We start from the raw sequence: 230,686 nt of genomic DNA on the forward strand, positions 1-230,686 counted from the left end.
AAAAAGACAAATCCTTTACCATCGATAGTAGGTAATGTGACAACAAGTGCTGGTCTAGCTACGCCTTTAATACGTCCGACGATAAATAGCCCTGCTGACATTAAAGCACCTGTATTACCAGCAGATACACAACCATCTGCCTCACCAGATTTAACCGCTTCTGCCATGCGTACCATTGAGCTGTCTTTTTTTCTTTTAATGGCACGTACAGGCTCATCTTCCATCTCAATTTTTTCTGAACAATGTCTAAATTCTATACGCTTATGATTTAATGTATATTGTTTTTCATCACCAAATAAAATAATTTCTAAATCTTTAAAATCATTGATTGCTTTCTCTACAGCTTCTAATACGATGCCTGGTGCATTGTCGCCACCCATCATATCTACAGCAATTTTAACCATGGTTTTCATCCTCACTTATATAAAACATTTTAAATATGCCTGTAAAAACGAGTGTATCTTTTACAAAAGATTCCACTTTTATATCATAATGTCGATTTGTTCTATTGATTACGGTTGCTTCTGCTCTAACATTATCATGCAACTTTACTTTTTCAATAAATTTCAAATTACTTTCTTGAGTTAAAACAGTAGAGTTATGTATTAGGGCTACACATAATGAATTAGCTTGAGCAAATAAAATATGCCCACGTGCAATACGTGTTTTTTGAAACACATACTCTTCTGTAATTTCTATAATAGATTGGGCAGAATAATTAGGTTTAACTTGAATAAGATCCCCAATCACTTCATTAGCTTCCAATCCTTTGATATATTCATAATTTTGTTTGGCTACAGATTTAATACGTTTACGTAATTCAGGAATATTAAGTTGTGTGCGATCCAGACGGATAGTTTGAATACTTACGTTGAATAATTCACACAATTCACTATCCGTAATAAAGGGGTTTTCATTAATCGCCTTCTTAATCTCATGACGACGTTCTGTTTTTTTTAATTTCATACTTTCCTCCCCTTTAAATATTTTAGTACCAAGTCTTAATCATTCCTCACATATCATAACACTTTCTATTTATTATCCTCAACAAATATTACATTCTCATATAATAAATAATTTGAATTAAATATCAGTTTACTGATGTTAATCAAAACTCATGTTAAGTAAGTGGTCGTTGATAAATGCTCTTAAACGTTCATATTTCTCAGTAAAAAACTCCCCAGATTGAATGAGTTCTGCGGCCTCATCACGAGCTACTTCTAGCATACGATAATCTTCTACTATATTAGCAACCATAAAATCTGGTAACCCGCTTTGTTTAACTCCAAAGAAATCACCAGGGCCTCTCATTTCTAAGTCATATTCACTTAATTCAAATCCATCTGTAGTTTGTGTCATAATGGTCATTCTTTCTATGCCAGTTTCTGTTTTAGGTGATGCAATTAATACACAATAACTTTGATGTTCACTACGTCCAACACGACCTCTAAGTTGATGTAGTGTAGATAATCCAAAGCGATCAGCATCATAAATCATCATAAATGTAGCATTAGGAACATTAACGCCTACTTCAACTACGGTTGTCGACACTAAGATATCAATATCATGATTACTAAAACGTGCCATTACATCATCTTTTTCGTCTGCTGACATTTTCCCATGTAATAAACCTACATGTGTTTTACCATAAAACGCTTGTAGTGACTCAAAAAGTTCAACAACATTTTGTACATCTTCTAGGTGTTCAGAACTTTCAATTAGTGGACAAATCACATAGGCTTGACGTCCTTTTTTTAGTTCGCTTGTCATTTGAGCTAACACTTGGTCATACTGTTCATGTTTCGCCCAATGTGTAATAATTGGCTTTCGACCTTTAGGTAATTGTTTAATTGAGGACACATCCATTTCTCCAAATACTGAAATGGCTAACGTTCTCGGTATAGGCGTCGCAGTCATAAACAATACGTTGGTCATAGCACCTTTTTCTCTTAGTAATTGACGTTGATTCACACCAAAACGATGCTGTTCATCAGTAATAACTAACCCTACATTTTTAAATTGTACATCGTCTTGAATCAATGCATGCGTGCCAATTAAACAATCGATCGTTCCATTCTCTAATTGTTCTAACAATACACGTCTTTTTTTTCCTTTTACCGATCCAGTTAATAAAGCAACATTCATATGGTCACCAAAAAGTTCTGTTAAACTATTTGCATGTTGTTCAGCCAAAATTTCTGTAGGTACCATCAGTGCAGATTGATATCCAGCAGTTTTGAGTGCATACATACAAATTGCTGCTACAACTGTTTTCCCTGACCCAACATCACCTTGTAATAAACGATGCATGCGTATTGGCGCTTTCAAATCTCTAAATATTTCATTAACGCTCGATTTCTGTGCATCTGTTAATTCAAAAGGTAACGACTGGATAAATGACTTCACTTTATTAATATCATAATTAATTTCAATGGCTTCATCTGAAGCTTTTTCTAAGCGATTTAACCATTGCATACGTAGTTCAAACATAAATAATTCAGTAAAAGCATATGTACGTCTCGCACGCATAAGAGCTTGTTTATCTTTAGGTAGATGCAACGTTTTAATAGTATAATCTAGTAATTCCAATTTGTACCTTTGTCTTAATTCCTCCGTAATCCATTCATGTATAGTGACATCATTAAGAGATTGATGAATCATATCACGCATTTGTTTTTGTTTAATACCTTCTTTAAGTCGATATACCGGTTCTAATCTTACTTCTTCAGTAGAGGTATGAGTGTCATTAAAAAAAATACGATTGCCATTAATTTCTTGTTTAGCACGATTCCATTTACCTTTTATTGTCACTGTTTGATTTAACTCAATTTTCTTTTTTAAATACGGTTGATTAAAAAATACACATTTAACTGCGATATTATCAATCATTAAATGGACAGTTAATTTTGATTTATTCCGACCAAAAAAGGCTACCGTGGGTACAGAATAAATTTCTCCTGCTACTGTCACAGTAGATTGATCTTCAGCTAAGTTTAAATCTACAACAGTATTATCTTCATAACGCGTTGGTAAATACAACACTAAATCTTCTATTGTGTGAATGTTTAATTCATGTAGTAAAGCAATTCTCTTTGGTCCAAGTCCTTTTATAGATTGAAGCGGATATGGACTTTCAATTAAACTAACTTTCGACATTATTTCTCACCTAATATTTTTAATCTTATTTATATTTTATCACGTTTATTATAAATATTTAGTGATACCATCTTACTATAGTCCACTTGACAAATGAATATCACTCACTTCATTTAAACGTACAACATTCACTTTTAATACTAATATCGTTTTATCATACTTAACTAATAATATGAAAGAGAGCATAAATCTATTTTAAATGATTTTGCATTAGCTCTTAATCTTATTTAAATTTTAGAAGTACGAAGTATTTTTATGTTCCATCAAGGTTTAAATCAAAAAACGATTTATACATACATTCCCAGTTATTATTACTGCTAAATTATATGATATTTTTTTAATCACTCTTTGAATATTAGTTATCTTCTTAATTGTGATATCTTCCTCTATTTTACAGTTCATTATTGATAGCATATTTTTCTATTTTAATATATATTGACTGGTCATTATGTCTTGAAAAACCTATTAAAGTAAGTTTTCCAGTGTCATATTTTTCAATACTTTTATTAAATATAAAATGGGGAGTGACAACGATAATCATTTCATCGTTATCACTCCCACTATTAAATCTCACTTTATTCTACAGCAAATAAATATGGATAAATTGGTTGATCACCTTTATGGATTTCTATTTCAACATCTGGATATTCATTTTCTACCCATTCTTCTAATTGAGTTGTCATATCAGATTGTGCATCTTCACCAGTAATCACTGTTAAGATTTCACTTTCTTCATTTAACAATGTACTTAATAAGCCAGTAATAGTTTTAAATTCATCTGCATTACTAGTCACAATTTTACTTTCAGCTAATCCCATAAATTCATCTTTTTTAATATCTACACCATCAATCTTAGTATCTCTGACAGCAAATGTAATTGAGCCAGATTTAACAGTTTCTAACGCTGTATTCATATGAGACGCATTTTCTTCTAACGTAGATGCAACATCATATTGGAAAAGTGCTGCAATACCTTGAGGAATAGATGTAGTTGGAATGACTACTGTATCAGCTTTAACAAGTTGTGCTGCTTGATCACTTGACATTCTAATATTTTTATTATTTGGCAAGATAATTGCACGCTGGCATTCAGACTGTTCAATCACCTTAACAATATCCTCTGTAGAAGGATTCATTGTTTGCCCACCACTAATAATGTGTGTCACACCCATTGAAGTGAACAACTCAGAGATACCTTCACCCATTGAAATGGCAATTACTGCTGTTTCAACTGTTTTAGGTTGTTGCGAAGCTGTTGCTTGTTGATGACTTTGTTCTTTTCTAATTACTTCACGATGTTGTTCACGCATATTTTCTACTTTTAATTTAATAAGCTCACCATATTGTTGTCCATAATTGAACACTTCACCTGGTGTTTCTGTATGTACATGGACTTTAACTATTTCATCATCATTAATAACTAATAACGAATCACCAAATTCGCTCATGTCATTTCTGAATGTTTGTTCATTAAATTCTTTTTTATCTTTTCCAAAGCGTACCATCATTTCAGTACAATAACCGTACTTAATATCTTCTGTATTAATAACCCCATGAAAATCATGTTCTTCATGAACCAAATCTTCTGTGTCTAATTTTTGTTTGTTAGCTTCAACTTTTTCGCCTTTTAGTCCTTTTAAAAAGCCTTCGTAGACACACAATAAACCTTTACCGCCACTATCCACTACGCCTACTTCTTTTAAAACTGCTAATAAATTTGGCGTATTATTTAAAGATTGCTCAGCTTTTTCGATTGTATATTCCATTACTTCGATGCAATCATCTGTTTCTTCTGCTTTAGTCATAGCTGCACTTGCTGCATCTTTGGCAACAGTCAAAATAGTTCCTTCAACTGGTTTCATGACTGCTTTATAAGCTGTATCGACACCTGCTTGAAAACTACTAGCAAATTGTTGAGCATTAATTTCCTTTTCATCTTCAATATTTTTGCAAAATCCTCTAAATAATTGAGATAAAATAACACCAGAGTTACCACGTGCTCCCATTAAAAGTCCTTTAGAAAAAGTTTTACCTAATTCACCAATACTTTGAGATAAATTATTTTCAACTTCTTCGCGACCTGAGGTAATTGTTAAATTCATATTTGTTCCTGTATCACCATCAGGTACCGGATATACATTAAGGGAATCAACTAAATCTGCATTATTAGATAAATTGTGTGCCCCTTGTATTATCATATCGGCAAATAATTTACCATTAATTTTGCTAATCATCGTGCTTTGTCCTCCTATACCTTCTTGCCCTTGTTATTAAGTCTTACACCTTGTACAAAAATATTAATAGAATTCACTTTAATATTAAGTGAACTTTCGAGTGTATATTTTACTGATGATTGTACATTGTTAGCTACTTCAGAAATTTTGACACCATAACTTACAATGATGTACATATCTATATCAATCACACCATTATCTTCTTTAACAACAATACCTTTAGCATAATTCTCATGTCCTAATATTTCAGCAATACCGTCTCTTACTTGTTGTCTAGATGCCATGCCAACAATGCCATAACTTTCTACAGCTTTACTTCCTACAACAGAAGCAATGACCTCATTTGAGATATCAATTTTGCCATAGTCATTTAAGATCTCTAATGTCATCTTCATTATCCTCCTGAATTATGGTTAAAATCATATTTAAAAATGATGTATACATATATGATAAAGATAACTATTTTATAAATAAGCCAATCTACATAAAAATATATTATAATAACTCCACAATAGTTAATTATACCATAGATTTACATTTTCAAAACAATTAACATAAATTACATATGATTTTATTGCTTTAAATATTGATATATGGTATCTTATTTAAAGTATATAAGTAGTTAAGTGTATTTATATTTATTAAAGGAGGTACTTTGATGGGTAAACAATGTTACGTAACAGGTCGTAAAGCTACGACTGGTAATAATCGTTCACACGCTTTAAATGCGAACAAACGCAGATTTAACGCTAACCTTCAAAAAGTTAGAATTTTAGTTGACGGTAAACCTAAAAAAGTTTGGGTTTCTGCTCGTGCTTTAAAATCTGGTAAAGTTACTAGAGTTTAATAAATATAATGCACTAAAAATGCCTTCATATGTGGTGAAGGCATTTTTTTATTACTCTAAATCTTTACTTCTCATTTGCAATACTTGACCTTTTTCAACTTCGATAATCGCTATTGATTGATCGACTTCATTAGAGATTGTCAGTGTAGAGCCTATTTCTAAATGCTGATGATCTAAATTATATTTAAACCCAGATAAAGATACTATCACTTCTCCATTTACTGGAATAAATGAAACATATTGATATTTATCAGATTTATGAAGTTGATGTGTCCCAGTATTAAGTAGCATGATTTCATTTTGCTTATCTATTACTTTAATTATAATTTCTTTTTTTATATAGACTGACTTGAAAAGAATTTGTAATGTTCCCATAAAATGATCTAATCTTCCACCCGTTGCTCCATAGATATCTATTTCTGTATATCCCTTTTGAATGGCTTGTTCTACGCCTAATGCTAAATCAGTGTCATCTTTTTCAGCTTTAACTGGATGAATATTTAATGTTTTTTTTAAAATTTCTCTTTCTTCATCATTGACGGAGTCAAAATCGCCCACTGAAAAAACAGGTACAATACTTTGTTCAGAAAGAATTAAAGTCCCACGGTCTATTCCGCCCCACGATTCAGTTGATAATTTTGAAAAAATATGAGGGGGTAAATGCCGATCTCCACATAGTAAATTAATTTTCATTATCTCAACCTCTCAATATTTTAGTCACTGTTTTATAATCATCTTGGTTAAAAAAGTATGAACCTGTAACAAAAAGGTTAGCCCCATGTTTTGCACAAATATCTATCGTTTTATCATTTATACCACCATCGACTTCAATATCAAAATTTAAATTAAAAGATGACTTCAAATCATTTAATAACTTAATTTTTGAAGCACACATGTCGATAAATGTTTGTCCACCAAATCCAGGATTAACCGTCATTACTAAAACATAATCCACCATAGAAAGAACAGGCACGACCCTATCTACAGGGGTGCCAGGATTAATTACTACACCTGCTTTTTTATCTAGACTTTTGATAAGTTGAATAGCACGATGAATATGAGGGGTTGATTCAATATGGACTGAAATCATGTCTGCCCCATGTTTTGCAAATGTCTCAATATAGTTTTCAGGATTCTCAATCATGAGGTGTACATCAATTGGTAATTGCGTAGTTGATCTTACTGCATCTAATATGGGTAATCCAATTGATATATTAGGTACAAATTGACCATCCATAACATCAAAATGTAGACCGTCAACGCCTGCTTCTTCTAATAATTGTATTTCCTGTTTTAAATTCAAAAAATCGACTGATAATAAAGAAGGAAAAATGTGTCTCATTAATATCTAACCTTTCTATTCGAAATTTCATTAACTAATTGTAAATAATGTTCATAGCGAAATTGCGCTAAATTATTGTTTTCTAATTGATGTTTAACATTGCATTTAGGTTCTTTAATATGATTACAATTTCTAAATTTACAATCATTTCCAAAAGCATTAATTTCTTTAAAGTAATACTTTACATCATCTTTTTCAATATGATCAAAATCAAGTGCACTAAAACCAGGTGTATCTGCTATAAAACCATTTTCTCTTTCAAATAGTTCTACATGTCTTGTCGTATGTTTACCTCGATTAAGTGATTTAGAAATATCATTGGTTTCAAGATTTAGTTCTGGTTTAAACGTATTTATAAATGTTGATTTTCCAACACCAGATTGTCCACTTAGCACAATTAGACCATTAGGCCAGGTATTCACAATATCAACTTTATCAGTTTCTTTACCTACAAATTGAACAGAATATCCTATTTCCTTATATGTATTTAGTAATGTTTCGATATGACTGATTTGCGTTTCACTAGCAATATCTTTTTTAGTGACTAATATACTAGGAGATAAGTTGTAAGAATGTGCAATCACTAAAAATCTATCTAACAATTGTGTTGAAAAATTAGGTTCAACCGCACTCATTACAATAACCAGACCATCAATATTACTTACTGGAGGACGCTTTAATGCATTGTGGCGTTCATGTACGTGGTGAATATAACCTTCATCTTCATTTTGAATATCAAAGTCAACGATATCTCCTACTACAGGAGAAAATTTTTTCTTTCTAAAAAGACCACGAGGTTTAGTATTATATTTTTTTCCACCTACATCTACTTGATATACTCCACTAATTAATTTAACAATACGTCCTGTTTCCAAATTAACACCTCAAATTAAGTATTTATATTTATATTATTATAGCAAACATAGAATTAATAATATATATTCTATACCATCATCATAAAGATAAGGATAGAAAGACATTAAAATCGCTCAAAAAAGTTAACTTTACATAATAAAATTATAGTTGTTAAAAAGACAATTTCTATATTATTTCAATAGAAATTGCCTTTTAAAATTGACATCATTTATATCATAAAATACATGTTAATGTATAAACAGTAAACGATGCATAACTTATCATTACTATCTTACTCTTGTTCTGATATTTGAAATTTATTCATAGTCAATATCTTTATCTGCAATAACATTGTCATCTACTTCAATCGTATATCCAGCAGAATCACCTTGTTCAATTTTTAATGGAATAGTAATGATCTTATCTTTGTGAATATTGTATGTTTGACTTACCTGTGTACCACTATTATTTTTATCTCTAATATAAATCTTTACCTTTTGACTTTCTCCATCATTTCCAGTATACGGAATATGATAAGTTTCCGTATAATTTTTTACGCTTGTCGTATGATTATCTTTCTTATCATCAGAAGAATCTGAGTCCTTTTTTGAATCTTCTTTTTTATCTTTACCCTTAGAAACCATAAATTCTACTGTACTTCCTTCATTTACTTCAGTCTGCTTTGGAGATTGTGAAATAATGATATCCTTATCTTTAGTATCACTATTAGTCGTCTTAACTTGTACGTTTAGACCCATCGACTCTAATTCTTTTTTAGCATTTTGATAATTTTTATTTTCATAGTCTTTGACGTAAACTTTTTTTACACCTAACGATTCAGTCAGTACAATATGATGATCGTTAAGTTTCACCGATTCATTAGGGTTAATATTTTGCTTGAAAATATATCCTTTTGGCATTTGACTATTATATTCTTGATTAGTTGTCACATGATTTAATTTATGATCTTTAAGTTTTTTTATAGCCTCTTCTTTTTTAATCCCGATCACATTAGGCATATTTATCTTTTCTGGGCCTTTTGATAACACAACATCTACTTTTTCTTGTTGGTTAACACGTTCTCCTGCTTTAGGATTGGAGTTAATAATTTTATTTTCGGGATAGTCATCATTATATTCTCTAGATATATGTCCTATTTCTAAATGCGAAGCTTTTAATACTTTTTCTGCTTCTTTTTCAGTTTTACCCGTTAAATCAGGCATTTCTGTATATTTATCACTAAGCATGCCCCAAGCGATAAACCCAATCAAACTTAATAATAAAAGCGCTAAAATAAAAATAATAGCGAACTTTTTCTTTTTAGAACGTTTTTTACGTTTAGGTGTGTATACATTATTTTCACTTGCTTGAAATTTATGATGATTGATAATAGGAATTTGCATCGTTTGCGCTATATCTTTTTTATGAGTTTCTTCTTCGAGTTTATTTTTTATTTCTTTTTTATCAATGGGTACTGTTTGGGTGGTATCACTTATACGCGTATGCTTTTCTTCATTTAATCTGCTTGTAACAAGCACACTACTCAAATCATTATACATTTCTTCTATCGTTTGATAACGATCTTTAGGATTTTTTTCAGTCGCCTTAAGTACCACATTACTTAAAGATTGTGGAATATTTGGATATTTTTCAGTAATATTAGGAACCGTTTCTTGAATATGTTTAATAGCAATACTTACAGCTGTCTCTCCACTAAAAGGTGGTTCACCAACTAACATTTCATACAACACTATACCAATTGAATAGATATCGGTTGTTTCATTCGTTTTATCTCCTTTAGCTTGTTCTGGAGATAAATATTGAACCGTTCCAAGCACATGATTTGTTTGAGTCATTGATGTCTCACTTAACGCTTTTGCGATGCCGAAATCAAAAATTTTTAAAATTTTATCTTTATTAATTAGCACATTTTGAGGTTTAATATCTCTATGTATAATACGTTGCTCATGCGCTTGTTTTACTCCATTTAAAATTTGCTTAATAAAATCAATAGCTGTTTCTATATTCAATGGACCATGACTATGTATATACTCAGATAGTGTCGGCCCATCAATATATTCCATAATAAGATAGAAATTATCATCATCTTCTTCAACATCATATACTTCCACGATATTTTCATGAACAATTTGTGTAGCACTATTTACCTCTCTGTAGAAACGTTTCATAGTTTCATCTTTTTCGCTTTGGGGAATAGAAATTGCTTTAATAGCCACTTTACGTTCAAGTATAGTGTCTTCAGCAAGATAAACCATACTCATTCCTCCGCCACCAAGTTTATCTATGAGTTGATAGCGATCATTAATTAGCTTGCCATTCATACATTATTACCCTCAATTTCAGCTAATAGTACACTCACATTATCTTTAGATTGATGATCTAAGGCAGCTTGTATCAGTGCTTCTCCAAGTTCATTTAATGATGTAGACTGATTCATTAACGTTTCTATTTCGTGATTTCTTACATAATCTGACAGTCCATCAGAATTAAGTAATATATAATTATAGTAACTGATGCGTTTTGTAAAAATATCAGGACTTACTCGGCGATCGGTACCCATTACTTTAGTAATTATATTACGTTGAGGATGATTAAACGCTTCTTCTTCAGTAATTTGTCCTGTCATAAGCAAATGATTAACAAATGAATGATCATAGGTAATCTGTTCAATTTCTCTTGAATTAATCACGTATGCTCTAGAATCACCAATATTTGCTACTACAATTTTATTATCAAATATGAGGGCACATACACACGTTGTGCCCATACCACGATATTCTTCATTCGTTGTAGCATATTCAAATAATTCGAGATTAATATCTTTTAATGTTTGACTTAACCATGATTCAGCTCGGTCTAATTCAATAAAATTTTCTTTTTCAAAATAGTCTTGTAATTGATTAGTAACAAATTGACTTGCAACTTCACCTGCTTTATGACCACCCATTCCATCACACAACACTAACAATTGTTGATGTGTTTGGTTATAAAATATACCTCCCGCGTCTTCGTTCTTTTCTCGATGTTGTCCAGTATCTGTGAAAAACTGTGCGTTAAGCATGATGATTACCTCGTTTCTACTTGTCGTTCCTTAGCTCTTAATTGTCCACATGCTGCATCTATATCTGAACCTTGTTCTCTTCTAATTGTTGCATTGATGCCTAAACGTTTCAATTCTTTTTCAAATTTAAAAATATCATCTTTGGGTGTTTTAACATAATTACGTTCAGGAACATGATTGACTGGTATAAGATTCACATGACAGTTTAAATCTTTAATTAAATGTGCTAAATCTCTTGCATGTTCAAGTTGATCATTTACGCCTCCAAACAATCCATATTCAAATGTAATTCGACGATTCGTTTTTTCTTGATAATATTTAATTGCTTCCATTAATTTTCCAACATTATACGCTCTATTAATTGGCATTAATTTTGAACGAATTTCATCTTTAGCAGCATGTAAACTTACTGCAAAATTAATTTGAATTTGTTCATCAGCAAAGTCATAAATACGTGGGATAATTCCTGACGTTGATACTGTAATATGTCGCGCTCCAATGTTTAAACTATTATCATCATTGACTATTTTTAAAAAGTCCATCATTTCATCATAATTTTCGAAGGGTTCACCAATTCCCATAATAACAATTTGTGATACACGTTCATTAGTAGCATCAAGTGCTTTTTGAACTGTAAGTACTTGAGATACAATCTCGCCAGCCTCTAAGTTACGCTTTAAACCACCTAAAGTTGAAGCACAAAATGTACAACCAATTCGACAGCCAACTTGAGTCGTTACACATACAGAATTACCGTAATCGTGTCTCATTAATACCGTTTCAATAGTATAACCATCTTGTAATTCAAATAAAAACTTAATTGTTCCATCTTTACTTTCTTGTTTAACTACGGTAGTTAACGTTGTCATAACAAAGTTATCTTTTAACAATTGTCTTAAGTCTTTAGATAAATTAGTCATCTCATCAATAGTGTCTACACGCTTTTGATATAACCATTCAAAAATTTGTTTAGCTCTAAATTTTTGTTGTCCGTGCTCAACTAACCAATTTTGCATTTCATCATATCTTAACGAATATATTGATTGTTTTTCAAAATTTGGTAAAAATTTATTTTTTTTCTTTTTTTCAGCAGTTATCATCTTAACTTTCCTTTCTTTTTATTTTAGTAATGAAAAAGCCATCTGAATTAAAGTCTTGTGGCAAAATTTGTAGTGTTTTTACTTTTTCACCAGTAATAGGATGCGTTATTAATTCAAATTCAAAATCTTTATTTTCCTTTAAAAATGTATAAATTACATTTTCATTTTCCATTTGTTCAATTGTGCAGGTTGAATAAATAAGTGAACCGCCTGGTTTCAAGTTATGTTTAACATTATCTAATATACTTAATTGAATTTCTACAAGATCATTAATACTATCCTTAGATTGTACATATTTAATTTCAGGCTTATGTTTTAATACACCTAATCCACTACAAGGTGCATCTACTAAAATTTTGTCATATAGTTCTGAATATGGTTTTGTTGCATCATGGTCGAAAGTGGACACATTCTTTAATTTTAACTTTTTGATATTTTCTTTAATTAAACCAATTTTATGCTTATGAATATCTGTAGCATCTACATGGCCAGTGGATGCTAGTAATTCTGCCATATGACAAGTCTTACCGCCAGGAGCACTGCATGCATCTAGTATGGTATCGTCTTTTTGAACATCCATTAAATACCCTACTAACATTGAACTTTTATCTTGGATGGAAATAAGTCCATCTTTAAAAGCTCGAGATTCAATCACTGGTTTACCTGTAAGATGTAAACAATATGGAATGAGTTGATCGATATCCACATGATAGCCTTCTTGTAAAAGCGCCTTACTTATTGTTTCAACATCCGTACGACTTGTATTCACTCTTACTGTACTTGCAGATTGTACTAGAAATGATTTTGCAATCTTATGTGTCGTTTCTATTCCGTAATGTGTAATCCAATGCTCAATAATCCATCTTGGTATACTATACTCAATCGTCATGCGTTGCTTTTCATTCTTAATTGTTTCCAATGTCGGTAAGTCACTTTTAAATATATGACGAAGTATAGCATTAACAATGTTCCCATTATGCTGGCCACCACGACGTTTAGCAATATTAACTGCTTCATTTATAATTGCGTGATTAGGTATTTTATCTAGGAAGACATATTGATATAAACTCATCCATAATAATTGACGTACCCAACCTTTAATTCTAGTCTTAACAAAGGGTTTTAAATAAAAATCTAAAGTCATTTTACGCTTTATTGTTCCATAAACTAATTCTGTAAACAATGCTTTATCGACAGTTGCAATATTATATTGGTTAATGACTTCGTTAATTTTTAAATTGCTATAAGCATTATCGTTTAAAATATCTTGAATAGACTGAAATGCAAGGTCTCTTACTGATTGTGTCATACTAATTTAGTCCCCACTAATGAATCTTGTACACCACTTAAATATTGAGCAGCAAGCATTCGTTTTTTCCCAGATAATTGAATATCTGTTAATGCAATAGCATCCAAAGAACCAGTTCCTACAATAATTGCAGTCTTAGTGATTTCTATAATTTCACCTGGTTCTCCGTTTTTTCCTTTTTCAATATGAGATTGATATAGTTTTAAATTTTTATTATTCATAGTTGTATAAGCCACTGGCCATGGTGATAATCCGCGAATATGATTGTGTATCTCTTTAGCACTTTTAGTCCAATCGATACGTTCGTCTTCTCTGCTAATATTAGACGCAAACGTTGCTTTTGAATCATCTTGTGGAATACTTTCATTTGAACCATCTATAATAAAAGGTAATGTTTCTTTTAATAAATCTGCACCTAAAAAGCTTAATTTATCATGCATTGATCCTACGTTATCATCATCTTCAATGTCGCTGGCCTTTTGAGAAATAATATTGCCTGCATCTAACTTTTTCACCATATACATGATTGTAATACCCGTTTGTGATTCACCATCTATAATGGCTTGGTGAATAGGTGCTCCACCTCGATATTTTGGTAATAATGAGGCATGTACATTTACAGCACCTAACTTAGGGAGATTTAATAGACTTTCAGGTAATAATTGTCCAAATGCTGCCGTTACAATTAAATCAGGATTTAAATCCATAAGTTCATTTAACTCATTAGAATCTTTTAACTTTTCAGGTTGATATACTGGAATGTGGTATGTTTCTGCCACTTTCTTTACAGGAGGAGGCGTTAATACACGCTTACGTCCTACTGGTCTGTCTGGTTGAGTAACTACTGCGATGACTTCATGTTCAGCGATTAACATCTCTAGTACTTTTGTTGAAAAATCTGGTGTTCCCATAAAAATTATCTTACTCATTGTCAAAATATGCCTCCACTTCTTTTTCAGTCAATATTTTTATAGCACGTTCGGTAAATGGAATACCATCTAATTGATCAATGATGTGTAGTATCATCCTAGCTACATCATCATAAGCAGTTAATTCAATCTCGTGACCTTCTAAATCATTTGCTTCTACAGTTATCATTTTACTACGTTCTACCTCACCAAATACATTAGGAAGATTAACCGAACCTTCTAAGTCAATGATTTTCTCATTAGATTCTGTTTTGATTTTAGGATTGATTAATTGCAAAAGTCCTTCTGCTTCCATGTCAATCATAGCAACACGTTGACTTACACCAATTTGTGGCGCTGATAAAGCTGATGCTTCTTCAGAATATAAAGTGTCTTCAATATCTAATAATAAACGTTTTAAATTTTCATCAAAAGTTGTTATCTTTTTTGCTTTTTTAAATAAAACAGGATGAGTCGATGGAACTAATTTCTTTATTGCCACTTAGAACGCCTCCCCAAAAAAATTCATCATATTATTATAACGTAATTCAAATTAAAATGCGACCTTAGTCTTACCTTCACTCTTCTTAGATAACTTTAATTGCTTTTAATTTTTTTCATATCTAAAATAATCATGAAGACATTAATATATTAAATAGACTAAGGAGGTATAAAGAATGGAAGTCAATAAAGTGATTTACATTATCCTAGCTGTCTTTTTAGGTGGCTTTGGCGTACACAAATTTTATGCTGGTAAAATGATGTCTGGTCTTCTTCATTTATTATTTTGTTGGACAGGAATTCCTCATATTATTGCAATCATCAGTGCGATTCTGACATTACTAAGACCAGCAGATGAAAATGGAAACGTAACAATGTAACCTGTAAATACAAAAAGAGTTACACCACGCAGCTAAACGCAAATGGTGCAACTCTTTTTTTACATTAATATTTGAGGATTGATATCAATCTTTAATGATAATTTATCTTTAATATATGCTTCATGATAATAATCATCTAAGTACTGTAATGCATGAATTAATTCTGGCTCTCGCTTGTATTTAACCAATATTTGAAAACGATGTTCGTTATTAATTCTAGCAATTGCCGCTGGAGAAGGTCCAAGTACGAGTGCTCTTTCTGAAAGATGTTGCAGTAAAATTTGATGTACATGTTTAGCAGCTTCCATTACTTTTTTCATATTTTTATGCGCAATAGTAAAATTAATTAAATAATAATAAGGTGGATATTTACCTAATTTTCTAAATTGCATTTCTTTATGATAAAACGTTAAATAATCATTTTTTTGAACATCTTCTATTGCATAATGAGTTGGATTATATGTTTGAATAATCACTTTACCGGGTTTTTCATGACGACCAGCACGACCTGAAACTTGTGTAAGTAACTGATACGTTCTTTCACTCGCTCTAAAGTCGGGCAAATTTAACATTGTGTCGGCATTAAGCACACCAACTAATGTTATATTTGGATAATCTAAACCTTTTGCAATCATTTGTGTGCCTAATAAAATATCGCCTTTTCCATTTTCAAAATCAGTCAATAGCTTTTCATGTGCACCTTTTCTTGACGTCGTATCTACATCCATACGAATAATACGTGCCTCTTCAAATTCTTGTTGTAAAATTTCTTCTACCCTTTGTGTACCTGTTCCAACCTGTCTGATATGTGGGCTTTCACAATTAGGACACAGGTTAGGAGGCAAGTCTTGATAGCCGCAATAGTGGCATTTTAGTTGGTCTGTCGTCTTATGATAAGTTAACGAAATATCGCAATGTGGACATTGTGGGACATATCCACAATCTCGACATAACATAAACGAAGCATAACCCCGTCGATTTAAAAATAAAACGATTTGTTCATTTTTATTCAGTCTATCTTGAATCGCTTGTCTTAATTCTTCAGAGAACATGGAACGATTACCTGAACTTAGTTCTGCTCTCATATCAATGATATCTATTGAAGGTAAAGCTTGTTGATTCACTCTTTCAGGTAAAGTAAGTAATTGATATACATTTTTTTCTGCCCGTGCATAAGATTCAAGACTTGGTGTCGCACTTCCTAATATTAATGGGCATTGATGAAATTGACTTCGCCATTCTGCTATGTCTCTAGCATGATAACGTGGATAATCTTCTTGTTTATATGTTGATTCATGTTCTTCATCAATAATAATAATGCCTAAGTTTTTAAATGGTGCAAAGATACTTGATCTAGCACCTACACTTACACGTGCTCTGCCATCTCTAATTTTTTGCCATTCATCATATCGTTCACCATTTGACAAACCTGAATGTAGGACAGCTACATCATCACCAAAACGTCGCTTAAAGCGTAAAACCATTTGTGGTGTCAACGCAATTTCTGGAACAAGCATCATGGCTTGTTTATCTTTTTTTAATACTTCTTCAATGGCTTGCAAGTAAACTTCAGTTTTTCCTGAACCTGTGACGCCGTGTAATAAAAATGTACGTTGTGCATTGTGATCTATTTTTTCTTTAATTTGTTGAAATGCATCATTTTGAGCAGAGGTTAACGTTCGTTTTTCTTCTTTTTCAAAGATACGATTTGCAAAAGGATCTCGTTCAATTTCTGCATCATATTTTTCAAGGAAACCTTTTTTAACGAGACCATCTATACTTGATTTAGAAAATCCCATATCTTCAAGTTCTTTTAAAAATACATTTCTATGATGTTCTTCTAAAAGATAAGCATACACATCATATTGTTTTAATTTCTTTTCTAGTAAAGCTAATATATCATCTGGATTGTATCCTTCAACAACTCGTACTGCACGCTGTGTTTTTCTTTTTGTATGTTGAGATAATATTGTTTCTTCTTCTATTAAGTGTTGTTCCAGTAAACGATTTAATAGATTTAAATGATTATTTTTTTGCGCATCTTTATACTTATAATATCCGTTGTTATCAAAGTATTTTAATATATCATCTTCAATATCATTGTGACGGACTATTTTAAATACTTTAGTATATTTTGCTTTAATCGCACTTGGAAGCATTGCTTCTAACACAGAAATACGTTTTGAAATATGATAATGACTCAACCATTCACTTAATTGAATAAGTTCAGGTGTTAATTCTGGTCGAATATCTCGAATTTCTTTAATTGCTTTCAATCTATCTATATTGACATCTTCACTTGGTTGTTGTTGTATATCCATAACATATCCTTGAATTGTGCGTGGACCAAACGGTACAACAACTCTTACACCCACTTTTATAAAATCTTTTAAATGGTCAGGTATGAGATAATCGAATTTAAAATCAACACTCTTAGAAGGAATATCTACAATGACCTTCGCAATCATTATTGCCACCTAGTTTCCAGTTCATCTAAAATTTGTTGTGCAAGTTGCACTTTCTTTCCTTTTTTTATATTAATACGTTGTCCATCTTTAAAGTGCATAGTGAGTTCATTATCATCAGATTGAAATCCAATGGTTTGATCTCCTACATTATTCGAAATAATGACATCAGCATTTTTACGTTTTAATTTATCTTGTGCATAAGCATTAATATTTTGGGTTTCAGCTGCAAATCCGACCAAGTATTGATGCGTTTTATGTTCACCTAAATATTTCAAAATGTCTTTTGTTCGTTTAAAAGTGACAGAAAGATTGCCATCTTGTTTTTTCATTTTATGATTCAATACATCGGCCGGCGTATAATCTGAGACGGCTGCTGCTTTAACAACAATATCTTGTTCTTCATATCGACTTATAACTGCATTAAACATTTCTTCTGCACTTTCTACATGAATGACTTCTACATTCTCTGGATTATCAAGTTGCGTTGGTCCTGCCACAAGCGTCACCTTTGCACCTCTTTTAGCTAAAGCTTCTGCAATTGCATACCCCATTTTTCCAGAGGAACGATTAGATACAAACCTTACTGGATCAATCACTTCAATTGTAGGGCCTGCAGTAACTAAAGCATGTTTCCCTTCAAAAGAAGTATGAGATCTATGTGATAGTTTATTCTTATTTTTAAAATAATCATTGATTATTTTGACAATTTGAAGAGGCTCCTCCATACGTCCCTTTGCAATGTACCCACATGCTAAAAAACCATCTCCAGGTTCAATAAAACGATATCCATCGTCTTTTAACACAGAAATATTATGTTGCGTACGTTTATTTTCATACATATGAACATTCATAGCTGGAGCAATAAATTTAGGGATTTCTGTAGCAAGTAGCGTTGATGTGACGATATCATCAGCAATGCCTACACTTAATTTGGCAATAGTATTAGCAGTAGCAGGTGCAACAACGATGCAGTCTGCCCAATCACCTAATGCTACATGTTGAATTTCTTCAGGATTTTCTTCAATAAATGTATTGGTATATACAGGGTTTCTACTAATGGCTTGAAAGGCTAAAGGTGTAACAAATTCTTGTGCATGATTCGTGAGCATTACTCTTACATCATAATTCGCTTGAGTAAGTTTACTAGTTAAATCAATTGCTTTATAAGCAGCAATGCCTCCTGTAACAACTAATAGAATGTTCTTCATGATTCGACTCCTTTAGTTATATTTATAGTCTTCACTTTTAAATTTATTATACACAACTAAGATGAAAAACTAAAAACACGGGAGTAGAACAGATTTTTAATTCACTGTTCTACTCCCGCAAGATTAACTGATTCTAAAAACGCTTATATAAGTATATTTTCAATTGAATCAGAGATTGCAAAAATGTTTAAAAGTCTGAAACACATGATAACTTATATTTCAGAACAACATCTTAACTGATAACGAAATAATTTTATTTATGCTTGAAATTCTTCAGGTACAACAGGTGAAATTTTTCCGCTTGCGATTTCTTCTAGTGCTTCACCTACAGGTTTTGCTGAATGATAACCATTTAGTAATGCAGTTTCAGGCTTTTCGTCTAATTCACGTGCACGTTTAGCAGCTGTTGTTGCAATTAAATATTTTGAATTAATTTGTGATTGTAATTGATTTAACGGTGGGTTTAACATTATTTTTTTGCCTCCAATAACATTTTTCTATATATCGCTTCAACGCGTTCTCTTTTTAAGTGCTCGGCTTCTACAATTGATTGAATTCTTTCTTTAGCTAAATGAACTTCATCATTAACAACGACATAATCGTAAAGATTCATCATTTCTACTTCTTTACGTGCTTCATTTACTCTGCTTTGAATCTTTTCATCTGTTTCTGTACCGCGACCAATAAGACGTTCTTTCAAATGATCTAAGCTTGGCGGTGCAAGAAAGATAAATAATGCGTCAGGAAATTTTTTTCTTACTTGTTTCGCACCTTCAACTTCAATTTCTAAAAATACATCATGACCTTCAGCCATTGTATCTTTAACATATTGTACGGGTGTCCCATAGTAATTTCCTACATATTCGGCATATTCAATAAATTGATCTTCTTGAATTAATGCTTCAAATTCTTCTTTCGTTTTAAAAAAGTAATCTACACCGTTAACTTCTCCTTCTCGCATTTGACGCGTAGTCATCGAGATTGAGTATTTATATGATGTAGTTGGATCGTCAAATATCTCTTTACGAACAGTTCCTTTACCTACTCCTGAAGGACCTGAAAGAACAATTAGTAATCCTTTTTCATTATCCATGCCTTACGACCTCTCTAAGCTATTCTTCTATTATTTAAATATGATATCACATTGTTGTTTACATTGTATAGAGTGTACTAGGATAAACTTAACTCATGACGCTCTATTGTTACCATGTTACAATATAATGAATGACAAAACTGAAGGTGGAAAAAAATTATGGCTTATGATGGCTTATTCACAAAAAAGATAATAGAATCACTACAATTTTTAGTAACAGGTAGAATTCACAAAATTAATCAACCTGAAAATGACACGATCATTATGATTATTCGTCAAAATCGTAAAAACCATCATCTATTATTATCCATTCATCCCAACTTTTCAAGAATGCATCTCACCAATAAAAAGTACGACAATCCCTTTGACCCACCAATGTTTGCACGTGTCTTTCGTAAGCATTTAGAGGGAGGTATTGTTAAATCAATACGACAAATAGGTAATGATCGTAGAGTAGAAATTGACATTGAAAGTAAAGATGAAATTGGCGATACGATATATCGAACAGTGATATTGGAAATTATGGGTAAACATAGTAATTTAATACTAGTAGATGATCAATATAAAATTATAGAAGGCTTTAAACACTTGACGCCAAATACAAATCAGTATCGTACAGTGATGCCTGGTTTCAAATATGAAGCTCCTCCTACTCAAAACAAACGAAATCCATATGATATTTCAAGTGATGAGGTGCTCAAATTCGTTGACTTTAATGCCGGAAAAATTGCTAAACAATTACTCAATGCGTTTGAAGGCTTTAGTCCTCTAATTACAAATGAAATTACAAATCGTTACCCATTTATGAATCAAGATACGCTTCCTCAAGCTTTTGAAGAAGTCATTGACCAAACATTAAAAGTACCCGTGCCAGTATTTCATAAAAATCATGAAACAGGTAAAGAAGATTTCTATTTTATGAAATTAAAACAATTCTCGGATGATATTGTTATCTATGATTCTTTACATGATTTATTAGATCGTTATTATGATGCTAGAGGTGAGCGAGAGCGTGTAAAGCAACGTGCGAATGATTTAGTACGCTTCGTACAACAACAATTACAAAAATATCAACACAAGTTAAGTAAACTTATAGACGAATACGAAAGTGCTAAAGATAAAGATACACAACAATTATACGGTGAACTCATTACTGCTAATATTTATCGTATTCAACAAGGTGACGCGTCTATAAACGTTCTAAATTATTATACTAATGAAGAAATAACGATTCCATTAGACCCTACTAAATCACCATCTGTGAATGCTCAATACTACTATAAGCAATATAACCGAATGAAGACACGAGAAAAAGAACTCGATCTTCAAATTGCTCTTACACGTGAAAATATTGACTATTTTGCCAATATTGAACAGCAATTAGAACATATTACAGTTGATGAAATTGATGACATTCGTGATGAATTAGCAGAACTAGGATTTATGAAACAACGTAAAAATACTAAAAAGAAAAAACAAGATAAAATCCATTTACAAACATATATATCTTCAGATGGTGACACGATTTTAGTAGGTAAAAATAATAAGCAAAATGATTATTTAACAAATCGTAAAGCTCAAAAATCACATCTATGGTTCCACACTAAAGATATTCCAGGTTCGCATGTTGTCATTTTAAATGATGCACCGAGTGAGACTACGATAAAAGAGGCAGCAATGCTTGCGGGCTATTTCTCTAAAGCTGGAAATTCTGGTCAGATACCGGTAGACTATACAGAAATTAAAAATGTCCATAAACCTTCTGGCGCTAAACCAGGATTTGTCACATATGATAATCAAAAAACGTTATATGCAACACCTGATTATGACCAAATCCAGCATATGAAGCAGGATAAAAATTAAAAAAATAAAAATCCGTAGATGCTTTTTTCAAGTCATCTACGGATTTTATATATCATAGCGTCTATTTTTCTGGTAATGCAAGTTGGAAACTTACTCCAAATTTATCTTGCACCCATGCAAACTCACGAAATGGTGGCATAGGAGTTTTAGGCATAAGTATAGCGCCTTCTTTTTTTAGACCATTAAATAAACGTTCCATTTCCATAACATCTTCAACAGTGACATATAAAGAGATGGAAGGATTCATTGGTAATTCTTCACCATTATCGGCATCTATCGCCATGAAGACTTGACCATTTAATGTGAAAATAGAATGTTGAACTGTCCCAGGTTCTCCAGGACCGTCTTCTCCGTATTTTACCATTGTTAAAATCTCACTGTTTTTAAATAAGCTCGTATATAAATTGACTGCTTCTTCAGCCTGATTATTAAACATTAAAAATGGTGTCACTTTAGGTATTTCCATTGTAATCCTCCTATAATTTATAATTAATGTCTATTTTAAACTATTTTTAAAAATAATAAAAAGTTAGCTATTAAGAACTTTGAATTAAAAGTAGCTTTAATTTTGAAAACTTTCCATAAACAGTTAAAATTAAATAAAAGTATAATAGGAGGCACTTAATATGATGCATTATATTCTACCACTATTAGCAATGGTCATCGTTTTATTAATCGGATGGGTGTTAATTAAAATCTTTATACGTTAAGTTAATTATAGATTGATATAAAAAGATACATATAAACATGTTGATTCATTATTTATATGTATCTTTTTTCTATATTTAGATTTTATCTTTTTGACGTAAACGTGCTTTGGCTTTTTTAAAGAAGTCACTTGTATGCTCAAAAGATTCCATTTGTGCGTGATGCATATGTTTAATACTTTCTTTAATAGTTAATACATGTGCTGTTTGTTTAAATTCTTTTTCACTGTATAAAAATTGATTCACATGTTTTAAATGATTATAAAATGCATTATTATCTTTGTCTTTAGCCAACTTTATCACCCTTTAAGCGATACTTAGAGATTATCGCGCCAATCCACTAATGTTTGAATATCATTTTCTGAAATTTTGCCTTCTTCTTTAGCTACTTCAATAAGTTCATTATAATTACTTAGCGTATAGAATGGTAGATTCGCTTGTTTGAACATGTCGTCTGCTTTAGCTAGACCATAAGTAAAGATTGCAACTACACCTACGACTTCAGCCCCTGCTTCTTTTAAAGCTTCCACTGCAGTAATTGATGACCCCCCTGTTGAAATTAAATCTTCAACGACAACGACTTTTTTATTTTTACTTTGTGCGCCTTCAATTTGATTTTGTTTACCATGACTTTTACTTTTAGATCGTACATAGTTCATTGGTAAGTTTAGTTTTTCAGAAATATAAGCAGCATGTGGAATACCAGCAGTGGCTGTTCCTGAAATAACCTCTACATTACCAAAATGTTCTGTAATAAGTTCACTTAATCCATCACGAATGTCTTGACGTACTTTAGGGTAACCTAATGTAATACGATTATCACAATAGATAGGTGATTTTATGCCTGAACTCCATGTGAATAAGTCATTGGGTGATAAACTTACTGCTTCAATATCTAATAATGATTTTGCTATGTGTTTTGACATATTAACCTAACCAACTTTCCTTTATTTTTGTATAACTCTCTTGTGGATGCTCACTTTGAGTTATTGGGCGACCCACTACAATGTGAGTTGAACCTAATTGTTTCGCGTCTTCTGGAGTTGTAATACGTTTTTGATCATTCACCGCTGCACCTTTAGGTCTGATACCAGGCGTCACTTTTAAAAATTCAGAACCCAGGGACTTTGTCAGTAATTTAGCTTCTAATGGCGAACATACTACGCCATCTAATCCTGACTCTTGCGCTAATTTTGCATAATTCAACACTGCTTCTTCAATAGACGTTTGGATATTTTGTTCTTGATGAAGCATTTCTTCAGTCGTTGATGTTAATTGAGTCACTGCTATTATTTTAGTAGTTTCATTATATTTACGTAACCCTTTTACAGCATGTTTCATCATTTCAGTTCCACCAGCAGCATGCACGTTAACTAAATCAACATTTAACTTACCTAAACCCTCCATAGCTTTTTGAACTGTATTAGGAATATCGTGTAACTTAAGGTCTAAAAATATATCATGTCCACGTTCTTTTATTTTCTTAATTAAAGCTGGTCCAGTTTGATAATATAATTCCATTCCTACTTTTACAAAAAGTGGTTCATCAAATTGATCTAAAAAATCAAGAACATGATTCTCAGAATCAAAATCTAAAGCTATAATTGGTAAATCTCTCATTCATTAAACTCCTTTAAATAACTCACTTTTATTTTAAAAAGAAGCGACTTGTGCTTAAACATAAAGCAAGTTAACACATAAGTTGCTTATAATTATGGCATTACATATTTCTCATTGAAAATGTCATACTTTCAATGACATTTGTTAATGCACTTGCAGTATCTAATGAAGTTAAACATGGCACTCCGTTTTCTACAGTAGTACGTCGAATTTGGAAGCCATCTCTTTCAACTTCTTTACCTTTTGTCATTGTGTTAATAACAATTTGTACATCCCCATTTTGAATACGTGTTAATAAATCATCTTCTCCACCGATTTTACCCACAACTTCAACAGGGATATTGTGCGCTTCTAATTTTTGTGCAGTACCTTGTGTAGCTAAGATTTTATAACCTACTTCATTTAAACGGTGAGCAATATCAACGATTTCTTCTTTATCTTTATCGCTTACTGTCATTAATACTGTACCATGATCTTTTACTTCTACCCCACTACCTGTTAAACCTTTATATAAAGCTTTTTCAAGTGTTAAATCTTTACCCATCACTTCACCGGTAGATTTCATTTCAGGTCCAAGTGTAATGTCAACATTTTTTAATTTATTAAAACTAAATACCGGTGCTTTAACAAACACACCCTCTGAATATGGTTGAATACCTTGTTGATAGCCTAAATCTTTAAGCTTTGTGCCCATTATCGCTTGCATGGCAAGTTGTGCCATTTGAATATCAGTAATTTTACTTAAGAAAGGCACTGTACGACTTGCACGTGGGTTAACTTCTAATACATACACACCATCATGTGCAATAACGAATTGAATATTGATGAGTCCTACAATGTTTAATCCTTTAGCTAATTTAATTGTATAATCTTCGAGTGTTTTTATTTCTTCATCGCTCAATGTTTGTGGTGGATACACTGCAATTGAATCACCGCTATGAACACCTGCACGTTCAATATGCTCCATAATACCAGGAATAATAACTGTTTCACCATCAGAAATTGCATCGACTTCTATTTCTTTACCTGTTAAATATCTATCCACTAATACTGGATGTTCTGGACTTGCTTTAACAGCTTGCTCCATATAATTTTCTAATTCTGCATCACTATTTACAATCTCCATGGCACGACCACCTAATACATAAGAAGGTCTTACAACTACTGGATAACCAATTTCACGTGCATTTTCTAATGCTTCTTTAGGAGAAGTTGCTGTTTTACCTTTAGGTTGTGGAACATCAATTTTTCTTAAAAGTGCTTCAAATTCTTTTCTATCTTCTGCACGATTTAAATCTTCTAGTGATGTTCCTAAGATTTTCACACCATGTTTAGCTAATTTATCAGCTAAATTGATTGCTGTTTGACCGCCAAATTGAACTACTACACCTTTAGGTTGCTCTAAATTAATAATATTCATTACATCTTCTTCAGTTAGCGGTTCAAAATATAATTTATCTGAAATTGAAAAGTCTGTTGATACTGTCTCTGGATTATTATTAACAATAATCGCTTCATATCCGGCATTTTGAATTGCCCAAACGGCATGTACTGTCGCATAATCAAACTCTACACCTTGTCCGATACGTATTGGTCCAGAACCTAATACTAAAATTTTCTCTTTATCTGTAACTACAGATTCATTTTCTGTTTCATATGTTCCGTAATAATATGGTGTAGATGATTCAAATTCTGCTGCACACGTGTCTACCATTTTATATACAGGTTTAATATCATTATCTTGACGTAATTGATATACTTCTTCTTCTGTCATATCAAAGCGATGAGCAATCACTTTATCACTGAAACCATAATCTTTTGCATATTTAAGATATTCTAAGTCTCCTGGATGCGCTTTAAGTTCATGTTCAATATGAATAATATTAAGGAATTTATTTAAGAAGAAATAATCAATTTTAGTCATGTCATGAATTTCTTGTAATGATGTGCCACGTCGAATCGCTTCACCAATAAAGAATAAACGCTCATCATCTTGATGACTGATACGTTCTTTAATGTAATCTAAGTCATAATTTTCACCATTTGGTAAACCAAGATGATGAACACCATATTCTAATGAACGAATCGCTTTTAATAATGATTCTTCATATGTACGACCAATAGCCATCACTTCACCAGTAGCCTTCATTTGCGTTCCTAATTCACGTTCCCCTTTTTCGAATTTATCAAATGGAAAACGTGGAATTTTTGAAATGACATAATCAAGTGTTGGTTCAAAAGCAGCATAAGATGTTCCAGTTATAGGATTTAGCATCTCATCTAATGTTAAACCAACCGCAATTTTAGCCGCCAATTTAGCAATTGGATAGCCTGTTGCTTTTGATGCTAGTGCAGATGAACGAGACACACGTGGATTAACTTCAATGATGTAATAATTTAAGGAATATGGATCTAAAGCCAGCTGTACATTACAACCACCTTCAATACCTAAAGCACGAATCACTTTAAGCGATACATCACGTAACATTTGGTATTCAACATCTGATAGTGTCTGACTAGGAGCTACAACCACTGAATCTCCAGTATGGATACCTACTGGGTCAATATTTTCCATATTACATACTACAATGGCATTGTCATTTTTATCACGCATAACTTCATATTCAATTTCTTTATATCCTGCTATTGATTTTTCAATTAAACATTGAGTCGCTGGACTATAATGTAATCCATTACTTACAACTTCTTTTAATTCTTCATCATTATGACAGATACCACCACCAGTACCTCCCATTGTAAAGGCAGGGCGTACAATTAATGGATATCCCACTTGTTCTTTGAATGCAAATGCTTGTTCCACAGTATTTACTATATCACTTTCAGGTACTGGAACATCTAAATCATTCATCAATGATCGGAATAATTCTCTATCTTCTGCTTGTTGTATAGATTCTAATTTTGTACCTAATAACTCTACATTATTTGCTTTTAATACACCGCTATCATGTAATTGTATTGCCATATTCAAACCTGTTTGTCCACCTAATGTAGGTAATAATGCATCAGGTTGTTCTTTACGAATGATACGTGCAATAAAGTCATGAGTTAAAGGTTCAATATATACTTTATCTGCAATTTCTTTATCAGTCATAATGGTTGCAGGATTTGAGTTCACTAAAATAACACGGTATCCTTCTTCTTTTAAAGCAAGACACGCTTGTGTTCCAGCATAGTCAAATTCTGCAGCTTGTCCAATAATAATAGGACCTGAACCAATTACTAAAATCGTTTTAATATCGTCACGTTTAGGCATTCGTTTTACTCTCCTTTTTATTATCTTTAAAATCTCTCATCATATCTAAGAACTCATCAAATAAGTAATTTGAGTCACTTGGGCCTGGTCTTGCCTCTGGATGATATTGCACTGAAAAGGCTGGTAATGTTTTATGTCTTAATCCTTCAACCGTACCATCATTTAAAGCAACATGTGTCACTTCTAAATCTGTATTTTTTAAAGAATCTTTATCAATAGCATAACCGTGATTTTGACTTGTGATATCTACTTTACCTGTGCGTAAATCTTTTACAGGATGATTCGCACCACGATGTCCGAACTTCATCTTAAATGCTTTGGCGCCTTGAGATAATGCAAATAACTGATGACCAAGACAAATACCAAAGAATGGTATATTTCCTAAAATACCTTTAATCATATCTAAAGCAACATCAACTTCTTCTGGATCTCCAGGTCCATTTGAAAGCATGACACCATCTGGTGACATTGCTAATATTTCCTCTGCTGAAGTATCATAAGGTACTACAGTAACATTACATCCTCTTGAATTAAGCTCTCTAACAATATTTTGCTTTTTACCAAAGTCTAATAACACGACGCTTAAATCTGAACCTGTTGATACATACGGTGTTTTTGTTGACACAGTAGTCACCTCATCACGAGGTAACTCTGCAGTTTTTAAGTTAGCTGCAAGCGATTCAATTTCCTCTTTATTGTCGGTAAATCCTGCTTTTAATACACCATATTTTCTAATTTTTCTAGTAATACTACGCGTATCTACCCCTGAAATACCAGGAATATGATATTGAACAAGCACTTCATGTAATGTTTTTTGTTTTCTAAAATTACTTGGATGCGTACTTGCTTCCTTAACTACTACCCCATTTAATGTAGGTGTAAGTGATTCAAAATCATCTCTATTAATACCATAATTTCCAATTAAAGGATAAGTAAATGTAACAATTTGACCAGTATATGATGGATCAGAAATCGTTTCTTGATATCCAGTCATCGCTGTATTAAATACAATTTCACCGATTGATAATTGATCTGACCCTAATTTATATCCTTCATAATATGAACCATCTTCAAATACGAGATATCTACGTTCAAACATTTTACTTGTCCTCCTTAAATTTAACTTCACCCTCAACCATTGTTAAAACAGGGTTACCATATACTTTATATCCTATAAATGGTGTATTATCTGCTTTAGATAAGAAATCTTCACCACGAATTTCTCTTTCTTCATCTAAATTGATAATTGTTAAATCTGCATAGCTGCCTTCTTCTAATTTTCCATAAGGTAAATCAAATATTTGTGCTGGCTTAATTGTTAAGTAATCAACAAGTTGTTGTAATGACCAGTCTCCTTTTTTAACAAAATGAGTATATAATAATGGGAAGGCCGTTTCACTTCCTACAATACCAAATGGTGCTTTTGTCATTGGCTGAGCTTTTTCTTCTTTGGCATGAGGCGCGTGATCTGTAGCAATACAATCAATGGTACCATCTAGTAATCCTTCTAATAATGCATCTCTATCTTCTTTACTTCTTAATGGTGGATTCATTTTAAAAATGGCATTATCGCCTGGAACATCATCTTCAGTTAATAACAGATGATGTGGTGTCACTTCAGCTGTAACATGAATGCCTGCTGCTTTAGCATCACGAATTGCTCTTACACTTTCTTTTGTTGAAACGTGGCACACGTGATAGTGACAATTAGCTGCTTCTGCTAATAAAACGTCTCGTGCAATTTGTACAGATTCACAAATATTTGGAATGCCAGGAATACCTAATTCTTCACTACGTTTACCTTGATGCATTGCACCACCATAAATTAAGCTATTATCTTCACAATGAGCAACAACTGCTTTATTTAATTTTGCTGCTTGTTGCATCGCTTCATACATCATTGCTGATTCCTGAACACCCACACCATCATCTGTAAATGCAAATGCACCCTCTTTTGCAAGTGCTTCAAAATCAACATGCTCTTTACCAGCTTGACGAATGGTAATTGATGCATAAGGCAAGACACGGACTTGTGCATTTTCTTTAATTAATGATTGCAACTGATCCATGTGTTCTACTGTATCAGGTACAGGACGTGTATTAGGCATTGGACATACTGTTGTAAATCCTCCACGTGCAGCTGATTTTGTTCCAGTTTCAATTGTTTCCTTATGTTCCCCACCTGGTTCTCTTAAATGTACATGCACATCTACTAGACCTGGTGCTACAAATTGACCATTTGCATCAATGACTTCAGTACCTTCATCAATATTAATATTTTCATTCATTTCCTTGATATATTGTCCATCAATTAAAATTGACGTTGATTTAAGTTCACCATTGTCTAAAATTTTAGCATTTTTTATAAGTTTCATAATTATTCTCCTTTTCTTGATAAAAGTTTATCTATTACAGCCATTCTTAAATACATTCCATTTTCCATTTGTTTAAAGATTCTTGACTTAGGTGCTTCAACTAGTTCACTATCGATTTCTACGCCACGATTTACTGGAGCAGGATGCATCACTATCGCATCCTCTTTTAAACGACGATACCTTTCTTTAGTTAACCCATATTGTTCATGATAATAATCAGCTTTAAAGTTTGCTTCATCAGTAATACCATGTCTTTCATGTTGAACTCTTAAAAGCATAATAATATCAACTTTATTAATCACATCATCAATATTTACATAAGGAGCATCTAATGTTTCATCTACCCATTCATTTGGACTTGAGAACATCACCTTAGCACCAAGCGAGGTTAAACTTGTATAATTACTTCTCGCTACACGAGAATTTTTAATATCTCCACATATTAAAATATTTAATCCTTCAAATGTTTCATATTCTTCATAAATCGTCATTATATCCAATAAGCTTTGAGTAGGATGCTGACCACTACCATCTCCAGCATTTGCAATCGGAATATTTAAATTTTCTAGTTCTTCGTAATATGCATTTTGAGGATGTCTAATAACTAATAAATTGACGCCAATACTCTCTAACGTTTTACAAGTGTCATAAAGCGATTCCCCTTTTTGTACTGAAGAAGTACTTGTTTCAAAGTTAACTTGTTTCAATCCAAGATTAAGTTCAGCTACTTCAAAACTGCATTTTGTGCGTGTTGAATTTTCAAAGAATAAGTTAGATACATATTTCCCTTCATACTGAGGGACAGTTTCTTTTCCTGATTTAAAACGACTCGCTGTTTGAATAAGATTAAAAATATCATCGTTTGTTAAATATTCCATTGAAAATAAATGTTCCATGACGTGCCTCCTAAAAGATCCTCTTTTATTTAATGTCTGATTCTTCTTTTTCTTTTGGCAAAATAAGATTTAATATGATTCCTGATAATGCTGCTAAAGCCATGCCTTCAATTTGTAGGTTCACACCAAGACTTTTTAAATTGATAAGTAAATTTCCAATACCGACTACTAGTACTACTGACGCAATAACTAAATTACGATTACTAGCAAAATCAACACGACTTTCTACCAACATTCTAAGTCCACTTGCTGCAATAATACCGAATAATAAGATAGATACACCACCCATCACTGGTGTAGGAATTGATGAAATTAATGCTGAGAACTTACCTATAAATGATAAGATAATTGCAATCACTGCTGCACCACCAATGACATAAATACTATATATTTTTGTAATTGCGAGCACACCAATATTTTCACCATAAGTTGTACTAGGCGGTCCTCCAATAATACTAGCAAACATTGTTGAAACGCCATCACCTATAATTGAACGATGTAAACCAGGATTTTCAAAGAAATTACGTCCTACAATTTTATTAATCACCATTTGATGACCAATATGTTCACTGACTGTTACAAATACTATAGGCAACATGACTAAAATAAGTCCGATATGTATCGATGGAACATAATCTTTAAATGGTAAATATATATCTGGAAAATCTAGCCAACTGGCTTTAGCAATTGGTTTGAAATTAACAATGCCTACAAAAATTGACACAATATAACCTACAATAATTCCTATTAACACAGGAATAAGTGAAAGGAAACCTTTAAAAAATCCTTGAACAATAATAGTTACTAGTAAGGTTACTAATGCGACTAATAAATAGCTTAAATTGTAACCCTTCATATCTCCTGAATTCTCATACATTGCCATGTTTACTGCTGTTGGTGCGAGACTTAATCCAATGACCATAATAACTGGACCAACAACAACTGGTGGTAAAAGATGCATCAACCAACCGGTACCACTTAATTTTATGAAAATACCAATAATGATATACATTACGCCACTAGCAAATAATGCGACAAGTATATCTCCTAAACTGTGCGTACTTAACCCCGTAATAATTGGAGTAATAAATGCAAAGCTTGAACCTAAATAGGCAGGTATTTTTGCTTTAGTAATTAATATGTATAGTAATGTTCCTATACCCGATGCTAATAATGCAGCAGAAATAGGTAACCCTGTTAAAAATGGAACAAGGACAGTTGACCCAAACATTGCAAATAGATGTTGTAAGCTTAAAAACGCCCATTGTGCTGGTTTTGGTTTATCTTTTACATCTAGTACTGGTTTGACAGTACGTTCAAACATTTGCTCATTTTCCATGAAATGTTCTTCCTTTCTAAAAAAGTCTCTTTACACTATGGTAAAGAGACTAAAATAAATTAATGAAATATTATAAAAAGCTTCTTTAAGTTTTTTATAACATGACATAGGAAAAGTATTTAATTTAAGTGAGACATATCATCTATCCATTTAATAAATACATTACACGCTCACCATTACATACTTCACCTTTTTCAGTCTCTCGTACTGGTTTAAAAGGTTAGTTATTCAATTATTACTGCATTTCTATCATCTATTTCTTCAAGATAAACAGATACTGCTTCATCTTTTGCAGTAGGTATATTCTTTCCAACAAAGTCTGCTCTAATTGGCAGTTCACGATGACCACGATCCACAAGGGCAGCGAGGCCAATCTTTATAGGTCGAGAATGTAATAAAATTGCATCTAAAGATGCTCTAACTGTTCGTCCAGTATAAAGTACATCATCAATAATAATCACTATCTTATCTGTAACATCTTGATCAATTTCAATGGCATCTTTAGTGATAGGCTTTTTCGAGTTTTCAATATCATCTCTAAAATGAGTAATGTCAATCGTACCTGTTGGAACTACATGATGTTCAATTTGTTTAATTTTTTCTTGAATACGACGTGCTAAAAATTCGCCTCTTGTCTTAATACCTAAAAGAACAAGTTGTTCAGTTCCTTTATTATATTCTAGAATTTCATGTGCTATACGTGTAACAGTACGTTGTATAGCCGCTTTGTCCATAATAATACGTTCTGACATGATTACACCTCTTAAAAGAAAAAACCTCATGCCTTTTATAAAGACATGAGGTTTAATGTATATAAAAATATTTTATATGATTAGTCTGATAGTAATCGAACAATTGAAGTTAATCATATTTATATCATTAGTCACCCTGTCTTTTGAGCCTCTCTGGACTCTTTTTAAAAGACACTGTTTTGTTTAATTTTAACTGTTATTAGCTTAAATCTTTTTAGTTCATAAGTCAATATGCTTTCTTTTAATTTACGACTTTATTCTCTAATTTTATGATTCTCTTAATCGAATATCTTCTAATAGCGATTGAAACGCTTGAGGTAACTCAGCATGACGTTCAATATATTCATGAGTGACAGGATGTTTAAAACCAATAACTCCAGCATGTAACGCTTGTCCACCAATATCTAATGTTTTTCTAGGACCATATTTAGGATCTCCAACAAGTGGGAACCCAATATATTTCATATGAACACGAATTTGATGAGTACGCCCTGTTTCTAATTGACATTCAATCAATGTATAGTCATTAAAATGCTCTAATACATTAAAATGAGTCACTGCTTCTTTTCCATCATCAACAACATCCATAGATTGACGGTCTTTTTTGTTTCTGCCTATTGGAGCATCAATTGTTCCATAATCATGAGGAATATTACCATGTACTAAAGCTGTATACTTACGCTTTACTGTTTTATCCATAAGTTGTTCTACTAGACCACGATGTGCTACATCATTTTTAGCTACCATAAGTAACCCAGACGTATCTTTATCAATACGATGAACAATACCAGGACGTATCTCTCCATTGATACCTGATAAATCTTTAATTTGATACATTAATCCATTAACTAATGTACCTGTATAATGACCTGGTGAAGGGTGTACAACCATACCTTTAGGTTTATAAACAATGGCTACATCTTTATCTTCATAATAAATATCTAAATTGAGGTTCTCCGGTAAAATATCGGCTTCAACCACTTCTTTTTCAGTTACTTGAATCTCATCATTTAATTTAACTTTATAATTTGATTTGATTATTTTACCATTAACAGTGACTAAATCATTTTTAATCCAATCTTGAAGTTGACTTCTAGACCACTCACTATTGAAATCAGATAATAATTTATCAATACGCTGACCTACGAGTGCTTCATCTTCTATTTTATATTTATACGTTTCCACTACGTGCCCTCCTATTCTTTTTTGGTTGCATCCTTAACCAATGCAATAATGACAAAAATAACACCAATTGTTAAGCTTGAATCTGCGATATTAAAAATTGGAAAATCATATCCAAAAATATTTGTATCAATGAAATCAACAACTTCACCATTGAATAAACGATCGATAAAGTTACCTAATGCACCTGCAAATAATAAGCTAATTGCAACTTGCATAAACGCATTATATTTAGTTTCTTTAATATAAAATATAATAAGTACAGCTAAAATAATAAGAGTAATAATATAGAAAAATCCCATTTTACCACTTAAAATCCCCCATGCTGCACCATTATTTCTATGTGAGGTAATATTTAAAAAATGAGGAATCACTTCATAAGAATCACCAATGTTCATTGTTGCTGTAATTATTTTTTTAGTTAATTGGTCTATAATTAAAATCACGATGGCTACTATTAAAGATAAACCAATATAATATTTCTTTTTCATTCATGTGCCTCCATTCAGCCCTCAACTCTTTGACAACACTCTACATTATAGCCTACTACTTAGCATAAAAAAAGCTACAATCTTCTATGTCATATTTGTGTTACTTTTAGGATGAATATAATTAAATTGATCGACTTGATAAACATCTACAAAACGTGTTGTAATTTCGTAAGGTTTTCTGAAATTCATATCAGAGACTATTAAAGAGCCATCATTATTGACTTGTTCTACATAAGCAACATGTCCATGTTTTCCTTTTGGATAATGTAAAATAGAACCCTTAGTTGGATTTTCATTGACTGTATATCCTTGTTTCTTAGCCTTATTAGCCCAATATTTAGCGTCACCCCATTGGTTACTTATTAAATGATGATCTTCTTTTACTCGATCAAATACATAGTAAGTACATTGACCTTTAGCGTATGTGTTATATTTCATAGGATTTTTTTCCCAAAAATGAATTGTAGGTTCAGTCATATCTTGATTGTCTAGACCATCAAAAATTGCACCGCCCGTAAATATCATGCATACAAATACCATTAAAAAAATCCATTTTTTCATTTCATCACTCTACCTTTATAAAATTAAATCTAAATTGGATACCATCTGGGCCTTTAATATTGATATGATGTGTTTCTGGATAATGAAAGTCAACGATAGATAGACCATAAGTATGTTCATTATCTATTCGCTTTATTTTTGAATTCCATTGATTCATTGAAAGATGACAATAATATTGTTCAGAAGCTAAATAAAAAGATTCATCATCTAAATATGCAGAAGGTACTAGTCCAAAATAGTTTAGATAATACTCTCTTACTTCATTTAATCGAATGGTTTTTAAACTAATATTCCCAATTTTACTATCATTAGGTAAACCTTGCCATCCGATGGTTGATGCATATGGTAATAATGAAGAAACATCGAGTGGCTTAATATCGAGTCTAATCCATTCACTTTCTTGTTTCCAATCAGAAATCGATTTATCAACATAAAACTTAAACATATGACCTTCTGGATCTTCGACAAAAATAAATGTACATACGTTTTGTTCTCCACCATTAATTGGTAACTCATAGTCATTTAACTTTTCGATTAGATCTGCCAGATGGTGTGTATTGGATAATTGAACTCCTATATAAAATAAACCAGCTTCTTGAGATAAAGGATTTCGTCCAGATTTTATCTCTCTTAAAGTAATATAATGGTGACGATCTCCAATTTGATATTTGACAGCCGTTAATGTCTCTTCCACCTTTTTAAATCCTAATAATTCTTCATAGAACGGTTGTAAAGTACGTAAATCTCTTACATTTAAAGTGATACCATTAATAAAATGTGCATCATTATCATGAAACATAGGGTACCTCCTAAATTTTAAAATCTCTCTTTCAATTTAAAATAGCTACGATTAATGATTATTCTATAATAAAATAATTAAAATTTTATCAGTCTTAATGCGTAATATTCAACTATTTAGGCTAAAAAAAGCTTTCGATAGAAAGAACTTCATGGCTCTTCCATCGAAAACTTTTAAATACATAAAGTATACTATTTTTTAGCTAAAAATTTATTGTATATTCTTGCACCAACAAATGCGCCAATCATTGCACCAGTAGTCATAGCAAGATTAGTAAAAATTTTATTAACAGGATCTTGTTTATCTTCTTCTTCATTAGCTAAATGATTCATATGGTGTTTAAACACATCCATCACAAACTTATGTGCATTGGCTTGAGTAAACTTATAAACTCCCCATGGTAATGTTGGTTCATATTCATGTAATGCTACAATACCTTCATTAGTATCTAATATACGCCTAAATTCAAATCGCGCATTACCGCCGTCTTTAGCCATTGCTAAATCTCCACCAACAATTTTATATACAATCATTTCACTCGTAGAATCATGATTATGTCGTGTCATTTTTAAAATGAATTTCTTTATTAATGGTAATTGAATATTAAATTCATGCTCATTAATGGTACCATCTATTAAATGAAGCGTAATATCATTTATAAATTCTGCATATTCTCTTGTTACATCACGCATTGAATAACTTTCAGGAATTTTAAAACGCGTTATTGCTCTAACATCTTTCACTTCATTTTTCTTATCTTGCTTTGATTTAGGTTTAGACTGTTTTGTAGTTATTGTTTGTTGTTCATCTTGTTCTTCTTTCAGTGCTTTTCTTACACTTTCTTCATAATTCATTTTCCCTAATGATATTTCAGGTTTTATACGCTCAGGCTGTGGAATCATATCATGCACTAAACTATCCATAAGTGGGTATACCATTTCTTTAGGTACTTGCGAAATCAGTCTAACCCAAAATCGACTTAACCAAATAGGAATAATTGGTAAATTCAACGTAGGTAAACGTTTATCAAGAATAGCCGCTGTACGTTCAAATAATTCTTGATAATTCATTACCTTAGGTCCTGTAATATCAAATGCTTCATTTTCTTGTGGAGAACGTTCAACTAACATAGCTAATTTATCAATAACATCATCAATAGATACTGGCGCAATCATATTGTGAGCCCAGTTCGGTAGAATCATTGCTGGCAAACGCTCTATCATTCTTTTTAAAATAGGATATGAGCTACCTTTTGAACCTATAATTAGACCAGCACGTAATGTGCTTACAGGGATGTCATAATATCCTAATATTTTTTCACATTCTAACCGACTTTTTAAGTGAGGTGATAACTGAGTATCATTTGGGATAATACCACTCATAAATATAATATGTTTAACACCTTGCTTTTTTGCTGCACGTCCAAAATTATCAGCTAGTAGTGCATCCATATCTTCGAAATTCGCTTGTGTAAGTTTAGCACTTGGCATCATTGAATGAACAAGATATATCGCAGTATCTATACCTTCCATTACCTCAGTTATAGCATCTAAATCAAATAAATCCGCTGATTTCCAAGTTACATTTCTTTCATTTTTTTTATTTTGAGCATTTCTTGATATTGCGATAATCTCATGATTATCTTTTATTTTATCTTTTAAATGACTACCGATATATCCAGAAGCCCCAGTTAGTAAAATCTTGCCCATAATTTTATCCCTCTTCCTATATCTATCATAAACATACGAGAAATATTCCATCACTTATTATGTGTTATAACCTAGTTCCTCTTCATCTAAACTTGAAACTCTATTCAGCTATATTTTCAAACTATTATTATTTAATATTTATATACTTTAAAAAAAACGCTCGTAATCCTTAATTAGGTTACAAGCGTTCTATCTTTATTGAATTAAACTAAAGTTTTTACGACTTCTTGACAACGTGGACATAAATGATCAAGTTCACCAACAGATCCTAATGCTTCACTATAATTCCAACATCTTTCACATTTTTCACCTGAAGCATGGTCAATACGAATGTCACCATGTTGATATTCATTTCCATTGTCTACTTTTTCAGTCACTTCAACTTGAGAGACGATAAATAATTGTTGTAAGTCATTAAATTGTTGTAAAAATTCTGCAGCTTTAAAGTGATCATTGTTTCCAATCACTACTTTAGCTTCAAGAGATTTACCGATAACTTTTTCATTACGTGCTGCTTCTAATGCACGGTTTACATCATCACGTAATGACATAAATTGATTCCATTTATCTAATAACTCTTGATCAACGTCCACAACTTTTGGCATATCTGCTAAATGAACACTTTCTTCTTTAACATGTGGTGTATGAGACCATACTTCTTCGGCAGTGTGTACTAAAATAGGAGCGAGTAATTTGGTCATATCTACTAAAATTTGATACAACACTGTTTGCATGCTACGACGTTTATGTGCGTCTTTTTGTTCAATATACAGAATATCTTTACCATAATCTAAATAGAAGTTACTTAATTCAACATTGATAAAGTTTTGAACTTCTTGATAAATATTTAAGTAATCAAAGTTATCATAGTGATTAATAGTACTAGCAGTGAATTCACGTAAGCGATTCAATAAGTAGCGATCTACTTCTAATAATTCATGTTCAGGTACACTGTCTGTTTCAGGATTAAAGTCGTTAATATTACCTAACATAAATCTTAAAGTATTTCTGATTTTTCTATAAACATCAGACGTTTGTTTTAAAATTTCATCTGAAATACGTACATCTGCTAAGTAGTCTGTACTACTTACCCATAATCGTGCAATATCTGCACCTTTTTGTTTTACTACTTGATTAGGTACGATAACGTTACCTAAAGATTTACTCATTTTTTTACCTTCGCCATCCATTACGAAACCATGTGACAATAAGAATTTATAAGGCGCTTGTTCTCTAGTCGCAACTGCTGTAGTAATTGAAGAGTTAAACCAACCACGATATTGGTCACTACCTTCAAAATATAAATCGGCTGGGAAATGCAATTCTGGACGAGTTTCTAACACGCCTCTATGAGATGAACCAGAGTCAAACCAAACATCCATAATATCTGTTTCTTTAGTAAATTCTCCATTAGGGCTTCCAGGATGTGTGAATCCTTCAGGTAATAAATCTTTAGCTTCTCTTTCAAACCAAACATTTGAGCCATATTCTTCAAATAAATCAGCTACATGATTGACTGTTTCTTTTGTCATAATAATATCGCCATTTTCAGCGTAAAATACAGGCAATGGTACACCCCATACACGTTGACGAGAAATCACCCATTCACCACGATCACGAATCATATTATAAATACGTGTTTTACCCCAATCTACTTTAAAATCAGTTTCTTCAATCGCATCTAAGATATCTTGTCTCACTTTATTAATTGAAGCAAACCATTGAGGTGTTGCACGGAAAATAACTGGTTTTTTAGTACGCCAATCATGCGGATAACTATGCGTAATAAAGTCTAACTTTAATAAGGCACCTTTATCAGTTAAAAGGTCTGTTACAGCTTTATTTGCTTTATCATAGAACATACCTTCAAATTGTCCGCCTTCCTCGGTGAAGACACCTTTATCATCCAAAGGACTGATAACAGGTAAATCGTATTTTTGACCTACAACATAGTCATCTTCCCCGTGACCAGGGGCAGTGTGTACACAACCAGTACCAGCATCAGTTGTTACATGACCACCATTAATGACTAAGGATACTCGATCTATGAAAGGATGTTGTGTTTCAACATACTCTAACTCTTTCCCTGTAAATTCTTTTTCCAATTGAATAGTATCTTTATCCCAACCTAATGCTTCAGAAACGCTTTCAGCTAAAGCTTCAGCAATCACATATTTCTTACCATTTACATTATATTGACCATATTTCAAGTCTGGATGAACTGTAATTGCTACGTTAGAAGGTAATGTCCAAGGTGTAGTTGTCCAGATAATAAATTGAGCATCCTCATCGATAGTACCTTTTGAATCTTTAACATCAAAGGCTACATAAATAGATGCTGAACGTTTATCATGATATTCAATTTCAGCTTCAGCAAGTGAAGATTCACTTGATGGTGACCAATATACCGGTTTTTTACCTTTATAAATTAAACCTTTATCAGCCATTTCGCCAAACAAACGAATTTGAGCTGCTTCATATTCAGGTTTAAGAGTAATATATGGATTATTAAAGTCCCCACGTACACCTAAACGCTTAAAATCTTGTTTTTGAAGTTCAACTTGTTCTAAAGCAAATTCTTTACATTTTTCTCTAAACTCAGCAATTGACATTTTTTTGCGATCAACGCCTTTTTTAGTCAATGCTTGTTCAATTGGTAAACCATGTGTGTCCCATCCTGGAACGTAAGGTGAGTAAAATCCTTGCATCGTTTTATAACGTACAATAATATCTTTAATAATTTTATTTAATGCATGTCCCATGTGAAGATTACCATTTGCATAAGGTGGGCCATCATGCAAAATAAATGATTGATTTCCTTCATTTTTCTCTAAAGCTTTTTGATAATGATTATTTGCTTCCCATTGCTCTTGAATTTTTGGCTCTTTATTAGGTAAACCTCCTCGCATTGGAAAGTCAGTTTTAGGCATTAATAAAGTTTCTTTGTAATTCATATTTTCCACTCCTTAAATATAAAAAGAACTCTAAGTTCAATTAATAGGGACGGGAAACCCGCGGTACCACCCTTCTTAACTCAACTTAGAGTTCTCTTCTTAATATTATAAAATTTTAATTTGCCAGTGATATAAAAAATAGACTTATATTAGGCTTGCACCGTGTCCTAACTCGCTGTGAAAAGTTTATTATTTTTTACGTGTCTGACATTTTATTAACTATTTATTTGATGATGATTCGCTACTTGAAACATCCTTATTTTCAGAAGTAGACTTATTTGTATTAGTTGTTTCATTAGAATTGATTGACTGATTTTCCTCATTTGATACTGTCTCAGTTGTTTCACTCGTTGGAGTTTCACTATTCGCATTTGGATTTACATCTTGTGGATTTAAATGCTGTATGTTTTCTTGTGTCACTTGTTCTGCATCAAAATCATAATTTAATAAGTAATCCCAATCATCATTTTTCAATAAATCCAGCTGTGCTTCTACAAGCATACGAAATCTTGATCTAAATATTTTAGATTGACGTTTCATATCTTCAGTTTGGAAAGATAAATGACGTGCTTTTTCAATAGCATCATTTACAATCACATCAGCTTGCGCTTTTGCTTTAGAGATAATTGCTTCTGATTCTTTTGTGGCAGCAATTTTTGTTTGTTCTCCAGCTTGTTGAGCTTGAATAAGCGCATCACTTACTGATTGATGAACATCTTGATAAGATTTAATATTAGTATCTCTCTCTTCAAGCACTTTTTCAAGTTGTTTTTTTTCTTCTTTAAGTCTTTCAATCTCATTACTTAATTGAGTTAAAAAGTCGCTAACTTCAGCAGGCTCCAAACCATTTTTCACTCTTGTAAATTCCTTATTTCTTATTTCATTAGGTGTAAAAGCCATCTGTTATCCTCCTTAAAACAAACCATCATAAAGGTGTTTTTATTATTTATCAATCAATATCATTTACTTAAATAGTGTTTGATACGTTATATGAACTTTTTCTTTTTTAGTTTTGCCACCTATATCAATAATTCGAGCACGTCCAAATCCTTGAATAGAGAGCAAATCATTGTTTTGAAGTTGAAAATCGGGAGAATCGATTAAAGTATGATTCACTTTTACCCGTTTTTTTTCAATTAATTGTTTAGCAATTGATCTAGATTTTCGAATCATTTCTTTTAAAACGACATCTAATCTTAAAGCACTGACTGTACTATGATGAATATTCCAATTCTCTTTTGATTGTATCATATCTTTAAATGGAATAGAATCAAGTTTGACTGTAGCACCTTTAATCTTTGTTAATTCCATCATAATATATGATTCCAATTGCTTTGTCAAAACAAACTGAATCGTATCACCAACAAGTATATCTCCTACTTGTTCTCTTTCTATACCTAAAGACATTAAAGTTCCAAGTACATGTTGATGTTGAATAGACACAAATTTCTCAGGATAATTAATTTGGATTAATACTTCTTCAAAATCACCTTCAGTAGGTTCAAAATAACTAGGCGCAATAATTGCTCTCTTTCTTTCTGCCGATTGACCACCGAAATAGCTCACTTTCATATCTTCAAAACTACCGACGATGACTTCTAATATATATTGTTCTCTAGGATCTAAAAATGAAGTCAATACAGGTGCATATTGTTGATTAACTTGTTCACATTTATCTAATAATTGATTAATAAGTGGTTGTTCTTCATTTCTAAAGTGCTGATAAATATCGATGATTAACGCCTCCTCTTTTAAGTGTTAAAGAGCCTGAGACATTATGCATATCACAGGCTCTACTAACTTATTATAAAATTATTTTAGTATTAAATAATTTAATATCATATCAAAAATACTTTGCAATCCATATTGAAATAATACAAGTACAAATAATGCTACAATTGATGAAATATCAATCATACCAATGGGTGGAATAATCTTTCTAAATGGCTCTAAGAAAGGTTCATATATCTTACTTAAAAATGATCCAAATTTAGATTCTCTAATTGTTGGAACCCATGAAGTAAAGAAATAAATAATCATTCCCCAATAATAAATTTGAACTAGTAATATTATAAAGTTAAATATACTAGCTAATATACCAACATCCATATATTATATTCTACTCCTTAAATTATTCGTAATGTTGTTGTGTATTCATCTGTTCAAGGTGATCGGTAATACTACCTGCCACCTCAACATTATCAGGTGTACAAAGGAAGATATCAGCACCTACACGTTGTATATCTCCGCCAATGGCATAAACTGTTCCGCTTAAGAAGTCAATAATACGTTTCGCTGATACTTTATCAATACGTTGTAAGTTAACTAATGTCGCACGACGATTTTTAAGTTCATCTGCAATGTCTTGAGTATCTGAAAATACACGAGGTTCAAATAAGCACATTTTTGAATTTTCGTAATTACTATAACCTGTACCAGCTGATTGATTCATAGTAACAACATTTTTTGAATTAGACTTATTTGATGTATTTCCCATACGATAATTCCTTTCTTCAGTATTGTAATTTTTTGATACTTTCTTTTGAGGTACAGTTTTTAAGTGATTTTGATTATTCTGTGTTCTTTCAATAGGTTGCTGTTGCATATTACGATTTTGATTTTCTTCATTTTGTGTTACACGCTGTTGTCTTTCAGCAGGGCTTTCGACTTCTTCTTCATCTTCCATTAGGAAAAAATTATTAAATAAATCCTTGATAGCCACGGGGCTCACTCCTCTTCTCCAACAAGTTTAGTCCCTATTCTTATAAATGTAGCACCTTCTTCTACAGCAATAGTATAATCATTACTCATTCCCATAGATAAATATTCACATGGTGCATAATTCAATTTAAGGTTTTTAATTTCATCTCGTTTTAATCTCAATTGTTTAAATAACTGATGTATGTAGTCCTTATCATCGGTATAAGGCGCCATTGTCATTAATCCAACAATTTTAATATTGTCGAATGCTTTAATTTGTTCAATAAAATCATTAACTTCACTAAGCGCAATACCATGTTTAGTTTCTTCACCAGAAACATTCACTTGGATAAAGCATGAAATAGTGTGAGTTGCTCTTTTATTAATTTCTTTTGCTAAACTCAAACGATCTAGTGCATGTAAATAATCGATGTCATTAATCACATCTTTTACTTTTCTAGACTGCAGTGAACCGATAAAATGCATTGTAACATCTTTAGGTAAGGCTTGTTTTTTTTCTAGAAAACCTTCTACTCTATTTTCTCCAAAGTGTCTTAAACCAGCATCATACGCTTCTTTTGCTCGGTCTATTGTAACATATTTTGTTACTGCAATCACGTTTGGAGCGGTCTTAATCACACTTTTTTCAAGATGATGATTAATTTCCGCTTGTATTTTTTCTAAATTTTCTGTCACTTTCATTATATATCAACCTCTTAACTTTGTAATGACATAAAGGATTATAGTGATATAACTGCATTACACTACACTTCTCCTTTTTGACCTATAAATGCTAGCATCCTGCCAGTTTTACCTTTTTCAACACGATAAGAGAAAAAAAGCGATAAGTCTTCTGATGTAGTGTATTTTGTAATATTAATATTTTCAGCTGGTACGCCACTATTTTTTAATAATAAAGCGTTAGCTAATTTTAAATCAATACCATGTCGATCAGTATCTCGTGTTTCAATATATTTGTCAGAATTAATAGGCAATGTTTCAAATTTATTTTTAATATCATCATTTATTTCATAGGTTGAAGAAGTCGCTGGACCTATGACTACATTTAAATCTTGATAGTCAAATTCTACATATTTAAGCATTTCTACTACTATTTGACCATATGTTCCTCTCCACCCCGCATGAGCTAGAGCGATAAAATGATGTTTTTCACTATAAAAATATACAGGTACACAATCAGCATAACACATCGTTAATAATATATCTGAATCATAAGTGTACATACCATCAATTCCATATAATTCATTACCTAATGCCTTAATATTAGCGCCACAATGTGCTTTAGTAATGTGAGCGATATTATTTTCGTGTGTTTGAATAGGAAAAACCCATTGTTGTGTAGGAAAGTTGATAGCATTAGCTAATATCTCTTGATGATGCGTCACATGACTAGGTTCATCATCAATATAACGTGCCATATTAAATGCATCTCTTGGATATGGACTTTTTCCATCTTCACGTGTAGTAAAACCAAGTGTTAACTGATCATATTGTGATGTATAACTCAAATAATGTGGCTGTTTTATAAATTTTTCCACGTTGTGAAAACCACCCTCACTTTTAAGAATAATCATATCTAGACTATTGTTTTATATTTTATCTGCATTTCGATTAAAAGATGTATATAAATGTATTATATAACATATTTCTTTTTAAATTAAACAAAATAAAAAGAGCAGCATTCTCCTCAGAAATCACTGCTCCTTATTTTATATTTATGCTTTAATATTAGCGTCTAGTTCTTCTAGAACGTCTTTCTTCTCTATTACGAATAAAGCTAGGAATATCATCATCTTTAGTAGTATGACTTCTTTCGCTTAGACCATCAGAAGGACGTGAATTAGATGTACTATGTGTGAATGAGTCTTCTTTTGGTGCACTTTGAGTTGATGGACTAGAAGTTGCACTTGAACCAAAACCAGTACTTGACGCTTTACGTCCTTGAGATGTTGGTTTGTCTTCAAATCCAGTTGCGATTACTGTTACAACAATTTCATCTTGTAATTCTGGATTAATTACAGTACCGAAAATCATATTTACATCTTCATCTGCTGCATCTTGTACAATATCAGCTGCTTCTTGAGCTTCGAATAAAGATAAAGATTCGCCACCTGTAATGTTCATTAACACACCTTGAGCACCAACAATTGATGTTTCAAGTAATGGAGATGAAATAGCTTTTTTAGCAGCTTCCACTGCTCTATTTTCGCCTGAAGATACACCAATACCCATTAATGCAGAACCTTGGTTAGACATAATTGTCTTAACGTCAGCAAAGTCTAAGTTCACTTCACCTGATACAGCGATTAAATCAGAGATACCTTGAACACCTTGACGTAAAACATTATCTGCTTCTTTAAATGCTTCCATCATAGGAGTTGATTTATCAACAATATCTAATAAACGATCGTTAGGGATAACGATTAATGTATCAACTGCCGCTTTCATAGCTTCAACACCTGCTGCTGCTTGTGTAGAACGTTTACGTCCTTCAAAGCCAAATGGACGAGTTACAACACCCACTGTTAATGCTCCCATTTCTTTAGCAATTTTAGCAACTACTGGTGCAGCACCTGTACCAGTACCGCCGCCCATACCAGCAGTAACGAATACCATATCAGCGCCTTGAATAGCATCTTCAATTTGTTCACGTGATTCTTCAGCAGCTTTTTTTCCAATTTCTGGATTTGCACCTGCACCTAAACCACGTGTTAATTTTTCACCGATTTGTATTTTAGATTCTGCTTTAGATAAGTTTAAAGCTTGCCCATCAGTGTTAATAGCAATAAATTCAACATTGTTCATTCCATGATCAATCATGCGGTTAACAGCGTTGTTACCGCCGCCACCTACACCGATGACTTTTAATGTCGCCAAATGATTAAATCCTTGTTCAAATTCTAACATTTATTTTTCCTCCTAGTCTTAATGGCCAATTATTCAAATAGAGATTTCATAAGCTTTTTAAATTTGCTTTCTTCTTTATCAGATTTTTCATGTTCATCATCATAATGATGTGTTCCATCTTGATGGTTGTTTTCGTCATACGTTTCATAATCATCATGTTTCTCCGCTTTTTCACGTACTTCCGGCTGATGATTTTCGTCAGTGTCTTCGTTTTTATTAGATTTACGTTTAAACCAGTCAAAGCCACCTGATTTTGAAGTATGATTGTGTTCGTCATTTTCAATGACTTCTTCTTCAAATTCATCATTATCTTGATAATTTATTGTAACATAATCTAATAATTCATCAAATGTGATACTACTAGATATTGTAGAAATCGCTGAAGTAAATTCAGGTTTTCTAATTCCCATTTGAGAAGGTGTATGGATTCTTATTTTTTCATTAACCATTGTACTTAGTAATTCTTTAACGCCCAATAAGTTTGAAGAACCACCTGTAACAATGAATCCACCATTTACTTTAGTTAATCCTAAATCTACCAACACATCAAATACTTCATCAAAGATATCTTGCACTGTTCTTTCAATAACTGCACTTAAATCTTTTTGAGTATACTCTACTAATTCGTCACTATCTACCTGATCAACACTGAAAACGTCTTGATCAGACGCTGATTGTGTATAAGCATGTCCATATTGATGTTTAATTTTTTCAGCTGTTTCATATGTAGTGTTTAATTCTTCTGCGATATCATCTGTAATATCACGTCCAGCTAATTCAATTGAATCGGCATCTACAAGTTCACCGCGTTCATAAAAGGCGATTTGAGTGAGATCTTCACCAATATCAATTACACATGCACCTAATTCTTTTTCAGTTGCAGATAAAATAGAGCCATAGTTATAAGCATCTGAATAGACGTCCAATACATCTACTCCACAAGATTCTACACATTTAATCATATTAATTAGAATTGACTTGTGAATTGCAATAACACCTGCTTCTACTTTTAACGAGTGTCTTGCAATGAGTTCTTTAGGATCCGAAACCTCGTTATCTCCATCTACAATGAATCTAATCGGAAACACATCAATAACTTCTGTATCAGGTACATCATTTTTTTGACGTATACCTTCCAATACTGTTTCAATATGTGATCCACTAATTTCTGTATCTTCGTAAAAATCAATTTCGTTTTCTTCATCGTACACTTCAGTACCAATGATAGGTAATTTTAAGAAAACTTCTTTTATATCCACACCTGATGCGATAGAAGCTTTTTTAATTGTATCTTTAATTGCTTGTTTCGCAATATCAAAATCATCAATCAATCCATTCTTAATACCGCTAGTGTAGGTTTGCCCTGTACCTATCACATTAATACCATTGTGAAATTTTTCGCCTACTATTGTTTTAACACTTGATGAACCAATATCTATGCTTACATAGTAATGTTCCTCCATAGATAGGCACCTCCTGACAAAATACTATTAAAATACACTATATTTAGTTTACAATACGTCGTTTAGCTTGTGAACTATAAACACATATTATTATCGAAATTTTTTAATTATTTGTATCCGATTGTTCGCTTATTTTATTTAATGCACTTTGTAATTCATTTTTTGCTTCTGTTTCTTGCTGTGTTTTTTGACGAACATTTTGATCGGACTTAGAATTAATACTGCTATTTTCATTATATGGAATAAATGATGCTCCTACAGATAAATCAATATATCCTTGTGTTTTTAATTGACCTGAACTATCTTTTGCAAGAGATTGAGACATTTGAGGATAATACTCGATTTTGTTAGCTAGAGTATTGATGTCTCCTACTACTTGCATGCCATCTTTCATATATAAAAGGACTCGATTTTGTTGATTCTGTAAAGGTGCATATTTTATTTCTGAAATCATATCTCTCGTTTCATTAGACATTTTAGATAATGCTTTCGTGATACTATTTAAATTGTCACCTTTAAAATCTTCTAACACAGGTGCACTATTCGCAATATCACCATTATAATTGTCTAATTTTTTATTTCCTTCAATTATTGGCACATATTTATTTTTATCTTTTACAATACCTACTAAATTATTTTCAATAATTTTAACATTTAAAGTATTAGGCAACTGTTTATTAATCTGAACATCTTTGATTAATGAATTTTTCTTTAAATTATTGATAGCTTTGCTTTTACTAAAAGTATAAATGCGTGATCCTTTTTTGATATTTAATTCTTTTTCAACTTGACTATCACTTACATTATGATTACCACTAATATTAACATGAGAAATTCTACTTAATGGTGTAAACATATATAGTAGAAATAATATAATTAAAAGTATTAAAGTAGTAACAATAATATATTGAATACGTTTTTGTCGCTTTCTTTTATCTATCTTTTGTTGTTCTCGTTTTTCAGCTACCGTTAAGTGACTATATTTATCATTTTGAAATTTATTGCGTTTTTCTCTTAACCTTGTTTTTACTTCTTTCTTTAAATTTTCACCTTTATTTTTCGAAGAATTTAAAGATTTATTTGACCTTCTATCATTTGAAAGATTCTTTTCTTTTTGGAGTCTATCTTTTGATTTAACATCATCTTTAATTTTTTTATTTTTATCATTTTCTAATTCAGTTTTGTCTTTATCAAATGAACGCTTGATAGAACGAATCTTTTTATTTCTATTGCCCCTTGTATCATCCAATTACTTCACATCCTTTAATTAAGATGGTAGGTATGCACGGAAACTTTCAATAAATCTTTCGCCACGTTCTTCAAATGTTTTATATTGATCCCAACTTGCACATGCTGGTGAAAGTAAAACAACATCATTAGGTTCAATGACATCTTGAACTTTTTGTACTGCATCTTCTATATCAACTGCTTTGATTACTTCTTTACCTTGACTATTACCTAATTTAGCGAATTTATCTTGAGTTTCACCGAAAACTACCATTACTCTAACATGTTTCATGTAAGGAATTAATTCATCAAATCCATTACCTCGATCTAAACCACCACATAACCAGATAATAGGTTGTTTAAATGAATTTAAAGCAAACTGTGTTGCTAATGTATTGGTTGCTTTAGAGTCATTATAGTATTTATTTGTTCGATTCGTTCCAATATATTGTAATCGATGTTCAATACCTGAGAATGTTGTTAAACTATCTACGATAGCCTTAATTGGCACGCCTGCAAGTATTGCAGCTAAAACAGCAGCTAAAATATTTTCTAAGTTATGTTCTCCCGGTAAAACTAAGTCATCAATATTAATAAGGTTAACATTATTATAAACGATATAATTATCTTTAATATAGATGCCATCTACTTCTTGTTGAGTAGAAAAATATAATGTTTTAGCTTTTAAATTTTCAGTTTCAATTAAATGACGTTGATGATAATTACAAATCAAATAATCATCTTCTGTTTGATTTTTGTAAATACGTCGCTTCGCATTTTGATAATTTTCTAATGACTCATGATAATCTAAATGAGCAGAATAGATATTTGTAATGATGGCAATGTGAGGTCTGTAATGTTCAATGCCAAGTAATTGGAATGAAGATAATTCAGTGATTAGATATTCATCAGGTGACGTTTCTTGAGCTACTTTAGAAGCAACATACCCAATATTTCCTGAAAGTCTTCCAGTTAATCTACTTTTTTTAAACATATCTCCAATGAGAGAAGTTGTTGTTGTTTTACCATTTGTACCAGTTACGGCGATAATTGGAGCTTCAGAAATTAAATAACTTAATTCTACTTCAGTTAAAATTTTAAGACCTCGTTGATATGCTTCATCAATAATTGAAACTGTATAAGGTATACCTGGGTTTTTAACAATAATTGGGTTGCTATCAAGTAATGATAATGGATGACCACCATCAACAATTTTCACCCCTAATGTTTCTAAGTCTTTTGCATGGGGATCTTTAGATAAATCTTTCCCATCATTTACAGTTACATTTGCACCTAATTTAACTAATAACTTAGCAGCTTCATAACCACTTTTTGCTAATCCAACTACAAGAACATCTTTATTCTCTAATCCTGTATAATTTAGCATTCTAATGCACTCCTATCCATAATCCAATTAATCCTGAAATTAACCCCACAAGCCAAAATACTGAAACAACTTTCCATTCACTCCATCCGCTAAGTTCAAAATGGTGATGAATTGGTGTCATTTTAAAGATTCTTTTTTTAGTTAATTTATAAGATGATACTTGCAACATTACTGATAATGTTTCGATAACAAATACTAAACCTATAAAAAGTAATGAAAATTCTTGGTTTAACATGATTGAAATTGTAGCAAAAATACCTCCTAATGCTAAGCTTCCTGTATCTCCCATAAATACTTTGGCTGGATTTAAGTTATACGGTAAGAAACCGAGTAATGCAAAAATCATAATAATACAAAAAGTACCAATTGCAGGGGCATTTAACATGAAACTCATAATTGCATACATAGTGAATCCAATAATTGATAAGCCAGTTGCTAATCCATCCAATCCATCAGTTAAATTAACTGCGTTTGAAAACCCAACTTGCCAAAAAACAATAAAAATAACGTACGCAAACGACAATGGAATTCCAAAATTAGTAAATGGAATATTTATACTTGTTGAAAATTCTATTAAATGAAAAACATCACTTAGAATGAAAAATATAATTGCTATTGCAATTTGAGCTAAAAATTTCTGCTTACTTGTAAGTCCTTGGTTATTTTTTTTAACTACAATAATGTAATCATCAATAAAGCCAATGAGTCCAAATCCTATTGTGACAAAGAGTAATAGAATAATGGGATTAGAATGATCTGTGAAAAATATAGCAATCATAGATGTAATAATAATACTAATTAAAAACGTTAAACCACCCATGGTTGGTGTACCCGTTTTTTTCATATGGCTTTGAGGACCTTCTTCGCGGATACTTTGACCAAATTTCATTCGTTTAAGTGTCGGTATAAGTACAGGAACTAAAATAAATGTGATAAGTAATGCGATAATCGCAAATATAAAAAGCATGGTAATCTCCTTTATGTATTTTAAATTTATTCGTTTTTCACTTTATTTCCTTTATAATCTTATCAATTTTCAAACTAATTTTATATATATTATGTAAGAAATTGAGATTATAAATAAGGTATCCATAATATATGACACCTTATTTATAATCATTTAAAATGACGTCATTTGTTCTTATGAATCGTTTTTATCATTAGACGTTGTATCAGTTGAATTATCTGAAGTGTTATTTGAATCAGATCCACTCGAATCAGTTAAAGATGTATTATCATTAGGATCATCAGTAGATAATTCTATTTCAATTTTCTTATTACTTTTGAGTGTTGACCCACTCGCTACAGATTGATTTGTTACGTATCCACTGCCTTTAGTCGTAACATTGATTCCAGTTAATTCTTGGAAGGCTAGGACATCGTCTGTTGTCCAACCTTTCATATTTGGCATAGTAATATCGCCATCTGTCACTGCTAACACTTTACTATTCGGTAATAATTTTGTATTAGCTCTAGTAGATTGAGCTTTTATTGTATTACCATTACCAATAATGACAGGTTGTAAATCTTTTCCTTTAAGACTATCTTGTGCTTTTTGACTTGATTGCCCTACAACATTTGGCACTTTACTATACTGTGCTGATTGAGTCTCATCTTTTTTAGAGCCTACATTTAAATACTTAAGTGTATTTTCCATGATAGGTTTAAAAGCTTTACTTACCCCTAATTCATATGCTTCTTGATCATTTTTCTGAGCAAGACTCATACCGGCATAAACAATAACTCTTGGATGTTTTTTTGGCGCATCTCCCATAAAGCTTACAAAGTAGGGATTTGCTCCTTTAACGTATCCACTACCATTTTCATTAACGACCTGAGCAGTACCTGTTTTCCCTTCAATATCATAACCATCAATACGATAATTGGAAGCATGACTTTTATCACTATTTACTACTTTATCTAATTCTGTTTCAACTTTATCCGCAGTTTCTGAAGTAATAGGTTTTCCAACTATATTCTTTTCACCTTTATAGAATGTTTTCTTTGAAATTGGATTATCTATACTTTGAACAAACCAAGGTTTTAACATATTTCCTTTATTAAAGAAAGCTGATTGTGCTTGTATCATTTGTACAGGCGTCACTGTGGTCGATTGACCGAATGCTGATGTTTTTTGTTGTAATTCATTTGACCAAGCAATATTTCCTTTTAATTCTCCGTCAAACATACCATTTGTAGATTTACCAAAACCAAAGCGCTCGTACCAAGATTTCATTTTATCAGCACCAACTAAATCTTGAAGATGCATCATCAATGTATTAGATGAATATGTGAAACCTAATGACATTGGTATTTCTCCCCAACCGGTTTTATTCCAGTCAGAAATTCTTGAACCCATAATATCACGATGACCAGATTCATATTTTTCTTTAGGATTAAATTTACCTTCTTGAATGGCGGCTGCTAATCCATATGATTTAAATGTTGACCCAGGCTCATATGCATTTTGATATAAATCATTAGCCCATTTTTTTCCAAAGTCTTTACCCGTTTCGGGGTTGAATGTTGGACGTTGACTATATGCAAGAATTTCTCCTGTTTTAGCATCCATAACCACTGCAAATAAATCTTTTGGTTCATATCGTTTCACCATATCATCAAGAGCCTCTTCGACAAATACTTGTATATTTGAATCAATGGTTAAATGAACATCATCACCACGTTTTGGCGCTTTTTCATTTTTACTGTTTGGTGCAATATAACCCCAAATGTCATGTATATAAGATAGCGAGCCTTTCTGTCCATTTAGATAACTATTAAAAATCTTTTCTACACCTAATGCACCATTTAATTCCCCAGTATCAGGATTTTTTTGAGCCATACCAATTAAATGAGAAGCAAAATTACCGTTAGGATAGAATCGTTCAGTTTCTGGATATAAGGTGATTCCTGGTAAGTCCATTTTATCGAGTTTAACTTTATCTTGATATGTTAAATTTGTCCCTTTCTGTCCAAATTCAACTTGAAAGGCTTTCTTTTGATTAAGACGTTTTTCAATTTCATCAGGTTTCATATCAATAATTTTTGATAATTGTTTTGCTGTTTTCTTTTTATCTTTAACATACCTTGGTGTATCACCAACTTCTCCAGCATTTTTATCAATAATAGCAACTAATTTATATCGTTGAACATCTTCGGCTAAAATTTTACCGTTTCTATCGTATATTTTCCCTCTTTCAGGCTGTTCTTGCGTTTTTACGAGATATTTTTCATTAGCGCGCATCACTAAATTTTGTCCATCTGAATGTCCAGTTATCATGATATATGAATATCTTAAAACCAATACAAAAAAGAGCAGTCCGAATAATCCAACAAGGAGGACTGCTCCTAATTTATTTTTTCTAATTTTAATTTTTCGCTTCGCCATTAGTACGCACTACCTTTACATTATCGTTCTTTAGGCTCATACCTTGTTTTTTAGCCTGATCGTAAATGCGCTCATAAGAAGAATTTTTCTTAATTTCAGATTGAATTGCATTATTTTCATTAGATTGTTGTTCAATCTTTTGATCTAGCTCGGCAATTTTATCATTTGTATCGTACGCATCCATTTTTAAAGATAGCATATAGATTGCTAGAACAGCAATTGCTGTGACAAGCGTTATGTATAAAAATTTCTCAAATCGCGTAAGTTGAACAACAACCTTTTTAGTTACTGTTTTCGTCTCAGTTTGTGTCTTTGGTTGTTCTTTCGGTATGCTAGTGTGCTGAATGTGTTCATATGGTTCGTAAATTTTTTCTACAGCCATCCTCAATTACTCCTTATTTTAATATTTCAGCAACACGTAATTTTGCACTACGTGCTCTATTATTTTCGTCTAAATCCTCTTCTGTAGCAGTAATTGGTTTACGATTTACTCGTTTTAACTTAGGTGTATAAGCTTCAGGAATAATTGGTAACCCTCTAGGCACATCAGGTCCTTTTTCGTATTCTTGGAAAATTTGCTTGCACAATCTATCTTCCAGAGAATGGAAAGTAATGACTGAAATCCTACCTTTTACTTTAACATGCTCAATGGCTTGTTCAATTGAATCTTCAAACGCAGATAGTTCATCGTTCACTGCTATTCTTATCGCTTGGAAAATGCGTTTAGCAGGATGACCACCTTTTCTTCGAGCTTTAGCTGGAATACCTTCTTTAATAATGTCTACAAGCTCTAATGTTGTTTCAATAGGTTGTTGTTCACGATGTGCTTCTATTCTTCTCGCTATTTGTTTAGAAAATTTTTCTTCTCCATAACGATAAAAGATTTTAACCAATGCCTCATAAGGCCAATCATTAACAACATCATATGCAGTTAATTCTTGCGTTTGATCCATACGCATATCTAACTTTGCATCATGATGATAACTAAATCCTCTTTCAGGTATATCAAGCTGTGGACTTGAAACACCTAAGTCGTAGTAAATACCATCTACTTTTTCAATTCCTAAATTTTTCAAAATATCAGTTAATTCTCTAAAGTTATTATGTACAAACGTGACCTTGTGTAAGTGATCTCTTAGTACTTCTTTAGCATTTTCTAAGGCAGTAGTATCTTGATCGATTGCAATCAACCTACCGTCATCGTTTAATTGATTTAATAAATAGAGTGCATGACCGGCTCCACCAAGCGTACAATCTACATATATGCCATCCTCTTTGATGTCTAATTCATCTATTGTTTCTTTTAGCATAACGCTTACATGATGAAACACTATAAATTCCTCCATTAAAAATCAAAATCTATCAAATCTTCGGCAATATCTTCAAAACTTTCTTCTGATTCTTCGTGAAATTCATTCCAAGTTTCTCTATCCCAAATCTCTATACGATTTGAGACACCTATTACCGTACATTCTTTTGTTAAATTTGCGTATTTCCTCAAATTTTGAGGAATGTTAATACGCCCTTGCTTATCTAGCTCTACTTCGATAGCTCCAGAGAAGAACATACGCATAAACTTACGTGCGTCTTTTTTTGTCATAGGTAAGGTTTTCATTTTCTCTTCTATCTGTTGCCATTCTTCAAGCGTGTAGCCAAACAAACATTTATCAAGGCCTCGTGTGATAATAAAACGTTCACTTAAGTCATATCTAAACTTAGATGGAATTATCATACGTCCTTTAGCATCTAATTGATGCTCGTATTCTCCCATGAACATTATTACCACCTCACCTTATTAATAATTTACCACATCTCACCACTATCCTCCACTAATTATGTAAAATATCTTAAAATTCTTTAATTTGACATAAAAAGACCCATATTATCTATTAAAATTAATATGGGTCTTTTCCTCATAAATTAAGGTTTTATAACTATTTGGTTAAATGTATATTTAAGTGGAGGATAAGTGGAGGGACTAAACACATCTATCCCAAATTCATTCATCATTTGAAGTGGATTCCAAATTCTTTCTTGTAGGCCACCCATTGGATGCAATACATGTTCAATCTCTCTAAAATGTTTCATACTTATATCGTTATCTCTTTCAATGTTAAGTAAATAGCGATTTAATAAATATTCAAATTGTTTATTATGAATGTCATAATTTTTCTTTACTAAATTGATATTATCATGATTATCATTAACCTCTTTACGAAGTGATTCGTATATTTTGGCATGATTCTCTTTTAAAGACTCTACTTTTTTAATAAATGTATCTGAGGCTTTGCTACGAACGAATTTTTCTCTATCCGTTTCTATACCATTCATAATAACATTTTCAGCATTTAACTTATACTGATTAATTAGTTTTTCTATTCTAATTGGTAAATAAGTGATTTTCATTCTTGGTAAAACAATAGGCATTTCAACATCTAAAATTTTAAATACTTCATTCAATTCAGCCCAGTATTTAATTTCACTTGGTCCTCCAATAAAAGCTACCGTATTAAATAGCCATTCTTCCATTACTGGTCTAGTTACAACATTATTAGAAAAACGAGTTGGTTCTTTTTCAACTAATTTTAACAATTCATCTTTATTATATGTAATATCTGATTTACTCAATTTGAATACATCATCTTTTTTAGTAATTAGTTGACGCATACTATCTTCATGAAGGAACAGATGGACATTGGTATCTGTTTCAATCATTTTGTTTAAACCTGATTGTGTAGTTAATTTTTGTGTTTTTCTAAACGCTTGGTTAATTTCATTATGTTTTTGAATAATATTTTTTAATAATGGCTTCTCCAATTCACGAATTTTTTCATATTGAGCATCAATAAATAGTACACCGTAATCTTTAAATACTTCTTGAAGTAACCCTTTAAAAATATCAGTCCAATTATTGTACTTTTCTATAATCTCTAAACATACTTGATAAAGTGCGTTAGTATGTTTCGTTTCTTTTAATTCTTTAAAAAATTGATTAAGTGCTTCAATCATCTGTTCCTTTTCTAGAATATAGCGAGAAACGCTTGTTTCAGGCGGTGTCATTGTATGATATTTTACTTTATGTAAATGAGCATCTTTTGCATTATAAGCATACGTATGATTTACTTCTTCAAAGTCATGATCTTCACCTGCAATCCAAAAAACAGGTACAACAGTTTGTTGATATGTTTCAGTTAATTCACGACTTAAATTAACAATTGAAAGAATTTTATGAAACGTATATAAAGGTCCACCAAAAAGACCAGCTTGCTGGCCACCAATTACCACTTTAGCTCCTTCACTGAGTGCAGTAAGATGAGTCTGTTGAATTTCTGTTATATTCAAATCTGACATATATGATTTAATCACTTGAGCAAGTTGTTGCTCTCTACCATTATTAGGACGATCCATTCTTTGATCAAAACTAGATGGTTTGACTGGATTATATTGATAAAATTTCAATAATGTTTCATCACTGTTTTCTAATTTAGTAATAAATGAATCTTTTTCTTGAAAATTAGTTACTTTACAGTTCATTCCCTTACTCCTTCAATATAACATTACTTATTCAGTATAAAGATTATATCCCTAGATGACAATTTTACGGCTTAACTATTGAAATTCACATCCATTTTATCAGATTATAAATAATTAATATGTTATTAAATGAAAATCGTATATTAATGACGATACAATATATATAAAGAATTTAAATGATGATGAGAACATGACTAAAGTTCAACATCTTGAAATAAAATTAAAAAACTGTTGAATTATTTGAGGCATTTAGAGAAATTGATAATGAAGACTTGCATAAGGAGTCAATATATTTGTATGATCTCTAAACAATTAAGCTATAAACGCTATTTGCATAAATAAGCCTGAGCCATTTAGCTCAGGTCTCTTATTAATTATTCTTCAACTAAATTAACCAATTCATATAAAGATTGTATTTCATAATCTGGTACAATATCACTGTTATTTTCTTTATTACGATAATTAAACCAACATGTTGTAATACCGGCATTTTTTCCACCTAGTATATCTGATGTAAGAGAATCTCCTACTATTATTGAAGTCTTTCTTTTTTCTTCACCAATTCTCTCAAAGATATAATCAAAAAATTCACTCATAGGTTTTTGATATCCTGTTTCTTCTGATATATATACTCCAGATAAGATGTCTTTAAACTCTAATTGAGCAATACGACGTTTTTGGGTATCTGTAACACCATTAGTCACAATAAACAATTCACATTCTTGGCTTAATCGATCAATTGTTTCTAAAGTAGAGTTGAAGAATTTTAATGGTGCTTTAGCTAGTTCGTCTCTAAATAAAACATCGGCTTTTTTACCATCTACGTCTATACCATACTCTTTAAAATAATTAATAAAACGATGTGTTAATACTTCTTCTTTAGATAGTTCATTTTTTTGAAATGCTTCCCAATGATTTTGATTTACTTTCTTAAAATATTGAAAATCTTCTTCAGTTGGATAATGACCGAAATGATGTGCCATTTGATGAAATGCTCGATCTTCTGCATCAAAAAAGTCCACAATTGTATCATCAAAATCAAGTAAAATAGTATCGTATTTCATTTTTATACTCCTAAATTATAGTATGTATATTATTTTAGCAGATTTATCATGATTCATTAAATAATGCTAAAAAATAAAAACACTTAAGGATTAATCCTTAAGTGTTGAATACTTGCTATTAAGTATTAGAAACCAAATACTTTACCTAATACACTTGCACCACTTGATACAATGTCAACAATACTTGTACCTAATTTTGTCCAGTCTTGATTTTGCGCTGCTGTTACAGTATTTGCAATTGCTTCTGCTAATTTAGTCATTTGAATTTCCCCATTCTGTTTTTATTTTTAAATATTATTACGTTAGAATCCTAAGTATTTACCTAGAATGCTTACGCCACTTGATACGATGTCAACAATGCTTGTACCTAATTTTGTCCAGTCTTGGTTAATTCCTGCGTCTACTGTATTTCTGATTGCGTCGAATAATTTATCCATATTAATAACTCCTTTATACGTAATTAATAATTAATTAAAATCCGAATACTTTACTTAAGATACCTACACCACTTGATACGATGTCAACAATGCTTGTACCTAATTTTGTCCAATCTTGGTTTTGTGCTGCGTCTACTGTATTTTTAATTGCTTCTACTAATTTAGTCATTTGAATTTCTCCATTCTGTTTTTATTTTTAAATATTATTACATTAGAATCCTAAGTATTTACCTAGAATGCTTACGCCACTTGATACGATGTCAACAATGCTTGTACCTAATTTTGTCCAATCTTGGTTAATTCCTGCGTCTACTGTATTTTTGATTGCGTCGAATAATTTATCCATGTTTGTTATCTCCTTTGTACTATTTATAATTATCTTTAAATTAGAAACCTAAATATTTACTCACTAAACCTACACCGTTTTCTACGATACTAACAATACTTGTACCTAATTTTGTCCAATCACCATTAATACCTGCAGTTACTGTATCTTTAATTGCGTTAAATAAACCTTCCATTTCATACACTCCTTAGAAATTAATTGGTAAAATTCTAAAACGATAGGTTACTGTATTGCTTGCTTTGTTTTGTTTAACTATCGTTTTGTTATCTTTACTATAAAGGGTTTCTTTAGATACTTGTGACATTTTCCGTAACTTATACTTAAATCATCAAAACTGTATAATTTAAAAATTTATATTTACAGTTAGGAATTCAAATATGTCTATTTCGTCAAAGTTTTTTAGATTATCAAAATTAAATATATGATATAATCCAAAAGTATATATTTTTATTATATTTATTCTAATAATTTAATTAAATGGTGATAAGGTGGTGCTGTTAAAAGTAATTATTACGTAAAATATGAATATAAGGACTGTGTTATTAATAATTATTAATTGAGTGAGCGAACGGAGAATACATATGAAAAGATATTTCATTTTATTATTTAGTAGTTTTTTAATATTAAGTGCATGTGATAATGATTTTTCTTTAACTGGTGATAATAAAAAAGAACAGAATGATACCAACAATAATAAAGATAATATAAAAGAGAAAGAAGATAACCATATTTCAAAATCAGATAAGAATTCTATAGAACATAATGACAAAACTACCCAAAATCAAAATACAAGTAATGAACAGACATCAAACGAAGAAATAGATTCAAAAGATACCATAGAAGATGTTTCATCTCACAATAACAATCAAATTGATTTCTCCAATATTAAAGATAAAAGTACATTAGAATCAATTATTTATGGAAATTATAGTGAAGAACAAAAGATACAAGCTTATAATAGTGCAGTTGCAAATGGAATTATTCCACAAGGAAATGTAATGGAAGGTCCTGCTAGTGTAGCGTATCAAAGTTCACTTAGAGTTGAAAATGGTCAAGAAAAATCAATTTATGACCGACCAAATGAGTCAGATGTTTCAGTAAATGATGAAAATGCAAGTTCGGATCCTAATGCTGAAATCAATGCAGCAGAAACTGAAGATGAGTATTATGATGCACTCAGAAAAAAATATAATGGTGGTCTTTCATCTGGAGAAATTCAAACAAAAAATGCAATTGAGCAAGGGTACTATGAAGGTGATGACGCTGAAGAAGTCTATCAAAACATTAAAGAACAAGAAGCTGACATAGTAGCTGGAAAATGGGATAAATATAAAAATTAAATTCTTGAAGTCAGTCATCATAGTGAGTTTAAAATAGATAAGCACAAACCCCGTAACCACAATGGTTAACGGGGTTTATTAGTGTCCTGGGAGGGATTCGAACCCCCGACCGATGGCTTAGAAGGCCATTGCTCTATCCAGCTGAGCTACCAGGACATTATTTTTTAACACAAGTATTATTATATCTAAAGAAATCTTATTTAGCAATAGCTTTAATATAAAAAAAGTTTATATTTTCCACTAATTACGTATAATTGCAACTAATCACATACTTTCTTCGTTGCTATTTAGTTAAACTAAATAGCTAAATGTTTGTTATCAAATTTGAAATTAGATAGGACTAGACTATCTTACATTGTCGTCCTAGCCCTTTTAATAGTTAATTAATTTCGAATTCTATTGATTGAATGACTTGATGATCTCTATTTCTAAAATTCAGCGTAGCTTTTTTACTTTCATCCTCTATAAGTAGTTCTGCGTACGTTTCTTCTATATTACTACGCGATTGTGAAATACTACCAGGATTTATAATATGGACGTCTCCTAATTTTTCATATTTAGCTATATGTGTATGCCCATAAAACGCAAATTGACAACCAAGAGATTGTGCTTTTTCAGCCAAACGCATACGCGTTTGATTTACACCATAAAGATGACCGTGGGTGTATAATGCTTTAACACTGTTCTTTTCAATAATGTCTTCATTTGGAAATTCAGGATAAAAGTCACAATTACCTTTTACACGTTGATACAAGCTCAATTCAGTATCGTTATATTTAAATTCAGAATCTCCTAAATGTAAGCATATATCTGCGTCTTTATGATAGTCGTATAATTCATACAGAATTCCAGATTCTGTATGATTATCACTTACAATTAACCATTTAGACATTTTAGACATTATTTTTCACGCTCCAAATATTCATTTAAAGCTTTAATTGCATTTCCACGATGACTCACATCGCTTTTTTCTTCTGTAGTTAATTCAGCCATTGTTTTGTTTTTTTCTGGAAGATAAAAAATAGGATCATACCCGAATCCATAATCACCTTTACGTTCTGTTGTAATTTCTCCAGATACAGTTCCTTTGAATATATGTGTTGGTTCATTTGGCGCACTCATACTAATCACACATACAAATTGTGCCTTTCTATTTGTCTTACCTTCTAACTTTTTAAGTACTTTATCAATATTTGACTCATCATTTTTCTCAAGACCAGCATAACGTGCAGAATATACACCAGGCTCACCATTTAGAGCATATACTTCTAAACCACTATCATCGGCAATCACTCTTTTATTGAGTGCTTTAGCTGCCGCTTCAGATTTTAATCGTGCATTTTCTTCAAAGGTAGTACCTGTTTCTTCAACATCAAAGTCTTTTATAATTTCTGAAATGCCAATAACATTATCATTTGGAAAAATAGTTTTAAAGTCATTTATTTTACCTTTGTTGTTAGAAGCTATAACAATGTCTGCCACTTAAATCTTCCTTTCAATTCTGTTTTAAATTTAATCTACTTTTATACGTTCAACTTCTACATCTAATTTTAACCATTGAGAAATGATATGTTTAATATGAACCGTATCACCTGTTGCAAAAAATCGATGTTTTGGATGTTGCGTATAGCTTGCATGTTCATTACTAAACGTAAGTAATGCACTTACTTCACGTGCAGTTTCAAGCCCAGAAGAAATAACTTTTTTATTTCCACCAAAATAATCATTAATGGGTTTATATAATAATGGATAATGCGTACAGCCTAAAATAACAGTATCGGCATCTGTGTTACGCCAATGTTTTAAAGTCTGATGTATTACAATACTAGTTATTGTAGGGTCATCATAACGCATTTGTTCAACGAGGGGTACGAAACCTGGACATGCTACCCCATATACTTCGACATTTGGGTTTATTCTTTTAATATGATGGCGGTAAGCTTCTGATTTAATCGTGCCCTCAGTACCTAAAATTAAAACTTTTTGATTTTTTGTAGTCATAATAGCGGTTCTAGCACCAGGTTCAATGACTCCAATAACTGGAATTGGTAATAACTGCTGTAAATGTTCTAACGCCACTGCAGTTGCAGTATTACAAGCAATGACTAACATTTTTATATCAAATTCCATCAGTTTATTAGCAAGTTGCGTCGTAAAAGTTTTTACTTCTTCTCCAGGTCTTGGACCGTATGGACACCTTGCGATATCGCCTAAATAATATATTGTCTCATTAGGAAGTTGTCGCATAATTTCTTTAGCTACAGTTAGTCCTCCCACTCCAGAGTCTATGACACCAATGGGTTTATTCATTTACATTCATCCTTATAATACATAATACATTTATTTTACCATAGACAAACCTAATCATTCATTAATTGATATTTTTGCTCATTTTCATTTTACTAAATAAACATTTATATCCGTATTGAATTCCCCATTAATAAAAACCAGCAAAGTTTTTACTTTGCTGGCAAATATGTCATATTTAATTTACTTGATGATCAGAACCAAAGAATGATTTAAACATATGGAACGATGTTTCACGGTTCATTGCTGCAATTGACGTTGTTAATGGGATACCTTTTGGACATGCATTAACACAGTTTTGAGAGTTACCACATTCTTGTAAACCACCTTCACTCATTAAAGCATTCAGTCTTTCATCTTTAGTCATTGAACCAGTTGGATGTAGATCAAATAAACGTACTTGTGAAATAGCTTGCGCACCAATAAATTTATTATTACGTGTTACATTAGGACACACTTCTAAACATACACCACATGTCATACATTTTGATAATTCATATGCAGTTTGACGTTTCTTTTCTGGAATACGTGGACCTGGGCCTAAATCATAAGTACCATCAATTGGAATCCAAGCCTTCATACGTTTTAAGTTATCAAACATTCTTGTACGATCAACCTGTAAATCACGAATGACTGGGAATGTACTCATAGGTTCCAAACGAATCGGCTGTTCTAATTGGTCAACAATGGCTGAGCAGGCTTGACGTGCACGACCATTAATAACCATTGAACAAGCACCACATACTTCTTCTAAGCAGTTCATATCCCATACTACTGGCGTTGTTTTTTCTCCTTTACTATTAACAGGGTTGCGTCTTATTTCCATTAAACAAGCAATCACGTTTAAATTCTCTTTATAAGGAATTTCAAATGTTTCTTCATACGCTTTTGCTTCTTGATTATCTTGACGTTTAATAATCAATTTAACTGTTTTTTGCGTGTGTTTTTCTTTTTTATGTGTTATTTCTTGATTATGTTGTTCATCTGTATGACGTAATTCTTCTGGAGTTTCTTTTACTGATTGATTGTTAGCCATCATTTTTTACCTCCTTTAGATTTACTAGTATAGTCACGTTTACGTGGTGGAATTAAACTGATATCGACAGGTTCATATGTGAATTTAGGTGCTTCATATTCACCTTGATATTCAGCTAAAGTTGTTTTTAACCATTCATCGTCATTACGATCTGGGAATTCTGGTTTATAATGTGCTCCCCGAGATTCATTTCGGTTATACGCACCAATTGTTATGACACGTGCTAGTTGCAACATGTTCCATAATTGACGTGTAAAGAATACAGCTTGGTTACTCCAAGTTTGTGTATCTTCCATATCAATATTTTGATAACGTTCCATTAACTCAACAATTTTTTTATCCGTTTCTAATAATTTGTCATTTTCACGTACTACTGTAACGTTTGCTGTCATAATTTCGCCTAATTCACGGTGAAGTTTATAAGCATTTTCAGTACCACGCATATTAAGTAATTCGTCGAAACGTTTTTGTTCTTCATCTACACGATTTTGGTAAATACTGTCATCTAACTCAGTATATGATGTTTCGATATTTTCAACGTATTTAATTGCATTTGGACCTGCTACTGTACCGCCGTAAATCGCTGATAATAACGAGTTAGCACCTAAACGGTTACCGCCATGTTGAGAGAAATCACATTCTCCTGCAGCAAATAACCCTTTAATAGTTGTCATTTGATCATAATCTACATATAATCCACCCATTGAATAATGTACTGCTGGGAATATTTTCATAGGTACTTTACGTGGATCATCACCAGTGAATTTTTCATAAATCTCAATAATACCACCTAATTTAACATCTAATTCATGTGGATCTTTATGAGATAAATCAAGATACACCATATTTTCACCATTAATACCTAATTTTTGATTGATACATACATCAAAGATTTCACGTGTTGCAATATCACGTGGTACTAAGTTACCATAATCAGGATACTTTTCTTCTAAGAAGTACCATGGTTTTCCATCTTTATAAGTCCAAATTCGACCACCTTCACCACGTGCTGATTCACTCATTAAACGTAATTTATCATCACCAGGAATTGCCGTAGGATGTATTTGAATAAATTCTCCATTTGCATATTTAGCGCCTTGTTGATACACGATAGATGCAGCTGATCCAGTATTAATCATTGAATTCGTTGTTTTACCAAAAATAATACCCGGACCACCTGAAGCCATAATAACAGCATCAGAACCGAAAGATTTAATTTCAGAAGTAGTTAAATTTTGAGCAACAATACCCCTTACTGCATTTTCATCATCTTTAACTAATCCTAAAAATTCCCATCCTTCATACTTAGTAACTAAACCATCAACTTCAAAAGAACGAACTTGTTCATCTAAAGCATAAAGTAATTGTTGTCCTGTAGTTGCACCAGCATATGCTGTTCTATGATGAAGTGTACCTCCGAAACGTCTAAAGTCTAACAATCCTTCATTTGTTCTATTAAACATAACGCCCATACGATCTAATAAATGGATAATTTTTGGTGCAGCTTCAGTCATTGCTTTGACTGGTGGTTGGTTCGCTAAAAAATCTCCACCGTATACTGTATCGTCAAAATGAATCCATGGTGAATCTCCTTCACCTTTAGTATTTACCGCACCATTAATACCACCTTGGGCACATACAGAGTGCGAACGTTTAACAGGTACAATTGAGAATAAGTCCACATGTGCACCTTGTTCTGCAGCTTTAATTGTTGACATCAGCCCCGCGAGGCCACCTCCGACAACAATAATTTTTTTCTCTGCCATAGAATTGTCACTCCCCTAAAATATATCTGAAACTAACCTATTGATTCCTTTTATAACTATGCTTTTATTACTTTCATTTTTTATGCAAAAGCTAAAATTGCAGTCACACCTATGTATGACAGAATTAAGAAAATAATTAATGAAACCCATGTGAAAATACGTTGTGATTTTTTAGATTGTAAAAATCCCCATGTTACTAAGAATGACCAAATACCATTAGAAAAATGGAAAATGACAGCAATAACACAAATAATGTACACGATAACCCAAATTGGATTTTGTAACGTTTGATTCATCATGTCATAACTGATTTCTTTACCAAAGAAAAGTTTTTGTAAACGTGTTTGCCATAGGTGTACAAAGATGAATACGAAAGCAATAATCCCTGTTAACCTTTGTAACGCAAACATCCAGTTTCTAAATAATGAATAATGGCCGATATTTTCTTTAGCAGTAAAAGCAATATGAATACCATATAATCCATGATATAAAATTGGAATGTAAATTAAAATAAGTTCAGCTGCTAATAAAAATGGTAAAGATTCCATAAAGCCTGCAGCCTTATTAAAAGCCTCAGCTCCTTGAGTCGCTTGGTGGTTAACCATTAAATGAACAATTAAAAACGCACCAATCGGAATAATCCCTAGTAGTGAATGAAGACGTCTAAGATAAAATTCATTTTTAGACTTAGCCAAAAGGAGTCCCCCCTGTTATAAAACTTATAAATTTAATTAGCTTCTTTTTAAGATAGTACTATAAACGCATTTACTATTTTATTTAGTACTTGTATGTATAAACATATAATAGTTATAATGATTGTAAATTTTCTGAAAATTAAACAAATCAAACATCTCTTTTTATTAGATTGAGTATTATTATTTTTTATAACTACAAGTATGTCTTAAAAAAGTAAATACAATTAAAAATAAGACGAATAAATGAGATGTACAAGTATTACACAATAACCATGCAACTACTATAAAATGATAATATTTCTCATTTAGAAAACGCTTCCATACTTTCTTAAAAAAATAAGCTTTTTGTTAACTATATTGTAACATTCTTTCTATATGTATGGGGTATGAAATTCAAAGTCATACCCCTTTTTTTGAAATTAATCTTCTTTTAAAGCATATTGTAGATTTTCAGCTACCCTTTTAGGTAATCCTGCAGCTTTTAAATCTTCTATACTAGCTTCTTTCATTTTTTTAATGGAACCAAATGTTCTTAATAATTTTGTTTTTCGTTTACTTCCTATACCCTCTACTGTATCAAGAACAGATTGTAATCCAGTTTTTTGTCGGGTTTGACGATGGAATGTTATCGCAAAACGATGTACTTCATCTTGGATTCTATGGAGCAAATAAAAGGCTTGACTATTTTTCTTTAGAGGTACAACCTCAGCATTTGCACCGTACAATAATTCAGATGTTTGGTGTTTATCATTTTTTCTTAATCCAGCAACAGGAATGTCTAAACCTAGTTCATTTTCTAGTACATCTATGACACCAGACATATGTCCTTTACCACCATCAACGATAATAAGATCTGGTAATGGAAGACCTTCATTAAGTACACGCGTATAACGACGGCGTACAACTTCTCTCATCGACTTATAATCATCAGGACCTTTCACAGTCTTAATTTTGTATTTACGATATCCTTTTTTATCCGGTTTACCATCCACAAATGTTACCATTGCCGAAACAGGATCAACACCTTGGATATTTGAGTTATCAAATGCTTCAATTCTTATCGGTGTTTGAATACCCATTCTTTCACCAAGTTCTTCGATAGCTTTTATCGTTCTAGATTCGTCTTTAGCGATTAATTGAAATTTATTTTCTAGTGCAACTTCAGCATTATGATTAGCTAAATCAACCATTTCTTTCTTTGTTCCACGCGCAGGTTGAACAATTTTTGTATCAACTACAGAGTGAATGATATCTTTATCTAAATTTTTCGGTACATGTACTTCTTTAGGTAAAATATGTTGATTTAAGCTATAGAATTGTCCAATGAATGTATAAAATTCTTCTTCTTCTGTTTGTTGTAGAGGAATCATTGTTGCATCACGTTGAATCATATTTCCTTGTCTAATAAAGAATACTTGAATACACATCCAACCTTTAGAAACGCTATATCCAAAAACATCTCTAATTGTATTATCTGAAGACATAATTTTTTGTTTTTTAGTTAAATTATGAATATGTTGAATTAAATCTCTATATTCTTTAGCACGTTCAAAATCTAACTTCTCACTAGCATCTAGCATGCGTGTTTCAAGATTATGAAGAATTGTTTTATCTTCTCCATTTAAAAAGTCAGTAATTTCACGCGTCATTTGTGCATATTTTTGTTGATCTACATCATACACACATGGTCCCATACACTGACCGATATGATAATATAGACACAATTTATCAGGCATATTATCACATTTTCTAAAAGGATAAATACGATCTAATAATTTTTTAGTTTCTTGTGCTGAATATGCATTAGGATAAGGTCCAAAATATTTTCCTGTACCCTTTTTTACTGTACGAGTCACAAGTAAACGTGGATGTTTTTCTTTAGTAATCTTTATAAAAGGATAACTTTTATCATCTTTTAATAAAATATTGTAGCGAGGTTGATATTGTTTAATCAAATTCAACTCAAGTAATAATGATTCTGTCTCACTTGAAGTTACAATAAATTCGAAGTTGCGAATTTCACTAACAAGACGTGTAGTTTTTGCATCATGTGCACCAGTAAAATAAGAACGTAGTCGATTTCGTAATCGTTTTGCTTTACCTACATAAATAATTTGGTCATTTCGATCTTTCATTAAATAACAGCCTGGTTCAAATGGGACGACACTTAATTTATCTCTAATTTTTTCTTCGTAGTCGGTCATCCGTCTCCTCCTTTCTATTAACTTGACGTTCACATAAAAAAGACGGAGCGATTACATAACATGTAATGCCCCATTCTTTTATAATTGTACTAAATATTATAGATGTTTATCTAAAACTTCTGCTAAGTTTTCTTTAGGTTGGAAACCTACTACTTTATCTACTGCTTCTCCATCTTTAAATACGATTAAAGTTGGGATGCTCATTACTTCATATTTAGCAGCAGTAGATGGATTTTCATCTACATCTAATTTTAAGATGTCTGCTTTACCATCATAGTCTCCAGCTAATTCTTCTAACACAGGGGCGATCATTTTACAAGGTCCACACCAAGTTGCCCAAAAATCTACTAATTTAACACCTGATTGAATGTTTTCATCAAAATTTGAATCTGTAACTTTTACGATTGCCATAATTGCCAATCCTCCTTAAATATTAAATGATGAGCAAATTATAACAGACTTTCCATATATCTGCATTGCTCTTGCTCATCTTTATCACTATTTATTAATCTTGTCATAAACTTGTGTTAAGATTAAACGCTTGCTTTATTGTACGTCAAATTTTAAAAAAATCAACATTCTAGTTTTATATTATTTAAGTTCTGCTACTGTAACACCAAATCCGCCTTCACTTGGCATTCCACCACGAAAAGATTGAACACTTTTATGTTTTTTTAAATGATTTTGAACTGCTTTTTGAAGTGCACCTGTACCTTTACCATGAATAATATAAACCTGTTCATAGTTACTTAATACAGCTTGGTCAATATATTGATCTAAAGCTCCAACCGCTTCTTCATAACGATAGCCTCTTAAGTCTAATTCTGTTTTAATAGTTTGACGATTTTGGCGTGTCACCATTTTAGTTGGTTTTTCTTTTTTCTTTTTCGTTTTTTCTAAATCTTCAATAGGTAATTTCATTTTGATAATACCCATTTGAACTACAGCTTCATTTTCTCCGCTTAATTCTAATACTTCGCCTTTTTGTCCATAAGATAATACTTTAACTTCATCGCCAGCATGAATATCATCCCATTTTTGTTTTTTTACATTTTGTTTTAAGGATTTAGCTTCATATTGATCTTCTAAATGTTTTTTCTTATCAATTAGTTCATGTTCTTTAACGTCGGCTCCTTTTTTATCTCGCATTTCTCTTAAATCTTTTAGAATGTCATCTGCTTCTTTTGTAGCTGATTTAATGCGTTGATTTGCTTTATCTTTAGCTTCATCCATTAATTTTTGTTCATAATTTTTATATTGTTGATACTGACGTTCCAAATCATCATGCGTTGTTCGTGCTTCTCTTAATAATTTTTCAAGCTCAATACGTTGTTCATCCACACGTTTAGAGTTTTTCTCTAATGATTCTATCATTGAATTAATTTCTTGTTCGTCTGTACCAATCATTGTTTTAGCTTTATTAATGATGTTTAATCCTAACCCTAATTTTTTGGAAATATCAAAGGCATTGGAACGTCCAGGAACACCCATTAATAATTTGTAAGTCGGGCTTAACGTATTCACATCAAACTCAACACTTGCATTCATAACGCCTTCCCGATTATAACTATAAGCTTTAAGCTCTGGATAATGTGTCGTTGCCATAACTAGCGAACCAATATCTCTCACATGATCGAGAATACTCATAGCTAAGGCAGCACCTTCACTTGGATCGGTTCCAGCACCTAATTCATCAAATAAAACAAGACTATTTTTATCTGTTTCTTTTAAAATTTCTACAATATTTTTCATATGTGATGAAAACGTAGATAGTGATTGTTCAATCGATTGTTCATCACCTATATCACAGTATACGTTTTCAAATACACTCAATTGACTGCCATCTAATGTAGGAATGAGTAACCCGGATTGAGCCATCACAATGATAAGTCCCAACGTTTTTAAGGTGACAGTTTTACCACCTGTGTTAGGTCCCGTAATAATAACCGTATCAATATCATCAATAAATTCAATTGTATTTGCTACTACTGTATCTTTATTCAATAAAGGATGATAAGCATTAGGTAAATAAACCGTTCTTTCCTTATAAAAAGTAGGTTTTGTCCCTTTAATTGATCGTGCATAACGCGCTTTAGCTGTTAAGAAATCAATTTGACCCATAACTGACTCTGCCACTAAACAATTATTATCATTAGCAGCTACTAAACCTGTTAATTCTGTTAATATACGTTCACGTTCTACTGCTTCATCATTTCTTAATCGACTAATTTGATTATTCATTTCAACAATGGAAGAGGGCTCAATATAAAGGGTTTGTCCAGAAGCTGATTGATCATGCACAATCCCTTTAAAATCTTGTCGATATTCTGCTTTTACTGGTATCACATTGCGATCATTTCGCACTGTAATAATGGCATCTGAAAGTTTCTTTTGATTAGCTTGACTTTTAACAATACGATCTAAATTTTGTCTAATACGTTGAGTCGTACTTGATATTTTGCTTCGAATACCTTGCAATTCATAACTTGCATTATCATATAAATCATAAGCATCACATTTTTCATTTATTTCTTGATATAAATCAGTAAGTACAGGTAGTTGATTCATTCTTTCATTTAAAATTGGATACTTTATGACACCTTCATCTTCTTCAAGCAGTTGATTATAAAATGTTTTAAATTGATTTTGTACTTGTATCAACCGCTTAATTACATTTAATTCGGTAACATTAAGCACACCACCAATTTTAGCACGGTGAATTAATGGTGATACTTTTGATAAACCACTTAAACTAGGTAAACGATGTTTATTATAAATTTGTGATATTTCATCTGTCTCATTCATTTGAAATTCTACAGTTTCAAAATCAGTTGCTGGAGACATTTTAGACACTTTTTCACGTCCTAAATCACTTATCGTTTCAGAAGCTACAAATGATTTGATTTTATCAAACTCTAAGACGTCTAATGTTTTTTGTCTCATACAATCCCTCTATTTCTGTAATTTAATATTATTATTAATAAAGTTTTTAAAAGCGTCACGCGTCATTGTATTAATCACTCTATCTTTATTTACAAATCCTTTTTGCGCAGTAGCTACGCCATATTTCATAAAATCAAGATGATCCACATGATGGGCATCCGTATTAATTGTTAATTTAATATTTGGATATTTTTTAACAGTGGCAGCATTTAAATCTAATCGTTTTGGGTTAGCATTAATTTCCATTACCGTTTGTGTTTCTTCGGCAAGTTGCATCAACTGTTCTATATTAGGTTGATACCCTTCACGTCGCTCAATAATACGACCAGTTGGATGGGCAATATGTCTAACATAAGGGTTACGACATGCATGTTCTAGGCGCTTCATAATTTCTTCTTCAGATTGATTGAAACTTTGATGAATAGCTGCAATAACATAGTCAAGTTGCGATAGTATATCATCCTCATAATCTAATGATCCATCAGGTAAAATATCCATTTCTGTACCTGAGTAAATATCTATTTCTGTGTATTCTTCATTCAATTTTTTTATTTCTTCATTTTGACGTAATAGTCGTTCAACTTGTAATCCATGAGCAACTTTTAAACTCTTTGAATGATCCGTAATGACCATGTATTCATAGCCTTTTTTAATGTTTGCTTCAATCATCTCTCGTATAGAGAAAGCGCCGTCACTATACGTTGTATGCATATGAAGATCACCTTTAATATCATCTAATGTAATGATTGAGTTTAAATCACGATCAAACTCGCTGCCATCTTCACGTATTGCCGGAGCAATCCAATGTCTACCGAAGTGTTGGTAAATTTCAGCTTCACTTTGGAATTGGAGTAACGTTCCATCTTGTTGTTCGATACCATACTCACTTACTTTTTCATTTTGTGCTTTAGCAAGTTGTCTAATGCGAATGTTATGATCTTTGGAACCTGTAAAGTGCTGTAAGGTATGATAAAAGGCTTCTGGTTCAACAAGTCTAAAATCTACACCAATCGTTTCATCATCATATTCTAATTCAAGCGACACTTTCGTTTCTCCAACTGCGACTTCTTTCACTTTATTTGGAATATTTAAAAGTTGTTGTTGTACATGAAGAGGGTGTCGTGTACTAATAATATAGTCTAAATCTTTACTTACTTCTTTATAACGACGGAAACTACCTGCTTCAGAATAATGTTCAACTTCTTCTAATTGTTCTAGATAAGTCATAATATCTTTATTTAAATGTCGCATCAAATCAATAGGATAATGATCTTTTTTAGCTCCTAGTGCTTTTACTGCTTCAAGTATGTTTTGTTCTGTTTTTTTAGCAAATCCACTTAATTCACTAACTTTTCCCGCTTCACAAGCTTCTTGAAGACTTTCTTTATCTGTAATATTTAACTCTTTATATAACTTTGCAATTTTTTTACTACCTAAACCTTGAATTTTCATTAAAGAAATTAATCCTTCAGGAACTAAACGTTGCAATTCTTTTAAAGTTGATGAGGTCCCAGTTTCTCGATATTCGCTAATGACCTCTCCTACCCCTTTTCCAATTCCTTTTAATTCAGTAATATCTTTTATTTCATCTAAAGAGCGTTCATCTATTTCAAGACTTTGTGCTGCTTTGCGATAAGCAGACACTTTAAACGTATTTTCTCCATTCAATTCCATATATATAGCAATTTTTTCTAGTAGTTGAATTACATCTTTCTTTGTCATTACATTCACTCCATAAAAAGAGACCAGGAGGTTTATATCCATCACCTAGTCCTGACCTTTTATCTTTTTTATTTATAAATTTAGTATATAAGATGATAAAAACGGCATCTTAAATAGAATAATATGGCTTAAATAACCGTATTTTAAACTTTCTTGAATCCATTCATTAGGATATAAAGATACTAAATATAAAACAAGTTGCAGTACAATCACACTTGCAATACTACCTAATACGCTTCCCAATATTCGACTTGTAACATGAATATTATGATATGACACTATATTATCAAAAGTTACAATAATAAGATATAAAAGCAACTTACTTATAAAAGCAATACATAAAAATGCCACAATAGTATCAAAACGTTGTTGTACATCATGGTATTGAAATGCGAAGTGCGTGTCAAAAGCAACTGTTTTAGGAAATGGAACAAAAACAATCATTTGTTTTGATATATATTGGTAAAAACGATGCGCAATGAATAGTGAGACAAGTGTAGACGACAAATGAAGACTATTCAGCCAAAGGCCTCTTCTAAAACCAATTATCATATACATCAAAATAATAAGTATCATTACTAAATCTATAGTCATTTAGCTATCCTGATGTTTTAATTCATAAATCATTTGTTTTAATATTTCGTTTTCTTCTTCCAATTTCACTTTTTCGTCCATGATATTCATTGCAGTTAAAATTGCTTTTCTTGTTGTATCTAATCCTGCTGATTTACGTCCTAATAATCTTAGCTGTTCATCTACTAAATGTGCTACATAACGTATGTGTTCAGGATCATCGTCACCGATAATCGTAAAATTTTGATCATTGATCGATACATTAATACGATTTTTAAATTCTACCATTGTATTAACTCCTGACTTTTGATAATATTTTAAATTTCTTTGACTAATGTTTTGTTGAGTGAATAAGTAGATTATTATTATTATACATGAGTGTCTCTTATTTGTAATTATAGATTTAAATACTATTGATTTATACCACTAAACCTACGTTCTTATCTTCATTATGTTAAAGTATATCTATTAGAATTTTAAAAGAGAGGTTTAAACAAGTTATGGGAAATGTAGTACATAAATTAACTAATCAAGATATTGAGCAACTGATGAACCAAATTAACTTTAGTACATCCAATTTACCTAATGGGATGAAAGCAAGAACCAAATATCATGACACTGTCATTAGTATTTACAATTCTGGTAAAGTTATGTTTCAAGGAAAACGTGCTGAACATATAGCGCGTCAATTTTGTACTACTGATTCTGGAACTAATTCAAAATCTTCAAAGGCAGATGGTTTCCATAATATAACATATGATGATTATAACTGTATTGGTAGTGATGAAGCGGGAAGTGGCGATTATTTTGGCCCATTAACGGTTTGTGCTGCTTATGTATCTAAAGAGCATATAGATATTTTAAGAACGCTAGGCGTAGATGATTCGAAAAAATTAACAGACACTAAAATTATAGAACTTGCAGAACAACTGATTACCTTTATTCCTCATTCATTACTTACATTAAACAATACTAAATATAATGAAAGACAAGCACTAGGTTGGTCTCAAGTAAAAATGAAAGCAGTCCTTCATAATGAAGCGATAAAAAATGTAACTAACAAGATAGATACTAAAGCATTAGACTACATTGTCATTGACCAATTTGCAGAACGTAACGTCTACAAGCGTTATGCTCTAAGCGACTTACCTTTTCCAAATCAAACAAAATTTGAAACAAAGGGAGAATCTAAATCCCTTGCTATTGCAGCAGCAAGTATCATTTCTCGCTATGCTTTTATTAAGCACATGAATTCAATATCAAAAATGATGCATTTTGATATTCCGAAAGGCGCGAGTCATAAAGTAGATTTAATTGCTGCTCAAATTATTGAAAAATATAATATTAGTAAGTTAGATTCTATTTCAAAAAAACATTTTAAAAATCGTTATAAAGCATGGACATTGGTTAATAAAAAGTATCAATAAAGAACATTTTAGAATGCTATAAGATAGCACTACGACGATGTCTGAATTCATCAAATTCAGTATCGAGAATTGTTTCAACACTATTATTTACATATCGTGACACATCATTTGTGGGAACAAGTGCTGAAGTTTCTATCGATAAAGTAAGTTGAGTCATGCTAGAACTTTATACATAAGGTACCTCGTTAATTTAGTTTAGTGAAGTTTATTAAATTATACGAAAGGACCTTATTTTTAAAAGTATTTCAATGTAAAACTGTATATAAAAAGGATTTTAGCGAGACTCTTGTGGGAATACGATACGTTAAAGACTACAGACTAGATCTGTCCCCTAATAAAAAGAGTCAACTATACAAAGTATTGTAAATAATGAAACCAGTAAATGACTTTATAATAAACTCATTTACTGGCTATTTTTTTAGGATATATGTCCCAATCTCTTCTTTATTTTATTATCGAATTGTAGCGCCTTTAGCTTTTAATGCTTCTAAAATTTTATCATGCACTTTAGAAACACGTTCATCTGTAAGTGTATTTTCAGTATCTAAATAATTTAAACGAATGGCTACTGATTTTTTACCTTCTTCCAAGTGTTCACCTTCATACACATCAAATACAAGTGTATTTTTTAGAATGTCTTCACCATTCTCATGAATAATATCTAATAATTCTGATGAAGGCATGTCACGGTTTACTTCCATAGCGATATCTCTTGACACACCAGGGAATTTTGGAATTGGTTCATAATTAATGTAACCTACAGCTACTCGCATCATTGAATCATAATCTAATTCAAATACATATGTGCGTTTAAGATCATTTTCAGCTGCTAATTGAGGATGTAATTCTCCTACAAATCCTATCTCTTTACCTTCTAATGAAACAATCGCAGTTCTGCCTGGATGAAGGCCTTTAATTTCGCCAGCTTTATAAGTGAAATCTAAATTTAATTTTTCAGCAATTCGATCGACTACACCTTTAGCAATAAAGAAATCAATCTCTTCTTTTTTACCTTGCCAAGTATTAACTACATATTCTCCAGTTAGAATACCACTTAAATATTCTATTTCATCCGGTAATTCATCTTTGCCGTTACCAAAGAACACACGTCCAATTTCATATAATCTTACATTTTTATTTTTACGTGCTACGTTATAAGCTGTTGCTTCGATTAAATGTGGTAATAAGCTTTGACGTAATGTAGAATGCGCTTCACTCATTGGCATAAGTAGACTAATTGTAGGACGTTCTTGTAATGCAAAATCTTTCGCATGGTCTTTAGACACAAGTGAATATGTGATGGCTTGATTTAATCCTGCACCTTCGAGTGTTTCTTTTACTGTACGCGTTTTATATTGACGATCTGTCAATTTTCCACTAGTTACATCATCGAACGCTGGTAAAGTTGAAGGAATATTATCATAACCGTATATTCTTGCTATTTCTTCAATTAAATCCTCCTTAATTGAAATATCTTTACGACGTGAAGGTACATATACTGTTAAAGTATCGGCATTTTGAATCGTTTTAAATCCTAATTGTTCAAAAATAGCTTTAATCTCATCATTTGATAAATTAAAACCAATTGTTTGATTTACTTTTTCGGCAGTAATATCAATTGGCGTAACAAGTGAACCTAAATCCCCTTGTGCCACTCTATCTTTTAATACTTCGCCAGAGGCATAATGTTCAAGTAAATAACAAGCTCTATCGACTGCTTCATTGACAAATTCTGTTGCAATACCTTTTTCAAAGCGACTTGAAGACTCACTACGTAAATTCAAACGACGTGATGTGTGACGAATAGATACAGGGTCAAAAATCGCACCTTCTACTACGACATTCATTGTTTGATCAGTCACTTCTGAAAAATCTCCACCCATAACACCAGCTAATGCAATAGGTTCTTTACCATTTGTAATAACGATATCTGTATCAATAAGAGTTCTTTCAGTATCGTCTAATGTTGTCATTGTTTCATTTTCATTCGCTTGACGTACAACAATATCTTTAGAACCCATATGATCTTGATCAAACATATGAAGTGGTTGACCATATTCGAGTAATACATAGTTAGAAATATCAACTACATTATTAATTGGACGGATACCAGCTTTAATTAAACGTGCTTGCATCCAAATAGGTGATGGTGCAATTCTCACATTTTTAACAACTCTTGCACTGTAATAAGGGACTTTTTCAGGATTATCAACTGTCACTGATAACTCATCTGTTGCGGAAGTTTCAGTTTCGTTAAGCGTTGTATTTGGTTTAGTCATTTCAGCTTGATATAACGCTGCAACTTCATATGCAGTTCCCACCATACTTAAAGCGTCTGCACGGTTAGGTGTTAAATCAAATTCCATAATTTGATCATTAAGATATAATGCGTCTAGTGCATCAGTTCCTGGTGTCACTTCATTAGGAAATACGAAAATTCCATTTTCATAATCTTTTGGTACAACATTACTTGAGACACCAATTTCTTGTAAGGAACAAATCATACCTTCCGAACGTTCTCCGCGTAATTTGGCACGTTTTATTTTAATCCCTCCAGGTAAACGTCCACCTACTTTAGCTACAATCACATATTGATTTTCATCAACATTAGGTGCTCCACAAACAATTTGAACAAGTTCTTCTTCACCTATATCAACTTGACAGATATTCAATTTATCTGCATCTGGATGTTTTTCTTTAGATGTTACATATCCTACTACTAAATTTTTAATATCTTTTGAGTAATCTATAATATCTGCTACTTCAATACCTGTACGTGTAATACGCTCAGCTAAGTCTTTAGCAGGTACACCAGCATCTACGTAATCTTTTAACCATTCATTTGAAATCAACATTATGCTTCACCTCTATCTTCTACAGCTTTAAATTGATTAAGGAATCTCACATCATTTGTATAGAAATGACGAATGTCTTCGATTCCGTATTTTAACATTGCTATACGATCTGGCCCCATACCAAATGCAAAGCCAGAATATTCATTTGAATCAAAACCGGCCATTTCTAGAACATTAGGATGTACCATACCTGCACCTAAGATTTCAATCCATCCAGTATGTTTACATACATTACATCCTTGACCTTTACATTTGAAACAAGAGACATCTACTTCCACTGATGGCTCTGTGAATGGGAAATAACTTGGTCGTAATCGAATCTCACGATCAGCCCCAAATAATTTTTTAGCTACTAACTCTAACGTTCCTTTCAAATCACTCATTTTAATATGTTTATCTACTACTAAACCTTCAATTTGTGTAAATTGATGACTATGTGTAGCATCATCTGAATCTCGTCGATACACTTTCCCAGGACAAATAATTTTTACTGGTCCTTGACCGTGACGTTTTTCCATTGTACGTGCTTGCACTGGAGACGTGTGCGTACGCATCAAAATCTCATCTGTAATATAAAAACTATCTTGCATATCTCGGGCTGGATGTGATTTAGGAAGATTTAAAGCTTCAAAATTATAATAATCTTGTTCTACTTCGTATCCGTCAACAATTTCATATCCTAATCCTAGGAATAAATCTTCAATTTCTTCAACTGTTCTAGTTAATGGATGTTTTGAGCCAATATTAATTTGACGACTAGGTAATGTAACATCAATTGTTTCCTCAGCAAGTTGTTGGTTTAACTTTTCATTTTTTAATAATTCTTGTTTTTCTTCAAGTTCATTTTGAATTGCTTGTCTTAATTCATTTACTTTTTGTCCATAAGCTGGCTTTTCTTCATTTGGTAAATCTTTCATATTTTTCATTAAACCACTTACAGAGCCTTTTTTTCCTAGATACTTTACTTTGACATCTTGTAAAGCACGTTCATCTTGCGCTTCGTTAATGTCTACTAAAGCTTGTTGTCTTAATTCTGTCATTGAATCATTTTGAGTCATGACTTACACCTCATACTTTCTATTTATCATAAAATTTGCTTTATTAAATTAAAAAAAGACTTTCATCCCTAAATAACTGGGACGAAAGCCTTCCGTGGTACCACCCAAATTTATGCTTAAGCATACACTTGTTAGCGTTGTTAACGAAGATGCACTCCGACTTAAATTTCTTTAAGTAACCAAAAAGGTGAAAAAAACTAATGTAAATTGAAGTAAGTTTCAGTCACGCTTACTTTCCCTGTGCAATTAATCATTTAGTTTACGTCTTTTTATCGGTTTATATTTATCTTTAATAAACATATCATTTTAATTTTGTATACAATTAAGTATAGTCGATTTTAAATCAAAAGGTCAACCTTTCAAATGATAAAGCAAAATACTTCCAGCAATCGCCACGTTTAAACTTTCCGCTTTGCCGTATATAGGTATAATAAGATTTTGCGAGGTATGTGCTAATAATTCTTTATTAACACCTTCTCCTTCATTACCAAGTAATAAGGCAAATATGTCTTGCGATTCGATGTTTTTATAAGACACAGCATTTTCTAAGGCTGTACCATATACTGGGCCATCAAATTGTTCAATAAATTTATTTAATTCTGTTGTGACAATAGGAATGTGAAATACACTTCCTTGACTTGCTCTCATTACTTTGTCTTGGTATGCGTCTGCTGTACCTTTTTCCATTACAACCATATCTATACCCGCAGCATCTGCTGTACGAATTAACGTGCCTAAGTTACCAGGATCTTGTATACGATCAAGTAATAACACTTGTTTCGCTTTTGAGATATCATGTTTAGGTTTTTCAATAACTGCAAAAAAACCTTGTGGTGTAATAGTCCCTGATAATGATTCAGCCACTTTCATATTAATTTCGTAAGCTTCTTTTGCATACTCTAAAAGTCTAGAATCTGTTCTTTCTGGCTCAATTACAAATAATTGTTTAATCATTATATTACTTTTAAATGCTTCATCAATTAAATGTATGCCTTCGATGAGAGCTAATCCTGTTTTATCGCGTTCTTTTTTCTTTTTAAGTTTATTTGCTAATTTAATTTTATTATTTTGTGTTGAAGTAATTTGTTCCATAATAGTCTCTCCAAATTATTTTTGATAGCAATGGTATAAATTGAGATAATATAAAAAAAGAGTGGGATAGAATTCATAATGAATTCGTATTCCACCTTTTTTTAATAGATATAAATTATTTAGAAACGACTTCTTCACCATTGTAAGAACCACAGTTTTTACATACGCGGTGAGATAATTTGTACTCGCCACAATTTGGGCATTCAGTCATACCAGGTACTGAAATTTTGAAATGAGTACGACGTTTATTTTTTCTAGTTTTAGACGTTCTTCTTTTTGGTACTGCCATGATATATCCTCCTTAATATTAAAACACATAATCTCAAGTATTCGGTCATTTAATTATTATACTATAAATTAAATTAACCTGCTATTACTCTTTATCATATAACTGTTGTAATTTTTGAAGCCTAGGATCAACTTGGCGTGTTTGGGAATCGTCGTTATCTTTAGAGTTTTCAAGCTCAAGCGCTTGTTCTTCATCAATAACTTCCCAACCGTTACCTTCTGTAAGCATTTGATCACTATTCTCAGAAAATGCACGCATTGGCTTCTCAATAATAACCAATTCTTTAGCAATATCTCGGATATTAATCATACCATCTGTAGCAAGATGATAATGTTCATCTTCATCTACTTCTTCTTCGGTATAACTATTATAACCTTCTAAATCAAATACTTCGGAAGTTCTGACATCAAGTGGCACATCTACAGGCACTAATGTACGAGCACAAGGCATAGTATACGTACCAATAACATGCATATCTGCTATCACTTCATTTGATTTTATGGTTAATTCACCTTCGATATTTACTTCTGATAAATCAATCAGACCTAAAGGTTCTATTAAATCGTCAAAGTTCGCCTTTTCATTGAATTCAAAAGGTTTACCTTGATATTTTCTCAATTGCGTTATTGACCATTTCATATGGCTTCACCTCTAACAAACACAAAATTTATTTTAACTTTACTATTATAAGTTGTCAAGATTTTTTCTTAACATCTTATTATCTGTTACAATACTAATAATGAATACTGAAAGGACGAATTGCAAATGAAAAGTGTTGGATTGATTACAGAGTATAATCCATTTCATAACGGTCATGCTTATCATGCGCAACAAGCTAAAACACAGTCCGATGCAGAGATCTCTATTGCAATCATGAGTGGTAACTTCGTTATGAGAGGTGAACCTGCTATTTATAACAAATTTCTACGTACACAAATGGCACTTTCCAATGTCGATTTAGTTGTTGAGTTACCTCTTATCGCTAGTCTTTCTTCAAGTGATTATTTTGCACAGATAGCTGTTCAAGTTGCTCGTTATCTAGATGTTGATACTATTGCTTTTGGAAGTGAAACACCTGATATAACTCGCCTTAAAAATGCTGCAAATGAAATAATCAATTTAGAACATAGTTCAACTTTTAATCAAAAAGTAAAAGAAGGTAGTAATTATGCAAAAATTATAAATGATTTAATTAGCGATAATACTTTACTAAAAATGCCTAATAATATTTTAGCAATCACTTACTTAAAAGCTATACAACAATTTGCACCTCACATGAAAGGACTTGCTATCCAACGTGTGCATGCTCATCATCATGATGCGACAATTGAAACATCATCCTTTGCAAGTGGTTCTGCAATTAGGCAGTCGTTAATCACTCAAGCAACTCAGTGGACTACAGTTGTTCCCTCTTCAATTCAATCACTGTATACAACACCTCATTTAACTAAAGAGGATACATTTAACTTGATTAAATATCATATCTTAAGTCATTCAATTCATGAAATGGCTCATATATACACTATATCTGAAGGACTAGAACATCGATTAAAAAAATATATTAATCAAGCAACTTCTTTTGAATCCTTTATGTCTTTACTGAAGACAAAACGCTTTACCTATACTCATTTACAACGCATACTTATGCAAATTCTTTTAAATGTAAAAAAAGAAGATTCTATTCAATCCATTTCAGCTGTAAGAATTTTAGGAATGAATCGTCGCGGACAAAGTTATCTCAAACAATTAAAAACCAAATTTCCAGAGCGTCAATTCATCACTAATATTAATAAAACATCTGCTCATTTTTTTAAAAATGAAATTAAAGCTACCGATATTTATAACTTATTATCAGGTCAAAAGAAAAATGATTTTAATACACCTGTAATTAGATTAAATAATTGAATTAAAGCGTATGGAACATTTCATTTCTGTTCTATACGCTCATTTTTTAATCTTCAAATTTTTCTTTTAATGCTCTTTCAACATGACTAGGTACGAAATCTGAAATATCTGCCTTATATTGAGCCACTTCTTTCACAACACTTGAACTAATAAATGAATAGTTTGTACTTGTCATCATATACATTGTTTCAACATTACTATTTAATTTTTTATTCATTGAAGTTAAGCGTAATTCATATTCAAAATCACTCACTGCTCTTAAGCCACGAATAATTGTTTTAGCGCCTATTTTATCACAAAAATCGACAAGTAATCCATTAAAATTATGTACTTTCACATTTGGCAAATGTTTTACAGATTCACGTATTAATTCCATACGTTCTTCAATAGAAAATGTACCTGCTTTACTACTATTTTTTAATATACATACATGAAGTTCATCAAATCGATCAGAACTTCTTTCGATAATATCTAAATGTCCATAAGTAATAGGATCAAAGCTACCTGGAATGACTGCTTTTGTCTTAGTCATTGTGTTCTCCTTTTTTTAATAACAAAGTATCTGTTAAACCGTAATGATATTGCTTAATTACTTCAAAATCATATGTATTGATTTTTTCTTGATTACTAAACTCACAAATGATAATACCATGTTCTTTTAATAAATTAAACTTAGAAATTTGGTCTAGAGCCTTATCTATTAGCCCTTTATTATAAGGAGGGTCTAAAAAAATAAAATCAAATTGAATGTCTCTTTTATTGATAGCCTTTAACGCTCTATCTGCATTATTTTTATATACTTCAGATTGTTCCTCTAAATTTAATTGTTTCAAGTTAGCTTGGATCACTTTAACTGCTTTAAAGTTTTGGTCTACAAATATAACTTTATCCATACCTCTAGAAAGTGCTTCAATTCCTAAAGCACCACTACCAGCAAATAAGTCTAAACCTAAGCCGTATACTTCATGTAAACTGTTAAAAATACCTTCTTTAACTTTATCCATTGTTGGACGTGTATTGCGTCCTTCTAAACTCTCTAGTGGTTTACTTTTATGTTTTCCAGCAATGACTCTCATTTTGACTTACACTTCCATTTCATTCATTTATTTACTATAATTTGTTTTGAAAAAGGAGAATTAAATATTTATGAAACAATCATTTATTATTTTAGGAGAAGGACTTACAGATTTATTCGAATTTCTTACTCTTATTGAATATAATCATGCAAGAATAGACAAGGTTGTCTATTTCCATACACCACAGTCAGACAAACAATTATCGTCAGTCGCAATTATTATGAATCCTACGACCGGTAAACAATTTCAAGCCATGTATATGATGTTAAACGCTTTAAAATATCCCTACCCAAATAGTAATAAAAAATTTGAGATGATTAATGAACAAGCTCAATCGTATGACATTCCTATTGTCGGCATTGATGTTCAACCGCCAAATGCATTTCATACGAATGATTTATATTTTAAATATTTAATTAGCGTACTTCGTTTACAAAATTGGATCCCACCGATGCAATAACAATTTTTAAATACATCTTAAAGCATTTCATGCTTTTCTTTATCATATGTTTTTTTCAAGTTTTTATAGGGGGATCCATCAATATGTAAGACATATTTTAATTTCATTAATTTCTGGAGAATATCGTCTACTTCATGTTCATTAACATACATTACTATATACTTTCGAGGTTTATTAGTATAAACAATATGTCCATATTTACGTATCTGTCTTTCATGTTTAATATGCTTTAAGTAAATAATTAAGCTAACTCTTGGAATCAATTCCATATTATTTCACTCACTCCATTTATTATGCATAATTACTATACCATGACTAATAATTTTATAAAATACATTCAATATCTCAATACTTAACTTTCAAAAAATATTGATTTAATTATTAATTTTAAATGAACTTTAGGAGGTTATACCTTGAAACACATTAAGAAAAATTTTTTTAATTTGGGTATCACTAGTATGGGTATACTAAGCAGTTTATTACTTTTAAAAAGAAATCAAAAGCCTAACATGCTTAAAGACATACCTTACTTTTTTAATGGACCAGCACCTTATATTTTTGCACATAGAGGTGGAATGTCAGTTCGACCAGAACAAACACAATTAGCTTTCGATAATGCTGTTGATTATGGTTTAGATGGCTTTGAAACAGATGTGAGACTAACTAAAGATGAAGAATTGATTGTTTTTCACGACGCTACAGTCGACCGTACTACTAATGGTTCAGGAAAAGTATGTGATTACACACTAAAAGAATTAAAAAAATTAGATGCAGGATTTCATTTTACTGATATCAATGGTCGACATATTTACAGAGGGCATCAACAAGCTAGAATTTTAACTTTCGATGAACTTTTAAAAATGTACCCTAGCAAATATATCAATGTAGATTTAAAAGATGCTCCAAGTAGTTATGAAGGATCTATTGCCCCTAAAAAAATGTATGATATTATAAAGCATCATCATGCTGAGAAACGTGTACTTGTAACGAGTTTTCATAAAGAACAAAATGAACGTTTTAGAGCAATAAGCAATGGAGAAATCGCTACTGGCGCAAGTCAACATGAAGTGACTGAAGGTGTGATTAAGTTTATTTTAGGACTAGGCTATCATTATCATCCTCAAGCTGACACATTTCAAATGCCTATAAAATTCAAAGGTATCCCATTATCATCAACTCATTTTATTCAATGGCTTAACTTATTAAATATTGTGCCAGGTTATTATGGCATCAATAGTGTTGACTTAATGTATGATTTGTATCAAAAAGGTGTTCACACCATTGTTACTGACCGTCCTGATTTAGGTAAACAATTTAAATCACTACTAAAACAGCATACCTTAAGTTAAATACACTTATTCTATATATTATATAAAATTAAACTATATGCATAAAAGAATCTGAGACATACATCATCATTGTCTCAGATTCTTTTAATATATTAATCATCAATAACTAAAATAAAAATATACTTACATCTAATTTTGCAACTCAACCTCTGATTTACTAGATTTTTATTCTTAATTATAAACTACAATTACATGTGCCTCCTGAGGCGCAACCTTTAGAATCTGTTTTAAAAAATGGATTACCCACTTCAATCTTTACATTTTCTGACACAGATAATGCGATTTTAGTCAACACTTCATCTATTAAATTTTGTAATTGTACTTCTTTAGATTTGTAATCCATTACATTAGGCAACATTTCATAAGCTCGCTTACGTCGACGTGTATCTAACATGACATTTTGATAATCTGGGTGATATCTACCAAAGCGCATCACTTCATCATAACGTTCTTTTGATTTTAAAAAAGCTTGATACAATAAATGTGCTTCATCATCTTGTTTAAGTTTTTTTTGAGCTTCTCTATAATTAAAATACACTTTTGATTGTACAATCATGTCTGATAAATCTTCAATTTCATCTAAAATTGATAATGTTTCCTCTGTATACATTATCGGTCACCTCACAACCTATTTTTGTACAAAAATAAGTGAATAATAATTTCTCATTACTTCTCCACCCATTTCATTATACTTTTTATTTAACATTCTTGAACGGTGTATATCCGAATTCATCCAACTATGAATTAATGTAGGCACATCATTGAAATCATAACCCACATTTTGACTTGTAGCTATAAAATCAATATTTTCGTTATCAAGTTGGCTCTTAAGTGCACCTTCTGTAAATTCAACATCTTCTGTACCAGTTGCTTCATATAAGTTTGCTGAAGCAATGTGTGATATGTCTGAATTTACTTTCAATGGTGGAATATGTTTTAAATCTCTCATTTGATTAGTAATTTCATAGAGTGTTATCAATTGATTTGGGTTTTGTTCATATGGTAATGAATTTTTATTATTTCTGTCATTATTAAATTTATCATCTGATATATCTTCTTCATCTGTTAATTGATACGGTTTTATAAATGCTAATAGTTCTTTATCTAGATATCGAATACCCATAATTCGATTTGATTGTTGATCTACATAAACTTGAGCATAAACATTACCATATTTAATTAGAGTTTGAGTTTTAATATCTTCATCTGATAACTCAAAATTATATTGTTTTCCATTCACTTTAAAAGAGGGGTCAGGATTAATACTAGTTTTTTCAAATATATGTGAAGCATTTTCATTGATTTTTAATGATTCGGTTTGAGCTTTTTCTCCAGTAGCATAAACAGATTTAATTTCGTCATGTTTTGTAGTGACAATATAATATTGTTGCTTTCTCTTAAATATATAATCAGTATATCCGCCTTTAACAGGGTATGTACGATTTGCTTGTCCATATTTATTTGTAAGATAATTAATATCTTTACCTATCCAAGTACCTATCCCATTTTTGGGAGCAGGATTTTCAGTCTGTTTTTTCACGGAATGTGATTCTTGATTTGAATGACTTATTTTATTGTTGTTATTAGGATTTTCAAGGACATCAAATTTTAATCTTGGTGAGTAAAATAAATAAATTAGAAATGTAATTAAAAATACGATTCCTAAAACTTTAATTACTAACTTAGTCATTACTCCCCCACCTCTTTAGAATTACATATATTGTACAAAATAACTATTTTAACAATCAAGTCATTCATTTTTTCTAAACTCCAAATTTATTAATTAAACTACATTATACCTATTTACAAATAAAATAAACAATTAATATTAAGACATAGCTTATACTAAACAATTTTATCATATCAATATAGAATCCACTGTTGTTATTTCATGATAAAAAAGGAAGTGAATCAGAATTCATTTTGAATTCGTCGTCCTCCTTAACAATTTGATCATCGACTACCCAAATATTAAAAATACCTGAGACAACTCATTATGTCCCAGGCTATTCTTTAAAATTATTCAATATTGTTATAAACCTAGTGTGGCTTTAATCAACGATGTAGTTTCTCCACCTGGATAAATTACATATAATAATAAGTATACTGCCACACCTGTAATGCCAGTAAAGAACCATATAATTGAAGCGACAGGTCCGATTCTTCTATGCCATTTAAATTTATCTTTAAATGCAGTAATAATTTGAACTAATCCTAATACGCCACCAATCGTAGCAAGATTAACGTGGAAGATTAAGAATATCTTATAATATGTTCTAACAGAATCTGGACCACCAAAATCTGTATTACCTATAAATATCGTTCGAGTTGAGTAAATAATAAAAAACGTTAATGCGAAAAATGCTGCCCATAACATAACTTTTTTGTGAGTATTAACATGACGATGAGCAATTTGCCACCATCCTATCGCTACTAAAATAGCACTAATTACGATACAGCTTGTACTAATGGTTGGTAGAATTGGTAAACTCATATGTTCCATCCTTATTTAACTTAGATATTTTAAATCATTTTTATTAAAGAGATGACAACGACTAATGCAAAGAATACTACTAGATAATTTAGTGAATAGATAAACATTTTTGTTGCCCACTTAGTTTGATCGGTATTTTTCTTAAATGTTGTTAAACCTATAAAAATCCATCCAAAATTTAATAAAGTTGCTAATACAACAAACGTAGTGCCTAAACTAGATAATAGGAAAGGTAATGGTAATAATAATACTAACCAAATAAACATACTTATTCTTGTACGTTTAAAACCTTTTACTGAAGGTAACATAGGAATATTTGCTAATGAGTATTCATCACTACGTTTAATAGCTAGAGCATAGAAATGAATAGGTTGCCAACAAAAGACAACTAAAAATAAAGCAAAAGCTACAAGACTGATTTGTCCATCAATAGCTGTCCATCCAATTAAAGGTGGTACAGCGCCTGGAAAACTTCCTACTACTGTATTCCAAGTCGTATGTCTTTTAGACCAGATTGAATAATATGATACATATCCTACTATACCAAAAAGTCCTAAAACACCTGATGGCACATTTAATAAGAATAGACATGCTTCTCCTACTAACATCATACCAAAACTTAACATCAATAAATGTTTATCAGAAATTCTATCGTTTACTGTTGGTCTACTTTGTTTACTTGGCATAATTTTATCAATATCTTGATCATAATAATTATTTAATGCACAAGCACCACCCATAATTAATGTCGAACCTATCAACATTAATAGGATTTGAGGTATTGACGATAGGAAGGAATGATTTGTCATTACAATAGCTAACCAAGCGCCTGCAAAAGCAGGAATTAAGTTACCCTGTACCAAGCCCATTTTAATAATTTGTTGTAGTTCTTTAAAAGACACTCTACTTGACGGCTGTGATAAAGTGTGTTCTTTACTCATGGTTCCCCTCCTTAAAATTTTCATATAGTATTATGATATAATAATTACTTATAAAAGGCTAGGTTATATTTATTTAAATTGTGACACTTTAACGACTTTCTGTTTCACTAATTTTTTGTCTTTAATTATTGTAGTATAATAGTGGTAATATTTATAATTATATCTTTTATATTAAAATCAGAGCATAAATGGATATCATATTACAAAATATTTTAAATTAATGGCGGGGTGTTTAAACTTGTTTAACAAACGAAACCTTAAATGGTTATCAATCGTAGCAACAATTATTATGGCAATGGTACAACTTGGGGGCGCCTTAGTAACTAAGACGGGCTCTGAAGATGGCTGTGGTGCTTCATGGCCTTTATGTCACGGTGCTTTATTGCCTCAGAATTTGCCAATTGCTACAATCATTGAATTGAGTCACCGAGCTGTATCAGGTTTATCATTAATTGTTGTGTTATGGTTGGCCATCACAGCTTGGAAAAATATAGGATACATTAAAGAGGTTAAACCTTTAGCAATTATTAGTGTTGCTTTTCTATTAATTCAAGCCTTGATTGGTGCAGCAGCTGTTATTTGGCAACAAAATTCTTATGTCTTAGCTTTACATTTTGGGATTTCATTAATTAGTTTTTCTTCTGTATTCGTATTAATGCTTATTATTTTTGAAGTGGATAAAAAATATGAGGCTGATGAATTATTTATAAAAAAACCATTGCGTAATCTTACTTGGATTATGACGGGCGTTGTTTATGTCGCTATTTATACTGGTGCTTTGGTTCGCCATGCTAAAGCAAGTTTAGCATATGGAAGCTGGCCATTACCGTTTAATGATTTAGTACCCCATACTGAGCAAGATTGGGTACAATTTGCACATCGCGGTATGGCACTTATCACTTTTTGTTGGATTATGATCACATTTATTCATGCCATCAAAAATTATTCTGAGAACCGTACAATTAGATATGGTTATACTGCCGCATTTATTTTAATTATTTTACAAGTGATTACGGGCGCATTGTCTGTAATGACACATGTTAATTTAATTGTTGCATTGCTACACGCACTTTGTATTACTATACTTTTTGGCTTAATCGCTTACTTTATTTTACTCATGCTTCGTTCAATTAGAAGTGAAAATTCAAAAATTAAATAAAGTTTTAAAAGACACGTTAGAGTTATTGTAGAACATATAATCTCTAACGTGTTTTTTATGCAAAAAAGCATAAGATAGAATGTCATTTAACTTTCTATCTTATGCTTTTAAACTTTTTAATACCTACTCAGATTTTTCAATTTCGATTAATAAATCTCCCGTTGCAATAGCATCACCATTTCCAACAGTAACTTTTTTAATCACTCCATTAAACGGAGCTTGAATTGTTGTTTCCATTTTCATTGCTTCGGTAATTAATAGTGGTTGATTTACTTTAACCTCATCACCTACTGAAACTTTAACTTCAGTCACACTTCCTGGCATTTGAGCTCCTATATGATTTGGATTTGTTTTATCTGCTTTAGGTTTTACATTCGCATTTGTTTTTATGTTTTCATCTTTAATCGTAATACGACGTGCTTGACCATTCATCACGTAATAAATTGTTCGGTTACCATTTTCATCTGCTTCGCTAATTGTTTCAAGTTTAATAATTAAACGTTTTCCGTTTTCAATTTCAATCTCTACAGTCTCCCCGTTACGCATACCAAAGAAGAATGTCGGTGTATCAAGTAATGATAAGTTACCATATTGTTGTCTAGTTTGAATAAATTGATCAAATACTTTTGGATAAAGTACATAACTTATAATATCTTGCTCAGTCACTTCACCATAATTTTTATCTTGTAATTGTTCTCGTATCTCATCAAAATCTACTGGTTTTAAATATTCTCCTGGACGTTCAGTTAGCGGTTGTTGACCTTTTAAAATAATATCTTGTAATTGTTTATTAAAGCCATTTACTGGTTGACCAATCTCACCTTTAAAGTATGACACTACTGATTCAGGAAAATCTAATTTATAACCTTGTTCAATAATCGATTGTTCATCTAAATCATTTTGTACCATATATAACGCCATATCTCCTACCACTTTTGAAGATGGTGTCACTTTAACGATATCTCCAAACAAGAAATTAACACGACGATACATATCTTTGACCTCATTAAAACGTTCACCAAGACCTAAACTTTTAGCTTGTTGACTTAAATTAGAGTATTGACCACCTGGCATTTCATGTTGATAAATTTCTGTATTAGGTGACTTAATATCACTTTCAAAGTCAACGTAGTATGGACGAACAGTACTCCAATAGTGACTTAATTCTTCTAAACCTTGAATATCTGTACGCATATTTCGTTTAAATCCATCTAATGCATAATATAAAGAGTTCACACTTGGTTGACTTGTTAAGCCACTCATCGATGCAATAGCTGTATCGATAATATCTACACCAGCATCGATGGCTTGTTTGTAGATTAATAAACCATTTCCACTTGTATCATGTGTATGTAGATGTATTGGTAAATTAACTGCAGCTTTTAATTCTCCAACCAGTTCATATGCTGCTCTAGGTTTTAATAAGCCAGCCATATCTTTAATTGCTAAAATATGGAAACCTTCACGTTCTAATTCTTTAGCTAATTTAACATAGTAATCTAAAGTGAACACATTTGAACGTTCTGGGTTTAAAATATCACCTGTGTAACAAATAGTACCCTCCGAAATTTTACCTGCTTTTTGTACCGCTTCATTTGCCACTTTCATTTGATCTACCCAGTTTAATGAGTCGAAAATACGGAAAACATCTACACCTGCTTTAGCACTTTCATCTACAAATTTTTGAATTACGTTATCAGGATAATTCTTATAACCCACAGCATTTGAAGCTCTTAATAACATTTGGAATAATACATTTGGAATCGCTTTTCTAAGTTTTTCTAAACGCTCCCAAGGATTTTCTTTTAAGAAGTTGTATGCTACATCAAAAGTAGCGCCACCCCACATTTCTAAAGAAAAACTATCTTTAAATACTTCAGCAGTTTTAGAAGCTATATTTAACATATCTTTTGTACGTACACGCGTAGCAAGTAAAGATTGGTGCGCATCACGGAATGTCGTATCAGTAATTAAAACATCATCTTGTACTTTAACCCAATCCGCAACACCACTAGGCCCTTTTTCATCTAGTAATTGTTTTGTACCATATAGACTTTGAATTTTCTTTTTTGAAACTTGCGGAATCGAAGTTGACTCATAGTCTGGCTTCGTACGTTTTTCGACATTCGGAAAACCATTAATGGTTACATTCCCAATGTATTCTAATGTTTTAGTACCACGGTCTAATGTAGGTGCAATATCGAATAATTCCGGTGTTTCTTCAATAAATTTTGTTGTATAATCTCCACTTCGGAATTTTTCATTACGCATGACATTAACTAAAAATGGGATATTTGTTTTCACACCACGAATACGCATTTCTCGTAAAGAGCGTTCCATTTTTTCTTCAGCTTGTTTAAAAGTAATGGCATGAGTAGATAATTTCACTAATAGTGAGTCATAGTAAGGTGAAATTTCAGCGCCTTGGAAGCCATCTCCTGCGTCTAAACGTACACCAAAACCACCACTTGAACGATAAGCAATAATCGTACCAGAATCTGGCATAAAATCATTTGTAGGATCTTCAGTAGTGATACGACATTGAATAGCATAACCAAGTGTTTGGATTTCTTCTTGAGGAGGTAAAGCGATACGTTCGTCAAATAGGCTTGCTCCATCTGCCACTAAAATTTGAGTTTTAACTATATCAATTCCTGTAATCATTTCTGTAATCGTATGCTCTACCTGAACACGCGGATTGACTTCAATGAAGAAGAATTCATCCCCGGATACTAAAAATTCCACTGTTCCAGCATTAACATATTTGATATTTTTCATTAATTGTAATGCAGATTGACAAATACGTTCTCTTAATTCATCAGGTAAACCTACAGATGGTGCTACCTCAACTACTTTTTGATGACGACGTTGTACAGAACAATCACGCTCATATAGATGAACAATATTACCATATTCATCGCCAATAACTTGAACTTCAATATGTTTTGGATTATCGATGTATCTTTCGATATATACTTCACTATTACCAAATGATTTTTGTGCTTCAGATTTCGCACGATGAAACGCATCTTCTAATTCACTTTCTTCGCGAACAATACGCATACCTTTCCCACCACCACCACTTGTGGCTTTAATCATCAGAGGGAACCCTGCTTCTTTAGCAAATGCCTTTGCTGCATCAAAATTTTCAATTGGTCCATCTGTTCCTGGTATAACTGGTAAATTTGCTTTAATTGCAGTTGTTCTTGCTTTTACTTTATCACCAAACATATCTAAATGGTCTAGGTGCGGGCCAATAAATGTTATGCCTTCTTCATTACAACGTCTTGCAAATTCTTCATTTTCACTTAAAAAGCCATAACCTGGATGTATTGCATCTACATTCGCACGTTTTGCTACTTCAATAATGCGTTCAATATTTAAATAACTTTCGGCAGGTCCTAAATCTTTTCCCACTAAATATGATTCATCGGCTTTATATCTATGTAATGAATTTTTGTCTTCATTTGAATAAATTGCTACTGTTTGAATATTTAATTCCGTTGCTGCTCTAAAAATTCTAATTGCAATTTCACCACGATTGGCTACTAATAATTTTTTTATATGATTCAAAGAAGAAACACCCCTTTATAATTTGAATATTCTAACTAATTAGATAATAAAATTTTATCTTAAAATAAATGAGAAAGCTATTACTTTTTTACATACAATTTATAAAATGAAAATATAGTAAATAGGTTAGCTTAATCACTATTTTAAAATGTAATCATTAATATTTATTATATTTAATAACTTTATATTATCATTTATAATTTGAAGACGCTACTCTAGACCAGTAATCCTTTAACTTGTCACATAAATGTAAAAAGAGTGGAAGCAAATTTTTTAATACTCGCTTCCACTCTCAATAATGTTAGTTACATATTTACACCTATAATTAAGTGATTTTAATATTGTCTAGGAATATCCACTTTGGATTTTTTATTTTTTATCGTTCTTTTTTCTTCAACTTTAATTTGTCTTGCTACTAACAATAATAATCCCATAGCAATACTTAAACTGATCATAGACGAACCACCAAAACTTATAAATGGAAGAGGCACCCCTGTAAGAGGAATCGTGGCTGATATACCCCCTAAATTTACGAACGTTTGACTACCAATATAACTCGCTACACCAACACATATTAATTTATAAAAATATGAAGATGTTTTAGTGGCTAATACAAATGCACGGAATACAATAAAAAATAATAATCCAATTACTAATAAGGCACCGACCAGTCCCAATTCTTCACAAATTACTGCGAAAATAAAATCTGTATGCGCTTCTGGAAGATAGCCCAGTTTCATGATACCGTTACCTAATCCTCGACCAAATAATCCTCCATTTCCGATTGCCATTAATGAATTGGATAAATGATACCCAGTTCCTGAAGAAGAACTAAAAGGATCGTAAATTGTACTAAAACGTGCCTTTAAATATTCTGGCATCATTCCGGTGAAAATAAAGAACCCAGCAATAAGAATAAATCCAAGAATAATATATAATATAGGTCCTTTTACTATTTTCTTAACACCTATACCTACAAATAAAAACATTGATAATATAATAATTAATGTTAATAATGTTTGTCCAATATCTCCTTGTAAAAGTACTAAACCTAAACAAAGGATAATTAAAATAACTGGTCCTTTGATAATTTTTAAATTACCTCTTAACTGTGGTAATTTTTTACTTAATACATAAGAAATATAAAGAATTAAAGCAATTTTTAGTAACTCTGAAGCTTGTAGATTCATAAATCCTAAGTCTATCCAACTTTTTGAACCATTGATATTTTTACCTACCAATAATGTTAAAATTAAAAGGACACAGATGATAATCATAATCCACTGTTGAATTTTTGATTGTTTAAAAACTTTTATATTCATCATAAATGAAATAAAAAAGACAATAATAAAACTCATGATAACATAAATTAATTGTCTGTTATAAAAATATGTACCTGAAACCTCAACGCCACCTGTTAATGTCCCTTTAGTAGCTGCCACCATACTGGCACTGTAAACCATCACTAAACCTATAAAACACAAAATAACATATGAAATTAATAATGGATAATCGATAAACTTAGAGGTTCTACCTATGTATCGAAATATATTTTTTAAATTATTCATAAAAAAGATCATCCAATTCTAAAAATTTAAACTATATATGCTCATTAAAACGATTTATCAAATTAAATTCTGTCTAAACTATTATATACTTTGTAATTATTAATTAACAAACATAAATATAAAAAATAAAATAAAAGGACTGAAAATATTATTTACATAACATTTCAGTCACTATCATAAATTTATTACATATATTAATTCTTGCTCATTATAACACTTTCATATTAAAAGCATTAGACTTAGAGTTATACGTTTGTGAATGCTTCATGCAATTTAGATAATTCTTTTTCTAAACGAAGCATTAAACTTTTACCTTCTTCTTTATCAACTAAACCAAGTTTCACAGCAAAGTCTACTTCTTTTTGTAAACCAAACATTTGTGTGTCGAGAACCTCTTCATATAGTGGGCAAGATGGCATAGTTAAATTATCCATTTGAACCTTAATTAAATGCAAGATTCGGTCAGCATCTTGATTTAATTGCTCATAAGCTTCACTATTTATGTTCATTTGCTTCGGCATCACATTCTCCCCCTATCATTAAATATCTTCATATCAGAAGTTTATCCTACTACCTTTTAAAAAGCAAGTTTATTCAATAAACCCTTCAATCTAAATATGATAAAATAATAGTTAGATTGAAACTAGGGAGTGGGCAAGATGATTCAAATTAAAGGAGATGTCAAATTTCCTATTACTTTAGATAGTACAACATGGATTTTTGATGATAGAAAAGTAAAAATAGAGGATATTGAAAACGGTATTTTTGAAGGAACTAAACCTATTAAATTTGAAGATAACCGCGAATGGAATAGAGCGATATTAGAAGGACAAACCAATCCTCCTACTTTAAACTCTGAAATTAAGTATCGTAAACGTGCTGTATTAGAAGATTCATTTGCAATAAATATGACACCATTTTTTAAAAATGCAGAGCCCTTAGAAAGTGCAACTACAATTAAACTTTCAAATGATACATCTTCAATTGAAATCCCATTAGAATTATTACCTTATCTTTTTTTCCAATTTGCTAAAGATGGTAAGAGATTGTACGATGATAATTCAGTAGATAGCTTTGTTTATAACCCCGAGGAGAACGCCTATTCATATAACTTTAAATATGTAACTCGTATTGAGGTGATTTAAGTTGCGAGAAGTACAATGTATTATTTGTGATACTAAGGTCTTAATTGATGAACGTACAGTTGAAGCTAAACGTCTACGTAATAATCCAATTAAAACATTCATGTGTAGTGACTGTAAAAGTCGATTAGACACACCTAGACAACGACCAAATGAAAATCGTAAATTTAATCTCCATTTTCCAAATGAAAACTTATAGTATACTTTTCAATAATAAAAAGACGCAACATCAAATTTGATGTTGCGTCTTTTTATTAGTTTTATTGATCTTGCATCATTTGTTTTACACGTTTCGCTTCTTTTTCACGTGCAGCTTTATTTAATATTTTTTTTCTTAAACGGATGCTTTGAGGCGTTACTTCAACCAATTCATCATCATTAATATATTCTAATGCTTCTTCTAACGTTAAAATTCTTGGACGATTCATTGTTTGAGTTTGATCTTTTGTTGCTGAACGTACGTTAGTTTGATGTTTAGCTTTAGTAATATTAACTGTTAAGTCATTTTCACGATTATGTTCTCCTACAATCATGCCTTCATAAACTTCAGTACCTGGTTCCATGAAGTTTACACCTCTGTCCTCTAGACCAATGATGGCATAAGCTGTTGCTTGTCCTTGATCCATTGAAATTAATGCACCATTACGACGGCCACCAATTTGTGCTTTAACACGAGGTCTAAATTCTTCAAATGTATGATTAATAATGCCATAACCACGTGTCATAGACATAAATTCAGTTGTGTATCCAATCATACCACGTGCAGGTACCATAAAGATTAAACGTGTTAATCCATTATCAGTTGTTAACATGTCTAACATTTCACCTTTACGCGCACCAAGTGATTCAATCACTGCTCCAGCATTTTCAGATGGAACTTCACATTGAACACGTTCAAATGGTTCACTTAATACACCATCAATTTCGCGTAAAATAACTTGAGGTTTAGAAACTTGAAGTTCAAATCCTTCACGTCTCATATTCTCAATTAAAATAGATAAGTGCAACTCTCCACGGCCAGCTACAACCCACGTATCTGGAGAATCTGTTGGTGTAACTTTTAAAGATACATCTGTTTCAAGCTGTTGATCTAAACGTTCTTGGATTTGACGAGCAGTTACAAAATCACCTTCACGACCAGCAAATGGTGAATTATTTACTTTAAATGTCATTTCAAGTGTAGGTTCATCAATACGCAATACTGGTAACGCTTCTTGATGATCATGTGGTGTAACTGTTTCACCTACGTTGATATCTTCCATTCCTGATACAGCAATTAAATCTCCCGCTTGTGCTTCTTCAATTTCTTCACGTTTTAAACCAAAGAAACCAAAGATTTTTGTTACACGGAAGTTTTTCACTGTACCATCTAATTTAATAAGCGATACGTTATCTCCAACACGCATTTTACCTCTAAATACACGGCCAATACCAATACGACCAACGTAATCATTATAGTCTAATAATGCTACTTGGAATTGTAGTGGTTCATCACTGTTATCAATTGGAGCAGGCACATAATCAAGAATTGTTTCATATAAAGACTGCATGTTTTCATCTTGTTTTTCAGAATCAACACTCGCTGTTCCATTTACAGCTGATGCATAAACAACTGGGAAATCAAGTTGTTCATCATTTGCTTCAAGTTCAATAAATAAATCTAATACTTCATCTACTACTGCTTCTGGTCTAGCAGAAGGTTTATCAATTTTATTAACTACTACAACAGGTTTTAAATTTTGTTCTAATGCTTTTTTTAGTACGAAACGTGTTTGTGGCATAGTACCTTCATAGGCATCTACAACAAGTACAACACCATCTACCATTTTCATAATACGTTCAACTTCACCACCAAAGTCAGCATGTCCTGGTGTATCTAAGATGTTAATTCTTGTACCTTTATAATTTATCGCAGTATTTTTAGCAAGAATTGTAATACCACGTTCTCTTTCTAAGTCATTAGAGTCCATTGCTCTTTCATCAACATGCTCATTTTCTCTGAAGATTCCAGATTGTTTAAGCAATTCGTCAACTAGTGTTGTTTTACCATGGTCGACGTGAGCAATAATTGCAATATTACGAACATCTTCTCTTCTATTAGTCATTTTATAATATCCTTTCTTGAGTAAATTCCCACTTTTAATTGCAACTTTTTTATTATATCATAATATTAACAAAAGATAACTAAAAGGTGGGGATGGGGATGGAAAAACCAAAATCTAAAGGTATATTCTGGATACTTTCTATTGTAGCAGTTATATTTTTAGTGCTCTTTAGTTTCAGCGTGGGTGCTGGAAGTATTCCAATGATGATTTTAACATTTATTCTTTTCATTGCAACGTTTGGCGCCGGATTTACGCTTAAGAAAAAGTATCGTGAAAACAATTGGCTATAATCAACCATTAAGATATATAAAGCTTGAGATATTTTTGCCTCAAGCTTTTTTTATTGAAATAAGATTTTTTATTTTTTAAAGCGTTGATGTAAATCTATTAAAGTAGCCGTATTAGGTGCTAGATAAATTTCTAATATTTCTTTATGAATATTTGAATTTCCTACTAATACTGAATTCGCACTTGAAATATTTAATGGTTCACCTAATAAGTTACTAGCTACGCCTCCAACTTCATTTAATACAATAAGACCACCAGCAAAGTCCCAAGGCTGTAATCTAGGTGTGATATAAGCAGCCAATTGTCCTTTAGCTACACTTATAATTTCTAAAGCTGCACTACCATATGCTCTACAGCTTCTTGCATCATTTACTATATCTTGAAATATAGGACCCATTTTAGGTTTGGTTACCCAATTTGGGTTGATACCAATTAAGCTTTTCTTTAGGGTGGTAGATTCAATCGTAGATAATGGATGTTTATTTTCAAATGCACCCTCACCTACCTTGGCATGATATAAAACATCTTTCATTACATCATATACAAAGCCAGCGTATGGTTTACCATTTCGATAGATACCAATTGAGATAGCAAAATTTTCTTTTTGATGTACAAAGTTTAATGTGCCATCAATTGGATCCACTACCCATACGACCCCTTCAACATGAGTTAAATCATGACCATGTCCTTCTTCCCCAATAACACGATGTTCTGGATAACTATGGGTAATCGCATCATATATATAATTTTCAGTAGCTTTATCAACATTTGTAACTAAGTCATTCGGATTTGATTTTGTTTCAATATTTAATTCTTCCTTCATCATTATTCTAACTTTATTTCCTGCTTCTAAAACTAAGCCTTTAGCAAAATCATATAGCGACATACTATCATCTCCTGTTGCTTACTATTATACATCAAATCAATTTTATAATTGTTATACATCATTTTATACCTTCATCACTATATATTAAACTCTTATGAATAGTTTATAAGCATAAAAATAGGTCGCCAATAAAAGCAACCTATCAAATCCATGATATAAAAGACTGAAAACATTTAAAATATATGAATAAATATGTACATTCATCTTATAATTATGGAAGATAAATAAATAAAAGATCATTAAGCTAATTTTAAATGTAAAATCGGGTAATCTCTACCTTGATTGTCTTTTTGAGATTCACTATATGCTTTAAAACCATTTTTAATATAAAATTTCAATGCATGTTGGTTATCTTTATTAACATCTACATATTGGATTTTATCTTCTTGAATCAGTGACTGAAGTATGATTGTACCGTAACCTTTATTAAAATGTTTAGGATCTATAAACAACATTTCCAAATTTTTAGTATTGTATTATAGTCTTTTTTCTTTTACTTTTATTAATCTCATGACACTCTCCTAACCACGAGGGGTAAAATCCTAAAAATTAAATGACTAACATCTAGGTACTGACTCTACCTTTTTAGTTTAAATTAACTATCTATATTGTATATTACTATTCTATCATTATCACTTTGAAATATATGCTACAATAAACTCAACATACTATTAAAATAGGAGGAAGATCAATGACACAATACACATTTACACCTAAAGATTTTAAAGCATTTGACGTTGAGGGTTTAGATGAACGAATGGAAGCTTTAAATAAATATATTAGACCTCAATTACATCAGTTAGGCGATTATTTTAGTGAGTATTTCACTTCTCAAACTGGAGAAACATTTTATGCACATGTTGCTAAACATGCGCGTAGAAGTGTTAATCCTCCTATAGATACCTGGGTCGCTTTTGCACCTAATAAACGTGGTTATAAAATGTTACCCCACTTCCAAATTGGCCTTTTTAGGGATCAATTATTTATCATGTATGGAATAATGCATGAAGGAAAAAATAAAGAAGAACGTGTTAAAGTTTTTGACAAACATTTTAATGCATTAAAACAACTTCCAAATGATTATCAAATTAGTTTAAATCACATGAAAAAAGATAAACAATATATCAAAGATTTAAGTGATACTGATTTACATCAAGCTATTGATCGTGTTAAAAATGTGAAAAAAGGAGAATTTTTTATAGCACGTACTTTAGCCCCTAGTGATGAACGATTAAAATCAGATGAAACATTTTTAGCTTTTATTAAAGAAACATTTGATGAATTCTTAAAATTATATGAATAAATACTATTCTTCGGCCTGGGACTTTACTAGAAGTCTCAGGTGTTTTTTATTTTATTGGTAATCACTCACTGTCTTGAAGATCCATCTAAATTCAGTAATATTCTTTTTTACAACATTTTTAGGTTGACCTAAAAATATATTTAGGTTAATATAATTAAAAAGATTTTAGGAGTGTATGAATGAATCATATGAGTAATAAAAAACAACGTAGTTTAGACGAAATTAATAATACAGTAGACTTTAGTAGTAATAAAAGTGCAAGCCAAAAATTTTTAGCTTTTTTAGGTCCAGGATTATTAGTAGCGGTGGGATATATGGATCCAGGTAACTGGATTACATCTATGCAAGGTGGAGCACAATTTGGCTATATTCTTCTTTTTATTATTTTAGTTTCTAGTTTAGCTGCAATGCTTTTGCAAAGCATGACAGTTAGATTAGGTATTGCTACAGAGATGGATTTAGCACAAATGACACGTCATTATTTAAATCGCCCGTTAGCAATTATATTTTGGATAATAGCAGAACTAGCTATTATCGCTACAGATATTGCTGAAATTATCGGAAGTGCAATAGCTCTAGACTTATTGTTTAATATTCCTTTAATTATAGGTGCACTTATAACTGTTTTAGATGTTTTTCTTTTACTCTTTATTATGAAATTTGGCTTCAGAAAAATCGAAGCGATTGTCGGAACATTAATTTTTACTGTTCTAATTATTTTCTTATTCGAAGTATTTATTTCATCACCTAAAGTGATTAATATTCTTAACGGTTTTATTCCTCATAAGGATATCGTTACAAATCATAGTGTACTGTATATTGCTTTAGGGATTATTGGTGCTACAATTATGCCTCACAATCTCTATTTACATTCTTCGATTGTACAATCACGTAAATATGATAGAACTAATGAGAACGATAAGGCACAAGCAATTAAATATGCAACAATTGATTCTAATATACAATTAAGCATCGCTTTTATAGTAAATTGCTTGTTACTTATATTAGGTGCTGCACTATTTTATGGTGTTAATGCTGATAAATTAGGAGGATTTTATGATTTATATCATGCCCTTAAAACTCAGCCGCTTCTAGGGTCAGTACTTGGCAGTATAATGAGTACATTATTCGCTATTGCACTACTTGCATCTGGACAAAATTCTACAATCACTGGAACACTCTCAGGTCAAATTGTTATGGAAGGATTTTTAAGATTATCAATTCCAAATTGGTTAAGACGATTAATAACTAGAGGTTTAGCTGTCATTCCTGTTATAATTTGTTTAATTGTATTTAAAGGTAATGAAAATAAAATGGAACAACTTTTAGTACTTTCTCAAGTATTTTTAAGTATCGCTTTACCGTTTTCACTCATTCCTTTACAACTTGCAACAAGCAACAAAAAATTAATGGGCCCTTTTTATAATAAAAACTGGATTAACTTTTGTTCTTGGAGTTTAATTATTATTCTAAGCCTACTTAATGTTTATTTAATTATCGAAACATTTAAAGAATTTTTTGCATAAAATAAAACTATTGTTAAGGTATTGAACATGATATCTTAACAATAGTTTTTCTCTGTATTGTTTTAATTCATTATAACTTCCATAATATCATTGCAAACCACACTATATTAAACTTTCATATCAATGTCATAATATGAATAGTATAGATTTAATTTTTAATAATTAATGACCTAACTATGTTATATAATGTAGATTTTACAAATACTCCAATAGAACTGATTATTGCGACTATATCATTTCAATTATGTATGCATTTATTTTAATTTATATCCTTCTATTATTAAATACTTATCCAATTTTATTTTTATTGACGATAAATAAACTCCCAAGCAATTCAATTCAAATTGCTTGGGAGTTACACGTAAAACTAATAACCTTCAATTATTCCTGATCAACCGAGTGTTTCTCTTTGTTTTCTTCTTTATTTAAAATTTGTTTGCGTTCTTCATAATTCATTCGACGTTGATTAACAGCACTTGGCTGATTCTTTCTTTTTTCTTTCATACGTTGATTATAAGCTTTACGTTTTTCTTTTTTCTTAGCACGTAATTCCGCTTTTTCTCTTTTACGTTGTGCTTTTTGTTCTTTCTTATCAATATATAAGTCTTTTTCTACATTATTTTCATCATCATTAACTTCATTCGGCATACTATTTTTTGATTTATATTTATACTTTCTTTGTCTTGAAAGCACGCCAGAAGTATCATCATTTGAAGATTGTTGATATTCACTTTTTACAGCACGTTTAGGATATTGATTATATTTATCTTCCTCAATATCATCATTAAAATCTTGCTCATCATTATTTTGAGTAATATGATGATAATCTTCATAATCATGTTCTCTTTCATTATAATCACTTGAAGGTTTACGACGAATACGACGTTCTGATTTTTTAGTCTTACGAGGTGATTCTATGTACTCTTCTTCATCATTATATTGAGTAGGTTCTTCTTCATAATAATATCTATCATCATAATCATCTCTTTGATTATAATAAGGGGGATAATCGTAAGTAGAACCATATGCTGGAACTGTTTCTATTTTACTTCTTCTTGCAAACATCATAATCGCTGTAATGAAGAAGAAGATTGGAATAATTAATGTAATAAATAATAACACTAAAGGTAAAGTAATAATGGAAGCAATTAAAAATAATATTCCAGATAAAATTCTAATATTCATAGAAATTAAAGCTAAAAATGAAATTAATAAACAAATGATAAAGTACACGATAATTGCCCAAATTCCATTTTGTAACCATATAACAAATTGAGTCGTATTTAGACTATTGTTAACTAGTATTTGTTGTATTAATTGATTATTATTCATGGAATTTTCAAGATTTTGAATTGATGTATCATTACTGAATGATACGAGTGCAATAAACATTGTAATAACCGTTAATATTAATAAGAAAATCCAACTAATCCAACCTAAAAGTTTCTCAGTTAAACGGCTCACAGGTCGTTTGATTTGTGTGTATCGTTCTCCTGACATTTATTACAACTCCTTAATTGACTTGTCAAATTATTATATCTAATTTATAAGAAAATAACTACTAATTATCACTTATTTTAACGACATTTTAAAATTCAAGAAACTTTCATTATATTCTCCTAATGTTTTCTCTCCTAAGTCTTTATAAACTTCTAATCGTTTTTGTTCTTTTTGAGTTGGATAAAAACGATGATCGTTTTTTATGTTATTTGGTAATAAATTTCTAGCTGCCTTATTCGGAGTAGCATACCCAACCCATTCTGTATTTTGTTTATTATTTTTAGCATCTAATAAAAAGTTAATAAATTGATATGCGCCTTCTTTATTTTGAGCAGTTTTAGGAATGACCATGTTATCAAACCATACATTCGAACCTTCTTTAGGAACCACATAATCATAAGTATCTCCCTCTTGAACAAGTGGTGCTGCTACACCACTCCATACTACAGCAATATGGCCTTCATTTTGTTGAAGCATCATAGTAATTTCATCACCTACTACCCCTCTAACTTGAGGGGTAAGAGATTGTAAGTCTTGTTCTGCTTGCTTAATATGAACAGGATTGGAATCATTTAAACTATAACCCAATTTATTTAAAGCTAATCCTATAATTTCTCTAGCCCCGTCAACAAGTAATATGTCATTTTTGTATTTAGACTGATATAAATTGTTCCAACTATCAAATTGTTCATTAGGATACGCTTTTTTATTGTATAGAATACCTACCGTCCCCAAAAAATATGGTATTGAATAGTTATTATGTGGATCATAAGCCATATTCATATAATCAGAATCCAAATTTTTAATATTGGGTATTTTCTGATGATCTAAAGGTTCTAATAAATGTTCTCTTTTTAATTTTTGAACAGTATATTCACTTGGAAATGCAACATCATAATGTGTACCACCATTTTTAATTTTTGCTTCCATGGCTTCATTCGAATCAAACGTTTCATAAACAACTTGTATACCTGTCTCTTTTTCAAATTTCTTTATTAAATCGGGATCAATGTATTCCCCCCAGTTATATACATAAACTTTTTTACCAGTTTTTGTATGATCTTGAGAATTAAACCAATGACTTATTCCTAAACATATCAATCCTACTACAATGGCACCGATAATTAACTGAAAAAATTGTTTCATTCTATTGCACCTCTTTTAGCACTTCTACGTTTTAATATATTTTGAAGTGCATAGTATCCAATAATACCTAGCACAATAGCTAAAAATAAGATTGTTGAAATAGCATTTATTTCCATACTGATACCTTTTCGAGCCATGGCATACACCTCTACTGATAAGACACTAAATCCATTACCTGTCACAAAAAAACTTACAGTAAAATCATCTAGGGAATAGGTAAGTGCCATAAAAAAGCCACCAATAATAGCAGGCATTAAGTTTGGTAAAAGTATACGTCCGAGTACTTGAGATTCTGTAGCGCCTAAATCACGAGCTGCATTTAACATATTATGATTCATTTCATATAGCTGTGGTAGCACAAGAATGACTACTATAGGTATACAGAATGCAATATGCGATGCTAATACTGTTCCAAATCCTAACCCTAATCCAAATATATGTCCTAAAGCTGTGAACATAATTAAAAACGAGGCACCTATGACAACATCAGATGAAACCATTAGTACATTATTTAATGTAAGTAACGTCAATTTAAACTTCTTATTTCGCAAATAATAAATTGATATTGCTCCAAATGTTCCTATAATAGTAGATACTGCTGCGGATAGCAATGCAACTGCTATTGTATTGAATATTACAGACATTAAATGATCATCTTGAAATAAAGCTTGATAATGTTCTAATGTAAAATGTTCAAAATGTACCATATTTCCAGCTGAATTAAACGAATAAAACATTAAGAAAAAAATAGGAAGGTATAATATAACAAGTAATATTCCTATATAAAGTTTCCCGTACCATTTCATTTAATTCACCCTCTTCCATTTGTTTCTTTAGATTTAGTAATAATTAAGATAAAGGCCATAAATACAATTAAAAAGATAGCTATTGTCGAACCCATTCCGTAGTTTTGAATAACTAAAAATTGTTCCTCAATAGATGTACCAATATTAATCACTTTATTTCCAGCTATCAATCTAGTAATCATAAATAATGATAGTGCTGGTATAAATGTAACTTGAACACCTGTCATCACACCTTCTTTAGTTAAAGGAAGTATGACTTTACGAAAAGTAGTAAATGTATTTGCACCTAAATCACTTGAAGCTTGTAATAAATTATTAGGAATTGATTTCATGCTATTAAAAATAGGCAAAATCATAAATGGTATATAAATATAACTTGCAACAAGTAAAAACGCACCTGATGTAAACAACAAGTTTAGTGGACCAATATGCATTATACCTAACATTTTATTAATCATACCTTCGTGACTTAAAATTCCAATAAAAGCATACGTTTTTAACAATAAATTAATCCATGTGGGTATGATTAATATAAGTAACCAAATATTTTGGAATTTTGAAGATCTAATAAAATAGGCTGCAGGATAACTTATAATTAGTGTAATGATTGTTATAAGTGCCGCATAAAAAATAGAATCCCACATCATTTTTAAATATTTCATTGAAAAGACTTGTCGATAATTTGTAAAACTAAAGTGACCATTTATATCGATAAATGAAAAATATACAAGTAATAGCACAGGAATAATAATAAAAATAATCATCCATAATAAATATGGAATGATGAGAAATTTATTTAAATTACGCATGTTCAATATCCTCATAACTTTCAATACGTTTATCAAATTCTTCTTCAGTTTCTCCAGGAACCATAATATGAATAGCTTCAGGTTCAAAAAACAAACCTACCTGACTTCCTATTGTTGTCTTTTTAGTAGATTGAATAACCCATTCATATCCTTTTTCATCAATACAACAAATTTCGTAATGTACACCTCTAAAAAGCATTGAATCGACAGTTGCAGTGAATAAACCTTGTGTCGATTCAACTAAAGAAATATCCTCTGGACGAATCACTACTTCAATTTTTTTCCCAGATGGAATCCGAGCATCGACACATTCAAAATCCTGACCATATATATTCACTACAAAATCTTTAACCATTGTGCCATCAACAATATTAGATTCTCCAATAAAATCAGCGACGAATCGATTCACTGGTTCATCATAAATATCTGTTGGTGTGCCAAATTGTTGTATTTCACCATCTTTCATCACAAAAATATAATCACTAAGTGCCAATGCTTCTTCTTGATCATGAGTAACAAAAATAAAAGTGATGCCTAATCTTTTTTGTAACTCACGAAGTTCATATTGCATTTCAGTACGTAATTTTAAATCTAATGCCGAAAGAGATTCATCTAATAATAAAATTTCAGGTTTATTTACAATAGCTCTGGCAATAGCGACTCTTTGTTTTTGTCCCCCACTCATTTCATCAATATGACGTTGTTCATAACCTGTTAACTTAACAAGTTTTAATGCTTCTTTAACTTCTTTATCAATCTCTTGTTTAGAAAACTTTTTTAGTCTTAAACCAAAAGCAATATTCTCATATACATTTAAATGAGGAAATAAAGCATAATCTTGAAATACTGTATTTACTCTACGTTTATTTGCAGGTAATTTTTCGATAGACTGATTTTTATAAATAATTTGACCTTCATTAGGTTGTTCAAATCCTGCAATAAGTTTTAAAATTGTAGTTTTACCACATCCTGAGGGACCGAGCAACGTATAAAAATATCCCGATTCAATATCTAAGTTCATATTATTTAATATTGTTGTATCATCAAATTTCTTAGTAACTTTTTTAAAAGATAATAGTGACTCCAATCCATTTCCTCCTTTATAAATTATAAATATGATGCTGTTGCTACAATTAGAATTTTAACTTCATTTTCTGAATTATTATGTAATTGATGTAATTCATTTGCTCTAAAATAAAATACATCTCCCTCATAAGCTTGATAGCGCTCTTTACCTAACGTAAGTGTTACACATCCCTCTAAACAATAAATAAAGGTATCAGATTCAGAAGGTTCAAAAGATTTGTACGATGATCCAGGCTTAATTGTTATTATAAGAGGTTCCATTTCATTTTCATTTGAACTGGGTACAACCCAATTTAAAATATATCCTCTGTCATATTCATCATAAATAGTCCGTTCACTTTTTTTATACAATACTTTTTCTTTCGCTTTTTCCTTAAAAAAATCACTTGGTGTAGTACCTAATACTTCTAATATACTTAAAAATGTTTCCATACTTGGAGACGCATATTCACTTTCAATTTGTGATATATATCCTTTTGATAAATCAGTTCGTTCCGCTAACTCTTCTTGAGTAAGATTTTTTTGACGTCTTAAATTTTTTAATTTATATCCAATTTGCATAACTAACCACCTAAAAAAAGCTGTATCTTGTTTACTATTATCAAACATTTTGTTTAATGCTTAATAAAAATAACAAAATACAGCTTTAAATTCAATAGGTATATTAAAAAATTGAGATTAAATTAGAGATCTTAATGTTTACTAAAATTTTCTTGATCAGGATGTTTTTTAACTTCTTGGATGACTTTATAGCTATTATAGCCACTTTTTTCTTCAAATTCTTTAAAAATTTGTTTTTCTTCAGCTTTTCCTGGCACAATTTGTTTAAATTTTTTATATTGTTCCATTAGTTCAGTACCTATTATAGACTTTTCATAATAGTTTTCAATTTGATTAAAAAATTTGATAACATCAACCATTTCCTCATTAGACCAATCTAAATCGAGTGGATATTGATATTCCATAGTTACCCTCCAAAATATAAACTTAATTCTATAAAAAAAGGTGGAACTAGATTCCTTATAAAATCATAGTCCCACCGTAAATGGTTATTTCAATTATTTCAATTAAATACGTCGATTTAATTCTCAATTATTTCAAAAGGAAATTACATAGTATGGATTGGTAATCCAATAGCTTTTTCAGCAACTTCCATAGTCATTTCACCTAATGTTGGGTGAGCATGAACAGTTAATGCGATATCTTCAGCATTCATGCCTGCTTCGATAGCTAAACCTAATTCAGAAATAATATCAGAAGCACCATTACCTGCTACTTGAGCACCAATAACTGTGTCATCTTCTTTTAATGTAATTAATTTAACGAAACCAGTTGTATCGTCTAATGATAAAGCACGTCCGTTAGCAGCATAAGGGAATTTAGATGCTTTGAAATCTAAACCTTCTTCTTTAGCCTGAGCTTCAGTATAGCCAACTTGAGCTAATTCTGGTTCAGTGAAGCATACAGCAGGCATACCAATGTAATCAACTTCTGATGCTTGACCTGAGATTACTTCTGCAGCTACTTTACCTTCATAACTTGCTTTGTGTGCAAGTGGTAAACCAGGTACGATATCACCAATTGCGTAGATGTTTTTAATAGAAGTACGACTTTGTTTGTCTACTTCTAATAATCCACGATCAGCAAATTTAAGACCTAATTCTTCTAAGCCTAATTCGTCTGTATTTGGACGACGACCTACAGTTACTAATACATAATCAGCTTCAATTGTTTTTTCTTCACCTTTAGCTTCGTAAGTAACTTTAACACCGTTTTCAGTTTCTTCAGCGTTTTTAGCCATAGCTTCAGTGATAATTTCAACGCCTTTTTCTTTCATACCTTTTTTAACAGGTTGAACCATTTGTTTTTCGAAACCGCCAAGAATTTCTTTAGCACCTTCTAAAATTGTAACTTCAGAACCGAAGTTAGCAAAGGCAGTACCAAGTTCTGAACCAATATAACCGCCACCGACAACTACTAATTTACCAGGAACTTCTTGTAAGTTTAAAGCGCCTGTTGAATCGATAACGCGTTTGCCAAATTCAAAATTAGGAATTTCAATTGGTCTTGAACCAGTTGCAATAATAGCATTTTTGAAGTTATACGTTTGAGCACTTTTCTCATCCATAACACGTAAACTATTTTCATCTACGAAATAAGCTTCACCACGAACGATGTCAACTTTATTACCTTTTAATAAACCTTCAACACCGCCAGTTAATTTATTAACAACTGATTGTTTAAATTCTTGAACTTTATCAAATTTAAGTGATACGCTTTCAGCAATAATTCCTAAATTTTCAGAGTGTTGAGCTTCTACGAAACGATGAGAAGCATGTAATAACGCTTTTGATGGAATACATCCAACGTTTAAGCACACACCACCTAAGTCACCTTTTTCAACAATAGTAACTTTTTGTCCTAATTGAGCTGCACGAATTGCAGCAACATATCCACCAGGACCTGCTCCGATTACAATAGTATCTGTTTCAATTGGGAAATCTCCAACTACCATGTTTTACCCCTCCATTAATAATAATTCTGGATTATTTAATAAGCGTTTGATATGATTCATAGCATTTTGACCAGTTGCACCATCAATTTGTCTGTGGTCAAAGCTTAATGATAATGCTAATACTGGAGCTGCTACAATTTCACCATCTTTAACAATAGGTTTTTGAGCAATACGTCCAATACCTAAAATAGCTACTTCTGGGTGATTGATAACTGGAGTGAACCATTGTCCACCAGCTGAACCGATGTTACTAATTGTACATGTAGCACCGCTCATTTCTTGAGATGTTAATTTACCATCACGAGCTTTAACAGCTAATTCATTGATTTCATCTGAGATTTGGAAAATAGATTTACGATCTGCATTTTTAACTACAGGTACTAATAAACCTCTTTCAGTATCTGCAGCGATACCGATATTCCAGTAATGTTTGTGTACAATTTCACCAGCTTCTTCATTAAATGACGTATTCAGTGCTGGGTATTTTTTAAGTGCAGAAACAAGCGCTTTAACAACATATGGTAAGAATGTTAATTTAATACCTTGTTCAGCTGCAACTTCTTTGAATTTTTTACGGTGATCCCATAAGTCTTGAACATCAATTTCATCCATTAATGTTACGTGTGGAGCAGTGTGTTTTGAGTTAACCATTGCTTTAGCAATTGCTTTACGCATAGCAGGGATTTTTTCTGTAGTTTCAGGGAAGTCTCCTTCAGGTACTGATTGAGTTTGAACTGCAGAAGTATCTTCTGATGTTGAAGCAGCTGCACTTTCATTTGAAGCTGTTGCTGCTTGAGCACCGCCACCATTTAAGTGGTTATCGATGTCTTCTTTAGTAATACGTCCATTTTTACCTGAACCAGAAACTGCTTTAATGTTCACGCCTTTTTCACGTGCATATTTACGTACAGATGGCATTGCTTTAATTCGTCTGTTTTCGTCTACTTTTTCATCTTGTGATGTTGAAGCTGCTGGAGTTTCTTCAGTTTTAGCTTCTTCTTTTGCAGGTTCTTCTTCTTTAGATGAAGCATCGTCATCATCATGACCTTTAAATTGCATTTCTTCTGCATCTGGTGCGTCAATTTTAACAATGACATCACCTACAACTGCTACAGTGCCTTCTTCAACTACTACTTCTTCAATTGTACCGCTTACAGGAGATGGGATTTCTACTACAGATTTATCATTTTGAACCTCTGCTAATACGTCATCCTCTTCAATTGTATCTCCGGCTGAAACAAACCACTTAACGATTTCACCTTCGTGGATACCTTCACCAATGTCGGGTAGTCTAAATTCAAATGCCACGTTCTTATCCTCCTAAGATTTAAATATTTATTATTTAAATAAATTTATAACATAGAGGAAGGACAGAATAATATGTCGTGTCTGTTAACACTTTATCATTTTGTCCTACGTCTCTAGTTTACAATTAATTATATATACATAAAATAAATAGAAAATACTTATTTTAAATATATAGATTCATATATAGCTTACTGTTTTGTATATACTATTAGAATTCTAAAGTAGCTTTAGCTTGTTCAATAATATCATTTTTATTTGGTAACCAAACGTTTTCAGCTTGAGTAAATGGATATACAGTATCAGCAGCAGCAACACGTGCAATTGGAGCTTCTAATGAAAGAATAGCACGTTCAGCTAATTCAGCTGCTACAGTAGCACCAACACCAGCTTGACGTTGAGCTTCTTGAACAACTACTGCACGACCAGTTTTTTCAACTGATGCAACTAATGTATCAATATCGATTGGTTGAACTGTACGTAAATCGATAACTTCTACAGAGTAACCTTCTTTTTCAAGTTCTTCTGCAGCTTTTTCAGATTCTTGTACCATTGCACCGTATGCAATTAATGTAATGTCATTACCTTCTTTTTTGACATTTGCTTTACCAATTTCAATTGTATATTCTTCTTCAGGAACTTCTTCACGGAATGAACGATATAATTTCATGTGCTCTAAATATACAACTGGATCGTTTGATCTGATTGATGAAAGTAATAAACCTTTAGCATCATAAGGACCAGATGGAATAACTACTTTAATACCTGGTGATTGAGCTAAAATACCTTCTAAGTTATCTGCGTGTAATTCTGGAGTGTGTACCCCACCACCAAATGGTGTACGAATTGTTACAGGAGCAGTTTTAGAACCACCTGAACGGAAACGCGTACGAGCAATTTGACCAGCAACTTCATCAAACACTTCAAATACGAATCCTAAGAATTGAATTTCCATTACAGGACGGAAACCTTCTACAGTTAAACCAAGAGCTAAACCACCAATACCAGATTCAGCTAATGGTGTGTCGAATACACGGTCTTCACCGAATTCTTTTTGTAAACCTTCAGTAACACGGAATACACCGCCGTTAACACCAACGTCTTCACCGAAAATTAAAACGTTTTCGTCATTTTGCAATTCAGTTTTAAGCGCATTGTTAATCGCTTGAACCATTGTCATTTGTGCCATGGCTTATTTCGACTCCTTCTCTTTGTAAATTTCATATTGTTCAGCTAAATTTTGAGGCATATCTTCATACATGATATCCATTAAATCAAGAACAGTTTGTTTTGGAGTATTGTCAGCCTCTTTAATTGCTTTCTTGATGTCGTCTTTAGCACGTTCAATAACTTCGTTTTCTTTCTCTTCGCTCCATAATCCTTTATTTTCTAAGAATTTTCTGAAACGAACTAACGGGTCTTTTTTCTCCCACTCTGCATCTTCATCTGAAGTTCTGTAACGAGTTGGATCATCTCCAGCCATTGTATGTGGACCATAACGATAAGTCATAGTTTCGATTAATGTTGGACCTTCACCATTAATTGCGCGATCACGAGCTTCTTTAGTAGCTTGATATACAGCTAATGCATCCATACCATCAACTTGGATACCAGGGATACCTACTGCAATTGCTTTTTGAGCTAATGTAGTAGCAGCTGTTTGTTTACTACGTGGAGTAGAAATAGCATAGTTATTGTTTTGGATAACAAAGATTGCTGGTGCTTTATAAGCAGAAGCAAAGTTAATACCTTCGTAGAAATCACCTTGTGAAGAACCACCATCACCAGTGTAAGTGATAGCAACTGCTTTTTTACCACGTTTTTTAATACCGAATGCCACACCAGCTGTTTGGATATATTGTGCACCGATAATGATTTGTGGACTGAATGCGTTTACGCCTTCAGGGAATTGGTTACCTTTAAAGTGACCTCTTGAGAATAAAAAAGCATCAGTTAACGGTAAACCGTGCCAAATAAGTTGTGGTACATCACGGTAACCAGGTAAAATGAAGTCTTCTTTTTCTAAAGCATATTGAGAAGCTAATTGAGATGCTTCTTGTCCTGCTGTTGGAGCATAGAAACCTAAACGACCTTGTCTATTTAAAGAAATAGAACGTTGGTCAAGAATACGTGTCCACACCATTCTTTCCATTAATTCTACTAATTGTTCATCAGTTAAATCAGGTACTAAGTCTTCATTTACGACATTACCATCTACGTCCAAAATTTGAACCATTTCAAATTTCGACTGAGTATCATTTAATACTTTTACTGCATCGAATTGGGCTTGTAACTTAGGAGCCATTCAATTCACCATACCTTTCCCATATAATAGAAATTCATTTTATCCACTCATAGTGTACCACAATTATTTTAGACTGTTAAACATTTTCATAAAGTTCTGTATTACTAAAAAAAGATACAGTCTGAGAAACTGTATCAATGTAACAATTAACACTGTATTAGTGATGTTAAGAGATTAAATGATCGACGTCTTGTTTTTCTTTATTAACTGTATTCATTGCCTTAGCATAAGCCTGGAATTTTTTCTTAAAGTTTTTTTGAGCTTTATTAAGCGCATTGTTTTTTTCGTCTACTTGAGATTGCGTTACTCCATCTTGTTTGACTAATTCAAATAAATCTTTTTCTTTACTTAATACATTTCTATAAGCCTTAGCATAGTCGTCATGTGTTTTATATTTGTTTTTTATAGCATCATCAAGTTGTTTAACTTCTTTTCTTTTATTATCATTTTTAATATCGTTAATATGAGAATCGCCTTTTTTAAATTGCTTTTCGGAATTTTTTAAAATTGAAACTTCCTTATCAAAGGTTTTTTCTCGTTTATCAATATTATCAAGTACATCGTCAGCTGCTTTACTACGTGTATTACTGTCATTACTATTTGCTTTTTTATACAAACCTTGTTTCTTTTCTTCAAGTGAATTTAGTTTTTTACTAACCTCATTTATAGATTGTTCTTTATCAAATGCTTTTTGAACATTATCGTCATAAGCTTTTACCTCTTTTTTATCAGTTGTACAACCAGCTAATAAAAGTGTAGAGGCAGCTGCAACAACTATGGTTTTACGTAATTTCATTAATGTCATTCCTCCTCATAGTGTTTCGATTGTAATATTATATAAAGATAGTTTATAAATCAAATGAAACTATATAATGTACGTAAATGTATATTATCTGTTATATTTTATATTATATAAGGAAGGTGTATAACATGTTAACAATGAAAGATATTATTAGAGATGGACATCCTACGTTACGCGAAAAAGCAAAAGACGTGAATTTACCTCTTTCTGAAGAAGACAAAAATACTTTGCGTGATATGCGTGAATTTTTAATTAATAGTCAAGATGATGAAATTGCTAAAAAATATGGTCTACGCTCTGGAGTAGGTTTAGCTGCACCACAAATTAATATTTCAAAAAAAATGATAGCTGTGTATTTACCTGACGATGGGGAAGGTAAATCTTACGACTATATGTTGGTCAATCCTAAAGTAATTAGTCATAGTGTTCAACACGCTTATTTACCTACTGGTGAGGGTTGTTTAAGTGTAGATGAAAATATACCTGGTTTAGTTCATCGTCATTATAGAACAACAATTAAAGCTTATGATATTGATGGTAATGAAGTTAAATTACGTTTAAAAGGTTATCCAGCAATTGTATTTCAACATGAAATTGATCATTTAAATGGTATTATGTTCTACGATTATATCGATAAAGATCATCCTCTTACTCCATTACCAGACTCAGTTGAAGTTTAATATTCAAGCCTAATGCATTTTTACATTATTGTAATAAATGTGTTAGGTTTTTCTTTTTTTATTCAATTTCCTCCTACTTTTACTACATATAAACTGCTTTATTTATTCTGATACATAAGGTAAAATAAAAATTAACTGAAATCATAGTAAATTACTATCTTTCAAAAAATGAACGACATGTATGATTTGCCTTTAAGCACAGTAAAATAAATATTATTTTATATTAAAAATTTAAAATGCCTGTTATGTAGCATTCACGTTAGATGTGAAAATAAATAAACATGTATATTTTATTTATTTTCTACTTGTGCTCATAAGACAATAAATAAACATTTATTTAGGAGGAAATATATATCATGGCAGTATTTAAAGTATTTTTTCAACATAATAAAGACGAAGTAATTGTTCGTGAGAACACAAATACAATTTATGTTGAAGGTGAAACTGAAGAACAAGTAAGACGTTATTTAAAAGATCGCAATTATAATATCGAATTTATTACTAAATTAGAGGGCGCACATTTAGAATATGAAAAAGAACATTCTGATCACTTTAATGTGGAGAACGCTCAATAATGAAACAATTACATTCTAATGAAGTAGGTGTATATGCTCTAGGCGGCTTAGGTGAGGTTGGTAAAAACACTTATGCTGTGGAGTATAAAGATGAAATTGTTATCATCGATGCTGGAATTAAGTTCCCTGATGATAATTTATTAGGTATAGACTACGTTATTCCTGATTATACCTACTTAGAACAAAATCAAGATAAAATTGTTGGTTTATTTATTACTCATGGACATGAAGACCATATAGGTGGTGTGCCCTACCTATTAAAGCAAATTAATGTACCTATTTATGGTGGCCCTTTAGCTTTAGGTTTAATACGCAATAAATTAGAAGAACACAATTTACTGCGTAATGCTAGTTTAAATGAAATTACAGAAGATAGTGTTATAAAATCTAAACATTTTGAAATTTCTTTTTACTTAACTACGCATAGTATCCCAGAAGCATATGGTGTTGTTGTTGACACACCTGAAGGTAAAATTGTCCATACTGGTGACTTTAAATTTGATTTTACACCTGTTGGTGCGCCTGCTAATATCGCCAAAATGGCAGAGCTTGGTAAAGAAGGCGTATTATGCTTGTTATCTGACTCTACGAATGCGCTAGTTCCTGATTTCACATTAAGTGAACGTGAAGTTGGACAAAATGTCGATAAAATTTTCCGTAACTGTAAAGGTCGTATTATTTTCGCAACCTTTGCATCAAACATCTATCGTGTCCAACAAGCGGTGGAAGCAGCAATTAAATATAATCGTAAAATTGTAACTTTTGGCCGTTCAATGGAAAATAATATTAAGATTGGTATGGAGCTGGGTTATATCAAAGCACCTCCAGAAACATTTGTTGAGCCTAACAAAATTAATAATATTCCTAAACACGAGTTACTTATTTTATGCACTGGCTCTCAAGGTGAACCAATGGCTGCACTTTCACGTATCGCTAATGGTACACACAAACAAATTAAAATTATACCTGATGATACTGTAGTATTCAGTTCTTCTCCTATTCCAGGGAATACTAAAAGTATCAATCGTACAATTAACGCATTATATAAAGCTGGTGCTGATGTTATTCACAGTAAGATTTCTAACATTCATACATCAGGACATGGTTCCCAAGGCGACCAGCAGTTAATGCTTCGTTTAATTCAACCTAAATACTTCTTACCTATTCATGGTGAATATCGTATGCTAAAAGCTCATGGTCAAACAGGTATTGATTGTGGTGTTAAAGAAGAAAATGTCTTTATTTTTGATATTGGTGATGTTTTAGCTTTAACACACGATTCTGCGCGTAAAGCTGGTCGAATTCCATCTGGTAATGTATTAGTTGATGGAAGTGGCATCGGTGATATTGGTAATGTTGTCATTCGAGATCGTAAATTATTATCTGAAGAAGGATTGGTTATTGTTGTAGTAAGTATTGATTTTAATACAAATAAACTTCTTTCAGGTCCAGATATTATTTCACGTGGTTTTGTTTACATGCGTGAATCTGGCCAATTAATTTATGATGCACAACGAAAAATTAAAACGGATGTTATTTCAAAACTAAATTCAAATGATGATATTCAATGGCATCAAATTAAATCTTCAATCATTGAAACGTTACAGCCGTATTTATATGAAAAAACAGCTCGTCGTCCAATGATTTTACCAGTAATTATGAAAGTAAATGAAGAATAAACACACACGGTATTTCTTAAGAAATACCGTGTGTTTTACTATCTTACTATTTTTTTCTCAAAACGATTTAAATCATTATCGTGGCCGATCATTATCATAATATCTCCAATTTCAATATTCATGTTTGGATCTGGTGACACAATGATTTCTCGTCCTCTTTTTATTGCAATAATATTAATACCGAATTGTGCTCGAATATCTAAATCTCTGATTGTTTGACCAGTCAATTTTTCACTTACTTTTAACTCTACTAATGAATGCTCATCTGCGAGTTCAAGGTAGTCTAGTACACTTGCACTTGCTACATTATGTGCAATACGACGACCCATATCTCTTTCTGGATGTACCACAGTATCAGCACCAATTTTATTCAAAATCTTTGCATGATAATCGTTTTGTGCTTTGGCCGTAACTTTTTTAACACCTAATTCTTTCAATATTAAAGTTGTTAATGTACTAGATTGAATATTCTCACCTATTGCCACAATGACATGGTCAAAATTTCGTATACCTAAACTTTTCATTACCGCTTCATCTGTAGTGTCAGCTACAACAGCATGTGTCGCAATTTCACTATATTCATTTACTCGAGCTTCATCTCTATCAATAGCCATAACATCCATATCTAAAGCATTTAGCTCTCTTACAATACTTCCTCCAAAACGACCTAATCCTATCACTACATACTCTTTCTCCATGACTTCTGGAACTCCTATCTAAAAAATAAGAGCTAAAATGATAAGTTCATTTATATACTAGAAACTTATTCAAAGTTCTATAAATATAAATTACTCTCATTTTAGCTCCTCTCTTAATTTAAATTACTTTTTACCTTCCACATATTGTTTATCGAAAACGAATAATCTCAATAACAATATTAACGATGGAAGTAATAAAAGTAAACCTAAAATAAAGACGATTGTTAATGCTAAGCCCATTGATGAGTTTACACCTGAATCTGAAATTTTAATATATGGATAAAGAATATAAGGTAACTTACTCATACCGTATCCGTAAAAAGCGAAAGCCATTTGTAAAATTACCATAATAAATGCTAAACCATGATACTTTTTAATCATATTTAAAATTCCTGCAATTAAGAAGAAAATAAAACTAATTGCAAACATCCACCAATAATGCGTAATTGCATTATAAAAGTGATTAGAGTTTTGTATTCTTAATGATAAGAATACAAATAATGAAATAATAATCATCGGTGGACCCCAGAACATAAACCATTGACGCATAAATATATAAGCTACTTTATCTTTTGCTTTAGAAGCATAATATGTTAAAAATCCTGATGATATATATAATACACTTACAATTGCTAAAAATACAACTGACCATGCGAAAGGACTTAATAGTAACTGTACCCAATCCAAATCAAAATGATTGCCTTGTTCATTAATGTATCCACCTTCTGAGATAGTCAATACAGTTGCGAGTGCTGCGGGTATTAAAAGTCCAGTAATACCATATAAAAATATCCAGGGTAGTTTATTATCTTGTCCATAATGTTCAAAAGCATAAAAACTACTTCTAATAGAAATAAGAATTAAAGCGATTGAACCAGGAACTAATAACACTGTCCCTAAATAAAGAGCTGAATCTGGGAAAAATCCTACAAAACCTACAAAGAAAAATACAAAAAATACATTTGTTACTTCCCATACAGGATTTAAATATCTTTCTATAAGATGATTAATCTTTTTTTCTTCTCCCGTTAATTTTGTATGCAAAGTTAAAAATCCAGCACCAAAATCAATAGACGCTACGATAATATAAAAAAATAGGAAAGTCCATAATACTGTAATACCTATGCCAGTATAATCCATTATTCTTGACCTCCAATCACTTTATCAATATCCTCGCGAGCTGGTTTATTTCTAAACATTCTCAATAATACATAGGCAGATGTAAAGAGAAGTACAAAATAAAGTAAACCGAATAGAATTGTTACTAACGTAATTCCTCCTGCCTGTGTAGCAGCTTGGCTAACACGCATGTAACCTCTAACAATCCATGGTTGACGTCCCATTTCAGTTAAGAACCAACCAAACTCTATAGCAAGCATTGAAGCAGGTCCTGTTAAAAGTACTGCATAAAGCATTACTTTTTTAGTTATAATAGGACGTAGTTTTTTTATCATTAATGCTAATATGAAAATGCCTGATACGATAAAACAAAAGATTCCCATCGATACCATTAAATCAAAGAAATAATGAACGATTAATGGAGGTAAATCATTTTTAGGAAATTCATTTAAACCTTTTACTTTAGTATTAATATTATTATCAGCTAAAAAGCTCAGTAATCCAGGAATTTTTATGGCTCCTGAAACTTCTTGTGTTTTTTCATTTAAGACACCAAAAAATACTAAATCTGCTTTAGAATGTGTATCAAAATGCCACTCGTAGGCGGCTAATTTTTCTGGTTGTACTTTATGAAGAAACTTAGCAGACAAATCTCCAGCTAACATTGATAATAATGTTTGAATAAATCCAAGAATCATAGTCATTTTTAACGCTTTTTTATGATATGGCGCATCTTCACTATATTTATTTTTCAATAATTTAAATGCAGCGATTGCTGCCAAAATAAACGCCATCGTCATACCAGCTGTTGCAACAACATGAAATGCTCTAACTAAAAATGAAGAATTGAACATTGCTTCAAATGGTTGAACATTAACCATTTTGCCTTTTTTCATTTCAAAACCTGCTGGAGTATTCATAAATGAGTTCACTGAAGTAATAAAGAACGCTGAGAATGAACCACCAATAATAACAGGTAAACTAATTAAAAAATGTATCCATTGATTTTTAAAACGATTCCATGTATATAGATAAATACTTAAAAAGATTGCTTCAAAGAAGAAAGCAAATGTTTCCATAAAAAGAGGAAGCGCGATAACATGGCCACCCATTTTCATAAACGTAGGCCAAACAAGTGAAAGTTGTAATCCAATAATTGTTCCAGTTACAACTCCAACTGCAACTGTAATCGTATACCCTTTTGACCAACGTTTTGCTAATGCTATATATTTAGGATCTTTCTTTTTGATCCCTAAAAACTCTGCGATTGCAAACATTAATGGCATTCCTACTCCAATAGTAGCAAAAATAATATGAACGCCTAATGTCATCCCTGTCAAAAAACGACTAATTTCGACAGAATTCATACTTAACCACCTTTTCTATAATTTAAAATTAAAGCCTATAGATTTAAATTATATACCTAAACATTAGTAACTAAAATTTTTTTGTTTACTTTTTAATAGAGAATTTAAATGGAATTCACATAAAATTCACAATTTGCATTTTTTAATTACCTTATATATAGTAAGAAAAGTATAATTAAAAGGAGAATATGATTTATGTCTAAAATAATTATCTATACACAAGATGATTGTCCACCTTGTAATTTTTTAAAAAATTATTTAACGGAACATCATATTAATTTTATTGAAAAAAATATTAAGTATCCTTCTTATCGTAAGGAAATGTTAGAATATGATGCATTCTCTACACCATTTATCTTATTAAATGAGGAGCCTATGTATCAGGTAGATTTAGAAAAAATTAACAAAATATTTGATATCCAACTGTAGTATATAAAAAAAGAACCTGAGACATCATAAGTTGTCTCAGGTATTTTTAATATTATTTAGAAATGTGATGAACAAGTTCTTTAACTTCATCTTGTGTTGCACAATTAATGGCACGATTTGCTAATTCCGTCATTTCGTTTTTACTTAAACCATTAATTTGTCTTCTAGCTTTAAGAATAGAAGTTGCACTCATAGAGAATTCATCTAATCCTAAACCTAATAATAATGGAATTGCTGTTTCATCGCCAGCCATTTCACCACACATACCAGTCCATTTACCTTCTTTATGAGAAGCTTCAATAACCTGTTTAACTAAACGTAAAATTGCTGGATTATATGGTTGATATAAATATGAAACACGTTCAGACATACGATCAGCTGCCATAGTATATTGAATTAAGTCATTAGTTCCTATACTAAAGAAATCTACTTCTTTAGCAAAGATATCAGCTAACGCAGCAGTAGAAGGAATCTCTACCATGATACCTACTTCGATATCATCAGCAACTTCTTGTCCTTCGCTAGTTAATTTATCTTTTTCTTCTAAAAGAATAGCTTTAGCATCTCTAAACTCTTTAATAGTAGCTACCATTGGGAACATAATATTTAATTTACCATAAGCAGATGCGCGTAATAACGCACGTAATTGTGTTCTGAAGATGTCTTGTTGATCTAAGCACAAACGAATTGCACGATAACCTAAGAATGGATTCATTTCTTTAGGTAAATTTAAATATGGTAATTCTTTATCTCCACCAATATCTAAAGTACGTACAACAACACGTTTATCTTTCATAGTTTCTAAAACTTTTTTATATGCTTCAAATTGTTCGTCTTCAGTTGGCATTTGATCTCTACCCATATATAAAAATTCTGTTCTATAAAGACCAATTCCTTCAGCGCCATTTTCCATAACACCATATAAATCATCAGGTGTACCAATATTAGCAGCTAATTCTGCATGTTCACCGTCAACAGTTACAGTTTCAGCATCACGAAGTTTTTGTAATTCTTTTTTATCTTCAAAGAAACGCTCACGTTTATTTTGATAAGCAATGAGTTCATCTTCAGTTGGATCTATGATAACGTCACCAGTAATACCGTCAACAATAACCATATCTCCTTGTTTTACTTCATGAGTAATCGATTTAGTACCCACCACGGCTGCAATTTCTAATGAACGGCTCATAATTGCAGAATGACTTGTACGTCCACCAATATTTGTAACAAAACCTTGAACAAACTCTTTGTTTAATTGTGCAGTATCAGATGGTGTTAAATCATTTCCTATAATAACTACACTTTCATCAATCATACTAGGATTTGGTAAGTCCACGCCTAAAAGATGAGCAAGTACACGCTTAGAAACGTCACGAATATCTGCTGCACGTTCTTTCATATACTCATTATCCATAGATTCAAAAATAGTAATGAATTGAGTCGTAACTTCATTTAATGCTTCTGGAGCATTTACTTTCTCATTCGCAATTTTATCTTCAATTGGCTGAATTAATTCTGGATCATCAAGTACAAGTAAATGTGCATCAAAAATAGCAGCTTTATCTGCACCTAATGATTTTTCAGCATTATTTCTAATTTTTGTTAATTCAATTTTGGAAGCTTCTAAAGCGTTTCTGAATTTTTTAATTTCAGCATCAGTATCAGTAATTTTCTCATTCGTAAATGATAAATCAGGTTCTACTAGTAAATATGCTTTGGCAATTGCAACTCCATCAGAAGCTGCAATACCTTTAATTAATTTAGACATAATTACTCTGTTAAACCTTCTTTTGATAAAACTTCACTGATAGCTTGAATTGCATCTTGTTCATCGCTTCCATCAGCATAGATAGTGATTTCAGCATCTTTACCTACACCTAAACTCATAACGCCCATAATTGATTTTAAATTTACTTTTTTACCGTTATATTCTAATTGAATATCTGAATCAAATTTAGATGCTGTTTGCACTAGCATTGTAGCTGGACGTGCATGAATTCCAGTTTCGTCAACAATTACATATGATTTTTGTTCCATAATCTATTTCTCCTCCGTAAGTTAGAAAATTAATTTTCTTATTATCTAACATAAAAATTTATACCCTAACACTACCAAAATATATAACTGAATTCAATTCTTATATAATTGAATTATTATAGAAAAATACACTTATGTTAGCAAAGTAGCAATCATTATATAAGTAATCAAACAAAGTTTGATTACTTATAATAGGTATAGCTTTATGTCAGTCAATTTTCTAATATTATATATAAATTTCTTCGCTTTTATTATACTACATTTTTAAAAAATTAAATAATATCACGTAAAACTTTTTCACATTTTTCTATATGATCTTGACCTAATTTATTCATAAAGTAGTAACTAATTGAAGCTGAAACAGCTTGCCCCACTACTGGGAACCATTTTGTTTGTTTTGCTGCTGTACGCTTAGCAACATCTCTAATAATTAATTTCAAAGCACCACTAGTTACTTTTTCACCAATCATTGAACTACCTTGAATTGCTGCTGCTGATAAAATACGTTCTTTAACATCTTCACCAAGAGAATTGACTTGTTTTTGATCAAGACCGTAAATTTTATTAATATCTTCAATAATATCTTTCATCAATTTGATATCTACACCAAAGTCTAATCCTGGAATTGGCACAACACTCATCCCTGAAGATAATAAAGATTTTTTCTTAACGACTGCTTTAGCTTTTTCTCTACGTTGTGCAATTTCTTCTTCGTTTTTAGGTAAGATATCTTTTTCGTTAATTTCTTCTATATCTAAGACTTTTTTACCAACTTTATCAGTAACTCCATTTGTAATTTTATGAATAATCCCCATTTACTAACTCACCTTTCGTTTTTCATAATATTTTCAACATACATGTAATACCCTATTTCAGTACTTTAATGCTTAATATTTATGAATACAGCTTTTAAATATTTAGAAGGTTTATAATGTGGATGTGTTTTAAAGTCTTTTGGTAATCCCATGACTTCTTCTATTTCATATTCTACGTTAGCTTGTTCCAATGTTTTCTTAATTACATTTTTAAATGCTTTTAAAGAAAAAGCACTTGAATTTGTACATAGCAGCAATGTACCATCTGGTGCTAAAACATCTAAAGCACCATTAATTAAATCATCATAATTTTTTTGTACTGAAAAAGTTTTCTTTTTATTACGTGCAAAACTAGGCGGATCAATAACTATTGTGTCATATTGTTTTCCATGACGTGCTGCATAATTATAAAAATCAAATGTATCCATAACATAGATATATTGACTTTTAGGGTCTACACCATTTAACCCAAAATTTTCTTCGGTTAATGTACGAGAACGATTAGCTAAATCTACACTTGTTGTAACTTTAGCATTTTTAGATGCTACTACTGAAAACGCGCCCGTATAACTAAATAGATTTAAAACACTTCTATTTTCGGCAAAATAATCACGTAATTTTTTACGAACTTCTTTTTGATCTAAAAATATTCCTGTCATCAATCCATCGTTTAAATCAACATTGTAAAATGTAAAATTTTCTTCAATAACTATTGGAAATTCTGGAGTTTTTCCAAGTACATGTCCCCCTGTATACTCCGTATCTTTAAAGCGCATTTTTTCAAAAACAGATTCAAATTTAAATACTTTTTTTATTGCTTCAATAATTATATAACGAAACTTGTAAATTCCTTTTGAATACCATTGAATAAGTAAATGTCCATTATAATTATCAATAGTTAAGCCTCCAACGCCATCTCCCTCAGCATTAAATAGTCTAAAAGCATTAGTTCCTTCTATATTGTAGTAATACGCTCTTTCTTCTAGCGCTTTTTTAAATAAATTTTCAAAGAAAGTAATATTGATATCTTCTTCTTGGCTATATGTAATTACCCATCCTATGCCTTTATGTTGACGTCCTACATAAGCTGTTGCTATGTATTGGTTATTTTCAGTAACTATATTAAACAAGTCACCTTCTTTTAAATGATCATGTTGAAAAATATCTTCTTCTTCAACTAAAGGATATTGATTTAAATATTTAGTTTCTTTGCCTTTATTTAAAGTTGCTATTTTCATTTTAATTTCTCCTATTTTAATTTTTTTAACGAATCTGTTGTGATTTACTCTACTATTTTAACAAATTTAAAATTCTTCACCTAAATATTAAATTAAAAAAAGAAGTGGAACAATGAATTCAAAAATGAATTCTATTCCACTCCCTTACTCAGATTATGGTTTTTCTTTTAATTGCAATGAAAATGCTATAATTACAGGTATTAACATAATAATTAATGTAGGTGTTATAAATATTGAAAGTAATAGACCATGAATCATTATATTAATAAATTCAGTAAGCAATTTGAAAAATAGAATACTAATCATAAACAACTGTAAATAGTAAAATTTGCCTCTTAAAAAATGAGTAAATGTCGTAGCAATGTAAATGATAATAATAAAGAGTAATATTAACAATGTAATCCATTCAATCACGTATTGAGTTTGTGATAATTTCCATTCTCCAGATACAAATAGAGCATTTCTGTTATTAAATTCTATAAATGTAAATAAGAATAAGATAAACCCACAGAAAATTTCCACATATGCTGGTTTAATCCATTTAGGACGTCTCATCCACTTAGGAATATCATCTTCTTCTATATCTACAATATTTTTAAATTTACTTTTAAATTTATCGCGTTTAGATCTAATTTTATCTAAATCTACACTTCTTCTTGTCTTATGTGCATATTCTGATGTTTTATCTTGAAGTTGTTTAAAATGAACTTTTGATTGAGTCGAAACGTTTCCTTTTTGAGTTCTTGATAATTCAGGCTCTTCTTCCCCTAATTCTTCTTTTGTTAAAGGTAACGCACGGCGTAAGAATAAGAAATTCCAAATTGCCGCTTGAGCTAATAACCACATAATGATGAAGAATGTATTTACACTTAAAATATCAATAGGCTCAATCTCATTTGCATCGATTTTGCCATACAATGACATTTGAGTAATCAAGTAACTTATTCCATATGAAATAATAATCCATAAATAATGAACTTTTCTATTTTCTTGATACAATTCATCTTTATAAACGATATATCCTGTATGAATCACAAATGGAATAATGAATATAATTGCCCAAAAACCATATACTTGAGTCATCAATGTAATTGTAATGAGGAAGTATAAAATACCAATGACTAAAAAGAAAATTGAGATGTCGTAATCATATTTGGTTGTTCTAAATAACGTATATCCAATCAATATGACTAGAATACCAAATAGAATAATTATGACTGCACTTACAACTGGAAAGTTGCCTATGAATCTACTCATCACTCTAATTATTTCACTAAAAAATGCATTAAGAAAGTCCCATATATTATGTATTTTTAAGTCAATTTTATCTTTATTTTTTAGTTTATGAATTAAAGGCAAATTGATCAAGATAATGAGACCTGTGAAGAGTGAAACGATACCGATCAAGTAACTATAGATAATCTCGGCGTGTTTCTTAACAAAAGACATACAGTTCACCTCAAAATTAATTATATATGAACTTTCTATTCTTGTCTTTAATAAAAAATAAAATACTTCTCTAGACTGAGATTAAGTTTATCCTTTTATTAATTGGGTATATTAGTTTTGTAAAGTAATTTATGAAAAAGGAGAGTTGTCCTATGACACATGAAGATGCAAAAAAAGCAAAAGAATATGAAGAAAAATTAAAAGAACAAAAAGAAGAAAAAACTGATGATATTGAACAAACTAAACAAGACGTTCAAAATACATTAGACTAATTTTCTTATTTATGTCATCATTAATAGTAATTAATGAATAAGCCTGAGACATACAAGTTGTCTCAGGTATTTTTAATATATTGGCTATCGATGGCTGAGTTGGAAATAAATCTGTCCTACTTTTATTCAATTATTTTTAGAACTAATTACATTTCACTTATTAAATATGTAAACTGTTTAATTATAATTTATTTTTAATTAAATATAGATTAAAAGCATCTTGACATCTACTATTAAAAGTCATACATTTAAAATAAATAAAATATAAATGCACTAGGGGTGTATAGCACTGAGATGAGGCTTAACCTCAAACCCTTTGAACCTGATCTAGTTAAATACTAGCGTAGGAAAGTGTTAACTTAAATAAATCATGTTTTTAATAATCAATAGCATTTTTATTTAAATTTACGCACAACTTTTCTACGAAGGGTTGTGCGTTTTTTTAGGAGGAACTATTTTATGTCTAAAGGTTTAAAGCTTTCAGAAATTCTAGTTACTGTGCTGATTGCTGTTATTTTTGCAATCATTTATAACTTATGGTGGTTGCCATATAATTTAGCTCAAGTAGCTGGTATACATCTAGAACAACTTACATACGGTATTTGGTTTATGGCTGCTATTGTAGCTTACTTAATTATTCCTAAACCAGGTATTGCATTAATTGCTGAATTTGCTGCTGGTGCAGGTGAAACTATTGTTATGGGGAAATTTGATATTCCTACTATAGTATATGCAATTTTACAAGGTCTAGCATGTGAAGTTGTGTTTGCTATCTTTAAATACAAATCACGTTCTTTAATGGTAGCAATGTTAGCTGGTTTAGTAACAGCATTAGTATCTTTCCCTGTAGATTATTTTTATGGCTATCTAAACGAAGTTGCGGGTTGGAACTTACTACTTTTCATCATTTTCCGTGCTATTAGTGGTATTGTACTGTCTGGTATACTCTCTTATTTAATTGTAAAAGCCTTAGATCAAACTGGAGTAACTAAATTATTCCGTCCTGCCTCTCAAAAAGATTACGACAACTTATAAGGGGAAATGATTGTGTTAAAAGTCAAAAATTTACGTCTAAAATATCCAAATGGTGATCGAAAAATTTTCGATAATCTAAATATAGAAATTAAAGATAAAGAAAAAGTGCTTTTACTAGGTCCTTCAGGATCTGGTAAAAGCACATTACTTAATGTACTGAGTGGTATTGTTCCTAATCTTATAGAATTACCGATGAAATATGATGAACTAGACATTGACCCTAATTCAGGGGTTATTTTTCAAGACCCAGATACACAATTTTGTATGCCAAAAGTTTACGAAGAATTAGCTTTCGTCTTAGAAAATCAACAAGTGCCAAGAGAAGACATGGATGAACAAATTAAAAAAGCACTTGCGTCAGTAGATTTAGATGTAGATAATTCAACTTTCGTAAATAATTTAAGTGGTGGCATGAAACAAAAACTTGCTATCGTCGAAACCATTTTACAGAAAGCTGATACACTCTTTTTAGATGAACCTACAGCTATGTTAGATGTACAAGCAACTGCTGACTTATGGCAACGACTCATTCAATTATGGACTGATCAAACGGTATTAATTGTAGAACATAAAGTGGAACATATTTGGCATCATGTAGATCGAGTCATATTAATGAACTATGATGGAGAAATTATAGCTGATAATACACCTGAATACATACTCAAACATTGTGAATCGTTACTTACTGAATTTGGCGTATGGCACCCTCATGCATGGGATTATGCACCTATACGAACAGATTTAACACCACAGACTTCTAAAACACTTTTTAAATTTCAAAACGGACAAATAATTCGCAGTAAAAATACACTATTTGAAGTTTCAGAACTAAATATTCATCCTGGAGAATGGATTACAATTACTGGAAAAAATGGAGCTGGCAAAACTACTTTACTTGAATCTATGATGCAATTAGTGAAATACAACGGTACAATGTTTTATGAGAACCGATTACTGAAGAAAATTAAAGATGCTGCTCAAAATATGTATCTTGTATACCAAAATCCTGAACTTCAGTTTATTACTAATTCAGTTTATGACGAAATTAATATTCATTATAATCATCTTGATAAAGCAAAATCGAAAGAAGAAACTGAACATCTTTTGAAACTTTTACATTTAGAAAAAGTTAAACATCATCATCCTTTTGAAATATCTACAGGTCAGAAACGCCGATTGAGCGTAGCAACTGCTTTAAGTTCAAAAGCTGAAATTGTTTTATTAGATGAGCCAACATTTGGACTTGATAGTCATAATACATTTCAATTGATTAAGCTGTTTGAAGAACGTGTAAAACAAGGACAAACTATCGTAATGGTGACGCATGACCCTGAAATTATTCATCGTTATCCAACACGTCGACTTGTCGTAGAAAATCATAAGCTTTTAGAAATGGCAGGTGAATCAAATGTTTGAACGTTGGAAAAAGCGTCATACACTTGTAGATGATGTAAACATTATTACGAAATTAATTCTTGGAGTTTTGTTATTTATTTTTATCATTTTTGTGCATAATTTTGATTATATGATTTATATTACTTTATTGATGTTTATATTTTTATTATCTTTTAATGGTACAGCTTTTAAAGTCATTGCTGCATTTTTATCAGCAACCATTCTCTTTGCCTTGCTATCATCATTATTCATGATTTTATATGGTGATGGTACACATATGTTATTTGAATGGGGAATTATTCATATTAGTACTGAGAGCATTGTAAGAGGTCTTCACTTATCTTTAAGAACAATTACAGTTTCAATGTTTGGTGTGTTGATTGCATTAACATCACAAATTGTAATGATTTTCTATAGTTTAATGCAACATTTAAAAGTAAAACCTAAAATCGCTTATGCATTTATGGCTGCTATTCGTATGGTACCACTTATTTTCACATCATTTATCCAATTAAGACGTTCTTTAAAAATGCGTTACCAAATGATTGATGCTTCCAATTATCGTGGATTTAAACGTATAAAACACTTACTTATTCCAGTCTTAAGCCAAAACATACGTCGTGCACATCAATTATCAGTAGCTATGGAATCAAAAGGATTTAAAGATGGCCCACGTACCTATTATTATAAAGCACCTTTCTCATACAAAGATATTCTTTTTATTGGTATGACAATTGCTTTACTTATTATTGCTTTTTATTTATCTCAATATTTTCCAATCACTGGTATTAAAGATGCTCGTGTTTCAGAAATGTTAGAGTAATATATAACATAAGACAAACTAAAGTAAAGATTGAGTTCAAAGATAAAAGCAGTTTCAAAAACACAGTAAATTCATCTTGCTAGTATATTAAGCCCTAGCATTATAAAATACCCATAGATGAATGTCATCTATGGGCTATTATTTTTAGTTTATTTGAGCGCTTTATTTCCAATATCTTTACGATAAAATAGTTGATCACTCTTAATTTTTTCTACATTTCCATAAGCATCTTTTTGTGCTTGTTGAATAGTTTTTCCTTTTCCAATGGCTAATACAACTCGTCCGCCAGATGTAAGAAATGTATCATTTTCTTTTTTCAAACCACTAACGAAATAATGGTTATTTACTTCAAAGCCTGAAACCTCTGCACCTTTCTCATATGACCCAGGATAGCCTTTCGAAGCAAGCATTACCCCTACCACATAATCGTCAATCCATTGAAAACGAATAGGTTCTTTACGGTCTAGAGCTACGATTTGTGCCATCAAGTCACTTTCTAGACGACTTAACAATACTTGCGCTTCTGGATCACCAAATCGTGCATTAAATTCAATAACTTTAGGACCTTCTTTAGTTAAAATTGCACCTATATAAAGTAAACCAAAATAGTCATAACCCTCTTCTTTTAACGCTCTAGCAATTGGTTGAGCAATATCTTTGTTTGTACGCTCTAAAACGTCATTTGAAATATGGGGAACAGGACAATAAGCGCCCATCCCACCAGTATTAGGACCTTCATCATTATCATAGGCACGTTTATGATCTTGAGCAATACAGTCAAAAGGAACTGCATAATCCCCATTAATGAATGTCATTAATGAAAATTCTTCTCCTTCAAGAAATTGTTCAAAGACAACTTTTCCATCTTCTTGTGGATATAGCACTTCTACCGCTTCAATTGCTTCATCTCGTGTATTAGCAATAATTACGCCTTTACCAGCAGCTAGCCCATCCTTTTTGACTACAATAGGTAATTCGCATTCATTTACATAATTAAGTGCCTCAGTTTTATTGTCTATTTCTTTATAATCAGCAGTTGGAATATCATATTTTTCCATTAACCTTTTAGCAAAAGATTTAGAACCTTCAATTTGGGCTGCTTCTTTGTTAGGACCAAAAACTTTAACATGATTGTCTCTCAATTTATTAGATAAACCATCTATCAATGGTTGTTCTGGACCAATAATCACCCATTCTATGTGATGTTGGTGGACAAATTGTAAAATAGCCTCATGATCAGTTTCAGCAATTTCAGTGTGTACTTCGGCTAAATGAGTCATTGCATCATTTCCAGGAATAGCATAAAGTTTTTCAATAAGTGGCGACTGATGTAATTTTGATACTAATGCATGTTCACGACCGCCTGCACCTATAACTAAAACATTCATTTCTTTTCTCCCTCTATTCTCTCAATTATTTTAAATTAGTGTTTAAAATGACGCATACCAGTAGTAACCATAGCAATACCATGTTTGTTAGCCATATCAATCGAATCTTGGTCTTTAATTGAACCGCCTGGTTGAATAATAGCTTTAATACCATGTTTTGCAGCAAGTTCAACAGTATCATCCATTGGGAAGAATCCATCAGAAATCATTACTACATTGTCATTTATTTCAATTGCGCGCTCTAAAGCAATCTTAGCTGCACCTACTCTATTCATTTGTCCTGCACCAATTCCAACTGTCTGTTTATTATTACTTAAAATGATCGCATTACTTTTCACTGATGGAATAACTTTCCATCCTAGAAGCATTGCCTCCCACTGAGCATCGGTAGGTTCAACGTCTGTAACAACTTTCATTTCCTCTTTAGACACTTCATAATTATCTTTATCTTGAACCAAATATCCACCTGAGACTGAAACAAATTCTTCTTCACGATTATCAATTGTCATATCAATTTCTAATAAGCGAATATTTTTCTTTTGAGTTAAAATATCTAAAGCTTCTTTATCAAATTTTGGTGCAATGACAACTTCTAAGAAAATAGAGTGTAACGTTTCGGCTAAATCTTTGGTAACAGTTCTATTTAGTGCAATAATCCCCCCAAAGATAGACTGATTATCTGCATCATACGCATTTTTAAATGCAGTTTCAATATCAGTGCCAATACCTACACCACATGGATTCATATGTTTAACTGCAACGGCAGCTGGTTCTTTAAATTTTTTCACTAATGCTAATGCTGAATCTGCATCTTTAATATTATTAAAACTCAATGCCTTACCATGCAATTGTTTAGCACCAGCAATAGTATGTTTACTATTAGAAGTACGAACAAAACGTGCTGATTGTTGAGGATTCTCACCATATCTTAATTCTTCACTATCTCCTTTGAAGAAACTTACAATTGCATGATCATATTCATTTGTATGTTCAAATACTTTAATCATTAATGACTTACGGTATGATTCATCGAGTCGATGTTCCTTAATTCGTTGAATGACTTCATTATAATCTGATGGATGGACAATAGTTGTTACATGTTTAAAATTTTTGGCTGCAGCACGTAACATGGTTGGACCACCAATATCGATATTTTCAATTGCATCATCTTCAGTTACATCTGGATTAGCTACAGTTTGTTGGAAAGGATATAAGTTGACCACAACCATATCAATTAAATCAATGTGTTGTTCTGATAATTGTTCTAAATGTTCAGGTTTATTACGATCTGCTAAAATACCACCGTGTACTGCTGGATGTAACGTTTTTACGCGGCCATCCATAATTTCAGGAAATTGCGTCAACTCTGAGACAGATTTAACAGTTACATTTGCTTCTTCTAAAGCACGTTTTGTACCGCCCGTTGAATATAATTCATAATCTAATTGCATTAATGATTTAGCAAATTCCACGACTCCACTTTTATTTGAAACACTAATAATTGCTTTTTTCATGATTAACTATGCTCCTTATTTAATAACTTTAGCTATTACACTTGGATAAAGTTCATATTCTAATTGTTTCACACGCTCTTCTAACGCTTCTTTTGTATCGTCCGGGTTTATATCACATTTTCGTTGTTCAATTATTTCTCCCGTATCCATTCCACTATCTACATAGTGAACTGTTGAACCTGTTTCCTTATCGCCACTATTAAATGCTTGACCAATTGCATCTTTCCCCTTGTACTTTGGTAATAATGAAGGATGAATATTCAATATTTTACCTTCATAAGCATTTAATAAGTCTGGTCCCACTAATCTCATATAACCTGCTAAGATAATCCACTCCACTTCTTCACTATGAAGAAGTTGAATTAATTTTTGTTCATATTCTCCTTTGTTTTCAAAGTCTTTAGGTTCATTAATATGAACCATCACTTTCAACTGTTTTGCACGCTCAATGCAATAAGCATCGTGATGATCTGTATACAAAGAAGTAATTTCTATATTATTAAGCTGCCCCTTACCAACTTTAGATACAATATTTTCGAAGTTACTTCCTGATCCAGAGGCAAATATAGCCACCTTAGTCATATCTATACCCCCTCAAGATAAATCGGTGCATCATTACTTTTAACAATTTCCCCTATTTGATATGCAGCAATATCTTGTTCTTTTAAGACATCAAGTGTTTTATATACATCTTCTTTATTTACAATGACAGTATAGCCTATGCCCATATTAAAAACGTTATACATTTCACTCGTTTCAATGTCAGCTTGTTGTTGTAACCATTCAAATACTTTTGGTGTTGGGAAGGATTGTGTATCAATTTTAGCTGCTAAGCCTTTAGGTAAGCCTCTAGGTATATTTTCATAAAATCCACCACCAGTAATATGATTCATGCCTTTGATTTTAACTTTTTCTTTTAAAGTTAAAATAGGTTTCACATACAATTGAGTCGGAGCTAAAAATATATCAAGATAAGTACTTCCATCAAATGAATCATTCAAATTAATTCCAGATTCTTCAATTAACTTTCTCACTAAACTATATCCATTAGAATGAATACCATTAGAAGCTAAACCAATGATAATTTGTCCTTCTTCTACTTCAGATCCATCAATATATTCATCTTTTTCGACTGCTCCTACAGCAAAACCTGCTAAGTCATATTCTCCTTCGTGATACATTTCACCCATTTCGGCTGTTTCCCCACCAATAAGAGCAGTATGAGTAGCTTCACAACCATCACTCACACCTTTTACAATTTGCTCTATCACTTCCGGAACAACTTTATTTGTTGCTATATAATCTAAAAAATATAGTGGTTCTGCGCCCGTTGTAAGAATATCATTTACACACATGGCAACTGCATCAATACCAATCGTGTCATGCTTATTATGATCAATGGCAAGCTTTAACTTTGTTCCTACGCCATCTGTACCAGAGACTAATACTGGTGTTTTCATATTAAGCTGGGATAAATCAAAAGTCGCACCAAATCCACCTAATCCACCAAGTACTTCTTTACGCATTGTACGTTGAACATGACTAGACATTCTTTCTACCGCTTCATAACCTGCATGAATATCAACACCTGATTGTTCATAAGCTTTAGACATGTATATTTCCCTCTCTATCAAAATAATGTTTATGATTATCAATATATTCTTTTTGACGTGTACTTAAATTATTTAAATAGTTTTCTTCATAGTCAAATAGACCTGCTGGATAATCTCCTGTAAAACTTTCTACACATAACCCACTATAGGGTGCATCAAAATCTAATCCAATTGATTCGATAAGACCCTCAACACTTAAATATGCAAGAGAATCTGCGCCAATATACTCACAAATTTCTTCTGGAGATTTATTAGCAGAAATCAATTCAGCAGTCGTAGACACATCAATTCCATAAAAGCTAGGGAACATAAATTCTGGAGAAGCTATACGTACATGTATTTTATTTGCTCCAGCATCTTTAAGCATTCTGACAATACGTTTACTTGTTGTTCCTCTTACAATAGAATCATCAACTAAAATAATGTCTTTACCTTCTACAATATCTTTCACTGCCGATAGCTTAACGCGCACCCCTTGTTCACGTAATTCTTGTGTAGGTTGAATAAAAGTTCGTGCGACATATTGGTTTTTTACAAGCCCCATTTCATAAGGTAATTGAATCTCTTCAGCATAGCCACTAGCTGCAGATAATGATGAATTTGGAACACCGATAACCATATCTGCTTGAGCCGGACTTTCTTGAGCTAATTTTTTACCAGAAACTTTACGAACTGCATGCACATTTTTTCCAGCAATGGTTGAATCTGGACGCGCAAAGTAAATATATTCCATTGCTGAAATCGCTGTGTTAGTATGACTTGTATATGATTTTACTTCAATACCATTATGATTAATGACAACATACTCTCCAGCATGAATATCTTGAACATATTCTGCTCCTAGCACATCTATGGCACATGTTTCACTAGCCAAAATGTATGTTCCATCTTGCATCTTACCAACTACTAGAGGACGAATCGCATTTGGATCAACAGCACCATACAAAGCGTCTTTAGTCAATATTGCAAAAGTAAATCCGCCTTTAATTTGTCGTAAGCTTTCTTTTAGCGCCTCTTCAAATGTAGGAGCTTTACTACGACGAATTAAATGCATAATCACTTCAGTATCAGAAGATGAGTGAAAAATGGCGCCATGTTTTTCAAGGTATTGTCTTAAAGTTTGTGCATTAATTAAATTACCATTATGACAAATTGCGACACTCATATCGTAGAAATGATATAAAAATGGTTGAATGTTTTCGATACCTTTATTTCCTGATGTCGCATAACGAACATGTCCAATAGCATGGTTGCCATCTTTTAGTTTATTAAGTTGTGGTTCTTTAATGGCTTCAGTAAGTAAGCCTAAACCACGTTCACCCTTTAGAGTATCTTCATCAGAAACTACAATCCCTGCACCTTCTTGCCCTCTATGTTGTAAACTATGCAATCCCATATAAGTTAACTGAGCTGCTTCTGAATGATTCCAAATGCCAAAGACACCGCATTCTTCGTTTAATCCACTGTAGTTAAACATTCTGAAATAGCTCCTTCCCAAATTGCTTTAATATCTGAGACTTTTTCTGTAATTGTAGATGTAGTATTAGATACTTTAAATTCATCAACATCTGTTAATTCACCAATTTTAATAGCTCCATCGACATCAAGTGTTTGTCCTTCTTTGACTGCAACGACATAACGTCCTTGTGTTTCACTAAATAATTGTGCATCAGAGAGTTCTACTTTTGCTTCTAATCCTAAATTATAATAAGCACTTATTTTAGCAAGCGTAATAAGTAAACCGCCTTTACCTACAGTTTGTACATGAGAAGCAATTCCATTTCTAATAGATGTTTTTATTGCTTCGCCTTTTGCCACTTCATCACCTAAATCAATTTCTTCATACTCATGATTGACTTTACTATATAAAAGTTTTTCAATTTGACTTCCACCAAAGTCATTTCTTGTTTCCCCTACAAGATATAATGTATGTCCTGTTTCTGGATAGAAATCATTTAAATATTGAATATCTTCAATAAGTCCTACCATTCCTACTACTGGTGTAGGGAAAATAGAAGTTCCTCTAGTTTCGTTATATAAAGAAACGTTTCCTGATACTACTGGTGTTTTTAATACTTCACAAGCTTCTGCCATCCCTTTTGTAGAATCAATCAATTGTTGATAAATGTCTTTCTTTTCTGGAGAACCATAATTTAAACAGTCTGTCATAGCTAATGGTGTTGCGCCTACAGCAATTAAATTTCTATAAGCTTCTGCCACAACCATTTTTCCACCTTCGTAAGGTTGATTAAATACATATCGAGCTTCACCATCAATGGTTGAAGCAATAGCTTTATTTGTTCCTTCAACTCTTACTACAGATGATTGTAGTCCAGGTTTAATAATGGTATTAGCACCTACTTGTTGATCGTATTGCTCATATAAATAATGTTTTGAAGCAATTGTTGGATGCTTTAATAATTTCTTAAATACATCTTGTACATTGATCTCACTATAATCATTTTTTGAGGTATTATATTCTTTTTCTTCACCTTCTAAAATATAGACAGGTGCTTCATCAGCTAGTGCATCAACAGGAATATCTGCATATACTTCATCTTCGTATTTAAGAACGAAGCGGTCAGTATTCGTTACTTCACCAATTACTGCACTATCAAGTTCATGTTTATCAAATAAGTCCAAGAATTTTTGTTCTGTTCCCTTTTCAACAACAAGTAACATTCTTTCTTGGGTTTCAGATAACATCATTTCATATGGTGAGATTCCTGGTTCACGTGTTGGGACTTGATCTAAGTGCAGTACTAATCCACTACCGCCTTTAGCAGCCATTTCTGATGAAGAAGAGGTAAGACCTGCTGCTCCCATATCTTGGATACCTACAAGTTCATCAAAAGTGATTGCTTCAAGTGTGGCTTCCATTAATTTTTTACCTACAAAAGGGTCACCAATTTGTACTGAAGGTCGTTTACTTTCACTTTCTTCAGTTAATTCTTCAGATGCAAATGTGGCACCATGAATACCATCGCGTCCAGTTTTAAGGCCTACATAAATGACTGAATTTCCTTCACCTTTAGCAGTACCTTTTTGTACCATATCATGATCGATAACACCTACACACATTGCATTGACAAGTGGATTTCCATCGTAACGTTCATCGAATTCGATTTCTCCTGCTGTAGTTGGTATACCAATACAATTACCGTAACCACCAATACCACGGACAACGCCTTTTAATAAACGTTGATTTTGTTTTACTGATAATTCACCGAATCGCAAACTATTTAGTAGGTTAATGGGTCTTGCTCCAATCGATACAATATCTCTGATGATACCTCCTACACCAGTAGCTGCACCTTGATAAGGTTCGATTGCTGAAGGATGATTGTGAGATTCTACTTTGAAAACCACCGCTTGATTATCACCAATATCTACAACTCCAGCACCTTCGCCTGGTCCCATAAGAACATGCTCACCAGTTGTCGGGAATTGCTTTAAGAAAGGTTTAGAATGTTTATAAGAGCAATGTTCACTCCACATGACTGAGAAAATACCTACTTCTGTAAAGTTAGGCTCTCTTCCTAAAATTTCACGTACCTTATTATATTCTTCATCACTTAAACCCATGTCTTGATATAGTTTTTCAAGTTTAATTTCTTCAATACTAGGTTCGATAAACTTAGACATTTTGTTCCCTCCAACTATTTACCATTGCTTCGAATAATTTGACACCACTGTCTGTACCAAGAAGTGTTTCAAGTGCTCTTTCAGGATGAGGCATCATTCCACATACATTGCCTGCTTTATTTACAATACCTGCAATATGTTCATGAGACCCATTCGGGTTATCTTCATATGTTAAAATAATTTGATTATTTTCAACTAATTCATTGTACATATCATCTGTACAATAATAATGTCCTTCTCCATGTGCTACAGGATAAACAACAATTTCATTTTCTCCATATAAATTAGTAAAAGGAGTTTGATTATTAACAACTTTCAGTTTTTCATTTCTACTAATAAATAGATGTGAATCATTATGTAATAAGGCGCCGGGTAATAGTCCTATCTCAGTTAAAATCTGGAATCCATTACATACACCTAAAACGGGCTTACCTTCACTGGCAAAACGTTTCACTTCGCTAATAATTGGAGCGACACTTGCCATAGCCCCCGAACGTAAATAGTCACCAAATGAAAAACCACCTGGAATTAATACCCCGTCAAAACCATTTAAAGATGTTTCACGATAATCTACATATTCAGCTTCTGCACCTGTTTTAATAGCTGCATTATACATATCTCTATCACAGTTAGATCCTGGAAAAACGAGAACTGCAAATTTCATATTATGCATTCTCCTTTTCATCAACAATTTTATAACTATATTCTTCAATAACCGTATTAGCAAATAACTTTTCGCTTAATGTCGTAATAATATTATTTACTGCTTCATCTGTAGCTTCATCAACAGTCATATATAATACTTTACCTACTCTAATGTCATTAACTTGTTTATAACCTAAGTCATGCACAGCGCGATTTAATGCTTGACCTTGTGTATCTAATACCTGTGGTTGTAATGTAATGTGAAGTTCAATTGTTTTCATTATTTTAGTTCCTCCAATTTATCCAAAAATGTTTGATACGTATCTATTAAAGAACCAGTATCGTTTCTATATACATCTTTATCGAAATTCGTATCTGAGTATTTATCCCAAATACGACAAGTATCTGGTGAAATTTCATCCGCTAATAAAATATCACCATTTTCTGTTTTTCCAAATTCAACTTTAAAATCTACTAATCTTAAATCCATTTCATTCATTAATTGAATTAATACTTTATTAATATTTTTAGCCATATCTTTTAATGTTTTAATTTCCTCATCATTAGCAATATGAAGTAATTTGACATGATCATCAGTAATCAAAGGATCATTTAAATCGTCATTTTTATAAAAGAACTCTACAAGTGGTTCATCAAATACGTGGCCTTTTTCAAAACCTAAACGTTTCGTAATAGAACCTGTTGCGATATTTCTTACAACTACTTCTAATGGTATAATCTTTACTTCTTTAACTAATTGCTCAGTTTCAGAAAGCTGTTTAATAAAATGACTTTCAATACCATGTTTATTTAAATATTCAAAAATAATTGAAGTAATTCGATTATTTAAACGTCCCTTCCCTTGCATCTTATCCTTTTTAGCGCCGTTACCTGCTGTGACTTCATCTTTGTATTCAACTCTCAACTGATGTACTGTTTCTGTTGAAAATACTCTTTTCGCTTTACCTTCATAACGTAATGACATTGATTATTCTCTCCCTTTAAATTGTTTCAACATTTCATTTTCAGTTTCATTAACATTATTTGTAAGAATGGTCATATGTCCCATTTTTCTATCTGGTTTTCGTTCTGTTTTTCCATAGATGTGGACATGCCATTCAGGATGATCTCCAAATTTATCTTCTAATAAGTCTAAATCGCGTCCTAATAAATTCATCATCACTGCTGGTTTTAAAATTTCTATCTCTTGAGGTAAATCTTGACCAGTTACTGCTAAAATGTGTGTATCAAATTGAGAATAATCACATGCTTCAATCGTATAATGTCCAGAGTTATGTGGTCTCGGTGCAATCTCATTTACATATAAGTGATTTGATTTATCAATAAAGAATTCCACGGTAAAAGTACCAACAAAGTGAACTTTTTCAATTATTTTATTTACTTCTTTTCTCGCTTCTTGTTCTTTATCGCATCTAGCTGGAATAATAGTTTTAAATAGTATTTGATTACGATGCTCATTTTCTTGTAGTGGGAAATAAGCAATTTGATTTTGATTACCAATCGTTACAGTTAAAGATACTTCTCGATCGAGATCTAAAAATTTTTCTGCCACACATTCATGTTTTGAAACAAGCGCTTTAGCTTCTTCAATATTGGAATCATTTTTCACTAAAATTTGCCCTTTACCATCATATCCACCAAAACGTGTTTTTACGATAAATGGATAACTTAATGTTTCAATTGCTTGATTCAAATCTTTTTCATCTTTTAAAGATACATAAGGAACAATTTTTGTACCTGCAGATTCTAATGTTTGTTTTTCAGTTAAACGATCTTGTAATAATTCAATTGCTTGATAACTTTGGGGAATGTTAAATTGTTGAGTTAGTTGCTTAAGCTGTTGAGCAGATATATTTTCAAATTCATAAGTAATCACATCTGATTGTTGACCCAATTTATTTAAGGCTTCTTCATCATCATACTCTGCTGTGATAAAAACATCTGCTACTGATTTACATGGACTATCTGGATTAGGATCTAAACACGCTACATTAAAACCCATTTTTTGGGCAGATTGTGCCATCATCTTACCTAATTGTCCTCCACCAATAATACCAATCGTTGCTCCGAACTTTAATCTATTGAAGTTCATCTTGCATTTCGCCTACCTTATCTACTAAAGATTGTTCATATTGTTCAAGATGTTTACGAACTGAGTCATTTCCAATACTTAAAATTCTCGCTGCTAAAATACCAGCATTTTTAGCTCCAGATTTACCGATTGCCGTTGTAGCAACAGGAATTCCACCGGGCATTTGAACAATAGATAATAGTGAATCTAGTCCTTTTAAACTTTTAGATTCAATAGGTACACCGATAACAGGTAACGTTGTCATTGAAGCAACCATTCCAGGTAAATGTGCTGCACCACCAGCGCCAGCAATAATAACGTCATAACCATTTGTACGTGCTTCACTTGCAAAATCAAACATTAATTTTGGCGTACGATGTGCTGACACTACTTTCTTTTCATATGGTATTTCAAATTGTTCTAACATTGCACAACTTTCTTGCATAATCTTCCAGTCTGAGGAACTACCCATAATGACTGCTACTTTCACTTTGTACACCCTTTCAAAGTTTAAAATATAAATCTTATTAGTTGTATATTACACGTATAGCATACCAAGTATAAAATTTAATTTCAATCAAAAATCGAACTTTATTCGTGTTTTTTAACTTAATTTACGTTTTCTAGTTAAAATTTGACGTTTTTATACCTTTAAAGTTAATCTATAGACAGATATTTAATAAACAAGGAGGAATTTTTTGTGGTTGCAAAAATTTTAGATGGGAAACATATTGCAAAAGATTATAGACAAGGGTTGCAAGACCAAGTTCAAACTTTAAAAGCAAAGGGATATACACCAAAATTATCCGTTATTTTAGTTGGGAATGATGGCGCAAGTCATAGCTATGTTAATTCTAAAAAGAAAGCTGCTGAAAAAATAGGGATGATATCTGAAATTATCCATTTAGCTGAAGACACTTCTGAAGAAGACGTATTAAAAGAACTAGATCGTTTAAATAATGATGATTCGGTAAGTGGCATTTTAGTCCAAGTACCTCTACCTAAACAGGTTAGCGAACAAAAAATTTTAGAGGCAATTAATCCAGAAAAAGACGTTGATGGTTTCCATCCATCAAACATTGGTAAATTATACATTGATGAACAGACGTTTGTCCCTTGTACGCCATTAGGAATTATGGAAATTTTAAAACATGCAGATATTGATCTAGAAGGTAAAAATGCTGTCGTAATTGGCCGAAGTCATATTGTAGGTCAACCCGTATCTAAGTTATTATTACAAGCAAATGCGACAGTAACGATCTTACATTCACGTACTAAAGATATGCATAGTCATTTAAAAAATGCAGATGTAATCGTCAGTGCAGTAGGTAAACCTGGATTAGTTACTAAAGACGATGTAAAAGAAGGCGCAGTAATTGTAGATGTAGGTAATACTCCTGATGAAAATGGTAAACTAAAAGGTGATGTGGAATTTGAAGAAGTAAAAGAAATTGCGGGTGCTATTACTCCAGTACCAGGCGGTGTAGGTCCTTTAACCATTACTATGGTTTTAAATAATACATTATTAGCTGAAAAAATGCGTAGAGGCATTGAATAATTTAAATTCAAGCGTTTATTATAAAAAAGAGAGCGACATAATTTCACATTAATTATGCCGCTCTCTTTTTTCAATAATATATTACATTTATACTGACACACTTAATTTTGGAACAAATGTTTCATAATGAATATGTTCTTGGCTTATGCCTATTTCTTTTAATACTTCAATCACTGATTGAATAAATTTAGCACTTCCACAAACATATACTTCACTATCATTATTCACATAATTTTCAAGCGTTTCTTTAGTTAAATAACCTTTAGCTTGTCTATCATATAACTCATATTTCGCTTTGTCGTAGCGTTTTGAAATATCTCTTAAATGAGAAGTGAATGGTGTATCATTAACGTCTCCAGTTACTTGAATAAACTGTGCATGACTTCCATTTTCAGCTACTTCATCAAACATTGAAACAAGTGGTGTGACACCAATACCCGCACCAATAAACAATTGTGGTTGTTCTTGATTAACCACACCAAATGGACCTACTGGAGCTGATAAGTTAATATCATTTCCTTCTTTTAATTCATCATGTAAAATAGTTGAAACTTCACCTTCATGGTCTGTAGATACATCACGTTTGACAGCAAAAGTTAAATGATTGTTATCACCACTAACAATTGAATAGTGACGTTTTGCACGATAAGGCATTTTTTCACTGCTTACATCAACTGTAATATATTCTCCTGGTGTAAATTGACTTAAATCATATTGATCTGATACTACCGTAAAGGCTTTAATATCAGATGAAAGTTGTTCAATTTTTTCAATTTTAAATGGTTGGAAACCTTCCCATAACATTTTACTATAAATATCTTTTTCAACTTGAATAAATACATCAGCAATTTCTTGATATGCTTTTTTCCAAGTTTGAATAATAGGATGACTATCTTCTAATCCTAAAACGGCTTTAATTGCTTCAATTAAGTTTTCACCTACGATATCGTATCCAGCTGGTGGTACTTGTAACGCACAATGTTTATATGCAATTTCTTTAACAACTGGCAAAATATTTTCTAAATGCTCAATATTAACTGCAGCTGCTAATACACTTTGAGCTAAAGCAGTAGATTGGAATCCTTTTTGTTGGTTAGTTTGATTAAACATATTTTTTAACTCTGGATGTTGTTGGAACATTCTATTGTAAAAATAAGAAGTAATCTCTGTTCCTCTTTCTTGTAATACTGGAACAGTTTCTTTTACAATTCCTTTTTCTTGTTCTGTTAACATGCAAATCCACTCCTACTTAAAATAATATGTGTAAAATATAGTTATTTCCCACAAATATATTTTAGTACGATACTTATTATAATGTAATATAGTTTTTTTAAATTCACAGAACTTTCATTTTACATAAATTTAATATTTATTTATCTTAAGTTCATTTAAATTTAATCTTGAATAAGCTATATTAAGACTATAGTATGATGTTAAAAATCAGAAATTAAAGTATAGTTAAATTATTCAAATGACTTATTATATTCGGAGGTTAACGTAATGAATAAACTCATACAATCTCTTTCAGCTCTCGGTGTCTCTGCTACTCTTGTGACCCCAAATTTAAGTGCAGAAGCTACTACAAATCATACTCCACAGCTTAAAGGAGTAAATGATATTGTTATTGAAAAAGGTCAAGATTATAATGTATTAAATGGAATTAGCGCCTACGATAAAGAAGATGGCGATTTGACACATAAAATTACAGTTGATGGTCACTTAGATACGTCAAAAGTAGGTACATATGAAGTAAGATATAATGTCATCGACTCAGAGGGAGCCGAAGAATCATCAACACGTTGCATAAAAGTTAAATAAATGTGTCAATTTTCTGAAAAAGACGAGATAAACATCTTGTCTTTTTTATTTAATTTCTATTGTAAACGCTAGAATTGATAATGGTTCTCAAATGTAACGACTGATTTTCTATTTTTGACATTTTTCACAGAATAGACACATAATTTTAACAAACCTTACATTCCCCGTCATTCCTATTGTTACTAGTTTTTTCCTATTTATTATTGTAATTTTTTTCTAATAAGGTCTTGTAAATATCGCGTAATAAACTAAAATTAATGGTAAGCCCTACATTTGTAGTATTAGGAGGTCAAAAAAGTGTCAAAATTTAAGTCGTTGCTTCTTATGTTTGGCACACTAATTTTACTTAGTGGTTGTTCAAACTTAGAAGTGTTTAATGCAAAAGGGCCAGTAGCAAGTAGTCAGAAGTTCTTGATTATTTACTCAATCATCTTCATGCTTGTTATTGTTGCTGTTGTACTTACTATGTTCGCTGTTTTTATTTTCAAGTATAGTTACAATAAAAATGACGAATCTGGTAAGATGCACCACAATTCTTTAATTGAAACAATTTGGTTTGTGGTACCAATCTTAATCGTAATTGCTTTAGCTATTCCAACAGTTAAAACATTATACGATTACGAGAAACCACCTGAAAGTAAAGAAGACCCACTAGTTGTCTATGCAGTTAGTGCCGGATATAAATGGTTCTTTGCTTATCCAGAACAAAAGGTTGAAACAGTGAATACATTAACTATTCCTAAAAACCGTCCAGTTGTATTTAAATTACAATCTATGGATACAATGACTAGTTTCTGGATTCCTCAATTAGGTGGTCAAAAATATGCCATGACTGGCATGACAATGAATTGGACTTTAAAAGCCGATCAAACTGGTACATTCAGAGGACGTAACTCTAACTTTAATGGTGAAGGTTTCTCTCGCCAAACATTTAAAGTTCACTCTGTAGACCAAAAAGATTTCGATGCTTGGGTTAAAGATGCTAAAAGTAAAAAAACTATTAGCCAAGATGAGTTTGATAAACAACTCTTACCAAGTACTCCAAATAAAGAATTAACATTTAATGGTACTCACATGGCATTCGTCGATCCTGCAGCTGATCCAGAGTATATCTTCTATGCATATAAACGTTACAACTATACTCAAAAAGATCCTAACTTCGTTGCTGAAAAAGATCTTTATAAAGATGTAACAGATAAACCTCAAAAACCAGCTCGTAAGGTAACAGTTACTAATGTCAACTATCCTCGTCATGGTATGAAGCCAATGATTTTAGGCAACAATGACCCTTACGATAGTGAGTTTAAAGATGAAGAAACTCACAACGCTAAGGAAATGGAAAAAATCAATAAAGGAGCTAAAGACGAGAATGCGTCTAAAGCAGATAATGATCATGGAGGTGAACATTAATGAATTTTCCATGGGATCAATTACTCGTTAAAGGTAACTGGATGATTACAATGGCACAAATCGGCGCGCCATTCCTAATTATTGGTTTAATTGCGGTAATTACTTATTTCAAGTTATGGAAATATCTATACAAAGAATGGTTCACATCCGTAGACCATAAAAAAATCGGTTTAATGTACTTAATTAGTGCAGTATTAATGTTCGTTCGTGGTGGTATTGATGCGTTATTACTTCGTACTCAATTAGCTATTCCTGATAATACTTTCTTAGAATCAAATCACTATAATGAAATTTTTAGTACGCACGGCGTTATTATGATTATCTTTATGGCTATGCCATTCATTTTTGGATTATGGAATGTTGTTGTTCCATTACAAATTGGGGCTCGTGATGTGGCATTCCCTGTAATGAACAACATCAGTTTCTGGTTATTCTTTGTTGGTATGATTTTATTTAACCTATCATTTATCGTAGGTGGATCACCAGCAGCTGGTTGGACAAACTATGCTCCACTAGCAGGAGAATTTAGTCCTGGTCCAGGAGTTAACTACTACTTAGTAGCAATTCAAATTTCAGGTATCGGTACTTTAATGACAGGTATTAACTTCTTTGTAACAATACTTAGATGTAAAACGCCTACTATGAAATTTATGCAAATGCCTATGTTTACTGTAACTACTTTTATTACGACATTAATCATAATTTTAGCATTCCCAGTATTCACAGTTGTTCTTGCTTTAATGACAGCTGATAGAGTATTCGGAACTCATTTCTTTACAGTAGCAGATGGCGGTATGCCAATGTTATGGGCAAACTTCTTCTGGGTATGGGGGCACCCTGAAGTTTATATTGTTATCTTGCCTGCATTTGGTATTTATTCAGAAATTATTCCAACATTTGCTCGTAAACGTTTATTCGGTCACCAAAGTATGGTGTGGGCAACTGCTGGTATCGCGTTCTTAAGTTTCTTAGTTTGGGTTCACCATTTCTTCACAATGGGTAATGGTGCTTTAATTAACTCATTCTTCTCAATCTCAACGATGTTAATCGGTGTACCTACCGGAGTTAAATTATTTAACTGGTTATTAACATTATATAAAGGACGTATTACTTTTGAATCACCAATGTTATTCTCATTAGCCTTTATCCCTAACTTCTTATTAGGTGGGGTTACTGGTGTAATGTTAGCAATGGCATCAGCTGACTATCAATATCACAACACTTATTTCTTAATAGCGCATTTCCACTATACATTGGTTACCGGTGTAGTATTTGCCTGCCTAGCTGGTTTAATCTTCTGGTATCCTAAGATGATGGGTTATAAATTAAATGAAAAATTAAATAAATGGGCATTCTGGTTATTCATGATTGGATTTAACGTATGTTTCTTACCACAATTCATTCTTGGATTAGACGGTATGCCACGTCGTTTATACACTTATATGCCATCTGATGGTTGGTGGTTATTAAACTTCATTTCAACTATCGGTGCATTAATGATGGCAGTCGGCTTCCTATTCTTAGTAGTAAGCATTATCTACAGCCACATTAAATCTCCACGTGAAGCAACTGGAGATAACTGGGATGGTTTAGGTCGTACTTTAGAGTGGTCAACAGCTTCAGCTATTCCACCTAAATACAACTTCGCAATCACTCCAGATTGGAATGACTATGATACATTTGTTGATATGAAAGAACATGGTCGTCATTTCTTAGACAACCATAACTACAAAGACATTCATATGCCTAATAACACGCATACTGGTGTATTTATGGGTATATTCATGTTAGTTGGTGGTTTCTTCTTAATCTTCCAATCTATCATTCCATTCCTAATTTGTGTAGCTGGTATCTTCGGAACTATGATTTATCAAAGTTTTGTACAAGATCACGGTTATCATATTCCAGCTTCTGAAGTTGCTGAAAACGAAGCACGTTTAAGAGAAGCACGTATTAAAGAAAGGGAGGCTGTAGGTCATGAGTCATGATACAAACACTATTGATTCACGTACGCATGAAGGTCAATTGAATAAGCTTGGCTTCTGGATTTTCCTTACAGCCGAATTTGCATTATTCGGTACCCTATTTGCAACGTTATTAACGTTGCAACATGGGGGCAGTTACGGTGGTAAAATGACAACTGAATTGTTTGAATTACCACTTGTCCTAATTATGACATTTGCCTTATTAATCAGTTCTTATACTTGTGGTATTGCAATTTACTACTTACGTAAAGAAGAAAAAGGCAAAATGATGTTTTGGATGATTTTAACAGTAATCCTTGGCTTAATATTTGTCGGATTCGAAATTTATGAATTTGCACATTATGCTTCTGAAGGTGTAACACCTAAAGTTGGCTCTTATTGGTCAAGTTTCTTCATCTTATTAGGTACACATGGTGCCCATGTTTCGTTAGGTATCGTTTGGATTATTTGTTTATTAATCCAAGTTGCAACACGTGGATTAAATAAATTTAATGCTCCAAAATTATTTATAGTAAGTTTATACTGGCACTTCTTAGATGTTGTATGGATCTTCATCTTTACTGCCGTATATATGATAGGGATGGTGTATAGCGGATGAATACAATCGTAAAACATACAGTTGGCTTTATTGCTTCAATCGTTTTAACGTTATTAGCAGTTTTTGTAACTCTATACACAAACATGACATTCCATGCTAAAACAACAATTATCTTTGGTTTTGCTTTCATTCAAGCTGCATTACAATTATTAATGTTCATGCACTTAACTGAAGGTAAAGATGGACGTTTACAATCTGCCAAAGTTATCTTTGCGATTATTATTACTTTAATCACAGTTATTGGTACTTATTGGGTTATGCAAGGTGGCCATTCTAGTCACTTATAATTCAATTTCTACCTTACTTAAACAAAAAGCCTGTACGAGTTTTTTAACTTGTACAGGCTTTTTGTTTTGTTTATATTAATGACTTCTTTGTGTATGATAGATATAAGAAAAAGTAAAAATCTTTGGAGGGGTATTCATGTCATTACCTATTATTATTGATACTGATCCAGGTATAGATGATGCAGCAGCAATCGCTCTTGCATTATCTCATACAAAATTTGATGTCAAAATGATTTCTACTGTAAATGGAAATGTAGGTGTTGAGAAAACCACAGCGAATGATTTAAAATTAAAGTCCTTTTTCAATAGTGAGGTCCCTATACATAGAGGAGCTTCTCAACCATTAATAAGTGAAATACAAGATGCTAGTCATATTCATGGAGAAAGTGGTATGGATGGCTATCAATTCCCTACAATTTCTACTTCAGATTTAGCATCTTCTCATGCTGTAGAAGCTATGAATGAGATATTAAGTCATTCTAATGAACCTATTACTCTTGTAACTTTAGGCCCTTTAACAAATATAGCTCTACTTTTTAATACGTATCCTGAATGCAAAAACTATGTTAAAGAAATTATTATTATGGGGGGGAGTACTGGAAGAGGTAATGTTACTCCCCTAGCTGAATTTAATATTTATTGTGATCCTGAAGCAGCCCATATCGTTTTTAATGCTGGTTTACCTTTAACGATGATTGGATTAGATTTAGCGCGCCAATCATTATTTACTCATTCTTATTTAGACACTCTTAAAGATGAAAACAAAACGACACAAATGTTGTATCATATTTTCCAACACTATCGTGGTGAAGATTTTAAAGAAGGAATAAAATTATATGATGCATTTACGATTCTTTATTTACTTGATCCTAAGAGTTACGAAATTAAAGAAGCAGATGTGCAAATTGAATTACAAGGGGCACTGACTCGTGGTGCTACTGTAGTTGATTTTGAATCTTCCTATCCTAATTGTTCCGTAGTCGTATCAAGCATAAATGAACATTATAAAACAATATTTTTAAATACTTTAAAAAATTAAAGGTCGAAACAATTAATGTTCCGACCTTTAATTTTACTCTTATTGATAATAAGAGTGTTGATTTAGTATTTTATGATAAATATATGAGATTCGCTTTTCATTTGTTACTTTAGAATTATCACCTATATTTGAAGCAAGTACGATGACATAATGTTGATTGAAATAGACAGTAAATATTTGTCCATAGAACACACCATTAATTCTGTTATATTGCGGTGTAACATAAAATCCATATCGATAAGATTCAGGATATGCTGTTGTTCCTAATTGCTGAGTCAGTGGTATTGACACTGATTCACTAAAAATATTATTATTTTTAAAATTATTTACTAAATGAGCCATATCATATGTTGTCATATATAAGTTACCCGCTCCATAATATTGATCTAATATATTTGGTTTCATAGCAGTTAATTTACCGTCAATCATTTTATATCCAGTAGCCATATGTTTTTTATATGGTTTTTCATTAAAGAAAGCACTATGTTGTAAACTAAATGGTTGTGCTAAATCATCATAATAATTTGCAGCATAGGATTTATGTGTAACTACTTCTATTACTTGAGCAAGCACTAAGTAATTAGCATCATTATATAAGTGTTTATGATAAAATTTTTCATCAATTCCCCTTGCTTGTATTGCATGTACTGCACCATCAAGACTTTTAGTTTTAGGAGAAGCTTCAAATTTATATAGTCCACTTCTATGTAACATTAGATCTTTTAAAGTTATATTTTTTGTCGTTTTAAACCAAGGTAAATATTTAGTGAGAGGATCATTTATATTCACTTTATTTTCATTTTCTAATTTTTTTAGAATTAATCCAGTTGTAAATTTCTGTGCGGAACCAATTAAATACATTGTATTTGGTGAGTTTTTAGTTTTATGCTGAAAATTTTGATAACCGTATCCTTTATTCAACTTTAATTTACCATTTTCAAGAACTGTAACTGCCCCATTAAAATGAATTGCTTTTAAATATTCATCAATATTTTTGATATGTGGTTCTTCGACTTCAATTGTCTTTAAATGTGGCACTTTCGATACATGATAATCTCTTTTTTGTAAATACGTTTTATTATCATTTACTTTGTTATATTCTGTATCTTTATGATTTGTTTTATATACTTTCATTAAGAATATGATGAATAATGTTACTAAGATGATTAAAACTATGGTTAATGTTATTATTTCTATTCTTTTTTTCATTTGCTGCCTCATTACAATTTAATAAAAATAATTAACTCTACGCTATTTTATTAAATTATTATTCTTTCAATAAATTATATTATATATTATTTTCACTAAAATATCATCTTTAATATATCTTACTCCGACTATTTTTTCCATCATTCTTTAGCCCGATAAAGTAAGTTTTCAAGCCTGCTTCATTGTAAATAAAAGTTTTTAAACATTATCTTTTTATATTAAAATTAAGTTGTAATTTTAGCCAATTAGTAATACAATTTATGGCTATGGGAGTAATAATTATTATTCTTTTATATTAAAATGGTATGATTAAATTATTAACTTATTTTTTTAATAAATACGTATAGGAGCACATAATTATGAATCGTTTTTTAAAATATTTTATGATGCTATTAACATTATTACTTATTGTTGTTCCTGTCATTTTTATTGTCAATTTATATCATCATTCTGAGAATGCTTTGCAATCTTCATATAATAAATCTGATGCAAAACGTCATTCTACTTTAAGAAATAGCAAAATGAATCCTTCTAAAAACGCTATCTCAATATTATTTCTTGGGATAGACGATAATGAAGGTAGACGTAAAAATGGTCAAACAACTGAACATTCAAGAACTGATTCAATGATTTTAGCAACACTTAATCCCAATAAACAGCAAATCCGTTTATTAAGTATTCCTCGTGATACAATCAGTTATATTCCTAAAGTAGGTTATTACGATAAAATCACACACGCACATGCCTATGGAGGTCCTATTGCTGCTATGGATACTGTTGAAGCCACACTTAATATCCCTGTCGACTATTATGTTCGAATTAATATGGATGCCTTTGTTCAAGCGGTAGATAAATTAGGTGGTATTTATTACGATGTACCTTATGATTTAGATGAACCTAACACAGATGATACTGGAAGAATCAAGGTTAAAAAAGGGTATCACAAATTAAATGGTGATGAAGCTTTGGCTGTAGCACGCACGCGTCATCACGATTCAGATTTAAAACGTGGCGAGAGACAAATGGATTTAATCAAAATTTTATTTCAGAAAGCAAAAAATTTAGATTCATATGACAGACTAGATGAACTCGTTCAAATAGTAGGTAAAAATGCTAAACATAACCTAACAACAGAAGAAATTAAATCTATAGCTTCAATTTATTTATCTGATAATATAGACTTTAAAAAGTCTCAACTTAAAGGTGACAATGATTATTTAAATGGTATCTACTATTATAACCCTAGCATTAAGAGTATATTAAAATATTCAAATTTATTGCGTTCTGATTTAGGACTATCTAAAATAACAGATAAGAATGATTTATTGGATGAAAGAGTCATTAATTATTATGGCAATCTAGTACCGTTAACACCTATTGATTCGTTTCTTTTAGAAAATAATCAAAAAGATACCACAACAGATGAAAACTCTATTCAGAGTAATGGTACTAACCCTTCTACGCAATCACAATCAGAACAAAATCCATCTGATAGTACTATGGATCAACAAAATCAAATGAGTAATCAAGTCAATAGCAACAATTCAGACAACTCAAACGACTTCAACAATCAAAATGAAATAAATCAATTATATTAATTTGAGAGGAGTACGTAGAATGTCACGCAAAACATATGAAAAAATTGCTAATATTAACGGCATGTTTAACGTATTAGAACAACAAATTATTCATAGTCAAGACATGGCTTTATTCAGAAGTGAATTCTTTTATGTTAATCATGAACATCGTGAAAACTATGAGGCACTATTAGTATACTATGGTGAGAATTCAGTGAATCCAATTGTAAATGGCGCTTGTTACATTGTTGCTTTACCTGAAATTTTTAATAAAGTAGATGTATTTGAATCTGATTTACCCTTTTCTTGGGTATATGATGAAAATGGAATTACGGAAACAATGCAAAGCATTAGTATTCCTTTGCAATATTTAATTGCAGCCGCTTTAGAGGTTACAGACGTTAATCTTTTTAGGCCTTCAGGTTTCACTATGGGGATGAATAACTGGAACATCGCACAATTAAGGATCTTTTGGCAATATTGCGCAATTGTTCGCCAAGAAGCATTATAATTTATTACTCCTTTTTACTTTTTAGTAAAAGGAGTTTTTCTTTTTCTATATCTAAATAATATAAAATGATTGAATTTATTTAATTTAAGAAAGTAGGTAAATGCCACATGTTTAAAGAAGTAATTAATCAATCTATGCTTTCTGATTGTTTTGAAATTAGAAAGTCAGTTTTTGTAGAAGAGCAAGGGGTTCCATTAGAAAGCGAATTAGATATATTTGAAAATACTTCTACTCATATTATTGGATATTACAACGATCATCCATTTGCTTGTGCACGATTTCGTCCATATGAAGATGGTATAAAAGTAGAACGTGTAGCAATTTTAAAACCTTATCGCAATAAAGGGTTCGGTAAAACATTAATGAACACGATTGAAAGTATTGGAAAACAAAAACATCATCATAAACTTATTTTAAACGCACAACTACAAGCTAAATCATTCTATGAAAAACTAGGTTATATTAGTATTGGTCTTCCTTTTCAAGAAGAAAATATTGCTCATATTAAAATGTATAAAATAATTTAAATGATATTTTTCGATACTTGAATTTCAATGACAACAGCTAGATATTTATAAGAACAAAATTAAATTTAGTTTACAAATGAGTAAAAAATAATTACTCTTACTTTTCTTGACGTTATAATAAAAAAGTAAATTAAAAAAGGAGCAACTATTATGTCGAAAAAATTTAGCTTTAAATTCCCATCAATGATCGCCCTTACTTTATTTGGTGCAGCATTTACTACACATCATGCTGAAGCCTCTGAAAACAAACAAAACGCTGCTAATAATGTAATCGATGATCAACAAAATATTGAAAATGCCAATGTAGCTAAACATCAAGTCAGTAATGCAGCACAAAATATTTCTGGAGTGCAAACTTACCAAGACCCTACATTAGTAAAATCAAATACTACTAATAATACATATAATACATACACATATGATGCAAAATTAGATAACTTAAATCAATCAGCGTCATCTCAAAATAACTCAACGCGTTCTAATACTAATGATACAGTTAAAAACAGTGATACAATATCAAATTATCAATCTGATAATACAAAACATAATAATAATGAAGTAGCTACTACCTCTACTACTTCAACTGATTCAACTAAATTAGTTACATCAGAAGATTCTAATCATAAATTAAATTCAAATCGTATAACTACTGAAACACCATCAACTCATAATGAAAGCGCTCAAGTTTCAAATACACATAAGTTAAATACAGATGAGCCTAAAACAACATTAAATAACGTAGAAAATCAAAACAATAGCATATCAAAAGCGCAATTAAGCACTACTGTCGTTAATAATAAACAACAAAAAGTAGAAGATAATGCTACAACGACAAATAATGACAATAATAAAGTATCATTATCTTCTACTACAGAAAGTGACAGTACGTCTAAAAATTTATCAAATACATCAGATAACACTACAGTTAACAATGAAGATACTACGCTTAAAAAGAATAATACTCAAACTTCACCAATGCATAATACTTTAAAAGTACGTGCATACAGTACAGCTTTAAATAACACTCATGTTAATAATAAAGCTACAACTTCAACTCAATCAAATGATGCATCTGTCTCTGACTCTACATCATCAGTTCATAAAGGTATTGGTGGAAAAGGTGGTCCAGCTACAGTAAGTACATATTCAACTACGTCTTCACTACCAAAATATGTACCGCAAGTTAAATCTTCAATTAATAATTATATTCGCACAAATAATTTGAAAGCTCCTTCGATTGAAGAACATTATACATCTTACTTCCCTAAATATGGATATCGAAATGGAGTAGGAAAACCTGAAGGCATCGTCGTGCATGATACTGCAAATGACAATTCAACGATTGAAGGCGAAATTAATTATATGAGAAATAATTATACAAATGCGTTTGTACATGCATTTGTAGATGGAAACCGTATTATTGAAACTGCTCCTACTGATTATTTATCTTGGGGAGCTGGACCATATGGGAATAATCGTTTTATTAATGTTGAAATAGTTCATACACATGATTATGCTTCATTTGCACGTTCAATGAATAACTATGCAGATTACGCTGCTACACAATTACAATATTATGGATTAAAACCAGATAGTGCTGAATATGATGCTAAAGGAACAGTATGGACTCATTATGCTATTAGTCGTTATCTTGGAGGTACAGATCACGCTGATCCACATGCCTACTTGAGTAATCATAATTATAGTTATGATGAATTATATGATTTAATTAACGAAAAATATTTAATTAAAATGGGCAAAGTTGCACCATGGGGTACAACATCTACAAATAATTCAACTCCTACTACTAAACCAAGTATAAATAATAAAAAATTAACAGTAACATCTAATAATGGCTTAGCTCAAATTAAATCAGATAATAGCGGTCTTTATACTACTGTATATGATTCTAAGGGGAAAACGACGAATCAGGTTCATAATACTTTAGCAGTTACAAAATCTGCACAGCTTGATAAAGACAAATATTACCTAGTATCCGATTATAATAGTGGAAAATTATATGGATGGGTTAAACAAAATGAAACGATTTATAATACTATTACTCCTAAAGCGAAAGTAAATAAATCTTATACTATTAAACCTGGAACGACACTATACACTGTTCCATGGGGTAATTATAATCAAATTGCTGGAACAGTATCTAAATCAAATCAATCTCCATTTAAAGCGAGTGCATCACAACAAGTAGGTAAATCAACATATGTATATGGTTCAGTAAATGGTTTAACTGGTTGGGTAAGTAAATATTATTTAAATGATGTTCAAAACAAAGCGGATACAACTAATATACTTAATGTTTCTCAATTAAATAACACTTTAGGACAAGTAGCTAAAAAAAATAATGGTGCTTACACAACAGTATATGACTCATCTGGAAAAATAAATCCTTCTATTAACGGTAATACTTATCATGTAACTAAAAAAGCGACATTAAATAACAAAAACTTTTATTTGATTTCTGACTTTAATGGTAATCAATCACACGGTTGGATTCCTTCATCAGAAATTAATATTCAAACTACAACACCTATAAATGATGGTATTAAAAAATACAATATCAAAGGGAATAGTAATATATATGAAACACCTTGGGGCAGTTCGTCTCAAATTAAAGCAACAGTTCCTTCAAAGGGAGATGTTCTAAAATCGATAGACGCTTTAAAAGTAGGCTCAAATACGTATCTTCACGGTGTTATTAATAATGTTTGGGGCTGGATTTTATCAGACGATGTTCAAACTGTAAAAACGAGTCAAAAAACAAGTAGTGTTCAAACTGTTTCAAAAATTGCTCAAGTAAATTCAACCAATGATGGTATACGTTCAAGTATTTACGATGCAAGTGGTAAGCATGCAAAACAATATGCTAACAAAACATATGTTGTAACTAAAGAAAAAAAATTAGATGATCATACATATGTTTTATTATCTAGTACTTCTGGAAATACTCCATTAGGTTGGTATAATGTTAAAGACTTAAATATTAAAAATTTAGATGAAGAACAAAAAGTGAAAGGTACTTATACTGTCAACCAAAATAATAATGGCTTATATACGATTGCTTGGGGCACTAATCAACAACGATTAGATAAAAACAACATTGCTAATCAAACTTTCAAGGCTTCTAAATCGACAATTGTTGATGGTAAAACGTATTTATACGGTACAGTTAATAATCAAACAGGTTGGATTGCATTAAAAGATTTAACAAACGCTTCATCTTTCGATACAGCAGAAGACTATAACGATGATTTAGTTATAACTAATGGTAATAGTTTTTACTATGACGACCCTACTTCAGCTAAAGCGTACTCACTCAAGCCATTTAATAAACAAATTTTTCAAATTACAAAACGAAAAGTAGTAAATGGTATCACTTGGTATTATGGTAAATTAAGTAATGGTAAATCAGTATGGATTAAGAAAAGCGATTTACAACAACAATTAGTTAAACTATCTAAAAACTATAGAACACTTGATGAGGTCACTAAAATTCAACACAATGTTTACGGTGCACCACCACAAGTTCAACGTAATAATAGCGGTTGGTCAAATGCAACGTATAGTGAAATTAAAAATGCGATGAACGCGAAAACACTTGCAAAAAATCCAGCTTTAAAATATCAATTTTTACGTTTAGATCGTCCACAATTATTATCTGTAGATCGTTTAAATCGACTACTTAAAGGTAAGGGAATGTTAGAAAACCAAGGTCAAGCATTTGCTAATGCTGCAAAATTGACAGGTGTTAATGAAATTTACTTAATTGCTCATGCCTTACTTGAAACGGGTAATGGCCAATCTAAACTTGCTAAAGGTGCAAATTTGGTTAATAATCAAGTCGTTTCTAATTCCCCTATTAAATATTATAATGTATATGGTATTGGAGCTTATGATTATGCACCACTTGTAAATGGAATTAATTACGCAAAACAATCTGGCTGGAATAGTATTTCTAAAGCTATTATTGATGGAGCTAAATTTATTGCTCAAGATTATATTAAATCTGGTCAAAATACACTTTATAAAATGCGTTGGAACCCTGATCAACCTGGTACACATCAATATGCTACTGATATTAATTGGGCAAATTTGAATGCTAAAAGTTTAAAATACTTATATGATCAAATTAATTCAGTTGGTAAATATTTTGAAATACCAGTATTTAATCAATAATAATACTTGGGAGTTAGACTGAATTCAGTTTCAATTCAGTTATCGCCTGCCCATATGTAAAAGAATCTGAGACACTTATTTCTGTCTCAGATTCTTTTTTGCTCTAAATTTTATATTTAATACAAACACCCATCTTATTGTGCTATGTTATAAAGAACAATAAGATGGGTGCTATGTTAGATATAAAGATGACGACTATTAAGTTTATTTAAAAGATGATTCAAATTATTGATTTCCTCTTCTGTTAAACATTGACATCTCGCTTCGATTAATTCACATCTTGCTATATTGATTTGTTTAATTAAATCTCTAGCTTCAGTTGTTAAACATAAATCCTTACAACGTAAATCTTCATGTGACTGTTGACTTGTAATATAACCTTTATGAACTAATTTCTTTATCCAACGAGATACAATGGATTGCTCTCTACTAATTTTCATTGTTAAATCATATTGTGATAATCGATCATAGTTATAAAGAATTCTTAATAATTCCAGTTGGTCATTTGTTATATCAGTCCGTTGGCCAAAGCGTCTATTTACTAAATTAAGATCATTATTTGTTAGGGTAATAAGTTTTTCTAGTTGATTATACATAGCTGTTCTACTCCACTCTAGTAATTGTTTATATTATAAAGTTAATTTTATAATTAGACAATACTATTCAATAAATTGACTAAATTCATTTTAATAATATGGTATTATCTATTCATTATACACGATTTCTAATTTTTCTATTTAAATTAAGAGAAAGTGAGATTTTATTAATTAAATATTATAAATAAAAATATGATATGATAATTATATTCTATTTCAAAGTAATGAGGTCATAATACTTTGAATGATTATATTTAGAGGTGTAAATATGAAATTAACTTTAAATTCAAATTCTAAGTTTTTAAGAGCGCCAAGTATCCGACAGTTTTCAAGTCGAATAAAAAATATTGACGACTGCGTTAATTTAACTATTGGCCAACCTGATTTTCCAATGCCTGATGTGGTTAAGCAAGCATATATTAATGCAATAAGCGAAGATAAAACAAGTTATTCACATAACAAAGGCCTTACTGAAACGCGTCAAGCGATTAGTCAATATTTTAAACGTAGATATGGATTTCTTTATAGCGAAGAAGAAATTATTGTTACAAACGGTGCAAGTGAAGCGTTAGATACATCGCTAAGAAGTATAATCGAACCTGGAGATGAAATTTTAATCCCTGGTCCTATTTATGCTGGATATATCCCATTAGTTGAAACTTTAGGTGGTAAACCTATTTATATTGATACCACACATTCTGACTTTAAGGTAACACCTGAGCTAATTGAAGCTTACTTTACTGATCAAACTAAAGCAATTTTATTAAATTATCCTACTAATCCAACTGGTGTTATATTAGAGCGCTCAGAAGTTGAAGCCCTTGTACATTATTTAAAAACTAAAGAAATATTTATTATCAGTGATGAAATCTACGCTGAAAATACGTTTACAGGAACACATACTTCTTTTGCAGAATATGAAGAGATACGTGATCAACTATTACTCATTGGTGGCTTAAGTAAATCGCATTCAGCTACAGGCATCCGTATCGGTTTTTTAATCGGTCCTGAATATTTAATTGAAAAATTAACTTTCATGCATGCATATAACTGTATTTGTGCTAATGTTCCTGCTCAAATTGCTTGTATCACTGCATTAAATGAGGGCTTAGAAGCACCAAAATATATGAACGAAGCTTATATTGAACGACGTGATTATTTAAAAGCTAAATTGTTATCGCTAGGATTCGAACTTGAAGCTCAACCTGAAGGTGCATTTTATATTTTCCCAAGTATTAAACGATTTACTAATAATGATTTTGACTTTTGTGTCAATGTACTGGAAGAGGCACATGTTGCGATGGTACCAGGATCTTCTTTTACAGATATAGGAAAAGGCTATATTCGTATTTCTTATGCTTATGAAATGAACGTCTTAAAAGAAGGTATGCGCCGTTTAGAATTATATTTAAAAGAACACTATCCTAATGTGTTAGATAATTAAAAAAACGCAAGATTGACTAAGTCAATTTTGCGTTTTTTTATTACTATTGTTTATGGGAATTTAGGGAATTGATCAAAATCAGGATCGCGTTTTTCTTTAAATGCGTCACGACCTTCTTTTGCTTCATCAGTAGTGTAATACAGTAATGTAGCATCTCCAGCCATTTGTTGTAAACCAGCTAAACCATCTGTATCTGCATTCATTGCAGCTTTTAAGAAACGTAATGCTGTTGGTGAATGTTTCATAATATCTTTACACCAAGCAACTGTTTCATCTTCTACTTTATCTAAAGGTACTACAGTATTAACTAAGCCCATTTCTAATGCCTCTTGAGCATTGTATTGACGACATAAGTACCAAATTTCACGTGCTTTTTTGTGGCCTACGATACGAGCTAAGTATCCTGAACCATAACCAGCATCAAATGACCCTACTTTAGGTCCAGTTTGACCAAAGATTGCATTATCTGCAGCAATTGTTAAGTCACATACTACATTTAATACGTTACCTCCACCAATTGCATAACCTCTAACCATTGCAATAACTGGTTTAGGAATAACACGAATTAAACGTTGTAAATCCAATACATTTAAACGAGGAATTTGGTCTTCACCAACATAACCACCATGTCCACGTTTCTTTTGATCTCCGCCTGAACAAAACGCTTTATCGCCTTCACCTGTTAAGATAATAACAGAAACATTTTGATCATCACGTGCTCTAGTAAATGCATCAATCATTTCAGCTACTGTTTTAGGTGTAAATGCATTACGTACTTCTGGACGGTTAATTGTTACTTTTGCAATTCCTTCGAAGAATTCATATTTAATTTCATCATATTCTTTTAGTGTTTCCCACTGTCTAGTCATTTTGCTCCTCCTTTAAAAAACCTAATACTATTGTATCAAATTCTGCTTCATCTTCCACATGAATTGTGTGACCTACATTTTTAAAAATATGGATTTGATAGTTTTTAATTTCTTGTGCCATTTTTTTAGCAGTATTAACGAATTTTTCATCTAATTCTCCTGCTAAAATAAGACAATCACTTTTTATACGCTTAATATCTCCCCATAAATTAGGCATATGTCCAGTCCCATAATCTCTTAAAGCTTTCGCTAATTTATTGGGATTCTGCGCAAGTCGCATACGACGCATTGCCTTTTTTTTATTATCATCTAATAGATATTGTGTTTGAAATAAAGGGAGTTTTTCCCAATCATTTACAAATACTTCAATTCCAGCTATTTCTAATACACGTCCACGTGCTTGATCGATAGCCTGTCGTTCTTTACGTAAAGCTTCGTTAGCAATGCCTGGTGATGTACTTTCTAATATTAATTGTTTGATTTCATATTGACCATGTATTTCATAGTAGAGTGCTACGCGCCCACCCATTGAATAGCCTAATAAACTGAATTTATATTTCTCAAATTGAGATAAAACTCGATTTATTTGTTCCGTTATATACGGAAAGTCCCATATTTGATCTGTAGGTGAGTCATCTTTGCCATGTCCAGGTAAATCAATAGTTAAAACATTACATTGAGTAAGAAACGCCTCTATATGATTCATATAAGTTTGACTGTCACTAATAAAACCATGAAGTAAAATTAATAATTGATTGCTTGGATGCTCAGACTTATAAAAATTATAATGTAACATTTAAAATCTCACTCAATTTCTTATATAAAAGTTGATGTTGTTCTAAGTTATCTTCACGATTTGTAAGAATTTCGTATATATATGAATTCATAGTTGAAAAAGATACTTGAGAAAAATCGGTAATATTATTTAAACGTTTAAATGAAAAGTCATATAACATGGCAGTGTACTCAAAATTTAGTCCAGTTGGTGTACCAAATAGACGTTCAAAGTATTGCTCTGCTGCTGTTTTTTGAGGCAAATAAGAAAATATCCCTCCACCATCGTTGTTAAGTATAACAACATTAATATGAATATCGTTTAATTTAGCCATTAATAATCCATTCATATCATGATAAAAAGCTAAATCTCCAATCAGTAATGTCACTTTTTTATGTACTGCCATACCTAAAGCAGTAGAAATAACGCCATCAATACCATTTGCACCTCGATTAGCATACACTTCTACTTCACTATCAAATAATAAATTATCTACATCACGAATAGGCATACTATTACTTACAAATAATGCATCATCTTTAGTGAGTTTTTGAATCAGTGTACTTACAAATGCTGATTCATCTGTCGCTTGAGACATATGTTGAGTGATTGCTTTACGAGATTGTGCTTCTATTGACTGCCAACGTTCAATCCAATCCTTACGGTTTACTGTTGGTTCATTCACTAAACTTCTGAAGAAATCATTTGCTGATATTTCATATGAGATGTGTGGTGGTGTTGGAAATACATCAATTTTATCATTATTTTGAACTAATATTTGAAATGCATTTGTGCGTGTAAGCCATTGATTTAATTTTTTAGAAATAACTGGTTTACCTACACGTATAATAAAATCAGCATCAATATTTAAATGAGAACGGTATAATAAATCATATGTTGTAATGACATTAGGATGATTATACTTACGTAATTGACTAAGTGGATCTGCAAGAATTGGTAAGTCATGAATTGTAGCGTAAGTTAAAATTTGATCGACTGCTTGGTGCTGCATGTCCCCTACAATAATCAGGCCTTTCTTATCTTTTAATATATTTTTTATATCTTGTATATCTATATTTTTTTGATAATGAGGCAATATTTTATGTTCAGATTTTAAATTCTCAGTCATTTCAAGATCTGGTGTTAACGGTTCTCTAAATGGCAAATTAAAATGTATTGGACCACGGTGTGGGCCATATAAATATTGACTTGCAATTTGCATTTGATAATTAATAGTATTCAGCATTTCTTGACTGCCATCAGCTACAGGCATATCAAATTGGAAGTTAATATAATTTGCAAACATATTGACTTGGTTAATCGCTTGTGGTGCACCTACACTTCTAAGTTCATGTGGACGATCGCTAGTCAATACTATAAGCGGTATACGGCTGATTTGACTTTCAGCTATAGCTGGCGTGTAATTAGCAGCCGCTGTTCCAGAAGTACATAAAATCGCAACTGGGCGTTCGCTCCCTTTAATTAATCCTAAGGCAAAAAAAGCTGCGCTACGTTCATCAGGATGTATCCAAGTTTTAATATTTGGATGCGCTTCAAATGCAATCGCTAAAGGAGTCGAACGTGAGCCCGGACTAATAACGACTTCTCGCACACCATAGGCATATAACTCTGATGCAAATGTATAAACTTGTTTAGTTAAAGCTTCTTTATGATTCATTCTTATTCACTACTCCTAAAGCATTCATCATTGGTGAAAATTTCACCGACGTTTCTTCAACTTCACTTTCAGCATTAGAATCTTTTACAATACCACAACCTGCAAACAAAGTAGTTTGATTTTGTTTAATTAACATAGAACGAATAGCCACAATAAATTCACAATCATCATCTACGTCAATATATCCAACTGGAGACCCATATAATCCTCGTGTACCAAATTCATTTTTTTCAATATAGTCAACTGCTTCTTTCTTAGGATAACCCCCTAAGGCAGGTGTAGGATGCAACTCATCAATTAAACTAATATACGAATGATTCAATAATGTTCCTTTTATTTCAGTATACAAATGATACATATGATCATTTTTTAAAATATTAGGTTTTTGATTGTACTCTACATTTTCTACATAAGGCTTAATATCATTTAAAATGCTTCTAACGACAAATTGATGTTCACCTAGATTTTTACTGTCTTGTAGAAATGCTTGAACATTTTTTTCATCTTTTTCAGCATCTTGTGTTCGAGGAATTGTTCCTGCTACAGCCTTCGTAGATAATACACCGTCCTCAACTTTTAATAATTGTTCTGGTGTTTGAGAAAAGAATACAGATTGGTTAGACTCTAGGATAAATAAGTAACTATTTTTCTCATTGTTTAACGCACGATTAAGTACATAAGGAATACTAATTGGCTTATCAAACTTAATTAAGCGACGTCTCGCAAGTACTACTTTTTTATCTTTATCAAGTTGTTCAATCGTATGACTTACAAGATCTTTCCATTCATCAACATAAATATCTTCCATGCGTGTTACATTGCCTAAAGCTGTCTCTCGTTCTGTCGTATCAACTTGAGCATTTTCGAAATAATTAATCATTTGATTTAATTTTTCCATTTCAAATTGAGCTTTTTCAACTGTATATGTCAAAATGGTTTGATTGTTAACTGAAGAAATAAGTACTTCAGGTACCACAAAATGATTAATCCCAAATTCACGCCACTCATCATCAGATTTATGATTTGAAAATTGGAATCCCCCTACTATTTTAAGGTGATGCTTTTGCGTATTAACATGAATTAGTTCTACATCATTTTTAAATTTTTCCCATTCCCGAAAGATAGATTGTTTATTTTCAAAGTTATTCTTAAATCTTTGAATTGCATGATAGCCGAAAAATGAAGACATATTATCGTTTAATCGCAAATAAAATCGATCTCCAGCTTGTTTTTCAGTTAAATTAAATAATTCACTTGGTGTTAAAGATTTATTTAACACGACTTCAACAGAAACCCAGTTTTTATTGCTTTCATATATAGATTCCAAAATTTTGTCTTCCATTAGGTTAGCAGCCATTCATTTCACTTCTTTCATTATCTTTTTTTTACTCATTAAAATATTGTAACATTTTTCGTTATTCATCGTATTATAATTGCTTAATCAATTTAGAGAAATATTTCACGTTGATTGACCTTTCTTACCTATTCCTTTAAAATACATATGTTAAAACTTTATATTATAAGAGGTAGATTATATTATGGCAGATCAATATCAACAATATTCAACTGTTAGAAAATATTGGCATTTAATGAGACCTCATACTTTAACCGCGTCTATTGTCCCTGTATTAGTAGGAACAGCGACAGCTAAACTTTTCTTACTGGGCAGTCAAGATCATATTAAATTCAGCCTATTTTTAGCAATGTTAATCGCATGTCTTTTAATTCAAGCAGCGACTAATATGTTTAATGAATATTATGATTTTAAAAAAGGATTAGACGATCATACATCTGTAGGTATCGGTGGCGCGATTGTTCGAAATGGTATGAGTCCAAAACTTGTCATGAATCTAGCAATTGCTTTTTATATTATTGCCGCTTTACTTGGTATATATCTAGCTGCTAATAGTTCATTTTGGATTATTCCAGTTGGTATTGTATGTATGGCAATTGGTTATTTATATACTGGTGGACCTATTCCTATTTCATGGACGCCATTTGGTGAATTATTCTCCGGATTATTTATGGGTATGATTATCATTTTACTTGCATTCTTTATTCAAACAGGTAATGTCAATGGTTTTGTTGTTTGGATTAGCTTACCTATTGTTATTACAATCGGGTTAATTAATATGGCTAATAACATTCGTGACCGTGTTAAAGATAAAGCAAGTGGTCGTAAAACCTTACCTATTTTATTAGGTAAAAAAGCTTCTATTACGTTTATGGCAGCAATGTATATCTTAGCTTACTTAATCGTAATATTTACTGCTTTATTCAAATCAGGCGGCTCATTATTCTACTTGTTAGTATTATTCTCATTCCCAATGCCAATCAAAGCAATTCGTCGTTTTAATAAAAATGATACACCAGCAAGCATGATGCCAGCGATGGCAGCGACTGGCAAAACGAATACAGTCTTTGGTATTTTGTACGCTTTGGGTATTTATATCAGCGCACTTTTAGGTGGAATCTAATTTATTTTAACTAGCATTGTTTTTTAACAATGCTAGTTTTTTTATTATTATATATATATCATATGTAGATAATCATGGCCATATAAATTAATATCTTCAACCCATTTGAAACCTAGTTGTTTATAAAGTTTAAGTGCTTTCTCATTATTATAATCACAATTTAAACTCCATTTTTTATTAGAACTTGTGGTGATCAAATGTTCCAACAATTGTGTCGCAATACCTTGTCCTCTATAATCAGGCGATGTGACCACTGCTTCAATATACCACTCATCATTTTTAGCTTCTTTTATAGGTAAAGGTGTTCCAACTAATCTGATATCTTCTTCAAGAGGCAGTTGGTTCCATTGTTCTTCGTACTCCATTTCTTTTGAACCATCATAAGCGATAATACAACCGGCCAATTCATTATTCTTTTCATATACCCATATATTTTTATAATAGGTACGATAATGTACATTAACTATACTAAGTTCAAGCAAATTGATCATACGTTTTTTAGAAATTTCCTTTACAATGTCAAGTTCCATATCTTTCCATATTAAATAATAAAGTTTTGCAATTTGCTTATTATCACTCGGTGTCGCTTTTCTAATCATATTTATCCCTCCATCTACATCATACTCATATTATTACAAGAAATTAAATATTATAGTAAGTATAAACTGATTCTTTTATAAGTGCCGTTCTTGATTTTAGTCATAAATTACTTACAATATGAAAATAAGGAGGCATCCATAATATGAGAGTAAACAAAACATTGTATGTATTATGCGCATTGTTCTTAGGTGGTGTTGGGATTCACAAGTTCTATGCGGATAAAGTTGGACAAGGCGTATTACATTTGGTCTTTTTTTGGACACTTATTCCAACAATTATTTCGATTATTCATGGCATAATCATTATCTTCACTACTACAGCTGATAATAATGGATATATTTTTATACCCAGATAAAAAACAACCAAAAGTATTTAAACTTTCTTCTTTAAATTAAAGAAAATGGGGTATAAATTAATAATAGTTTTAAAAAGGAGAATGTGACTATGAAAAACTTTATTAAACGTATTGTGAGAACAATTATTACAGGATATGTATTAAAATGGATTAAAAATAAAATAGAAGGAAATTCAAAAAGAAAATAATTTAAAAAGGTCTATTCACTTTATTTTAGAGAATAGACCTTTTTATAATGACTCATTGGAACCGGATTTACTCATTGAGAAATTCCTCCAAATGTTTTAATTCAGTAGTATATTGATTAAAATCATCTTCATTTCTATTAACCAAGGCTTCATCAATTAATGTTACAAGTTGTTTCTTTCTTTCTAAACGTAAAGCTTCGTCAATCACAAGTTCTACACCTAAATCATTCATCGTCGTTACAAATTCTTCTAGTGTGGTATGTTTAACATTTGTATTGTAATACATAAAATTCACTACCTTTCTATTAATTTAAAAATAGTATACAAGCTTTTTATTTTGAAATCAATGAATATTCAGACTTTTCTAAATAAAATAGTGTAATTTTATTTTTAAATAATAACTTGACAACATATACTTTTTTTATATAATAATTTTATATTATTAATCACTCTTCGTTTTTAATAATAAATAATTAAATAAGGAGCTGATCTTATGACTCAGTTCAATAAACCACCTAATACGATTTATGTCATACGTAAAGGTGATATGGTGATTAGACCTACATTTGACAATCATCAACAACCGAACGGCTCAGAAATCCTCAAATTCGATACCTCACGAGAAATAAGCCCTTTTAAAACTCAAAAAATTATTGAACGATCATGTAGATTTTATGGCAATAACTACTTAAGCAAGAAAGCTGAAACTCAACGCATCGCTGGAATAACTAGTAAACCTCCCATCCTTCTCACACCATTGTTTCCAACTTACTTTTTCCCAACACATTCAGACCGTTTAGAAGAAAATATATGGATTAATATGCATTATATTTCTGATATTAAGCCATTAAAGAACAGAAAGAGTAAAATTATCTTTGCAAACCAAGAAGCACTAACATTAAATGTATCTTTTCATAGTTTATGGCATCAATATTCTAATTCTATTTTCTATTACTATATGATTGATAAACAAGCAAGAATGAAGTCTAATAATCCAGATATGCCAATCGATTATGAAAAAACATCTTTAAATATTTTTGAGGCCCTTTCACACTATTCTTTATTAGAAGATAAATAGCTGTATGTTTATTTTTAAAATATACGGAACGATTATATTAATTTAGTGTAAATGTTCCGTATATTTTTTAAAGATTATCTCTTGCAAATTTTAATATTATTGATATAATTGTATTTGTGTTGATTAAAGAACACGTTATATTATTCCGCAGTAGCTCAGTGGTAGAGCTATCGGCTGTTAACCGATCGGTCGTAGGTTCGAATCCTACCTGCGGAGCCATATGGAAACGTACTCAAGTTGGCTGAAGAGGCGCCCCTGCTAAGGGTGTAGGTCGCGAGAGCGGCGCGAGGGTTCGAATCCCTCCGTTTCCGTCTGTTATATTTAAATAGGTTATAATAACTTTAAAAACCCCGTTATTACGGGGTTTTCTTTTTATACTTTTAAATAGTTTTTATATTAAGCCGACAACGTGGTCGACAACTTACTATCTTATATTAAAAGTTGTCGGTTATGTTGTCGACCTACTCTCTATACTCCTTGCTGCTCTAAGTTTTAATTGTAATGACTACTTATTAATTTTTCATCAATATTAAACCCCATCAATGAATAAATTGATGGGTTATTATCTGAGTAAGACCATCTTTATACATTGTGATATGTATGAAAATGGCTTAACTATCGTAATTTTAAAGATAAACTTTAGAACTAAATAGAATGAATTAGAACATTTTGGACACTTGTATGTATAAAATAACCGTATCAATTAAGATACGGTTAGTAGAATATAATATCAATAAGATACATTTAATTTTGAATTATCTTTTTGGTTATTTTTGCTTTATATTGTGAGTATTTCACAACTTCTTTTATACACTGTTTTTCAATTACTTTAATTACTTCTTCCATCAATGTATAATCAGGCGTTTTATTTTCAAAAGCAGGTAAAGATAAATTTAAATTATCTGCATCTTTTGCATAAAAATTACGTGCGTATGAAAATATGCCTGTATTTGCAGCTTTATTATAAGCAGAGGTTAAAAATAGACCTACTTTTAAATTATATTTAGAAGTATCTATAACTGCTACATGGTCATCTGCTCCATATTTAAAATTTCTATATTTAGATGATCCAAACATATCTATTGTAATTGTGTTTGGGCTAAATATTTGAACATCATTACCGATATAGTCAGAAATACCTGTTTTCGATTCTCCCGCTGTGATAAAAGGCAAATCACCAGGAACTCGGTCAGCGCTTTTCAAACGTTTCCCCCGAGTAGCTTTGCCAAATAATTCTCTAGAGTTAAACGTCATTATTGCTCTGCTCTGCTCTGCTCTGCTCTGCTCTTAGATTTTCTAATCATAGAGTCATATTTGTCAAGCGATTCTTGTTCTTTTTTTGTAATTTTATAATCAGACAATCCTGTCACTTGTAAATATGCTTCTAACTCTTCAATACGTTCTGCTTCTAATTCTTCAATATATTTTTCCATGAATTCAAAATATATTTCATTATTTTTATAAGGGAGTTTAATATTCAAATCATTAATATGAGACATACCTGTTGTATAACCCATGTTTTTAAAATAAAGAGATAAGATAGCTAAAAAATATAATATATGTTTATAATTATATTCTTGAAATTTCGGTATTAAACCTTGAAAGGCACCATTGTCACCACTTCTATAAAAACTTTCAGAAATAATACCAATTTCTGCTGCACTAGATGTGTAAGCCAATATAGGCTTTTTAGGGTCAACTCGATGTAAATATTTCTCATCTAGTAGAACCTTTTGCTCATATTGATATTTTATATTTTGACCAAATACATGATAGCCTTCACTATTTTCAACCAGATTTTCACCTTTTTTAGGGAAGCCTTTCATAGTACGTTTTTCAAATAATTCTTTTATTTGAAATGTTTTAAATTCGCCCCCGTTTTCAACAAAATTTTTTTCTAATTTATTTAAACGAGGGCTTACATCTTTCCCACAGTCTTTTTATTTTTTAAAATTTGAGTAACTTCCCAAGATAAATAATCAGATACAGTTTTTTTAAAATCTTCTATTTTGGGAACTGTATCTATTGTCACATGTTGATCAAAGTTCCAATCGACGCCTGAATCATCAATAAAGTCTTCTATATAAACCTTATTGAGATCCCATAAGTTCTCATTAACTTTGGCTTTATTACCTGCTTTATATATTTTTAAAATATCACGATATCTTTCTACTGGTGAATCTTTTACTTGAATACCTCTAGCTGTTCTTTTATATCCATCGTTCCTAAAGTCGATAAATTTCACTGTTTTTTCAAAATCATGCGGTTTCTTAGCTTCAAAAACGTAAATACTTGTCTGTACACCTGCCATAGGCTGAAATAAATCACCAGGCATTTTTATACTTGCTAAAAGTGTATGATTTTTTAAAATAGATCTATTAGTTTTCACGGACTTACCTGTACCCGCACTGTCTTGAATAATTATCGCGCCAACTCCATTTTTCTCCATATTATTTAATCCAAATTCAATAAATGGCATACCATTTTCTTTAAAGCTAAAAGGAGGGTTCAATAACAATTTTGTAGCTTTAAATTCTTCATATAAATTTTTGGGAGTATTAAATGTATTAGCTTTTTTTATATTGCTTGAACCATCTCCACGTAATATCATGTTAGTTGCTGCGAGAGTATACATTTCTGCATTTAATTCAATCCCTAACAAATTATTACTTTTAATATTTTTTATTTCTTTTTCCGCAGCATTGGTTCTCTTTCCATGCTCCAATTCTGCTTGTTCAATCATTAACTCCATAGAACTGATTAAGAAACCCGCACTTCCTGTTGCTAAATCCATTACTTTGCTATCTTTTTGTACATCAAGCAACTCAGCCATCATTTTAGTTACATAAGGTGGAGTTAGTACAATTCCTAATTCTGTACCATCACCTAAAGCATATTTTAGAAATTCTGAATACATTTCACCCATTATATCTATATGCCCAGTCATCGAATCTATAGAACTATAAATATTTTCATAAATAAAAGTAAATATTTGCTTATTAGTACTACTCTCGGAATTTAGTAATTTACTAACTTCTTTATCTAAAGTTGTTTTTTCATCTCTTTGTTTATCTTTGGATATTTCTTGAAAAGAAGAAATCATTAATTGCATTTTTCCACTTTCAATATTTTTCATATGTAAATATTCTTTTATTTGATCAATAATAATTTTCCCATCACGTTTGGTGTCTGTTGGCAGTCCTTTTAATTCGTGAGGCTCTAGTCCTTTTTGTATTACATTTCCTTCGTCATCATTAATATCTTGCATTGCCAGAAGCATACCTGAAACATACAAAACTCTTTGTGGCGCTGTTATATTATGATTGTGCATTAATCTGTTTAATTGTTTTGCATATTTTTGTAATGTAGTTCTACTATCAATAAGAATTCCGTGTTTTTCTGTTTCGGTTAAAATGGCATCATTATAAAACTCTTCAAAACTATCCTGACTTTCTAGAAAGTTTAAGTTCTTATAATTATACACATGCTTATATGTATCTTTTGCACTACCAAAAACATAGTTAATATCTATCGTTACATTATCTTCATTGTCTCCAGCAATTCCGATAGCTATAACTTCTCTATATTTATTACTTTTAATCATATTTCTTGCATAATGCAAACAACCATTAACAGCAAAATTAGATATCGCCTTGTTATCATCTTTAATACCTGATTTATTAGTCGACTTCAGTTTGTTTAATCCTAATTTATTTTCTATAATGACAGGTATATTATATTTCTCTACATGAAAATCAGGTGTTCCAACACCTGTTTTCTTATCAGTCTTTGAGCTCCCTTTCAACGCTTCTTTCATATAATCTGACATTGAAGTTTCATCATTATAATCTTTTAATTTTATTAATCCTAATTTATCTAAATAATCTTTAACATAATAATTTACATCTGTTTCTAATTTCCAATCCATGTGTATTACCTCATTTTATTAATAATATATTTATTTTATCATTAATTACATATTAAAATAACCACCCAGTGACATGCGTAAGTGGTACTTGTTACATAACTCTTATGTATATTTTTATATGGGGGGTTATAGGGGGTACGTGGTGCTTGTAACACTATTTTTATGTATAAAAAAAGACCGCACCTGTTAAAGTACGGTTTGAACGATTTACTCATTTAAAACACAAATAATAAAACTAAAATTATCATAAACTTTGGTACTAAAGAAGCCTTATAAGCTTATTATAACATAAAAAAAGAGGGACGAACACTAAACTTGTCCCTCCATAAAACATAATGAAATTTGTAAACGTATAGGATATTATCCCGAGTTGATTATATCACACTCTACTGAACTTACCATAAGAACTTATACGTTTACCATTTTTATCAATCTCTCCTGTGGCAATATAGCGACGTTTTAAATCATCGTTTAGATAAGTGATCCAACGATAGCCATTTACTGCAAATGCACCATCATAGATAATTTCCTCTCCATTAGGTAATGTACCTGTGATTTCTGCTTTATCTGAATATATTGTCCTTACATTATTTCCTTTAATCGTTGTTACTGTGTAGCGACCTTTTTCTTTCTTATAAGGTACACCTTTATTATTTAGTTTATATCCACTAGGGATAGTTTTAGGTACATTCAATTTCTTGTTAGATGATTTCTTCTTACTAGCAACGACACCACCAATAGGAGAGCCATGAATAGCGCCTGCAATCAACTTAGCATACTTGTCGCTATTTTTCTTTATCCAGTCCATATCTTCTTTATTAGTGATAAAACCTAACTCTGCTAAACGATAGTTCATGTTGATTTCTGCCGATACGTTAGCGTGGAGTAAATCACTTCGTTTAGTGATGCCTCTGATTTGTCCTAAATTCTCTTTAATGACTTCTTGTATATCTTTGTCGATACTATCTGCATTGAATGCACTTGAGATGATAACATGGCCACCACTCGCACTAGCTCCTGCTGCATCTAAATGAAATTCAACGATAAGGTCATAATTTTGTTTATTTACCCAATACATACCATAATCACGCTTATTACCTACACGGACACCGTAAGCTGTATCTTGATACATATCTTGTGATTGCTTACTACCACCATATAATGCAACTTCATGGCCTGTTTTGCGTAGGTAGTTAGCGATTTTAGGCGTTAGATGCTTACGAATAAAGTCACGCTCATTTGTGCCATTACCAACTGCACCCGGATCATTATAACCATGACCAGCTACAATCATAATTTTCTTACGTTTAATCTCTCCACTCACTTTTTTAGAAGTAAGTTTTCGTTTCGCTTTCTTAACGACACTAACATTTTTAGGGAAGTTAAAACGTATGAAGTACATAGGGTTATCGTAATAGTGCCAACGACGTGACACTGTTTCAGGACCCCATCCAGGTTTAACGACACCATCTGTCCAACCATTCCCAAACCAATTTTGCTCGAGTACCTCAAACTGTGTAAGTGTGGCTCTAGTTACAACTGCAGTATGTCCATATCCACCGCCATATTTATCAGGGAAACAAACGATATCACCTTTTTGAGGTAAGAACCTATCATAGTTTTTAATGATCGTAGCGTACTTTTCAATTTTAGCCTTGTTGTCAAAAGGAATGTTAGATGCTTTAAGTCCACCTATCCATTCTCCTGTCACAACATAGAAATACATTTTCGAGTAATCGTAACATTGGAAACCATAATAACCATCTGCATTGTATTGTCTACCTTCTGAGTTATCTAACCATTTCTCAGCTTGCTTTCTTGTCATTAACATACGCTAACACCTACCCTAATTCATCTAAATCTGATGGTTTGATATATTCTTTGGTTGGTGCTTGTCCTGTTGCTTGACGATACTTTTTCTCAGCTTTGTATTTTTTAAGTTTTTTATTCGCCCATTGTCCTTCTTTACTTGTTGGGTTATCTTTCCACGCTGTGTACAAGCCAATACCAGCTAATACAATCGTACTGATCGTTTCTTCATCTATCGGAATAGGACTAAGTCCTCTATTTGCTAAAAATTGATTGACGATTGCCATAATTAATACAATATATCTTGCTATTACTTTTGTTTCCATTTCTTTCCACTCCTTATTCAAAATAAAAAGCCGACACATAAGTGCCGACTTACAACATTTTTATTTACAATTTCCAAACCAGAAACAAGACCAAAAATCAGCTTTTGCAAATAGTTTAAACATATTGATCACCTCCTTATATGCCGAATACCATTCTTATAATGGCGAAAATAATAGAACCTGCCACTGAAAAAACCATACCTAACATTAAGCGTTTCATTTCTTTAATGTTTTTACGGTTTTCTTTTTTACTTTCTTTATCAATCTCACGCTCTCGATTAATACTATCTAGGGTAAAGTTCATTTTTTGATTAATGAGTTCTTGATTATGTTGTCCATCTTTTATTTGTTCCAAAGATGCGAAGATTCTTTCATCATTATCTTCAAGTCTTTTTATTCTTGTTTCATAATCTCCACAACTTCGGTTAACATTCTCCATGTCCTCACGTCCTTTACACAAATTTAAAAGCCATAACCTCCACTGGCTATGGCTTACTCAATATCAAATATAACTGGTTGTGTATTTCTTTCTATTTCTTCTAACGGACTTTCTTTTAATTTGTTTAATTCTTCTACAGATAATAATATTTCTCCGTCTTTTAACTTTAATTTCTCACCATCAAAGTAGACTTTGTCAGATTGACGAGCAATTCGTTCAGTTGTGGGTAGCACTTTATCAAAATCTTCTGTAGGTACAATATCTGAACCTGCTTGAACAATATGATATTTACCATCTATATACTTTAAAAATAATAACCAGTTCATTTAATCATCCTCTCATACAAACTCTGGTACTTCGTGCAGTAACTTTATCTTTAGAAGTACCACCAATTCGTCTAAATTTTAAATAACAATTAAGTGGTTCGTAGGTAGGTACACCTAAATCAATTTGAATAACACCATAAATTTCATTATCAGTACGTTTGGCAATTGTTTTATAACTAGCTGTTCTATTTTTATCGCCATTTCCAAATTCTTCAACGATAATTTCAACAGCACCAACATCACTTTCATTATTATAGTCCCAACCAATTGCATAAGATACGTTTAAATAACGTGCTTTATGTTGCGTATAGAAATATTCAAACACTTGTGGCTCGGTTTCAGATGTTAAACTGAAACGACCATTGTTCTCGACTGAGGAATAATGGAATAGGTTTTTCTGAACTTCTAAATCCATTCTAGGTACACCATTAACCATATATAAAGCTCCATCTGGACGTGTAATGGTTAAACCTGTAGGACTTAATACAGTTCTAGATAAACTATCTGGATCGATAGAAACTAATTCATTCCCGATAATTGACATATAACCTTTTGGACCTATCACATTAACATTTTCAGTCCATATTGAACCTGCAGTAATTGCATCTGCAATTATCCCTTCGGCAGTAATCGCTGTTTTTGCAGTATTACCTGCGTCAGTTGAAAGCATTAACCCACTACTATTTAATGTCATCTGATTGTTAGGGTTATTCTTTTCTACTGCATGAATACCATTACTATCAAAAGCTAGTTCGCTTGAAGTGTTTAGTATTTTCTTAACCATTGATTGACTAATTACATCAAGTGCATCAAATTTTAGTTTTTTACGCCCCTCAATTAAATCTTGAATATCTTTAGCAGCAGTCGATAAATTACTACTATAGTTATCTGCTAAATTAGCTGAACCGAATGTAATTTCAACGTTTGTGACATATCCTTCATTATTAATATCTCTATCAATCTTAACTACTCGTATTTCTGTATCTAATCCAATACGTTCATCTACTAAAAACACTCTGTCACCTAATTCTGCATGTTGAAAACGATAGCCATGTCTACTCATATCATAAATATCAGCAGTAAATGAGATGTTTACACTACTTTCAACAGCTTCTTTTAATTGCTTATCCATCGTTTCTTGCTTAGTAATATTTGCATTCATAATAGGTGGACCTTCTCGAATACCTATGATGGCTGCAAGTGGTGATGTGTATTCACGTTTTAATTTTGCTTTCTTAGTCACATCTTCTTCATTATCATTTTCAATCACTTTAACGCTTGTTTTTTGATAGCCTGAAGATGTTTCAGAATTGGTAGTTTCGGTAGTAGTTTCTTCTTCGCCACCTTCTTCTCTATAATCGCCATATCCTCTCATATACGTGTACATTTCAGAAGCATCTACTTCTTTTGAAATATCGTGTGTATTAACTTTATGACGATACTCAAAGTTAGCGTCATTACCTATTTGGTTGTATAGATAAACGACTTTACCAACGATTTTCATTTCATAACCGTAACGATCAATAAATGCTTTAAATATTTCTAATTTAGTTTCACCTTCGCCAATACCTTCAAAACGCTCACTATAAGCAGTATCAACGGTTATATATGTGTATGGCGTATCATTAAATACAATATCAAAAGCTTCTTTTGTAGTAAGACTTGCATCAATACGTTCATATACTCTATGAGTGTTTAGATAATCAAGAATATAAAGAACAGCTGTGACACTAATAGTATATTTATCTCCATAACCTTGTTGTTTACTAGAAATGATACGATACTCTTTATTCTCAAAAAGAATAATCCACATCTTTAAATCACTTTGTTGATCCATAAATATTGAGTTCATTTCTGTGTATGGAATATCCATATCTATACGTTCGTCACCATTTAATTCTTGTTCATGTTTGATTGTACCTTCTAAATAATATTCTTCGCCTTCTAAATCACGAATAAAAAATAGGTTTTCCAATATTCCACCACCTTAAAATAAAAAGCCGATACTAATGTATCGACTTAATCAAAATAATTTATTTACCATAGGCAATTTACCGAAGCCAAAGAAGCCTTCAAATTGATAAACTTCATTAACTTTCGTTTTATGGTTTGTGTATGTTTTAGGATATAATTTCTGTAAATCTTGATTTCTATGTTGTAGTGCGAATAAACCTTTGCCAAAAGCGTCTCCATCTCTATCGTCATAATCCATTCTCAATGTCTCATGTGGATTAACATTATGGCAAATCAAGTATAAATCATTATAAAATGATGATGTTGCAATATAAGAATAAGGAGCTTCGTCTTGTAAATACTCATAGCTATTATCAAAAATTTGTGTAGAATATTTTGTGTTATAAGATGTAATGATGTCAGTCATAAATTGCGGATTAACTGTGAACATGTTTACGTAACCACTACCAACAATTGTTTCTTTCAACCATTTTATTTTAGTGTTAAATTTTACACCTCTTGATGTAATGGTGGTAATAATAACAAACTCGCAATATTTTTCATTTGTAGTTGGATGTAGTCCGAATAAATTTTGCAAAATTTTAACTTCAGTAAAAGGAATTTCATTCATCATTTGTGTCATATTTATTTCTTTATTATCAATTAATAATCTTTGACTACCTTTATCACTTAATTTCAGCGTCCCCACACTGTTATGTTCTGGTATCCATTCTTTTCTATCGCCAAAATCTACTTGGAATGCAAATTCTTTGTTGCTATCCCATAATGCATTTTGTATTTTAGTTACTGTTGCACCTTTAACACTATATACAAAAGTATCAAAATCATATCCTGGCTTAGATGTAGCAGTTTTCATACGTAACCAACCTCTTGGCGAAGTTGTAGGATATTTGTCATCTTGACCTACAAACTCAAGTGTTAAAACATGTTGTTTATTCTCTAAATCGTTAGCGATATTAATTTCAAAAACATTTGCACCTAAACTATTGCTGGTGTTATAAGCACCTAAATTTGTAGAAACATTTTTTATAAAATTACCATCTATACTTGCTTTCCATATACCACCTTTTGCATCTGCATAAATACGAATTGATACTGATGAACCAGTAAATGTGTGTTCTACTTTATTTCCGATTGCAGAGGTGTACCAGTTATCATTAGTGCCTATAGATTCGCTATTACTAATCATCGATTGTGTAAGATTGCTTGTTACTGTTTGAGCAGATGATGATGTTATCGAACCAATATAATCCATATTCTTAAATTTGATAAAATCATCATTAGTGTTTTTACCAAAATTTAATGAAAATTTATCTTTATCGCTTAATGCAATTTTAAGTGTTAAATCTCTATCTTTATTTACTTTAATTGTATTATTGGAAAGTTGCGCGCTATTTTCGAAAAGAAAGTCTAAAAAGTTTTTCTCGTTATTCTTTTTCTTTTCATAATCATTTCTTTTATCTGTTTCAGATAATCTTTCACTCAAAACCTTATAAGGCCCTCTTGCATCCACGACTTCTGTGTCTGAAGTACCACTTGAAGCAATGATATTATCTATTCTTTCGTTAGCTTTATTACTTTGTTCTTTTAACTCTTGTGCCTCATTTAATGCACTTGTCGCTTTCTGAGACAACGTTTTAACTTCACCAATATTATCATATAGATAACTCATCTTGTTTTCGGTATCTATCTTAGAGTGTCGATAATCATTATTTAAATTTATAATCTCATTTTTAGCATTATCTATTCCGTCAAATAGATATTCAAAATTGCCATTTACTCCCATTAAATTATTTCTATTCCAAAGGCTATCCAAAATGTGTCGTTTCCCCATAATTTCACTCCTTTACTTATAATATAACGGGAAGTCGAATTGTATATTGTCCATTGTTCCACCACTATATTCAATTTCATTAATACCAGGAACGATACTGATATATTTTCTATTTGTTTCTCTTAACCTATTTGCTTGATATCCTACAAACGCTTGTACACCGTCTAAATCAACAGTATTACCTGTTCTAGGTGCATAATATTCAAACGTTTCTCCAGTGGTTTTATTAGTAAGTTTAAATGTTCCGTCTGTAACTAAGTGCTTCAATTTAATTTTTAAAGGCATATTACGTGGATCTAATGTGACGTTTCCACCATTCCACACGGTGAATTTGTTCTCTGTGAATGTGTATTTTGGATAATCAATATTTAGTCCATCAGCTAAGCCGAACTGTTCAGCGATTGCCTCAAACCCTTTTGTTTCTATATCTTGAGTTGTGTATTTTGTACGCCAGAAAGGAAGGCCACTTATTGTAACTGGTACTTCTAAAGTTGCATACATACTGCCTAAAATACGCTCTGTTTTATAACTTGAATCTATAGTCACTTTTAGTACTCTTGTTGGTAAATTATTTCTACTTACATAGAAAAATGGTTGACTATCTAAAAATGCGTTTATTTCACTTTCTAACAGTAAATAATCATGTTCACCGTGATAATGTCTTAAGAAAAAAGTTAGTGAACAATCACTACGCTCTTTATAATCAAATCCATAGTCTATTGTTCCTGGAATACCTTTAATTGTTTCTGTGTATCTTTCTTTTTCTATTGATGAAACAAAAAAATCCAGCGGTTTTACACCGACTGGAAATTTAAGTTCATTCATATTAGGGTCATAAAGCTTAAAGCCAACTGCCATTAATTATAACCTCCCTAATAAATGAGTTGCTTCATATAAAGCTTGCTCTTTATTGTTATTTCTGTTTATTTCTCGACCATCTAATTCTACTGACCAATCTTTATTCGCAATAGTATCGTTACTTTGAACTAATTTACTCATCAATCCAATAAGCATATCTAATTTTTTCTCTAATTTACTATTGTCAGATTGATTAGAGTTTATTTTAGTGCTTGAGAAGTTACTTGGTCGTTTATTACCTGATGTTTTACTGCCTTCAATGTCTTTTGCAGCAAGTGCTAACAACTTCATTGCGTCTGTTCTTCTATTAGGATCAGTTGGAATTACCCACTCAGGATAACCACCTTCTGCAATGTTGTACCAACCTGCAGATTTGATTAGGCCACCTGTGGCGTAACCATGACCATGTCCAATAACACTTAACATATTTTTACCGTATTTGTATTTAGCCCAATGAATACCAGCTAATAAGTTATCTAAAGGATTAAATACGTTACCATGTCCAGGAAACTTCATTGAATTAAATGTATTTCTCGCAACTTGAACTAGACCTTTAGCTTCGTTGCCACCAGTATTTGCATCTACGTAACCACCTTGAACTGCTCTTGGATTACCACTACTTTCACTATCAATCTGACGCGCCCATGCGTTAACATAAGCAGATGATGTTGGTAAGCCATTCATACGCAATGCTTGTTTGATTTGTGGAGCCCATTTTATACCAGCTTTAGGTGCACTACCTCCACTTTTCGCATGTCCTTTAAGCCATTTAAGTGGATTAACTGTATTCGCGTTTGTAATTGTATCGTGGCGACCTTTTTCGACTTGGAAATGTAAGTGAGGTCCAGTCGTCCAGTTACCACTGTTACCAGTTTTAGCAATAGGCTCTCCTGCTTTTACTTTTCCATGTTTTAAAATTTTAGATAAATGCATGAAAAATAAAGTGAACTGACCTGTTAAAAGACGTGCTACAAGTCCACCACCAAAGTTGTGAATTTCTTTTAAATTACCATCATTTGTAGAATTAATGGTAGTGCCATATGGAGTACCAAAGTCAATACCATAGTGATGTCCCCCAGCAAATCCATAGCCAGGTGCGCCACCATTAGGATAATATCCTGTATTAATATGATAGCCAGTAAATGACGAGCCATCTCCACCGCCTGCATCGTTTAGCCAACCGTCGAATAAAGATTTAACACCATTTTTAAGCTTTTTATAAGCGCCTTGCATTAACATGTAAGGCAATTCAGCACCTTTAAGAAAATCGAAATTAAATCCTACTTTTTCGAAAATTTTGTTGACTAACTTACCTGGATGACCGATGTAATCAAACACATCTCCTATACCTTTAATTACAGCACTGCCAACATCTTTTGCTTTTTCAGTAACTTCTATACCTTTAGCTATTCCTTTTGCAGCAGTATTTTTTACTGTATTTTTTACAGTACCACCAGCATCTTTTACTTTATCTATACCGCCTTTAATAGCTTTTTTACCGCTATCAAAGGTATTCATTGCAAAGTCTTTTAACTTAGTACCTATACTGAATTTAGGAATCATATTATTGCTCAACATAGTATGCGTTTGTGCGCCATTTAAAATACGAGTTCCTTTGGCAAGTGGAATTGTTGTATCTGTAGCTGGTGTGATGAAAGCTTTACCGCTAGGCGGAATAACTGTTTCATGTCTAAAACCACCTGGACCATTGCCTGGACCTTTATCTCCAACGGTAGCTAAAGTGTTTCGATTAAGTTTACCTTTCGTAATATAACTTTGAGTATGAGTGCTTTCAGTACCAGTAGAGAGTTTTATTTCAGGTAACTTAGGCATATCTAATTTTCCAGCTACCCAGTTCACACCACCAATTAATTTGTTTAGACCTTCTTTAACAGCCGTAACCATTCCAGTAATGTGACCTTTGATTTTTCCAATAATATTTTTAAGTCCACCAGCCATATTATTGAACGTATTTCTGACACTATTCCATAAACCTTTAGCCATATCTACTGTTGTATTTTTAATACTTCGCCATATATTAGACATAGTATTTTTAACTCTATTGAATATATTACGAGTACCATTAGAAAGCGCATTCCATGTTCCTTTTACACCATTCCACAAACTTTTTACTAATCTAATTGTTGTATTTTTAATATTACGCCAAACACTACTCATAAAATTTTTGAGTTTATTGAATACGCTACGTGTAAAACGTGATAGAGCATTCCATATAGCTTTTACGCCCGACCACAGACCTTTAGCAAGTTTGACAGTAGTATTCTTGATACTACGCCATACGTTAGACATGAAAGCTTTTAATTTATTAAAGATACTACGTGTTACTTTAGATAAACTATTAAATACATTTTTTACACCGCTACTTAAAGCTTTAGTGAGTTTTATTGTTGTGTTTTTAATAGCGGTCCAAGTCCTTGTAATAAAGGCTTTCAAACCAGCTAATATTTTTCGAATACCGTTATACATACCTTTAATAATATTAATAACGCCATTTTTTATAGCATTCCATACTCTGATAGTTACAGATTTTATTCCATTCCATAAAGAAGTGAAGAAAGCTTTTAACACAGTAAATGATCTTTTAATTGTTGAAACAAAAATTCTTATAATTGCTAATACTGAATTTTTAATTGTATTCCAAATACGTATAGAAATTGCCTTTATAGCATTCCATAACGCTGAATAAAATGCTTTTAATCCAGTAAAATAAGCACGCATCATACTAATAAAAACTCGAATTATCGTCAGTACTGTTACTTTAATTGCGTTCCATACTGAAATAAAAATAGTTTTTATTCCGTTCCATAATGCAGAGTAGAAAGCTTTTAGACCTGTGAAATAAGCACGTAAACCACTAACTAATAATCTTACAATTGTTAATACTGTCGCTTTAATTCCATTCCAAATAGAAGTGAATATTGTTTTAATACCATTCCACAATGCTGAATAGAACGCTTTTAATCCCGCAAAATAGTTTTTCATTCCGGTAATAAAAATACGAATTATTGTTAGTACTGTCGTTTTGATAGCATTCCATATTGTTTGAGCAGTTATTTTAATAGCTAACCATATCGTATTTAATGTAAGTTTTAAGGCTTCCATAGGATGTTGAATAGCAAATTTAATTCCATTCCAAATTTGAATTGCGGATGATTTGATAGAGTTCCAAATGACATTTACTTTATTTCGAAAATCTTCGTTTGTTTTATAAAGATGAATTAAATATCCTGTTAAACCAACTATCGCTGTAATCACAAGACCTATTGGACCAGTCATAAATCTAAGTGCTAAACCTAATCCTCTTGTGGCTAATGCTGCGCCTTTAGTAACAACTGTCCACGCTTTTGTTGCTACCATAGATAATCTTGTTTTTACTGCACTTAACGCTTGCCCTGTACTTAAACTTGCAATAGCAAATCTATATGTGTTAGCTACTGCTGTAGCTGTTGCTATAACACCTTTCCATAAAGTTGTTGCAACTGTAGCAATTTTAGTTCCTAGACCTAAACCTGCAAAAGCAGTTCTTGCTAATGCAATTTGTGGCACTAACGCCATCAATGTTCCACCAACTACTGTAAGTACGCCGATAAAACCACCTATTGCAGGATGAGCATTTACTAATTTAGCAATAAAACCTGTAATCGCAGTAGTAACTCTTAAAACAATTGCTCCTACTGGTGCTAGGCCTTTAACTAAACCTACAATAATAGAACCTATGTTTTTAAGAAGTTGCCAAACAATGGGACCGTTAGTTTCAATATATTTTAAGAAATTCTTAAAGCCTTCAGTGTTTTTTAGATTTGCAGCCCATTCTTTAAAGGAATTGGTTACTCCTTGCATGCCTACTAAAACTTTATGAGAATGTCCTGCAAAAGCAGAGAATAGACTTATCATGCCACTAAATACATTACTGAAAATTTTACCTACAATCGGTAAGTTCGTTTTAGTGTACTGAATAAATTTAGCAATACCTTTATCTGTACTTGTACTATTTGCCCATGCGTTAAATTTATTCGCTAAATTTTCTATTTCTTTACCAGTCCAAGTAAATAACGGACCAAATTGAGTGAATATATGAGTTATTCCATCTCCGACTTTCATAGCAGAGTTAAGTAAATTTTGGAATATTGGTGGACCAATATTATTAATTAGTTTGAATGCATTGTTAGCATTTTCAGAGGATTTAACCCAGTCTCGCATTTTCTCGGAAGCTTGAGCAATTTGATGAGTTGTTTTAGTAATGAAAGGTGTTAGTCTTGTAAGTGCAATTTTGGCAATATTAATTCCATTTGCCATTGAGTTAAAGATATCTGCTTGATTTGCTCTAACTAGATCTTTCCATTGGTTTTGAAGACCATCTAGCACATATTGATAATTCTTAATTTCTCTAGTTGCTTTTAATTCTCCGTCTTCAAGCATTTGAAGTGCTGTAGTTGCTTGTCCACTAAATGCAGTTATTGCTGCAAAAGCAGTACCATAAGCACCACCTAAACCAATTGCTCCACCTGCTGCTGCAGTTGCTGCGCCACCAATACCAGCTATAGCACTTACTGCACTACCAGCAATTGGAATAATAGATGTAATATTAGCAGTCAAACCACCAAAACCAATACCATTAACCACATATCCTACATTTCTAAAGCTATCGCCGATTTTATCAATCTTACGTTGTGTGTCTTCCCATGCAGAACCCATACGAGCAAACATACCACTGATTCCTGCTGCTTTTATTTGTTCTCTTTGAAGTTCTTTCATCTCATCTACAGTTTCATCAATTCTGTTTTGCCAAACGTTATAGGCCGCAGCTTGTTGATAAACTTCTTTTTCTGCTTTATCTAATTTAGATGGTAGTTGTGACACTTCACGATTTAAACTAGCATATGATTTTTCAGCGTCGTTTGCTTCTTTTTTAGCAACTTCCATTGATGTTTTAGCGCTTTCCATTGCTTCTTTGTTAGCATCACTGAATTTCTGTAACTCATCTTTAGCTTCAGCAGTTGCTATTTTAGATTCGTTCAAATCATGTTGTGCATTATCTAATGAAGTAGATAAATTATTATATTCTCTTTCAGCTTCCCCAACTTCAAAAACTAAACTCGCCATTTCTCCAGCAGTTGCAGAACTATCATTTTCTAATTCTTTTAATTCATTACTCAGTCTATCGAATTCAGATTTAGCATTTTTAGTTTTAGCGCTCAATGCTGTTACAGTATTTTGCATTTGCTTTTGAGTTTGTTGTGCGGATTTAACGTTTGCTTTATGTTCTTTTAACTCATTATTAAGTTCATCATAAGTTTTAGATAAATTCTCATAATTCTTTTTAGCTTTCTGAGCATTACGTGCTGATTCTTCAAGCTTATCTGACATTGTTTCTTGTGAACGTCTTAATTGATCTAATTTCTTTTGTGCTTGTTCACTCATTCTACCTTGTTGAGTGAGTGTTTTATTTAAGCCTTCGATTTCAGTTTCATATTTTTCTACTGATTTTTCGGCTTTAGAGAAACTGGAGAGGTTTTTCTTCATCTCTGCATCCGTTGTCTGTAACTTACGCTTTAAATTAGCCATTCCACGATCAATATCTGACGTGTCTAATCCGAGGTCAATAGTAAATCCTTTAATATCTCCCGCCATTTAATTCACTCTCCTTTCTTTAAAAATTAAAAAAGAGAGCCTATCTTGAAGCTCTAGGATCTTTTCCTGTAATTGCTCCAATTAGACTCTCGTTTGCAGAAACTTGCTTAACTTTAGATTTCTTCTTATTGTTCATAATGCGAAGTAACTGATAAATATCTGTATTATCAATCTCTGGCATTTTCCAACCATTTTCCATTAACTCTTTGTAAAGAGTATCGAGGTATTCTGATTGCTTTTCATAAGTGAAATCTTCAGCGGTTAAACGAGAATCATCTATTTCGTCGTCTTTCCCTCGTCACCTAAAATTCCACCTAATTGTTCCATAGCTACAGATAATACTTCTCTTGCGTCTGTACCATCTTCGAATTCTTCAGCTGTGAATTGACCATCATATAAGTCTCTAGCGATAAAGTTATATAACTTATCTAATAAGTCATCATCGAATTCTCCGCCAGTATTTTCTAATTTTTGGAATTCTTTACCTAAGTTAAAACCTTTACGTGCCACGCTACCTTTAATAAATACAGGTGCATGATATCTTTTTACTTCGCCATTTTCATCTCGTAATTCAACAAATTTTTTCACTGCCATAATTTATATTCTCCTTTTCATCGGGTTTTCTGTTAGTCCGAATAATTAGTTTTAATATTTTTGTATACAAAAATAGACGACCTAAGTCGTCTATAAATCAATCAATTATGCTACTGGTTCACTGTCTGTTGTAGTAGTTAATGGTTCAGCTGTTTTTTGAACTGAATCAAAACTTTTTCCGAAGATTGAATTAAACACTGTGTCTCGACCTTCAGTTTTTCCTTTATCGTCATAAGCCATTACTACTGCTAATTCTTCGTTAAATCCGTCAACTTCACGTTCCATGAATTGACCTTCGATTTCGTCTGAACCGAATTCTACACCATCTTCTTTTGTTTGACCTTCTTTGTTTGGTCGAGTAAATACGCCTTTAGATAAACCAAACCACTCTTCAGAACCATCTTCCATAGTACGTGGAATAGCCACTGCTGTATAAGTGATGCCTGATGATTTACCAAAACCATATACTGAACTGTTTGATTCGTGTTCAATTAAACCTAATAAGTCTTTTTGAACGTCGATTGGTAATTTATGGAATGTAAGGCTTACTTGAGTTTCTCCAGCAGATTTAGCGATTTCTGCTACCTTATTTGAACCATAAGCTTTTTCTAATTCTTCTCCGAATTCGATAGATAATTCTTGAACATAATCAACTTCTTTAATTGCTGATGTTGTATAAGAACCGTCAGTTTCTTCAGTTAATACTGCATAATACAATTTTCCTAATCCTGTAGCTGCATTGTATCTACCCATTAAAAATTCCTCCTTAAAATTGCGTATTAAAAAAGCCTACTGTTACTCACAGAAGGCTAGTTTTTAATATCTTTATCTATGTGTCTAAGTTCATCAATGGTGTAAGGATTACCACGATAACGACGAGCATCTCTATAGATTTTTAACTCTTTATCATAATCATCTATACCATCAATTTGTTTAAAATTAATATTCCATAATGTTTGTCTTATCTCTTCTTGCAAAAGTTTAACTATATCGTAATCAGGTCCACGAACATCTATTTGATATAAGTATGTTGTTGTTAGATTTGTATCGCTAGCGTAAGTTTCAGGCTGTGGAGATATTAACGGATCAATCAGAATATAGTAATTGGAACTATCCGCTGTTTCATCATAAGTGTACGCTCGAACTCGACCTGTACAATGTTGAGCAATTGTTGCATTGTTCAATAAATATTTTTTTAAAGTTTTCAACATATCAAACATTTATAGGTCTCCTTCCAACGATTGTTTTACAATTTCTCGATATGGCTTTTCAGTCATAAACATCGTTCTAGCAATCGCACCTTTACCTCTAGGATTTGGATTTTTGATTGTTCCCCACTCGTTTAAATGGATGATTGCATAACGATTCATTGAACCATGCCAATGTACTTTAACCATGCGCGTATTACCGTGAATAGTATATGGTTCAGTTTTAGTTATCTCATGAATACTTGCGCCAGTATCTCGAAACACTTCAAAATTTGCTTTAAGCACACTCATGAAGTATTTAGCACCTTTATTTAATGCTTTATCTTGTGCTTTTAACATTTTGATTTCTCCGTACTGTTCACCTATCTCTCTAAGCATTTGATGTACGCCTTTAACTTCTACGCTCATTCTGATAACTTCCCAATAATTTTTATATTTTTATGGTTATCTGTATCATCAAATACCTGTCTAATGTTGTATTTTTTGTTTTTGTAGCGAGGTAGTCCAATTTCAAAATACATATCATCAGTAATTTCGATATTAATAGGATGATAAGTGACCATTGTTAAACTTGCTTCATTGTTCGTCATATCCAAATCCTTTTGAGATGGTTGATATACGTTGGCAAAGCATTTATAAACAACTTCTTTTATTGTTTCTCCAGGGAAAAAGTCATCTTTCGGTTTAGCTTTTAAAAAAATAACTGGTGTTCGCATATCGCCACCAGTTATAAATTTATTCTTCTGTAGTGCCATTATCTGACACCTCCATATTTTCAATTTGGAATTGAACAATGTTAGGTAAAAAGTTATTGTGAAATTCTTCTAACTTATCATTAAATACATATCTTGTTCGTTCGTAAACTAATTCACGACCTATTGCATTATTCATATCGAAGTCACCACATTTAGATTTGATATCTTCATAAGACATTTTCAAATCACTTTCTATACGATCATCTTCGATATCATAAAAAATGCGATTACGATTTTTGAATTCTTCGACATGATCTGAAGTAATCATTTAATCACTTCTTTTCTTTAATTCGTTCTAAGAAAGGTCCTTCGTAGCCTTTATCAGATAAAATTTTTTCAACTTCTTCAGCACGCTTTACTGTCATTTCCACTTTATCGTTAGCCTTTAAAGACTTTCCTAATTGCTTGTCTTTATAGTTTTTTAAAACTTTATAATCAGCCATTAGTAAACCTCCTTATGCTTCTGGTGTATCTGATGCAGTAGGCGCTCCAAATGCACTAAAATCCACATCATATACAAATGAAGTTTTGTTATCATCAGGTTCCGCATATAAGAACTGCTTAGCTGTATATAAATCCATATCTTCTAACGCTAATGTTTGGTCAAAAGTACGAACAATCACTTCACTACCTGCATAGAAGTTATAACGTGTTTTATCGAAAGCAACTGCTTTACCTTTTGGAACAAATTCAGATTGTTCAAATGTTACGTTAAAAGGTACTGGATTTACAAATTGTCCATTGTGTAATTGCATAAATGCAATACCTGTATAAATATAATCAACAGGATTTAAAACAATAACAACATTGTTTAATACACTAGCTCCTTTAGAACGTTTAACGTTTCCATCTTTATCATAATATTCTTTGATTGATAAGTTTTTAATTACATTACCAATTTCTTTAATAGATGTTTTAGGTTCAGCGAACGTTAATGTTCCAGTAGTTGCTTTTTCTGATACTGCACCATTTGTACGATTAATTTCATTCATTAATCCTACTGGTTGATTTTTAGCAGCACCTAAACCTTGAATAGCTGTTTTTTCAATCGCTACTGCAAAAGCTTCTTTGATTTGTAAACGAACATAACGGTCAACCCATTGTACACCTGCGTCTTTTAAATCTTTAGGAACAACAACGAATGCAGTCGCTTTACCTAAAGTAACATCTTGTTCAAAGAATGAAGCCTCTAATTGACCTTTAATTTCTGAGAATACTGGTCCCCAAACAACTTGACCTTCAGGCACAGAACGAATTACACGCGCTTTTAAACCAGTACGTTGAATCGTGATGTGTTTTAATAATGGATGTTCAGATTCGATATCATCAAAGATGCGATCTACTACTGTTTCTGGTAATAATTCTCCGTCTTTCCAGTTAGTATCAGTATTAACATGGTCTTCAGACACTAACGCATTATAGAACTTCTTTTCTTCGTTAGTTAAACGATTGACGTTGCGTGCATTTAATACCGCATTGTCACCTTGTTCTTGTTTCATATCTTTACGAATAGCATTCGCTAATTCTTCTGAATATGCATTCATATATTCAGTGTATTTTTCTTTTACTTCTTCATCAGAAGCTTTAGGGCTCATATTCGAAAACTCTTTTAATAACTTTTGAGAGTTTTGAAATTCTTCTTTGTTTTCTAAATCAATCATAGTTAAATTCTCCTTTATTATTTAATATTCATGTTAAATAAACGTGCAAAATTATTTTCCGCAGGTTTACTTTCCATTTGTTTTTCTGATTCATTTGAATCTTTATTGTTTGCTTTTTTTACTTCCGCTAAGATTTCTTCAAGTTTATCCATTACATCTTCAACTGTGATTTCACTTGATTCTTTTTGTTGCCCAGGTTGTTGTGAATCTTCGTTACGGTATCTAGCCATGAATTTGTCACCTCCCAAAATTGTTGATGTCGTTGCAGCTGCAACTCTTGAATTTTCAGTGATATTGTCAATTAATCCTAACTTTTTAGCTTCTCTAGCTGTTAGCCATGTTTCTTCATCCATGTAGTTTTGAAGAATCTCATGGTCAATGTCAGGGTTTTTATCGACATAACTATTAAATACAACGCTATTGATTCTCTCTAAATCTTCGGCTTGTTTTTTAAAACTTTTCGCATCACCTTTACCGATTTTCCAAGCATTGTGCACCATTAACATAGCGTTACCCGGCATATTGATAGTGTCACCTGCCATTGCTATAACCGATGCAATACTTGCAGCAAGTCCATCAACATTGACAGTGATGTGTGCGTCGAAACGTCTTAACATGTTGTATATCGTAACGCCACTAAACACATCTCCGCCGTTACTGTTGATATTAACGATGACCTCATCAACTTCTCCCATAGCTTTCAACTGATCACGCACAGTTTGTGGACTAATCGTCATCCCTTCAATTGTTGCGCTATCAATTAAGCCGTAAATATCTATTTCGTTATTCGCCATTTATATCACCTCCTTCATTACCTGTAGTTTCTTCATCCACAGTTTGATAGTTTTTAGTGATAATAAATTTCTGCATTTCTTCACTTCCAATAGGTTCAAAACCTGTAAGCACTCGAATTTCATCTCTATTGAAAGAACCACTTGCAATGAGTTTATCTACTGCTTCACTCACTTCAAGTGGTCCTTTTTGGTCAATGCTTATTGCCTTGATTCGTTTACCTTCTTTATATCCACGCTCACTGAATAATTTGGCATTTAATTCATCAGTGATTTTTTCAATAATTGGCTTAATACAAAACTTCATGTAGTTGTTAGTCATTGCTTCAATATCCGCCGTATCTCCATTAATCAATCCAACTGGAATACCTAAGTTTCTTGCCACATAACTTAGTAACTGGCTAGGAACCTTAGCCATATCTTCTATTTGCGATGATGTTTTAGTGCCGTTATTGCTTGAATGTTCTTTATACTCATAGCCTTTTTGGACAGGTACGATTGCGATATCATTACTTTCAAACGCTTTATAAGCTTTGTTTATAAATTTTTGCATTTCTTCATTAGTTGTGGTTTTCAATGCTACGTTTGTATCCATAGATAACGTTGCTCTAATCTGATTGTTCATTAAATTAGACTTAATCATTCGTCCGAAGATATCACCATAATCACTGAATAAGCCCATAAGCATATTTGTAATGGATTCATTATTGTATTCAAGATAAATAACTTCACTCATTCTAAATGAACGTTCAAATTCAAACTCACCTACAACAATATGGTTGAAAATATCATCATATAATGCGTACTCTTCTCTAACAAAGTCATCTGCAATGATTAAATCTTTGCTATCTGTTACTACAATCAGAACTTCGTTATCATAAATGAGCTTACGAATTACTTTTTGCCAAAACGTTGCAGCACTTTCATCTGTATTAGGTCGAACATTCAACTTATAGTGTGTGGTTGAAGATGTATCTTTACTTTCACTATCTATAATTTCAAATTTTGTTTGACTAATCGTTCTAGCAATATGATTTATACATGTATCTAAAGCCCATTTTTTTATGTAAGCTTTTTGTGACGTTTCATGTAACAATTCGAAATCATAACTAAACTCGATTGCTTCGTTCCTTCCCATAATTCTGTCGAATATACTCAAAATCTCACCTCCTAAAAGCTAATATCCGCCATAATGAATGGTTGGTCATACTCTAATAACTCATCCGCTCTATAAAGTGAATGGAGCATAGCATGAAAACCATCTGTTTTTCTTCTGACTTCATCTTTTTTAATATATTTTTTACTTCCATCAGATTGCATTGTGACTGCTACATTATTTGTAAACCAACGCATTAATGGATTATCACCAAATACAATTTGTCTTTTAGCAAACATGGTATCGATACGTGGTGCTAATAAACCATGAATAGCAGTCGGATTTTTGATAACCTCTAATGGTATACCTGCGTCTTCAAAAGGTTGTCTTACAATATCTGTCCTAAAGTTATCTGAAATCACTTTTGTTAAATTGTACTTTTGTTGTTGTTTTAAGAACCAATTGACGATGTAAGATATATCAATCACTTCATCATCTACAATCGTAAGTAGTCCGTCATCTGCCCATTGTTCAATCGGTGGTTCAAGATGAGTTGTTTCTAAAAAACCACGTCTAATAAATGAATGAGATTTAAAATAGTACTCATCGCCATCTCTAAACAACAAGCCTACACTGGCAAAGTCTCTAACTAACGCATAGTCAAGACCACCAATGCAGGCTTTGTTTTCAAGATTAGGAAACTCTCTATTTGTAGCTAATATTTCTTCCCAAGGTGCAACAACTTTTTCTTCATCAACTTCAGGTAAGTTCATTCTTTTAGTCATAAACTCTGGTTTATTTGAGCGGTTGAATGGTAAGTCATTATATTCTTCATCAATCGTGCTATATAAAGTTTTAGCATAAGCAGTTAAAGGCTTGTGTAACATTGGATTAGCCTTTTCCCACATTGATTTATTATCTACTTCTGTAGGATCGTCAAGCTTACAATAAAATGGAAAAGCTCTACTATTTTTTACTTCACCACCTAAAATACTTTTAATTTTATCTTTAACTGAATCAATATAACCTTCTCTGATATAACCATCAGTACTTATATAAAATGTTCGACGATTAGGTTTCTTACCTAAACCACCACGTTTTACATTAACCATTCCAGGGCCTTCGAAGTAATGAATTTCATCAAAAATAACGCAACCTTCACGCCCACCATCTTTAGTTTTAGTATTAGAAGTGTTATATCTAATAATTGATCCTGTTGAACGATTTTTAATTTCTGTTTTACTTACAAGATAAGGTGCTTTAGGCGTTTTACCAGTTTTATTCCTTTTACTTTCAACAAGCACATTATAAACTTCATCAAACGATGTCTTCGCTTGGTCTTCACTGTTTGCGACAATAGAAATGTGATAATCTTTCACGCCATGTAAAGGGGTAGTAAGAAAATCACTAATTGCACTAATAAAACCATTCTTACCTGCACCACGTCCCATTAAAATAATGAACTCAGTAAAAAATGCTTCATCATTTTCTTTATCAATTAAAAATATAAAAGGAATAATAAAGCGTTGATATGGTTGAGTTGGAAAATACCATTTCTCAATAAACTTTATACAATTTTCAATTTGTTCATCATCAAAGTAAACATCATCTCTCGTAAGCACTCTGTTTTCTAAATGATAGATTAAATCAATGCGTTCTTGATTAAGAATGATTTTACCTTCACGCCATTGATTAATGTATTCATTAACATATTTATTTCTGATCATACATAATCATCAGCGGGTTCATCACTGTCTTTCTTGTCTAAATTAAAGGTTTTCTCGATAGCTAACAGTGAAGCATTAATTTTATTTTTTTCTGCTACTGCCGGATTAGGTTTTAAGAATTTTTGTGAGGCATTGACGGTCTCAACAAGCGTTCCATGTGCTTTAATCTCTTTATCGAGTGCATAGAAAAGCTTTAATAAATTCGCATAACGTTCAACCTTTTCTACTTCAACCGGATTATTTTCGTCTACTTGTGTCAGTAAATATTTTTTGATTTTTGCAGCACTTCGCACCGTATACCCCCCTAACGTGTTAAATTTTCAAAAAGTTGCGAAGTCGAGCCCACCGGCCGTTCTCCCAGTTACGAGAAAAACTCGAAATGGTTTTGACCGGGGGGTAGTTCGTTTTTACCATTTTTCATCGTTCCACTTTTTTTGTGGTTTAAATTGATTGCCACCATACTGAAATCTTTTGTGTCGTTTATTATGACAAGCTTTACACAATGTTCTGAGATTATCAGGATCTAATTTCAAATCTGGTCTATCTTGCAACTCTGCAATATGGTCAACTTCTAAGTCTTCAGTTGTTACTTTTCCTTCTTCTTTGCACCACTGACACTCAAAGTTATCTCTTTTCAAAACCATTAACCTTACAGTTTCCCAATCTTTACTGTTATAGAACTTTTTACGTGTTTTATAATCATTCATCATGTATAAACTCCATAATAAAAGACACACCACATTAGTGATGTGCCTTCGAGTATTTATTCAATTCGTATAGCTATATTATAAAGTTATATATATCATTAATGCACATTACCTTCGATGTCTTCTATCTCTTCGATGTCTTCTCTTTATCGTAGTGTCCTTGCTGTGCATCCATGTATACATTAACTATCTCATTGATACATGCATAGAACTTAGAGTCACTATTGATTTCCATTAAGTCTTTGATAGTCTTGTGTTGCATGTTTAGTTTAAGCATTTGTAATATGTGATAGTTCCTATCATCTGTTATATATTCTTCATACTTATCTATGAACTCTATCTTGTTAAGTATCTTTACATTACGTCGATACTCTCTATTCCTATTAAGTACTTTAACTAATACCTTATCACCTGTACCACCTTTGGCTTTAGGCATTACAGACTCGATACCATATTGCGCAATAGATGTACTGTCTGCGTCATAGACTTGCGACTCTATAATATTACGCATCCACTTATAATCATTGATCATTCCTTTTACTTCATCTCGTGTGTACAAGTGATTACCTCCAGTTAATTAACGTCTCCATATTTATCAAAGAAACTTTTCTTATTAGATACATTTATCACATATTCATAGGTCGCTTCATCATAATATCTATAAAATATAGTGCCGATCGGATAACTTACATTCTCTTTAATTCCATTTCTCATAAGTCTTTCTTGTCCTTCTACATTTGTAATTAGAAAAACATTTTCAACTATAAATTCTCCTACCTCTTTGAAATTCTCTTTACCTTTAAATTCAATGTATTCTACTTCTCTAGGTTTCTCATAAGCTTTCTTAATCATTGTGATTACCTCCATTGTTTATTGTTGGTCGAAAGGTGTACGTTCTACTTTGATGATTTCTAATGCTTGTTCTTCCGTAAAACCTTGTTGTCTTAAACTTGTTAATCTCTCACGTTGATATTCAGATTTCAATCTGGCCACTTCAAGTATTAAAGGAAAAGTCGATTTCAATTCATATATTTGGTTTTGAATATTAACATCTTCTTTTTTACTACCGTCAAGATTAAATATATTATCCATTGTATTTACCCCCATTACTTAAAATATTTCTTCGCTCTCTCTATTTCAAACTCCACATCTTCTATATCGCAATCTCTCACGTACTTAGTGAATAGATACACATTCGTATATCTCTGCGCGTCTAACTCCTGACGTAAGACTGTGTTGTTACCTATCGCTATGAGTAGAAGTACGCCGAGTATAATAGTTAATGCTATCCACATTAGTTGTCATTCCTTTCCTCGTTAAATCCTATAGCTAAATTTTCAAATGCCAACACTAAGATAGTACGCCACTGTTCAGAGGTTAAATTGGTATGTCTATTATTAATTCGATTTAAATAATTTATTAAGTCATTAGGATTATTATACGTCACACCATCAATGGCAATGCCTAAACCAGATATACAATTAGAATTTATTCCCATTTACTACAACTCCTCCATATAAGTATTAAGTGTCAACACTTTAAATCCATATGCATATGCAATATCATTAGCTTCTTTAATACTTGAAAATCTTTTAGCTTCATGCGCATATTGTGTGACTTTTAATACAGTTTGTACTATTACATGACCACCATATACTTTAGTTTCTTCTTCATAGAAGTCACCATCATTAGTTTCAATTACATATTCTTGATTGATTAATTTGCTCATTGCTCACTATCCTTTCCTGGTGGTATTCTTGTGCCCTTATCTTTCGTTGGCTTAGATAGGCTTTTGTGACTACCAAGACACTTTGTAGGATTCATTGGTTTAGTTTCGAACGTTTTTAACTTGTTAGCATAATAATAGTTCTCTGACTTATTCGTACGGTTACGATCTATTTTATAAACGGTGTAACAAATCATTCCAACCACCACTACAATAGTTAATAATATCAATTCCACTACTCACTCACCTCTACTTTAATTCTGTTCAGGTCGTATTGATCCGTTTCTAATGCGTAATCATTAGGTGCAGTATCAACTTCATCTGGCTTATACTTGATATATTCATATACTTTGATCAGTGAGTTATATATAATAATTGCTGCTATTGCAGTTAAGAATGTTTCAATGTATTTATTCATAATGTATCGTTTCCTTTCGATATTTTTTTATAGTGCTCATACCCACAATCAAGGCATTGCTTGTAAACGGTTTGTACTTTACCAGAAGCATAAATTCTCTCTATATCTGTATATAACTAAGACATTTAGGACATTGAAAAATTGTTTCTTTTTTTATATCTGAATTATGTTGATAAAATTCTTCATCTTTAAAATTATTTCTTGAAATATCTTTCATTAATTAGATGACCCCCTTATATTTATATTAGGTGGTGATTAAATGAGTTTAGCAATTAGCATTATTTCCTTATTCATATCGTTGTTTGCAATGCTTTTTAATGGCTTTAATACATATAGAAATTGGAATAGACAACGATTTAAGATACGTTATGAAATGAAAAAAGTTTATTTTGATGAAAATGTAGCTTTTTATGTTAAGTTCTTAATCATCAATGACTCGTCAGAACCTATTACGATTACTGGTATTAAAGTTAATGATAAGGTTGCAGATAGTAGAAATTTAACTATCCCTAATTTAAATAAAACAAAACCATTGTTGGAAACAAAAGCTATACCATTTGAAATAGGAAGTTTTGGTGCTGAAGAATTTTACACGTACTTTTATAGAAATAATGAAAACTTCTCTAAAGGATTTGTAGTTGAATTAAGAACCTCACGTGGTGTAACAACTAACCATTTCAAAAAGCGAGACAAAAACTTAATAGAGCCTATAGTTAATTTATTGAAATATTAGAGGGCTTTATTGCCCTCATTTTACTTTCCTAATACTTCCTTAACCTTCTCTAAAATATCCTTACTCTTTAAGGTCTGCTTCTTTGATGAATGTGCCATTGATTGTCTTTCCTTTTCTCCCTTTAATCTCGTCATATGCATACTGTAAACACTCCTGTAACGTCATATCATGTTGTTGTGCCAATATAATTAATGTAACGACTGTATCACCTATACCGTCTTTTAATGCATCCATTTGTCCACGAGATAATGCTGCTGCAACTTCGCCCGCTTCTTCATAGAATTTAAGTGCTTGTCTATCTGAATTACCATTGTGTAGATTTTTATCTACGCTCCATGTTTCAACTTGTTTTACTAATTGATCTAATGTGTTATTCATTTATTTCTCCTCCATTAATAATTTCCAATACTTGTTCTACTGAAAGATATCCGATTGGTTCACTTATAAGGTGATTTATTCCATTGATTTGTTTACATTTTGCAAGTTCATATAAGCCTTCTGTATATCCATAAGAAAATTGATGTTTCACTACACTGAAATAATTATCTATAGCATCTTCTTTAAATAGATATTGCATTCCATCATAAAGTCTTTGATGTCTAATGAAGTTCTTATTAGATAGAAACTTATTTTCTACTACTTCCATCCTTTAAACACTTCCTATTTATAATTTTATTTTCTTTAGGCACTCGCATTGTCACATGTACATTTGTCATGCGAATGACAAAACCTTCTACGCCCATTGCAGCTAATTCTTTTTCGACTTGTGTTGGCGTTTTACCTTTACATGGATATTTATAATTTTGTTTAACTGTCTCACTTAGCAACATGCCATCCCCTCATAATCTTTAGCCCATATATAAGTTAATCCATTTTCTTCCAAACGCTTATTACATTTACGAGCAATCACACTACGATCTTGATATAAGTAGTTTTGAGCTTCAGTCGTACTCGTGAATTCTTCAACAATGTTATTATTACTATCAATAAGCATTACTGGTTTAGAACGACCTGCAATTCTTTTAGTAGAGCAATACTCACTAAATGTAGCAATGTATAAGTTATCTGCCTTGATATCGTTATAAATTCCATTTTTAGAATAAGCATGTAAGCCCGCTTCAATGTTTCCTTTAAAAGTCTCATATACAATATTTGCTGCTTTATAGGCTTTTCCTTCTTGGAATAAAGTAATTCTTCCGTGTACATCACTTGGAAATTTGTATATACCATCTTTACTTTTGAAGCGGCCTAAGTTACTGACATATAGTTGATATCCTTCATTAAATCTCCAAATTTCTTCTTTTGGATTAAGTTGTTCGTTTAAAATCTTTCTTTTTGCTAAATTCGGTTTTTCTTTTAATAAGTAACAACCTAGTTTTTGATAATACATACCTTTATATAAATATTGATGAATAGTCATTTTGGATATACCTATTTGAGTAGCAAAGTCTTTAACAGTTGTTTCTATAATCTGATGGTTAAACGGTTCATATATATAAATCATAATTTATACACCGCCTTACCTGCTTTGTTATAGGTCACTTTGATTTTTTCCGACTTTGAAACTTTCTTGTTATATAGATTTACAATACGTTCTGAAATTTTATTAATACTATTTAACATAAGTAGTTCTTCTTCTAATGCATTTACAACAGTGACTAATGTTTTTGTATCTGTTCCAATGTTATATAGTGTTCTTAATGAATTAATGATTTTACTTGTTGGATGTTCCATTCTAATTCTCATTAATACATCGTCTACAAATTGATAAGCATCTGTTTTACTTTTTACAAAGAACTTACCTTCTTCTATGGCTTTTGTTGTTATACCGTTTCTTTTAGCTGAACCTAGTATTCTTGCAGCAATGTTTGCACCTAAGCCACTGTATTGACAAAATTCGTATAAATCTTGATAGTCTTGATTGCCTTCTTTACGGTGGTAGTTCACATGATCGTTAATTGTCCATTTTGATACGAATGAATTACTTTTCTGTAAAACATCTTTTCTAATATCTTCTTTAATTAGAAACTGTATAGGTTCTTCTAACTCTACTAATGCTATATATCTATGTTGACCATCTAATATCTCACCATTTTCTCTAACGATGATTGGAGGTAATTCATAACCATTTTTAATTTGTTTTTTAAGGTTTTCTACATGGTTTCTACTTGGATTACGATTAGATTCTATAAAACTAAATAGTCCATAATCATTTGTTTCATAAACGTGATACGCTGTTTTACATTCTTTTAAGTTAATCATTTGTAACTACCTCCAACATTCTTTGTTGATAATCTCCAATCTTTTTAAGATCGTTCACTTTATTACCTTTAAGACCATAACGAGCAGCATATTTAATCATATTGCCTAGCATAAAACCCTCGAATTGCTCTTCGGTCAATTGTTGTCTAATAAACTCAATAACATCTATGCCATCTTTACCTTCATAATGTGATGGAACATTGTTTGATGTTCTTGGCCAATCATCTGTATTTATTTTTCTTGTGAACGGAAGTTTCACTTTTATAAAATCAAAGTTGTCATCTATGATTGTTGTATTACCATTAGCCATTTCAACTGACGCATACCATTTCTCTCCAATTGATAGATCAATTTCACTCCATTTTTTATTTACGATGGCTTCACAATTATTTTTCATATCTTTCGTAATATTTTGAAATACAATAACATCATTTTCTTTCAAGTCTTTAATTCTAGTCATATTGCTACCCCCTCTGTACTTGGCCATATCTATCAGTTTTAACTGTTGCTATAAGATTGTTATGTTCTAAATGCTCGAACCATTTACTACGTACACTATACTTACGTATATTCTCTTCACTTCTACGTTTTCGCGCTAAACGGACTTGCTGCTGTCTTTGTCTTAGTGCTTGCTCAAAACGCTCTTCTTCGAGCTTAATCATTGCTAATTCTTCTTTACTAATTTGACCTGGGTTGTATTCATATAATTCACTCATCTGACAATTCCCTCCGTACATGCTCTAGTGACTGAGTAACCACGAGACAATCTATGTCTTATGGCTTGCTCAGATACACCATTTTCTAAAGCATAATTTCCTAATTTTTCTGGAATTAAATAGACTTTTCCATCTACTGTTAACTTGTAATACTTCTTGCCATGTTTACGAACTCGATTTTCACGTTTCACTTGATCACGTCCGCTTCATCGAATAATAAATAACTATCATCTATAATGATTTTGTAGTTAGCCACTTTAATCACTGCTTTATCTTGGCCACAATCGGAATACTTTTCTTCAACAATGCCTGGATAACTGAGACTGTATTCAGATGCAGCAAATCTAATCTTCTGACCTACCTTTAAATCTTTGACTTTCAAATTTATTTAGCCTCCAGTATATTGAATATATTTAATTGTTCCGCTTCGACTTTCTTAATTACTTTGTAATGGCCAACAAAGAAACCTTCCCAACCAATTGTTTGGCCATCTTTGTTAGTAAGACGATAAATATCAATGTTTCCACTCACATGTTTTAAGAATTCGATATTCGAAACATTATCTTTGCCAATCTCAATCGACTTATCATTGCTAAACACTTTAACTATCATTTGCATCACTCCACCTAAAATAGTTTGAGTTGAGTATTCAATTCTTCTTTTCTGTATAACTTGTGCTTTCTTTTAAGTTTTTCTAATTCTTTTTTGCTTACGTTACCTTTAAAGATATTTCGATAATACATACCAGCTAAATTTCCTAGGTTATATAAATCATCATTTAAAGGAATGACGCTGCACATTTCCCAACCATCACTGGCATAGAGAATATATTTATGTTTAACGCCTTCTATAACACCCATCACATAACCTCTATAACTGCAGGTCTTGTGTTTTTTTCATTCAACTTTCTAATAAATGTTTTATACGCTTTATCTTCATCACCATTCGCATCATCAATCAGCTTTTGTGCATATGTCGGTGATACTTCTAAATACTTCTGTATATCTTCAATAGTAATCACAGAGTTTTAATTCCTTTCATTCGATAGTCATCACCATAAACCTTAATAATTGTCGTGTTCTTCAAAGCTCGACTAAAGTTCTTACCAAAGTCTTTATTTTTTGAAAGCTCTTCTGCGCTATTATTTGTTGTGAGAATATTATGCTTACCTTGTCTCATATTCATCACATCAAAGAGTTTCTGATTTCCGAATTGACTAACCGTCGTACCATAATCATCAAGTGCTAGTAAATCCACATTTTTAATGATTTGATCAAGTTGTCTTTCATTAAGATTGCTATCTTTATTGAATGTATCTCTATACGCTGTAATCAGTTGTGGCACATCCATAAATAGTGCAGTAAAACCTTTATCTTTAACTTCTTTAACAACTGACATAGCTATATGTGATTTACCTAATCCATAAGTTCCTTGCAGCAATAACGATTGTTTATTATCTAAACTAAAGTTATCTGCATACCGCTTCGCATGTTTTAGTAGTTTCTCTTGGCTCTCATTTCTAGGTTTATAATTCTCAAAAGAAGCGGACAATAAGTCTTCAGGTATAATTGAGTTTTTAAAAACCTTTTCTATCTCGAGACGTTTAATTTTGTTTTTATATCTAATAGTTTGTTCTTTAGCCATTTGTTTTATCTTGCAATCGCATCCTATTTTTTCTTCTTGGCCATTATCGAACTTTACATAGTCGTAAAGATTGCCACAGTGAGGACAACGTAAATCATTCTTTTGTTCAATGATTTTACTTTTAGTTTTGATATTGAAGTTTAATTCATTAAAACCTTTCATGGCCAACCTCCTTAAAACAAATCACTATATTGAGAGTTATCATAATCTTTCTCTATAGCTTGATTGTTATTTTTTATTCGTTCTTTCTTACGTGCCTCAACATCTTCAATGGATTTAATATTGTTTTCATACCAGTTTTTTAGTATTTGATTTACATAGTTCCATTTATAAACATTGTTTTCTGCAGCTTCTTTTAAAGCTCTAATTACAATGTCTTCACCATTAGCTCCAAAGTCATTTATCCATGCATTAACTTGATCTACAATGACTGGTCTCAAAATGCCAAAGCCGTTTTCTTGATAAAAATTAAATACTGAAGGTGGCTGTGGTGGTTGAGTAGCATTTGTGCTACTACTGCCGTTATTTTTAGTACTTTTATTTTTAGTACTATCATTATTAGTTCTATTATTATTAGTAGTGTGCGATTTTCCGTCGTTGGATTTTCCGACGTCGGTTTTTCCGTCGTTGGATTTTCCAACGTTGGATTTTCGCATGTGGATAGATTCTTTTTCATCCACATTTGATTTTCGAATGTGGGTAGGTTGTTCATATACTTCGTATTCGTATCCTTGCATACGTCCTTTATCATCACGTTTTCTTTTACGTTTGATATAACCCGCTTCTTCTAATTGTTTTAATCCACTCTTTAAGCTGCTTAGTTTATCACTCGTATGTTTTATTAATTCTGTTTCATAAATTTGCCAATCGTCTGGCCGACTTAGTAAATAAAGAAGTATGCCTTTCGCTTTCCAACTTAGTGATGCATCATGAATAAATGCTTTGTGAACAGTTACAAACTCTCCACTCTCTTTGAAAACTCTAAACGTAGCCATTTCAATGCTCCTTTCATGATTGATTTAATTTCTGGCCTTTAAGTAAACGATTCAGTCTTTGATCTACATCCACCCAACTATCAGTAAGTGAATATTTTTTATTAAAACTATGAATGCCCATAGTATGTTGCTCTCTATGATGTATTGGACATAAAGCTAAAACTTTATTACTTGTGTGTTCTATCTTCCGTCTATTACGTCCACGACCAACTGCTTGATAATGTGCTAGTTCCGCTCGCTTACCACAAATCACACACTGACGATTGACTGTAGCCCAGTAGAGCATTGCTTTATCACCTTTAAGTAAACTACTCGTTTTAACTGTGAAAGTAATATTGTTAAAGAACATCCAGTCAATAATGGCTTCAATGATTTGTGACGCTTGCTTTCTAGTACAATTCGATAAAGAAATCTCTTTTTCATATCCATATAACACTCTGATGTATTCCTGGAACATATAGCGCATGTAATCTCTAGGTTGGCCAATATCAATTTCTATATCGTTACATAATGCAAATATCTTCTTTCTTTGCTTATCAGTAATCTTGTTTGTATCAATACTTCTTACTTCAATAGGTAATGGTATTCCGTTATCTATAAGCTGCAGTTCATCTTGTGTTAGTTCAACATCATTAATAACTGCAGTTATCGTTCCGTTATCGTTTCTTTGATAACCTATAATTTTTGACATAGTTTATTGCCTTAGAACGGTAAATCTTCATCACCAATATCAATCGGCCCATTAGCGTTTTGGAATGGATTATTACCTACTGGTTGATCATTACTTTTAGTTTGTTGGCCACTCTTACTATTTTTTGGTTCTAAGAAGTGAACATTATCTGCCACCACTTCAGTAACAAATATTCTTCGACCTTCTTGATTTTCATAACTTCTTGATTGTAAGCGCCCATCAACACCAGCTAAGCTACCTTTAAATAAGAATTTATTAACATTCTCTGCTTGTCTTCTAAATACTACACAGTTAATAAAGTCCGCTTCTCTTTCTCCATTTGCATTAGTGAACGTTCTGTTAATAGCTAAAGTAAATGTCGCTACTGCTACCCCTGAAGGTGTTACACGATATTCAGGATCTTTTGTTAGCCTTCCTACTAACGTTGCTCTATTAATCAAATAAATCTCTCCTTAACTTAATTAGTTTTATAGCTAATAACTTCGTTGTAATTTGTTTCTAACGTTTTATAATTAACTTCTAAATCTGCTATACTTTTCGATTTATCATCATTTTGTCTGTGTAATTCTGATATATATTCCAATGCATTTTCTAATTGATTGTTTGCATGTTCGAGTTGAACTGTTAGCTTTTCTACTTTAGATGCCTTTAATAAAAGATTACGTAGTTCACTTTGCGGAATACTTACATATGGTTCTTGCACATTTACGCCTCCAGTTGTAAGATAAAATTAGTTATTTAACATTTGAGATTGGACTGATTGCTATTTGCCGATAGCATCAGTCATTTTTTATCTTTTCGAATTCTTTATCGAAATAGAGAAACGTTGCTAATGCTGCAAACAGTGAAATACCTAGTGCATGCATAATATAGAATTGTGCAGTTATTAGTACGATTGAAACTAATGTGAATATTAGAATCGCAACGATAAATGCTGCTTCTGAATACGACATTTATATCACCTCCTTTTAGTGATTTTATTTTTGATTAACCGTTATAAATTTCTTTTTTAAAATCTTTCAAGAACTTCCGCATTAGTTCAGCATCAAAATAATGTGATGAACTTCCACCTTGCCCTTCAAACCAAATGCCATTTTCTTTTAAATACTTATTGAATCTAGGCACTTCTAATATCCTTTTAAATATTAGATATCTACTCAATTTAGATTCTTGAATGAGATCTTCCATTGTCCAAGTAACTGGCAATGTTTTACTAATTAACTTTTCAAGTTCTACTTTAGGTATCAGTACGTGTGTATCTGGTATGGTAACTGTTAGTGTTTGATTCATTTTGTATGCTCCTTTCATGTATAATTTAGTTATCGCTATTGCGATAAAAGGAGGTGTAGTAATAATGGATCCTATAATTGGTAAAGGTTTAGACAAAATTATTGAAGGTGCTGCTGATGGTCCTATTAAAACCTTAAATACTACATGGGATTTAATATTTGGTGGCTATCATAACTGGGTTGCTAAAAAACAATATAAGCGTCAACAAGATTTAGAAAACTTTAAAGCTAATATTGAAGCCAAAATAAAAAATATACCTAGAGATAACTTAAAAGAACCTGAACTTTCAATAATTGGTCCAGCAATAGAGAGTTCAAAATTCTACATTAGTGAACAAAATATTAGAGAACTTTTTTCTAATTTAATTGCTGCTGCTATGGATGATAGTAAAACAAATGAAATACATCATTCATTCGTTGAAATAATAAAACAAATGTCTCCTAAAGATGCCATTTTATTCAAATCCCTTTGTAATCGAGATACAATTCCTGCTGTTAGGTATAAAGCAGTACAAGGTAATAATTTGGGAATGAACTTTTTATCAGATGTTGTAATAAATAATTCTCCATTAACTATTGCTGATACAGAGATTGCATTGAATAATCTTGAAAGAATTGGTTTGTTAAAAATTGACATTGGGACTAACTATTACACAGATAAAAGGAATTATAATAATTTTTTTAGTTATGAATTTATCGATAAATTTACGAAGCAATATGAAAAAAATAAACATGATGTTTATAGTAATGCCTTTTATTTAATTAATCTTTTTGGTGTCGATGCATTATCTCGTCGTAGCAATATATCTACTGAAGAAATCTATAACTTAGTAAAACCAGCTTGTATTGAATTCGATAAAGGAATGATAGAAATAACTGCTTTTGGCAAAGCGTTTACTCACTGCTGTTTCTAGTGTATTGAAAAAGGTTTTCCTATAGCTTTTTTATAATTTCTAGCACTTCTAATCTCCTCCGCCAAGATGACGATTAGGAGTGCTATTTTTAGTTTTTGAAGCATTGCGATGCCTCCTTTTTGTATAATGTAGTTATCCCTTATCGAAGGAAGGTGAAATTTATGGATATCAAATTCTTACAATCTTTAGATTTTTTAATTCAAAAAGCGAACAAAGAGCATGTAACTAAAAATTGGAATATTGTTTTTGAATTAAATAATGAATTACTTACTGCTAATTTCATCAAAGATACTGCAAGCCAAAATGCTGTTTTCAGTAGTATCAAATCAGATGATGATAAAGAAAAAATACCTTTGATGACTGAAAGGTTATATCGTAAATTACGTTCTGGTAATGAATTCGAAGGTCTTGAATCACCTTTAAAGAAAATAATTCGTTACTTAGAAAACAAAAATGCATTCGACGTTTATAGACTATTAAAGTTTTATATAGGTCAATTTGAAGTCGACTCATCTCAATTAGATAACTTTGCTTTTAATGTTAAAAATCTAAAAACTGGTGAAGATTTTCCATTTATAGAGATTGATGAATCTTCAAAAGTACAATTTGTTACTTTGGTTACTGATGAAGATTTACAAACTCTGACTCATGTTTCAAAGTAAGATGAACTAATTGAAGGACTGCGTATGCTTCTCTATACGTAAGTTCTTCTTTTTTAAATTCATTTAAAATTTTGTCGTGTAGTTCAAACGTTCTTTGGGTATTTTCTTCTCTAGCTGCTTTAATTTTTTTCTCATAATCAGATTTCAGGCCATAAAGTCTCCATTCTGCATCATTCATGTATTCTTCCATTTCTATGCCTCCGTTACTTCTGCTTCATAACCAAAATCAGTCATGATTTCATGAATTTTCAATCTACCTTTTTGAGTCCAACGTGTTTGTGGTTGAGTATCTGGTCGTCCATCTGAACGAACAATTTCAATAGTGTGTGATTTCGTGTAGCCTTTGTTCATATGTTCTGCGTAAAGCACCCACTGTTTACCGACACGACGTTGTAATCTAGCTTGATGTAGTAACTTGTTCAGCTTTTGTGCAGACAATCCATAATCAGCTGCAATTTGTGTAATTGTCATTGTGCCTGGTGATTTTAAGATTTCATCTACATAATCGGCCTTTGGTTTTAACTCACCAATCTGTTGTTTTAGGATTAAGTTGTTATCTTTTTCTTTCTTATATTCTGTGAGTACGTTGATAATGTAGTCTGGATCACGTAGTGTTTGTTCAATTACATTGTCTGTGGCGTAAATACCATGTTTACGAATGGAAGGTAGAACATCTTCAAACACCCATTCTTCAAATTCATCTGCTTGGGGTAGTTTAGAACGTGTGATTAATCTATATAAATTACCTTCATCAATGAATTTCTTGTTTTGCTTTCTACCTAATTTATCGATGACTGAACGAATCGTTACCCCACGTTCTTTTGTATGATCTCTAACTGCTTTGTGTGGGTTTGTATATCCTAAAATTTCTGCTACTTGAATTGCTGGAAACCATTCTTTACCTTCAATAGTTAAAATTTCTAAATTTCCAAATTGTGAATTTTGAAAAACCTGTAATTCATTCATTTTTTAGTTCCTCCTTAACTTCTTCATTCAACGCCCACATTCAACGTACAGTCTTGGCAATGACCTAATAATGTATTGTGGTATGGCTCATATCGTCGCTCACTCTCGCTCTTATACGCTCAATGTGAGCGTTGAAACTCACTGAGTTTTTAATTATTAAGTTTCTATATTTTTTTCTGTATTCTCTTTAGATAAATTCCGAAAAAACTCGGTTTCTTTTCCAAAAAAAATATTATTGCTATCTATAAAATAAACTTTTGGAATTTCCGCAATAATATTTCTAGGTATTCTAGAGTTATCTTTCTCATATCTAGAAAGAGTGTCAGCATTAATACCAAGCCTTTTAGATGCTTTCTCTTGTGTTAAACCAGCGTTAACTCTAGCGGCTCTCATAGTAATTTGCATTTCTTTTATCCCTCGCTTTCTTTAAGTATGTACTAATTATAAACCGATTTAATTCGGAATGTCAAACGGAAAATTCCGTTTCAAAGAAAAATATTCGGATAAATTCGGAAAAATACTTGTTTATACATTTTCCTTCCTATATAATGGAATTATCAAATTACAAATTAAAAATTTTTTTCGAGAGGTAAAAAATATGGATAGAAATTACGAATTGAAACTTCAAATATCTACTAATATTAGAAAAATTATGAAAGCACAAGGTTTAAGACAATTAGACTTAGCAAATAAATCTGGAATTTCACGCAGTACAATTTCTGACTATTTAAACAATAAAACATTAATTAATCCTGAAAATGTTCAAAAAATAGCTGATGCGTTAAATGTAAATAAATCTGATATTGATCCATCATTTAACCCTCAAAAAAATCAAGATACAATGGCTGCTCATTTAGATTATTCAGATTTAACTGAAGATGAGCAAAAAGAAGTAGAACAATTTATTCAATTTATCAGAAATAGAAAAAAATAAGGTGTGTTTTGTATGGGGAGATACGAAGATTTATTAAAAAAGTATGATTACATATCTATAAACGAAACTGGAAGCATACCTAAGTTTATGTCTGGTTTCTATATGAATGGCGAAATATTTATTAATAGTAATCGCCCTACTACAATAAAATTGGAAACTTTAGCGGAAGAACTAGCACACCATGAAATTACTTATGGAAACATACTCGATGACAAAGATGTACAAAGTAGAAAGTATGAGTTAAAAGCTCGTAGGTTGGCTTGTGAAATTCTGATACCTCTTAAAGAATTAATAAGTGCATATCTACAAAATGTTCACAATTTATATGAATTAGCTGATTATTTTGAAGTAAGCGAATCATTTGTTCTTCAAACTTTGAATCATTATCAGCGTAAATTTGGACACTCAACTCGTTGTGGTAAATATGTTATTCAATTTGAGCCATTACGAGTGTTTGAATATAAAGATATATGAATATTACATATTTAAAGGCGGTGGTTTTTATAAGAAAACGAGTGCCTCACCTTAGAATACAAATGAATATAAAGGCTTAATCTACATACAGGAGAAAAATCATGGAAGAAAAATTTAATAACGAACAAGAAGAAAGACAGTTTAGACAGTTTCAAGAATATCAAAAACAACAGGAAGAAGAGAAAAAGAAAAAACGTAAGAAAGGTTGGCTTTTCGGCTGCGGTGGTTGTTTAGTTTTATTAATATTATTAATTATTGGTCTTACATCATGTACTGGAGCCTTTGTCAACGAAGTAGATAAACAAATGAATGATGGTAATTCAGAAGTAAAAGAAGATAAAAATGCTTCTAAAGAACAGACAGCAGCATTAAATTCAGCTAAAAATTATGCGGACGGAATGCATATGTCTAAACAAGGAATTTATGAACAATTAACTTCTAGTGCTGGAGACCAATTCTCAGAAGAAGATGCACAATATGCGGTTGATCACTTGAAAGCTGATTATAAGAAAAATGCATTAGAAAGCGCTAAGTCTTATCAAGAAGACATGAATATGTCTAAAGATGCAATTTATGATCAATTAATCTCAAATTCTGGCGATAAATTCACAGAAGAAGAAGCGCAATATGCAGTAGACAACTTAGATAAGTAGAATGATGAGGGTACTTGGTACCCTTTTGTTTTACTCTATCACATTTGAGCCGTTGAGGGTTTATAAGTTGCATAAAATTGATTAGTGTTATGGTAATTGTTTAATTAAAATATTTAATAAGAAAGGATTTGGTTCTATGTTTGAAAATCTACTTGCTTCTATTGGAATAAACTCTGTGAAGGTTGAAACTTTAGTAAAAAATAAAAGTATTCATAGTAATGATACTTTGGAAGGAATTGTAAGAATAGAGGGTGGTAATTCTTCTCAAACTATTAACAAAGTTTCATTAACTTTAGTAGAAAGATATGAAAATCCTGATAAAAAGAGTCAATTTCCTGTTTTAGAAAATGAATTACAAACATTTACATTACACACAAATGTTGAATTAAAAGAACACGATACAATAACAGAAGAATTCAAATTTAATATTTATGAATATGAATTTAAAAGCGAACCAAAACATTTAATATTAAAAACACATGCATATGTAGGTTATTCAGTTGATGCTTATGATGAAGATAAAATTGTTTTCAAATAAGAAATTGATATTTGTATAAAATCTTATTATTAATAATAAATCAAAGGAGATATATAATGAAAAAATTTTTAGCTTTAATTTTTAGTAGTGCTTTAATTCTAGGCGCGTGTGGTAATGATGACACATCTAACAAAGATTCTGATACTAAGTCAGAAAATAAAACTGAAAAGAAAGCTGACGATAAAAAAGATAATAAATCCAAAGAGGATAAAAAGTCTAAAGAAGAAAAGAAAACTCAAGAAAAAGAAGATAACTCTACTGAAGAACAAAACACGCAAGAATCTGCTACAAACGAACAAGTTCAATCTCAACAACAAATACAACAACCTGCAACTCAGGAACAACAGCAAACACAACAAGTTCAACAAACTCAAACTGATAATAATCAACAACAAAATGTCAAAATACCTAAAAACTCTGAAGTGCCAGAAGAATATATTAAAGGTGATGTTGCAAACGCACTAGATAGAAAGACGGCTATAGAACGACAAGCTATTGAAGATAATGAAAAAGGTTTAATAAGCGACGAAGAAAGTCAAAGAATACAAGAACAAGCTGGCAATCAATTCAATCAAGCAATTGAGAATCAGTACGGTCCTCAAGATTAATAGCGCCCTAGCGACGCTTTAATATAAACAAAAAAAAGCCTACATTAGTAGACTTTAAAGGTGGTGAGATAAATGAGTGAAGATAATAAAAATTATAGTGAAAAAATAAAAAAGCAAGGTGTTACTCGAAGTAATCCAGCAAATAAAAGTTTTGAAAAACAAGAATCATCAGAAGAATTAAAAAGAAAGCTATCTGAAAAAGCGAAAAATAATGACTAATTTTCGTTCATTAAATATAAATCTATTTTTATTTGTTGTTTGAGATCGATAAGTGAATGCTTTTCCCATAGCTCATCTTTATCAGGAAGATTAAATACATTAAAACCTTGATATTTAATTTCAAGTAAATCAAAGTCACTCGTTGAAGAATTATATGCCATTAATTCACCTTGTTTTATAATTTTATCATCAAAATCATAAACCACAATATACACGGGATTACGGTTATTATTAAATAATTTATCTCTTTTATCTAACAGGCTCATATCATCTAAATCTAATTTACTTCTAGTTCTGTTAATTAATTTAATTATAATTTTAATTACAATTACGTTTATCCCAAAAATCATTAAAGCGAAAACAATCAAAAATATGATGGTAGCAATTAACAATTTCCAGGGATTAATTGTATTTAAATGGTTTATACCTTGATTACCTAAAAATAAAGCAAAAGTAATGTACCATATTAAAAATGTTTCCACCGAAAACAATAATAAAGCGGGAGTATTAATGGTTTTATTTTTTTCACTTACTAAACCAATAAACGATAAATACTTGTAGGGAATGTAACCTAAAACTCCACTAAGAAACAAGCCGCTAAGAATTTGGAACATATAGACACCTACTTTTTATTTAATTATAACATATATCTATACTTTTATATTAACCTATTACTTTTAACTATAGTTATTGGGTAGTCCGCCTACCCTTATTATTTTTTAACAATTAATGCGAACGTATGTTCTTTAAGGAGGTGAATTTTTAATATAATCATCACTTTAGAAAGGAAGGAAATTTATGTCTGTAAAAAAAATCAATAGCACTTGGACTTATGACTTTCAATATAATGGTAAGAGATACAGAAAAAGAGGTTTTAGAACCAAAAGAGATGCTTCGCAAGCTGAAAAAGAATTATATATCGATTTGAGTAGAGGTGGCCAATTAGCAGATGATATTACTTTTATAGAATACTTTGATAGATGGATAAAAGTTAATAAAGTAGATAGAGTGTCTCAATCTACGCTAAACAGATATTATAGCGCTTTAAATGTCTTTGAAGAAAAATTCGGTTCTATTCTTATTAAAGATGTTAGCCAATTAGGTTATAGAGAAATGCTTAAAGAATATGCTGAAGGTCAATTTATTGGTGGACGTAAAGAAGGAAGAACAAAAGAAAGCGTAAAAAAATTAAATAATTGTTTTTCTCAAGCATTTAAAGATGCATTAAATGAACGTCTAATTTATAAAGATCCAACTTGGAATGCGCCAATATATGAGAAAAAAGCAGCAATGAGTGAAAAACAAAAGTATTTATCTTTAAAAGATTATCAACTGTTAAAGCAGACCGCTTCAACTAAGTCACATTTATCATACCTAGCAATTTATATTCTAATCGCGACTGGTGCAAGATTTGGAGAAGTTCAGAAACTCAAAAGAATGGATATTAATAAGAGTAAGAATACTATTCATTTGAGAGGAACTAAAACAAAATCAGCTGATCGTTATGTAACCATTACTTCTAAGGATATGAAACATATAATAGATGTAATCAATTCTAGACCGCTTCATAAAGATGGCTATATATTTAATACTGGTGTTTCACTCATTACTAATAAAGCAGTGACAACTGCAATGAGAAACATTCTGGCCAAACATGAATTAAAAAGTGACTATGGACTCCACTCATTACGACATACTCACGCTTCTATGTTATTAGGCCATGGATTTAGTATACAATATGTTAGTAAAAGACTTGGCCATGCAAACATAGAAATTACATGGCGAGTGTATAGTCATTTACTAGATGAAATGAAGTTACAAGAAGATGAAATGTTAGATTCAAAACTCTCTTTTTTCTAAGGTATCTCAAACCGACAACAAGTCGACAACGAAGTGCTTAAAAACGCCTATTTAAAGGCAACAGACAATCCCTCCGTTTCCGTCATTTAACTCTTTACTTTTTAAGTAAAGAGTTTTTTTATATAAAAAAAGAGCCATTGTTTCTACAATTTGACTCCTTTTTTATATTGAAACTAATACGCCATTAATTTCAATATACTGTCTTTATCAATATCACCAAAGTAATGATAAAAGTCATAGTCTTCCATTACTTCTTTTATATGAGTATAATCGTGTAATATTCCTACTAAAGCATCTTCTAATTCATTGACATTTCCTTCTCCAAAGAAATCGCCAAAGATTTTAGCATGTTCAATTTTTCCTTTTTTGACATCAAATTTAACTTGAATGAATCCTTTTTCAAACTTCTCGTCCCGTTCAAAATTATATTTAGGATTTTTACCATAATTCCAATCCCAAGTACGATATTTTTCATTGCTTAATTGCTTAATATTGCTCCAGTCTTCTTCCGTTAAATGATATTCCTCTACTTCATGCTCACCAAAGATAGTTTTTAAAATGATTTGCTTAAATTGATCGATTGTAATAGATTCATCTAAAAATTCTTCAATGTTTGCTACACGTTTACGTACAGATTTCACACCTTTAGATTGAATTTTTTTAGGATTCACTTTTAATGCGTTTTGTACTTCTTCTAAATCACTATTTAACATTAATGTACCATGACTAAACATACGATTTTTAACCTTAACCATAGCATTTCCGGAAATTTTAGCTGTGTCTACTTGAATGTCATTACGGCCTGTCATTTCTGCATCTACACCCATAGATTGTAAAGCTTGAACAATAGGCTCAGTAAATTTCTTGAAGTTATGAAAACTGTTACCATCATCACTCGTTACAAAGCTAAAATTCAAATTTCCTTTATCATGATACACAGCTCCTCCTCCAGAAATTCGTCGTACAACATGAATATGATGATCATCTATATACTGTTTATTAACTTCTTCAATTGTATTTTGATTTTTACCTACAATGATTGAGGGTTCATTAACATAAAATAAAAAGTAACTATCATCTGCAGGTAAATGTTTAAGTACATATTCTTCCATAGCTAGGTTAATTGTAGGGTCAGTAATATTATTATTACTTACAAATTTCATAGTACTCACCTTTCTCTTTCTTTTAAAATTTAATAATGCAATACATCATCCATTATCGATTGTTTAACTTAATTATGGCATTATTTTCAAAAATAATATAATATTTTCTAATTTTAGTATATATTTGTTTATTTGTAGTGTAAATTTTAGTACAATATAGTCTAGCTATGATTTGAGGAGGACTCGAAATGACTGTTGCAGAAGTTGGAAATATTGTAGAATTTTATGACGGTTTAAGAGGCCGTGTTGAAAAAATTAATGATAATTCAGTTATTGTTGATTTGACAATTATGGAAAATTTTAATGAACTAGATTTACCTGAAAAAACAGTTATTAATCACAAACGATATAAAATCGTTGAATAAGAAGGTTAATATTAAATGAAAAATACATCTAAACCCTTAATTTGGTTTGTTGCAAGTTTTATTGTATTTCATCTCATCTTATTTATAATGTGGGGAGAACATCAAGAATATTGGTATTTATATACTGGTATAATGTTAATTGCTGGCATTAGTTATGTATTTTATCAACGGGATATCACATCAAAACGTCTATTAACCTCTATTGGTGTGGGAGTAATCACAGGTGTTGTATTAGCGATAATACAACTTATATTTTCACTTATATCGTCACAAATTACTTATACCGAATTAATTAAAGAATTATCAAGAACGGGTGTATATTTTAAATGGCAAATGTTAATTACTATCTTATTTGTCATTCCTTGTCATGAGTTATACATGCGTGCTGTCTTACAAAAAGAGTTAAATAAATTCAGACTACCTCGCTGGATAACAATTTTAATACCTGCATTATGTTCTAGTTCTTTATTTATCTATCTTGATAAATGGTGGATTGTTATTTTTATCTTTATAGCTCAAGTCATATTATCATTGAGTTATCAGTATACAAGACGTATTGTTACATCGTCTTTAGGTCAAATTGTTGCCATCATTTTATTACTTATTTTTCATGGATAAAAACCTTTTCTTAGTTGCTAAAACTAAGAAAAGGTTTTTTGATTGGTATCACGATTCATTTCAATAACGATATTACTTTTTCATTTAAAACATAACTATCTATATACAAAAAAGAGTAGGATAACGAATTCAAAATGAATGTATCCCACTTTCCTTTCTCTGTTTATCCAATTTGAATTCTTTCTTTTGGATAACTAAATTTATCAGGTTCTTTACGCCCAGATATCATAATAATAAATGATATTAAACCGACACGTCCTATAAACATAAGAAGCATTAAGACTACCTTAGTAATACTACTAATATTATCTGTCACCCCAAGTGATAGTCCACATGTTCCAAATGCAGACATGACTTCAAAAAATACCTGTAAGAATGATAAATTATTGGCTTCTGCTGCTAATATAATAATGATACTTACAAAAGTAAGTACTGTCGCCATTATAAACACAGCAAAAGAACGCTGTATATCGATGATATGAATTTCTCTATTAAATACTTTAATCGATGATTTTTCTGTATTGTTATTAAAATTAATCACAAATAAAATAAGTATCGCAAATGTCGTTGTTCGAATACCTCCTCCTACTGAACTCGGAGAAGATCCAATAAACATGAGAATACTCATAATGACATTTGTTGCATCACTAAAGTGTGTCACATCAATGGTTTGTAATCCAGCACTACGTGTAGTTGCAGATTGAAATAATGCATAGAATAAAGATTGATGCCAATTATATCCTTTGAATGCATGATTGTACTCAAGTGCTAAAATAGATAAAAATCCAGATATAAATAAGAAAAAGTAAGTAGTTGTTGTAATTTTAGTAAATAAAGAAAATCTAAAATGACTTACTCTATTTCGTATATAAGCTCTGATTTCAAGTAATACTGGAAAACCAATTGATCCAAGAATAATTAAAAACATTACAATAGTTTGTACAAAGTAATCCTTGGCATATGGAACTAGCGATTGACCAGTAATATCTAACCCACCATTTGTAGTAGCTGAAATAGATACAAACAAACCTTGCATTAAAGCATTTTTCAAATCAGGATTGTCTCTGTAAAAATAAAATGCAAGCAAGAGTGCACCTACAATTTCGATAGTCATGATTGTTTTAACTATTTCAATAATAAGCTTAACTGTCCCACTCATTGTGTCTTTATTATTATCAAGCATAATAAGTTGACGTTCGCGCATACCAATGTGTTTACCAAGTACTACCCACAACACTGTACCTATCGCCATTACGCCTATGCCACCGATGTTTAAGATAATTAAAATGATAAGTTGGCCAAATGATGAATAGGTATCAATAATACTGACTGGCGTTAAACCGGTCACACTAATTCCAGATACAGCTACAAACAACGTATCTATAGGACTTACCTTCACGCCAGGTTTATGTACAAAAGGTAAATTGAGTAATAAAAATGCAACGACAATTGCAATTAAATAATATAAAACAATACCTTGTTGAGGCGTTGATTTTTTGAATAATTTACTGAAAATAGACATTAGTTTGTCACCTCAATGTCATTTCAAATTAATTTCTATATCTTGAATATTTCCATCTCTGTAAATTTTAGCCGATAACGTTTTTAAATCTTGTCGATGGTTAAACAGGATGTGTCTATACTGCAAATTATCTTTTAATGTTTTACCTTCTAATTTTACAATGACATCACCAATTTTTAAACCTGATTTTTTACCTAAACCGCCATCTTTTAATTTTTTCACTAAAATCCCATCATTTATATCATTAGGTAATTTTAAAAGTGAGCGTTCATAATGATTTAAATCATTCACATTTTCTAAAGCTATTCCAGTATTGGGATAATTTACTTTCCCATTTTTTTCAAGCTCTTTAGCAATTGATTTAGCTTCATTAATGGGAATAGCAAAACCCATTCCTTCTATACTTGGCATATTAATTTTTAATGAGACGATACCAATAAGCTCCCCATCTTTATTAACTACAGCTCCACCTGAATGTCCTGGATTAACGGAAGCATCAATTTGAAACGTTTGCATCAATTCATCATTTTTATTATCTTTATCAAAATCAACAGGAACCAATCGATTTAACCCTGAAATAATCCCTTTAGATACCGTATTTCTAAACTCTTCTCCTAGAGGATTACCTACAATTAATATCGATTCCCCTAAAACTAATTTATTTGAATTTCCAATATGGATAGGTTTAATATTTTTATTATTGATTTTTGCTTTTACTACTGCAATATCGGACCATTTATCTTTTCCGACAACGTCACCTTTTATACTTTTATTCTCTCCATATGTAATCTTAACTTTATCCGCTTCACCAACAATATGCGTATTTGTTAATACAAAAAAAGTATCGCCTACAGTTTTGTAGACGACACCTGAGCCAAGTTCATTATCTGATTTTGAATTTGTTGTTTGAACTGAAATATTCTTAGGTGCGTCACTTTCTACTGTTACCACTGATCTGACAGTATTATTAGCGTTTTTCATAGTTGTTGTGTACTTCTTATCTTGTGTATGTGTTTGATTTGAATGTTGCTCTTGAGAAGGTTCAGTAAAAATAGCTTTTACTAAAACTAAGATTAATATTAAAGCAATTGCGATTAAAATTTTAATCCAATGTTCTTTTAAAAAGTCAACGATCTTATTTTGTGTATCATTTGCTGATTGTTCATGTGATTCATGAGGTTGTTGATCCGATATATTTTCTGTCGTATTCTTATCAGAATTAGATATGTGCTTTGATTGTTCACTCTTAGTATGTTCTACTTGAGTTGAATGTTGCTGAGTTGACATTTGTTCTTTCTCAGTATCGATTGATTCTTTATCCTTAGTTGAAGTGTATGATTCTTCAGTTATTGTTGGATGTTTAGATTGTGTTTTAATTGTATCATTATGCTGATTGTCTTTTTCTTTTTTAGACTTTTGACGAGATTCATTATTTTTATTCAATCTACTATAAGTTGGTTCTATAGATTTATTCGTTTCATTTTCACTTTTTGAGCCATTACTCGAAATTGGTTTTTGCTGTTTCAATTTCTCATTATGTATGTCTTCTTGTTTAAGATGTTGTTCTTCAGGCAGAGTTAAATGATGCCTATTATTTTTCTTAGCTGTTTTTGATGCATCTCTTTTTGATCTTAACTTAGCTAAATGTTGTTGTTGTTGAATTTCTTCTTGTGTTAATTTCTCAATTCTAGCTTTTCTTAAATTATCTTTGACACGTTCTTCATTTACTTTTGCTTGATGCTGTTCTTTTTCCGCTAAATGTTCACGCTTTTGTCTTTCACGTTCAATACGTTCCTCGCGTTCTTCATTATGAAAGTATTCGTGACGTTTACGCCCATATTTACTACGCGGTATCACTTGTTTTTTATCATTATCCAAAGATGCCCACTCCTAACCTTGAAATCACAATATATATCACTAAAAAAATGATTTACTTTTATGTGGTTATATATCTATCTGAATTAATTTATATATTACTTAAATTTTAATATCATTAGTGTTAATAAGCAAACGATTGTCAAATATTTTCTAAAAATATTATACAAATAGTTATTAATTGAAAAAACCTTTTGAAGTCTCTTATAAAAAACTTCAAAAGGTATCGATTATATCTAATGCTTAGCATTCTTTTTATTTTTTCGTACTGATGTTAACCATCCAATCACAACTAATAAAATCATTACAGTCCAGAAGATTGCTTGCCATAACGTACTATGTGGGAAATCTTCTGATAATACGCCAATATCTGGATGAGCTAATACGATAACTACTAATTTAATACCTACCCAGCCAACAATTGCGAAAGCGGCACCTTCTAAACCTGGATATTTATTTAATAAATCAACAAACCATGTTGCTGCAAAACGCATTAAAATAACACCAATCATACCCCCGATGAACATGACTCCAAATTGACCTAAATCCATTCCGCCAAAATGAATACCCATCTTAGGAAGTGTCACTGCAATAGCCATTGCTGCTAACATAGAATCAATTGCAAAGGCAATGTCAGCAAACTCTACTTTAAATACGGTAGCCCAAAATTTTCCAGCACTTACTTTCTTTTCAGCGCCAGTTTCATCATAATGATGTTCATCCCCAACTTGTTCCTCTTCATCTTTCTTATGGAAGAAATTCCAAAGATTTCTAATAGACATGAAAATTAAGTATGCAGCACCAATCGCTTGAATAAACCAGAAATTCACAATAATACTAATTAAAAATAAAGCAATAAAACGGAAAATAAATGCTCCTAGTAAACCATAGAATAATGCTTTTTTACGCTGTGCTGGTGGTAAATGCTTAACCATTACTGCCATTACAACCGCGTTATCTGCTGCTAGTAATCCTTCTAAAAATACTAACACTAATATTACCCACAAATAAGGTAAAATTAAGCTTGGATCCATGAAAAGACAGCTCCTTTATTTATTTTTTACAAATAAAAAGACCTATGCTAATTCATAGCAAAGGTCTCACTTAGCAAATTTGCTCATTTTACCGGAAGTATCAACTTCGTAATGACGATAAAATGCTGAATTTAAGATGTTAGTAATATAGCCCCTCAAATTCTCAAGTTACTCCCCTCTGACATTAAGTCATAGGTATTTATTTGTTAAGAGTATTATAACCAGATTTGGTATATATAAACAATGTTAAAGCTAAAAATATTGTATCTCTTTATTATTATTTTAAATTAAACCTTATATTGTCATTTTTTATAATAAACTATATAGTTTAATATCTGGGAATTTTTCTTCAAACCAACGTGTAGCAAATTCATTTTCAAATAAGAAAACAAACTTATCATATCTGTCTTTCACTAAAATAGAACGTGACGTGTTCATCTTATCTTGAATATCCTCTTCATTTTCAATCCAACGTGCAATTTTTCTACCTACAGGTTCCATGACGACATCTACATTGTATTCATTTTTCATTCTGTGCTCGAATACTTCAAATTGTAATTGACCCACTGCACCGAGAATAATTTGATTCGTATGAAGTGTTTTATAATATTGAATCGCACCTTCTTGCACAAGCTGTTCAATTCCCTTATGGAAATGTTTTTGTTTCATAACATTTTTAGCAGAGACTTTCATGAAAATTTCAGGTGTAAATTGTGGTAAATCTTGGAAGTTAAATTTTTGTTTACCTCCAACTAATGTATCACCAATTTGGTAGTTACCTGTATCGTATAATCCAATAATATCTCCAGCTACAGCGTGATTGACGGTTTCTTTATCATCTGCCATAAAAGAGGTAGAGCGTGTGATTTTTTGTTTTTTATTGGTACGTTGCAAGGTCACATCCATACCTCTTTCAAACGCGCCACTGACTACTCTCATAAAAGCAATTCTATCTCTATGTTTTGGATCCATATTCGCTTGAATTTTAAATATAAAACCCGAGAACTCGTCATCAAACGGGCTAACTTCAACTTCTTCATTCGTCTGACGAGCATTAGGCATAGGCGCATAATCTACATATGCATTCAAGAAATTCTGAACCCCGAAATTAGCCAATGCTGAGCCAAAAAATACAGGAGTTAAATCGCCATTTAATAATGCTCCATTGTCAAATTTTTCGCCAGCTTCTTCAACTAACATAAATTCTTCAATCGCTTGTTCGAAAGCACTATCATTGCCAATGGTGTGTTCTTCTTCAAGTTCATACTCATCATTTAAATGTAATATGTTCTCTTCATCTCTAAAAGGTTCAATAGTTTTAGTCTCACGATCAATAATACCAAAAAAGTTTTGTCCCATTCCTATTGGCCAATTCATTGGGTATGTGTCAATATTTAACGTTTCTTCTATTTCTTCTAATAGTTCAAATGGCTCTTTACCTACACGGTCTAATTTGTTGATAAAAGTAAAGATAGGAATGCCTCTCATTTTACATACTTTAAATAATTTTAATGTTTGTGGTTCGATCCCTTTTGCACAATCGATAACCATTACTGCACTGTCAACCGCCATTAATGTTCGGTATGTATCTTCAGAAAAATCTTCGTGTCCTGGTGTATCTAGAATATTAATTTTATAATCATCATAATCAAACTGCATGACTGAACTGGTTACAGAAATACCACGTTCTTGTTCTACTTTCATCCAGTCACTGGTTGCAAATTTCCCTGTTTTTTTTCCTTTTACAGTACCCGCTTCACGAATAGCACCACTAAAATATAATAATTTTTCAGTTAGCGTCGTTTTACCAGCATCCGGGTGTGAAATAATAGCAAACGTTTTTCTTGATTCTATTTCTTCTTTTAAACTCATTCATTATTCTCCTTTAAATCCTTTATTATCCACTTAGATAACTGAGAAGCTATACGCAATGCTTCACTTTCTTCTTTAAATGTAAATAATTGCATTATTAACTCTTCATTTATTTCCTGTTCATTGAGTTGTGCATTTAATTCTACAGACCAAAACATATCTGGAATAGCTATCATATAATAAGAATGATGCACGTGTTCATATAGATAGACATTGATTATTTCATTTTGTTCAGAAAGTTGCTTAATGATCATAGTTGGATTTTCCAAACTTTTTATACGCAGCTTCTAAACCAATTAAATCGTCACGATGTGGCACTTTCACGTGTCCTGGCATAATTTGATAAGGTTCTCTACCTTTAGAAGCAAGTACAACTGTATCACCTGGATTCGCGACTTCGATAGCATGTTTAATACCTTCAGCTCGATCTTCAAATTCTATATAGTTATTATGTGTTGCACCTTTAGCAAGTTCTGCAGTCAACATTTTAGGATCGTCATCTGCTGGATTGTCAGGTGTAAAAATCACATAGTCTGCTCGACATGCAACAGCCCCCATTTCAGGCGTTTTTGTTAAATCACGTTCGCCAGCCATGCCTACTAAAAAGATGAGCTTTTGTTTAACAAAAGGTTGCACTGCATCAATCAGTTTATTCATACCATCAGCAGTATGTGCATAATCAATAATTAAATCGATTGGAAGTGATGGATCTAAAACCTCTAGACGCCCTTCAACAGGTTCTAAAGATTTCACCACTTCTACGATATCTTTGAAATCGATTCCTTTACTCCACACTGCTATCATAGCTGCCATAAGATTTGAGATATTAAATTTACCTACATATGGTGATGAAACATGGTACGTGCCAAATGGAGTAGCAAAATCAAATTGTGCACCTTGTAAAGATTCTTTGATATTTTGAGCCATAAACTGTGCTTCATTATCTATACCATATGTCAATATTTCATAAGGTGTTACTGTTTCTAAATATTTAGAGAAATCATCATCATTATTTAACACCACATACTTTTCTTTTGATAAATCTTCACCTAATTGACTAAATAGTAATGATTTAGCATGTCCATAAGCTTCCATTGTGCCATGAAAGTCTAAATGATCTTGGGTTAAATTTGAAAAAACAGCTACATCAAATTCTACCCCTCTTAATCGTCCTAGAGCTAATCCATGACTTGAGACTTCCATAGTCATTGCTTCAGCTTTACTGTCTACAGCTTGCTTAATTTTCTTAGTAAGCAATACAGTTTCAGGAGTAGTATTTGCCCCCTTTGTTTTTTCTTCATTAATTTGAAATCCATTCGTACCTAAATATGCACTATTTTTGTCTAATCCCCTGTAAATTAAGTGAATCATCGTCGCGATTGAAGTTTTACCATTTGTACCAGTGACCCCAAAGGTAGTGAGTTGTTGACTTGGATAATCAAATAATGTATGCGCTAATATACTGGCTACTCTTAAAGTATCAGGTACAATAACTTGTGTTACTTCTCCTTTAACTTCTTGCTTACGGTTTACAACTATAATTTTAGTTCCTTGGTCAATGACATTTTGACAAAATCTATGACTATCTACGGTATATCCTTTGGAAGCTACAAAGATACTTTCTCCACTAGCAGTTCGTGAATCTGTAGTAATATCAGTGATATCTATATCTAAAGTTCCTATAACTTGTTTAACTCTTATTTTATTGAACAACTCATTCGCATTCAAAATGTATCGCTCCTTTTTTTCAATATCTCTATTATACACATTTTAAAGTTGTTGATAAATTTATTCTCACCTAAAAAAGTAAATTCTGAACTACTTAAAATCAAATAACTTTTGTATGTTCTGTATTATTAATATTAATTCTAAGTTAATTATTTATAAATTTTTTCTTATCTTAGTGTAAGCCTCCTACATTTCACTTTATTAGTGCTAGGATAAGGGTATAAAGTTAAAGTAATCATTGTTCGAATATGCTATAATTCACTATAAATGAATTTTATGACTTCCTTGAATGAAATACATATTATTTATACTAGTATGTATTTTTTACTGTAATACATCATTCGATGGATTAAACTTAAATTATTGGAGGGTGACTATTAATGGTTACTCAAAATAAAAAGATATTGATTATCACTGGATCATTTGGAAATGGTCATTTACAAGTGACACAAAGTATTGTCAATCAATTGAATGACATGAATCTACCTCATATTTCTGTTATTGAGCATGATTTATTTATGGAAGCACATCCCATCCTTACGTCTATTTGTAAAAAATGGTATATCAATAGCTTTAAATATTTTAGAAATATGTATAAAAACTTTTATTATAGTCGACCAGATGAATTAGATAAATGTTTTTATAAATACTATGGTTTAAATAAACTGATTAACCTACTTTTAAAAGAAAAGCCTGACTTGATTTTAATGACTTTTCCAACGCCCGTGATGTCAGTATTAACTGAACAATTTAACATGCGTATCCCTATTGCAACAGTCATGACGGATTATCGTCTACAAAAAAACTGGATTACTCCAAATTCTCATAGATATTATGTAGCTACTAAAGATACAAAAGAAGACTTCGTAAACGTTGGTGTACCGGCATCTTTAATTAAAGTCACGGGTATCCCTATTTCTGATAAATTTGAAGCGGATATTGATCAACAGGCTTGGCTAAAAAAATATCATTTAGATCCTAAAAAAAATACTATCCTTATGTCTGCAGGTGCTTTTGGAGTATCAAAAGGTTTTGAACATATGATAGAACGTATCTTAGAAAAAAGTCCTCATTCTCAAGTCGTTATGATTTGTGGTAGAAGTAAAGGACTTAAACGTAATTTGGAAGCCAGATTTAAATCTTACGACAACGTTCTCATTTTAGGATATACAAAACATATGAATGAATGGATGGCTTCAAGTCAATTAATGATTACTAAACCAGGTGGGATTACGATATCCGAAGGTTTGACAAGAAGTATCCCAATGATTTTCTTAAATCCTGCTCCAGGACAAGAACTAGAAAATGCGTATTATTTCCAAGAAAAAGGGTATGGTAGAATTGCTAATACTCCTGAAGATGCAATTGATATTGTCTCTGAATTAACACATGATTCGAACAAATTAACTCTAATGATAAATACAATGCGTCAGGATAGAGTAGATTATTCAACTCATCGACTTTGTATCGATTTATTGAATATGCTCAATCATTCATCTCAACAGCAAGAAATTTATGGAAAGGTGCCATTATATGCTAAGTTCTTTGTCAAACAATAAAAGCATAAGTAAAAACTTTAAAATAATGCTCGTTATTTTATTTTTAATGGAATTTGCTAGGGGAATGTATGTATTAAGTTATGTTAACTATTTACCTACTGTAACCTCTATCGCTGTAGCTGTGACTTCAGCAGCGTTATCTATTCATTTTATTTCAGATGCAGCTACAAACTTTGTGATTGGTTTTTTATTAAAGAAATTTGGGACTAAAATTGTCCTTAATTTAGGTTTTTTATTAGCTTTTTTAAGCTTGTTTCTAATTATTTTCTTTCCAGCTAATCCTATCATTATCATTATTAGTGCAATTATGCTAGGAATTGCAGTCAGTCCAATATGGGTAATCATGTTATCTAGTGTGGAAGAAAGTCAACGTGGCAAACAAATGGGTTATGTATATTTTGCATGGTTATTAGGTTTGCTTGTAGGCTGGGCGTTTATGAATGTTCTAGTCAAAATACATCCAACGCGTTTTGCATTCACGATGTCTCTTGTCGTCATTATTGCATGGATACTTTATTATTTTGTAGATGTAAAACTCACAAATTACGATACTAAACCTGTAAAAGAACAATTAGGTCAAATCGTAGAAGTAATGAAGCGTCATATGATTTTATTCCCAGGTATTTTGTTGCAAGGTGCTTCAATATCAGCTTTGCTTCCAATATTGCCGACGTATGCTACAAAAGTTGTGGGGGTAACAACTATTGAATATACTGTTGCTATCGCTATTGGTGGTATTGGTTGTGCAATATCAATGTTATTTTTATCTAAAATAATCGATAAAAATAGCACTGGCTTTATGTATGCCGTTATTTTTGTAGGATTCATATTGTTTACGCTATTTATTTTTGGTCTCTCACTAGTTAACAATATTATTGTTGTATGGATAGTTGCCGCCTTTATAGGTTTAATGTATGGCATTTTATTACCTGCTTGGAATACTTTTATGGCTGGACATATCGATCCGTCTGAACAAGAAGAAACTTGGGGTGTATTTAATAGTGTCCAAGGCTTTGGTTCAATGATTGGTCCTCTTTTCGGAGGCCTTATCGCTCAATTCTCAAATGGATTAAATAATACATTCTATGTCTCAGCTTTCATTTTTCTATTACTCGCTATTTTTTATGGCATTTATTTTATCAAAAGTAAAAAGCATCAAAAATATTCTTAAAAAAAGAAGTCAAAACATTTTAGTTTTGACTTCTTTTTTATATACATATCATGCTAGTTTAAAACTATCAACAATGTTCCATCTATTTTCATCTTCATTGTAATGTAACAATGAAAGTTCATCGATGGTTTCTCTATGGTCTACTCCTGCAAGCTTCACTTGACCAAATATATCTTCAAATTCTTGACTCGTTAAACCTTGAGCAATCGTAAAATGAGGAACGAATGGATGTTCAGCTTTACCATAAAATGATTCGGTATTAAATGTATTAAATAAATTTTCTAATTCTTCTGTTTTTTCAACTTTAAAATAAATAACATTATTTGTCGGTTTAAAGCTTGAAGCTTTTGTCACGTGGACCTCTACAGGTTTAAATCCATCTAATTTTTGTTTAACTTCGTCTTTAAATGAATCTAATTCTGTTTCTTTAAGTTCAAAGTGAGGTTTAATCGTAATATGTGGCATAATACGTGCATACTCCGTATCATAACGCTTACGATAGCCATCTACTTCATTTTGAAATGATTGTGCCGGAATAAGTGCTAATCCTATCTTCATTGAAATTCCTCCTTTGTTTAACATACTTCTATTATATCAAAATTCTATTTAATACGTTATTAGATACAACGTTTTATTGAAAAGGCTTTCAAAAAAGATATGTAGACTATTCATATGTACTATGATTATTATTTAAAAAATAATAGAGAATATCTCCGATCATAGGTTTCCATGACTTCCAATTATGACTACCATTAAACTCATTGTAGACGTAAGTGACACACTCATCTTGTTCAATAAGGTTTGATAGCTTTCTATTTGGAGTTAAAAAATCAGCTTGCTCACCAGTCGTTGGTAATTTAAAATCGACTTCATCTCTACCAATCGCATGCCAAATTGTTAATCGATTACGTTGCTTACATGTCTCAAATTTTTCAAGAACAGTATGATCTGAGTGCGGACTAAACATAGCTATTTGACTAAATATTGAAGGATAAGTCAATGAAGTAAGAAAGGCAATACTTCCAGCTAAACTATCTCCTATTAATAATCTAGAATTTCCCACTTTATATGTAGGAAACGTTTGATCAATGAAAGGTAAAAGTTCTTTAACTACTGACTGAATCGTCTTTTGACTACGACTACCTTGAGGATGAAACTCTTCTCTACGTTTCTCAACATCTTCATAATGAAATCCAACAATAATGGCACGTTCAATATGTTCTTCTTTTCTTAGACGTTCATATTCACGCTGAATCCTTCCAAATCGGAAAAAGTCCAATCCATCAAAACAAATAATCACCTGAGACTTAAATAATTCAGTAAAATCTTCTGGAAGATAAATCGACAATGTGATATCTCTTTCTAGAATTTTACTATTTAAAATATATTTATTAATTTTTCCAGCTTTAAATTCTTCCATATTATCCTCTCTCCTTCATATATATTCATATTGTATCAATTTTATTTATTAGTGACAGTGATATAAACGTTTATAATAAGCTTTTTTATTTTAGATTCTATATACTTTTTTAAGAGAATTAGGAATTGTTTAATTAAGCTCATATATTTTTATACAATTAAATATTATAATATAATTATTTTTTAGTTAATCAATTTTTCCTTTTTAACATCTCTTATTTAAGATATACTTATTACTAATGAATTGATTACTTTAGGAGGAAGTAAGTCTATGCTTAATAAAGTATGGTTTCGAACTGGAATTTTCTTAATCATCCTGTTCGTACTTATAAAGTTATTTATGGAAGTGCATAGTGTATTTACACCTATAGCAACTATTATAGGTTCAGTGTTTCTTCCATTCTTATTAAGTGGATTTTTATTTTATATCTGCTTACCTTTTCAAACACTTTTGGAAAAATGGGGTTTCCCACGTTGGGCAAGTATTTTAACTATCTTTATCGTATTAATCGCTATTATCGCTATCGTAGTAGCTTTCATTGCTCCTATTATTATTTCTAATGTTAATAATTTAATCAAAGCAACACCAACTTTACAACGTGATGCAGAACAAGTGGTTAATTTCTCATTAAATCAAATGGATAAATTACCAAGTGATGTAACAGCGAAAATTAATTCAGCAATGAAATCAATCAGTGATAGTTTAACTGGTATATTAGCAAATTCAATCACTTATATCACATCTCTTATTTCAACCATTTTCTTATTGATTATGGTACCGTTCTTCTTGATTTATATGTTAAAAGATCATGAAAAATTTATTCCAGCAATTGGTAAATTTTTCAAAGGAGAACGTAAAGTTTTTGTTGTTGATTTACTCAAAGATTTAAATTATACCTTAAAATCGTATATTCAAGGTCAAGTTACTGTTAGTTTCATCTTAGGTATTATTCTTTATATTGGTTATAGCCTTATTGGGTTACCTTATACACCATTGCTTGTATTATTCGCTGGTGTAGCAAACTTAATCCCATTTTTAGGACCTTGGTTATCATTTGCGCCTGCTGCAATATTAGGGATTATCGATGGTCCATCAACATTTATTTGGGTCTGTGTTGTTACATTAATTGCACAACAACTTGAAGGTAATGTCATCACACCTAACGTCATGGGTAAATCACTAAGTATTCATCCACTTACAATCATTGTTGTTATCTTAGCAGCGGGTGATTTAGGAGGATTCACACTTATTTTAATTGCTGTTCCACTTTATGCAGTATTAAAAACAATAGCAAGAAATGTATTTAAGTATCGTCAACGTATCATTGATAAAGCAAATAGCGATGTTAAAGATTAAATTAATTATTAATGCTTTTTAATTACTTACTGCGGATAGAACATATTCTATTCGCAGTTTTTTTATGTCATATCACATTGAATAATATAAAGCTAGATGAGGGATAAAATTCATTTTTAAGTCGCCGTTCCACATCATCAATGCATCCCCAATTTGCGTTGAACGTAGATGTTCTTATTGAAAGTTTCTATGTTCTAACCTTGGAACTGAAATTGAATAAAGCTTGATATAAATGCATTTTCAATTCAGTCATCAACTGTCGATTTATAAAAAAAGTCTAAGACAACTCATTGTCTCAGACTCTTGGATTTATCATATATCTTATAACTATTTTTCAATTTAAACTTATTTAATTGCGTGGAAACCACTATCTACGTGGATATTTTCTCCAGTTACACCACTTGAAAAATCACTTAATAAATAAGCAGCAGTTCTACCCACTTCTTCTTGATCTACATTACGTCTTAACGGTGCACGTTCTTCAACTTCTTTAAGAATTAAATTCAATCCACCTACACCTTTAGCACTTAATGTACGAATTGGTCCAGCAGAAATTGCATTGACTCGAATATTATCTGGGCCTAAATCATATGCTAAATATTTAACATTTGCTTCGAGACTTGCTTTTGCTACACCCATCACATTATAGTTTTGAATTGCAAATTCTCCGCCTAAATAAGTTGTAGCTACAATACTACCACCATTCGGCATAATTTTTTTCGCTTCATGAGCTACAATGGTTAATGAATATGAACTAATATCTTGTGCAAGTAAGAATCCTTCACGAGATGTTTCAGAAAAACGACCACGTAAATCTTCCATATTAGCAAATGCAATTGAATGATAGACGCCATCAATATTTCCAACTTCTTCACCGATTTTCGCAAAGCCATTAATGACATCTTCATCTTTTTGAACATCTATTTGATAAAGATGATGCTCTTTTTGATTTAATTGATCTAATAATTTTTCTAATTCCTTTTTACTACGTTCTTTACGATATGTAAATACGAGATGCGCACCTAATTCGTCTAATACTTTAGCTACGCCAAAACCAATACTACGTTTGTTAGCGATACCCATAATGACAAAGGTTTTATTTTCTAAATTAATCATATAAATTATCTCCTTATATTACTTTATATTAATCCGTTCATTATAAACGTTTTTAACATACATATTTTACCATTGTTAATAATATTTAATAAAGTAATAATAAATTTTCAAATCCTCTCAATAAAAAGAGAGGTACACAAAGTAATGTATCTTTTTATGTTATTTTTCAAAGATACCCTTTATTTTGTCCTCTCTTTTAAATGGATTAATAATAAAATTCTAATTCAGATTTGAGTTCATCTACATATTCTTTAGAACCTGTTACAATTAAACGGTCTTTATATCTAAGTTGCGTATCTCCATGTGGTACAATGGATTCATTATTTCTAACAATACGTACAAATATGATATCCCCACCAAATGGGAAATGACGTAATAGAATATTTTCATATTTATAATTTAACATTTCAATTTCATATAGTGACGTTTCAACGTTACTTAAAATATTTAGCATATTTGGTGTTTCAATTAAACCTTTTAAGAAAATTTTATTACTAATAAAGTTACTAAATACTTCAATACCATCTGTTTTTAATTCTTCATCATCACCACTATTTTCTAGTCGACAAATAACTCTGTTTACACCATGAGATTTAGCTAATTTTGCTATCCTTTTATTTAAACCATCATCATTAGCAGAACACACGACAATATCTTGATTAAACAAGCCAAGTCTCTCTAATAAACTTTCTTCATATTCACTAATTTCAATGACAGTCACGTTGTCAGGTAAATTTCGCTTATCACTTAAATCTTTACGGTAAAACAACGTTATATTATATAACTGTGAAGTCAGATTTTGAACAATTGGAATAGTCAATTGATTTTTACCAATTAACGCAATATCAATTTTTCGGTTCACTTCATCTGGAATTGGGAATAATTTTTTAAATACAATAGGTACAAATACACATGTAATAATTGCACTTAATATTAATATCCCTGACATTTCAGAAGTAATTGCTTTTAATTCTTCAGCAATTTTTGCTGCAGCAATAACAAGCGAAAGTGTAGATGTTAATAAAAATGCTGATGCAATGGTTGTTTTAGTATCAAACCATCTTCGAATAAATAAGACAGGAATCAACTTAGAAACGATAAAGGACAATATAAGTATCGGAATTATAATAAGTAAAGAAGGTTCCTTAATTAAAGATGGTATATCTAAATCTACACCGACCATAATAAAGAATATTGGTATAAAGAATCCGTATCCAAATGAATCTAAGGTATGAATCATTTCTTCATCAGGTTTTAACAGTGATACAACTACACCAGCTAAAAAAGCACCTAATATATATTCAGCACCAACCCCCTCAGCAAGAGCAACGAGTAAAATGATTAATGCAAAAATGGCCCGTATGCCAATTTGTGTTGTACCACCCATTAAGCGTTGCATAAAATTTAACCGTTTAAATACAGAACCTAATAAATAAAATATTGCAGTAAACACGATTAAAATTGCAGATAGCCAAATTGACCCTCCGCCTTCACCATTGATTCCACCATAAATAGTTAATAAAACCATCGTAAATAAATCTGCTAATACTGCTACTAATAATATAAATTGTCCTATTGTTGTACGCATGATATTCATTTCTTTAAGTGTGGGCACGACTACACCCAATGAAATGGTTGAAATAATAATGACCATTAATAATACATCATCTACAAAGCCCAACCATTTAAATGCAAATGCTAAAATGATCGAAAGCACCATTATTAATGAAAAAACTGTAAGTGCTAATTGTAAATGACTGGGTAAATTCTTTTCATTTTTATTA

At 31.5% G+C, this 230,686-nt stretch carries 246 protein-coding genes, 3 tRNA genes, 1 pseudogene and 2 riboswitches (2 of these 252 running past the window's edge); of the genes and pseudogenes, 55 read left to right on the forward strand and 195 right to left on the reverse strand.

Annotated elements, in window-relative coordinates; translation table 11 throughout:
- From plsX to NST64_RS07580, 5 genes are all read right to left on the reverse strand, one after another.
- Positions 1-404, reverse strand: the 5' portion of a protein-coding gene (gene plsX, locus NST64_RS07560) for a phosphate acyltransferase PlsX (RefSeq protein WP_049418206.1). The gene continues 583 nt to the left of window position 1, outside the view; only the first 404 of its 987 coding nucleotides appear in the window; it begins with the start codon at positions 402-404; its stop codon lies beyond the left edge, outside the window.
- On the reverse strand, positions 397-966 hold the full coding sequence (fapR, locus tag NST64_RS07565) for a transcription factor FapR (protein ID WP_049336517.1): 570 nt from the start codon (positions 964-966) through the stop codon (positions 397-399). Before fapR ends, plsX begins: the two co-directional genes overlap by 8 nt.
- 138 nt (positions 967-1,104) lie before the next feature.
- On the reverse strand, positions 1,105-3,156 hold the full coding sequence (gene recG, locus NST64_RS07570) for an ATP-dependent DNA helicase RecG (protein ID WP_049437956.1): 2,052 nt from the start codon (positions 3,154-3,156) through the stop codon (positions 1,105-1,107).
- Positions 3,157-3,731: 575 nt separating this feature from the next.
- Entirely contained in the window at positions 3,732-5,390 is a 1,659-nt protein-coding gene (fakA, locus tag NST64_RS07575) for a fatty acid kinase catalytic subunit FakA (protein WP_002448785.1), read from the reverse strand.
- A gap of 14 nt (positions 5,391-5,404) precedes the next feature.
- Entirely contained in the window at positions 5,405-5,779 is a 375-nt protein-coding gene (locus NST64_RS07580) for an Asp23/Gls24 family envelope stress response protein (RefSeq protein ID WP_002448841.1), read from the reverse strand.
- A 269-nt stretch (positions 5,780-6,048) separates the two neighbouring features.
- On the opposite strand from NST64_RS07580, the gene rpmB reads away from it, so the two are divergent.
- Entirely contained in the window at positions 6,049-6,237 is a 189-nt protein-coding gene (rpmB, locus tag NST64_RS07585; RefSeq protein ID WP_002448748.1) for a 50S ribosomal protein L28, read from the forward strand.
- Between the two features lie 51 nt (positions 6,238-6,288).
- Here rpmB and NST64_RS07590 read toward each other — a convergent pair whose 3' ends face one another.
- From NST64_RS07590 to NST64_RS07630, 9 genes are all read right to left on the reverse strand, one after another.
- A complete protein-coding gene (locus NST64_RS07590) occupies positions 6,289-6,930 on the reverse strand; it encodes a thiamine diphosphokinase (RefSeq protein WP_002455439.1) in 642 nt (213 codons plus the stop codon).
- Between the two features lie 4 nt (positions 6,931-6,934).
- The gene (gene rpe, locus NST64_RS07595) at positions 6,935-7,579 is read right to left on the reverse strand and encodes a ribulose-phosphate 3-epimerase (RefSeq protein ID WP_002455440.1); all 645 of its coding nucleotides are present in this window, start codon (positions 7,577-7,579) and stop codon (positions 6,935-6,937) included.
- A complete protein-coding gene (gene rsgA, locus NST64_RS07600) occupies positions 7,579-8,454 on the reverse strand; it encodes a ribosome small subunit-dependent GTPase A (protein WP_002448849.1) in 876 nt (291 codons plus the stop codon). Before rsgA ends, rpe begins: the two co-directional genes overlap by 1 nt.
- Positions 8,455-8,751: 297 nt before the next feature.
- The gene (gene pknB, locus NST64_RS07605) at positions 8,752-10,776 is read right to left on the reverse strand and encodes a Stk1 family PASTA domain-containing Ser/Thr kinase (protein ID WP_049418208.1); all 2,025 of its coding nucleotides are present in this window, start codon (positions 10,774-10,776) and stop codon (positions 8,752-8,754) included.
- Entirely contained in the window at positions 10,773-11,516 is a 744-nt protein-coding gene (locus tag NST64_RS07610; RefSeq protein WP_002448792.1) for a Stp1/IreP family PP2C-type Ser/Thr phosphatase, read from the reverse strand. The genes pknB and NST64_RS07610 overlap by 4 nt, the downstream gene beginning before the upstream one ends.
- A gap of 5 nt (positions 11,517-11,521) precedes the next feature.
- The gene (rlmN, locus tag NST64_RS07615; protein ID WP_002448746.1) at positions 11,522-12,616 is read right to left on the reverse strand and encodes a 23S rRNA (adenine(2503)-C(2))-methyltransferase RlmN; all 1,095 of its coding nucleotides are present in this window, start codon (positions 12,614-12,616) and stop codon (positions 11,522-11,524) included.
- A gap of 1 nt (position 12,617) precedes the next feature.
- Complete coding sequence (gene rsmB, locus NST64_RS07620) at positions 12,618-13,925, reverse strand: 16S rRNA (cytosine(967)-C(5))-methyltransferase RsmB (RefSeq protein WP_049418210.1); 1,308 nt, start codon at positions 13,923-13,925, stop codon at positions 12,618-12,620.
- On the reverse strand, positions 13,922-14,854 hold the full coding sequence (fmt, locus tag NST64_RS07625; protein WP_049418230.1) for a methionyl-tRNA formyltransferase: 933 nt from the start codon (positions 14,852-14,854) through the stop codon (positions 13,922-13,924). Before fmt ends, rsmB begins: the two co-directional genes overlap by 4 nt.
- Positions 14,847-15,335 carry a peptide deformylase gene (locus NST64_RS07630; RefSeq protein WP_002448820.1) on the reverse strand — a complete coding sequence of 163 codons (489 nt, stop codon included), beginning with the start codon at positions 15,333-15,335 and terminating at the stop codon, positions 14,847-14,849. The genes fmt and NST64_RS07630 overlap by 8 nt, the downstream gene beginning before the upstream one ends.
- 175 nt (positions 15,336-15,510) lie before the next feature.
- On the opposite strand from NST64_RS07630, the gene NST64_RS07635 reads away from it, so the two are divergent.
- Positions 15,511-15,714, forward strand: coding sequence for a TM2 domain-containing protein (locus NST64_RS07635; protein WP_002448731.1), 204 nt, complete (start codon positions 15,511-15,513; stop codon positions 15,712-15,714).
- Between the two features lie 59 nt (positions 15,715-15,773).
- On the opposite strand, the gene priA is transcribed toward NST64_RS07635, so the two are convergent.
- The 4 genes from priA to gmk form a co-directional block, all read right to left on the reverse strand.
- The gene (gene priA / locus NST64_RS07640) at positions 15,774-18,182 is read right to left on the reverse strand and encodes a primosomal protein N' (protein WP_002448816.1); all 2,409 of its coding nucleotides are present in this window, start codon (positions 18,180-18,182) and stop codon (positions 15,774-15,776) included.
- Positions 18,182-19,390, reverse strand: coding sequence for a bifunctional phosphopantothenoylcysteine decarboxylase/phosphopantothenate--cysteine ligase CoaBC (coaBC, locus tag NST64_RS07645; protein WP_002448784.1), 1,209 nt, complete (start codon positions 19,388-19,390; stop codon positions 18,182-18,184). The genes priA and coaBC overlap by 1 nt, the downstream gene beginning before the upstream one ends.
- Before the next feature lie 257 nt (positions 19,391-19,647).
- On the reverse strand, positions 19,648-19,860 hold the full coding sequence (gene rpoZ, locus NST64_RS07650; RefSeq protein ID WP_002448867.1) for a DNA-directed RNA polymerase subunit omega: 213 nt from the start codon (positions 19,858-19,860) through the stop codon (positions 19,648-19,650).
- Positions 19,860-20,483: a guanylate kinase gene (gene gmk / locus NST64_RS07655; protein ID WP_002448723.1), complete on the reverse strand. Its 624-nt coding sequence runs from the start codon at positions 20,481-20,483 to the stop codon at positions 19,860-19,862. Before gmk ends, rpoZ begins: the two co-directional genes overlap by 1 nt.
- Positions 20,484-20,642: 159 nt before the next feature.
- On the opposite strand from gmk, the gene NST64_RS07660 reads away from it, so the two are divergent.
- On the forward strand, positions 20,643-22,346 hold the full coding sequence (locus tag NST64_RS07660; RefSeq protein ID WP_002488677.1) for an Rqc2 family fibronectin-binding protein: 1,704 nt from the start codon (positions 20,643-20,645) through the stop codon (positions 22,344-22,346).
- A 61-nt stretch (positions 22,347-22,407) separates the two neighbouring features.
- Here the strand turns inward: NST64_RS07660 and NST64_RS07665 are convergent, their stop codons facing one another.
- The 38 genes from NST64_RS07665 to NST64_RS07850 form a co-directional block, all read right to left on the reverse strand.
- A complete protein-coding gene (locus NST64_RS07665; RefSeq protein WP_002448810.1) occupies positions 22,408-22,812 on the reverse strand; it encodes a VOC family protein in 405 nt (134 codons plus the stop codon).
- A 319-nt stretch (positions 22,813-23,131) separates the two neighbouring features.
- Positions 23,132-23,356: a hypothetical protein gene (locus NST64_RS07670; protein WP_002455445.1), complete on the reverse strand. Its 225-nt coding sequence runs from the start codon at positions 23,354-23,356 to the stop codon at positions 23,132-23,134.
- A gap of 14 nt (positions 23,357-23,370) precedes the next feature.
- The gene (pyrE, locus tag NST64_RS07675; protein WP_002448722.1) at positions 23,371-23,979 is read right to left on the reverse strand and encodes an orotate phosphoribosyltransferase; all 609 of its coding nucleotides are present in this window, start codon (positions 23,977-23,979) and stop codon (positions 23,371-23,373) included.
- A gap of 1 nt (position 23,980) precedes the next feature.
- A complete protein-coding gene (gene pyrF / locus NST64_RS07680; RefSeq protein ID WP_002448794.1) occupies positions 23,981-24,673 on the reverse strand; it encodes an orotidine-5'-phosphate decarboxylase in 693 nt (230 codons plus the stop codon).
- Positions 24,674-24,773: 100 nt separating this feature from the next.
- Positions 24,774-27,947 (reverse strand): carbamoyl-phosphate synthase large subunit, encoded by a 3,174-nt coding sequence (gene carB, locus NST64_RS07685; RefSeq protein ID WP_002488664.1) that lies wholly within the window; start codon positions 27,945-27,947, stop codon positions 24,774-24,776.
- Entirely contained in the window at positions 27,940-29,046 is a 1,107-nt protein-coding gene (locus tag NST64_RS07690; protein ID WP_107632329.1) for a carbamoyl phosphate synthase small subunit, read from the reverse strand. The genes carB and NST64_RS07690 overlap by 8 nt, the downstream gene beginning before the upstream one ends.
- A 1-nt stretch (position 29,047) precedes the next feature.
- Entirely contained in the window at positions 29,048-30,322 is a 1,275-nt protein-coding gene (locus tag NST64_RS07695) for a dihydroorotase (RefSeq protein ID WP_002448747.1), read from the reverse strand.
- Positions 30,323-30,324: 2 nt separating this feature from the next.
- Entirely contained in the window at positions 30,325-31,218 is an 894-nt protein-coding gene (locus tag NST64_RS07700; protein ID WP_107632330.1) for an aspartate carbamoyltransferase catalytic subunit, read from the reverse strand.
- Between the two features lie 25 nt (positions 31,219-31,243).
- The gene (locus NST64_RS07705) at positions 31,244-32,557 is read right to left on the reverse strand and encodes a uracil-xanthine permease family protein (RefSeq protein ID WP_107632331.1); all 1,314 of its coding nucleotides are present in this window, start codon (positions 32,555-32,557) and stop codon (positions 31,244-31,246) included.
- Positions 32,558-32,781: 224 nt separating this feature from the next.
- Positions 32,782-33,309, reverse strand: coding sequence for a bifunctional pyr operon transcriptional regulator/uracil phosphoribosyltransferase PyrR (pyrR, locus tag NST64_RS07710; protein WP_002455451.1), 528 nt, complete (start codon positions 33,307-33,309; stop codon positions 32,782-32,784).
- 267 nt (positions 33,310-33,576) lie between these two features.
- The gene (locus NST64_RS07715; RefSeq protein WP_002448828.1) at positions 33,577-34,494 is read right to left on the reverse strand and encodes an RluA family pseudouridine synthase; all 918 of its coding nucleotides are present in this window, start codon (positions 34,492-34,494) and stop codon (positions 33,577-33,579) included.
- An 11-nt stretch (positions 34,495-34,505) separates the two neighbouring features.
- Positions 34,506-34,982: a signal peptidase II gene (gene lspA / locus NST64_RS07720; RefSeq protein ID WP_002448847.1), complete on the reverse strand. Its 477-nt coding sequence runs from the start codon at positions 34,980-34,982 to the stop codon at positions 34,506-34,508.
- An 84-nt stretch (positions 34,983-35,066) separates the two neighbouring features.
- Entirely contained in the window at positions 35,067-35,543 is a 477-nt protein-coding gene (locus NST64_RS07725; protein ID WP_002455452.1) for a CHAP domain-containing protein, read from the reverse strand.
- 4 nt (positions 35,544-35,547) lie between these two features.
- Positions 35,548-36,342 carry a VOC family protein gene (locus NST64_RS07730; RefSeq protein WP_002448857.1) on the reverse strand — a complete coding sequence of 265 codons (795 nt, stop codon included), beginning with the start codon at positions 36,340-36,342 and terminating at the stop codon, positions 35,548-35,550.
- 191 nt (positions 36,343-36,533) lie between these two features.
- Positions 36,534-38,051, reverse strand: coding sequence for an NAD(P)H-binding protein (locus NST64_RS07735; RefSeq protein WP_107632332.1), 1,518 nt, complete (start codon positions 38,049-38,051; stop codon positions 36,534-36,536).
- Between the two features lie 203 nt (positions 38,052-38,254).
- Positions 38,255-41,005: an isoleucine--tRNA ligase gene (gene ileS, locus NST64_RS07740; protein WP_002448848.1), complete on the reverse strand. Its 2,751-nt coding sequence runs from the start codon at positions 41,003-41,005 to the stop codon at positions 38,255-38,257.
- Positions 41,006-41,224: 219 nt separating this feature from the next.
- Complete coding sequence (locus NST64_RS07745) at positions 41,225-41,905, reverse strand: DivIVA domain-containing protein (RefSeq protein WP_002448772.1); 681 nt, start codon at positions 41,903-41,905, stop codon at positions 41,225-41,227.
- A gap of 63 nt (positions 41,906-41,968) precedes the next feature.
- Positions 41,969-42,742, reverse strand: a complete 774-nt coding sequence (locus tag NST64_RS07750; RefSeq protein ID WP_049418215.1) for a YlmH family RNA-binding protein — start codon at positions 42,740-42,742, stop codon at positions 41,969-41,971.
- A gap of 75 nt (positions 42,743-42,817) precedes the next feature.
- Positions 42,818-43,114, reverse strand: coding sequence for a YggT family protein (locus NST64_RS07755; RefSeq protein ID WP_002448805.1), 297 nt, complete (start codon positions 43,112-43,114; stop codon positions 42,818-42,820).
- A 22-nt stretch (positions 43,115-43,136) separates the two neighbouring features.
- Positions 43,137-43,727, reverse strand: coding sequence for a cell division protein SepF (sepF, locus tag NST64_RS07760; protein ID WP_002455458.1), 591 nt, complete (start codon positions 43,725-43,727; stop codon positions 43,137-43,139).
- 5 nt (positions 43,728-43,732) lie between these two features.
- Complete coding sequence (locus NST64_RS07765; RefSeq protein ID WP_002455459.1) at positions 43,733-44,407, reverse strand: YggS family pyridoxal phosphate-dependent enzyme; 675 nt, start codon at positions 44,405-44,407, stop codon at positions 43,733-43,735.
- A gap of 62 nt (positions 44,408-44,469) precedes the next feature.
- Positions 44,470-45,264 carry a peptidoglycan editing factor PgeF gene (pgeF, locus tag NST64_RS07770; protein ID WP_002448754.1) on the reverse strand — a complete coding sequence of 265 codons (795 nt, stop codon included), beginning with the start codon at positions 45,262-45,264 and terminating at the stop codon, positions 44,470-44,472.
- 190 nt (positions 45,265-45,454) lie between these two features.
- Positions 45,455-46,633 carry a cell division protein FtsZ gene (gene ftsZ, locus NST64_RS07775; protein ID WP_002448818.1) on the reverse strand — a complete coding sequence of 393 codons (1,179 nt, stop codon included), beginning with the start codon at positions 46,631-46,633 and terminating at the stop codon, positions 45,455-45,457.
- A gap of 29 nt (positions 46,634-46,662) precedes the next feature.
- On the reverse strand, positions 46,663-48,096 hold the full coding sequence (ftsA, locus tag NST64_RS07780) for a cell division protein FtsA (RefSeq protein ID WP_017174543.1): 1,434 nt from the start codon (positions 48,094-48,096) through the stop codon (positions 46,663-46,665).
- A gap of 103 nt (positions 48,097-48,199) precedes the next feature.
- Positions 48,200-49,345: a cell division protein FtsQ/DivIB gene (locus tag NST64_RS07785; protein ID WP_002455461.1), complete on the reverse strand. Its 1,146-nt coding sequence runs from the start codon at positions 49,343-49,345 to the stop codon at positions 48,200-48,202.
- A gap of 18 nt (positions 49,346-49,363) precedes the next feature.
- Complete coding sequence (gene murD / locus NST64_RS07790; protein ID WP_049418219.1) at positions 49,364-50,710, reverse strand: UDP-N-acetylmuramoyl-L-alanine--D-glutamate ligase; 1,347 nt, start codon at positions 50,708-50,710, stop codon at positions 49,364-49,366.
- A gap of 1 nt (position 50,711) precedes the next feature.
- Positions 50,712-51,677 carry a phospho-N-acetylmuramoyl-pentapeptide-transferase gene (gene mraY / locus NST64_RS07795; protein WP_002448868.1) on the reverse strand — a complete coding sequence of 322 codons (966 nt, stop codon included), beginning with the start codon at positions 51,675-51,677 and terminating at the stop codon, positions 50,712-50,714.
- Between the two features lie 174 nt (positions 51,678-51,851).
- Positions 51,852-54,098, reverse strand: a complete 2,247-nt coding sequence (locus NST64_RS07800) for a penicillin-binding protein (protein WP_002448727.1) — start codon at positions 54,096-54,098, stop codon at positions 51,852-51,854.
- On the reverse strand, positions 54,079-54,480 hold the full coding sequence (gene ftsL / locus NST64_RS07805; RefSeq protein ID WP_002448811.1) for a cell division protein FtsL: 402 nt from the start codon (positions 54,478-54,480) through the stop codon (positions 54,079-54,081). The genes NST64_RS07800 and ftsL overlap by 20 nt, the downstream gene beginning before the upstream one ends.
- A gap of 13 nt (positions 54,481-54,493) precedes the next feature.
- The gene (rsmH, locus tag NST64_RS07810; protein ID WP_002448750.1) at positions 54,494-55,429 is read right to left on the reverse strand and encodes a 16S rRNA (cytosine(1402)-N(4))-methyltransferase RsmH; all 936 of its coding nucleotides are present in this window, start codon (positions 55,427-55,429) and stop codon (positions 54,494-54,496) included.
- Positions 55,430-55,443: 14 nt separating this feature from the next.
- Positions 55,444-55,875 (reverse strand): division/cell wall cluster transcriptional repressor MraZ, encoded by a 432-nt coding sequence (mraZ, locus tag NST64_RS07815; RefSeq protein ID WP_340731181.1) that lies wholly within the window; start codon positions 55,873-55,875, stop codon positions 55,444-55,446.
- Between the two features lie 143 nt (positions 55,876-56,018).
- On the reverse strand, positions 56,019-57,632 hold the full coding sequence (gene bshC / locus NST64_RS07820; RefSeq protein ID WP_049418222.1) for a bacillithiol biosynthesis cysteine-adding enzyme BshC: 1,614 nt from the start codon (positions 57,630-57,632) through the stop codon (positions 56,019-56,021).
- Between the two features lie 374 nt (positions 57,633-58,006).
- A complete protein-coding gene (locus NST64_RS07825) occupies positions 58,007-58,696 on the reverse strand; it encodes a YjjG family noncanonical pyrimidine nucleotidase (RefSeq protein ID WP_002448764.1) in 690 nt (229 codons plus the stop codon).
- Positions 58,697-58,821: 125 nt separating this feature from the next.
- Entirely contained in the window at positions 58,822-58,956 is a 135-nt protein-coding gene (locus tag NST64_RS07830) for a beta-class phenol-soluble modulin (protein ID WP_002488710.1), read from the reverse strand.
- A 42-nt stretch (positions 58,957-58,998) separates the two neighbouring features.
- Positions 58,999-59,133 carry a beta-class phenol-soluble modulin gene (locus NST64_RS07835; protein WP_019835726.1) on the reverse strand — a complete coding sequence of 45 codons (135 nt, stop codon included), beginning with the start codon at positions 59,131-59,133 and terminating at the stop codon, positions 58,999-59,001.
- 34 nt (positions 59,134-59,167) lie between these two features.
- Entirely contained in the window at positions 59,168-59,302 is a 135-nt protein-coding gene (locus NST64_RS07840; protein WP_002488682.1) for a beta-class phenol-soluble modulin, read from the reverse strand.
- A 42-nt stretch (positions 59,303-59,344) separates the two neighbouring features.
- Positions 59,345-59,479, reverse strand: a complete 135-nt coding sequence (locus NST64_RS07845) for a beta-class phenol-soluble modulin (protein WP_002488705.1) — start codon at positions 59,477-59,479, stop codon at positions 59,345-59,347.
- Positions 59,480-59,519: 40 nt separating this feature from the next.
- A complete protein-coding gene (locus NST64_RS07850; RefSeq protein ID WP_002449997.1) occupies positions 59,520-59,654 on the reverse strand; it encodes a beta-class phenol-soluble modulin in 135 nt (44 codons plus the stop codon).
- 406 nt (positions 59,655-60,060) lie between these two features.
- Here NST64_RS07850 and NST64_RS07855 point away from each other — a divergent pair, with 406 nt between their 5' ends.
- On the forward strand, positions 60,061-60,819 hold the full coding sequence (locus tag NST64_RS07855; protein WP_049418224.1) for a hypothetical protein: 759 nt from the start codon (positions 60,061-60,063) through the stop codon (positions 60,817-60,819).
- Positions 60,820-60,901: 82 nt separating this feature from the next.
- Here NST64_RS07855 and NST64_RS07860 read toward each other — a convergent pair.
- From NST64_RS07860 to zapA, 13 genes are all read right to left on the reverse strand, one after another.
- Positions 60,902-60,975, reverse strand: a tRNA-Arg gene (locus tag NST64_RS07860).
- A gap of 223 nt (positions 60,976-61,198) precedes the next feature.
- Entirely contained in the window at positions 61,199-61,711 is a 513-nt protein-coding gene (locus NST64_RS07865) for a YfcE family phosphodiesterase (RefSeq protein ID WP_037556103.1), read from the reverse strand.
- A gap of 8 nt (positions 61,712-61,719) precedes the next feature.
- A complete protein-coding gene (locus tag NST64_RS07870; RefSeq protein WP_002449992.1) occupies positions 61,720-62,301 on the reverse strand; it encodes an XTP/dITP diphosphatase in 582 nt (193 codons plus the stop codon).
- A 30-nt stretch (positions 62,302-62,331) separates the two neighbouring features.
- On the reverse strand, positions 62,332-63,129 hold the full coding sequence (racE, locus tag NST64_RS07875; RefSeq protein ID WP_002450014.1) for a glutamate racemase: 798 nt from the start codon (positions 63,127-63,129) through the stop codon (positions 62,332-62,334).
- A 175-nt stretch (positions 63,130-63,304) separates the two neighbouring features.
- Positions 63,305-64,162 (reverse strand): succinate dehydrogenase iron-sulfur subunit, encoded by an 858-nt coding sequence (sdhB, locus tag NST64_RS07880; protein WP_049417890.1) that lies wholly within the window; start codon positions 64,160-64,162, stop codon positions 63,305-63,307.
- Positions 64,162-65,928, reverse strand: coding sequence for a succinate dehydrogenase flavoprotein subunit (sdhA, locus tag NST64_RS07885; RefSeq protein ID WP_107632291.1), 1,767 nt, complete (start codon positions 65,926-65,928; stop codon positions 64,162-64,164). Before sdhA ends, sdhB begins: the two co-directional genes overlap by 1 nt.
- Positions 65,929-66,008: 80 nt before the next feature.
- Positions 66,009-66,623, reverse strand: a complete 615-nt coding sequence (locus NST64_RS07890) for a succinate dehydrogenase cytochrome b558 subunit (protein WP_002449979.1) — start codon at positions 66,621-66,623, stop codon at positions 66,009-66,011.
- A 419-nt stretch (positions 66,624-67,042) separates the two neighbouring features.
- Positions 67,043-68,827: an excinuclease ABC subunit UvrC gene (uvrC, locus tag NST64_RS07895; protein ID WP_002449985.1), complete on the reverse strand. Its 1,785-nt coding sequence runs from the start codon at positions 68,825-68,827 to the stop codon at positions 67,043-67,045.
- A 96-nt stretch (positions 68,828-68,923) separates the two neighbouring features.
- Positions 68,924-69,238, reverse strand: a complete 315-nt coding sequence (gene trxA / locus NST64_RS07900; protein WP_002449989.1) for a thioredoxin — start codon at positions 69,236-69,238, stop codon at positions 68,924-68,926.
- 180 nt (positions 69,239-69,418) lie between these two features.
- Positions 69,419-71,770, reverse strand: coding sequence for an endonuclease MutS2 (locus NST64_RS07905; protein ID WP_107632289.1), 2,352 nt, complete (start codon positions 71,768-71,770; stop codon positions 69,419-69,421).
- 9 nt (positions 71,771-71,779) lie between these two features.
- On the reverse strand, positions 71,780-73,492 hold the full coding sequence (gene polX / locus NST64_RS07910; RefSeq protein ID WP_002488667.1) for a DNA polymerase/3'-5' exonuclease PolX: 1,713 nt from the start codon (positions 73,490-73,492) through the stop codon (positions 71,780-71,782).
- 72 nt (positions 73,493-73,564) lie between these two features.
- Positions 73,565-74,086 (reverse strand): CvpA family protein, encoded by a 522-nt coding sequence (locus tag NST64_RS07915; RefSeq protein ID WP_002455474.1) that lies wholly within the window; start codon positions 74,084-74,086, stop codon positions 73,565-73,567.
- Positions 74,087-74,353: a cell division protein ZapA gene (gene zapA, locus NST64_RS07920; protein ID WP_340731109.1), complete on the reverse strand. Its 267-nt coding sequence runs from the start codon at positions 74,351-74,353 to the stop codon at positions 74,087-74,089. It abuts the gene before it with no gap.
- Between the two features lie 260 nt (positions 74,354-74,613).
- On the opposite strand from zapA, the gene rnhC reads away from it, so the two are divergent.
- Positions 74,614-75,492, forward strand: coding sequence for a ribonuclease HIII (gene rnhC / locus NST64_RS07925; RefSeq protein WP_371732088.1), 879 nt, complete (start codon positions 74,614-74,616; stop codon positions 75,490-75,492).
- Between the two features lie 16 nt (positions 75,493-75,508).
- Here rnhC and NST64_RS07930 read toward each other — a convergent pair whose 3' ends face one another.
- The 6 genes from NST64_RS07930 to NST64_RS07955 all read right to left on the reverse strand — a co-directional run bounded on the left by NST64_RS07930 (position 75,509) and on the right by NST64_RS07955 (position 81,425).
- Entirely contained in the window at positions 75,509-75,649 is a 141-nt protein-coding gene (locus tag NST64_RS07930; protein ID WP_037554444.1) for a hypothetical protein, read from the reverse strand.
- Between the two features lie 295 nt (positions 75,650-75,944).
- Complete coding sequence (pheT, locus tag NST64_RS07935; protein WP_049417880.1) at positions 75,945-78,347, reverse strand: phenylalanine--tRNA ligase subunit beta; 2,403 nt, start codon at positions 78,345-78,347, stop codon at positions 75,945-75,947.
- Positions 78,347-79,405, reverse strand: a complete 1,059-nt coding sequence (gene pheS / locus NST64_RS07940; protein ID WP_002449986.1) for a phenylalanine--tRNA ligase subunit alpha — start codon at positions 79,403-79,405, stop codon at positions 78,347-78,349. Before pheS ends, pheT begins: the two co-directional genes overlap by 1 nt.
- Positions 79,406-79,756: 351 nt before the next feature.
- On the reverse strand, positions 79,757-80,497 hold the full coding sequence (locus tag NST64_RS07945) for a TrmH family RNA methyltransferase (protein ID WP_002450000.1): 741 nt from the start codon (positions 80,495-80,497) through the stop codon (positions 79,757-79,759).
- 115 nt (positions 80,498-80,612) lie between these two features.
- Positions 80,613-80,786: a 50S ribosomal protein L32 gene (rpmF, locus tag NST64_RS07950; RefSeq protein ID WP_001830121.1), complete on the reverse strand. Its 174-nt coding sequence runs from the start codon at positions 80,784-80,786 to the stop codon at positions 80,613-80,615.
- An 84-nt stretch (positions 80,787-80,870) separates the two neighbouring features.
- The gene (locus NST64_RS07955; protein ID WP_002449978.1) at positions 80,871-81,425 is read right to left on the reverse strand and encodes a YceD family protein; all 555 of its coding nucleotides are present in this window, start codon (positions 81,423-81,425) and stop codon (positions 80,871-80,873) included.
- A 126-nt stretch (positions 81,426-81,551) separates the two neighbouring features.
- Between NST64_RS07955 and NST64_RS07960 the strand changes: the two genes are divergently transcribed.
- On the forward strand, positions 81,552-82,691 hold the full coding sequence (locus tag NST64_RS07960; RefSeq protein ID WP_002450013.1) for a nucleotidyltransferase: 1,140 nt from the start codon (positions 81,552-81,554) through the stop codon (positions 82,689-82,691).
- Between the two features lie 46 nt (positions 82,692-82,737).
- Here NST64_RS07960 and coaD read toward each other — a convergent pair whose 3' ends face one another.
- The gene (gene coaD, locus NST64_RS07965; RefSeq protein ID WP_002450001.1) at positions 82,738-83,223 is read right to left on the reverse strand and encodes a pantetheine-phosphate adenylyltransferase; all 486 of its coding nucleotides are present in this window, start codon (positions 83,221-83,223) and stop codon (positions 82,738-82,740) included.
- Positions 83,216-83,767, reverse strand: coding sequence for a 16S rRNA (guanine(966)-N(2))-methyltransferase RsmD (rsmD, locus tag NST64_RS07970; RefSeq protein ID WP_002450015.1), 552 nt, complete (start codon positions 83,765-83,767; stop codon positions 83,216-83,218). Before rsmD ends, coaD begins: the two co-directional genes overlap by 8 nt.
- A 70-nt stretch (positions 83,768-83,837) precedes the next feature.
- On the opposite strand from rsmD, the gene NST64_RS07975 reads away from it, so the two are divergent.
- Positions 83,838-84,227, forward strand: a complete 390-nt coding sequence (locus tag NST64_RS07975) for a DUF7147 family protein (protein ID WP_002450006.1) — start codon at positions 83,838-83,840, stop codon at positions 84,225-84,227.
- Positions 84,228-84,244: 17 nt separating this feature from the next.
- Here NST64_RS07975 and NST64_RS07980 read toward each other — a convergent pair whose 3' ends face one another.
- A complete protein-coding gene (locus NST64_RS07980; RefSeq protein WP_002450007.1) occupies positions 84,245-84,496 on the reverse strand; it encodes a DUF2129 domain-containing protein in 252 nt (83 codons plus the stop codon).
- Positions 84,497-84,640: 144 nt separating this feature from the next.
- On the opposite strand from NST64_RS07980, the gene NST64_RS07985 reads away from it, so the two are divergent.
- Entirely contained in the window at positions 84,641-85,576 is a 936-nt protein-coding gene (locus NST64_RS07985) for a glycerophosphodiester phosphodiesterase (RefSeq protein ID WP_002455482.1), read from the forward strand.
- A 175-nt stretch (positions 85,577-85,751) separates the two neighbouring features.
- Here the strand turns inward: NST64_RS07985 and NST64_RS07990 are convergent, their stop codons facing one another.
- From NST64_RS07990 to cyoE, 4 genes are all read right to left on the reverse strand, one after another.
- Positions 85,752-86,186: a YlbF family regulator gene (locus NST64_RS07990; RefSeq protein WP_002449999.1), complete on the reverse strand. Its 435-nt coding sequence runs from the start codon at positions 86,184-86,186 to the stop codon at positions 85,752-85,754.
- A gap of 18 nt (positions 86,187-86,204) precedes the next feature.
- A complete protein-coding gene (locus tag NST64_RS07995) occupies positions 86,205-87,266 on the reverse strand; it encodes a CAP-associated domain-containing protein (protein ID WP_002449976.1) in 1,062 nt (353 codons plus the stop codon).
- Positions 87,267-87,608: 342 nt separating this feature from the next.
- On the reverse strand, positions 87,609-88,070 hold the full coding sequence (locus NST64_RS08000; protein WP_002450009.1) for a DUF420 domain-containing protein: 462 nt from the start codon (positions 88,068-88,070) through the stop codon (positions 87,609-87,611).
- A 29-nt stretch (positions 88,071-88,099) separates the two neighbouring features.
- Positions 88,100-89,011, reverse strand: a complete 912-nt coding sequence (gene cyoE / locus NST64_RS08005; protein WP_002449983.1) for a heme o synthase — start codon at positions 89,009-89,011, stop codon at positions 88,100-88,102.
- A 238-nt stretch (positions 89,012-89,249) separates the two neighbouring features.
- Between cyoE and NST64_RS08010 the strand changes: the two genes are divergently transcribed.
- Positions 89,250-90,170 (forward strand): COX15/CtaA family protein, encoded by a 921-nt coding sequence (locus NST64_RS08010; RefSeq protein ID WP_002449990.1) that lies wholly within the window; start codon positions 89,250-89,252, stop codon positions 90,168-90,170.
- Between the two features lie 123 nt (positions 90,171-90,293).
- Here the strand turns inward: NST64_RS08010 and NST64_RS08015 are convergent, their stop codons facing one another.
- The 3 genes from NST64_RS08015 to NST64_RS08025 all read right to left on the reverse strand — a co-directional run bounded on the left by NST64_RS08015 (position 90,294) and on the right by NST64_RS08025 (position 95,832).
- A complete protein-coding gene (locus NST64_RS08015; protein WP_002488668.1) occupies positions 90,294-93,743 on the reverse strand; it encodes a pyruvate carboxylase in 3,450 nt (1,149 codons plus the stop codon).
- Positions 93,744-94,078: 335 nt separating this feature from the next.
- Positions 94,079-95,311: a cell division peptidoglycan polymerase FtsW gene (ftsW, locus tag NST64_RS08020; RefSeq protein ID WP_002455484.1), complete on the reverse strand. Its 1,233-nt coding sequence runs from the start codon at positions 95,309-95,311 to the stop codon at positions 94,079-94,081.
- A 245-nt stretch (positions 95,312-95,556) separates the two neighbouring features.
- Entirely contained in the window at positions 95,557-95,832 is a 276-nt protein-coding gene (locus tag NST64_RS08025) for a YlaN family protein (protein WP_002488709.1), read from the reverse strand.
- Positions 95,833-95,970: 138 nt separating this feature from the next.
- Here NST64_RS08025 and NST64_RS08030 point away from each other — a divergent pair, with 138 nt between their 5' ends.
- Together NST64_RS08030 and NST64_RS08035 are read left to right on the forward strand one after the other, a co-directional pair.
- Positions 95,971-96,456: a hypothetical protein gene (locus tag NST64_RS08030; RefSeq protein ID WP_002450004.1), complete on the forward strand. Its 486-nt coding sequence runs from the start codon at positions 95,971-95,973 to the stop codon at positions 96,454-96,456.
- Between the two features lies 1 nt (position 96,457).
- Complete coding sequence (locus NST64_RS08035; protein WP_002449988.1) at positions 96,458-96,652, forward strand: DUF2197 domain-containing protein; 195 nt, start codon at positions 96,458-96,460, stop codon at positions 96,650-96,652.
- Between the two features lie 61 nt (positions 96,653-96,713).
- Here the strand turns inward: NST64_RS08035 and typA are convergent, their stop codons facing one another.
- Complete coding sequence (gene typA / locus NST64_RS08040) at positions 96,714-98,558, reverse strand: translational GTPase TypA (RefSeq protein ID WP_002448035.1); 1,845 nt, start codon at positions 98,556-98,558, stop codon at positions 96,714-96,716.
- Positions 98,559-98,656: 98 nt separating this feature from the next.
- Between typA and NST64_RS08045 the strand changes: the two genes are divergently transcribed.
- Entirely contained in the window at positions 98,657-98,848 is a 192-nt protein-coding gene (locus NST64_RS08045; protein WP_002448174.1) for a DUF5325 family protein, read from the forward strand.
- Between the two features lie 68 nt (positions 98,849-98,916).
- On the opposite strand, the gene NST64_RS08050 is transcribed toward NST64_RS08045, so the two are convergent.
- Positions 98,917-99,732 (reverse strand): inositol monophosphatase family protein, encoded by an 816-nt coding sequence (locus tag NST64_RS08050; RefSeq protein WP_002448077.1) that lies wholly within the window; start codon positions 99,730-99,732, stop codon positions 98,917-98,919.
- Positions 99,733-99,971: 239 nt separating this feature from the next.
- Positions 99,972-100,193 (reverse strand): GNAT family N-acetyltransferase, encoded by a 222-nt coding sequence (locus NST64_RS08055; protein ID WP_002448140.1) that lies wholly within the window; start codon positions 100,191-100,193, stop codon positions 99,972-99,974.
- A gap of 230 nt (positions 100,194-100,423) precedes the next feature.
- Between NST64_RS08055 and NST64_RS08060 the strand changes: the two genes are divergently transcribed.
- Both NST64_RS08060 and NST64_RS08065 read left to right on the forward strand, forming a co-directional pair.
- On the forward strand, positions 100,424-101,035 hold the full coding sequence (locus NST64_RS08060; protein ID WP_002448079.1) for a YktB family protein: 612 nt from the start codon (positions 100,424-100,426) through the stop codon (positions 101,033-101,035).
- A 179-nt stretch (positions 101,036-101,214) separates the two neighbouring features.
- The gene (locus tag NST64_RS08065; RefSeq protein ID WP_002448215.1) at positions 101,215-102,561 is read left to right on the forward strand and encodes an Nramp family divalent metal transporter; all 1,347 of its coding nucleotides are present in this window, start codon (positions 101,215-101,217) and stop codon (positions 102,559-102,561) included.
- Positions 102,562-102,942: 381 nt separating this feature from the next.
- On the opposite strand, the gene auxB is transcribed toward NST64_RS08065, so the two are convergent.
- The 12 genes from auxB to NST64_RS08125 all read right to left on the reverse strand — a co-directional run bounded on the left by auxB (position 102,943) and on the right by NST64_RS08125 (position 114,829).
- Complete coding sequence (gene auxB, locus NST64_RS08070; protein WP_002448099.1) at positions 102,943-104,061, reverse strand: lipoteichoic acid stability factor AuxB; 1,119 nt, start codon at positions 104,059-104,061, stop codon at positions 102,943-102,945.
- 72 nt (positions 104,062-104,133) lie between these two features.
- Complete coding sequence (locus NST64_RS08075) at positions 104,134-105,207, reverse strand: ABC transporter substrate-binding protein (protein WP_049417879.1); 1,074 nt, start codon at positions 105,205-105,207, stop codon at positions 104,134-104,136.
- Positions 105,204-106,013 carry an ABC transporter permease gene (locus NST64_RS08080; RefSeq protein ID WP_049417878.1) on the reverse strand — a complete coding sequence of 270 codons (810 nt, stop codon included), beginning with the start codon at positions 106,011-106,013 and terminating at the stop codon, positions 105,204-105,206. Before NST64_RS08080 ends, NST64_RS08075 begins: the two co-directional genes overlap by 4 nt.
- A 5-nt stretch (positions 106,014-106,018) precedes the next feature.
- Positions 106,019-106,822 (reverse strand): ABC transporter permease, encoded by an 804-nt coding sequence (locus NST64_RS08085; protein ID WP_002448200.1) that lies wholly within the window; start codon positions 106,820-106,822, stop codon positions 106,019-106,021.
- The gene (locus NST64_RS08090; RefSeq protein WP_002455494.1) at positions 106,815-107,909 is read right to left on the reverse strand and encodes an ABC transporter ATP-binding protein; all 1,095 of its coding nucleotides are present in this window, start codon (positions 107,907-107,909) and stop codon (positions 106,815-106,817) included. The genes NST64_RS08085 and NST64_RS08090 overlap by 8 nt, the downstream gene beginning before the upstream one ends.
- Positions 107,910-107,929: 20 nt before the next feature.
- Entirely contained in the window at positions 107,930-108,469 is a 540-nt protein-coding gene (locus NST64_RS08095) for a helix-turn-helix domain-containing protein (protein ID WP_002448067.1), read from the reverse strand.
- 131 nt (positions 108,470-108,600) lie between these two features.
- The gene (locus tag NST64_RS08100; protein WP_002448248.1) at positions 108,601-108,873 is read right to left on the reverse strand and encodes a UPF0223 family protein; all 273 of its coding nucleotides are present in this window, start codon (positions 108,871-108,873) and stop codon (positions 108,601-108,603) included.
- A gap of 143 nt (positions 108,874-109,016) precedes the next feature.
- The gene (gene lpdA / locus NST64_RS08105; protein ID WP_002455496.1) at positions 109,017-110,423 is read right to left on the reverse strand and encodes a dihydrolipoyl dehydrogenase; all 1,407 of its coding nucleotides are present in this window, start codon (positions 110,421-110,423) and stop codon (positions 109,017-109,019) included.
- A gap of 3 nt (positions 110,424-110,426) precedes the next feature.
- Complete coding sequence (locus NST64_RS08110) at positions 110,427-111,731, reverse strand: dihydrolipoamide acetyltransferase family protein (RefSeq protein ID WP_002488351.1); 1,305 nt, start codon at positions 111,729-111,731, stop codon at positions 110,427-110,429.
- A 208-nt stretch (positions 111,732-111,939) separates the two neighbouring features.
- Complete coding sequence (locus tag NST64_RS08115; protein WP_002448131.1) at positions 111,940-112,917, reverse strand: alpha-ketoacid dehydrogenase subunit beta; 978 nt, start codon at positions 112,915-112,917, stop codon at positions 111,940-111,942.
- Between the two features lie 3 nt (positions 112,918-112,920).
- Complete coding sequence (gene pdhA / locus NST64_RS08120) at positions 112,921-114,033, reverse strand: pyruvate dehydrogenase (acetyl-transferring) E1 component subunit alpha (RefSeq protein WP_002448048.1); 1,113 nt, start codon at positions 114,031-114,033, stop codon at positions 112,921-112,923.
- 166 nt (positions 114,034-114,199) lie between these two features.
- Positions 114,200-114,829 carry a YkyA family protein gene (locus NST64_RS08125; RefSeq protein ID WP_049417876.1) on the reverse strand — a complete coding sequence of 210 codons (630 nt, stop codon included), beginning with the start codon at positions 114,827-114,829 and terminating at the stop codon, positions 114,200-114,202.
- A 134-nt stretch (positions 114,830-114,963) separates the two neighbouring features.
- Here NST64_RS08125 and def point away from each other — a divergent pair, with 134 nt between their 5' ends.
- From def to rnjA, 3 genes are all read left to right on the forward strand, one after another.
- The gene (gene def, locus NST64_RS08130) at positions 114,964-115,515 is read left to right on the forward strand and encodes a peptide deformylase (protein ID WP_002448106.1); all 552 of its coding nucleotides are present in this window, start codon (positions 114,964-114,966) and stop codon (positions 115,513-115,515) included.
- 356 nt (positions 115,516-115,871) lie between these two features.
- Complete coding sequence (locus NST64_RS08135) at positions 115,872-116,090, forward strand: DNA-dependent RNA polymerase subunit epsilon (RefSeq protein ID WP_002448185.1); 219 nt, start codon at positions 115,872-115,874, stop codon at positions 116,088-116,090.
- Positions 116,090-117,769: a ribonuclease J1 gene (rnjA, locus tag NST64_RS08140; RefSeq protein ID WP_002448244.1), complete on the forward strand. Its 1,680-nt coding sequence runs from the start codon at positions 116,090-116,092 to the stop codon at positions 117,767-117,769. The genes NST64_RS08135 and rnjA overlap by 1 nt, the downstream gene beginning before the upstream one ends.
- Positions 117,770-117,807: 38 nt before the next feature.
- On the opposite strand, the gene NST64_RS08145 is transcribed toward rnjA, so the two are convergent.
- From NST64_RS08145 to NST64_RS08155, 3 genes are all read right to left on the reverse strand, one after another.
- On the reverse strand, positions 117,808-118,467 hold the full coding sequence (locus NST64_RS08145; RefSeq protein WP_002448135.1) for a potassium channel family protein: 660 nt from the start codon (positions 118,465-118,467) through the stop codon (positions 117,808-117,810).
- Positions 118,468-118,590: 123 nt separating this feature from the next.
- Positions 118,591-119,607: a cytochrome d ubiquinol oxidase subunit II gene (locus NST64_RS08150; protein ID WP_049417874.1), complete on the reverse strand. Its 1,017-nt coding sequence runs from the start codon at positions 119,605-119,607 to the stop codon at positions 118,591-118,593.
- Entirely contained in the window at positions 119,607-120,953 is a 1,347-nt protein-coding gene (locus NST64_RS08155; RefSeq protein WP_002448254.1) for a cytochrome ubiquinol oxidase subunit I, read from the reverse strand. The genes NST64_RS08150 and NST64_RS08155 overlap by 1 nt, the downstream gene beginning before the upstream one ends.
- Positions 120,954-121,148: 195 nt before the next feature.
- On the opposite strand from NST64_RS08155, the gene NST64_RS08160 reads away from it, so the two are divergent.
- Positions 121,149-121,382 (forward strand): glutaredoxin family protein, encoded by a 234-nt coding sequence (locus NST64_RS08160; RefSeq protein WP_002448107.1) that lies wholly within the window; start codon positions 121,149-121,151, stop codon positions 121,380-121,382.
- 52 nt (positions 121,383-121,434) lie between these two features.
- Here NST64_RS08160 and ptsP read toward each other — a convergent pair whose 3' ends face one another.
- The 5 genes from ptsP to auxA all read right to left on the reverse strand — a co-directional run bounded on the left by ptsP (position 121,435) and on the right by auxA (position 126,921).
- Positions 121,435-123,150 carry a phosphoenolpyruvate--protein phosphotransferase gene (ptsP, locus tag NST64_RS08165; protein WP_049417867.1) on the reverse strand — a complete coding sequence of 572 codons (1,716 nt, stop codon included), beginning with the start codon at positions 123,148-123,150 and terminating at the stop codon, positions 121,435-121,437.
- A gap of 2 nt (positions 123,151-123,152) precedes the next feature.
- Positions 123,153-123,419: a phosphocarrier protein HPr gene (locus NST64_RS08170; RefSeq protein WP_002448249.1), complete on the reverse strand. Its 267-nt coding sequence runs from the start codon at positions 123,417-123,419 to the stop codon at positions 123,153-123,155.
- A gap of 272 nt (positions 123,420-123,691) precedes the next feature.
- The gene (locus NST64_RS08175; protein WP_002448203.1) at positions 123,692-124,234 is read right to left on the reverse strand and encodes a DUF697 domain-containing protein; all 543 of its coding nucleotides are present in this window, start codon (positions 124,232-124,234) and stop codon (positions 123,692-123,694) included.
- 65 nt (positions 124,235-124,299) lie between these two features.
- The gene (locus tag NST64_RS08180; protein ID WP_002488373.1) at positions 124,300-125,472 is read right to left on the reverse strand and encodes a class I SAM-dependent rRNA methyltransferase; all 1,173 of its coding nucleotides are present in this window, start codon (positions 125,470-125,472) and stop codon (positions 124,300-124,302) included.
- Between the two features lie 153 nt (positions 125,473-125,625).
- A complete protein-coding gene (gene auxA, locus NST64_RS08185) occupies positions 125,626-126,921 on the reverse strand; it encodes a lipoteichoic acid stability factor AuxA (protein WP_049417865.1) in 1,296 nt (431 codons plus the stop codon).
- Between the two features lie 152 nt (positions 126,922-127,073).
- Between auxA and graF the strand changes: the two genes are divergently transcribed.
- The 4 genes from graF (at position 127,074) to NST64_RS08205 (ending at position 130,446) form a co-directional block, all read left to right on the forward strand.
- The gene (graF, locus tag NST64_RS08190) at positions 127,074-127,193 is read left to right on the forward strand and encodes a glycopeptide resistance-associated protein GraF (RefSeq protein ID WP_002448238.1); all 120 of its coding nucleotides are present in this window, start codon (positions 127,074-127,076) and stop codon (positions 127,191-127,193) included.
- A 265-nt stretch (positions 127,194-127,458) separates the two neighbouring features.
- Positions 127,459-127,560, forward strand: a riboswitch (TPP riboswitch).
- 92 nt (positions 127,561-127,652) lie between these two features.
- Entirely contained in the window at positions 127,653-128,228 is a 576-nt protein-coding gene (locus NST64_RS08195; protein WP_002448226.1) for an ECF transporter S component, read from the forward strand.
- 12 nt (positions 128,229-128,240) lie between these two features.
- Positions 128,241-129,644, forward strand: coding sequence for an ABC transporter ATP-binding protein (locus NST64_RS08200; RefSeq protein ID WP_002455502.1), 1,404 nt, complete (start codon positions 128,241-128,243; stop codon positions 129,642-129,644).
- Positions 129,637-130,446 (forward strand): energy-coupling factor transporter transmembrane component T family protein, encoded by an 810-nt coding sequence (locus NST64_RS08205; protein ID WP_002448247.1) that lies wholly within the window; start codon positions 129,637-129,639, stop codon positions 130,444-130,446. The genes NST64_RS08200 and NST64_RS08205 overlap by 8 nt, the downstream gene beginning before the upstream one ends.
- Positions 130,447-130,595: 149 nt before the next feature.
- Here NST64_RS08205 and purD read toward each other — a convergent pair whose 3' ends face one another.
- From purD to purE, 11 genes are read right to left on the reverse strand one after another with little or no spacing between them, the layout of a single operon-like run.
- A complete protein-coding gene (gene purD, locus NST64_RS08210) occupies positions 130,596-131,834 on the reverse strand; it encodes a phosphoribosylamine--glycine ligase (RefSeq protein WP_002455503.1) in 1,239 nt (412 codons plus the stop codon).
- Positions 131,835-131,869: 35 nt separating this feature from the next.
- On the reverse strand, positions 131,870-133,348 hold the full coding sequence (gene purH, locus NST64_RS08215) for a bifunctional phosphoribosylaminoimidazolecarboxamide formyltransferase/IMP cyclohydrolase (protein ID WP_049417861.1): 1,479 nt from the start codon (positions 133,346-133,348) through the stop codon (positions 131,870-131,872).
- Positions 133,349-133,363: 15 nt separating this feature from the next.
- Positions 133,364-133,930: a phosphoribosylglycinamide formyltransferase gene (purN, locus tag NST64_RS08220; RefSeq protein ID WP_049417859.1), complete on the reverse strand. Its 567-nt coding sequence runs from the start codon at positions 133,928-133,930 to the stop codon at positions 133,364-133,366.
- 2 nt (positions 133,931-133,932) lie between these two features.
- The gene (gene purM / locus NST64_RS08225; protein ID WP_002455504.1) at positions 133,933-134,961 is read right to left on the reverse strand and encodes a phosphoribosylformylglycinamidine cyclo-ligase; all 1,029 of its coding nucleotides are present in this window, start codon (positions 134,959-134,961) and stop codon (positions 133,933-133,935) included.
- Positions 134,954-136,438 (reverse strand): amidophosphoribosyltransferase, encoded by a 1,485-nt coding sequence (gene purF / locus NST64_RS08230; protein ID WP_002455505.1) that lies wholly within the window; start codon positions 136,436-136,438, stop codon positions 134,954-134,956. Before purF ends, purM begins: the two co-directional genes overlap by 8 nt.
- Positions 136,417-138,606 carry a phosphoribosylformylglycinamidine synthase subunit PurL gene (purL, locus tag NST64_RS08235; RefSeq protein WP_049417857.1) on the reverse strand — a complete coding sequence of 730 codons (2,190 nt, stop codon included), beginning with the start codon at positions 138,604-138,606 and terminating at the stop codon, positions 136,417-136,419. The genes purF and purL overlap by 22 nt, the downstream gene beginning before the upstream one ends.
- Positions 138,599-139,270 (reverse strand): phosphoribosylformylglycinamidine synthase subunit PurQ, encoded by a 672-nt coding sequence (gene purQ, locus NST64_RS08240; protein WP_002455506.1) that lies wholly within the window; start codon positions 139,268-139,270, stop codon positions 138,599-138,601. The genes purL and purQ overlap by 8 nt, the downstream gene beginning before the upstream one ends.
- A 1-nt stretch (position 139,271) precedes the next feature.
- Positions 139,272-139,532 (reverse strand): phosphoribosylformylglycinamidine synthase subunit PurS, encoded by a 261-nt coding sequence (gene purS, locus NST64_RS08245; protein WP_002448160.1) that lies wholly within the window; start codon positions 139,530-139,532, stop codon positions 139,272-139,274.
- Positions 139,532-140,236 (reverse strand): phosphoribosylaminoimidazolesuccinocarboxamide synthase, encoded by a 705-nt coding sequence (gene purC, locus NST64_RS08250; protein ID WP_002448194.1) that lies wholly within the window; start codon positions 140,234-140,236, stop codon positions 139,532-139,534. Before purC ends, purS begins: the two co-directional genes overlap by 1 nt.
- A gap of 3 nt (positions 140,237-140,239) precedes the next feature.
- Positions 140,240-141,364, reverse strand: a complete 1,125-nt coding sequence (gene purK / locus NST64_RS08255; RefSeq protein ID WP_002455507.1) for a 5-(carboxyamino)imidazole ribonucleotide synthase — start codon at positions 141,362-141,364, stop codon at positions 140,240-140,242.
- Positions 141,351-141,833, reverse strand: a complete 483-nt coding sequence (purE, locus tag NST64_RS08260) for a 5-(carboxyamino)imidazole ribonucleotide mutase (protein WP_002448044.1) — start codon at positions 141,831-141,833, stop codon at positions 141,351-141,353. Before purE ends, purK begins: the two co-directional genes overlap by 14 nt.
- A 210-nt stretch (positions 141,834-142,043) precedes the next feature.
- On the opposite strand from purE, the gene folD reads away from it, so the two are divergent.
- Positions 142,044-142,901, forward strand: a complete 858-nt coding sequence (folD, locus tag NST64_RS08265; protein WP_107632293.1) for a bifunctional methylenetetrahydrofolate dehydrogenase/methenyltetrahydrofolate cyclohydrolase FolD — start codon at positions 142,044-142,046, stop codon at positions 142,899-142,901.
- Positions 142,902-142,988: 87 nt separating this feature from the next.
- On the opposite strand, the gene NST64_RS08270 is transcribed toward folD, so the two are convergent.
- Positions 142,989-144,134, reverse strand: coding sequence for a globin domain-containing protein (locus tag NST64_RS08270; RefSeq protein WP_002448258.1), 1,146 nt, complete (start codon positions 144,132-144,134; stop codon positions 142,989-142,991).
- A 267-nt stretch (positions 144,135-144,401) separates the two neighbouring features.
- On the opposite strand from NST64_RS08270, the gene NST64_RS08275 reads away from it, so the two are divergent.
- From NST64_RS08275 to rihC, 6 genes are all read left to right on the forward strand, one after another.
- Complete coding sequence (locus tag NST64_RS08275; protein WP_049417854.1) at positions 144,402-144,719, forward strand: DUF5011 domain-containing protein; 318 nt, start codon at positions 144,402-144,404, stop codon at positions 144,717-144,719.
- Positions 144,720-145,016: 297 nt separating this feature from the next.
- A complete protein-coding gene (qoxA, locus tag NST64_RS08280; protein ID WP_002455508.1) occupies positions 145,017-146,129 on the forward strand; it encodes a cytochrome aa3 quinol oxidase subunit II in 1,113 nt (370 codons plus the stop codon).
- Positions 146,129-148,117, forward strand: coding sequence for a cytochrome aa3 quinol oxidase subunit I (qoxB, locus tag NST64_RS08285; RefSeq protein ID WP_002488372.1), 1,989 nt, complete (start codon positions 146,129-146,131; stop codon positions 148,115-148,117). The genes qoxA and qoxB overlap by 1 nt, the downstream gene beginning before the upstream one ends.
- Positions 148,107-148,712 (forward strand): cytochrome aa3 quinol oxidase subunit III, encoded by a 606-nt coding sequence (gene qoxC, locus NST64_RS08290; protein WP_002448120.1) that lies wholly within the window; start codon positions 148,107-148,109, stop codon positions 148,710-148,712. Before qoxB ends, qoxC begins: the two co-directional genes overlap by 11 nt.
- Positions 148,709-148,999 carry a cytochrome aa3 quinol oxidase subunit IV gene (gene qoxD, locus NST64_RS08295; RefSeq protein ID WP_002448242.1) on the forward strand — a complete coding sequence of 97 codons (291 nt, stop codon included), beginning with the start codon at positions 148,709-148,711 and terminating at the stop codon, positions 148,997-148,999. Before qoxC ends, qoxD begins: the two co-directional genes overlap by 4 nt.
- Before the next feature lie 136 nt (positions 149,000-149,135).
- Entirely contained in the window at positions 149,136-150,038 is a 903-nt protein-coding gene (gene rihC / locus NST64_RS08300) for a ribonucleoside hydrolase RihC (protein ID WP_340731111.1), read from the forward strand.
- Between the two features lie 39 nt (positions 150,039-150,077).
- Here the strand turns inward: rihC and NST64_RS08305 are convergent, their stop codons facing one another.
- Positions 150,078-151,247 (reverse strand): serine hydrolase domain-containing protein, encoded by a 1,170-nt coding sequence (locus tag NST64_RS08305; protein ID WP_002448056.1) that lies wholly within the window; start codon positions 151,245-151,247, stop codon positions 150,078-150,080.
- A 359-nt stretch (positions 151,248-151,606) separates the two neighbouring features.
- Here NST64_RS08305 and NST64_RS08310 point away from each other — a divergent pair, with 359 nt between their 5' ends.
- From NST64_RS08310 to NST64_RS08325, 4 genes are all read left to right on the forward strand, one after another.
- Positions 151,607-152,845, forward strand: coding sequence for an LCP family protein (locus tag NST64_RS08310; RefSeq protein WP_002448084.1), 1,239 nt, complete (start codon positions 151,607-151,609; stop codon positions 152,843-152,845).
- 19 nt (positions 152,846-152,864) lie between these two features.
- The gene (locus tag NST64_RS08315) at positions 152,865-153,335 is read left to right on the forward strand and encodes a DUF2538 family protein (protein WP_002448219.1); all 471 of its coding nucleotides are present in this window, start codon (positions 152,865-152,867) and stop codon (positions 153,333-153,335) included.
- Between the two features lie 107 nt (positions 153,336-153,442).
- Positions 153,443-153,862: a GNAT family N-acetyltransferase gene (locus NST64_RS08320; RefSeq protein ID WP_049417850.1), complete on the forward strand. Its 420-nt coding sequence runs from the start codon at positions 153,443-153,445 to the stop codon at positions 153,860-153,862.
- A 150-nt stretch (positions 153,863-154,012) separates the two neighbouring features.
- A complete protein-coding gene (locus NST64_RS08325; protein ID WP_049417848.1) occupies positions 154,013-158,056 on the forward strand; it encodes a glucosaminidase domain-containing protein in 4,044 nt (1,347 codons plus the stop codon).
- 176 nt (positions 158,057-158,232) lie between these two features.
- Here the strand turns inward: NST64_RS08325 and NST64_RS08330 are convergent, their stop codons facing one another.
- Positions 158,233-158,652, reverse strand: a complete 420-nt coding sequence (locus NST64_RS08330) for a MarR family transcriptional regulator (protein ID WP_002448073.1) — start codon at positions 158,650-158,652, stop codon at positions 158,233-158,235.
- A 268-nt stretch (positions 158,653-158,920) separates the two neighbouring features.
- Between NST64_RS08330 and NST64_RS08335 the strand changes: the two genes are divergently transcribed.
- Positions 158,921-160,096 (forward strand): aminotransferase class I/II-fold pyridoxal phosphate-dependent enzyme, encoded by a 1,176-nt coding sequence (locus NST64_RS08335; RefSeq protein ID WP_002448207.1) that lies wholly within the window; start codon positions 158,921-158,923, stop codon positions 160,094-160,096.
- A 50-nt stretch (positions 160,097-160,146) separates the two neighbouring features.
- On the opposite strand, the gene menB is transcribed toward NST64_RS08335, so the two are convergent.
- From menB to NST64_RS08355, 4 genes are read right to left on the reverse strand one after another with little or no spacing between them, the layout of a single operon-like run.
- Complete coding sequence (gene menB / locus NST64_RS08340) at positions 160,147-160,965, reverse strand: 1,4-dihydroxy-2-naphthoyl-CoA synthase (RefSeq protein WP_002448062.1); 819 nt, start codon at positions 160,963-160,965, stop codon at positions 160,147-160,149.
- Entirely contained in the window at positions 160,958-161,761 is an 804-nt protein-coding gene (gene menH / locus NST64_RS08345) for a 2-succinyl-6-hydroxy-2,4-cyclohexadiene-1-carboxylate synthase (protein WP_002448130.1), read from the reverse strand. Before menH ends, menB begins: the two co-directional genes overlap by 8 nt.
- Complete coding sequence (gene menD, locus NST64_RS08350; RefSeq protein ID WP_002448153.1) at positions 161,748-163,418, reverse strand: 2-succinyl-5-enolpyruvyl-6-hydroxy-3-cyclohexene-1-carboxylic-acid synthase; 1,671 nt, start codon at positions 163,416-163,418, stop codon at positions 161,748-161,750. Before menD ends, menH begins: the two co-directional genes overlap by 14 nt.
- Entirely contained in the window at positions 163,408-164,775 is a 1,368-nt protein-coding gene (locus NST64_RS08355) for an isochorismate synthase (protein WP_002448042.1), read from the reverse strand. Before NST64_RS08355 ends, menD begins: the two co-directional genes overlap by 11 nt.
- A gap of 181 nt (positions 164,776-164,956) precedes the next feature.
- Here NST64_RS08355 and NST64_RS08360 point away from each other — a divergent pair, with 181 nt between their 5' ends.
- A complete protein-coding gene (locus tag NST64_RS08360) occupies positions 164,957-165,895 on the forward strand; it encodes a 1,4-dihydroxy-2-naphthoate polyprenyltransferase (protein ID WP_002448221.1) in 939 nt (312 codons plus the stop codon).
- A 47-nt stretch (positions 165,896-165,942) separates the two neighbouring features.
- Here NST64_RS08360 and NST64_RS08365 read toward each other — a convergent pair whose 3' ends face one another.
- Complete coding sequence (locus tag NST64_RS08365) at positions 165,943-166,494, reverse strand: GNAT family N-acetyltransferase (protein ID WP_002448240.1); 552 nt, start codon at positions 166,492-166,494, stop codon at positions 165,943-165,945.
- Between the two features lie 143 nt (positions 166,495-166,637).
- On the opposite strand from NST64_RS08365, the gene NST64_RS08370 reads away from it, so the two are divergent.
- Both NST64_RS08370 and NST64_RS08375 read left to right on the forward strand, forming a co-directional pair.
- A complete protein-coding gene (locus tag NST64_RS08370) occupies positions 166,638-166,850 on the forward strand; it encodes a TM2 domain-containing protein (protein WP_002448068.1) in 213 nt (70 codons plus the stop codon).
- An 89-nt stretch (positions 166,851-166,939) separates the two neighbouring features.
- The gene (locus NST64_RS08375) at positions 166,940-167,038 is read left to right on the forward strand and encodes an SAR1012 family small protein (RefSeq protein WP_017175792.1); all 99 of its coding nucleotides are present in this window, start codon (positions 166,940-166,942) and stop codon (positions 167,036-167,038) included.
- Positions 167,039-167,105: 67 nt separating this feature from the next.
- Here the strand turns inward: NST64_RS08375 and NST64_RS08380 are convergent, their stop codons facing one another.
- Entirely contained in the window at positions 167,106-167,324 is a 219-nt protein-coding gene (locus NST64_RS08380) for an IDEAL domain-containing protein (RefSeq protein WP_049417843.1), read from the reverse strand.
- Positions 167,325-167,531: 207 nt separating this feature from the next.
- Between NST64_RS08380 and NST64_RS08385 the strand changes: the two genes are divergently transcribed.
- From NST64_RS08385 to NST64_RS08395, 3 genes are all read left to right on the forward strand, one after another.
- A complete protein-coding gene (locus NST64_RS08385; protein WP_002448199.1) occupies positions 167,532-168,116 on the forward strand; it encodes a competence protein ComK in 585 nt (194 codons plus the stop codon).
- Positions 168,117-168,260: 144 nt separating this feature from the next.
- Positions 168,261-168,335, forward strand: a tRNA-Asn gene (locus NST64_RS08390).
- Positions 168,336-168,338: 3 nt separating this feature from the next.
- A tRNA-Ser gene (locus NST64_RS08395) sits at positions 168,339-168,427 on the forward strand.
- A gap of 433 nt (positions 168,428-168,860) precedes the next feature.
- Here the strand turns inward: NST64_RS08395 and NST64_RS08400 are convergent.
- The 33 genes and pseudogenes from NST64_RS08400 to NST64_RS08560 form a co-directional block, all read right to left on the reverse strand.
- Entirely contained in the window at positions 168,861-169,370 is a 510-nt protein-coding gene (locus tag NST64_RS08400) for a hypothetical protein (protein ID WP_340731113.1), read from the reverse strand.
- Positions 169,370-169,975 (reverse strand): annotated as a pseudogene (locus NST64_RS08405) (restriction endonuclease subunit S); the annotation flags it as partial. The pseudogene NST64_RS08405 and the gene NST64_RS08400, both read right to left, overlap by 1 nt.
- Before the next feature lie 59 nt (positions 169,976-170,034).
- Positions 170,035-172,044, reverse strand: a complete 2,010-nt coding sequence (locus tag NST64_RS08410; RefSeq protein WP_340731114.1) for an HsdM family class I SAM-dependent methyltransferase — start codon at positions 172,042-172,044, stop codon at positions 170,035-170,037.
- 379 nt (positions 172,045-172,423) lie between these two features.
- On the reverse strand, positions 172,424-173,875 hold the full coding sequence (locus tag NST64_RS08415; protein ID WP_340731115.1) for an N-acetylmuramoyl-L-alanine amidase: 1,452 nt from the start codon (positions 173,873-173,875) through the stop codon (positions 172,424-172,426).
- A gap of 10 nt (positions 173,876-173,885) precedes the next feature.
- Complete coding sequence (locus NST64_RS08420; RefSeq protein WP_070671890.1) at positions 173,886-174,179, reverse strand: phage holin; 294 nt, start codon at positions 174,177-174,179, stop codon at positions 173,886-173,888.
- A 136-nt stretch (positions 174,180-174,315) separates the two neighbouring features.
- Positions 174,316-174,618 (reverse strand): DUF2951 family protein, encoded by a 303-nt coding sequence (locus NST64_RS08425; RefSeq protein WP_095327674.1) that lies wholly within the window; start codon positions 174,616-174,618, stop codon positions 174,316-174,318.
- A gap of 53 nt (positions 174,619-174,671) precedes the next feature.
- The gene (locus NST64_RS08430) at positions 174,672-174,944 is read right to left on the reverse strand and encodes a hypothetical protein (RefSeq protein ID WP_340731116.1); all 273 of its coding nucleotides are present in this window, start codon (positions 174,942-174,944) and stop codon (positions 174,672-174,674) included.
- Positions 174,945-174,948: 4 nt separating this feature from the next.
- Complete coding sequence (locus tag NST64_RS08435; RefSeq protein WP_340731117.1) at positions 174,949-176,919, reverse strand: phage tail protein; 1,971 nt, start codon at positions 176,917-176,919, stop codon at positions 174,949-174,951.
- A 48-nt stretch (positions 176,920-176,967) separates the two neighbouring features.
- The gene (locus tag NST64_RS08440) at positions 176,968-178,752 is read right to left on the reverse strand and encodes a hypothetical protein (protein WP_340731118.1); all 1,785 of its coding nucleotides are present in this window, start codon (positions 178,750-178,752) and stop codon (positions 176,968-176,970) included.
- A 12-nt stretch (positions 178,753-178,764) separates the two neighbouring features.
- Positions 178,765-179,610: a phage tail family protein gene (locus NST64_RS08445; RefSeq protein WP_340731119.1), complete on the reverse strand. Its 846-nt coding sequence runs from the start codon at positions 179,608-179,610 to the stop codon at positions 178,765-178,767.
- Positions 179,611-179,613: 3 nt separating this feature from the next.
- Positions 179,614-185,262, reverse strand: coding sequence for a peptidoglycan DD-metalloendopeptidase family protein (locus tag NST64_RS08450; RefSeq protein WP_340731120.1), 5,649 nt, complete (start codon positions 185,260-185,262; stop codon positions 179,614-179,616).
- A gap of 40 nt (positions 185,263-185,302) precedes the next feature.
- Entirely contained in the window at positions 185,303-185,542 is a 240-nt protein-coding gene (locus NST64_RS08455; RefSeq protein WP_260980891.1) for a UPF0158 family protein, read from the reverse strand.
- Complete coding sequence (gpG, locus tag NST64_RS08460; protein WP_340731121.1) at positions 185,539-185,856, reverse strand: phage tail assembly chaperone G; 318 nt, start codon at positions 185,854-185,856, stop codon at positions 185,539-185,541. Before gpG ends, NST64_RS08455 begins: the two co-directional genes overlap by 4 nt.
- 105 nt (positions 185,857-185,961) lie before the next feature.
- Positions 185,962-186,609, reverse strand: a complete 648-nt coding sequence (locus NST64_RS08465; RefSeq protein ID WP_340731122.1) for a major tail protein — start codon at positions 186,607-186,609, stop codon at positions 185,962-185,964.
- Positions 186,610-186,665: 56 nt separating this feature from the next.
- Positions 186,666-187,076, reverse strand: a complete 411-nt coding sequence (locus tag NST64_RS08470) for a hypothetical protein (protein WP_340731123.1) — start codon at positions 187,074-187,076, stop codon at positions 186,666-186,668.
- Positions 187,077-187,472, reverse strand: coding sequence for a hypothetical protein (locus tag NST64_RS08475; RefSeq protein WP_340731124.1), 396 nt, complete (start codon positions 187,470-187,472; stop codon positions 187,077-187,079). It lies immediately after the preceding gene.
- Positions 187,469-187,819 (reverse strand): phage head-tail adapter protein, encoded by a 351-nt coding sequence (locus tag NST64_RS08480; protein ID WP_340731125.1) that lies wholly within the window; start codon positions 187,817-187,819, stop codon positions 187,469-187,471. The genes NST64_RS08475 and NST64_RS08480 overlap by 4 nt, the downstream gene beginning before the upstream one ends.
- Positions 187,800-188,087, reverse strand: coding sequence for a hypothetical protein (locus NST64_RS08485; RefSeq protein WP_340731126.1), 288 nt, complete (start codon positions 188,085-188,087; stop codon positions 187,800-187,802). The genes NST64_RS08480 and NST64_RS08485 overlap by 20 nt, the downstream gene beginning before the upstream one ends.
- A 4-nt stretch (positions 188,088-188,091) precedes the next feature.
- Positions 188,092-188,262: a hypothetical protein gene (locus NST64_RS08490; protein WP_340731127.1), complete on the reverse strand. Its 171-nt coding sequence runs from the start codon at positions 188,260-188,262 to the stop codon at positions 188,092-188,094.
- A gap of 12 nt (positions 188,263-188,274) precedes the next feature.
- Positions 188,275-189,480 carry a phage major capsid protein gene (locus NST64_RS08495; RefSeq protein WP_340731128.1) on the reverse strand — a complete coding sequence of 402 codons (1,206 nt, stop codon included), beginning with the start codon at positions 189,478-189,480 and terminating at the stop codon, positions 188,275-188,277.
- Positions 189,481-189,497: 17 nt separating this feature from the next.
- The gene (locus NST64_RS08500) at positions 189,498-190,274 is read right to left on the reverse strand and encodes a head maturation protease, ClpP-related (RefSeq protein ID WP_340731129.1); all 777 of its coding nucleotides are present in this window, start codon (positions 190,272-190,274) and stop codon (positions 189,498-189,500) included.
- Complete coding sequence (locus NST64_RS08505; protein ID WP_340731130.1) at positions 190,264-191,430, reverse strand: phage portal protein; 1,167 nt, start codon at positions 191,428-191,430, stop codon at positions 190,264-190,266. The genes NST64_RS08500 and NST64_RS08505 overlap by 11 nt, the downstream gene beginning before the upstream one ends.
- 11 nt (positions 191,431-191,441) lie before the next feature.
- Positions 191,442-193,094 (reverse strand): terminase TerL endonuclease subunit, encoded by a 1,653-nt coding sequence (locus NST64_RS08510; RefSeq protein ID WP_340731131.1) that lies wholly within the window; start codon positions 193,092-193,094, stop codon positions 191,442-191,444.
- Positions 193,091-193,387 carry a P27 family phage terminase small subunit gene (locus NST64_RS08515; protein ID WP_242413891.1) on the reverse strand — a complete coding sequence of 99 codons (297 nt, stop codon included), beginning with the start codon at positions 193,385-193,387 and terminating at the stop codon, positions 193,091-193,093. The genes NST64_RS08510 and NST64_RS08515 overlap by 4 nt, the downstream gene beginning before the upstream one ends.
- A 114-nt stretch (positions 193,388-193,501) precedes the next feature.
- On the reverse strand, positions 193,502-193,804 hold the full coding sequence (locus tag NST64_RS08520; RefSeq protein WP_340731132.1) for an HNH endonuclease: 303 nt from the start codon (positions 193,802-193,804) through the stop codon (positions 193,502-193,504).
- Positions 193,805-193,925: 121 nt separating this feature from the next.
- Positions 193,926-194,360 (reverse strand): hypothetical protein, encoded by a 435-nt coding sequence (locus NST64_RS08525; protein WP_053022129.1) that lies wholly within the window; start codon positions 194,358-194,360, stop codon positions 193,926-193,928.
- A gap of 14 nt (positions 194,361-194,374) precedes the next feature.
- A complete protein-coding gene (locus tag NST64_RS08530) occupies positions 194,375-194,653 on the reverse strand; it encodes a hypothetical protein (RefSeq protein ID WP_340731133.1) in 279 nt (92 codons plus the stop codon).
- 18 nt (positions 194,654-194,671) lie between these two features.
- Positions 194,672-194,893: a hypothetical protein gene (locus tag NST64_RS08535; protein WP_340731134.1), complete on the reverse strand. Its 222-nt coding sequence runs from the start codon at positions 194,891-194,893 to the stop codon at positions 194,672-194,674.
- 14 nt (positions 194,894-194,907) lie between these two features.
- Positions 194,908-195,096, reverse strand: coding sequence for a DUF1514 family protein (locus tag NST64_RS08540; protein ID WP_340731135.1), 189 nt, complete (start codon positions 195,094-195,096; stop codon positions 194,908-194,910).
- Complete coding sequence (locus tag NST64_RS08545; protein ID WP_340731136.1) at positions 195,096-195,299, reverse strand: hypothetical protein; 204 nt, start codon at positions 195,297-195,299, stop codon at positions 195,096-195,098. Before NST64_RS08545 ends, NST64_RS08540 begins: the two co-directional genes overlap by 1 nt.
- A gap of 3 nt (positions 195,300-195,302) precedes the next feature.
- Positions 195,303-195,530, reverse strand: a complete 228-nt coding sequence (locus NST64_RS08550; RefSeq protein WP_340731137.1) for a hypothetical protein — start codon at positions 195,528-195,530, stop codon at positions 195,303-195,305.
- Positions 195,527-195,763, reverse strand: coding sequence for a hypothetical protein (locus NST64_RS08555; protein WP_070671848.1), 237 nt, complete (start codon positions 195,761-195,763; stop codon positions 195,527-195,529). Before NST64_RS08555 ends, NST64_RS08550 begins: the two co-directional genes overlap by 4 nt.
- The gene (locus NST64_RS08560) at positions 195,763-195,945 is read right to left on the reverse strand and encodes a hypothetical protein (protein WP_340731138.1); all 183 of its coding nucleotides are present in this window, start codon (positions 195,943-195,945) and stop codon (positions 195,763-195,765) included. The genes NST64_RS08555 and NST64_RS08560 overlap by 1 nt, the downstream gene beginning before the upstream one ends.
- A gap of 259 nt (positions 195,946-196,204) precedes the next feature.
- On the opposite strand from NST64_RS08560, the gene NST64_RS08565 reads away from it, so the two are divergent.
- Positions 196,205-196,678: a hypothetical protein gene (locus tag NST64_RS08565; RefSeq protein ID WP_340731139.1), complete on the forward strand. Its 474-nt coding sequence runs from the start codon at positions 196,205-196,207 to the stop codon at positions 196,676-196,678.
- Between the two features lie 60 nt (positions 196,679-196,738).
- On the opposite strand, the gene NST64_RS08570 is transcribed toward NST64_RS08565, so the two are convergent.
- From NST64_RS08570 to NST64_RS08660, 19 genes are all read right to left on the reverse strand, one after another.
- Positions 196,739-197,056 carry a MazG-like family protein gene (locus NST64_RS08570; protein ID WP_340731140.1) on the reverse strand — a complete coding sequence of 106 codons (318 nt, stop codon included), beginning with the start codon at positions 197,054-197,056 and terminating at the stop codon, positions 196,739-196,741.
- Positions 197,049-197,324, reverse strand: a complete 276-nt coding sequence (locus tag NST64_RS08575) for a hypothetical protein (RefSeq protein ID WP_340731141.1) — start codon at positions 197,322-197,324, stop codon at positions 197,049-197,051. Before NST64_RS08575 ends, NST64_RS08570 begins: the two co-directional genes overlap by 8 nt.
- Positions 197,305-197,508, reverse strand: coding sequence for a hypothetical protein (locus NST64_RS08580; protein WP_053022123.1), 204 nt, complete (start codon positions 197,506-197,508; stop codon positions 197,305-197,307). Before NST64_RS08580 ends, NST64_RS08575 begins: the two co-directional genes overlap by 20 nt.
- Positions 197,499-198,182, reverse strand: coding sequence for a hypothetical protein (locus NST64_RS08585; protein ID WP_340731142.1), 684 nt, complete (start codon positions 198,180-198,182; stop codon positions 197,499-197,501). The genes NST64_RS08580 and NST64_RS08585 overlap by 10 nt, the downstream gene beginning before the upstream one ends.
- A complete protein-coding gene (locus NST64_RS08590) occupies positions 198,179-198,940 on the reverse strand; it encodes a ParB/RepB/Spo0J family partition protein (protein ID WP_340731143.1) in 762 nt (253 codons plus the stop codon). The genes NST64_RS08585 and NST64_RS08590 overlap by 4 nt, the downstream gene beginning before the upstream one ends.
- Positions 198,933-199,400, reverse strand: coding sequence for a DUF3310 domain-containing protein (locus NST64_RS08595; RefSeq protein ID WP_340731144.1), 468 nt, complete (start codon positions 199,398-199,400; stop codon positions 198,933-198,935). The genes NST64_RS08590 and NST64_RS08595 overlap by 8 nt, the downstream gene beginning before the upstream one ends.
- Positions 199,401-199,404: 4 nt before the next feature.
- Complete coding sequence (locus tag NST64_RS08600) at positions 199,405-199,656, reverse strand: hypothetical protein (RefSeq protein ID WP_340731145.1); 252 nt, start codon at positions 199,654-199,656, stop codon at positions 199,405-199,407.
- A complete protein-coding gene (locus NST64_RS08605) occupies positions 199,653-199,847 on the reverse strand; it encodes a hypothetical protein (protein WP_340731146.1) in 195 nt (64 codons plus the stop codon). The genes NST64_RS08600 and NST64_RS08605 overlap by 4 nt, the downstream gene beginning before the upstream one ends.
- Positions 199,844-200,038, reverse strand: coding sequence for a hypothetical protein (locus NST64_RS08610; RefSeq protein ID WP_216579846.1), 195 nt, complete (start codon positions 200,036-200,038; stop codon positions 199,844-199,846). The genes NST64_RS08605 and NST64_RS08610 overlap by 4 nt, the downstream gene beginning before the upstream one ends.
- Positions 200,039-200,040: 2 nt before the next feature.
- Positions 200,041-200,268, reverse strand: a complete 228-nt coding sequence (locus tag NST64_RS08615; RefSeq protein ID WP_340731147.1) for a hypothetical protein — start codon at positions 200,266-200,268, stop codon at positions 200,041-200,043.
- Positions 200,269-200,282: 14 nt separating this feature from the next.
- Complete coding sequence (locus NST64_RS08620; protein WP_053022116.1) at positions 200,283-200,516, reverse strand: hypothetical protein; 234 nt, start codon at positions 200,514-200,516, stop codon at positions 200,283-200,285.
- Positions 200,516-200,677, reverse strand: coding sequence for a hypothetical protein (locus NST64_RS08625; RefSeq protein WP_340731148.1), 162 nt, complete (start codon positions 200,675-200,677; stop codon positions 200,516-200,518). The genes NST64_RS08620 and NST64_RS08625 overlap by 1 nt, the downstream gene beginning before the upstream one ends.
- Positions 200,674-201,462 carry an ATP-binding protein gene (locus NST64_RS08630; RefSeq protein ID WP_340731149.1) on the reverse strand — a complete coding sequence of 263 codons (789 nt, stop codon included), beginning with the start codon at positions 201,460-201,462 and terminating at the stop codon, positions 200,674-200,676. The genes NST64_RS08625 and NST64_RS08630 overlap by 4 nt, the downstream gene beginning before the upstream one ends.
- Before the next feature lie 11 nt (positions 201,463-201,473).
- Positions 201,474-202,295, reverse strand: coding sequence for a DnaD domain protein (locus NST64_RS08635; RefSeq protein ID WP_340731150.1), 822 nt, complete (start codon positions 202,293-202,295; stop codon positions 201,474-201,476).
- 13 nt (positions 202,296-202,308) lie between these two features.
- Entirely contained in the window at positions 202,309-202,986 is a 678-nt protein-coding gene (locus NST64_RS08640; RefSeq protein WP_340731151.1) for a putative HNHc nuclease, read from the reverse strand.
- Between the two features lie 11 nt (positions 202,987-202,997).
- On the reverse strand, positions 202,998-203,426 hold the full coding sequence (ssb, locus tag NST64_RS08645; RefSeq protein WP_340731152.1) for a single-stranded DNA-binding protein: 429 nt from the start codon (positions 203,424-203,426) through the stop codon (positions 202,998-203,000).
- A 17-nt stretch (positions 203,427-203,443) separates the two neighbouring features.
- Complete coding sequence (locus NST64_RS08650) at positions 203,444-203,689, reverse strand: hypothetical protein (RefSeq protein ID WP_077699532.1); 246 nt, start codon at positions 203,687-203,689, stop codon at positions 203,444-203,446.
- A gap of 76 nt (positions 203,690-203,765) precedes the next feature.
- The gene (locus NST64_RS08655) at positions 203,766-203,939 is read right to left on the reverse strand and encodes a hypothetical protein (RefSeq protein WP_340731153.1); all 174 of its coding nucleotides are present in this window, start codon (positions 203,937-203,939) and stop codon (positions 203,766-203,768) included.
- 34 nt (positions 203,940-203,973) lie between these two features.
- Entirely contained in the window at positions 203,974-204,276 is a 303-nt protein-coding gene (locus NST64_RS08660; protein WP_242281838.1) for a DUF771 domain-containing protein, read from the reverse strand.
- Positions 204,277-204,340: 64 nt separating this feature from the next.
- Between NST64_RS08660 and NST64_RS08665 the strand changes: the two genes are divergently transcribed.
- Both NST64_RS08665 and NST64_RS08670 read left to right on the forward strand, forming a co-directional pair.
- Positions 204,341-205,189 carry a DUF4393 domain-containing protein gene (locus NST64_RS08665; protein ID WP_340731154.1) on the forward strand — a complete coding sequence of 283 codons (849 nt, stop codon included), beginning with the start codon at positions 204,341-204,343 and terminating at the stop codon, positions 205,187-205,189.
- Between the two features lie 161 nt (positions 205,190-205,350).
- Positions 205,351-205,851, forward strand: a complete 501-nt coding sequence (locus NST64_RS08670) for a hypothetical protein (protein WP_340731155.1) — start codon at positions 205,351-205,353, stop codon at positions 205,849-205,851.
- Here the strand turns inward: NST64_RS08670 and NST64_RS08675 are convergent.
- From NST64_RS08675 to NST64_RS08685, 3 genes are all read right to left on the reverse strand, one after another.
- On the reverse strand, positions 205,808-206,041 hold the full coding sequence (locus NST64_RS08675) for a hypothetical protein (protein WP_340731156.1): 234 nt from the start codon (positions 206,039-206,041) through the stop codon (positions 205,808-205,810). The genes NST64_RS08670 and NST64_RS08675 overlap by 44 nt on opposite strands.
- Positions 206,042-206,043: 2 nt before the next feature.
- Positions 206,044-206,817, reverse strand: a complete 774-nt coding sequence (locus NST64_RS08680) for a phage antirepressor (RefSeq protein WP_340731157.1) — start codon at positions 206,815-206,817, stop codon at positions 206,044-206,046.
- A 156-nt stretch (positions 206,818-206,973) separates the two neighbouring features.
- Complete coding sequence (locus NST64_RS08685) at positions 206,974-207,222, reverse strand: helix-turn-helix domain-containing protein (protein ID WP_340731158.1); 249 nt, start codon at positions 207,220-207,222, stop codon at positions 206,974-206,976.
- Positions 207,223-207,415: 193 nt separating this feature from the next.
- Here NST64_RS08685 and NST64_RS08690 point away from each other — a divergent pair, with 193 nt between their 5' ends.
- The 6 genes from NST64_RS08690 to NST64_RS08715 all read left to right on the forward strand — a co-directional run bounded on the left by NST64_RS08690 (position 207,416) and on the right by NST64_RS08715 (position 210,243).
- Positions 207,416-207,751, forward strand: coding sequence for a helix-turn-helix domain-containing protein (locus tag NST64_RS08690; RefSeq protein ID WP_340731160.1), 336 nt, complete (start codon positions 207,416-207,418; stop codon positions 207,749-207,751).
- 12 nt (positions 207,752-207,763) lie between these two features.
- Complete coding sequence (locus tag NST64_RS08695; protein WP_340731161.1) at positions 207,764-208,225, forward strand: ImmA/IrrE family metallo-endopeptidase; 462 nt, start codon at positions 207,764-207,766, stop codon at positions 208,223-208,225.
- 101 nt (positions 208,226-208,326) lie between these two features.
- The gene (locus tag NST64_RS08700) at positions 208,327-208,878 is read left to right on the forward strand and encodes an Ltp family lipoprotein (protein WP_340731162.1); all 552 of its coding nucleotides are present in this window, start codon (positions 208,327-208,329) and stop codon (positions 208,876-208,878) included.
- 136 nt (positions 208,879-209,014) lie between these two features.
- Complete coding sequence (locus NST64_RS08705; RefSeq protein ID WP_311054252.1) at positions 209,015-209,416, forward strand: sporulation protein; 402 nt, start codon at positions 209,015-209,017, stop codon at positions 209,414-209,416.
- A 56-nt stretch (positions 209,417-209,472) separates the two neighbouring features.
- The gene (locus tag NST64_RS08710) at positions 209,473-210,024 is read left to right on the forward strand and encodes a hypothetical protein (RefSeq protein ID WP_340731163.1); all 552 of its coding nucleotides are present in this window, start codon (positions 209,473-209,475) and stop codon (positions 210,022-210,024) included.
- A 72-nt stretch (positions 210,025-210,096) separates the two neighbouring features.
- Positions 210,097-210,243, forward strand: a complete 147-nt coding sequence (locus NST64_RS08715) for a hypothetical protein (RefSeq protein WP_340731164.1) — start codon at positions 210,097-210,099, stop codon at positions 210,241-210,243.
- On the opposite strand, the gene NST64_RS08720 is transcribed toward NST64_RS08715, so the two are convergent.
- On the reverse strand, positions 210,240-210,857 hold the full coding sequence (locus NST64_RS08720; protein WP_340731165.1) for an ATPase: 618 nt from the start codon (positions 210,855-210,857) through the stop codon (positions 210,240-210,242). The genes NST64_RS08715 and NST64_RS08720 overlap by 4 nt on opposite strands.
- A 184-nt stretch (positions 210,858-211,041) precedes the next feature.
- Here NST64_RS08720 and NST64_RS08725 point away from each other — a divergent pair, with 184 nt between their 5' ends.
- The gene (locus NST64_RS08725) at positions 211,042-212,103 is read left to right on the forward strand and encodes a site-specific integrase (RefSeq protein WP_340731166.1); all 1,062 of its coding nucleotides are present in this window, start codon (positions 211,042-211,044) and stop codon (positions 212,101-212,103) included.
- Between the two features lie 173 nt (positions 212,104-212,276).
- On the opposite strand, the gene NST64_RS08730 is transcribed toward NST64_RS08725, so the two are convergent.
- A complete protein-coding gene (locus tag NST64_RS08730; protein WP_049418727.1) occupies positions 212,277-213,266 on the reverse strand; it encodes a lipoate--protein ligase in 990 nt (329 codons plus the stop codon).
- A 188-nt stretch (positions 213,267-213,454) separates the two neighbouring features.
- Here NST64_RS08730 and NST64_RS08735 point away from each other — a divergent pair, with 188 nt between their 5' ends.
- Together NST64_RS08735 and NST64_RS08740 are read left to right on the forward strand one after the other, a co-directional pair.
- The gene (locus NST64_RS08735; RefSeq protein ID WP_002448045.1) at positions 213,455-213,631 is read left to right on the forward strand and encodes a YkvS family protein; all 177 of its coding nucleotides are present in this window, start codon (positions 213,455-213,457) and stop codon (positions 213,629-213,631) included.
- A gap of 15 nt (positions 213,632-213,646) precedes the next feature.
- Positions 213,647-214,249 (forward strand): CPBP family glutamic-type intramembrane protease, encoded by a 603-nt coding sequence (locus NST64_RS08740; RefSeq protein ID WP_049418725.1) that lies wholly within the window; start codon positions 213,647-213,649, stop codon positions 214,247-214,249.
- Between the two features lie 163 nt (positions 214,250-214,412).
- On the opposite strand, the gene NST64_RS08745 is transcribed toward NST64_RS08740, so the two are convergent.
- The 6 genes from NST64_RS08745 to NST64_RS08770 all read right to left on the reverse strand — a co-directional run bounded on the left by NST64_RS08745 (position 214,413) and on the right by NST64_RS08770 (position 222,280).
- A complete protein-coding gene (locus NST64_RS08745; protein WP_002448187.1) occupies positions 214,413-215,771 on the reverse strand; it encodes a TrkH family potassium uptake protein in 1,359 nt (452 codons plus the stop codon).
- A gap of 18 nt (positions 215,772-215,789) precedes the next feature.
- Complete coding sequence (locus tag NST64_RS08750) at positions 215,790-217,649, reverse strand: trypsin-like peptidase domain-containing protein (protein ID WP_049418723.1); 1,860 nt, start codon at positions 217,647-217,649, stop codon at positions 215,790-215,792.
- Positions 217,650-217,882: 233 nt separating this feature from the next.
- Positions 217,883-218,680, reverse strand: coding sequence for a TerC family protein (locus NST64_RS08755; protein ID WP_002455522.1), 798 nt, complete (start codon positions 218,678-218,680; stop codon positions 217,883-217,885).
- A gap of 56 nt (positions 218,681-218,736) precedes the next feature.
- Positions 218,737-218,869, reverse strand: a riboswitch (yybP-ykoY riboswitch).
- A gap of 120 nt (positions 218,870-218,989) precedes the next feature.
- Positions 218,990-220,552 carry a peptide chain release factor 3 gene (locus NST64_RS08760; RefSeq protein WP_002455523.1) on the reverse strand — a complete coding sequence of 521 codons (1,563 nt, stop codon included), beginning with the start codon at positions 220,550-220,552 and terminating at the stop codon, positions 218,990-218,992.
- On the reverse strand, positions 220,549-220,806 hold the full coding sequence (locus tag NST64_RS08765) for a YueH family protein (RefSeq protein ID WP_002448049.1): 258 nt from the start codon (positions 220,804-220,806) through the stop codon (positions 220,549-220,551). The genes NST64_RS08760 and NST64_RS08765 overlap by 4 nt, the downstream gene beginning before the upstream one ends.
- Positions 220,796-222,280, reverse strand: a complete 1,485-nt coding sequence (locus NST64_RS08770; protein WP_002448144.1) for a UDP-N-acetylmuramoyl-L-alanyl-D-glutamate--L-lysine ligase — start codon at positions 222,278-222,280, stop codon at positions 220,796-220,798. Before NST64_RS08770 ends, NST64_RS08765 begins: the two co-directional genes overlap by 11 nt.
- Positions 222,281-222,660: 380 nt before the next feature.
- Here NST64_RS08770 and NST64_RS08775 point away from each other — a divergent pair, with 380 nt between their 5' ends.
- Together NST64_RS08775 and ltaA are read left to right on the forward strand one after the other, a co-directional pair.
- Positions 222,661-223,839 (forward strand): diglucosyl diacylglycerol synthase, encoded by a 1,179-nt coding sequence (locus NST64_RS08775; protein WP_002455524.1) that lies wholly within the window; start codon positions 222,661-222,663, stop codon positions 223,837-223,839.
- Entirely contained in the window at positions 223,814-225,010 is a 1,197-nt protein-coding gene (gene ltaA, locus NST64_RS08780; protein ID WP_002455525.1) for a lipoteichoic acid biosynthesis MFS flippase LtaA, read from the forward strand. Before NST64_RS08775 ends, ltaA begins: the two co-directional genes overlap by 26 nt.
- A gap of 48 nt (positions 225,011-225,058) precedes the next feature.
- Here ltaA and NST64_RS08785 read toward each other — a convergent pair whose 3' ends face one another.
- Positions 225,059-225,568, reverse strand: a complete 510-nt coding sequence (locus NST64_RS08785) for a 2'-5' RNA ligase family protein (protein WP_049418721.1) — start codon at positions 225,566-225,568, stop codon at positions 225,059-225,061.
- Between the two features lie 106 nt (positions 225,569-225,674).
- Positions 225,675-226,430, reverse strand: coding sequence for an esterase family protein (locus NST64_RS08790; protein ID WP_002455526.1), 756 nt, complete (start codon positions 226,428-226,430; stop codon positions 225,675-225,677).
- 270 nt (positions 226,431-226,700) lie between these two features.
- Here NST64_RS08790 and cozEa point away from each other — a divergent pair, with 270 nt between their 5' ends.
- Positions 226,701-227,786 carry a lipoteichoic acid biosynthesis protein CozEa gene (gene cozEa / locus NST64_RS08795; protein ID WP_002448046.1) on the forward strand — a complete coding sequence of 362 codons (1,086 nt, stop codon included), beginning with the start codon at positions 226,701-226,703 and terminating at the stop codon, positions 227,784-227,786.
- A gap of 345 nt (positions 227,787-228,131) precedes the next feature.
- Here the strand turns inward: cozEa and fabI are convergent, their stop codons facing one another.
- Positions 228,132-228,902: an enoyl-ACP reductase FabI gene (gene fabI / locus NST64_RS08800; protein ID WP_002448154.1), complete on the reverse strand. Its 771-nt coding sequence runs from the start codon at positions 228,900-228,902 to the stop codon at positions 228,132-228,134.
- Between the two features lie 205 nt (positions 228,903-229,107).
- Positions 229,108-230,686: the 3' portion of a monovalent cation:proton antiporter family protein gene (locus NST64_RS08805; protein ID WP_002448029.1), read on the reverse strand. 266 nt of this gene lie beyond the right edge of the window; only the last 1,579 of its 1,845 coding nucleotides appear in the window; its start codon lies off the right edge, out of view — the gene reads right to left on this strand; the stop codon is at positions 229,108-229,110.

It is taken from the genome of Staphylococcus sp. FSL W8-1268 (assembly GCF_038003965.1).
In the GTDB taxonomy this organism is placed as follows: domain Bacteria; phylum Bacillota; class Bacilli; order Staphylococcales; family Staphylococcaceae; genus Staphylococcus; species Staphylococcus hominis.

What these genes read in the sequence shown, in the direction of transcription:
- coaBC (WP_002448784.1), bottom strand. Translation starts at nt 19,390, where the DNA reads ATGAAGAACATTCTATTAGTTGTTACAGGAGGCATTGCTGCTTATAAA.
- NST64_RS08630 (WP_340731149.1), bottom strand. Translation starts at nt 201,462, where the DNA reads ATGAAAGGTTTTAATGAATTAAACTTCAATATCAAAACTAAAAGTAAA.
- pknB (WP_049418208.1), bottom strand. Translation starts at nt 10,776, where the DNA reads ATGAATGGCAAGCTAATTAATGATCGCTATCAACTCATAGATAAACTT.
- NST64_RS08700 (WP_340731162.1), top strand. Translation starts at nt 208,327, where the DNA reads ATGGAAGAAAAATTTAATAACGAACAAGAAGAAAGACAGTTTAGACAG.
- NST64_RS08450 (WP_340731120.1), bottom strand. Translation starts at nt 185,262, where the DNA reads ATGGCGGGAGATATTAAAGGATTTACTATTGACCTCGGATTAGACACG.
- purK (WP_002455507.1), bottom strand. Translation starts at nt 141,364, where the DNA reads ATGAACTTCAATAGATTAAAGTTCGGAGCAACGATTGGTATTATTGGT.
- fakA (WP_002448785.1), bottom strand. Translation starts at nt 5,390, where the DNA reads ATGATTAGCAAAATTAATGGTAAATTATTTGCCGATATGATAATACAA.
- rnjA (WP_002448244.1), top strand. Translation starts at nt 116,090, where the DNA reads ATGAAACAATTACATTCTAATGAAGTAGGTGTATATGCTCTAGGCGGC.
- NST64_RS08590 (WP_340731143.1), bottom strand. Translation starts at nt 198,940, where the DNA reads ATGATTAACTTAAAAGAATGTAAAACAGCGTATCACGTTTATGAAACA.
- NST64_RS07990 (WP_002449999.1), bottom strand. Translation starts at nt 86,186, where the DNA reads ATGTATACAGAGGAAACATTATCAATTTTAGATGAAATTGAAGATTTA.
- NST64_RS08025 (WP_002488709.1), bottom strand. Translation starts at nt 95,832, where the DNA reads ATGCCGAAGCAAATGAACATAAATAGTGAAGCTTATGAGCAATTAAAT.
- NST64_RS08085 (WP_002448200.1), bottom strand. Translation starts at nt 106,822, where the DNA reads ATGCGTAATTTAAATAAATTTCTCATCATTCCATATTTATTATGGATG.
- NST64_RS08565 (WP_340731139.1), top strand. Translation starts at nt 196,205, where the DNA reads ATGAGTTTAGCAATTAGCATTATTTCCTTATTCATATCGTTGTTTGCA.
- NST64_RS08520 (WP_340731132.1), bottom strand. Translation starts at nt 193,804, where the DNA reads ATGATGAATGATTATAAAACACGTAAAAAGTTCTATAACAGTAAAGAT.
- NST64_RS08790 (WP_002455526.1), bottom strand. Translation starts at nt 226,430, where the DNA reads ATGGAAGAATTTAAAGCTGGAAAAATTAATAAATATATTTTAAATAGT.
- pyrF (WP_002448794.1), bottom strand. Translation starts at nt 24,673, where the DNA reads ATGAGAGATTTACCAATTATAGCTTTAGATTTTGATTCTGAGAATCAT.
- NST64_RS07665 (WP_002448810.1), bottom strand. Translation starts at nt 22,812, where the DNA reads ATGGAAATACCTAAAGTGACACCATTTTTAATGTTTAATAATCAGGCT.
- NST64_RS08470 (WP_340731123.1), bottom strand. Translation starts at nt 187,076, where the DNA reads ATGTTTGATATGTTGAAAACTTTAAAAAAATATTTATTGAACAATGCA.
- NST64_RS08500 (WP_340731129.1), bottom strand. Translation starts at nt 190,274, where the DNA reads ATGGCGAATAACGAAATAGATATTTACGGCTTAATTGATAGCGCAACA.
- qoxC (WP_002448120.1), top strand. Translation starts at nt 148,107, where the DNA reads ATGAGTCATGATACAAACACTATTGATTCACGTACGCATGAAGGTCAA.
- ltaA (WP_002455525.1), top strand. Translation starts at nt 223,814, where the DNA reads ATGCTAAGTTCTTTGTCAAACAATAAAAGCATAAGTAAAAACTTTAAA.
- NST64_RS08540 (WP_340731135.1), bottom strand. Translation starts at nt 195,096, where the DNA reads ATGTGGATAGCATTAACTATTATACTCGGCGTACTTCTACTCATAGCG.
- ileS (WP_002448848.1), bottom strand. Translation starts at nt 41,005, where the DNA reads ATGAATTACAAAGAAACTTTATTAATGCCTAAAACTGACTTTCCAATG.
- sdhB (WP_049417890.1), bottom strand. Translation starts at nt 64,162, where the DNA reads ATGGCTAACAATCAATCAGTAAAAGAAACTCCAGAAGAATTACGTCAT.
- NST64_RS07955 (WP_002449978.1), bottom strand. Translation starts at nt 81,425, where the DNA reads ATGAAATGGTCAATAACGCAATTGAGAAAATATCAAGGTAAACCTTTT.
- NST64_RS07660 (WP_002488677.1), top strand. Translation starts at nt 20,643, where the DNA reads ATGGCTTATGATGGCTTATTCACAAAAAAGATAATAGAATCACTACAA.
- NST64_RS08270 (WP_002448258.1), bottom strand. Translation starts at nt 144,134, where the DNA reads ATGTTAACAGAACAAGAAAAAGGAATTGTAAAAGAAACTGTTCCAGTA.
- NST64_RS08755 (WP_002455522.1), bottom strand. Translation starts at nt 218,680, where the DNA reads ATGGATCCAAGCTTAATTTTACCTTATTTGTGGGTAATATTAGTGTTA.
- fapR (WP_049336517.1), bottom strand. Translation starts at nt 966, where the DNA reads ATGAAATTAAAAAAAACAGAACGTCGTCATGAGATTAAGAAGGCGATT.
- NST64_RS08195 (WP_002448226.1), top strand. Translation starts at nt 127,653, where the DNA reads ATGTCTAAAGGTTTAAAGCTTTCAGAAATTCTAGTTACTGTGCTGATT.
- auxB (WP_002448099.1), bottom strand. Translation starts at nt 104,061, where the DNA reads ATGTCAGGAGAACGATACACACAAATCAAACGACCTGTGAGCCGTTTA.
- rpe (WP_002455440.1), bottom strand. Translation starts at nt 7,579, where the DNA reads ATGAGACACATTTTTCCTTCTTTATTATCAGTCGATTTTTTGAATTTA.
- mraZ (WP_340731181.1), bottom strand. Translation starts at nt 55,875, where the DNA reads ATGTTCATGGGAGAATACGAGCATCAATTAGATGCTAAAGGACGTATG.
- NST64_RS07725 (WP_002455452.1), bottom strand. Translation starts at nt 35,543, where the DNA reads ATGAAAAAATGGATTTTTTTAATGGTATTTGTATGCATGATATTTACG.
- rsmB (WP_049418210.1), bottom strand. Translation starts at nt 13,925, where the DNA reads ATGACACAATCAGTAAGAGACCTTGCATTTCAGTCTATTCAAGATATT.
- trxA (WP_002449989.1), bottom strand. Translation starts at nt 69,238, where the DNA reads ATGGCAATCGTAAAAGTTACAGATTCAAATTTTGATGAAAACATTCAA.
- racE (WP_002450014.1), bottom strand. Translation starts at nt 63,129, where the DNA reads ATGAATAAACCCATTGGTGTCATAGACTCTGGAGTGGGAGGACTAACT.
- qoxD (WP_002448242.1), top strand. Translation starts at nt 148,709, where the DNA reads ATGAATACAATCGTAAAACATACAGTTGGCTTTATTGCTTCAATCGTT.
- NST64_RS08720 (WP_340731165.1), bottom strand. Translation starts at nt 210,857, where the DNA reads ATGTTCCAAATTCTTAGCGGCTTGTTTCTTAGTGGAGTTTTAGGTTAC.
- fabI (WP_002448154.1), bottom strand. Translation starts at nt 228,902, where the DNA reads ATGATTAATTTAGAAAATAAAACCTTTGTCATTATGGGTATCGCTAAC.
- ftsA (WP_017174543.1), bottom strand. Translation starts at nt 48,096, where the DNA reads ATGGAGGAACATTACTATGTAAGCATAGATATTGGTTCATCAAGTGTT.
- rpmF (WP_001830121.1), bottom strand. Translation starts at nt 80,786, where the DNA reads ATGGCAGTACCAAAAAGAAGAACGTCTAAAACTAGAAAAAATAAACGT.
- NST64_RS07610 (WP_002448792.1), bottom strand. Translation starts at nt 11,516, where the DNA reads ATGCTTAACGCACAGTTTTTCACAGATACTGGACAACATCGAGAAAAG.
- NST64_RS07855 (WP_049418224.1), top strand. Translation starts at nt 60,061, where the DNA reads ATGAAAAGATATTTCATTTTATTATTTAGTAGTTTTTTAATATTAAGT.
- NST64_RS08135 (WP_002448185.1), top strand. Translation starts at nt 115,872, where the DNA reads ATGGCAGTATTTAAAGTATTTTTTCAACATAATAAAGACGAAGTAATT.
- NST64_RS08380 (WP_049417843.1), bottom strand. Translation starts at nt 167,324, where the DNA reads ATGTATTACAATACAAATGTTAAACATACCACACTAGAAGAATTTGTA.
- NST64_RS07755 (WP_002448805.1), bottom strand. Translation starts at nt 43,114, where the DNA reads ATGGATGTTGGTATATTAGCTAGTATATTTAACTTTATAATATTACTA.
- purL (WP_049417857.1), bottom strand. Translation starts at nt 138,606, where the DNA reads ATGTCTAAGTTTATCGAACCTAGTATTGAAGAAATTAAACTTGAAAAA.
- def (WP_002448106.1), top strand. Translation starts at nt 114,964, where the DNA reads ATGTTAACAATGAAAGATATTATTAGAGATGGACATCCTACGTTACGC.
- uvrC (WP_002449985.1), bottom strand. Translation starts at nt 68,827, where the DNA reads ATGACCGACTACGAAGAAAAAATTAGAGATAAATTAAGTGTCGTCCCA.
- NST64_RS07915 (WP_002455474.1), bottom strand. Translation starts at nt 74,086, where the DNA reads ATGACTATAGATTTAGTAATGATACTTATTATTTTGATGTATATGATA.
- NST64_RS08660 (WP_242281838.1), bottom strand. Translation starts at nt 204,276, where the DNA reads ATGAATCAAACACTAACAGTTACCATACCAGATACACACGTACTGATA.
- NST64_RS07765 (WP_002455459.1), bottom strand. Translation starts at nt 44,407, where the DNA reads ATGAAAGTGACAGAAAATTTAGAAAAAATACAAGCGGAAATTAATCAT.
- NST64_RS08430 (WP_340731116.1), bottom strand. Translation starts at nt 174,944, where the DNA reads ATGAACTGGTTATTATTTTTAAAGTATATAGATGGTAAATATCATATT.
- NST64_RS07825 (WP_002448764.1), bottom strand. Translation starts at nt 58,696, where the DNA reads ATGAAATACGATACTATTTTACTTGATTTTGATGATACAATTGTGGAC.
- NST64_RS07865 (WP_037556103.1), bottom strand. Translation starts at nt 61,711, where the DNA reads ATGTCTAAATGGTTAATTGTAAGTGATAATCATACAGAATCTGGAATT.
- NST64_RS08095 (WP_002448067.1), bottom strand. Translation starts at nt 108,469, where the DNA reads ATGCAAATTGGATATAAATTAAAAAATTTAAGACGTCAAAAAAATCTT.
- NST64_RS08575 (WP_340731141.1), bottom strand. Translation starts at nt 197,324, where the DNA reads ATGGAAGTAGTAGAAAATAAGTTTCTATCTAATAAGAACTTCATTAGA.
- NST64_RS08100 (WP_002448248.1), bottom strand. Translation starts at nt 108,873, where the DNA reads ATGGAATATCAATATCCACTCGATTTAGATTGGTCTAATGAGGAAATG.
- NST64_RS07690 (WP_107632329.1), bottom strand. Translation starts at nt 29,046, where the DNA reads ATGTTTGAACGTAGATATCTCGTATTTGAAGATGGTTCATATTATGAA.
- NST64_RS07705 (WP_107632331.1), bottom strand. Translation starts at nt 32,557, where the DNA reads ATGGAAAATGAGCAAATGTTTGAACGTACTGTCAAACCAGTACTAGAT.
- NST64_RS08160 (WP_002448107.1), top strand. Translation starts at nt 121,149, where the DNA reads ATGTCTAAAATAATTATCTATACACAAGATGATTGTCCACCTTGTAAT.
- ftsL (WP_002448811.1), bottom strand. Translation starts at nt 54,480, where the DNA reads ATGGCTGTAGAAAAAATTTACGAACCATATGAACACATTCAGCACACT.
- purH (WP_049417861.1), bottom strand. Translation starts at nt 133,348, where the DNA reads ATGAAAAAAGCAATTATTAGTGTTTCAAATAAAAGTGGAGTCGTGGAA.
- purQ (WP_002455506.1), bottom strand. Translation starts at nt 139,270, where the DNA reads ATGAAATTTGCAGTTCTCGTTTTTCCAGGATCTAACTGTGATAGAGAT.
- NST64_RS08060 (WP_002448079.1), top strand. Translation starts at nt 100,424, where the DNA reads ATGACACAATACACATTTACACCTAAAGATTTTAAAGCATTTGACGTT.
- bshC (WP_049418222.1), bottom strand. Translation starts at nt 57,632, where the DNA reads ATGAACTGTAAAGTAACTAATTTTCAAGAAAAAGATTCATTTATTACT.
- NST64_RS08530 (WP_340731133.1), bottom strand. Translation starts at nt 194,653, where the DNA reads ATGATTAAGAAAGCTTATGAGAAACCTAGAGAAGTAGAATACATTGAA.
- fmt (WP_049418230.1), bottom strand. Translation starts at nt 14,854, where the DNA reads ATGAGTAAGATAATTTTTATGGGAACACCAGATTTTTCAACAAAAGTA.
- coaD (WP_002450001.1), bottom strand. Translation starts at nt 83,223, where the DNA reads ATGACTAAGACAAAAGCAGTCATTCCAGGTAGCTTTGATCCTATTACT.
- ptsP (WP_049417867.1), bottom strand. Translation starts at nt 123,150, where the DNA reads ATGTCTAAATTAATTAAAGGTATTGCAGCTTCTGATGGAGTTGCAATT.
- NST64_RS08730 (WP_049418727.1), bottom strand. Translation starts at nt 213,266, where the DNA reads ATGAAATTTGTAAGTAATAATAATATTACTGACCCTACAATTAACCTA.
- NST64_RS07850 (WP_002449997.1), bottom strand. Translation starts at nt 59,654, where the DNA reads ATGGAAGGTTTATTTAACGCAATTAAAGATACAGTAACTGCAGGTATT.
- NST64_RS08685 (WP_340731158.1), bottom strand. Translation starts at nt 207,222, where the DNA reads ATGCAAATTACTATGAGAGCCGCTAGAGTTAACGCTGGTTTAACACAA.
- rpoZ (WP_002448867.1), bottom strand. Translation starts at nt 19,860, where the DNA reads ATGTTAAACCCACCGTTAAATCAATTACAATCACAAATTAATTCAAAA.
- NST64_RS08715 (WP_340731164.1), top strand. Translation starts at nt 210,097, where the DNA reads ATGAGTGAAGATAATAAAAATTATAGTGAAAAAATAAAAAAGCAAGGT.
- NST64_RS07590 (WP_002455439.1), bottom strand. Translation starts at nt 6,930, where the DNA reads ATGAAAATTAATTTACTATGTGGAGATCGGCATTTACCCCCTCATATT.
- NST64_RS08400 (WP_340731113.1), bottom strand. Translation starts at nt 169,370, where the DNA reads ATGACGTTTAACTCTAGAGAATTATTTGGCAAAGCTACTCGGGGGAAA.
- menB (WP_002448062.1), bottom strand. Translation starts at nt 160,965, where the DNA reads ATGACTAGACAGTGGGAAACACTAAAAGAATATGATGAAATTAAATAT.
- NST64_RS08335 (WP_002448207.1), top strand. Translation starts at nt 158,921, where the DNA reads ATGAAATTAACTTTAAATTCAAATTCTAAGTTTTTAAGAGCGCCAAGT.
- purD (WP_002455503.1), bottom strand. Translation starts at nt 131,834, where the DNA reads ATGAATGTTTTAGTTATAGGTGCAGGCGGTCGTGAACATGCATTAGTA.
- NST64_RS07995 (WP_002449976.1), bottom strand. Translation starts at nt 87,266, where the DNA reads ATGACTAAGTTAGTAATTAAAGTTTTAGGAATCGTATTTTTAATTACA.
- lpdA (WP_002455496.1), bottom strand. Translation starts at nt 110,423, where the DNA reads ATGGTAGTTGGAGATTTCCCAATTGAAACAGATACTATTGTAATCGGA.
- NST64_RS08145 (WP_002448135.1), bottom strand. Translation starts at nt 118,467, where the DNA reads ATGGAGAAAGAGTATGTAGTGATAGGATTAGGTCGTTTTGGAGGAAGT.
- NST64_RS07980 (WP_002450007.1), bottom strand. Translation starts at nt 84,496, where the DNA reads ATGGAATTGATTCCAAGAGTTAGCTTAATTATTTACTTAAAGCATATT.
- carB (WP_002488664.1), bottom strand. Translation starts at nt 27,947, where the DNA reads ATGCCTAAACGTGACGATATTAAAACGATTTTAGTAATTGGTTCAGGT.
- NST64_RS07695 (WP_002448747.1), bottom strand. Translation starts at nt 30,322, where the DNA reads ATGAAACTTATAAAAAATGCTAAAATTTTAGACAATGGTGAACTTAAA.
- NST64_RS08745 (WP_002448187.1), bottom strand. Translation starts at nt 215,771, where the DNA reads ATGTCTATTTTCAGTAAATTATTCAAAAAATCAACGCCTCAACAAGGT.
- NST64_RS08585 (WP_340731142.1), bottom strand. Translation starts at nt 198,182, where the DNA reads ATGATTTATATATATGAACCGTTTAACCATCAGATTATAGAAACAACT.
- rpmB (WP_002448748.1), top strand. Translation starts at nt 6,049, where the DNA reads ATGGGTAAACAATGTTACGTAACAGGTCGTAAAGCTACGACTGGTAAT.
- NST64_RS08785 (WP_049418721.1), bottom strand. Translation starts at nt 225,568, where the DNA reads ATGAAGATAGGATTAGCACTTATTCCGGCACAATCATTTCAAAATGAA.
- NST64_RS08580 (WP_053022123.1), bottom strand. Translation starts at nt 197,508, where the DNA reads ATGTTGCTAAGTGAGACAGTTAAACAAAATTATAAATATCCATGTAAA.
- gpG (WP_340731121.1), bottom strand. Translation starts at nt 185,856, where the DNA reads ATGGCAGTGAAAAAATTTGTTGAATTACGAGATGAAAATGGCGAAGTA.
- NST64_RS08330 (WP_002448073.1), bottom strand. Translation starts at nt 158,652, where the DNA reads ATGTATAATCAACTAGAAAAACTTATTACCCTAACAAATAATGATCTT.
- NST64_RS08205 (WP_002448247.1), top strand. Translation starts at nt 129,637, where the DNA reads ATGTTTGAACGTTGGAAAAAGCGTCATACACTTGTAGATGATGTAAAC.
- NST64_RS08175 (WP_002448203.1), bottom strand. Translation starts at nt 124,234, where the DNA reads ATGGGGATTATTCATAAAATTACAAATGGAGTTACTGATAAAGTTGGT.
- NST64_RS08150 (WP_049417874.1), bottom strand. Translation starts at nt 119,607, where the DNA reads ATGGATTATACTGGCATAGGTATTACAGTATTATGGACTTTCCTATTT.
- NST64_RS08000 (WP_002450009.1), bottom strand. Translation starts at nt 88,070, where the DNA reads ATGAGTTTACCAATTCTACCAACCATTAGTACAAGCTGTATCGTAATT.
- NST64_RS07580 (WP_002448841.1), bottom strand. Translation starts at nt 5,779, where the DNA reads ATGACATTAGAGATCTTAAATGACTATGGCAAAATTGATATCTCAAAT.
- NST64_RS08535 (WP_340731134.1), bottom strand. Translation starts at nt 194,893, where the DNA reads ATGGATAATATATTTAATCTTGACGGTAGTAAAAAAGAAGATGTTAAT.
- NST64_RS08595 (WP_340731144.1), bottom strand. Translation starts at nt 199,400, where the DNA reads ATGACTAGAATTAAAGACTTGAAAGAAAATGATGTTATTGTATTTCAA.
- NST64_RS08410 (WP_340731114.1), bottom strand. Translation starts at nt 172,044, where the DNA reads ATGGATTGGAAATTAGAAACAGATGTAAATTATTATGTTAAAGATTAT.
- NST64_RS08570 (WP_340731140.1), bottom strand. Translation starts at nt 197,056, where the DNA reads ATGAATAACACATTAGATCAATTAGTAAAACAAGTTGAAACATGGAGC.
- NST64_RS08315 (WP_002448219.1), top strand. Translation starts at nt 152,865, where the DNA reads ATGTCACGCAAAACATATGAAAAAATTGCTAATATTAACGGCATGTTT.
- NST64_RS08635 (WP_340731150.1), bottom strand. Translation starts at nt 202,295, where the DNA reads ATGGCTACGTTTAGAGTTTTCAAAGAGAGTGGAGAGTTTGTAACTGTT.
- NST64_RS08615 (WP_340731147.1), bottom strand. Translation starts at nt 200,268, where the DNA reads ATGATAGTTAAAGTGTTTAGCAATGATAAGTCGATTGAGATTGGCAAA.
- NST64_RS08740 (WP_049418725.1), top strand. Translation starts at nt 213,647, where the DNA reads ATGAAAAATACATCTAAACCCTTAATTTGGTTTGTTGCAAGTTTTATT.
- NST64_RS07975 (WP_002450006.1), top strand. Translation starts at nt 83,838, where the DNA reads ATGAAACAATCATTTATTATTTTAGGAGAAGGACTTACAGATTTATTC.
- purM (WP_002455504.1), bottom strand. Translation starts at nt 134,961, where the DNA reads ATGTCTAAAGCTTATGAACAATCAGGTGTTGATATTCATGCAGGTTAT.
- purC (WP_002448194.1), bottom strand. Translation starts at nt 140,236, where the DNA reads ATGTCATTACGTTATGAAGGTAAAGCGAAAAGAGTATTTTCAACAGAA.
- graF (WP_002448238.1), top strand. Translation starts at nt 127,074, where the DNA reads ATGACACATGAAGATGCAAAAAAAGCAAAAGAATATGAAGAAAAATTA.
- sdhA (WP_107632291.1), bottom strand. Translation starts at nt 65,928, where the DNA reads ATGGCAGAGAAAAAAATTATTGTTGTCGGAGGTGGCCTCGCGGGGCTG.
- NST64_RS07905 (WP_107632289.1), bottom strand. Translation starts at nt 71,770, where the DNA reads ATGAGACAAAAAACATTAGACGTCTTAGAGTTTGATAAAATCAAATCA.
- NST64_RS08485 (WP_340731126.1), bottom strand. Translation starts at nt 188,087, where the DNA reads ATGATTACTTCAGATCATGTCGAAGAATTCAAAAATCGTAATCGCATT.
- NST64_RS08155 (WP_002448254.1), bottom strand. Translation starts at nt 120,953, where the DNA reads ATGAATTCTGTCGAAATTAGTCGTTTTTTGACAGGGATGACATTAGGC.
- NST64_RS08320 (WP_049417850.1), top strand. Translation starts at nt 153,443, where the DNA reads ATGTTTAAAGAAGTAATTAATCAATCTATGCTTTCTGATTGTTTTGAA.
- NST64_RS08545 (WP_340731136.1), bottom strand. Translation starts at nt 195,299, where the DNA reads ATGGGAATAAATTCTAATTGTATATCTGGTTTAGGCATTGCCATTGAT.
- NST64_RS07945 (WP_002450000.1), bottom strand. Translation starts at nt 80,497, where the DNA reads ATGGAACAAATTACTTCAACACAAAATAATAAAATTAAATTAGCAAAT.
- NST64_RS08325 (WP_049417848.1), top strand. Translation starts at nt 154,013, where the DNA reads ATGTCGAAAAAATTTAGCTTTAAATTCCCATCAATGATCGCCCTTACT.
- qoxB (WP_002488372.1), top strand. Translation starts at nt 146,129, where the DNA reads ATGAATTTTCCATGGGATCAATTACTCGTTAAAGGTAACTGGATGATT.
- rihC (WP_340731111.1), top strand. Translation starts at nt 149,136, where the DNA reads ATGTCATTACCTATTATTATTGATACTGATCCAGGTATAGATGATGCA.
- recG (WP_049437956.1), bottom strand. Translation starts at nt 3,156, where the DNA reads ATGTCGAAAGTTAGTTTAATTGAAAGTCCATATCCGCTTCAATCTATA.
- murD (WP_049418219.1), bottom strand. Translation starts at nt 50,710, where the DNA reads ATGCTAAATTATACAGGATTAGAGAATAAAGATGTTCTTGTAGTTGGA.
- NST64_RS08440 (WP_340731118.1), bottom strand. Translation starts at nt 178,752, where the DNA reads ATGGGGAAACGACACATTTTGGATAGCCTTTGGAATAGAAATAATTTA.
- ftsZ (WP_002448818.1), bottom strand. Translation starts at nt 46,633, where the DNA reads ATGTTAGAATTTGAACAAGGATTTAATCATTTGGCGACATTAAAAGTC.
- purF (WP_002455505.1), bottom strand. Translation starts at nt 136,438, where the DNA reads ATGTTTAACTACAGTGGATTAAACGAAGAATGCGGTGTCTTTGGCATT.
- NST64_RS07700 (WP_107632330.1), bottom strand. Translation starts at nt 31,218, where the DNA reads ATGGAACATTTATTTTCAATGGAATATTTAACAAACGATGATATTTTT.
- NST64_RS07830 (WP_002488710.1), bottom strand. Translation starts at nt 58,956, where the DNA reads ATGACTAAATTAGCAGAAGCAATTGCAAATACTGTAACAGCAGCGCAA.
- NST64_RS08690 (WP_340731160.1), top strand. Translation starts at nt 207,416, where the DNA reads ATGGATAGAAATTACGAATTGAAACTTCAAATATCTACTAATATTAGA.
- NST64_RS08655 (WP_340731153.1), bottom strand. Translation starts at nt 203,939, where the DNA reads ATGTCGTATTCAGAAGCAGCATTTATCGTTGCGATTCTAATATTCACA.
- NST64_RS08050 (WP_002448077.1), bottom strand. Translation starts at nt 99,732, where the DNA reads ATGTCGCTATATGATTTTGCTAAAGGCTTAGTTTTAGAAGCAGGAAAT.
- NST64_RS08115 (WP_002448131.1), bottom strand. Translation starts at nt 112,917, where the DNA reads ATGGCACAAATGACAATGGTTCAAGCGATTAACAATGCGCTTAAAACT.
- mraY (WP_002448868.1), bottom strand. Translation starts at nt 51,677, where the DNA reads ATGCTTTTTATATTTGCGATTATCGCATTACTTATCACATTTATTTTA.
- NST64_RS08375 (WP_017175792.1), top strand. Translation starts at nt 166,940, where the DNA reads ATGAAAAACTTTATTAAACGTATTGTGAGAACAATTATTACAGGATAT.
- zapA (WP_340731109.1), bottom strand. Translation starts at nt 74,353, where the DNA reads ATGGTAGAATTTAAAAATCGTATTAATGTATCGATCAATGATCAAAAT.
- NST64_RS07930 (WP_037554444.1), bottom strand. Translation starts at nt 75,649, where the DNA reads ATGACTCAACTTACTTTATCGATAGAAACTTCAGCACTTGTTCCCACA.
- NST64_RS08305 (WP_002448056.1), bottom strand. Translation starts at nt 151,247, where the DNA reads ATGAAAAAAAGAATAGAAATAATAACATTAACCATAGTTTTAATCATC.
- rnhC (WP_371732088.1), top strand. Translation starts at nt 74,614, where the DNA reads ATGAACCAAATTAACTTTAGTACATCCAATTTACCTAATGGGATGAAA.
- NST64_RS08495 (WP_340731128.1), bottom strand. Translation starts at nt 189,480, where the DNA reads ATGATTGATTTAGAAAACAAAGAAGAATTTCAAAACTCTCAAAAGTTA.
- NST64_RS08760 (WP_002455523.1), bottom strand. Translation starts at nt 220,552, where the DNA reads ATGAGTTTAAAAGAAGAAATAGAATCAAGAAAAACGTTTGCTATTATT.
- NST64_RS07840 (WP_002488682.1), bottom strand. Translation starts at nt 59,302, where the DNA reads ATGACTAAATTAGTAGAAGCAATTAAAAATACAGTAGACGCAGCACAA.
- NST64_RS07960 (WP_002450013.1), top strand. Translation starts at nt 81,552, where the DNA reads ATGAAAAGTGTTGGATTGATTACAGAGTATAATCCATTTCATAACGGT.
- lspA (WP_002448847.1), bottom strand. Translation starts at nt 34,982, where the DNA reads ATGAAAAAGAAATATTATATTGGTTTATCTTTAATAGTAGCCATCGTG.
- NST64_RS08705 (WP_311054252.1), top strand. Translation starts at nt 209,015, where the DNA reads ATGTTTGAAAATCTACTTGCTTCTATTGGAATAAACTCTGTGAAGGTT.
- pheS (WP_002449986.1), bottom strand. Translation starts at nt 79,405, where the DNA reads ATGACTCAAAATGATTCAATGACAGAATTAAGACAACAAGCTTTAGTA.
- NST64_RS07745 (WP_002448772.1), bottom strand. Translation starts at nt 41,905, where the DNA reads ATGGCTTTTACACCTAATGAAATAAGAAATAAGGAATTTACAAGAGTG.
- NST64_RS08680 (WP_340731157.1), bottom strand. Translation starts at nt 206,817, where the DNA reads ATGAATGAATTACAGGTTTTTCAAAATTCACAATTTGGAAATTTAGAA.
- menD (WP_002448153.1), bottom strand. Translation starts at nt 163,418, where the DNA reads ATGAATCATAAAGAAGCTTTAACTAAACAAGTTTATACATTTGCATCA.
- polX (WP_002488667.1), bottom strand. Translation starts at nt 73,492, where the DNA reads ATGACAAAGAAAGATGTAATTCAACTACTAGAAAAAATTGCTATATAT.
- NST64_RS07735 (WP_107632332.1), bottom strand. Translation starts at nt 38,051, where the DNA reads ATGGGCAAGATTTTACTAACTGGGGCTTCTGGATATATCGGTAGTCAT.
- purN (WP_049417859.1), bottom strand. Translation starts at nt 133,930, where the DNA reads ATGACTAAGGTGGCTATATTTGCCTCTGGATCAGGAAGTAACTTCGAA.
- gmk (WP_002448723.1), bottom strand. Translation starts at nt 20,483, where the DNA reads ATGGATAATGAAAAAGGATTACTAATTGTTCTTTCAGGTCCTTCAGGA.
- typA (WP_002448035.1), bottom strand. Translation starts at nt 98,558, where the DNA reads ATGACTAATAGAAGAGAAGATGTTCGTAATATTGCAATTATTGCTCAC.
- NST64_RS08385 (WP_002448199.1), top strand. Translation starts at nt 167,532, where the DNA reads ATGACTCAGTTCAATAAACCACCTAATACGATTTATGTCATACGTAAA.
- NST64_RS08425 (WP_095327674.1), bottom strand. Translation starts at nt 174,618, where the DNA reads ATGGAGAATGTTAACCGAAGTTGTGGAGATTATGAAACAAGAATAAAA.
- NST64_RS08065 (WP_002448215.1), top strand. Translation starts at nt 101,215, where the DNA reads ATGAATCATATGAGTAATAAAAAACAACGTAGTTTAGACGAAATTAAT.
- rlmN (WP_002448746.1), bottom strand. Translation starts at nt 12,616, where the DNA reads ATGATAACTGCTGAAAAAAAGAAAAAAAATAAATTTTTACCAAATTTT.
- NST64_RS08560 (WP_340731138.1), bottom strand. Translation starts at nt 195,945, where the DNA reads ATGAATAAATACATTGAAACATTCTTAACTGCAATAGCAGCAATTATT.
- NST64_RS08665 (WP_340731154.1), top strand. Translation starts at nt 204,341, where the DNA reads ATGGATCCTATAATTGGTAAAGGTTTAGACAAAATTATTGAAGGTGCT.
- NST64_RS08620 (WP_053022116.1), bottom strand. Translation starts at nt 200,516, where the DNA reads ATGGGTGTTATAGAAGGCGTTAAACATAAATATATTCTCTATGCCAGT.
- NST64_RS08180 (WP_002488373.1), bottom strand. Translation starts at nt 125,472, where the DNA reads ATGAAAATAGCAACTTTAAATAAAGGCAAAGAAACTAAATATTTAAAT.
- NST64_RS07845 (WP_002488705.1), bottom strand. Translation starts at nt 59,479, where the DNA reads ATGGATAAATTATTCGACGCAATCAAAAATACAGTAGACGCAGGAATT.
- rsmD (WP_002450015.1), bottom strand. Translation starts at nt 83,767, where the DNA reads ATGAGAGTCATTGCTGGAAAACATAAAAGTAAACCACTAGAGAGTTTA.
- NST64_RS08600 (WP_340731145.1), bottom strand. Translation starts at nt 199,656, where the DNA reads ATGAGTGAATTATATGAATACAACCCAGGTCAAATTAGTAAAGAAGAA.
- auxA (WP_049417865.1), bottom strand. Translation starts at nt 126,921, where the DNA reads ATGTCTTTTGTTAAGAAACACGCCGAGATTATCTATAGTTACTTGATC.
- NST64_RS08765 (WP_002448049.1), bottom strand. Translation starts at nt 220,806, where the DNA reads ATGATCATTAAGCAACTTTCTGAACAAAATGAAATAATCAATGTCTAT.
- NST64_RS08420 (WP_070671890.1), bottom strand. Translation starts at nt 174,179, where the DNA reads ATGGAAACAAAAGTAATAGCAAGATATATTGTATTAATTATGGCAATC.
- NST64_RS07800 (WP_002448727.1), bottom strand. Translation starts at nt 54,098, where the DNA reads ATGGCGAAGCGAAAAATTAAAATTAGAAAAAATAAATTAGGAGCAGTC.
- NST64_RS08045 (WP_002448174.1), top strand. Translation starts at nt 98,657, where the DNA reads ATGGAAAAACCAAAATCTAAAGGTATATTCTGGATACTTTCTATTGTA.
- pheT (WP_049417880.1), bottom strand. Translation starts at nt 78,347, where the DNA reads ATGTTGATTTCAAATGAATGGTTAAAAGATTACGTAGATGCTGGTGTA.
- NST64_RS08415 (WP_340731115.1), bottom strand. Translation starts at nt 173,875, where the DNA reads ATGTTAATGACAAGAAAGCAAGCTGAGAAATGGTTAGATAACTCAGAA.
- menH (WP_002448130.1), bottom strand. Translation starts at nt 161,761, where the DNA reads ATGTTACATTATAATTTTTATAAGTCTGAGCATCCAAGCAATCAATTA.
- NST64_RS08355 (WP_002448042.1), bottom strand. Translation starts at nt 164,775, where the DNA reads ATGGCTGCTAACCTAATGGAAGACAAAATTTTGGAATCTATATATGAA.
- NST64_RS08080 (WP_049417878.1), bottom strand. Translation starts at nt 106,013, where the DNA reads ATGAAATGGTACGGGAAACTTTATATAGGAATATTACTTGTTATATTA.
- NST64_RS08775 (WP_002455524.1), top strand. Translation starts at nt 222,661, where the DNA reads ATGGTTACTCAAAATAAAAAGATATTGATTATCACTGGATCATTTGGA.
- NST64_RS08465 (WP_340731122.1), bottom strand. Translation starts at nt 186,609, where the DNA reads ATGGGTAGATACAATGCAGCTACAGGATTAGGAAAATTGTATTATGCA.
- priA (WP_002448816.1), bottom strand. Translation starts at nt 18,182, where the DNA reads ATGATTGCGAAGGTCATTGTAGATATTCCTTCTAAGAGTGTTGATTTT.
- NST64_RS08510 (WP_340731131.1), bottom strand. Translation starts at nt 193,094, where the DNA reads ATGATCAGAAATAAATATGTTAATGAATACATTAATCAATGGCGTGAA.
- ftsW (WP_002455484.1), bottom strand. Translation starts at nt 95,311, where the DNA reads ATGAATAATTTAAAAAATATATTTCGATACATAGGTAGAACCTCTAAG.
- NST64_RS07835 (WP_019835726.1), bottom strand. Translation starts at nt 59,133, where the DNA reads ATGGATAAATTATTCGACGCAATCAGAAATACAGTAGACGCAGGAATT.
- pyrE (WP_002448722.1), bottom strand. Translation starts at nt 23,979, where the DNA reads ATGTCAAAACACATAGCAAAATCATTATTAGATATTGAAGCAGTAAGT.
- NST64_RS08075 (WP_049417879.1), bottom strand. Translation starts at nt 105,207, where the DNA reads ATGAAACAATTTTTTCAGTTAATTATCGGTGCCATTGTAGTAGGATTG.
- NST64_RS08640 (WP_340731151.1), bottom strand. Translation starts at nt 202,986, where the DNA reads ATGTCAAAAATTATAGGTTATCAAAGAAACGATAACGGAACGATAACT.
- NST64_RS08125 (WP_049417876.1), bottom strand. Translation starts at nt 114,829, where the DNA reads ATGAAATTACGTAAAACCATAGTTGTTGCAGCTGCCTCTACACTTTTA.
- pdhA (WP_002448048.1), bottom strand. Translation starts at nt 114,033, where the DNA reads ATGGCTCCTAAGTTACAAGCCCAATTCGATGCAGTAAAAGTATTAAAT.
- NST64_RS08030 (WP_002450004.1), top strand. Translation starts at nt 95,971, where the DNA reads ATGATTCAAATTAAAGGAGATGTCAAATTTCCTATTACTTTAGATAGT.
- cozEa (WP_002448046.1), top strand. Translation starts at nt 226,701, where the DNA reads ATGCTTAATAAAGTATGGTTTCGAACTGGAATTTTCTTAATCATCCTG.
- NST64_RS08365 (WP_002448240.1), bottom strand. Translation starts at nt 166,494, where the DNA reads ATGATTAGAAAAGCGACACCGAGTGATAATAAGCAAATTGCAAAACTT.
- NST64_RS08480 (WP_340731125.1), bottom strand. Translation starts at nt 187,819, where the DNA reads ATGGCACTACAGAAGAATAAATTTATAACTGGTGGCGATATGCGAACA.
- NST64_RS08475 (WP_340731124.1), bottom strand. Translation starts at nt 187,472, where the DNA reads ATGAGCGTAGAAGTTAAAGGCGTACATCAAATGCTTAGAGAGATAGGT.
- NST64_RS08490 (WP_340731127.1), bottom strand. Translation starts at nt 188,262, where the DNA reads ATGGCTGATTATAAAGTTTTAAAAAACTATAAAGACAAGCAATTAGGA.
- cyoE (WP_002449983.1), bottom strand. Translation starts at nt 89,011, where the DNA reads ATGAGTAAAGAACACACTTTATCACAGCCGTCAAGTAGAGTGTCTTTT.
- NST64_RS08550 (WP_340731137.1), bottom strand. Translation starts at nt 195,530, where the DNA reads ATGAGCAAATTAATCAATCAAGAATATGTAATTGAAACTAATGATGGT.
- NST64_RS08725 (WP_340731166.1), top strand. Translation starts at nt 211,042, where the DNA reads ATGTCTGTAAAAAAAATCAATAGCACTTGGACTTATGACTTTCAATAT.
- NST64_RS08735 (WP_002448045.1), top strand. Translation starts at nt 213,455, where the DNA reads ATGACTGTTGCAGAAGTTGGAAATATTGTAGAATTTTATGACGGTTTA.
- pyrR (WP_002455451.1), bottom strand. Translation starts at nt 33,309, where the DNA reads ATGTCAGAACGTATTATTATGGACAAAGCGGCTATACAACGTACTGTT.
- NST64_RS08170 (WP_002448249.1), bottom strand. Translation starts at nt 123,419, where the DNA reads ATGGAACAAAAATCATATGTAATTGTTGACGAAACTGGAATTCATGCA.
- NST64_RS08310 (WP_002448084.1), top strand. Translation starts at nt 151,607, where the DNA reads ATGAATCGTTTTTTAAAATATTTTATGATGCTATTAACATTATTACTT.
- NST64_RS08275 (WP_049417854.1), top strand. Translation starts at nt 144,402, where the DNA reads ATGAATAAACTCATACAATCTCTTTCAGCTCTCGGTGTCTCTGCTACT.
- NST64_RS08370 (WP_002448068.1), top strand. Translation starts at nt 166,638, where the DNA reads ATGAGAGTAAACAAAACATTGTATGTATTATGCGCATTGTTCTTAGGT.
- NST64_RS07730 (WP_002448857.1), bottom strand. Translation starts at nt 36,342, where the DNA reads ATGTTTCATGATAATGATGCACATTTTATTAATGGTATCACTTTAAAT.
- NST64_RS07635 (WP_002448731.1), top strand. Translation starts at nt 15,511, where the DNA reads ATGGAAGTCAATAAAGTGATTTACATTATCCTAGCTGTCTTTTTAGGT.
- NST64_RS08695 (WP_340731161.1), top strand. Translation starts at nt 207,764, where the DNA reads ATGGGGAGATACGAAGATTTATTAAAAAAGTATGATTACATATCTATA.
- NST64_RS08360 (WP_002448221.1), top strand. Translation starts at nt 164,957, where the DNA reads ATGGCAGATCAATATCAACAATATTCAACTGTTAGAAAATATTGGCAT.
- NST64_RS08670 (WP_340731155.1), top strand. Translation starts at nt 205,351, where the DNA reads ATGGATATCAAATTCTTACAATCTTTAGATTTTTTAATTCAAAAAGCG.
- NST64_RS08710 (WP_340731163.1), top strand. Translation starts at nt 209,473, where the DNA reads ATGAAAAAATTTTTAGCTTTAATTTTTAGTAGTGCTTTAATTCTAGGC.
- NST64_RS08445 (WP_340731119.1), bottom strand. Translation starts at nt 179,610, where the DNA reads ATGGCAGTTGGCTTTAAGCTTTATGACCCTAATATGAATGAACTTAAA.
- NST64_RS08675 (WP_340731156.1), bottom strand. Translation starts at nt 206,041, where the DNA reads ATGGAAGAATACATGAATGATGCAGAATGGAGACTTTATGGCCTGAAA.
- purS (WP_002448160.1), bottom strand. Translation starts at nt 139,532, where the DNA reads ATGAAAACAATTGAACTTCACATTACATTACAACCACAGGTATTAGAT.